This is a genomic window from Cobetia sp. PDI-23MA (genome assembly GCF_059507735.1).
On the sequence record NZ_CM183352.1, the window covers coordinates 3,790,050 to 4,001,634 of the forward strand.

Sequence of the window (211,585 nt, forward strand, 5' to 3'; positions counted from 1 at the left end):
GTGGAACAGATCCAGCTGAACAAGCAGGACATCGTGTTTGCCGGTGGTGGTGAAGAAGAGCACTGGACCCTGTCCTGCCTGTTCGATGCCATGGGCGCCCTGTCCACCAGCTACAACGACACGCCGGAAACCGCATCGCGTCCCTACGACAAGACTCGTGATGGCTTCGTCATCGCTGGCGGCGGCGGCATGCTGGTGCTCGAGGAACTGGAACACGCCAAGGCACGCGGCGCGAAGATCTACGCCGAAGTGACCGGCTATGGCGCGACCTCCGATGGTCACGACATGGTGGCACCGTCCGGCGAAGGTGCAGCACGCTGCATGCGCCAGGCAATGGCGACCGTGAAGGGCGATATCGACTACATCAACACCCACGGCACCTCGACGCCGGTTGGGGATGTGGCCGAGCTCAAGGCCATCCAGGAAGTCTTCGGCGCCGACAGCCCGGCAATGAGCTCGACCAAGTCACTGACGGGCCACTCGCTGGGCGCCACAGGCGTGCAGGAAGCCATCTACTCCATGCTGATGATGGAGAACGACTTCATTGCCGCGTCTGCCAATGTCAGCGAGCTGGATGACCGCGCCGAAGGCCTCGACATCGTCACGACCCGTCGTGATGGCGTCAAGATCGACCGTGTGCTGTCCAACAGCTTCGGCTTCGGTGGCACCAACGCCTGCTTGATTCTGGAACGTTTCCAGGACTGATTCAGCACGCGTTCAGCAGACATGCAGTCTGCCGATACGCGCTGGTGCAATACACGAAAAGGCCGCCCTTCGGGGCGGCCTTTTTGCTGGCTTTCCGGTGCTTGCTGGCAGCACCGGATGCATCAGATGAGCGACAGGGGAAGCGTCAGACAGTCAGGCACCAACACTATCGGCCGCCGCTTCCTCTTCCAGCGGCGGACGCTGGACGCTGGAGATTTCCTGCAGCTTGGCCTCGACCCAGGCCTCGACATCGGCGATCACCGCATCCGGCTTGCGCCCTGTCGTCTCGATGGCCGGGCCATAGGCGACATGGATGGTGCCCGGGCGCTTGATCCAGCTGTTGTTGGGCCAGATCTCACCGGCATTATGCGCCACCGGCACCACCGGCACGCCGGCACGGCAGGCAATCGCGGCGCCGGACTTGTTGAACTTCTTGCGGGCCCCCGGCGCGATGCGCGTGCCTTCCGGGAAAATCAGCACGGTAAAGCCGTCCTTGAGGCGCTGGGTACCGACTGACAGCACTTGCTTGAGCGCCTTGGCCGGCTGGGTGCGATCCAGCGGAATCGGCTCCAGCAGCTTCAGCCCCCAGCCGAAGACAGGAATCTTCAGCAGCTCCTGCTTGAGCACGGTGCATAGCGGGCGCTTGGCCACCTGCAGATAGATGGTTTCCCACTCGCTCTGGTGGTTGGCCAGCAACACGCAGGCCCCCTTCGGCAAGGTGTCACGTCCGCTCACCTGCACCTTCACGCCGCAGGTCAGGCGGAACCACCACAGCACGATATGGTTGTAGATATGCAGGACACGGTAGCGCGCCTGTAGCGGAAGGCAGGCCGCCAGCGGCACCAGCACCACGGCGCTGAGCAGCAACGCCATGAAATAACCTACATAAAACAGCACGCTACGCAGCGCATTCACAGGCACAGTCTCCACAGGTCAGGTCGAGTCAGGGCGAGATGAGCCGGAGGCGCGCTGCGCGATCCAGTCATCCATCAGGCGGGATAGTTCGAGGCGCCACGGTTTCTGATGCACACCGAAAGTGTCCAGCACGCGACGGCAGTTGAGCACACGCCGCAGCGGCGTACCGGCATTGAGGGTCAGCACCTTGAGCGGGCCTGCGGCCACCGTCTCGCCCAACCCCTCGAGGCGGGTGATCAGCTGGGTGCGCACGACACTGACGAAGGCGTAGGTACTGGTGGGTTCAGTGCCGGCCAGATGGTAGGCCCCCCAGGCACCCGCACCGCAGCGCTGTTGTTGGAGCATGCCGATCAACGCCATTGCCACGGCATCGACACTGGTCGGACAGAGGATGACATCCTCGGCGGCACGTACCTCTTCTCCCGCCAGCAGGCGCTCGATCAGCGTCGGCAGCCAGGCATCACGTCCTTCGGGACCGAACAGCGGGCCCAGACGTACGATCAGGTGATTGGGCAGCTCGGCACGGATGCGATCACCGGTCGCGATGACGCGGCGCAGCGCCGTATCGATCGGCGAGGGCACCTCATCCTCGTCGAGCAAGCCTTCGCCGCCCTGTTCGAACATCTGGTCTGCCACGCACCATACCAGCGGAGTGCCGGTCTCGATGCAGGCGGTCAACACCTGCTCCACTGCCTCGGCATGCGCCATCACCTCGGCAGGCGCGGAATCGGCCGGACGTGCGAATGGCGGCACGATGACGACATCCGCCTGGCTGCCGCGAATGTCATCGGCACCAATACGGTCGGATTCAACGGCGTTGAGCTCAAGATCGGCGCGCGAACTGGCCGCACGGATCAGCCCCAGGCCAAGACAATGACCGGCATCAAGCAGCAAGAGTTTCACAGGCAGGCTCCAGCAGACAGGCGCATCGCCGCAAGAGGCGACGATGCAAAGACGACATTCTATCAACCTTGCAGACTGGCTGCAGGCCCGTTGTTGCTCGGAGGGGTGGGGATCAGCGGTACGCCGATCGGGTGAGGTCTGCCGATGCCGTAGCCTTGCACGAAGTCGACACCGATCTGTTCCAACGCGGGGATCAACTCGAGGCGCTCGACATATTCCGCCACCGTCATGATCCCCATCTGGGCACAGATGCTGCAGATGGCGGAGACGATGGCGGCATCAAGACTATCGCGTGTCAGATTGCGCACGAAGGCGCCGTCGATCTTGAGTTGATTGACCGGCAGCTCCTTGAGGTAGGCAAAGGACGACATGCCACTGCCGAAATCATTCAGAGCGAAGCTGCAGCCGAGCCGACGCATGCTGTAGATGAACTCGCGCGCCTGGGCCAGATTGCTGATGGCCGCCGTCTCGGTGATCTCGAAGCACAGCCGCTGGGGCATGACGGAGCTTTGCGTGACCAGCGCCGCCAGCTGATCGCGCATGCGCAGATCCCCCATGCTCTGGCCGGAGAGGTTGATCGCCAGCACGGCATCCGATTCGATGCGACCGTCATCAGACTCAAGCACCTGCAGCGCCTGGGTGACGACCCAGATATCAATCTCTGGCATCAGACCGAATCGTTCCGCCGTCGCCATGAAGTGCGCCGGGGCCAGGTGCTCGCCCGAGTCGTTGACGTAGCGCAGCAGTACCTCGTAGTAGGGCTTGCTGGTGACATCACTCAGCGAGCGGATCGGCTGGATGTAAAGCGTGAAGCGATCTTTCTCCAGCGCCTCGTGCAGTAGCGGCAGCCATTGCACCTCGCGCTGGGCGCGCTCGAATCCCGCATCTCCGTCATGGTAGGCATGCACCTGGTTGCGCCCGCTCTGCTTGGCCATGTAGCAGGCCCCATCCGCCTGACGCAGAACCTCGGAGGCCTGGACACCGCTCTCGACCGGCGCGACTCCGATACTGACGCCCAACTGGAATGGGCGCCCCTCATCGTAGTAGCGATAGGCACTGACGGCCGCGCACAGCGCTTCGGCACGCTCGATGGCCTGCTCGCGAGAACAGCGATAGAGCAGAACGGCAAACTCATCACCCCCCAGGCGTGCCAGCACATCCGTTTCCCGCACATGCGCTCGCATCAGCGCGGAGAGCTCACGCAACACGGTGTCCCCGGCCGCGTGCCCGCAGGTGTCGTTGACCACCTTGAAGAAATCGAGATCCAGATACAGCAGCTGGTGAAAGCCGCCATCAGCCAGCGCCGCGGTGAGAGAGTCATCGAAGGCGGTGCGATTGTGCAGACCGGTCAGACTGTCGTGATGCGCCTGGAAGTTGAGGCGCCGAATCATGGCCTGGCGATAGCTGATGTCGCGGAAGACCAGTACGGCACCCTCGACATCCCCGCTGCGACGGCGCACGGGCGACGCCTTGAGCTCCACGGCACATTCACTGCCATCGCGTGCCACCAGCAGCGTCTGGCTGGACATGTGCACCACTTCGCCGCGCTGCAAGACCCCTTCCAGCTGGCTGGAAACCGACTGCAACGTACCTTCATGGCGCAGCTTCAAGATACGCGCCCAGGGGCGCCCGCGGGCCAACGACGGGGCCCAGCCACACAATTCGGCAGCGATGGGATTGATATGCTGGATGTTCCCCTCGCGATCGAGACTGATCACTCCCTCATCGATGGAATCCAGCATGACCGCGACCTGATCACGCTCATGCCGCAGCTCTCGGGTCCGATACTCCAGCAGGCCATCCAGACGCGAGCGGTAATGGCGACTGCGACGCATGCGCTGCTCGGCACTGATTGCCAGTAGTGCCAGCCCGAGCACGGCCAGGGTCGCGATCGCGATGGCCAGGGCCAGCCACAGATTCTGCCCGGAGCTCATGCCCACACCGGCAGGTGCGATGATGGGCGTGGTCAGCGGTATCATCTCCATCGCCGCCATGCCAATGTAGTGCATGCCGGCAATGGCGAGCCCCATCGCCCCGGCAGCCAGGGCCTGATAGAGACGATTGGGGCGGCGCTGACGCAGGAAGAAGCCTCCCAGCCACAGGGCCGCCGTCGCGGCCACCACCGCCACCACGATGGACACCGCGAACAGCAGCGGGTCATAGCGGTAAGGCATGTTCATCTGCATCGCCGCCATGCCGGTGTAGTGCATCGTGGCGATGCCGCCGCCCATGATGGTCCCGCTCGTCATCAACAGCATCGGCGTCAGGCGTGGCAGCGTATTCACCCAGAGTGCCAACCCCGAGGCCAGCATCGCGATCAGCACCGACAATGCCGTCAGGCCGGGCGCATAGGTGACCGGAACCTGGCATTCATACGCCAGCATGCCGATGAAGTGCATGGCCCAGACACCCAGCCCCATCGCCACGGCTCCGCCCACCAGCCAGCCGATGCTGGTGGCGCGCGAAGGGGTCAGCGCGACCTGACGAATCAGCTGCAGCGCTGCATGTGAAGCCAGCACGGCGACCACGATTGACAGGACGACCAGTGGGTAGGAATAACTGCCATGCATGAATAACCTCGATCATCAGGGGCATGCCACAGTCGGCAAGACAGGGGCGGAAGTTCGACAACGGTGTCATATCGACAGCACTCCTCCGGGAGCACCACGACAGGATTCTCAGACCATGGAGCGCCATCCGACAACATCAGCAGCCCAAGGGGATACCAAGAGAATACGGCCATGGAGCGTTGTTTGCACAACGCTCGTTTGAATCGTATGAATGACGCACGTCGGAGAGAGGCTCAGCCACCCTTACGCGCAGCACAAGCCGCTGGATGTCGCGCTCGAAATCATTATTCAATATCAGCGATAACTAATGAAAACAGATACTTATATAAACAGAATCAAGAAAATCTCATGGTTAATTCAAAAAAAAGCCCTCGCTGAACGAGGGCCTTTTCATCGTCATCGCTTGCGCGTTCTATCGGCGCACAGCCGAAAAACTTTACTCAGAACGGGATTTCATCATCGAAATCATCGAAGCTGCCCGCGGGCGGCGCACCGAAGTTGTTGTTCTGAGAATTGTTCTGCTGGGCGGGCTGCTGGCCACCGAAGTTGTTGCCCTGCTGAGGGGCCGGCTGCTGACCACCGAACTGACCGCCCTGCTGCTGACCACCGAACTGACCACCTTGCTGCGGGGCCGGCTGCTGACCACCGAACTGGCCACCCTGCTGGGGTGCTGCGGCCGGTTGCTGGCCGCCCTGCTGAGGCGCCTGCTGCGGACGACCACCCGCGAAGTTACCGCCGCCACCTTCGCCACGCGTATCCAGCATCTGCATGTCGTTGGCCACGATTTCGGTGCTGTAACGATCGTTGCCGTTTTGATCCTGCCACTTACGGGTCTGCAGGCGGCCTTCGATATACAGACGTGAGCCTTTCTTGACGTATTGCTGGGCCACTTCAGCCAGCTTGTTGAACATCACCACACGGTGCCATTCGGTACGTTCCTGACGCTGACCACTCTGACGATCATTCCAGGTATCCGTCGTTGCGAGATTCAGGTTGCACACCGCACTGCCGGAGGGGGTGAAGCGAACTTCCGGGTCTTGACCGAGATTGCCGATCAGAATGACCTTGTTTACGCCACGAGCCATGAAGATTACTCCTGCAAATGGACCGGTGCGCCATGGGCACCGGAAAAGGTATCAAGTGCACCGGCAATGTATTGCCGATGTCAAGGTTCAGCTGGCAGGCACCTCCGCGCCTGCCGGAGTCTCGTCATCACGCTGGCGAGTGAAGCGGGCCAGCGCCTTGTCATCCAGTGTATCGCGTGTGACCTTGAGATAAGCGACCCGTTCCTCACGCACCACGAGCGCCTCTTCCACGCCGGGAATCGCCAGCAGGCGTGTCTGCAGCTCGAAGGCTGACAATTGCGAGGCCTCGGGAGACAGACCGATCACTTCACTGCCCAGATGTCGCGGCGGTTGCATGCCCCACACCACGGTCAGCCACAGAATGGCGACCAGCCCCATGGCGAAGAACACGCCGCTCAGACCGAAATGCCCGGTCAACCAGCCGCCCCCGACACCGCCCACGAAGGCGCCCAGGAACTGACTGGTGGAATAGACCCCCATCGCCGTGCCCTTGGCACCGGCCGGGGCCAGCTTTGAGATCATCGACGGCAAGGTCGCCTCAAGCAGATTGAAGGCGACGAAGAACAGCCACAGCAGGCCGAGGAACATCGCCAGCCCTGCATGCTCGATGCCATCGATTCCCAGCAGCAGCAAGCTTGTCGCGATGGTCGCGACGGCCCCCAGGAAGACGGGCTTCATGCGCCGATACTTCTCGGCCACGATGACCAGCGGCAGCATGGCGACAAAGGCCAGCCCCATCAATGGCAGGTAGATCCAGCCGTGATGCGCCGGCGCGATGCCGAAATTGACCAGCTGCTGGGGAATGGCCACGAAGCTGGCGGTCAGGATCATGTGCAGCGCAAAGATCGAAACATCCATGCGCAACAATGCGGAATTCGCGAGGATACCCTTGAGCTGGCGCCTATCAAGCCCCACATCCTGATGTTGACGCCTGGGCGCAGCTGGCACCAGCTTCCAGAGCACGAACAGGCTCGCGACGGCCATCACGGCGGTCAACCAGAATACCCCTGACAAGCCGAAGGCATCTGCGGCCAAGGGCCCTGCGACCATCGCCAGTGCAAAGGCGACCCCGATCGACATGCCGATGGAGGCCATCGCCATGGTGCGAACCTCCTCTCGAGTCTGATCGGCCAACAGGGCCATGATTGCCCCCGCCACGGCGCCGCTGCCCTGCAGACAGCGCCCGAGGATGATCATCTCGATGCTGTCGGCCGTCGCCGCGACCAGCGAGCCCAGAATGAACAACCCGAGCCCGAAGCCGATCACGGCCTTGCGCCCCAGTCGGTCTGACAGCCAGCCGAACGGAATCTGCAGCAATGCCTGGGTCAGCCCGTAGCCACCCAGCGCCACGCCGACCAGTGTCGGTGTCGCACCGGCGAGGTCACGGGTATAGAGCGCCAGTACCGGCAACACCATGAACAGCCCCAGCATGCGAGATGCATAGAGGCTGGCAAGGCCGACGATGGCGCGGCGTTCCGGCGCGAGCAGTCGAGAGGTTTTCATGGGCGGCGGCGGGCTCCGGAGCGTGACAGTCAAGAAGAGGGAGGCCGACCACGTGGGTCGCCGAGATGTGACGTCCAACGGTGGTCGCCCACCAATGGACTGCATATTCTAAGGCCCGCTTGGCGGCTTTGAAAGCATGCAGCCTTTGCCGGGTGTTTCACCCGCGCCTTATAATCGTTGCTTTTATCGACGCAGCCCGAGGTGGCAATGGACAGGATTCAGGTGAGGGGTGCGCGCACCCACAACCTCAAGAACATCGATGTCGAACTGCCGCGTGACAAGCTGATCGTGGTGACCGGACTTTCCGGTTCCGGCAAGTCATCACTTGCCTTTGACACTCTCTACGCCGAGGGACAGCGGCGCTACGTCGAATCACTGTCCACCTATGCTCGTCAGTTCCTGTCGATGATGGAAAAGCCGGACATCGACCATATCGAAGGTCTGTCACCGGCGATTTCCATCGAACAGAAATCGACCTCGCACAACCCGCGCTCCACCGTCGGCACCATCACCGAGATCTACGATTACCTGCGCCTGCTGTATGCTCGCGCCGGTACGCCGCGCTGCCCGGATCACGACATCGACCTGGAAGCCCAGACCATCTCGCAGATGGTCGATCAGGCGCTCGCCCTGCCGGAAGGCAGCAAGCTGATGCTGCTGGCACCGGTGGTCAGTGGCCGCAAGGGTGAGCATCTCCAGCTGTTGTCAGAACTGCGCGCCCAGGGCTTCGTGCGCGCACGTATCGATGGCGTGATCGTCGAGCTGGATGATCTCAAGCCGCTGGAGAAGAACAAGAAGCACGATATCGACGTCGTCGTCGATCGCTTCAAGGTGCGTGAAGACCTCAAGCAGCGTCTGGCCGAATCCTTCGAGACCGCGCTGAATCTGGCCGACGGCAGCGCACGCCTGCATTTCATGGACGGCGAGCAGGAAGACCTCGTCTTCTCATCACGCTTTGCCTGCCCGGTGTGCGGCTATGCGCTGGCCGAGCTGGAACCGCGCCTGTTCTCCTTCAACAATCCGGCAGGCGCCTGTCCGACCTGCGACGGCCTGGGCGTGAAGCAATACTTCGATCCTGAAAAGCTGATCAGCCACCCGGAGCTATCGCTGGCCGAAGGCGTCATCAAGGGCTGGGACCGCCGCAGCGTCTACTACTTCAGCCAGCTCCAGGCCGTGGCCGAGCATTACGGCTTCGCGCTGGAAGCGCCTTGGGAGTCGCTCAGCGATGAAGCGCGCGATGCCGTGCTCAACGGCAGCGGACGCGAGGACATCGCCTTCAGCTACGTGAACGATCGTGGCCGCAAGGTGACCCGCGAGCATCCCTTCGAGGGCGTGCTGCCCAACATGGAGCGCCGCTATCGCGAGACCGAATCCAACATGGTGCGCGAGGACCTCGCACGCTATCTGGCGGTCCAGCCATGCCCGAGCTGTGATGGCTCGCGCCTGCGCCGGGAAGCACGCCACGTCTATGTCGATGATCGCACGCTCGCCGACGTCGTACGCCAGCCGATCGGTGAGGCGTGGGAAGAGTTCGGCAAGTTGAGCCTGCCGGGACGCAAGGGCGAGATCGCCGCCAAGATCGTGCACGAGATTCAGGCGCGCCTCGAATTTCTCGTCAATGTCGGCCTCGACTACCTGACCCTGGAGCGCAGCGCCGACACCCTGTCCGGCGGTGAAGCGCAGCGCATCCGTCTGGCCAGCCAGATCGGTGCCGGCCTGGTCGGGGTGATGTACATCCTCGACGAGCCGTCCATCGGCCTGCACCAGCGCGACAATGATCGCCTGCTCAAGACGCTGATCCACCTGCGCGACCTGGGCAACACCGTGATCGTGGTCGAGCATGATGAAGATGCGATTCGTGCCGCAGACCATGTGCTGGATATCGGCCCGGGCGCCGGCGTGCATGGTGGCGAGATCGTCGCCCAAGGCACGCCTGAGCAGATCGAGGCGACACCCGGTTCCTTGACGGGGCAGTACCTGAGCGGTGAGCGCGAGATTGCCGTACCGCCCCATCGTCTGCCGGCCAACCCTGACAAGGTGCTGCGTTTGACCGGCGCCACCGGCAACAATCTGCGCGACGTGACGCTGACGCTGCCGACGGGCCTGCTGACGTGCATCACCGGAGTCTCGGGCTCCGGCAAGTCGACACTGATCAATGCCACGCTGATGCCGCTGGCCGCCCGTGAGCTCAATCGCGCCACCACCCTGACACCGGCTCCCTACGCCAAAATCGAGGGGCTGGACCTGTTCGACAAGATGGTGGATATCGATCAGAGCCCCATCGGGCGTACGCCACGCTCCAACCCGGCGACCTATACCGGCATCTTCACGCCGATCCGCGAGCTGTTCTCCGGCACCCAGGAAGCGCGTGCCCGCGGCTACAAGCCGGGACGCTTCAGCTTCAACGTCAAGGGCGGTCGCTGCGAGGCCTGCCAGGGCGACGGACTGATCAAGGTCGAGATGCACTTCCTGCCCGACATGTACGTGCCCTGCGATGTCTGCAAGGGCAAGCGCTACAACCGTGAAACGCTTGAAGTGCAGTACAAGGGCAAGAACATCCATGAAGTGCTGGAGATGACCATCGAGGAGGCCCTGGAGTTCTTCTCGCCGGTACCGGCCATCGCTCGCCGCCTGCAGACACTGATGGATGTCGGCTTGTCCTACGTCCGTCTCGGCCAGAGCGCGACCACCTTGTCCGGCGGTGAAGCCCAGCGCGTCAAGCTGGCGCGTGAGCTGGCCAAGCGCGACACCGGCAAGACACTCTACATTCTCGATGAGCCGACCACCGGCCTTCACTTCGAGGATATCCGTCAGCTACTGGTCGTGCTGCACCGACTGCGTGATCACGGCAATACCGTGGTGGTGATCGAGCACAATCTGGACGTGATCAAGACAGCCGACTGGCTGATCGACCTCGGCCCGGAAGGCGGCTCAGGCGGCGGCCAGATCATCGCCGAGGGCACCCCGGAGCAGCTGGCCACGCAGGAGATCTCGCACACCGGTCGCTTCCTGGCCCCCCTGCTGGAACGCAAGAAGGCCAGCGGCATTACGTCGACCCGCAAGAAGACAGCCGAGACCAGCAGCTGATCACTTGGCAAGGCACCCGATGTCTCGGCACCCCTGATTCACCTCGCCCTCAACGCATCGAAAACACTCGGAGGGCGAGGTGAACTCCCTGAGAGACTCGAAATACCAGTATCATCCAGCCGGCCGACAGGCATAAAAAAAGGCCAACCCGTGAGGGTTGGCCTTTTCTTGTGGACGAAGCAAGCCGAAGCTTACTCTTCGCCTGCTGCCTCAGAGGCAGCCGGACGATCGACCAGCTCGACGAATGCCATCGGGGCATTGTCACCGGCACGATAGCCACACTTCAGGATGCGCAGGTAACCACCCGGACGGGAGGTGTAGCGCGGGCCGAGCTCGTTGAAGAGCTTGCCGACCGCTTCCTTGGAACCGGTGCGAGAGAACGCCAGGCGGCGGTTCGCAACGGAATCCTGCTTGGCCAGGGTGATCAGCGGCTCGATATGACGACGCAGTTCCTTGGCTTTCGGCAGGGTAGTCTTGATGACCTCGTGCTCTACCAGAGAGATGCACATGTTCTTGAACATGGCTTCACGGTGAGAGCTGGTACGGTTCAGGTGACGACCACTCTTACGATGACGCATGGTTGTGATTCCTTACCAGTCTGGGGCTTGAGCCGACCGGGCTTCCTTACGCGGAAGCCTTGTCGTCCTTCAGGCTTGCGGGCGGCCAGTTTTCCAACCGCATGCCGAGGGACAGACCACGCGCGGACAGCACGTCCTTGATTTCATTCAAGGACTTCTTGCCGAGATTCGGGGTCTTCAGCAGCTCAACTTCGGTGCGCTGAATGAGATCACCGATGTAATAGATATTCTCGGCCTTGAGACAGTTCGCACTGCGAACAGTCAGCTCAAGATCGTCTACGGGACGGAGAAGGATCGGATCGATTTGATCTTCCTCTTCTTCGACTTCCTGTTCCTTGTCTGCTTCCAGATCAACGAAGGCGGCCAGCTGCTCCTGCAGGATAGTTGCGGAGCGGCGGATCGCTTCTTCCGGATCCAGTGTGCCGTCGGTTTCCAGGTCGATCACCAGCTTGTCGAGGTTGGTGCGCTGTTCGACACGCGCAGCCTCGACGGCATAGGAGACCCGACGAACCGGGGTGAAGGTCGCATCCAGCTGGAGGCGGCCAATGGCACGAGATTCGTCATCTGCGGAAGTGCGGGCATCTGCCGCTTCGTAGCCGCGGCCACGAGCGATCTTGAGCTGCATCTTCAGCTCGCCACCATCGTTGAGGTGAGCGATGACGTGATCCGGATTCACGATTTCGAGATCGTGGTCACCAGCGATGTCGCCGGCAGTCACGATACCCGGGCCCTTCTTGTTCAGCGCCAGCACAGCTTCGTCGCGACCATGCATCTTGATGGCCACGTCCTTGAGGTTCAGCAGGATTTCAATTACATCCTCCTGCACCCCTTCAATGGCGCTGTACTCGTGCAGAACGCCTTCGATCTCAGCTTCCACGACGGCACAGCCGGGCATGGAAGAAAGCAGGATGCGACGCAGAGCATTCCCCAGGGTGTGGCCGAAACCACGCTCGAAGGGTTCGAGGACGATTCGCGCGTGATGGGCGCTGACTTCCTCGACCTTGATATCGCGAGGACGGAGAAACTCTGTCACTGAGCGCTGCATAAGAACACCTTTAAGGCTGCCAAACGGATAATCTGGGTACTCCAGCCGGGCCGACGAATCGGCCCGGCGTTACATTACTTGGAGTACAGCTCGACGATCAGGTTTTCGTTGATATCGGCAGACAGGTCGCCACGCTCGGGGACAGCCTTGAAAGTGCCTTCCATCTTCTTAGAGTCGACGTCGACCCAGGAGACATCACCGCGGTTGGCAGCGAGTGCCAGAGACTGCTGGATGCGAGCCTGGTTCTTGGCCTTCTCACGAACGGTGACCACATCGCCAGCCTTCACCTTGAAGGAAGCAACGTTGACGGTACGGCCGTTCACGGCGATCGCCTTGTGGCTGACCAGCTGACGTGCCTCGGAACGCGTGGAGCCGAAGCCCATGCGGTAGACGACGTTGTCGAGACGAGTCTCGAGGAGCTGGAGCAGAACCTCACCGGTCGCACCCTTGAGGCGAGCGGCTTCTTTGTAGTAGTTGCGGAATTGCTTCTCCAGCACGCCGTACATGCGACGTACCTTCTGCTTTTCACGCAGCTGCAGGCCGTAGTCTGAAAGACGCTGACGGCGCTGGCCATGAACACCCGGGGGTTGTTCGGATTTGCACTTCTTCTCGAACGGAGTCACGCCACTCTTCAGGAAGAGGTCGGTGCCTTCACGACGAGACAGTTTGCACTTCGGTCCAATATAACGAGCCATGAGTCTGTCTCCTTAAACGCGGCGTTTCTTCGGCGGACGGCACCCATTATGCGGGATGGGGGTCACGTCGGTGATGCTTTGCACGCGGAAGCCTGCGGCATTGAGAGCACGCACGGCGGACTCACGACCCGGACCCGGGCCCTTGACCAGCACGTCGACGTTCTTCACACCATATTCGGCTGCAGCGGTCGCTGCACGTTCACTTGCGACTTGCGCAGCGAACGGGGTGCTCTTGCGAGAACCACGAAAACCCGAACCACCGGCAGTTGCCCAGGAAAGAGCATTGCCCTGGCGGTCTGTGATCGTCACGATAGTGTTGTTAAAAGAGGCGTGGATATGCGCGACGGCATCCACTACCTGCTTTTTAACCTTCTTGCGCTTACTCGGGTTAGCCATTAGATGTTTCCTGTCTAAACGCCAGTTCGTTTACTTGCGAATCGGTTTACGCGGACCTTTGCGTGTACGTGCGTTGGTCTTGGTGCGCTGACCGCGCAACGGCAGACCACGACGATGGCGCAGGCCACGATAGCAACCGAGGTCCATGAGACGCTTGATGTTCAGCGTGATCTCACGACGCAGGTCGCCTTCGACGGTGTACTTGCCCACCTCGGCACGAACCAGGTCCAGTTGTTCAACAGACAGATCAGCGATCTTGACGCTCGGTTCTAGACCGAGAGCGGCGCAGATCTGCTGTGCACGCGTACGGCCAATCCCGAAGATATAAGTCAGCGAGATCGCCGCGTGCTTGTTGTCCGGGATATTGACGCCAGCAATACGGGCCATCAGTTTTCTCCGAAAGGTTAGCGGCGGATTTTACATCCACAAAGGGCGCAATAGCATACCCCTTGATCCCGTCGGGAACAAGGGGGTATGCCAGCACCCGAGCTTGTATTCAGCTAAGCAGGCCTAGGGAATTAACCCTGGCGCTGCTTGTGGCGGGGCTCAGTGCAGATGACCCGCACTGCGCCACGACGCCGAATGATCTTGCAGTTACGGCAAATTTTCTTGACGGAAGCTCGAACTTTCATCGTTCTCTCCAGTTTGCTAACAGGGGCTGCGCAATCAGCGCATCATGCCACCGCTGCCATAGCCTTTGAGGTTGGCCTTCTTCATCACCGACGCATACTGATTTGACATCAGATGCGACTGCACCTGGGCCATGAAGTCCATGACCACCACGACCACGATGAGCAGAGAGGTGCCGCCGAAATAGAACGGAACCTGCCATGCAACAACGAGGAATTGAGGCATCAGGGAGACTAGGGTGATGTAGAGGGCGCCGAACAGCGTCAGGCGAGTCATCACCTTATCGATGTAACGGGCGGTCTGTTCGCCTGGGCGAATACCCGGCAGAAACGCTCCTGACTTCTTGAGGTTGTCAGCAACATCCTTCGGATTGAAGACCAGCGCCGTGTAGAAGAAGCAGAAGAATACTACAGCGGCAGCGAAAAGCAAGATATACAGTGGCTGACCCGGCCCGAGAGCCTGAGATGCCGTCTGCAACCATTGCATGCTTTCACTCTGGCCAAACCATTGACCCATCGACGCAGGGAACAGCAGGATGCTTGACGCGAAGATCGGCGGGATGACCCCGGCCATGTTGACCTTCATCGGCAAGTAGCTGCTCTGACCTGCATACATCTTGTTGCCAACCTGACGGCGCGGATAGTTCACCGTGATGCGGCGCTGGCCGCGTTCGATGAACACCACGAAGGCAACGGTAACGACTGCGAGCAGCGTCAGCGCCAGCAGCGGAAGCACATTCCAGGCACCATCATTGCGCGCCAGTTCGAAAGACTGGCCGATGGCACTCGGCAGCCCGGCGACAATACCAGCAAAGATGATCAGCGAGATCCCGTTGCCGATACCCTTCTCGGTGATCTGCTCTCCCAGCCACATCAGGAACACTGCACCAGCCACGAACGTGCTCACGGCGGTGAAGTAGAAGCTGAAGTCAGCGGAATAGGCGACACCGTTTCCGACCAGTCCGACTGCCATGCCGATCGATTGGACCAGGGCCAGTACTACCGTGCCGTAGCGCGTGTACTGGCTGATCTTGCGACGGCCGGCCTCGCCTTCCTTTTTCAACTGCTCAAGCTGAGGCGAGACCACCGTCAGGAGCTGCATGATGATCGACGCGGATATGTAGGGCATGATGCCCAGCGCGAAGATACTCATTCGCTCCAGTGCACCACCGGAGAACATGTTGAACATGCTCAGGATGGTGCCCTGGTTTTCCCTGAACAAGGCAGCAAGCTGGTCAGGATTGATACCGGGAACGGGGATGTGTGCACCGATTCGGTACACCACGATGGCGATGAACACGAAGCGCAAACGCGCCCAGAGTTCGCTCAACCCACTTCCCTGCATCGCCGGTACGTTTCCTGACTTAGCCATTTAGTCCTCTACCTTGCCACCGGCAGCTTCGATCGCAGCACGGGCACCCTTGGTGACCTTAATGCCGCGAACCGTGACTGCCTTGTCCAGTTCGCCGGAGAGCATGACCTTCGCGAACTTCGTGGAATCACGAAGCACGTTGGCCTTCTTCAGCGTTTCGAGGTCGACGATCTCGCCGTCTACCAGTGCCAGTTCGCTCAGGCGCACTTCTTCGGAAATCAGAGACTTCGCGGAAGTGAAACCAAACTTCGGCAGGCGACGCTGCATAGGCATCTGACCGCCTTCGAAGCCCGGCTTGACGCTGCCACCGGAACGGGACTTCTGGCCCTTGTGGCCACGACCGCCGGTCTTACCAAGACCGGAGCCGATACCACGACCGACACGCTTTTCAGCGTGCTTGGAGCCCGGGGCCGGACTCAGGGTATTCAATTTCATGGATTACTCTCCCTCAACACGGACAAGGTAGTGAACCTTGTTGATCATGCCGCGTACCGCGGGGGTGTCTTCCAGCTCGACAGTGTGACCGATGCGGCGCAGGCCAAGACCTTTCATGGTGGCCTTGTGCTTTTCGAGGACGCCGATGGTGCTGCGGATCTGGGTTACCGTGATCTTAGCTGCCATGGTGCCTTACCCCGCAATCTTGTCGACAGACAGGCCACGCTTGGCGGCGATGTCTTCCGGAGATTTCATGGCAGCGAGACCGTTGATGGTCGCGCGCACCACGTTGACCGGATTGGTGGAACCGTAGCACTTGGCCAGGACGTCATGGACGCCTGCCAGTTCGAGCACGGAACGCATCGCACCGCCGGCAATGATGCCGGTACCTTCGGACGCTGGCTGCATGTAGATCTTGGATGCGCCGTGACGAGCCTTCACCGGGTACTGCAGGGTGTGGCCCTTGAGGTCAACCTTGATCATGTTGCGACGAGCCTGGTCCATTGCCTTCTGGATCGCGACCGGCACTTCACGCGCCTTGCCACGGCCGAAGCCAACACGACCATTGCCGTCACCAACGACAGTCAGAGCGGTGAAACCGAAGATACGGCCGCCCTTGACTACCTTGGCGACGCGGTTGATCTGCACGAGCTTCTCTTGCAGGTCACCGCCCTTCTGTTCGATATTCGCCATCGTAAAACCCTTTAGAATTCCAGGCCGCCTTCACGTGCGGCATCGGCCAGGGCCTTCACGCGACCGTGGTACTTGTACCCGGAGCGATCGAAAGCCACTTGCTTGATACCCGCTTCCTTCGCGCGCTCGGCAATCAGAGCACCCACCTTGGCGGCGGAGTCCGAGTTACCGGTAGAACCTTCGCGCAGGCTCTTGTCGAGCGTGGATGCGGTGGCCAGGACCTGGCCGCCATCCGGCGAGATGATCTGCGCGTAGATGTGACGCGGGGTGCGGTTCACGCACAGGCGAAACACGCCCAGCTCGCGGATTTTCGCACGAGCGCGGCGGGCACGACGGAGACGAGATTCTTTCTTCGCGTTCATAACCCTGCCTTACTTCTTCTTGGCTTCTTTACGACGGACGACTTCGTCGCTGTACCGAATACCTTTGCCCTTGTAGGGCTCCGGCGGACGGAATGCGCGAATCTCTGCGGCGACCTGACCCAAAGCCTGCTTGTCAGCAGACTTGAGGACGATCTGAGTGTTCTTCGGCGTTTCAGCCGTAACACTTGCCGGCAGTTCATAGTCGACCGGGTGTGAGAAGCCCAGTGTCAGGTTGATTGTCTGGCCTTTGGCCTGGGCACGATAACCCACACCATTGATTTCCAGAGACTTGGTGAAGCCTTCGGAAACACCAGACACCATGTTGTTGACCAGAGCACGAGTGGTACCAACCATTGCCCAGTTCTTGGCGGTCTCGGACGGAGCGAAGGTCATCTGACCTTCTTCCATAGAGATGACCACGTCCTGGTGGACGGTCAATTCCAGCTGGCCTTTGCTGCCCTTCACGGTCAGCTTGTCGCCGTCGAGCTTCGCCTCGACGCCGTTCGGCAATTTAACCGGATACTTGGCTACGCGGGACATTCCAAACTCCTAGAATACGGTGCAGAGGACTTCGCCGCCGACACCAGCTTGACGGGCCGCACGATCGGTCATCACGCCCCGGGAGGTGGAAACGATCGCAATACCCAGGCCATCTGCGACTTTCGGAAGCTCGCCCTTGCCTTTGTACTGGCGCAGGGACGGCTTGGAAATACGCTTGATGCTCTCGATAACCGACTTGCCTTCGAAGTACTTGAGGGTCAGGGTCAGTTCCGGCTTGGCGCCTTCGGCGACGGCAAACTCGGTGATATAACCCTCTTCCTTCAATACGCGGGCCACTTCAACCTTGAGCTTGGAAGACGGCATGGAAACCGTCTCCTTGGTGGCCATCTGCGCATTGCGGATACGAGTGAACATATCCGCCAGAGTGTCTTGCATGCTCATTTACGTTGCGCTCCTGAATTCTTGCAGTGGTGTTACCAGCTGGACTTGGTCAGACCAGGCACGTCACCACGCATAGCGGCTTCACGCAGCTTGTTGCGGCTCAGGCCGAACTTGTTGTAGTAGCCGTGCGGACGGCCAGTGATACGGCAGCGGTTACGCTGACGGACCGGGCTGGCATCACGCGGCAGCTGCTGCAGCTTCAGCTGTGCGTCGAAGCGCTCTTCTTCAGAAGCGTTGACGTCATTGATGATGGCCTTCAGTGCGTCGCGCTTGGCGGCGTACTTAGCGACCAGCTTGGTGCGCTTGAGCTCGCGCTCAACCATGCTTTTCTTTGCCATGATCCACCCTTATTTCTTGAACGGGAAGTTCAGCGCGCCCAGCAACGCACGACCTTCATCATCGGTGTTGGCGCTAGTGGTGATGGTGATGTCCAGGCCACGAATCCGGTCGATCTTATCATACTCGATCTCCGGGAAGATGATCTGCTCACGCACACCCATGGAGTAGTTTCCACGGCCATCGAAGGACTTCGGGTTCAGACCGCGGAAGTCACGGACGCGCGGGATAGCCACGTTCACGAGACGGTCCAGGAAGTCCCACATACGATCACTGCGCAGGGTCACCTTGACACCGATCGGCCATCCTTCACGGACCTTGAAGCCAGCGATGGACTTGCGTGCCTTGGTGACGACGGGCTTCTGACCAGAAAGCATCTGGAGATCGGCAAACGCGTTGTCGATCAGCTTCTTGTCAGCGGTGGCTTCACCGATACCCATGTTCAGGGTCACCTTGGTGATGCGGGGAATCTGCATCACATTGGCGTAGCCGAACTGCTCTTTGAGCTGGGCGGCCACTTCGTTCTGATAACGTTCTTTCAAGTTCGCCATGTTGTACCCGACTCGCGTTAGGCGTCGATCAGCTTCTGAGTCGACTTAAAGATGCGTACCTTAGTACCGTCTTCCTGTACCTGGATTCCGACACGATCCGCCTTGCCGGTCTCCTGGTTGAAGATGGCCACGTTGGACGCGTGAATCGGAGCCTCGCGCTCGACGATACCCCCCTGGGTGCCCAGCATCGGGTTGGGCTTGGTGTGACGCTTGATCATGTTCACACCGGACACGAGCAGACGCTCACCTTTCAGCACCTTGCTGATGGTACCGCGCTTGCCCTTGTCCTTCCCGGCGATGACGATGACTTCATCGTCACGTTTGATCTTTTGCATATCCGCTTCCGCTCCTTACAGCACTTCGGGCGCCAGGGAAATGATCTTCATGAACTTCTCACTGCGAAGTTCACGGGTAACCGGGCCGAAGATACGGGTACCGATCGGCTGTTCGTTGGTGTTGTTCAACAGAACGGCCGCATTACCGTCGAAGCGGATCACGGAGCCGTCGTTACGACGGACACCGGCTTTGGTACGAACGACCACTGCCTTCATGACCTGGCCTTTCTTGACCTTGCCACGCGGGATAGCTTCTTTGACGGTGACCTTGATGATGTCTCCAACACGAGCGTAACGGCGGTGTGAACCACCCAGCACCTTGATGCATTGCACCCGGCGCGCGCCACTGTTGTCGGCGACATCCAGCATTGTCTGAGTCTGAATCATCGGTTTTCTCCAAACCTAATCTGACTGCCTGGTGGGAACTGGCCTAGGGATCAACCCTTGGCCTGTTCAACCACCTCGACCAGGGTCCAGGCTTTCTTCTTGGACAGCGGACGAGTCTCGGCGATAGAGACGGTGTCACCGATCCGAGCCTGATTCGCCTCATCATGGGCGTGCAGCTTGGTGGAGCGTCTCAGGTACTTGCCATAGATCGGGTGACGCTCACGGCGCTCGACCATGACAACGATGGATTTTTCCATCTTGTCACTCACCACCTTGCCGGTGAGTGTGCGTGCTTTAGTTTCTTCGGCCATTTTACTCACCTGACTTCTGGTTGAGCACAGTCTTAACCTGAGCAATTTGGCGACGAGTCTGCTTGAGCAGGTGAACCTGGCTCAGCTGGCCTGTTGCCTTCTGCATGCGCAGATTGAATTGCTCACGCAGCAGTTCGAACAACTGCTCCTGGAGCGCCTCGACTGACTTTTCACGGAGTTCTTGGGCTTTCATCACATCACCGTCCGCTTAACAAAGGTGGTGGAGATCGGCATCTTCATAGCGGCCAGGCTAAATGCTTCACGGGCCAACTCTTCGGATACACCTTCGATCTCGTAGAGGACCTTGCCGGGCTGAATCTGAGCGACCCAGTACTCGACAGAACCCTTACCTTTACCCATACGAACTTCCAACGGCTTGTTGGAGATCGGCTTGTCTGGGAAGACACGGATCCAGATCTTGCCGCCACGCTTGACGTGGCGAGTGATGGCACGACGGCCAGCTTCGATCTGACGAGCGGTGATACGACCACGGCCGGTGGCTTTCAGGCCAAACTCACCAAAGCTTACCTTGCTTCCGCGATGCGCCAGGCCACGGTTGCGACCTTTCTGCATCTTGCGGAATTTCATACGCTTGGGCTGTAACATCGATTACCCCCTTACTTGCCTTTCTTCTTGGGTGCGGACGCGGGCTGCTTCGCCTTGGCTCGCACCTCTTCGATGCCACCGAGGATCTCGCCTTTGAAGATCCAGACCTTGACACCAATGATGCCGTAGGTGGTGTGAGCTTCGAAGGTGGAGTAATCAATGTCAGCACGCAGGGTGTGAAGCGGAACACGGCCTTCGCGGTACCATTCGGTACGGGCGATTTCGGCACCGCCAAGACGACCAGAGAGCTGAATCTTGATGCCCTTGGCGCCCAGACGCATTGCGTTCTGCACAGCACGCTTCATCGCACGACGGAACATGACACGACGCTCGAGCTGACCTGCCACATTGGCAGCGACCAGCTTGGCATCGAGTTCCGGCTTGCGAATCTCCTCGATGTTGATGTGGACCGGAACGCCCATCATCTCGGAAACTTCACGACGAAGACGATCGACATCTTCACCTTTCTTACCGATCACAATACCCGGACGGGCGGTGTGAATGGTAATACGGGCGTTGTTTGCCGGACGCTCGATGCTGATGCGGCTCACGGAAGCGCTTTTCAGACGCTCTTCCAGGAATCCACGCACCTGCAGATCGTTGTTCAGTTTGTCGGCATAGGTAGCGCCTTCGGCGTACCAGACAGAGGTATGATCCTTGACAATACCCAGTCGGAAACCTGTCGGATTAACTTTCTGACCCATTGGTCGTCTCCTACTTCTCGGCTACCTTGACGGTGATATGACAAGTGCGCTTCAAGATACGATCCGCACGGCCCTTGGCACGTGGCTGGATGCGCTTGAGCGTCATGCCCTCGTCGACACAGATAGTCGAGACGCGAAGCTCGTCAATGTCCATGCCGTTGTTTTCTTCCGCATTCGCGATCGCGGACTGCAGAACCTTGCGAACAATCTTCGCGGCCTTCTTCGGTGAGAAAGCGAGCAGATTCAGCGCCTCGGCGACCGGCTTACCGCGCACCTGGTCAGCCACCAAACGGGCCTTCTGGGCGGATAAACGAGCGCCGCGCAGCTTAGCAGCTACTTCCATCTCTTAAATCCTCTCTGGCTTACCGTTTGGCTTTTTTATCTGCAGCGTGCCCGCGGTATGTGCGGGTGGCAGCAAACTCGCCGAGCTTGTGACCGACCATTTCCTCAGAAACGAGAACCGGGACATGCTGGCGACCGTTATGGACGGCAATGGTGAGCCCGACCATGTTCGGCAGGATCATGGAACGACGCGACCAGGTCTTGATCGGTTTGCGGTCGTTCTTTTCCACTGCTGTCTCAACCTTCTTCAGCAGATGAAGGTCAATAAAAGGACCTTTCTTCAGTGAACGTGGCACAGCCGTTACCCCTCAATATCTGTTACTTGGCCTTGCGGCGACGGACGATAAGCTTATCGGTGCGCTTGTTCTTGCGAGTCTTGTGACCCTTGGTCGGGATGCCCCACGGGCTGACCGGGTGACGGCCACCAGAGGTACGACCTTCACCACCACCATGCGGGTGATCGACCGGGTTCATCGCGACACCGCGAACAGTCGGGCGCACGCCTCTCCAACGCTTAGCACCGGCCTTGCCCAGTTGACGGAGGCTGTGCTCGGAGTTGCCCACTTCGCCGAGAGTTGCACGGCATTCGGACAGCACCTTACGCATCTCGCCAGAGCGCAGACGCAGCGTGGTGTAGTTACCGTCACGTGCCACGACCTGGGCACTGGTACCTGCACTACGAGCAATCTGGGCGCCCTTGCCCGGCTTCAGCTCTACACAGTGAACGGTGGAGCCCACCGGGACATTGCGCAGCGGCAGAGCATTGCCTTTCTTGATCGGTGCGTTAACACCAGACTCGAGACGGTCGCCAGCAGAGACGCCTTTCGGCGCAATGATGTAGCGACGTTCGCCGTCAAGGTACTTCACCAGCGCGATGTTCGCGCTGCGGTTCGGATCGTATTCCAGACGCTCGACGATGGCCGGAATGCCATCCTTGTTGCGCTTGAAATCGACCAGACGGTAATGGTGACGATGACCACCGCCGATGTGGCGAGTAGTGATGCGACCATTATTGTTACGACCACCGGACTTTGACTGCTTTTCAAGCAGCGGAGCGTACGCGCGACCTTTGAAAAGCTCGTCATTGACGACCTTTACCAGGTGGCGGCGACCGGCGGAGGTAGGTTTTGTCTTAACAATTGCCATGTTCCGTACTCCTGCCTTACTCGGCGCCAGAGAAGTCTTCGATGGTCTCGCCGGCGGCCAGCGTTACATAGGCCTTGCGATAACCAGCGCGACGACCAACACCGCGAGCGGTGCGCTTGGTCTTGCCTTTCATGTTCAGAACCTGAACACGATCGACTTTCTTACCAAACAGCGCTTCGACGGCTTTCTTGATTTCGGGCTTTGTCGCGTCGCTGGCAACCTTGAACACGTACTGGTTGTTCTCGGCAGCGACCGCGGCCTTCTCGGTCATGTGAGGACCAAGCAGGACCTTGAATACGCGTTCCTGATTCATCCCAGGTTCTCCTCGAACTTGCGCAGGGCAGCGACAGTCATCAGCACCTTGTCGTAACCGACGAGGCTGACCGGGTCAGCGCCAGCGACATTGACGACGTCAACATGCGGGATGTTGCGCGCGGCCAGGTACAGGTTGACGTCCTGCTCTTCAGTGACGATCAGCGCTTTCTCAAGGCCCAGTTCCTGGAGCTTGGCGATCAGCAGCTTGGTCTTCGGAGCTTCGACGCTGATAGCGTCGACCGCGACCAGGCGATCCTGACGGACCAGCTCGGACAGGATGGAACGCATGGCAGCGCGATACATCTTGCGGTTGACCTTGTGCGAGTGGTCCTGAGGACGCGCTGCAAAAGTCACACCGCCAGAACGCCACAGCGGGGAACGGATGGTACCGGCACGTGCACGACCAGTACCTTTCTGACGCCACGGCTTCTTGCCACCGCCGGACACGTCAGAACGGGTCTTCTGAGCCACGGTACCTTGACGTGCACCAGCCAGATAGGCGGTGACGACCTGGTGAACCAGAGCCTCGTTGAAGTCTTTGCCAAAGGTGGCATCGGAGACGTCTACTGCGCCACCTGCACCTGCAAGATTAAGATTCATCGGTTAATTCCCCTCAGCGAGCTTTCACAGCGGAACGCACGATCACTTCGCCGCCCGGAGCACCTGGAACGGCACCCTTGACCAGCAGAAGATTGCGTTCAGCGTCGACGCGGACCACTTCCAGGCTCTGGACGGTGGAACGGACGTTGCCCATCTGGCCAGCCATCTTCTTACCTTTGAAGACGCGGCCCGGGGTCTGACAGTTACCGATGGAACCCGGCGCGCGGTGCGACAGTGAGTTACCGTGGGTAGCGTCTTGGGTGCGGAAGTTCCAGCGCTTAACTGCGCCCTGGAAGCCTTTACCCTTGGAGGTGCCGGTCACGTCAATCTTTTGACCAGCTTCAAAGAGGGATACGGTGAGTTCGCCGCCCACTGCAGGAGCTTCGTCGCCTTCGTTCAGACGGAATTCCATCAGGGTACGGCCAGCCTCAACACCGGCCTTGGCATACTGCCCAGCAGCTGCCTTGGTGAGGTGCTTGGCTTTACGAGAGCCAGTTGTCACCTGAACAGCATTGTAGCCATCAGTCTCGAGAGACTTGATAGTCACGATGCGGTTCGGCTCAACTTCAATCACGGTAACCGGCACAGAAGCGCCAGCTTCGGTGAAGACACGGGTCATCCCGGCCTTCTTACCGACTAAACCGATAGACATGTTCAGTCTCCTTTAGTGTACGGGGCTGTCACCCGCTATGGCTGCCCTTTCCAGAGCATTCCACTAGCACATTGTATGACGCCATCCCGGCGTGGCGGCTGCTGCTCTATCAGTGAGAGCGCTGGGCCGCAGTGACTAGTGAGGTATCAGTCAACCTTGATCTGGACGTCCACACCGGCAGCCAGGTCAAGCTTCATCAGCGCGTCGACAGTCTTCTCTGTCGGCTCGACGATATCGAGAACGCGCTTGTGGGTACGAATCTCATACTGGTCACGCGCGTCCTTGTTGACGTGCGGAGAGACCAGGATGGTGTAACGCTCGCGACGGGTCGGCAGCGGGATCGGGCCACGAACCTGAGCACCGGTGCGCTTTGCAGTTTCAACGATCTCTGCAGAGGACTGGTCGATCAGACGGTGGTCGAATGCTTTCAACCGGATGCGAATCTTCTGGTTTTGCATTGCCCAAAACTCCAATGGATGTCGACGGCGTAGGCCGTCACCCACGCATTCAAAGGATGCGCATTATAGGCAGACTGACATCAGGTGTCAAACATGCGAGAAAAGGGGGCCCATCAGGGCCCCCTTCTGTGTCAGGTAAGGAGTACCTTACTCGACGATTTTGGCCACGACGCCAGCGCCGACGGTACGACCGCCTTCACGGATAGCGAAACGCAGACCTTCTTCCATGGCGATCGGAGCGATCAGAGACACGACCATCTGGACGTTGTCGCCCGGCATGACCATCTCGACGCCTTCCGGCAGCTCACAGGTACCAGTAATGTCAGTGGTACGGAAGTAGAACTGCGGACGATAGCCTTTGAAGAACGGAGTGTGACGACCGCCTTCTTCCTTGGACAGGACGTAGACTTCGGATTCGAACTTGGTGTGCGGCTTGATGGAGCCCGGCTTGGCCAGAACCTGGCCACGCTCGACGTCATCACGCTTGGTGCCGCGCAGCAGGGCGCCGACGTTCTCACCAGCACGACCTTCGTCCAGCAGCTTGCGGAACATCTCGACACCGGTAACGGTAGTCTTGGTAGTGTCACGCACGCCGACGATCTCGACCTCTTCGCCAGTCTTGACCAGACCACGCTCGACACGGCCAGTGACGACGGTGCCGCGACCAGAGATGGAGAAGACGTCTTCGATCGGCATCAGGAACGGCTGGTCGATAGCACGCTCCGGCTCCGGGATGTACGCATCCAGGGCCTTGATCAGGTTGGCAACGGCGGTAGTACCCATGCCGTTGTCGTCCTTGCCTTCCAGAGCCATCAGGGCGGAACCGATGACGATCGGAGTATCGTCGCCCGGGAAGTCGTACTCGCTCAGGAGTTCACGAACTTCCATCTCGACCAGCTCGAGCAGTTCTTCGTCATCGACCATGTCAGCCTTGTTCAGGAAGACAACGATGAACGGAACGCCGACCTGACGGGACAGCAGGATGTGCTCGCGAGTCTGCGGCATGGGGCCGTCAGCAGCGGAACAGACCAGGATAGCGCCGTCCATCTGGGCAGCACCGGTGATCATGTTCTTGACGTAGTCGGCGTGACCCGGGCAGTCGACGTGCGCGTAGTGACGCACTTCGGACTGGTATTCCACGTGAGCGGTGGAGATGGTGATACCGCGCTCACGCTCTTCCGGGGCATTGTCGATGGAGTCAAACGCACGCGCGTCACCACCGAAGACTTCTGCAGAGACGCGAGTCAGAGCCGCAGTCAGAGTGGTCTTGCCGTGATCGACGTGACCAATGGTGCCGACGTTGACGTGCGGCTTCGAACGCTCAAATTTTTCCTTAGCCACTGCTATAACCTCTTTCGTTAGCTAATCGGTTACTTCTGATTGATGACGGCTTCGACGATGCTGTTCGGTGCTTCGTCGTATTTCGCAAACTCCATGGAGTAGCTTGCGCGGCCCTGGGTCTGTGAGCGCAGGTCGGTCGCATAACCGAACATCTCACCCAGCGGCACCAGTGCATTGATGATCTTGCCAGTGGAAGAATCATCCATGCCCTGAACGAGGCCACGACGACGGTTCAGGTCGCCCATGACGTCACCCATGAAATCTTCAGGCGTGACGACTTCGACTTTCATGAGCGGCTCAAGCAGCACCGCACCCGCTTTCGGGGCACCGGCCTTGATCGCCATGGAAGAGGCGACCTTGAACGCAGTCTCGTTGGAGTCGACGTCGTGGTAGGAACCATCGAACAGCGTGACCTTGACGTCGATCATCGGATAACCGGCGATGACACCATTCTTGAGCTGCTCAGCGGCGCCCTTCTCGACGGCCGGCACGTATTCCTTCGGAACCGCACCACCGACGATCTCGGACTCGAACTTGAAGGTCATTTCTTCGTCGTCGCCCTTGTCCTCTGCAGTGAGAGGCTCAATGCGAAGCCAGACGTGACCGAACTGACCACGACCGCCGGACTGACGAACGAACTTGCCTTCCTGCTCGACCTTGGTACGGATGGTCTCACGGTAAGCCACCTGCGGCTTGCCGATGTTCGCCTCGACATTAAACTCGCGACGCATGCGGTCGACGAGGATGTCCAGGTGAAGCTCACCCATACCGGAGATGATGGTCTGACCGGACTCTTCGTCGGTCTCGACGCGGAAGGACGGATCTTCCTGGGCCAGCTTGCCCAGTGCAACACCCATCTTTTCCTGGTCGGCCTTGGACTTCGGCTCGACGGCAACGGAGATGACCGGCTCAGGGAATTCCATGCGCTCAAGCACGATCTTGTGATCCGGGTCACACAGGGTGTCACCGGTGGTCACGTCTTTCAGACCGATACATGCGGCGATATCGCCAGCATAGACTTCCTTGATCTCCTCACGAGAGTTGGAGTGCATCTGGACGATACGACCGACACGCTCCTTCTTGCTCTTGACGGAGTTGAAGACGCCATCACCCGACTTCAGCACGCCTGAGTAGACGCGAATGAAGGTCAGGGTACCAACGAACGGATCGGTCGCGATCTTGAACGCCAGCGCCGCGAACGGAGCCTTGTCGTCAGCTTCGCGGGTCTCGATGGTACCGGCCTTGTCGTCAAGCTCACCCTCGATGGCCTTGACCTCAAGCGGAGACGGCATGTATTCGATGACCGCATCCAGAACCGCCTGGACACCCTTGTTCTTGAAGGCAGAACCACAGGTCACGAGGCAGATTTCGTTGGCCAGGGTACGCTGACGCAGCGCAGCCTTGACTTCTTCCTCGGACAGCTCGCCTTCTTCAAGGTACTTGTCCATCAGTTCTTCGGACGATTCAGCAGCAGACTCAAGCATGTGTTCACGCCACTCGGCAGCTGTCTCTTGCAGCTCGGCCGGAATGTCGATCAGCTCGTAGTTCATGCCGTGATTGTCTTCGTCCCAGACAATGGCCTTCATCTTGATCAGATCGATGACGCCCTTGAACTCGTCTTCCGCACCCCAGTTGATCTGGATCGGGACGGCGTTCGCGCCCAGGCGCTTGCGCACCTGATCGACGACCATGAAGAAGTCCGCGCCAGCGCGGTCCATCTTGTTGACGAAGATCATGCGCGGAACTTCGTAACGGTTGGCCTGACGCCAGACAGTCTCTGTCTGCGGCTGGACACCGGAAGAACCACACAGCACCACGACCGCGCCATCGAGAACACGCAGTGAACGCTCGACTTCAACAGTGAAGTCAACGTGCCCCGGAGTATCGATGATGTTGATACGGTGCTCGTCGAACTGCTTGTTCATGCCCTGCCAGAAGCAGGTGGTCGCCGCAGAGGTGATCGTGATGCCACGTTCCTGTTCCTGCTCCATCCAGTCCATGGTGGCAGCACCATCGTGGACTTCGCCGACCTTGTGAGACAGGCCGGTATAGAACAGGACGCGCTCGGTAGTGGTAGTCTTACCGGCGTCGACGTGGGCACAGATACCGATGTTGCGGTAACGCTTAAGTGGAGTCTTGCGTGCCACGGTGAGTATCCCCGTTGTTTAGAAGCGGTAGTGGGAGAAGGCCTTGTTGGCTTCTGCCATGCGGTGCACGTCTTCACGCTTCTTCACAGCAGAACCCTTGCCTTCAGCGGCATCCAGGATCTCGCCAGAGAGGCGCTGCACCATGGTCTTTTCGCCACGCTTGCGCGCAGCGTCCACCAGCCAACGCATGGCCAGTGCCTGACGACGGGAAGGACGAACTTCAACCGGCACCTGGTAGGTTGCACCACCAACACGACGGGACTTCACCTCGACCATCGGCTGGATGGCTTCCAGCGCCTTGTCGAAGAGATCCAGCGGCTCGTCATTGGAGCGTTCGGCAACACGATCGAGAGCACCGTAAACGATGCGCTCAGCTGCAGACTTCTTGCCGCTGATCATCAGGTGGTTCATGAACTTGGCCAGGCGCTCGCTTCCGAACTTCGGATCCGGCAGAATTTCGCGCTTAGCTGCTACACGTCTTCTAGGCATGATAAGCCCTCAGTAGAAGGGTCCTTCAGGTAAACCCGGGACGCCTCGCGTTGGACGCGACGCCCGACCTTACTCTTATCAGACCGATATTAAACTTTGAATTACGCCTTCGGACGCTTGGCGCCGTACTTGGAACGGCCCTGCTTACGGTTCTGCACGCCAGAGGTATCCAGTGCACCACGAACGGTGTGGTAACGGACACCCGGCAAATCCTTCACACGACCGCCACGGATCAGAACAACAGAGTGCTCCTGAAGGTTGTGACCTTCACCGCCGATGTATGAAGTGACTTCGAAGCCGTTGGTCAGGCGAACACGGCAAACCTTACGGAGTGCGGAGTTCGGCTTCTTCGGGGTAGTAGTGTATACACGGGTACACACGCCACGCTTCTGCGGGCATGCCTGCAGCGCAGGGACGTCGCTCTTGGACGCCTGACGCTTGCGCGGCTTGCGCACGAGCTGGTTAACGGTTGCCATTTGCTTGCTCCAATGGGTTGTACTGCCTTCCAACAACAGGGCAGGATGCACCTGCCCTACTGTTAAAGGCTGCATATTCTAGGGCTTGAGCCACAAGGGCGTCAACCCCGCCGTCAGAGACGGCGGGGCGCAAGACCTCAGAGGTCGTCGTCGTCCGCGTCGAGGGCAGTGAGCTGTGCGCCCAATTCCTGCTCGACGTCCTGTGCCGACGGGGCCGGTGCGAGCGGCAGGCCATCACGACGGCGGCGACGCTCGTCATGATAGGCCAGGCCAGTGCCCGCCGGAATCAGGCGACCGACAACGACATTCTCCTTCAGACCACGGAGATAATCGCGCTTGCCGGTGACAGATGCCTCGGTCAGAACTCGCGTGGTTTCCTGGAAGGACGCCGCGGAGATGAACGATTCAGTTGCCAGGCTCGCCTTGGTGATACCGAGCAGGATGCGATCGAACTTGGCCGGGAACTTGCCGTCGGCCTCGAGACGCATGTTTTCTTCGACGACGCGGGCGTATTCCACCTGGTCGCCTGTGATGAAGGTGGAATCGCCGGAATCGGTGATTTCGACCTTGCGCAGCATCTGACGCACGATGACTTCGATGTGCTTGTCGTTGATGCCGACACCCTGGAGGCGATAGACCTCCTGGACTTCGGTGGTGATGTACTTGGCCATTTCCGCAACACCGAGCAGACGCAGGATATCGTGCGGGTTGCTCGGGCCATCGGAGATGACTTCACCCTTCTCGACCGTTTCACCTTCGAAGACGCTGATCTGGCGCCACTTCGGGATCAACAGCTCGAACGGATCACCTTCCACCGGTGTGATGGTCAGACGACGCTTGCCTTTGGTTTCCTTGCCGAAGGTCACGGTACCGGAGATCTCGGCCAGAATGGCCGGCTCTTTCGGGCGACGCGCCTCGAACAGGTCAGCAACACGCGGCAGACCACCGGTGATGTCCTTGTTACCGGACGCCTCCATCGGGATACGAGCGATGACGTCACCCACGCCGACGGCCGCACCATTCTCGGCGGATACCACGGCATTGCCCGGCAGCAGGTACTGGACCGGCGTGTTGGAGCCCGGCAGTGTCACGTGCTTGCCACTGGAATCCACCAGCATGATCATCGGACGCTTGTCACGTGCCGCGGACGGACGCGAGGCGCTCTCGATGACTTCGATGGAGGACAGGCCTGTCATCTCGTCGGTGGTACGGTTGATGGTCTGACCATCTTCCATATCCGTGAACTGCACCTGACCCGCCACTTCGGCGACAATCGGGTGAGTGTGCGGATCCCACTTGGCGACGGCCTGACCGGACTCGACCTTGTCACCATCGCGCACGGATAGCTCAGCACCGTACGGCAGCTTGTAGAACTCGCGCTCACGGCCGTGGTCATCCGCCACTGCCAGTGCGCTGGAACGCGAGACGACGATCAGCTTGCCATCGGCACGCTCGACCGACTTGATGTTGTGCAGACGTACGCTGCCACCATGCTTGACCTGAACGCTATCCACGGCGGAGGCACGCGAAGCGGCACCACCGATGTGGAAGGTACGCATGGTCAGCTGGGTACCCGGCTCACCGATGGACTGTGCCGCGATGACACCGATGGCTTCACCGACGTTGACCTGATGGCCACGCGCCAGGTCACGGCCGTAACAGGCCGAACAGACACCGTGCACGGTCTCACACGCGATGGTGGTACGCACGACAATCTCATCGACGCCCATGGTATCGAGCTGTGCACACCAGGCTTCGTCGAGCAGCGTGCCACGCGGGATCAGGACCTCATCAGAGACCGGATCCACCACGTCCTGCGCCACGACACGACCCAGCACACGCTGGGACAGCGGGACGATGATGTCGCCGCCTTCGATGACCGGGTGCAGAATCAGACCTTCCTGAGTGCCGCAATCCGCTTCGGTGATGACCAGATCCTGGGCGACATCGACCAGACGACGGGTCAGGTAACCGGAGTTGGCGGTCTTCAGTGCCGTATCCGCCAGACCCTTACGAGCACCGTGAGTGGAGATGAAGTACTGGAGTACGTTCAGACCTTCACGGAAGTTGGCGGTGATCGGCGTCTCGATGATCGAGCCATCCGGCTTGGCCATCAGGCCACGCATGCCGGCCAGCTGGCGAATCTGCGCAGCAGAACCACGCGCACCGGAGTCGGCCATGATGAAGACGCTGTTGAAGGAGTCCTGCTCCATCGGCTTACCGTCTTCGTCATTGACCACTTCGCCTTTCCAGTTGACGACGGTCTCTTTCGAGATACCTGACATCATCTCCTTGGCGACACGGTCGTTGGCACGCGCCCAGATATCGATGACCTTGTTGTACTTCTCGCCTGCGGTCACGAGACCGGAGGAGAACTGGTCTTCGATCTCTTTCACTTCGTCTTCGGCCGCGTCGATGATGACCTTCTTCGCGTCCGGAATGACGAAGTCGTTGACACCGATGGAGGCGCCGGACCAGGTCGCGAGACGGAAGCCGGTGTACATCAGCTGGTCAGCGAAGATGACGGTGTCCTTCAGACCGACGCGACGGTACGCCTCGTTGATCAGACCGGAGATGGCTTTCTTCTTCATCACCTGGTTGATCAGCTCGAACGGCATGCCCTTCGGCAGAATGCGGAACAGCAATGCGCGACCGATGGTGGTGTCGTGCAGGGACGTCTTCTCGTACAGCTCGCCGGACTCTTCGTCCTTGAGTGTCTCGGTCAGACGGACCTTGACCATCGCGTGCAGGTGAGCGCTGTGAGTGCCGAAGGCACGCTCGACTTCACCCAGGTTCGCGAAGGCCATGCCCTCACCCTTGGCACCGATCTTCTCGCGGGTCATGTAGTACAGACCCAGCACGACGTCCTGGGACGGCACGATGATCGGCTCGCCGTTGGCCGGCGACAGCACGTTGTTGGTCGACATCATCAACGCACGCGCTTCCAGCTGGGCTTCCAGCGTCAGCGGTACGTGAACGGCCATCTGGTCACCATCAAAGTCGGCGTTGTACGCAGCGCAGACCAGCGGGTGCAGTTGGATGGCCTTGCCTTCGATCAGCAGCGGCTCGAACGCCTGGATACCCAGACGGTGCAGAGTCGGGGCACGGTTCAGCAGCACCGGGTGCTCGCGGATGACGTCGGCGAGGAAATCCCAGACTTCCGGGGCTTCGCGCTCGACCATCTTCTTGGCGGCCTTGATGGTGCTGGCGTGACCGGAGGCCTGCAGCTTGGCGTAGATGAACGGCTTGAACAGCTCAAGCGCCATCTTCTTCGGCAGACCACACTGGTGCAGACGCAGGGTCGGGCCGACGGTGATGACGGAACGACCGGAGTAGTCGACACGCTTGCCCAGCAGGTTCTGACGGAAACGGCCCTGCTTGCCCTTGATCATGTCGGCCAGCGACTTCAGCGGACGCTTGTTGGAACCGGTGATGGCGCGACCGCGACGACCGTTGTCGAGCAGTGCGTCCACGGATTCCTGCAGCATGCGCTTCTCGTTGCGCACGATGATATCCGGCGCATTGAGGTCGAGCAGACGCTTGAGGCGGTTGTTGCGGTTGATCACACGACGATACAGATCGTTCAGATCCGAGGTCGCGAAGCGGCCGCCGTCCAGCGGTACCAGCGGACGCAGGTCCGGCGGCAGCACTGGCAGCACTTCCATGATCATCCAGCCCGGCTTGTTGCCGGAATAGTAGAAGGCTTCCAGCAGCTTGAGGCGCTTGGACAGCTTCTTGATCTTGGTCTCGGAGTTGGTCTGCGGAATCTCTTCGCGCAGGCGCTCGACCTCTTCTTCCAGCTCGATGTCCTCGAGCAGCGCCTTGATGGCCTCGGCACCCATGCGGGCGTCGAAATCATCACCGAATTCTTCCAGCGCTTCGAAGTACTGCTCATCGTTGAGCAGATGCCCCTTCTCGAGGGTCGTCATGCCCGGGTCGATGACCACGAAGCTTTCGAAGTAGAGCACGCGCTCGATATCACGCAGAGTCATGTCGAGCAGCATGCCGATACGGGACGGCAGAGACTTCAGGAACCAGATATGCGCGACCGGGCTCGCCAGTTCGATGTGAGCCATACGCTCACGACGCACTGCCGCCTTGGTCACTTCAACGCCACACTTCTCACAGATGATGCCGCGATGCTTCATCCGCTTGTACTTGCCACACAGGCACTCGTAGTCCTTCACCGGGCCAAAGATCTTGGCACAGAAAAGACCATCACGTTCCGGCTTGAATGTCCGGTAGTTGATGGTTTCAGGCTTCTTCACTTCACCAAAAGACCACGAGCGAATCATGTCCGGAGACGCCAGGGTAATCTTGATGGCGTCGAATTCTTCGGACTGCGCCTGCGATTTGAGAACTTTCACCAAATCTTTCATGGGTCGCTCCGTTGCGGAGTTGTCATGGGCAAAGCCTGGCTGCTGACACCAGGCTTTGCGGACCGTCAATACTTGTGGCTTTTCGGCGTCAGCCTTCCAGCTCCATGTCGATACCCAGCGAGCGGATTTCCTTCACCAGCACGTTGAAGGATTCGGGCATGCCCGCCTGCATGGTGTGATCGCCATCTACGATGCTCTTGTACATCTTGGTACGGCCTTCCACGTCATCGGACTTGACCGTGAGCATCTCCTGGAGGGTGTAGGCAGCGCCGTACGCCTCGAGGGCCCAGACCTCCATCTCACCGAAGCGCTGACCACCGAACTGCGCCTTACCACCCAGCGGCTGCTGCGTGACGAGGGAGTAGGAGCCGGTCGAACGCGCATGCATCTTGTCATCCACCAGGTGGTTGAGCTTGAGCATGTACATGTAACCGACGGTCACCTTGCGATCGAACTTCTCGCCGGTGCGGCCATCGTAGAGGTCCATCTGGCCGGAATCAGGGATATCGGCCAGCGTGAGCAACTGCTTGATCTCATGCTCCTTGGCACCATCGAAGACCGGCGTTGCCATCGGCACGCCCTTCTTCAGGTTGTGCGCCAGGGTGATGACCTCGTCATCACTGAGCACGGAGAGGTCTTCCTGGCGGCCACCGACGGTGTTGTACACCTTGTCGAGGAACTCGCGGATCTGCTTGACCTGCTCGGCGCGCTCTTCGCGCAGCATGTGCTCGATCTTCACGCCCAGACCCCGCGCGGCCATGCCGAGGTGGGTCTCGAGGATCTGACCGACGTTCATGCGCGACGGGACACCCAGCGGGTTCAGCACGACGTCAACCGACTCGCCATTGCCATCGAACGGCATGTCTTCGACCGGCATGATCGCGGAGATGACACCCTTGTTACCGTGACGACCGGCCATCTTGTCACCCGGCTGGATACGACGCTTCACGGCGACGTAGACCTTGACGATCTTGAGCACGCCCGGTGCCAGATCATCGCCCTGGGTGAGCTTGCGCTTCTTGTCTTCGAAGCGCTCGTCCATCTCGCGACGACGGATCTCGAGCTGCTCATCGGCCTGAGCCAGCAGTTCGTTGAGAGACTCGTCCTGCAGACGCAGCTTGAACCACTCCTGGCGCGGCAGTGCTTCCAGGTAGTCATCGGTCAACACGTCGCCCTTCTTGAGCTTCGGACCACCGTTGACGGCCTGACCGACCAGGTTGCGCTGCATACGCTCGAAGGTCGCCTCTTCCGCGATGCGGTAGGTTTCCTGCAGGTCCTTGCGGACCTCGGCCAGCTGCATCTGCTCGATGGAGAGCGCGCGCTGATCCTTCTCGACGCCGTCACGGGTGAAGACCTGAACGTCGATGACGGTAGCCTTCATGCCGGTCGGGGCACGCAGAGAGGTATCCTTAACGTCGGACGCCTTCTCGCCGAAGATGGCACGCAACAGCTTCTCTTCCGGCGTCAGCTGGGTCTCGCCCTTCGGCGTGACCTTGCCGACCAGGATGTCGCCCGGGTTCAGCTCGGCACCGATGTAGACGACACCGGACTCATCCAGCTTGGAGAGTGCGGATTCGCCGACATTCGGGATATCGGAAGTGATTTCTTCCGGCCCGAGTTTGGTGTCACGCGCGACACAGGTCAGTTCCTGGATGTGGATGGTGGTGAAGCGATCTTCCTGCACCACACGCTCCGAGAACAGGATGGAATCCTCGAAGTTGAAGCCATTCCAGGGCATGAACGCCAGACGCATGTTCTGACCCAGGGCCAGATCCCCCATGTCGACGGACGGGCCGTCGGCCAGGATGTCGCCGATGGCGACTTCATCGCCAGGACGCACGATCGGGCGCTGGTTCTGACAGGTATTCTGGTTCGAGCGCACGTACTTGGTCAGGTTGTAGATATCAACGCCGGCTTCACCGCCGATGATCTCTTCTTCCCGCACACGTACGACGATGCGCTTGGCATCGACGGAATCGATGACGCCGCCACGACGTGCCACGGCACAGACGCCGGAGTCACGCGCCACGAAGCGCTCCATACCGGTACCGACCAGCGGCTTGTCAGCCTTCAGGGTCGGAACGGCCTGACGCTGCATGTTCGCACCCATCAAGGCGCGGTTGGCATCATCGTGCTCAAGGAATGGGATCAGTGCGGCAGCGACGGAGACGACCTGACGCGGAGACACGTCCATCATGGTGACCTTTTCCGGCGCCATGAAGGTGGTCTCGCCACGGTGACGAACCTGGACCAGGTCGTCGACCAGGCGGCCGTTCTCGTCGACGGTCGCGGAGGCCTGGGCGATGATGAAATCGCCTTCCTCGATCGCGGACAGATCGACGACATCGTCGGTGACCTGACAATCCACGACCTTGCGGTACGGCGTCTCGAGGAAGCCATAGCTGTTGGTCTTGGAGTAGGTCGCCAGCGAGTTGATCAGACCGATGTTCGGGCCTTCCGGCGTCTCGATCGGGCACAGACGGCCGTAGTGCGTGGCGTGAACGTCACGAACTTCGAAGCCGGCGCGCTCACGAGTCAGACCACCCGGACCAAGCGCGGAGACACGGCGCTTGTGCGTCACTTCGGACAGCGGATTGTTCTGGTCCATGAACTGGGAAAGCTGGCTGGAACCGAAGAATTCCTTCACCGCCGCCGCAACCGGCTTGGCATTGATGAGATCCTGCGGCATCAGGCCTTCGCTCTCGGCCATGGACAGACGCTCCTTGACCGCACGCTCGACACGGACAAGACCGACACGGAACTGGTTTTCCGCCATTTCGCCCACAGAGCGAATGCGACGGTTGCCCAGGTGGTCGATATCATCGACATCGCCATTGCCGTTACGGATGCCGATCAGCTCCTTCATGACGGTCAGGATATCGTCCTGATCGAGCACGCCGCTACCGGTATCGCTTTCGCGACGCAGGCGACGGTTGAACTTCATGCGACCCACGCCCGACAGGTCGTAGCGGTCTTCGCTGAAGAACAGGTTCTGGAACAGAGACTCTGCTGCATCCTTGGTGGGCGGCTCGCCCGGACGCATCATGCGGTAGATCTCGACCAATGCCTCAAGCTGGTTACGCGTGGTATCCAGCTTCAGGGTATCGGACATGAACGGACCGCAATCCAGGTCGTTGGTGTAGATGACCTCGAACTGGGTGATCTTGGCCTGCGCCATCTTCTCCAGCAGCTCAGGAGTGATCTCGCTGTTGCTCTCGCAGACCAGCTCACCAGTGGCCGGATCGATCTGATCCTTGGCCAGCACCTTGCCGTACAGGTACTCCATCGGCACTTCGAGACGCTCGAGGCCGGAGGCTTCCATCTGACGGACGTGCTTCTGTGTAATGCGACGACCTTCCTCCACGATCACGCTACCGTCGGCATCCTTGATGTCGAAGGCGGCGGTCTCGCCACGCAGACGTGCCGGCACCAGCTCAACGGAGAAGCCGCTGCGCTCGATGTGGTACATCGTGGTGTCGAAGAAAGTGCCGAGAATCTCTTCGCTGGTCATGCCCATGGCACGCAGCAGAACGGAAGCCGGCAGCTTGCGACGACGGTCGATACGGACGTAGACGTTATCCTTCGGATCAAACTCGAAGTCCAGCCAGGAACCGCGGTAAGGAATCACACGTGCGGAGTACAGCAGCTTGCCGGACGAGTGGCTCTTGCCCTTGTCGTGGTCGAAGAACACACCCGGCGAGCGATGCAGCTGTGACACGATGACACGCTCGGTACCATTGATGACGAAGGTACCGTTCTCTGTCATCAGGGGGATTTCCCCCATGTAGACTTCCTGCTCCTTGATGTCCTTGATCGCCTTGTTTGACGATTCCTTGTCATAGATCATCAGGCGCACTTTCACGCGCAGCGGGGCAGAGTAAGTGACTCCGCGCAGCTGACATTCCTTGACGTCGAACGCCGGCGTACCGAAGCGGTAGCTGACATACTCGAGCGCTGCGTTGCCAGAGAAACTGGCAATCGGGAACACGGACTTGAAGGCAGCATGAAGGCCGACTTCCAGGCGCTGTTCTGGCGCCCTGTCCTGCTGGAGAAAGTCGTGGTAGGAATCAAGCTGGATGGCCAGCAGGTAAGGCACATCCATCACTTGGGGCAGTTTGCCAAAATCCTTGCGGATGCGTTTTTTCTCAGTGTATGAGTAAGCCATCTGTATTCCCCAGCTTGTTCACCTTGGGTGACCGATGCGTGGTCGGCTCATCCCTGATGGCGCGGCGATGTCCATCAGGCGCGGACGGCAAGCCTCCCTTGCGGGCTGGCTCGCCGTCATAATTCGTCTTGCAACAGAAAAAGGCTGGTGGCGGAGTCCGCCACCAGCCAGGAAGCTTACGCAGCGTGCGTAGCCTGGAACACGAGTTACTTGAGTTCCACGGACGCGCCAGCTTCTTCCAGCTTCTTCTTCGCTTCTTCAGCGTCTTCCTTGCTCACACCTTCCTTCAGGGTGGCCGGAGCGCCGTCGACAGCTGCCTTGGCTTCTTTCAGGCCCAGGCCAGTCAGTTCACGAACAGCCTTGATGACGTTGACTTTCTTGTCACCGGCGGCAGTCAGAACGATGTCGAATTCAGTCTGTTCTTCAGCGGCTTCACCAGCAGCGGCCGGGCCAGCGACGACGGCGGCAGCGGCGGAAACGCCGAACTTCTCTTCCATTGCTTCGATCAGCTCAGCCACTTCCATGACGGTCATGTCAGCGACGGCGTTGATGATGTCTTCTTTGGTCAGTGCCATTTTAGCAATCCTAAACTTTGCGGAGCAAAGATGCTCGGTCAAACGGAAATCGATTCAGGCTGCACGAGACAGCCAGGAGGTCAAAGCGCTGCTTACGCGGCGGCTTCGGCTTCCTTCTGATCGCGCAGTGCTGCGATAGTACGGACCAGCTTGCCTGCAGAAGCTTCCTTCATGACAGACAGCAGCTTGGACAGTGCTTCATCGCGGGTCGGCAGAGATGCCAGACGGTCGATATTCGCCGCCGGGATGAACTCGCCTTCGTAGGCCAATGCCTTGACTTCGAACGCCTCGACCTTCTTGGCAAATTCCTTGAACAGACGAGCGCCAGCGCCCGGGTGTTCCATGGAGAATGCAAGCAGAGTCGGGCCGACGAAGGACTCGCTCAGCACCTCGTAAGAGGTACCGGACAGCGCGCGACGAGCCAGAGTGTTGCGAACAACACGCAGCTGGACGCCCGCTTCGCGGCACTGTTTGCGCAATTCGGTCATTGCACCAACAGTCACACCACGAGAGTCGGCAGCGACTACGGAGAGAGCACCCTTGGCGGTTTCGCTGACCTCAGCAACAATTGCCTTCTTGTCTTCGAGACCTAAAGCCACGGTGTTGACTCCATTTCGTGCCGGGGAACGAATTCCCCAGTGGTTTACCATCTCTCTCACCAGAACTGCGCGGGAGAGTCTTGGAGGATGGCTGCCACCAGCAAGGCTGGGACACCATCTGCGCAGGCTACGCGCAATGCAAGCATCGCGGCGCGATTAAGCCGGCCCCGCCACCGAGATGACAAGGCCAGCGCCTGCGGTCTTTGACGGCGCCCCGCGGCTGAGCACGGGGACCGCAAAGTGAAACATTCTGAGACTGCCTTACGCGTACTTGGCGTGATCGACAGTCAGACCCGGACCCATGGTGCTGGACAGGGTGATCTTCTTCAGGTAGACACCCTTGGAAGTGCTCGGCTTCAGCTTCTTGACTTCGGCCACCAGGGCGTCAATGTTACCCTGAATGGAGTCTGCACTGAAGTCGATCTTGCCGATACCGGCGTGAATGATGCCGTTCTTGTCAGTACGGAAACGCACCTGACCAGCCTTGGCATTCTTCACGGCAGTCGCGACGTCAGGCGTCACGGTGCCAACCTTCGGGTTCGGCATCAGGCCGCGCGGACCGAGGATCTGGCCCAACTGACCGACAACGCGCATGGCATCCGGAGAAGCGATGACGACGTCGAAGTCCATCACGCCCTTCTTGACCTGTTCTGCCAGCTCGTCCATGCCGACCACGTCTGCACCGGCTTCCTTCGCTGCTTCAGCGTTGGCGCCCTGGGTGAAGACAGCGACGCGCACTTCATTACCGGTGCCATTCGGCATTACGGTAGCGCCGCGAACGACCTGATCGGATTTACGCGGGTCAACACCCAGGTTCAGAGAGACTTCGATGGTCTCCTTGAACTTGACGGTGGACAGCTCGGACAGCAGTGCGACAGCTTCTTCGACGCTGTAGACCTTGCCGGATTCAACTTTCGCGTTGATCGCCTGGGCGCGCTTTGAAATCTTGGCCATGATCAAAGACCCTCCACGTTCAGGCCCATGCTACGGGCAGTACCGGCGATGGTGCGAACAGCAGCGTCCAGGTTGGAAGCTGTCAGATCCGGTTCCTTGGTGGTCGCGATCTCTTCCAGCTGAGCGCGAGTCACGGTGCCGACTTTCTTCTTGTTCGGCTCACCAGAACCGGACTTCAGACCGGCAGCTTTCAGCAGCAGGACGGCCGCAGGCGGCGTCTTGGTGACGAAAGTGAAGCTACGGTCGGAGTAGACAGTGATGACCACGGGAGTCGGGAGACCCGGCTCGACGTTCTGGGTAGCGGCGTTGAACGCTTTACAGAACTCCATGATGTTGACACCGTGCTGACCGAGGGCAGGACCCACGGGCGGGCTCGGGTTAGCTTTACCGGCTGCGACCTGCAGCTTGATGTAAGCCTGTACTTTCTTGGCCATGATAGGACTCCAGTATGGGTGGTAGCGCCTTGCGGCTCCCCGTAAAACCGGGTCGCCTCAGGCGACCCGTCGTGTTGCCGTGATGCTCGTATTCAAACAGGCAGAAGAGTGACCCGAGGATCAATCCTTCTCGACCTGGGAGAACTCAAGCTCCACCGGCGTGGCACGCCCGAAGATCAGCACGCTGACCTGCAGACGGCTCTTTTCGTAATTCACTTCTTCAACGACACCATTGAAGTCGGCGAACGGGCCATCAGTGACACGCACCGTCTCACCCGGCTCGAAGAGAGTCTTCGGTCGCGGCTTGTCGGTACCATCCTGAACGCGACGCAGCATGGCGTCGGCTTCCTTCTGGGTAATCGCCGCCGGCTTCTCCGGGGTTCCGCCAATGAAACCCATGACGCGCGGGGTTTCATTCACCAGGTGCCAGGACTCATCATTCATGTCCATCTCGACCAGCACGTAGCCCGGGTAGAACTTGCGCTCGCTCTTGCGGCGCTTGCCGTCACGCATTTCGACGATTTCTTCGACCGGCACGAGAATCTCACCGAAATGATCTTCCATGGCGTAAAGCTTCACACGCTCGTTGAGCGAACGCATGACCTGCTTTTCGAAACCGGAATAGGCGTGTATGACATACCAACGCTTGGACATGGAAACTCCGTTAACTGACGATGCCGGACATCAGCCAGCCGAGGGTGGTATCGATGAGCCATAGCAACAGGCCCACGATAAGCACGGCACCCAGCACGATGGCAGTTGTCTGGACAGTTTCCTGTCGGGTCGGCCAAACGACGCGCTGGATCTCGCGGCGCGCACTACTTGCCAGCTCGACAACATCACGGCCTTTGTTGGTCGTGATCGCCAGAGCAGCCGCGGCAACACCAAGCACGACGACGCCAAGCACGCGATAAAGCAGCGCTTGGTCAGCAAAATAGGCGTTGCCAGCAACAGCCAGCACAAGAAGAATGACAACGACCGACCACTTGAACCCGTCGTGGCGCGCTTCCTGCACCTCGGCGTTCTGTTTCATCAAAGAGACTCCTCAAGGGTGCAGCGATCGCTAGAATCGAGAATCGGTAAGAAGTCGAATACCATCCTGGGGAAGGATGGCAGGCCAGGAGGGAATCGAACCCCCAACCTGCGGTTTTGGAGACCGCTGCTCTGCCAATTGAGCTACTGGCCTGTAACACTTGCGTGTTCCAGAGACTAAAAACAAGGCTGAATGAACAGCGGGCGCCATCATAGCCGAGACAACCCAAACTGACAAGCCTTATCTTTGACCGCGACCTGGGAGGTCGTCGGAAACGAAAAAGACGAGCCAAACCACGACTCGCCTTTCCGTTGTATGGAGCTCGTGGGCGGATTTGAACCGCCGACCTCACCCTTACCAAGGGTGTGCTCTACCCCTGAGCTACACGAGCAAAACCTTTGCGCAATCTCGACTGGCGAGATGAACTGGAGCGGGCAGCGGGAATCGAACCCGCGTCATCAGCTTGGAAGGCTGAGGTTCTACCATTAAACTATGCCCGCTTTCCAACTCTTGCTGCCCTGATGCACGCGGCATCATAAGCGAATCTGGTGGTGGGGGAAGGATTCGAACCTTCGAAGCTTTCGCGGCAGATTTACAGTCTGCTCCCTTTGGCCACTCGGGAACCCCACCATCTGTGACGACGAATCTTACGCCGCCTGGGATACGCTGTCAAGTGCTTGATTTCATTCTACTTCAAGCGCTTGAGGGAATGTATCGCCTCAGAACGGGACGTAGTATGTCAAAGCATCTGGGTGAGCGCAAGCCCTGAGCGAAGTTTTTCTAGGTCAGGCACTCGCGGCTGGTCGGGCGCTCCTGACAGGCGCCCTGCCCGTTCGGCAGCGGTCAATGGATACAGCGCCTCCAGTCCGGCGTACACCATATCCGGCCACAGCGCATGCGGCACCCGCAGACCGCGCGCCACTACCCGCGCGTCACCGCCGGTCAGCAGCAGCGGCAAGGCTACCCCTTCACGATCGCAGACCTCGGCATAGAGGCGATTGACCGCGCTGACAGCCGCCATGTAGATGCCATGATTCACGGCTTCCACGGTATTGCGCCCCGGCGCCAGCAGCGTATCCACTTCGGTATCCGGGTCGATGGCCACATTGCGTGTGCCCAGCTTGAGGCTTTCCTTCATCAGACGCAGCCCCGGGAGAATATAGCCCCCAAGATGCTTGCCTCCCGGCAGCACGAAATCCACCGTGATCGCGCTACCGCAATCGACACTGCAACACCCCCCGGTAAGATGATGGCCAGCGAGTGCGCCCAACCAGCGATCGACGCCCAGGCGTTGCGGTTCTTCATAGCCGCAGGTGACGCCCAGCGCCTCCCGCGTCGAGTGCGCGACATGCACGACGCCGACCTGCTTGCGCAGCAATTCCACCGTCTCATCCAGCACCTGCTTGCGCGCCACGCTGGAGATACGCACGGCCGTGACGACATCCAGGTCAGGAATGTCCTCGCCCGGCCGCCATTCCTCTCGCGTCCAGACGGCGCCGCGTGAGCGGATCTCGCTGGAAACGGTGTCCTTGAGACGCCACTTCGACAAGGTATTACCGATATCAAGATCCAGAATCATGAGACGGCGCGCAGACTGATCTCGCCACCGGCGAGAGTGATGGTTTCGCCATTCATGCGCACCTCGAGATTTCCATTGATATCGACACCTTCTGCCACGGCTTCTTCTCGTCTGTCTCCGCGCAGAACCACCACATTACGCCCCTTGAAGGCATTACGCTCATTCCAGCGCGCCTGCCATCCGGCAAAGCCCTGCGACTCGAACTCAGGCAACAGCGCCAGCAACGACTCCATCAGACGCGCGGCATAGCGATTGCGCGAAGCACCGGGAATGATGTCACGTACCGCAGCCACCGGTTGAGTGATCGCCTCGCGTCGGGACGCCGGCAACTCGATATTCATGCCGATACCGATGACGACATCACAGGGGCCGGACACATCACCTGTGACCTCGACCAAGATGCCAGCGATCTTGGGTTGATCCTTCTGTATCTGCAGCAGGACATCGTTGGGCCACTTGAGGCGCGCGGGCAGGCCATCGGCCTCCAGCACCTCCGCCACCGCCACGCCGATCGCCAGACTCAAACCCTCAAGCGATGCGGCGCCTGATTCGAAGCGCCAGCCAAGCGAGAAGACCAGGCTGCGCCCCCACGGAGTCTCCCACTCACGCCCACGACGGCCACGCCCGGCCGATTGCACCTCAGCCAGACAGACCTCGGCATGGCCGGCTCCCTGTCGAAAGCGCTCGCGGATGAAGGTATTGGTCGAGTCCACCGACTCCTCGACGAACAGGCGCGTCAGATGCTTGCGAGTCTCGCGCGGCAGCGCCTCGATGATCTGTTGACCATCGAGCAACTCGATGGGGTTGGCCAGTCGATAGCCAAGCCCCTTGATGGCTTCCAGCGGAATGTCGAGCGCCTCAAGTTTCTTGAGCTGCTTCCAGACCGCCGTACGCGACACCCCGAGCTCTTCGCCCAGGGCCTCTCCGGAGTGGTAGCCACCATCTCCAAGTAGACGAATGAGATCACGGATGGTCATGCGGAGGCCTGCCCCTGTGCAAAAGCGCACATTCTATCGGATTCATGGGCTTGCGAGCCAAGAACAACGACCAAAGATAGCGCTCTTTTCGTCAATCCCGCTCCCCGGCGCGCTTTCCCGCCCCCGCCAGGCGGTTGAACAAGGCGGAAAGCAGCATCAGGACACTGCCCAGCCCCAACCATGAACCTACTCGCCACAGCCCCTCAAGGGTGGCGGTATCCCAGACTCCCACCTTGAGAACTGTCACCACCAGCAACCCCTGCCCCACTCGCTGCCAATGCGTCTGCACCATTCTCGCGCCACTGATCACGAGACCGGCGGAAACGATCAACAGTGCAATGCTGTAGGCATAGAGCTCAGCCTGTTCGACCCCGTGCCAGAACTCCAGCGCATGTCCATGCCAGACATGGCGCAGACTGAGTCCGACCCACAACCCAAGCGCCAGCAGCCCCGCCACCTCGCAAAGGTGACGCAGTCGCGTGCCGGCCCCCGCAAGGTGCCAGACCAGAGCCGCCCCCAATGCTGGTATACCATAGGCAGGCAGCAGCCAATTCACCAGCGGCCAGCGGCCCACATCAGCCCCCTGCCAAAGCGGGTTGTACGCCAATACGACACCCGCAACCCAGATGACTGCTGCCAGCCCTCCAACGCCATAGGCCAATGTGCGATACAAGGCGACATTCTGGACCGAGCCGCTGGCACGCCAGGCATAGCCCGCCGCCACACCACCAAGTGCCAGCACCTGCACGGACAGCTCCGGGAATGAAAGGTACCCCGTGAAAGGCTGACCATCCGTCAGCAGGTAGCGAACCTCCAGCACGGTCGTGGCAAGCGCCAGCTGTATCACGACCCCTTCCAACCAGCGCTGGACATGCATGCGATGGCGCATGCCATAACTGTTGAGAGCGACACATGCCAGCACCGGCAGGAATATCTGCAGTGGCCAGTGCGCGATATCGGCATAGCTGTCATTCGCTACGCCACACATCAAGCGAACCACGACGCCCCACGCCAGCAAGCGTGACAGTTCAGCAAACACGGAGCGCCCCGCGATATGGCCCTCGCGATACCAGCGCCATTCACAAACGGTCAAACCCAATAGTTGCAGAGCCAGCGCCAGGGTCAGCGATGGCCCCTCCAGCACTGCCACCAGGGCAAGGAATATCCCGGCCTGCGCGGGCAGCCACAGCCCAGCGGCAAGCTGAGCACCTTCACGGGCCTGAAAACGTATGGCACCTGCCCAGCACACCAGCCCCCAGATCAATGGCGGCAACCCTGTGTTGATCAGCCTCTCTGCATCGCTCGCCTCGGTCGACCATGGCATGACGTCCTGCCAGAGGGCCAGAGCCCACGCCAGCAGCGGCACCATGGTCGCCAATGCCCACCAACAGGCTTCAAGCGGCCTCTCTGCTCCCTCACCCGCATCATGATGCGGCCGCCAACGCGCCAGCGACAACAGACCGACACTCAATATCAACGGACTGAACATCACGCTGCTCGAATGCGATGCCGTCAAAACAAGCCCCCACACCAGCAGCCAGAGCCCGTTGCCGGCAACGACCATCGACCACAGCACTGCATGGCGCCGACTAGACCAGGCAATCACCAGCATCGGCAAAAGACTTGCCAGCCAACCCCGCTGCCACAAGGACACACCGGAGCCGGCCATATCGGAAGGCGCCACCAATGAGTCAAAGGAGACGCCATGCACGAGACTACCCAGCCAGGGCAGCCAGAGCCCCAGCACGACGCTCACTGAGACAAGCCCCCCGGCTAGCCAGTGCCGACGCAGCTCAATAGATGCACGCCAAGGCAACCAGACCGCAAGTGAGGCCTTCGCTTGTCGCCCATTCTTTTCTGTGGCGCCAGTGAATGGATCCCGCTCCCACAGATAACCCAGCGCCAGCACGGCCAGCCAGGCACCACTCCCCCAAGACAACAGCCCCACCAGCAATGTCGTGCCAGAGGAGATGCCGAAGGGCATCAACAGCAACCACCAGGTGAGCGCCCCCATCAGACCGCCCCAATACAACCAGCTCACCGCAACCTGCCGATACAGCACCCGACACGCCGCCGCGATCACACCCACATGCCCCAGCAACAGCAAGGTTGAGGCCTCCTGCCATTGCTGGTGAATGGGCAGTGCCAAGGGCAGGGCGTATCCACCCAACATGCCCAATGCTGCCAGCCACGGCCCGTGGTGCCGCGCACGCTCCAGCATCCATAGGCTCAAGACTGCCAACAGTGCGAAGGTAACCGGCATGGACACCAGTGAAAGCAGAAAGTGACCAGCCAACAGACTCGCCGCGAGCACCAGACTACCGGCACCACTGACGGCGCCTGTCAAACTCGATGATTGGGATGTACGCAACCTCATCCACTCAGCCAATACCGTCATGCTCAGGCCGAACCCGAGTCCCAACGCCATCCGTACCCCCGGCCCCAGCAAGCCCTGCTCAAGGGAGTACCCAACGAGCAGGATGCCTGCCATCACCAGAGACAAGGCACCCACAAGAATCATCCAGTGTTCCTGGAGCAGCGTCAGCAGACGTGACATCCCCCCCGGCAGCACTTCTGATGTCTTGCTTGCGGGGTCTGCGCCCTGCCCCACCTCGCCTGAACGACTGGAGGCAGCGCCATGCAACAAACGCTGAAGCAGCCGGTAGGACAGAGAGCGGCCCCCACTGGATGATCCAGCGGCTCGAGAGTCGCTGATCGGTGGTGTTGCACCGAATGCTGCCAGCCCCTCCTGGGGTGGCACTTCGCCAGACGATTTGCCCACACCCCCTTCTCGCAAGGGGGTGTGCATAACCGGAGCGCCATGAGCAGGAAGCTCGCGAGCAAGCCTGACCTCCATGTCGCGCAGTTGCTGCTCCAGCGCCTTGATGCGCAGCATGCTGAGCCACCCCATCAAGGAACCACCCAGTACCAGCAACGCCATCATGACGCCCACCAACATCAGCTCATCCATTGCCCAGTCCGTCACCGAAGAGTCGTGCTCAGAGACTACGGCATTTTGCCTGGCACCTCATGCTGTCTATCTCTCAGCGCCGTATTTGCACATTGAACGCAAAAAGCCCGACTCCTGAGGGGGCCGGGCTTTCTCAATTGATCCTGGGCGCTCTTAGATTACTGCTCTCAGCGCAAGCTCACTCTACTCAGCATTCTTTGCTCAGCGCAGCTTCTGTCTCGCACACGACTCTTCCTGCGCGCCACTTTTCCTGAGCACAAAGAGAACCGCCCCTGCAGCAAGGCTACAGGGGCGGTTCGGGATAAGTGCCTGACGATGACCTACTCTCACATGGAGAAACTCCACACTACCATCGGCGCTAAGCGGTTTCACTTCCGAGTTCGGCATGGGATCGGGTGGTTCACGCTCGCTATGGTCGTCAGGCGAAACGGTGGCATCTTGCGATGCCTGAGTCTCGAGGCTTTTGGCCTCGTGACTCGCAATATGAATCATGCTGACCGATATGTCTCGATCCTGTCGCAATCCCGGCGGTTTGCCTGGGCAAACCCCTTGGGTGTTATATGGTCAAGCCTCACGGGCAATTAGTACTGGTTAGCTCAACACATTGCTGTGCTTCCACACCCAGCCTATCAACCTTGTCGTCTTCAAGGGCCCTTCAGGAGGCGCAAGGCCTCAGGGAAGTCTCATCTTGAAGGGGGCTTCCCGCTTAGATGCCTTCAGCGGTTATCCCGTCCGAACGTAGCTACCGGGCAATGCCATTGGCATGACAACCCGAACACCAGAGGTTCGTCCACTCCGGTCCTCTCGTACTAGGAGCAGCTCTTCTCAAACTTCCGACGCCCACGGCAGATAGGGACCGAACTGTCTCACGACGTTCTAAACCCAGCTCGCGTACCACTTTAAATGGCGAACAGCCATACCCTTGGGACCGACTTCAGCCCCAGGATGTGATGAGCCGACATCGAGGTGCCAAACACCGCCGTCGATGTGAACTCTTGGGCGGTATCAGCCTGTTATCCCCGGAGTACCTTTTATCCGTTGAGCGATGGCCCTTCCATACAGAACCACCGGATCACTAGAACCTACTTTCGTACCTGCTCGACGTGTCTGTCTCGCAGTCAAGCACCCTTATGCTCTTGCACTCAATGCACGATTTCCAACCGTGCTGAGGGTACCTTCGTGCTCCTCCGTTACTCTTTGGGAGGAGACCGCCCCAGTCAAACTACCCACCATACACTGTCCTCGATCCGGATGACGGACCTGAGTTAGAACGCCAATGATGTCAGGCTGGTATTTCAAGGTTGGCTCCACCGCATCTGGCGATGTGGTTTCAAAGCCTCCCAGCTATCCTACACAGACAACATCAGCATCCAGTGTAAAGCTATAGTAAAGGTTCACGGGGTCTTTCCGTCTAGCCGCGGGTACACAGCATCTTCACTGCGATTTCAATTTCACTGAGTCTCGGGTGGAGACAGCGTGGCCATCATTACGCCATTCGTGCAGGTCGGAACTTACCCGACAAGGAATTTCGCTACCTTAGGACCGTTATAGTTACGGCCGCCGTTTACCGGGGCTTCGATCAAGAGCTTCGGACGAATCCTAACCCCATCAATTAACCTTCCGGCACCGGGCAGGCGTCACACCCTATACGTCCGCTTGCGCGTTTGCAGAGTGCTGTGTTTTTAATAAACAGTTGCAGCCACCTGGTATCTTCGACCGGTAGGAGCTTACGGAGCAAGTCCTTCACTCTAACCGGTGCACCTTCTCCCGAAGTTACGGTGCCATTTTGCCTAGTTCCTTCACCCGAGTTCTCTCAAGCGCCTTGGTATTCTCTACCTGACCACCTGTGTCGGTTTGGGGTACGGTCGCATGTGATCTGAAGCTTAGAGGCTTTTCCTGGAAGCGTGGCATCGATGACTTCCTGACCGTGGTCAGTTCGTCTCGCATCTCGACCTCAGAGGAACCGGATTTGCCTGATTCCTCGGCCTACATGCTTTCACCAGGACAACCAACGCCTGGCTCACCTAGCCTTCTTCGTCCCCCCATCGCAACCACATCCGGTACGGGAATATTAACCCGTTTCCCATCGACTACGCGTTTCCGCCTCGCCTTAGGGGCCGACTCACTCTGCTCCGATTAACGTAGAACAGAAAACCTTGGTCTTCCGGCGGGGGAGTTTTTCACTCCCCTTATCGTTACTCATGTCAGCATTCGCACTCGTGATACCTCCAGCAGACTTCTCAATCCACCTTCATTGGCTTACACGACGCTCCTCTACCGCTCATCCAGAGGATGAACCCGTAGCTTCGGTACCTGATTTAGCCCCGTTATATCTTCCGCGCAGGCCGACTCGACTAGTGAGCTATTACGCTTTCTTTAAAGGATGGCTGCTTCTAAGCCAACCTCCTAGCTGTCTGAGCCTTCCCACATCGTTTCCCACTTAATCAGGATTTTGGGACCTTAGCTGACGGTCTGGGTTGTTTCCCTTTTCACAACGGACGTTAGCACCCGCTGTGTGTCTCCCACGCTGCACTCACTGGTATTCGGAGTTTGCCTCGGGTTGGTAAGTCGGGATGACCCCCTAGCCGAAACAGTGCTCTACCCCCAGCGGTGATACGTGAGGCGCTACCTAAATAGCTTTCGAGGAGAACCAGCTATCTCCGGGCTTGATTAGCCTTTCACTCCGATCCACAGCTCATCCCAGCATTTTTCAACATACTTGGGTTCGGGCCTCCAATTGATGTTACTCAATCTTCACCCTGGCCATGGATAGATCGCCCGGTTTCGGGTCTATACCCTGCGACTGGTCGCCCAGTTAAGACTCGGTTTCCCTACGCCTCCCCTATACGGTTAAGCTCGCCACAGAATATAAGTCGCTGACCCATTATACAAAAGGTACGCGGTCACACCACGAAGGTGCTCCCACTGCTTGTACGCATACGGTTTCAGGATCTATTTCACTCCCCTCGCCGGGGTTCTTTTCGCCTTTCCCTCACGGTACTGGTTCACTATCGGTCAGCCAGGAGTATTTAGCCTTGGAGGATGGTCCCCCCATGTTCAGTCAGGGTTTCTCGTGCCCCGACCTACTCGATTTCACGTGACTCGGACTTCGACTACGGGACTATCACCCTGTATCGTCAAGCTTCCCAGCTTGTTCGCCTGTCAGTTGTCACGCTTAAGGGCTGGTCCCCGTTCGCTCGCCGCTACTTGGGGAATCTCGGTTGATTTCTTTTCCTCCGGGTACTTAGATGTTTCAGTTCCCCGGGTTTGCCTCCATGAGTTATGTATTGGCTCATGGATACTCACCTGATGGTGAGTGGGTTTCCCCATTCGGAAATCGTTGGGTCGCAGGGTATTTGCCACCTCGCCAACGCTTATCGCAGGCTATCACGTCCTTCATCGCCTCTGGCTGCCAAGGCATCCACCGTATGCGCTTAATCGCTTGACCATATAACCCCAAGGGGTCTGTCAAGGATTACGATTTTGTCGGACCTCTCCGACATATCGTGTTGATGGAGATGTGCTTGGCGCACATTCCATCGTCAGCATGATTCACATTGTTAAAGAGCGGCTGTTCAGAGAACAGTGAGAAGCGCGCTCTGATGAGCACGCTTGCCACTGCCGGCTAAGCCAGCAATAAGATCAGGTAATTCGTTGTGAGCACTTGCCGCGAGCGATAGACAGTGTCGATAAGGAGGTGATCCAGCCCCAGGTTCCCCTAGGGCTACCTTGTTACGACTTCACCCCAGTCATGAACCACACCGTGGTGATCGCCCTCCCGAAGGTTAGGCTAACCACTTCTGGTGCAGTCCACTCCCATGGTGTGACGGGCGGTGTGTACAAGGCCCGGGAACGTATTCACCGTGGCATTCTGATCCACGATTACTAGCGATTCCGACTTCATGGAGTCGAGTTGCAGACTCCAATCCGGACTGAGGCAAGCTTTATGGGATTGGCTCCACGTCGCCGTATTGCAACCCTTTGTACTTGCCATTGTAGCACGTGTGTAGCCCTACCCGTAAGGGCCATGATGACTTGACGTCGTCCCCACCTTCCTCCGGTTTGTCACCGGCAGTCTCCTTAGAGTTCCCGACATGACTCGCTGGCAAATAAGGATAGGGGTTGCGCTCGTTACGGGACTTAACCCAACATTTCACAACACGAGCTGACGACAGCCATGCAGCACCTGTCTCAGAGTTCCCGAAGGCACCAATCCATCTCTGGAAAGTCCTCTGGATGTCAAGGGTAGGTAAGGTTCTTCGCGTTGCATCGAATTAAACCACATGCTCCACCGCTTGTGCGGGCCCCCGTCAATTCATTTGAGTTTTAACCTTGCGGCCGTACTCCCCAGGCGGTCAACTTATTGCGTTAGCTGCGCCACTAAGTCCTCAAGGGACCCAACGGCTAGTTGACATCGTTTACGGCGTGGACTACCAGGGTATCTAATCCTGTTTGCTACCCACGCTTTCGCACCTCAGTGTCAGTGTCAGTCCAGAAGGCCGCCTTCGCCACTGGTATTCCTCCCGATCTCTACGCATTTCACCGCTACACCGGGAATTCTACCTTCCTCTCCTGCACTCTAGCCAAGCAGTTCCAGATGCCGTTCCCAGGTTGAGCCCGGGGCTTTCACACCTGGCTGACTTAGCCACCTACGCGCGCTTTACGCCCAGTAATTCCGATTAACGCTTGCACCCTCCGTATTACCGCGGCTGCTGGCACGGAGTTAGCCGGTGCTTCTTCTGCGAGTGATGTCTTTCTTGCGGGGTATTAACCCACAAGCGTTCTTCCTCGCTGAAAGTGCTTTACAACCCGAAGGCCTTCTTCACACACGCGGCATGGCTGGATCAGGCTTTCGCCCATTGTCCAATATTCCCCACTGCTGCCTCCCGTAGGAGTCTGGGCCGTGTCTCAGTCCCAGTGTGGCTGATCATCCTCTCAGACCAGCTACGGATCGTCGCCTTGGTGAGCCGTTACCTCACCAACAAGCTAATCCGACATGGGCTCATCCGATAGCGCAAGGTCCGAAGATCCCCTGCTTTCTCCCGTAGGACGTATGCGGTATTAGCCTGAGTTTCCCCAGGTTGTCCCCCACTATCGGGCAGATTCCCATGCATTACTCACCCGTCCGCCGCTCGACGCCTCCTAGCAAGCTAGGATCGTTTCCGCTCGACTTGCATGTGTTAAGCCTGCCGCCAGCGTTCAATCTGAGCCATGATCAAACTCTTCAGTTGAAAGCTTGATAGTCTGTTAAGCAGACCAAACTTGGTTCAGAGTCAAACTTCTCGTGAGAGGCTTGCTCCGATATTTGGTGACCTTGTCACCACTCATCGGCAAGCGCTCACACGAATTACCTGATCAAATTTTTAAAGAGCGTCGCTGCGAAGCGAGGAGGCACATTCTACACGAAACGCTTGAGAAGTCAAGCACTTGATGATGAGTCAGTCGATTGCCTCTAAGCATCATCAAGCGGTGAGGAGCGTTGCTCGACCACCTGTTCTACAGGGAGTGCGGCGTATTCTAACGAATCGCCCGCGATTGTCAATCGATGATATCGAAGCGAACTTCGAAAACATCAAACAAAACAATCACCTGCAAACCTCTTTCACCGCTGGCAACGCCATGCGTCCCCGGCAGCGGATGCGTACTTTACGCACGAACCGCCGTGAGGGCAAGGGCTTTTTGAAGATCAGGTCAGATTTCGCCTTCACACCCCCTGATTCTGGCACCTGGAGCACTCCAGCCAGCCGATCTCTGGCAACAAGGCTCGTTTTTAGCACCCTTTTCTTCACCTGGCAGCGCACGCAAAAACACGGTCTTACGCATAAAAAGCATCCTGAATGACACCACTCCCGCCCCAGACATGATCGAAATGAGCATCCCTCTGATGAGCTTCGACGCCGACAGACCCATGCGAGGTGCCTCAAGCCGCACAAGAAACCAAGCATAAAGAAAAAGCGCACATCATTTTTCGTCAATGACAGAGCCATCCCAGCACGATGATAAGCCAAAGACTTTCTTCTTGCGCGGCCTGGGAGGGCTTATCTCTCGCAGCACTTTTCCATGCATGTCTTTCTGCACACGGCTTTTCTATTGCGCCAACTTTTCCTGAGCACAAAGAGAACCGCCCCTGCAGCAAGGCTACAGGGGCGGTTCGGGATAAGTGCCTGACGATGACCTACTCTCACATGGAGAAACTCCACACTACCATCGGCGCTAAGCGGTTTCACTTCCGAGTTCGGCATGGGATCGGGTGGTTCACGCTCGCTATGGTCGTCAGGCGAAACGGTGGCATCTTGCGATGCCTGAGTCTCGAGGCTTGTGACCTCGCGACTCGCAATATGAATCATGCTGACCGATATGTCGTCGATCCTGTCGCAATCCCGGCGGTTTGCCTGGGCAAACCCCTTGGGTGTTATATGGTCAAGCCTCACGGGCAATTAGTACTGGTTAGCTCAACACATTGCTGTGCTTCCACACCCAGCCTATCAACCTTGTCGTCTTCAAGGGCCCTTCAGGAGGCGCAAGGCCTCAGGGAAGTCTCATCTTGAAGGGGGCTTCCCGCTTAGATGCCTTCAGCGGTTATCCCGTCCGAACGTAGCTACCGGGCAATGCCATTGGCATGACAACCCGAACACCAGAGGTTCGTCCACTCCGGTCCTCTCGTACTAGGAGCAGCTCTTCTCAAACTTCCGACGCCCACGGCAGATAGGGACCGAACTGTCTCACGACGTTCTAAACCCAGCTCGCGTACCACTTTAAATGGCGAACAGCCATACCCTTGGGACCGACTTCAGCCCCAGGATGTGATGAGCCGACATCGAGGTGCCAAACACCGCCGTCGATGTGAACTCTTGGGCGGTATCAGCCTGTTATCCCCGGAGTACCTTTTATCCGTTGAGCGATGGCCCTTCCATACAGAACCACCGGATCACTAGAACCTACTTTCGTACCTGCTCGACGTGTCTGTCTCGCAGTCAAGCACCCTTATGCTCTTGCACTCAATGCACGATTTCCAACCGTGCTGAGGGTACCTTCGTGCTCCTCCGTTACTCTTTGGGAGGAGACCGCCCCAGTCAAACTACCCACCATACACTGTCCTCGATCCGGATGACGGACCTGAGTTAGAACGCCAATGATGTCAGGCTGGTATTTCAAGGTTGGCTCCACCGCATCTGGCGATGTGGTTTCAAAGCCTCCCAGCTATCCTACACAGACAACATCAGCATCCAGTGTAAAGCTATAGTAAAGGTTCACGGGGTCTTTCCGTCTAGCCGCGGGTACACAGCATCTTCACTGCGATTTCAATTTCACTGAGTCTCGGGTGGAGACAGCGTGGCCATCATTACGCCATTCGTGCAGGTCGGAACTTACCCGACAAGGAATTTCGCTACCTTAGGACCGTTATAGTTACGGCCGCCGTTTACCGGGGCTTCGATCAAGAGCTTCGGACGAATCCTAACCCCATCAATTAACCTTCCGGCACCGGGCAGGCGTCACACCCTATACGTCCGCTTGCGCGTTTGCAGAGTGCTGTGTTTTTAATAAACAGTTGCAGCCACCTGGTATCTTCGACCGGTAGGAGCTTACGGAGCAAGTCCTTCACTCTAACCGGTGCACCTTCTCCCGAAGTTACGGTGCCATTTTGCCTAGTTCCTTCACCCGAGTTCTCTCAAGCGCCTTGGTATTCTCTACCTGACCACCTGTGTCGGTTTGGGGTACGGTCGCATGTGATCTGAAGCTTAGAGGCTTTTCCTGGAAGCGTGGCATCGATGACTTCCTGACCGTGGTCAGTTCGTCTCGCATCTCGACCTCAGAGGAACCGGATTTGCCTGATTCCTCGGCCTACATGCTTTCACCAGGACAACCAACGCCTGGCTCACCTAGCCTTCTTCGTCCCCCCATCGCAACCACATCCGGTACGGGAATATTAACCCGTTTCCCATCGACTACGCGTTTCCGCCTCGCCTTAGGGGCCGACTCACTCTGCTCCGATTAACGTAGAACAGAAAACCTTGGTCTTCCGGCGGGGGAGTTTTTCACTCCCCTTATCGTTACTCATGTCAGCATTCGCACTCGTGATACCTCCAGCAGACTTCTCAATCCACCTTCATTGGCTTACACGACGCTCCTCTACCGCTCATCCAGAGGATGAACCCGTAGCTTCGGTACCTGATTTAGCCCCGTTATATCTTCCGCGCAGGCCGACTCGACTAGTGAGCTATTACGCTTTCTTTAAAGGATGGCTGCTTCTAAGCCAACCTCCTAGCTGTCTGAGCCTTCCCACATCGTTTCCCACTTAATCAGGATTTTGGGACCTTAGCTGACGGTCTGGGTTGTTTCCCTTTTCACAACGGACGTTAGCACCCGCTGTGTGTCTCCCACGCTGCACTCACTGGTATTCGGAGTTTGCCTCGGGTTGGTAAGTCGGGATGACCCCCTAGCCGAAACAGTGCTCTACCCCCAGCGGTGATACGTGAGGCGCTACCTAAATAGCTTTCGAGGAGAACCAGCTATCTCCGGGCTTGATTAGCCTTTCACTCCGATCCACAGCTCATCCCAGCATTTTTCAACATACTTGGGTTCGGGCCTCCAATTGATGTTACTCAATCTTCACCCTGGCCATGGATAGATCGCCCGGTTTCGGGTCTATACCCTGCGACTGGTCGCCCAGTTAAGACTCGGTTTCCCTACGCCTCCCCTATACGGTTAAGCTCGCCACAGAATATAAGTCGCTGACCCATTATACAAAAGGTACGCGGTCACACCACGAAGGTGCTCCCACTGCTTGTACGCATACGGTTTCAGGATCTATTTCACTCCCCTCGCCGGGGTTCTTTTCGCCTTTCCCTCACGGTACTGGTTCACTATCGGTCAGCCAGGAGTATTTAGCCTTGGAGGATGGTCCCCCCATGTTCAGTCAGGGTTTCTCGTGCCCCGACCTACTCGATTTCACGTGACTCGGACTTCGACTACGGGACTATCACCCTGTATCGTCAAGCTTCCCAGCTTGTTCGCCTGTCGGTTGTCACGCTTAAGGGCTGGTCCCCGTTCGCTCGCCGCTACTTGGGGAATCTCGGTTGATTTCTTTTCCTCCGGGTACTTAGATGTTTCAGTTCCCCGGGTTTGCCTCTATAGGTTATGTATTGGCCTATAGATACTCACCTGATGGTGAGTGGGTTTCCCCATTCGGAAATCGTTGGGTCGCAGGGTATTTGCCACCTCGCCAACGCTTATCGCAGGCTATCACGTCCTTCATCGCCTCTGGCTGCCAAGGCATCCACCGTATGCGCTTAATCGCTTGACCATATAACCCCAAGGGGTCTGTCAAGGATTACGATTGTGTCGGACCTCTCCGACATATCGTTTGATGGAGATGTGCTTGGCGCACATTCCATCGTCAGCATGATTCACATTGTTAAAGAGCGGCTGTTCAGAGAACAGTGAGAAGCGCGCTCTGATGAGCACGCTTGCCACTGCCGGCTAAGCCAGCAATAAGATCAGGTAATTCGTTGTGAGCACTTGCCGCGAGCGATAGACAGTGTCGATAAGGAGGTGATCCAGCCCCAGGTTCCCCTAGGGCTACCTTGTTACGACTTCACCCCAGTCATGAACCACACCGTGGTGATCGCCCTCCCGAAGGTTAGGCTAACCACTTCTGGTGCAGTCCACTCCCATGGTGTGACGGGCGGTGTGTACAAGGCCCGGGAACGTATTCACCGTGGCATTCTGATCCACGATTACTAGCGATTCCGACTTCATGGAGTCGAGTTGCAGACTCCAATCCGGACTGAGGCAAGCTTTATGGGATTGGCTCCACGTCGCCGTATTGCAACCCTTTGTACTTGCCATTGTAGCACGTGTGTAGCCCTACCCGTAAGGGCCATGATGACTTGACGTCGTCCCCACCTTCCTCCGGTTTGTCACCGGCAGTCTCCTTAGAGTTCCCGACATGACTCGCTGGCAAATAAGGATAGGGGTTGCGCTCGTTACGGGACTTAACCCAACATTTCACAACACGAGCTGACGACAGCCATGCAGCACCTGTCTCAGAGTTCCCGAAGGCACCAATCCATCTCTGGAAAGTCCTCTGGATGTCAAGGGTAGGTAAGGTTCTTCGCGTTGCATCGAATTAAACCACATGCTCCACCGCTTGTGCGGGCCCCCGTCAATTCATTTGAGTTTTAACCTTGCGGCCGTACTCCCCAGGCGGTCAACTTATTGCGTTAGCTGCGCCACTAAGTCCTCAAGGGACCCAACGGCTAGTTGACATCGTTTACGGCGTGGACTACCAGGGTATCTAATCCTGTTTGCTACCCACGCTTTCGCACCTCAGTGTCAGTGTCAGTCCAGAAGGCCGCCTTCGCCACTGGTATTCCTCCCGATCTCTACGCATTTCACCGCTACACCGGGAATTCTACCTTCCTCTCCTGCACTCTAGCCAAGCAGTTCCAGATGCCGTTCCCAGGTTGAGCCCGGGGCTTTCACACCTGGCTGACTTAGCCACCTACGCGCGCTTTACGCCCAGTAATTCCGATTAACGCTTGCACCCTCCGTATTACCGCGGCTGCTGGCACGGAGTTAGCCGGTGCTTCTTCTGCGAGTGATGTCTTTCTTGCGGGGTATTAACCCACAAGCGTTCTTCCTCGCTGAAAGTGCTTTACAACCCGAAGGCCTTCTTCACACACGCGGCATGGCTGGATCAGGCTTTCGCCCATTGTCCAATATTCCCCACTGCTGCCTCCCGTAGGAGTCTGGGCCGTGTCTCAGTCCCAGTGTGGCTGATCATCCTCTCAGACCAGCTACGGATCGTCGCCTTGGTGAGCCGTTACCTCACCAACAAGCTAATCCGACATGGGCTCATCCGATAGCGCAAGGTCCGAAGATCCCCTGCTTTCTCCCGTAGGACGTATGCGGTATTAGCCTGAGTTTCCCCAGGTTGTCCCCCACTATCGGGCAGATTCCCATGCATTACTCACCCGTCCGCCGCTCGACGCCTCCTAGCAAGCTAGGATCGTTTCCGCTCGACTTGCATGTGTTAAGCCTGCCGCCAGCGTTCAATCTGAGCCATGATCAAACTCTTCAGTTGAAAGCTTGATAGTCTGTTAAGCAGACCAAACTTGGTTCAGAGTCAAACTTCTCGTGAGAGGCTTGCTCCGATATTTGGTGACCTTGTCACCACTCATCGGCAAGCGCTCACACGAATTACCTGATCAAATTTTTAAAGAGCGTCGCTGTGAAGCGAGGAGGCATATTCTACCCGGAACGCTTGAGAAGTCAAGCACTTGATGATGAGTCAGTCGACCGCCTCTAAGCATCATCAAGCGGTGAGGAGCCTTGCTCGATCACCTGCTCCACAAGGAGTGCGGCGTATTCTAGCGAATCGCTCGGGATTGTCAATCGATGAATTCGAAGCGGACTCCAAAAACATCAAGCAAAACAATCACCTGCAAACCTCTTTCACCGCTGGCAACGCCATGCGTCCCCGGCAGCGGATGCGTACTTTACGCACGAACCGCCGTGAGGGCAAGGGCTTTTTCAAGAGATTGTCATCAGGGTGTCATGCATCTCGTACATCTCCCATCACCTTGGTGCCGATGCTCTATCGACCAGACCGAGAATCGATTGATAGCTGAGCCCGGAGTGCTCACTCAGCCCTATCTCGCAGGTGCGCGAATTGGAAACTCCGTAGTCGCAATCGGCCACTACCTCCTTCAGCCCCTTCAATGCCGAAGCATTGAGCTCCGGGGTACTGAAGCCCTTGTCGCCGGCGAAGCCGCAGCAGGTGATCTCTTCCGGCACGACGACTTCACTGGCGCACTGCCGCGCCAGCGCCACGAACTGCTCCGCCAGCCCCATTCGGACACTGGAGCAGGTGACATGCACCGCGACTTTCGCCTTGAGCGGTGTGATCGAGAGATAGGGCAATAGATAGTCGAGGACCAGCTGCACCGGCTCGACCAAAATGAGCGACACCTCAAGATGCTCGCGCGCATAGGCCTGAGCCTGTGCCAGGCACGGGCTGGTATCACAGAAGATCGGCAGCCGTCCGCCGTCACTCGCCTCCACCAGCGCCGTTGCCAACTCGGCGGCCTTGGCATCTCCCGCCTCGAACTGCCCCTTGGACTGGAAGGCCATGCCACAGCACAGTGCCTCCAGACCTTTCGGCAGCACGACCTCGAAGCCTGCCTTGTCCATCAAGGCCAGCGCCATCTCGGTGACACTGCGCGGATCGCGATCATCAGTAGCGACCCCGAAGACACGCGTGGCGCAGGACGGAAAATAGACGACGTGCCCATTCGGCGCCTCACTGCGACCCAAGGGTTGTGCCAGACGTTTGAGATACGGGCGCGGCGCGGCCGCCGGCATGCTGGGAGACCATTGCTGCACCCTGTCACCGGACACCTTGCGAGCAGCCCGGGTCAGGCGACGCATGTTGCGCGTGCCGACGGCGCCATGCAGCCCATCCGCCAGCCTGAGCACCCCACGCATGCCACTGGTGACACGAGTGAAGTACTCTCCGGCCCACTGCGCCACCTTCACCTTGCCTGGATGATCGGCACCGGCGTTCTCTTCATGACGCAATCCCCGGATCAGATCACCGGTATTGATGCCGACCGGACACTGGGTCGCGCACAGACCATCCCCCGCACAGGTCTCCATGCCCTGATAGGCGTATTCCTTTCTGAGCGCTGCCAGCTGGTCGCGCTGTGCATCATCCGGTGCCTCAAGCGCAGCCAGGCGTGCGATCTCCCGACGGATGACGATGCGCTGGCGCGGCGTCAGGCTCAGATTCTTCGACGGACAGACCGACTCACAGAAACCGCACTCGATGCAGCGGTCCACCAGCGGGTTCGCTGCCGGCAGTGGCTTGAGGTTTTCCAGATGCAGGCGAGGATTGCGCGTCAGGATCACTTCCGGGTTGAGCAGGTTGTCCGGATCGAAGACCTCCTTGATTCGCCACATCAGGGCATAGGCATCCTTGCCCCACTCAAGCTCTACATAAGGCGCCATGTTGCGACCGGTGCCATGCTCGGCCTTGAGCGAGCCACCATATTCCTGCCCCACCAGCTGCGCGACGTCATCCATCAGCGCCTGATAGCGCTCCACCTCACCTTCGCGCTCGAAGCCCTGCGGGAAGACGAAGTGAAGATTGCCCTCCAGCGCGTGACCAAACAGGATCGCCTGGGAGTAACCATGCCGCTGGAAGACCTCCGTCAGCGCACCGACGCCTTCCGCCAGCCGCTCGATGGGGAAGGCGACATCCTCGATGATCACGGTGGTCCCCAGATCACGCACTGCGCCGACAGCCGGGAACAGGCCCTTGCGGATCTTCCAGTACAGCGCATAACGCTGCGCATCCTGAGTGAAGGCCCACGACTCACAGGTTTCGATGCCTTCCAGCACGCGGCCCACCTCGGCCATGCGCGCCTCCAACTCCTGATGATGCGCGCCCCGCACATCCACCAGCAGCGCGACCGCCGCTTCCGGCAGGGTGCGCAACTCGTCCGGCATGCCCGGTACGTCCTCGACGGAGCGCAGCGCCGCGCGGTCCATCAGCTCCACCGCCGCGACCGGCGCCGTCTTCAGCAACATGGTGGCGCGACAGGCCGCATCGATGTTCGGGTAGTACACCAGCGCCGCCGCCTTGTGCGGCTCCTCGATCACGGTGCGATAGGTAATGGAGGCAATGAAGCCCAGCGTGCCTTCCGAACCGATCATCAGATGCTTGAGGATCTCGAGACCATCGGCATAGTCGACCAGTGCATTGAGGCTATAGCCGGTAGTGTTCTTGAGCCGGTACTTGTGGCGGATGCGCTCGGCCAGCTCGGGGTCGGCGCGCACACTGGCCGCCATGCGCTCCAGCTCCGCCAGCAGGCCACCATGGCTGGCACGAAAGGCCTGCACACTCTCCGGCGACGCCGTATCCAGGCAGGTGCCATCGGCGAGAATGACGCGCAGGTCCTCGACGGTGCGATAACTGTTGTGTGCCGTGCCGCAGCACATGCCGGACGCATTGTTGGCCGCGATGCCGCCGATCATGCAGCTGTTGATCGAAGCCGGGTCCGGGCCGATCTTGCGCCCGAAGGGGGCCAGCAGCTGATTGGCACGCGCCCCGATCACCCCCGGCTGCAGGCAGATGCGGCTGCCCTGCTCCAGCACCTGCGCCCCTCGCCACTCGCCGCCCAGCTGGATGAGCACCGAATCCGTCAGCGCCTGCCCGGACAGCGACGTCCCTGCCGCACGGAAGGTCACCGGCAGCTTGCGCGTCCGGCACTCGCGCAACACATGCCCCAGCTCCTGCTCGTCATGCACCCGCACCACCAGCTGCGGCACCAGCCGATAGAAGCTGGCATCCGTGCCGTAGGCCAGGGTACGCAGCGGATCATGGATCAGGCGCTCACCGGGAATGTGCTGCGCCAACGCCTCGCGCAGGGCGTCGTAGGCAGCAGCACGCGCCTGGGGTGAAGCATGCCCGCACATGGCAGGGTGAGCAGTGGAGTCAGGGGCAGCAGCGACGGTCATGGCCAGTCTCTTTATCAGTCAGGATATCTTTCAGGGTATCAGTCAGCACGGATCACGCTTACGGCAGCAGCGGATCACTCAGACCCACCAGATGGAACGCCAGAATGCCCAGCACGCCGGAGGCCAATAGATAGTAGGCGGTCGGAATCGCCGTCATGCGCAGGGTACGTCCCTCACGCCCCAGCAGACCTACGGTCGCCGAGGCCGCCACGACGTTGTGGATGGCGATCATGTTGCCGGCCGCGGCCCCGACCGCCTGCAGCGCCACCATCAGCGCTCCCGACAGCCCGAGCTGGGCGGCGACGTTGAACTGGAACTGGGACAGCATCATGTTGGAGACCGTATTGGAGCCGGCGATGAAGGCGCCCAGCGCGCCGATGCCCGAGGCGAACAACGGGTACGCCTGACCGAGACTGTCAGCCACCACGTCCGCCATCACCACCGGCATGGACGCCAGGTCGTTCAGGTTGACGCCGGAGTTGATCAGGATGCGCACCATCGGAATGGTGAACACCAGCACGAAGCCGGCGCCGACCAGTGTGCGCCAGGATTCGCTGGCCGCCGCCACCAGCTGGCGAGAGGCCATGCGATGCAGCAGCAGCGTGATCAGGGCCACGAAGACCATGATGCCGCCCGGCAGATAGAGCGGCTGTATCGCGCCGGAGATGCCGCTGGCACCCAGCAGGTCAGTGGCACTGAATTGCACGCTGACCAGCCAGCCCTTGAAGTCACTCGATACGCGCGAGGCGACCAGTAGCAGCGCGATCAGCCCATAGGGCAACCACGCCAGCCACAGAGGCAGCGGCTTTCTGCCCGCTGCGGCGGCTTCGACATCATCACGCTCCAGCGTCAGGTCACCCAGCCAATGCCTGGGCCACTCGGCCTCGGGCGGAAAATCCCAGCTGTCCTTCGGCAATAGAAAGCCGGCACGCGCCGCTGGCACCACGAGGATCAAGCCGACCAGAGCGCCGATCAGTGACGGGAACTCCGGGCCGAGGAAGATACCTGCCGCCACGTAGGGCAGTGTGAAGCACAGGCCGGCGAACAACGCGAACGGTGCTATCGACAGCCCCTCGCTCCAGCTTTTCTTCGCCCCGAAGAAGCGCGTCATCATCACGGTCATGAACAGCGGCATCAGCAGGCCGACGATGCCATGCACGATGGCGACTTCCGAGGTGATCAGCTGCAGGAAGGCCTCCCAGCTGGAATGGTTCGCCAGCAGCTGCTCACCGAGATTGGCCTTGTCGAGGCCCGCATTCACGCCGATCACGATCGGCGTGCCCACCGCCCCGAAGGATACCGGCGTCGACTGGATCATCATGCCCACCATCACCGCCCCCAGCGCCGGGAAGCCGATGGCGACCAGCAACGGCGCCGCGATGGCCGCAGGCGTCCCGAAGCCGGAAGCCCCCTCGATGAAGCTGCCGAACAGCCAGGCAATGATGATGGCCTGTACGCGGCGGTCGGGACTGACAGTGGTGAAGGCGCCGCGGATTACCGCGATCGCCCCGGAATGCTTGAGCGTATTGAGCAAGAAGATGGCGCCGAAGATGATCCACAGCACCGAGACGGTCACCATCAGCCCCTGCAGCGTGGAGGCCAGGATGCGCGTCAGCGACATCTGCCACACGAAATAGCCGATGGCAGCGGTGACGAGGAAGACCAATGGCATGGCGCGACGCGCGGGCCATTGCAGACCGACGAGCAGGATGCCCGCCAGCAGGATAGGGGTGAAGGCCAGCAAGGCCAGCAGTGGCTCGGACATGACGGAAACTCCGCAGGCGAATTGTTGTGATTGTTGTCTGGCACGGCAGTGAAGGACTCGGGGGTTGGCGCACCCTTGGGTCAGGCCCTCCGATAAATTGGTCATACCAATTTACCCTGATGTGCTTCGGCATAATCTAAGTGTCGCCTCGAAAGGGGTCAAACATCATGTAGCGCAAGGCATCTAGACATTGGTCAAAGCGTCTCTATTGCGTAAAATTGGTCTTACCAATTATTGATAGTCCTCATCTCCCACGCGAGGCGTGGTTATCACACATATTGGTAAGACCAATGTCGGCTGTGGCGTGGAATGCCCACGGGCCACACTGATCATCGGCAGCGCCGCAAGCGCCCCTCTCTTGCATGCCGCACTCTGGCCTTCCAGCGTTCGGCGCCGCCTTTCACCTTTGCCGCAAGGACACTTCCATGCGTTACGCCCCCGTCCGCCAACCCCGTATCGCCGATGTACTCACCGAGCGCCTCGAAAGCATGATCATCGAAGGCAGCCTGAAACCCGGCGAGCGCCTGCCACCGGAGCGCACCCTGGCCGAGCAGTTCGAGGTCTCGCGCCCCTCCGTGCGGGAGGCCATCCAAAAGCTGGCCGCGCGCGGACTGCTGACCTCACGCCAGGGCGGCGGCACCTATGTCTCTGAAGAGCTGGCGCGCGCCTGGTCGGACCCGCTCAGTGCACTGCTGAGTCGCCACGGTGAGTTCAATCTCGATCTGCTGGAATTTCGTGATGCGCTGGAAGGCATCAGCGCCTACTACGCCGCCATGCGCTCCACACCTGCCGACAAGGCAATGCTGCGCCAGCGCTTCGAGGACCTGGAGAAGAGCTTCGAGGGACGTGACCCGGAGCGCGAGGCCGGTGCCGATGCCGCCTTCCACCTCGCCATCGCCGAGGCCGCGCACAACGTGGTGTTGCTGCACTCGATGCGCAGCCTGTTCCAGTTGCTGGAGAAGAGCATCGTGGCCAACCTGCGCCACCTGTTCGAGAAGCCGGAATCACGCCCGCGCCTGATCCAGCAGCACCGCAGCCTGTTCGAGGCGATCATGGAAGGCCGCGCGGAAGATGCGCGCAACGCCGCCCATGAGCATCTGGTATTCGTCGAGGATTCACTGCTGGAACTGGAGCGCGCCGAGACTCGTGCCCAGCGCGCCTTGCGCCGAGCCCAGGTGGCGCCGGATGGCTCATGACGCTCAGTCATGACGCCCTGGCTGAACATGAAGCTCCGGATATGCAGTGCTTGAGATGAGGGCCTGAACATGAAGGCTTGCCGATGAAGGACACGCGCCTGCCGCAGCTGTGGCGTCTCGTACTGGCGGTCGTGCTACCGCTGGGGCTGATGCTGTGCGTGTGGCAGGCGGTCTCGATGGCGCGCAGCCAGGGGCTGGAGCGCCTGGGGCATGAGGCAGACAACGAACTGCGTCTGACTGCCGCCAGCCTGCGCGGCCAGCTGAATCGACACGCCTATCTGCCCAGGCTGGTGGCAGAGAATGACCAGCTGCGCGACTTTCTGGATCACCCTGAAGATCTCAGCGCGGAAGTGGCGCTCAATCAGCGCCTGGACCGCATGCGTGAGCTGGCCGGCATCTCGGACCTCTATCTGGTCGATGATACCGGCACCACCATCGCCGCCAGCAACTGGCGCTCCGCCAACACCTTCATCGGCCAGAACTACCGCTTCCGACCCTACTGGCAAGACGCCATCAATGGTGGCGAAGGCCGCTTCTACGGGCTGGGCACCAGCTCAGGAGAACGCGGTTACTTCTTCAGTGCCGCCGTCACCAGCCCACAGGGGCGACGTGGCGTGGCCGTGGTCAAGGTGCAGATAGAGGCATTGGAGGCGGCGTGGCTCGACCAGAATGCTGACATCATGGTCACTGATCCGCATGGCGTGATCTTCATCGCCAGCCAGGCGCAGCGGGTGCTGCGCACGCTGGAACCACTCAGCGAGGAGACACGCAACCGACTGCTCGATACCCAGCGCTATGCCAATCAGCGCCTGCGTCCGCTGCGCCTGCATCATCGCGAGGCGCTGCCGGAGCTGCTTGGCTCGCCCCTTGAGTCGCGCAGCGACAAGACCTCCATAGAATTGTTGCAGCTGACACCGGGGGATCTCTGGCAGCACGCCTGGTTGAGCCTGTCCCAGCCACTGCCGGATATCGGCTGGCGCCTGCATGTACTCAAGCCACTGGCTCCGCTGCGCAGCGGTATCTGGCAGACGGCCGGTCTCGCGGCCGGTGGCTATGCCTTGCTGTGTCTGCTGGCAGGGCTGGGCTGGCAGCGACTGCGCATCCTGCGTGAGCGTCGCCTGTTCGCCGAGCGCGAGCGCCAGAGTCTCGCCAGCAGCCAGCAACGGGTGCGCGGCATCATCGACCGCACTCAGGCTGGCCTGTGTATCCTCGATGAGCGGGTCCGGCTGGTGTATCTCAACCCGACGGCCATCGCGCTGTTCGGCTCGCCCTTGAGCGCCGACACCTCACCGGAAGACTCAACCCGGCAGCCCAGCGCCCGCGAAGGGCGTGATCTGCGCGAGCTGTTCCTGCCGGCCGAGCGCCACCTGCTGGACCGCCTGACCCAGGACCGCGCCGTCGGGCCGCTGGAAGTGCATGGCCTGCGCGAGGGAGTCGCGGTACCACTGGAGCTTTCCTGCTCGCCACTGCCCAGCCCCCATGGTCCACGATGGCTGGTCACGGTCTTCGATGTCAGCGAACGCCGTGCCCAGGCGGAGCAGCTCGCTCAGGCGCGCGATGCCTTCGAGCAACGGGTGGTCGAGCGTACCCGCGACCTCGCCGCCAGCAACACGCGCCTGAGTGCCGAAGTCGAGGAGCGCACCCGCGCCGAACGCGAGCTGCGCGAGACGCGTGATGAATTGATCCAGACCGCCAAGCTGGCGGTGCTGGGGGAACTGGCCGCCGGCATCAATCACGAGCTCAATCAGCCTTTGGCCGCCATCCGCGCCTATGCCGAGAACGCGACTGCCTTCCTCGCTCGCGCCCAGACCTCCCAGGTCGAGAGCAACCTGCGCCAGATCACCGAGCTGACCCAGCGCATGGGCGAGATCAGCGCGCAGCTGCGTCAGTTCTCACGCAAGAGCGGTGACCGTCTGGAGGCCATCGACCTCACCACCAGCCTCGACTACGCCCTGCGCCTGCTGCATGCACGCTGCGAGGCGCTCGGCGTGACCCTCATTCGCGAAGCGGGTCCAACACTGGCCCAAGTGCGCGCCGAGCCGGTGCGTCTGGAGCAGGTATTGGTCAACCTGATCGGCAATGCGCTGGACGCGCTCGCCGACATGCCCCCCGAGCGCACGGAGCCCCCCAGCATCCAGCTCAATCTGCATGAGAAAACGGACAGTGCAGGTACTCAGGTCGTGCTGGAAGTCCACGACAACGGCCCCGGCCTCGAGCCATCGCAACTGGTGCGCGTGTTCGAACCCTTCTATACCCAGCGCGCCGACGGCCAGGGACTCGGGCTGGGGTTATCGATCAGCGCGCGTATCGTCGCCGACCTCGGCGGCACCCTCGAGGCGCACCCCTCTCCGCTGGGTGGCGCACTGTTCCGGCTGACGCTGCCGGCGCTCTCGATGCCCTCACAATCCCCGATGCCACCCACCGCCAACCCTTCACAGGAGCCGTCATGAGCGACGTCACGAATACCGACATGCAGGTGCTGGTGGTGGATGACGAACCGCACCTGCGCGACAGCCTGAGCCAGAGCCTGATGCTGGCCGATTACCGCACTCGCCCGCTGGCCAGTGCCGAGCAGGCGCTGGAAATCCTGCGCGCCGAAGCGCCCTTCGAGGGTGTGGTGATCACGGACATTCGCATGCCGGGCATGAATGGCCTAAGCCTGCTGCACGCGGCGCATGCCGTTGATGACGAGCTGCCGGTGATCGTGATGACAGGGCATGGCGACATCGACACCGCCGTCGCGGCCATGCAGGCCGGTGCCTGGGATTTCATCGAGAAGCCCTTCGATCGCGAGCGCATGCTCGATGGCGTGCGGCGCGCGGTGGCCGCTCGCAGGCTGGCGCTGGAGAACCGCTCGCTGCGCGAACAGCTGGATACCCAGCGCAACAGCGCCGGCCCCAGACTGGTGGGCAGCAGTGACCTCATGCAGCGCCTGGATGCTCAGGTGTCACGCCTGGCGGCAGTCGATGCCGACACCCTGCTGTATGGAGAGACCGGTGCCGGCAAGGACCGTGTCGCCCGCTGCCTGCACGAGCGCAGCGCCCGCGCCAGCAAGCCCTTCGTGGCGCTCAACTGTGGCGGCATGCCGGAGACGTTGATCGAGTCGGAACTGTTCGGCCATGAGAAAGGTGCCTTCACCGGTGCCAGCGAGCGCCGCATCGGCAAGCTGGAACACGCCGACGGCGGCACCCTGTTCCTCGATGAGATCGAATCGATGCCGATGTCGTTGCAGATCAAGCTGTTGCGGGTACTGCAGGAGCGCAGCATCGAGCGGCTCGGCAGCAATACACCACGCCCCATCAACATACGCGTCATCGCCGCCACCAAGCGCGACCTGCGCGAAGCGGCCAGCGCCGGGCAATTCCGCGAGGACCTCTACTACCGCCTGAACGTGGTCACGCTGTATCTGCCGCCACTGCGCGAGCATGCCGAAGATATCCTGCAACTGTTCCGGCACTTCGCGATTCTGGCCAGCGAACGCACCAGCCTGGAAGTCCCGCCGCTGGATGCCACCACCCTGCAGGCACTGCTGGCGCATGACTGGCCGGGCAACGTGCGTGAGCTGAGAAACTGTGCGGAACGCCATGTGCTGCTGGGCGGGCTGGAGGGCAATATCGGCGACAGCATGGCAGAGGGCCGACCACTCGGTTCAGAGGCGAGCAACGGTCAGGATGCGGGGGGCGGTCGAAAAGAAGGAGACGAGGCGCCAGGCGCGGCCAGCATGGATGACAACCCTGTCAGTCTGACAGCGCCGAGCGACCTGGAGAGCAGCGTGAAGGCGGCTACCCAGGCGCAATCCCTGCCGCAGCGCATGGAGGCCTTCGAGGCCGCACTGATTCGCGAGGCGCTGGCCGAGTGTCGGGGGCAGGTCGTGATGGCCTGCGAGCATCTGGGGCTGCCGCGCAAGACGCTCTACGACAAGCTCAAGAAGCATGGCCTGAGTGCCGAGCCCTATCGGGGCTGAGCCAATGCACGCAACTCGCGCATCACGCGCCTGACGACAGGCCTGACTGCCTCAGACGCCGGCCATCAGCCGCGACAGGCCTGCACCGAACACGGACAGCGGCCCCTGCAGGTGCATGATATCCACCAGCACCGACAATGGCGGCAGCCAGGGCGTCATGGCGGCGATCACCACCAGCATCGCCAGCGAGTTGCCCGGCTCGCGATAATCGAACAGCTTGAATGCCGTCCCGAAGCTGCGCTTCAGGCGCGCGCCGACCATGTCGACGCTGTACATCTCATCGAGCAACAGGTGAATCATGGCGCCGAACAACAGGGCCGCGCCCTGCCACCAGGCCTGCTCTTCACTCTGGCCCAGCACATGCAGGCTGGCGGCCGTCACGCCCAGCGAGCACAGCAGTGATGCCAGCAGCGAGTGCCAGATGCCGCGATGGACGGTGAAGCGCTTGAAGATGGCACTGGCCACATAGCGCACGCCCAGATAGGTGGCGCCGCCCGCCATCATCAACGGCCCCGCCAGCAGGCGGTCCTGCAGCAGCAGCACGCAGGCCATGGTCGCCAGTACCGCGAACAGCGTGAACAGGATCCGGATGGCGCGCGAGTTGTCTGAGTCGATATCCGGCAGGATACCGCCGAAGGTGGTCAGACTCGCCAGCGGAACCCCCTCCGCCAGCGACCACAGGCCGCCCTGCCAGCCCGCCGCCGCGACGATGCCGCCGGCAAAGGCCGCTACGGTGATATGGGTACGAAAATTGGCCATGAAATACGGGTCGCGAGCCCTCGACGATGTCACTGGACCAGACGCCACACGCCGGCACTGGATATACGTCCAGATTATGACGCAAGCATTTCATGAAAAACAATGGCTTGTCCTGGTTTGTGCGCGCCACTGCCATCTCTGCCTTCTAAAGCTCGTGGAAAACCGATCCTGGCTTGCGGAAAATTCGACCTCGACTTGTGAATAATCCGGCTCTGAAACGAGCACTCCCCCGCTGGCCTGAGCCAACGGGGGAGTGATCATTGCTGCGTCTGCCGCTCTGTGCGAGGGAGATTCAGTCGACGTAGCCTTCGGCCAGATGCTGATCCTTCAGCTTGACGTAGTTCACCGCCGAATAGGTGAAGAACTCACGCTCACTGTCCTTGATCGGGCGCAGTGCCTTGGCCGGGTTGCCGGCATACACATGCCCGCCCTCGAGACGCTTGCCCGGTGGCACCAGCGCCCCCGCCGCGATGATGACTTCATCTTCCACCACCACGCCGTCCATCACGATGGCGCCCATGCCGACCAGCACGCGGTCGTGGATGGTGCAGCCATGCAATACGGCCTTGTGACCGATGGTGACGTCGTCACCGATTTCCAGCGGATAGCCGCCCGGGTTGAAGTCGCTGGCGTGAGTGATATGCAGTACCGCGCCATCCTGCACGCTGGTGCGTGCACCGATACGGATGCGATGCATGTCACCCCGGATGACGGCCAGCGGCCATACCGAGCTGTCATCACCGAGGGCGACATCGCCCAGCACCACACTGCTCGGGTCAATGAAAACCCGCTCGCCCAGTCGCGGCGTCAGGCCCTTGAAGGATCGAATGCTCATGCCTTGCCTCCTGAATTAGGCAACCAGCCTACTGCTCCGATACTCGCGATGCCAATAGCGCAACAGCCTGAATCGCGTTGCGGTTTGCTCGACGAGAGACGATTTTCCACCGTGCATTACCACGCCCGCCACGCAGTAAACGCTCTGCTCACGCAATGAGTCGCTGCCGCGCTGACAGGCCTCGCGATCTATTTGACGAGCTATTTGAAGAAGCTCCAGCTCAGCACGACAACCACCAGCGGGATCGAGATCCAGCGCAGCACCCAGCGCCAGGTGCGGAAGAAGCCACGCGAGGTCCCCAGGCCTGCCAGCGCACGATTCTGTGGCATCACCCAGGCCGCGAAGATGGCGGTCAGCAGGCCGCCGATCGGCAGGAAGAAGTCCGGTGGAATCGTCGTCACGGCATCGAAGACATTCATCTCGCCCAGCACATGCACCTCCTTGAGGCTCGAGAAGGACAGCACCGACAATAGCCCCATCGCCCACACCGAGACACCGACCGCCAGTGCCGCGTGGCGGCGCTTGAGGCCCCAACCCTCCAGCACCTCGACGATGGGCTCGGCGATGTTGATCGAACTGGTCCAGGTCGCCAGCAGCAACAGCAGGAAGAACAGCGCCAGCAGCACGCTGCCACCCGGCAGATTGGCGAAGGCGATCGGCAGGCTGACGAACATCAGGCCGGGGCCGGAGGCCGGGTCCATGCCCTGGCTGAAGACCGCCGCGAAGATGGCGATACCCGCCAGCAGCGCCACACCGATATCCAGCGCCGCCACGGCGATCGCGGCCGTCGGCAGACTCTGGCGCTCCGGCATGTAGGCGCCGTAGGCCATCAGGGCACAGGCGCCGACCGCCAGCGTGAAGAAGGCATGCCCCATGGCATTGAGCATCACGTCCAGCGTGATGGCGCTCGGGTCGGGCATGAACAGCCAGGTCAGCGCGGGACCGAAGCCGGGCGTGCTGATGCTGTAACCGGCCAGTGCCAGCAACAACACGTAGAGCAGCGGCATCATCAGGTTGTTGAGGCGCTCGAGCCCGGAGGAGATGCCGGCGGCCACCACGCTCATCGTCATCAGCATGAAGACGGTGTGGTTGAAGGTCATCGTCACCGGATCTTCCAGGAAGGCACCAAAGGAGGCCCCGATCTCTGGCGGGCTCATGCCACTGAAGTCACCCTTCAGCGAATCGACCAGATACTCGATCGACCAGCCCGACACTACCGAATAGAACGACAGGATGAAGAACATGGTGATGGCGCCGAACAGTCCCAGCCAGCGCCAGTGCGGGGTGCGGCCATCGCTGACGGCCAGATGGGCCAGCGCCTGCATCGGTCCGCGACGTCCGGCGCGCCCGATCATGATCTCGGCCATCATCACCGGCAGGCCCAGCAGCAGCACGAAACCGATATACAGCAGCAGAAACGCGGAACCGCCGTTCTCACCGGTCATGTAGGGGAAGCGCCAGATATTGCCCAGCCCGACGGCGGCGCCGGTCACGGCCAGAATGAAGGCTCGGCGACTGCCCCAGCGTTCGGTGGTTTCGCTCATGTCTGCTCTCGTGGTCTCGGTACGGGGAGAAAGGGTCACGGCCCCATATAGGGCCAAGGCCAGCAAGATAGCAGCCGTACCGGCCTCGGCCAATGCGACATGCGCGTGGCAACACCCGCCTATCGAGGCGATAGATTGAATAACACGCGCCGAGGCCTCACATTCTAGGTATCCCCGCGGCAGCGGTGACGCCGTTTTCACGGCGCAATTGATGCGCAAGTTCTCCTTTACCGCTCACCGCTGTCGCCCACCCGAATGATGCGAGGTACATGATGTCGATCAATCCCCTGCTGGAACGCAATACCCTGCCGCCCTTCGACACCCTCAAGGCCGAACACGTCGAGGAGGCGATCAGCGAACTGCTGGAGCACAACCAGCAGGAGATCGAGCGCCTGATCGAGGCCACCCGTGACGACACGCGCTGGGACAACTTCGCCGCGCCGCTGGAGGCACTGGGTGATCGCCTGAGCCAGGCCTGGTCGCCGGTCTCGCACCTCAACTCGACCATGAATTCTCCCAAGCTGCGTGAGGCCTATCAGGCCTGTCTCGCCAAGCTGTCGGCCTACTCCACCTGGGTAGGCCAGAACAGCGATCTGGCCGCGGCCTATCAGCGCCTCGCCGACAGCGAGGAATTCGCAAGTCTCGATGAAGCGCAGCAGAAGGCGATCACCAACAGCCTGCGCGACTTCCGTCTCGCCGGTGTCGACCTGCCGGAAGACAAGAAGCAGCGTTATGGTGAGATCCAGGCGCGCCTGTCCGAGCTCTCCAACACCTTCTCCAACCATGTGCTGGATGCCACCCAGGCCTGGCACAAGGATGTCGGCGAAGAGGTGCTGGCGGGCGTTCCGGAAAGCGGCCTCGATGCGCTCAAGGCCAATGCCGAAGCCAAGGGCCTGGAAGGCTACCGCATCACCCTCGACTTCCCGAGCTTCTTCCCGGTGCTCAGCTATGCCGACAACCGCGAGCTGCGCGAGGAGGTCTACACCGCCTTCGTCACGCGCGCCTCGGAGAAGGGCCCCAACGCCGGCGAATTCGACAACGGCCCGGTGATCGAGGAAATTCTGGCCCTGCGTCAGGAGCTGGCCGCGTTGATCGGCTTCGATGACTATGCCTCGCTGTCGCTGGCGACCAAGATGGCCGACTCGCCGGCGCAGGTCATCGCCTTCCTGGAGGACCTCGCCACCCGTGCCGTGCCCCAGGCACGTGAAGAGTTCAACGAGCTTTCGGCCTACGCCGCCGAGAGCCTCGGCATCGAGGATCTGCAGCCGTGGGATGTCGGCTATGCCAGCGAGAAGCTGCGCGAGTCGCGCTACGCGATCAATCAGGAGCAGCTGCGCCCCTACTTCCCGGCGCCGCAGGCCATCGACGGGCTGTTCGAGGTCGTCAACCGCCTCTACGGCATCACCTTCAAGCAGCGCGACGTGCCGGTCTGGCACGAGGACGTCAGCTACTACGAGGTGATCGAGAATGACACCCCGATCGCCGGCTTCTATCTCGATCTCTATGCGCGTGAAGGCAAGCGAGGCGGCGCCTGGATGGATGAGTGCCGCGTCCGTCGCCGCCGCGAGGATGGCAGCCTGCAGTTGCCGGTCGCCTACCTGACCTGCAACTTCACCCGCCCGGTGGGCGATCGCCCGGCGCTGCTGACCCACGATGAAGTGGTCACGCTGTTCCACGAGTTCGGTCACGGCCTGCATCACATGCTGACCCGCCAGGAAGTCGCCGAAGTCTCCGGCATCAACGGCGTGGCATGGGACGCCGTCGAGCTGCCCAGCCAGTTCATGGAGAACTTCTGCTACGAGCGTGAAGGGCTGGATCTGATCGCACGTCACGTCGACACCGGCGAGCGTCTGCCCGACGACATGCTCGAGCGCCTGCAGGCAGCCCGCAACTTCCAGGCGGCGATGACCATGGTCCGCCAGCTGGAGTTCTCGCTGTTCGACTTCCGCCTGCATCATGAGCTCGACGAGCCGTCGGCCAGCGATGTCCAGGCGCTGCTCGACGAGGTGCGCAGCAAGGTCGCCGTGGTGCCGGCGGTCGAGTTCAATCGCTTCCAGAATGGCTTCAGCCATATCTTCGCCGGCGGTTACGCCGCGGGTTACTACAGCTACAAGTGGGCCGAGGTGCTGTCGGCAGACGCCTTCAGTGCCTTCGAGGAAAGCGCGGTCTTCGATACCGCCACCGGCCAGCGCTTCCGTGATGAGGTACTGGCACGCGGTGGCTCGCGTGACGCCGCCGAGCTGTTCCGCGCCTTCCGTGGCCGTGACCCGCAGGTCGATGCCCTGCTGCGTCACTCCGGCATCGGTGCCCAGGCGGCCTGATCTCGCCCCATCTCGTGATGGCACAAGCCTGACCACGAGCTGCTGACCATGCGCCCCTGACCTTTACCGGTCGGGGGCGTATCATATGGCGCATCATCCGCCCGAGGCGGGATTGCCAGACCTACTCTGACCCTGACTGGAGGCACCATGTCTACCATCAAGCGCTTCATCGCCGGTGCCGTCTGCCCGCGCTGCGGAGCAATGGACCGCCTGCGCACCTGGGAGCAGAACGAGACCCGCTACCGTGACTGCGTGTCCTGCGACTTCTTCGAACAGCAAGCCATCGAGGAGCCGCCGACCCTCGCCGAGATTTCCACGCGTGTGAGCGAGCCCCGCGAGACGCCGGCGAGCGATGAGGTTCAGCCGGTGCGCATTCTGGATCCCGGCAAGCTGCACTGATATCTGCTGTATCACTGCGACATGAAAAAGCCCCGCCAATTGGCGGGGCTTTTTCATGTCATCTCGGCAGGTGGTTCAGTTGACCACAGGCCAGTCGACCACACATCAGTCAACTACACCGCAGGCAACGCGCGAGCCGCCACCGCCCAGCTTGGGCGTATCGGTGTAGTTGTCACCCCCGGAGTGGATCATCAGCGCATGGCCGCTGAGATCGCTCTCCTTGAGGCGCGGTGCCAGCACCGGCAGCGAGATCTTGCCATCGGCATCGACACTCAGCGCCGGAAGGTCACCGAGGTGGCCATCACCGTAAGGGCCCTGGTGGGTACCGGTCTCTTCTGGATCGAAGTGGCTACCTGCCGCGGCGGCGGCGACGGTCTCGCCATCCTTCTCGGCCGGTTCGCAGCTGGCATTGGCATGCAGGTGGAAGCCGTGGATGCCGCTCTCGAGCCCCTCGATCTTCGGCGTCAGCAGCAGACCGTCATCGGTATCCTCGGCCATGACACTGCCGACGGACTCACCGACGCCATCACTGCTGACGCGATGCATTTCCACCTCGGTGGCGGCCTGGGCGACGCCGCCGAACAACCAGGCGCCGAGCGCCACCGTCGCGGCGGTCTTGAGGGGCTTTCTGGAAGAGGGCGTAAAGGATGCCGTGTGCTGTGTCTCGTGATTCATGAGCGATCTCTCCATCACTGAGGCCGGCGTCACTGCCGACGCCTTGAGTGGCTTGCGGGCCGCTGTCACTAGCGGCTACCTATCAGACCTCAGGGCGAGCGACGTCACATTCAATGCCGCTCTTCCAATGACTTGCCGTGCACGCCCGGCACACGTGACTCAACGAGAAGTGATACCCAGATTTTCCAGCACCTTCAGACACGGTTTAGCCTGGTTGAGGGTATAGAAGTGCAGGCCCGGCGCGCCGCCATCCAGCAGACGCTGACTCATGCGCGAGATCACCTCGGTGCCGAAGGCCTGGAGGCTCTCGCTGTCATCGCCATAGCTCTCGAGCTGCCGGCGGAGCCAGCGCGGGATGTCCGCCCCGCAGGAATCGGAGAAGCGCGCCAGCTTGGTGTAGTTGGTGATCGGCATGATCCCCGGGATGATCGGCTGCTCGATGCCGGCGGCACGCGCGCGCTCCACGAAGTGGAAATAGGCATCGGCATTGAAGAAGTACTGGGTGATGGCGATATCGGCGCCGGCCTGCATCTTGCGCGCGAAGTTCTCGAGATCGCTGTGGCAATTGTCGGCCTGCGGATGGCACTCGGGATAGGCCGCCACCGCGATCTCGAAGTGATCACCGGTCTCCTCGCGCACGAACTCGACCAGCTCGTTGGCGTAACGCAGCTCGCTGCGTGAGCCCATCCCGGAGGGCAGGTCCCCGCGCAACGCCACCAGGCGCTTGACGCCCTGCTCACGATATTGCGCCAGGATCTCACGCAGCTCACCGCGATCGCTGCCGACACACGACAGGTGCGGCGCGGTGCAGATGCCGCTGGCGCTGACCGACTGCACGGTGTTGAAGGTACGCTCACGCGTGGAGCCGCCCGCGCCATAGGTGACGGAGAAGAACTCCGGCTCCAGCGCCGCCAGCTGATCGCGAACCCCCTTGAGCTTTTCACGCCCGGTCTCGGTATTCGGCGGGAAGAATTCGAAGCTGATCCCTGACGGATGTTCGCTTTCACTCATGGGGCGGCCCTCGTGGTCGTCGTGTCCGGCATTGATGTCGTTATCGCCGCACACTTCGCGGTGTGCGTGCAGCAATACACGTCCGGCGCGTCACGCCACCGCCCTTGCACTGCATGTCGAGCATTCTGACCGCCGCCGCCGACCCCGGCCAATGAAAGGTTTTCGCCTCAACTTCAATGCCATTCATATAAGAAAGTGCGTGTTTATAACCATTGCTGACGGTGGCGTCCTGCTCCTCAGTCCTGCCCCCTCACCAGCCGCGCAACCACGCGACCCAAAGCCTGATGCGCGACCCAAAGCCTGATGAAGGAAAGGCGCAATGAGTGACATTCATGGGATGACGCTGACAGGGGCCACACGGCATGATGAGCCAAAAGGACAATGACGCTTCACAAGGAACCGTGATGGACCACATCGATCTGCAGCAACCGCTCTGGATACTGATCACCTTCGTCGCCCTGGGCGCCCTCTGTGCACGCCGCCTCGCGATCGATCCGCGCCCCATCGCCACCTTGCTGATCTATGTGATCGCGCCGCTGACCTTCTTTCGCGGCCTGGTGCTCGGCGAGCCATCGCTGAGTGATCTGGGCCTGACGCTGGGGCTGTTCTCGCTGGCCAGCAGCATCTGCCTGCTGGTGCGCCCGCTGGCCGCGAGGTTCTTCCCGCCGCAGGAAGCCGCCCTGCTCGCCTTCTCCTCGGGGACCGGCAATACCGGCTACTTCGGCCTGCCGGTCGCGATGCTGTTGCTGCCGCCGGAAGGCGTGACCCAGTACCTGTTCTGCCTGCTCGGCATCACGCTGTATGAGTTCACGCTGGGCTTCTACGTCAGTGCGCGCGGGCAGTTCTCGATGCGCCAGAGTCTGGTCAAGATCGTGCGTCTGCCACTGATCTACGCCTTTCTGGCCGCTCTGCTGGTGGGGACACTGGGCCTCGAGGTACCGGGGGCGGTGATGGAGGGACTCGACTACTTCAAGTACAGCTACACGGTGCTGGGCATGATGATCATCGGCATGACGCTGGGCGGTGTCAGCCTGCGCGAGATCGACCCGCGCTTCATTCTGGCCGCGACCGGCCTGCGCTTCGTGATGTGGCCGCTGCTGAGCCTGGGCAGCGTGATGCTGCTGGGCAGCCTGTTCGCCCTCGACCCGGTGCTGGCGCAGGTGTTGCTGCTGCTGGGCGTGGTGCCGATGGCCGCCAATGTGGTCGTGCTGGCCATCGAGCTGAACATCCAGCCGGCCAAGGGCGCGATCGCGGTGATGCTGACCACCCTGGCGGCGCCGCTGATCATTCCGCTGTATCTGTCATGGATGCTGGCGATCAGCGGCATGGGGTGAGACTCAGGCGCCGGCCATCTCGGGCGTGACGGCGTCGGGCGTCGCGGCCGGCACCGGACGCGGCATCAGATGGCGCGGCGCCGTCTCGAGGATCTGACCCTGCCAGTCGATCAGGTGCAGCGCGCCTTGGGCATCTTCCGCCAGCGCGGTGCAGTGCTCGACCCAGTCACCATCGTTGCAGTAAAGCACGCCTTCCTCGACCCGGAAGCCCGCCTGGTGGATATGCCCCCCGACATAGCCATCCAGCCCTTCGAGGCGCGCCTGGCGCATGGCGGCTTCCTCGAACTGGGCCACATAGCGCTGGGCGGTGCCGCTGCGCCGCTTGAGCGCGCTGGCCAGCGACCAGTACGGCAGCCCGAACATGCCACGCGCGCGATTGCACCAGCGATTGAGCGACAGGATGAAGCCGTGCATGCCATCGCCCAGCTTGAGCAGCCACGGCGCGATGCGCACATGGGTGTCGAATTCATCACCGTGGGAGACCAGCAAACGACGACCGCTGCCGGTGGTATGGATCGCGCGCCGCTCGATGCTCACGTTGTGCAGCTTCAGGCCGCACAGGCGCCGGAAGGCGGCATCATGATTGCCGGGAATGTAGATGACCTCGCAGCCGCTGCGCGCCAGACGCAGCACCCTCGCCACCAGCGCCTGCTGATCCTTGTCGAGCACCGCACGCTTGCGCATCGCCAGCAGGTCGACGATATCACCGACCAGATACAGGCGTTCGGGGCGCACGCGGCGCAGCAGTTTCGCAAGCAGCACCGCCTGGCAGTCCGGGGTCCCCAGGTGCACATCGGAGATGAACAGCGTGCGAACCTGACCGAGAGCGTCGGGAGCAGGCGGCATTTCAGCACGGGGAGCCGATTGCAAAGCGGTCATGTCAGTCACCTCCGGGTTGCCAGGCGGAATCGACAGGCGAAGCCCAGATGGCCCCTGTCGTTGCCCAGCAAGACTGAGGGGAGGCGATGACATACCCGTAACAGCAACATGAAAAAGCGATGACAGCCATTGCCGTCAATCACTTGCGGCATGAATGAAGGGAAGATTGCGGGCTTTCTCACGCCTGAGGGTCGTTGGCCCCCGCCATGGCCCGCCGCCGAGCGCGCTTCTGACGATACATGCGGTCATCCGCGATATGGATCAGATCATCGACATCCACATCTGCCTGCAATACCGGGTCGTGGGTGACACGCCCGATGCTCACCTCGACCGGGAAGGGGATTTGCTGCTCCAGGCGTTGTTCCTGAAGATGGCGCATCAACTGGGTCGTCGCCTGCTGGCTGGCCATATCACAGGCACCGGGCATCACGACCAGGAATTCATCGCCGCCCAGACGGCATGCCAGCCCGTCGTCACCGGCCGCCTGGGCGACGCTCCGGGCCACCAGCTGAATCAAGCGATCACCCTCGGCGTGCCCGAAGCTGTCGTTGACGTGCTTCAGGCGATCGACATCCACGAACAGGATCGACATGCATTGCCGAGTGCTCGTGCTCTCGGCCAGCATCCGCTCGAGAAAATCCAAGCCGAAACGGCGATTGGGCAGCCCCGTCAGCAGATCGTGATTGGCACGGTATTCCAGCTCATGCTGCTGCGTGAGCAGCTGCTGATTCATGTGACTGAGCTCGGCGTTGCGCACCTCCAGTGCCCGGCGCAGCTTGACGGTGCGCTGGAAGGTGGAGCTGCGGGCGTGCGCCAGTGCTGGAGCAATGATCATCGTCGCCAGCGTATATGTTCCGCCGGCCCCGACAAGATCCGTCAATTGCAAAGGGCTCAGCCACAGGAAGATGGGGATGTAGCAAAACATCAACGGCAAGCTGCTGGCCAACTGATAACGCCAGCCCCAGACCAGCCATGCCGGCATGGCAATCAGCATGCAGGTCGAGAAGCTTAGATTCCATAGCGACAGCGTGATGGCATCCTCGATCATCGATGCCCCGAAACAGAAGTACAGATTGGCGCAGACGGCGCCGAGCAATGCGATATCATCTGGTCGCTGGGGATCGTTCCTCAGCAGCGCGAGGCATATCAGGCACACGCCGAGCAGCAGGAATCGTCCGACCCAGAGCGTCGGCCAGGCATTGGGGACCTGGAAATAATCAAATAGCAGAAAACACGACAGCCCCGCCATGGCGAACAGCACGAAGGTGTAGTTGAGGCGCGCACGAAAATGGCGTGACTCATCATCCTCGGTTTCACGTCGGGACAGCAGACGCTCCTGAAGCGACACGGCACTTCCTCTCTGGCAATCAAGGCACCTGCTCATGCTACACCGCGTGGTGGCCTCGCCGTACTGGTGCAGAGGGTTGATCTATAAACGCTACTTCGGTGCAGGCCCCCGCCAGAGTTGTCAGACATGGCGCCATCACGCGCCATGGTGCCGATGATACGCCCCGCCAACACCATCACGATGGGGCCGGAGACGTGCAGCGCCGAGGCCAGCGCGTAGCCGCCCAGTACCAGCGCCAGGCTCAGCATCACCTCGACCTGACACTGGTCGATGCTGCGCATCAGATGGTAGACCAGCGCGCCCAACGCCAGCCCGAGCAGAATGCCGCCACCGGCTTCCTCGAGGAACAGAAGCCCCATGTGGCCGAGCTCGACCTCGCCGCTGCCGGCCGAGGCTGCCCAGAGCGGCTCATGGCTACCAGAGATCGCCGTGGCGTTCACGGTGGCAGAGATAGAGGCGCAGCTCGAACTCACGCTGATGATACTCCGGCTGCATGTGGCAGCAGAGTCGATAGAACGCCTTGTCGTGGGCCTTCTCGCGCAGATGCGCCAGCTCATGCACCACGATCATGTTGAGCAAGGGTTCGGGTAGGCGTCGGAACAGCGATGAGATACGGATCTCATGCTTGGCCTTGAGCTTGCTGCCCTGCACCCGCGACACGAAGGTATGCAGCCCCAGGGCATTGTCGATGACATGAATCCGGTCGTCATAGATCACCTTGCTGATCGGCGCCGAGCTGCGCAGATACTGATTCTTCAGCGCCATGGCGTAGTCATGCAGCGCCCTGCCCCCCTGCAGCTGATGGGGCTCGGGATACTTGCCGAGAAAGAAGTCGGCCGTACGCCCCGAGGCCAGCAGTTCACTCGCCTGCTGCTGGATCTCGGGGGCGTAGCCCTTGAGATAGCGTAGATCAGCCACTGGGCATCTCTCCTGTTGTTGTCCGAAGGAGGCCCAGAGACAAGAAAACCCGCCGAGGCGGGTTTTCTTGTCATGGCATCGAAAGGCGAGGGGCGAGACGTCCGCTACCTGCCAGGCCTGTCGAGCTGGCGGATTTACAGGCCAGCGGCAGCCTTGAGACCAGCGGCACGATCGGTCTTTTCCCACGGGAAGGCGGTGAAGGTTTCGGTCTTCTGCTCGCCGCTCACGTCGGTCCAGCTGTAGCTGTGCTCGAACGGCTCACGACCGAAGTGGCCGTAGGCAGCGGTCAGCTGATACATCGGGTGCGCCAGGTCCAGCATGGTGGTGATGGCGTACGGACGCAGGTCGAAGTGCTCGCGCACCAGCTCGACGATCTTGGCATCGCTGATCTTGCCGGTGCCGAAGGTGTTGATCGAGACGGAGGTCGGCTCGGCGACACCGATGGCGTAGGAGACCTGGATCTCGCACTTGTCGGCCAGGCCGCTGGCGACGACGTTCTTGGCCACGTAGCGACCGGCATAGGCGGCGCTGCGGTCGACCTTGGACGGGTCCTTGCCGGAGAAGGCACCACCACCGTGACGCGCCATGCCGCCGTAGGTGTCGACGATGATCTTGCGGCCGGTCAGACCACAGTCACCCACCGGACCGCCGATAACGAAGTTGCCGGTCGGGTTGATGTGGTATTCGGTGGTCTCGGACAGCCACTCGGCCGGCAGCACCTGCTCGATGATCTCGCGCTTGACCATGGCGCGCAGGTCTTCCTGGGACACTTCCGGGTCATGCTGGGTGGACAGCACGACGGCTTCGACGGCGACCGGCTTGCCGGCTTCGTCGTAGCGGAAGGTGACCTGGCTCTTCGCATCCGGACGCAGCCACGGCAGCATGCCGTTCTTGCGCAGTTCCGCCTGACGCTCGACCAGACGGTGAGCGTAGTGGATCGGCGCCGGCATGAAGGAGTCGGTCTCGTTGGTGGCGTAGCCGAACATCAGGCCCTGGTCGCCCGCCCCCTGATCTTCCGGCTTGGTGCGATCGACGCCCTGGGCGATATCGATGCTCTGCTTGCCAATCAGGTTGAGGACACCACAGGTCTCGCCGTCGAAGCCGACGTCGGAAGAGGTATAGCCGATATCGGTGATGACACGACGTACCAGCTCCTCGAGATCCACCCACGCGCTGGTGGAGATCTCACCGGCCACGATGGCAACGCCTGTCTTGACGAGCGTTTCGCACGCGACGCGTGCCTGCTTGTCGCGCGCGATGATGGCATCGAGCACGGCGTCGGAAATCTGGTCGGCAATCTTGTCCGGATGCCCCTCGGACACGGACTCGGATGTGAAGAGTGAGTATTCGCTCATTGGTCCTCGACCCTCTTTTCGGATGCGGGGATGATTCGGCCACTGACGGCAGACTGCGTTGACGACCGAGTAGAAACACGCTTGCGGCGCACGATGAGGCTCAACACGGGCGGTTGAGCCTCGGGGGGGCGAGTTTACACGCCACTTATGTGAGTTCCTAGCGCAATGGGGCGCGTGGGGGCGTCCAATCGAGACCTTTTTGCGACAAGCGCTGCATACAGGGTAATAAGCCGTTGCCACCTTTGGACGAGCACACATCCCGGATGCGATTTGCCGCGCCCTGTCATCTCGGTGACAATACTCGCCCGGAGATCACGCTCGGACGCGAGTCCGCGCGTACAAGGTTCACGCGACGCACTGTCCTTTCCGGCGCACTGTTTCAGGCGCACAGTCCTGAAGGAGACCCAGGCAGCAGCATGCCCTGGCTCTCGGGAGGCACTGGGCGCCCGGCGCAGCACGCCGTGATTCATTGCCCCACTCTTGACGCCCGCAGGCGAGGAGCTACTGCATGCCTTCCCGTTTAGACCTGGCCAACGCCATCCGTGCACTTTCCATGGACGCCGTTCAGAAGGCCAAGTCCGGCCACCCCGGCGCCCCCATGGGCATGGCCGACATCGCTGAGGTGCTCTGGAACGACCACCTCAAGCACAACCCGGCCAACCCGAACTGGGCCGATCGCGACCGCTTCGTGCTGTCCAACGGCCACGGCTCCATGCTGCTCTACTCCCTGCTGCACCTCACGGGCTATCAGCTGAGCCTTGAAGATCTGCAGAACTTCCGCCAGCTGCATTCCAAGACCGCCGGTCACCCGGAATACGGTTATGCGCCGGGCATCGAGACCACCACCGGCCCGCTGGGCCAGGGTCTGGCCAATGCTGTGGGCATGGCGATCGCCGAGAAGACACTGGCGGCGCAGTTCAACCGTCCGGGTCACACCGTCGTCGACCACACCACCTGGTGCTTCCTGGGTGACGGCTGCCTGATGGAAGGCATCTCCCATGAGGTCGGCTCATTGGCCGGTACCCTGGGTCTGGGCAAGCTGATCGCCCTGTATGACGACAACGGCATCTCCATCGATGGCGAAGTCGAAGGCTGGTTCACCGATGACACCGCCAAGCGTTTCGAATCCTACGGCTGGCACGTCGTGGCCAACGTCGACGGCCACAAGCCGGAAGAGATCAACGCCGCCATCGCGCTGGCCAAGAGCCACGCCGACAAGCCGAGCCTGATCATCTGCAAGACCGTGATCGGCTTCGGCTCCCCGAACAAGGAAGGCACCGAGTCCTGCCACGGCGCGCCGCTGGGTGACGACGAAGTCGCCGCCACCCGCGAGAAGCTGGGCTGGGCCCACGCGCCCTTCCATATCCCGGAAGACATCTATCAGGGGTGGGATGCCAGCGAGCGCGGCGCCAAGCTCGAGAGCGACTGGGATACGCGCTTCGCCCGTTACGCCGAAGCACACCCGGAACTGGCCGCCGAGTTCACCCGCCGTCTGGAAGGCAAGCTGCCGCACGCCCTGACCAGCGAGAAGATGATCGAGGATGCCCAGGCCGCCGGCGACAGCCCGGCCTCGCGCAAGGCCTCCTTCGAGTGCCTGAACCAGCTCGGCCCGCAATTGCCGGAACTGCTCGGCGGCAGTGCCGACCTGGCCCCGTCCAACCTGACCTTCTGGAAGGGCGCCCAGGCGATCACCCGCGAAGACTTCAGCGGCAACTACCTGCACTACGGTGTGCGTGAGTTCGGCATGGGCGCGATCATGAACGGTGCCGGTCTGCACGGCGGCTTCATCCCGTATGGCGCGACCTTCCTGATCTTCATGGAATACATGCGCAACGCCGTTCGCATGGCCGCCCTGATGGGTCAGCAGGCCGTCTACGTCTTCACCCACGACTCCATCGGTCTGGGCGAAGATGGCCCGACGCACCAGCCGATCGAACAGCTGACCAGCCTGCGCACCACGCCGAACCTGTCCACCTGGCGTCCGGCGGATGCCGTGGAGACCGCGGCGGCATGGGATGCGGCCATCAAGCGTCACTCCGGCCCGACCGCGCTGATCCTGTCGCGTCAGAACCTGCCGCACCAGAACCGTGACAAGGCTCAGCTGGCCAACATCAGCCGTGGTGGTTATGTGCTGAAGGACGCCGCCAACGGCCAGCCGGAAGTGATCCTGATCGCCACCGGCTCCGAAGTCGGTCTGGCGATGGATGCCGCCGCCGAGCTGGAAGCCGCCGGTCGCGCCGTGCGTGTCGTGTCCATGCCAGCCACCGACCTGTTCGATGCGCAGGACGCGGAATACCGTGAATCCGTGCTGCCGTCTGCCATCACCGCGCGCGTGGCGATCGAAGCCGGTCATCGTGACTACTGGTTCAAGTATGTCGGTCTGAACGGCGACATCATCGGCATGGAGACCTTCGGGGAATCCGCACCGGCTGGCGACCTGTTCAAGCACTTCGGCTTCACGGTCGAGAACGTGGTCGAACGCGCCAACAAGCTGCTGGGCTGAACACCGCCTGACCCACTTCGTCGATGACGGAGTGGGATGAAGATCGACGCCGCCGCCTCCCGCTGGGAGCGGCGGCGTTTTCGTCTGTGCGACACTCGAGGAGTCCTCAAGCGTCACCGGCTGTCGCCTGTAGTCGACGTGGCTGACACGAGTCGCGGCTTGATGACACGATTCATCTTGCATGAACGGTCATTCTCCAGCGACCGTGCCCATGAAAGACAGCGCAGACGGCGACTACACAACCCCACCAGTTGGGTAGTGTGACTACGCGTCCTTAGACGAAAAAAACCAGAAATCAGGCGCTTGCGCGCCTTTCGCTCCCTCCGCCCAGCAAAGCGATGCGCTACCATGGACCCCCTGAAAAACACTCGGAACACGACATCCTTGAACCACCAGCCGCCTCTGACCACCGCCGACGCCCGCCAGGGAGACAAGGCGTCCCGACGCCAGGGAAATCCTCCCTTGCGAGTGGCCATCAATGGCTACGGACGCATCGGTCAGTGTGTGCTGAGAGCGCTGGTAGAACGTGAAGCACGCGGTGAGTCACTGCCGTTGGAAGTGGTCGCGATCAACGAGCTGTCAGATCTGGACACCATCACCTATCTGACCCGCTACGACACCACCCACGGCCGCTTCCCCGGCACGGTGGAACAGCGCGACGGCCAGCTGGTCGTCAACGGCCATGCGATCAGCATCCTGTCCGAGGCCAATCCAGATTGCCTGCCCTGGCGGGCATTGGGGATTGACCTGGTGCTGGAGTGCTCCGGCAGCTTCAAGGACCGCGCCACCGCCGAGCGTCATCTGGCGGCAGGCGCCGGACGACTGCTGTTCTCCCAGCCCGGCGATACCGACGCCGATGTCGATGCCACCATCGTGTGCGGCATCAACCAGTCGGCGCTGGCCCCCGCCGAGGCGGGGCAGGCAGGCAGCGGCATGCGCATCGTCTCGGCGGCCTCGTGCACCACCAATTGCCTGATTCCGATTCTGACGGTGCTGGAAGAGGCCTTCGGACTGGAGCGCGGCGTCACCACCACGGTGCACTCGGCGATGAACGACCAGCCGGTGATCGACGCCTACCACCAGACGGACCTGCGCCTGACGCGCTCGGCGATGAGTTCGATCGTGCCGGTGGACACCGGCCTGGCCAAAGGCATCAACCGCCTGATGCCGCACCTGGAAGGACGCTTCGAATGTCTGCACCTGCGCGTGCCGACCATCAACGTGTCCTGCATGGACATGTCCATCGAGGTGAAGCGTGACGTGAGCGCGGATGAGGTCAATGACCTGCTGCGCGAGGCCTGCGCACGACGCCTGCAGGGCCTGATGGGATTGAGCGAGGAGCCGACGGCTTCCATCGACTTCAACCACGATCCGCGCTCGGGTATCGTGGATGCAACCCAGACCCGTGTTGCCGGCGGCCGGCTGATCAAGATGCTGTGCTGGTTCGACAACGAATGGGGCTTTGCCAATCGCATGCTGGACGTCGCCACCCATTGGCACGCCTGCGAGATGACAACGCCTCTGGCGAGGGAAGCTCTCTCCACCGATTCACGACCAAGGAACCCGTCATGAACGTGCAAACGATGACCGCCCTCGACCTGTCCGGAAAGCGTGTGCTGATCCGCGAAGATCTCAACGTGCCGATCCGCGACGGTCAGGTGACCAGCGACGCGCGTATCCGTGCCAGCCTGCCGACCATCAAGGCGGCACGTGACGCCGGCGCACGCGTGATGCTGATGAGTCATCTGGGCCGCCCCACCGAGGGTGAGCCGGAAGATCAGTTCTCGCTGGCACCGGTCGCGGCACATCTGGGCGAGCTGCTGGGCAGCCCGGTGCGCCTGATCAACGACTATCTCGACACGGCACCGGATATCGCCGAAGGCGAGGTCGTGCTGCTGGAGAACGTGCGCTTCAACAAGGGCGAGAAGAAGGACGAGGAATCCCTGTCCCGCGCCTACGCCGCGCTGTGCGATGTCTACGTGATGGATGCCTTCGGCACCGCGCACCGTGCCCAGGCCTCGACCCATGGCGTGGCACGCTTCGCGCCAAACGCCTGCGCCGGCCCGCTGCTGGCCGCCGAGCTGGAAGCCCTCGAGAAGGCACTCGCCGCACCGCGTGCGCCGATGGTCGCCATCGTCGGCGGCTCCAAGGTCTCCACCAAGCTCGACGTGCTCAAGGCGCTGTCCGACAAGTGCCATCAGCTGATCGTCGGTGGCGGCATCGCCAATACCTTCATCGCGGCGGCCGGTTACAACGTCGGCAAGTCCCTCTACGAGGCTGATCTGCTCGATACCGCTCGCGCGCTGATGGACAAGGTCGAGATTCCGCTGCCGACCGACGTCGTCGTCGCCACCGAGTTCTCCGACAAGGCCGAAGCCGTCGTGCGCGCCGTCGCCGACGTCCAGGACGACGAGATGATCCTGGATATCGGTCCGGAGACCGCATCACGCTTCGGTGCGCTGCTCAAGGATGCCGGCACCATTCTCTGGAACGGTCCGGTCGGCGTGTTCGAGATCGACCAGTTCGCCAACGGCACCGAGCAGCTGGCGATGGCCATCGCCGAGAGCGACGCCTTCTCCATCGCCGGCGGTGGCGACACCCTGGCGGCCATCGACAAGTACGACGTCGAGTCGCGCGTCTCCTACATTTCCACCGGTGGTGGCGCCTTCCTCGAATACGTGGAAGGCAAGGTACTGCCGGCCGTTGCGGCATTGGAAGCCGCAGCAAGCTGAACCCGCCTGTGTCCTCATTGGCGCAGGCTTAGAGTCACGGCCACAAGGTCGCCCCCCGTCAGCAGACGGGGGGCACCTGACGCTTCTCCACTCGATTCCTCAAAAAGACAGGTGATGTCATGGCATTGATCAGCATGCGCCAGATGTTGGACCACGCAGCCGAGTACGGATACGGCATCCCGGCGTTCAACGTCAACAACCTCGAGCAGATGCGCGCCATCATGGAAGCCGCCGACCACACCGATTCTCCGGTGATCGTCCAGGCCTCCGCCGGCGCACGCAAATACGCGGGCGCGCCGTTCCTTCGCCACCTCATCCTGGCTGCGGTGGAAGAATTCCCGCATATCCCGGTGGTCATGCACCAGGATCACGGCACCTCGCCGGCAGTCTGCCAGCGCTCCATCCAGCTGGGCTTCAGCTCGGTGATGATGGACGGCTCGCTGGGCGAAGACGGCAAGACCCCGACCAGCTACGAATACAATGTCGATGTGACCCGTCGCACCGTCGAGATGGCCCACGCCTGTGGCGTGTCCGTCGAAGGCGAGCTGGGTTGCCTCGGCTCGCTGGAAACCGGCATGGCCGGTGAAGAAGACGGCATCGGTGCCGAAGGCAAGCTGGACCACGACCAGATGCTGACCGACCCGGAAGAAGCCGCCGACTTCGTCAAGAAGACCCACGTCGATGCCCTGGCCATCGCCATCGGTACCTCCCACGGCGCCTACAAGTTCACCAAGCCGCCGACGGGTGACACCCTGTCCATCCAGCGCATCAAGGAAATCCACGCCCGCATCCCCGAGACTCACCTGGTGATGCACGGCTCTTCCTCCGTGCCGCAGGACTGGCTGGAAATCATCAACGAATACGGCGGCAAGATTCCGGAAACCTACGGCGTGCCGGTCGACGAGATCGTCGAAGGCATCAAGCACGGCGTGCGCAAGATCAACGTCGACACCGACCTGCGCCTGGCATCCACCGGCTCCATCCGTCGCTTCATGGCCCAGAACCCGTCTGAATTCGACCCGCGCAAGTACCTGAAGGAATCCGTGAAGGCGATGCGCGACATCTGCATCGCCCGCTACGAAGCCTTCGGTGCCGCCGGTCATGGCAGCAAGATCGACCCGATCAACCTCGAAGCGATGTTCGAGCGTTACAACCGTGGCGAGCTGGACCCGAAGATCAACTGATCGGGCGGCCCCCGCCAAGGTACCCCTGCCAGCCTGTCCGCACGCGAGCAGGCAGGGAGTGAAGAGAAAGGCGACCCTTCGGGGTCGCCTTTTTTATGCGCCTCAGGGTGCCAGCCTCTCGCGCACGCAGGTATCCTTTCGAGATTCCGTTTGGCATTGATCATTCATCACCGTATCGCAGGAGACATCATGGCCTCGCTCAAGGATCAACTGTCCGGGCTTGTCTATTCCACCGAACATGGCGCAACCTGCCCTGAGTGTCGGCGTGCCGAAGCCGAGTGCGAATGTGCCGACCTCGCCGAGCGTGAACGCCTGGCAAGCCTCGATGGCGTGGTGCGTATCCGGCGCGAGACCAGCGGTCGCAAGGGCAAGGGCGTGACCACCGTGAGCGGGATTCCGCTCGCCGAGAAGGAACTCAAGGCCCTGGCCAAGACTCTCAAGCAGCGGTGCGGCACTGGCGGCAGCCTCAAGGATGGCATCGTGGAGATCCAGGGCGATCACCGCGAGACGCTCAAGGCGGAACTCACGCGGATGGGCTATACCGTCAAGCTGGCCGGTGGCTGAACGCCCGCTGCGCGCACCACTGCCTTCCATCTCGCTGCACAAGGGATTTCCATGCTGAACTTCATCACGCCACGCCGGCTTTCGGCTCGCACGCTCTCGCTCTCTGGCCTGCTGCTGGCCACGCTCGGGCTGGGTGGCTGCATGACCGGCCCGGACTTCACGCAGCTGCAGGCGCGCGTGGTGCCGCAGCAGGCCTTCACCGCACCGCCGGATGCGATGCTGGAAGTGCGCCTGGTGGATGTCTCCCGCGCCGACGCCGAGGCTGGACTGATTGCCAGTACCCGCTATGGCGGCCTGCGTGAAGGGCCTTTCCCGGTCAGCCTGCAGTACGATCGCAATGCCATCGAGGAAGGCCATCGCTACGCGCTGCAAGCCGATGTGCGCAGCGATGGCCGCCTGTATTGGATCAATGACAGCGCGGTGCCGGTGCTGGGTGACGCCAGCACCTCACAAGGCGAGAGCGAGGTCGAGATCCCGCTCACGCCGCTGCCGCGGGCACTGGGGCATTGAACACGCCCTCCCTTTCCTTCAGATAGGACATCCCGATGGATTGGCTGGAATACCTGTTACCCGTCTTCTTCCTGACCCCACTGGGTGCCATCGCGCTGGTGGTGCTGGGCATGCGCGGCCTGCATGAGCGGCGCATCCAGTCGCCACTGACCCGCCGTCAGCTGCGCGAACCAGGCCAGAGCCTGCGCGATCGTCTCGATGAGGCCTTCCAGGCGCTGTTTCTCGACGGGGCGCTCGGGCCGCTCATCACCTTGAGCCCGCTGGTCTACGGCATGGGGCGCATGGTGTTCGGTGAAGAGCAGAACTGGCTTGAATGGGCCGCCTACGGTCTGGCCTGTGCGCTGCTGGTGCTGGTGTTCGCGCTGCGCCTGACGCGGCACTTCCAGCGTATCCGCAAGCTCAAGCTGGGGCTGGCCTGCGAGCTGTCCATCGGTCAGGAGCTCGACCAGCTCATCCGCCCGGAACAGCTCACCAGCATGGTCTATCACGACGTGCCGGCCGATGACTTCCATATCGATCATCTGGTGGTCACCCCCGCCGGGGCCTACGCCATTCGTACCAAGGCGCGCTCACGGCCGCTGGATGCACTGGGCGCACTCAAGGATGAGGTCAAGCTCAAGGATGGTCGCCTGTACTTCCCGGGCTATCGCGAGCGCAAACCGCTGCGCGAGACACGTACCGCACGCGACTGGACGGCCGCCTGGCTGAAGCGTGAGTGCGGTGTCGAGGTTCCGGTGCAGGGGCTGCTGGCCCTACCGGGCTGGCAGATCGTGCGCGAAGGACCCCAGCGCGAGAATGACCCCGAGGTCGTCAATGGCGAGGGCCTGGCCGAGTGGCTGAGCACCCATTGCATGGCTCCCGAAGAGGGTTGCCCGACCCTGGATGACGCCCTCAAGCAGCGCATCAACGAGGCGATTCTCGACCGCGTGCAGGCCGAGCGCCTCGCCACCAGTTGATCCTCCGCCATGCTCCAGCCCCTCGGAGCATGGCAGCGCCAGACAAAGGCTTGCCAAGGCGCCCCGCCCGGCGTTAAATACGCGCCGGTCCAGCCTTGGCAACCTTATCGCGCTATCGCAATGATGGCGCTCCTGGCGACATATCCCGCATGAAACTCATCACCTTCGACGCTTTTCGCACCCTCGGCATTCCCGGTGTCCGGTATATCAAGCCGGAGCGCATGCTGGATCACCTCGACGAGATCCGCGCCGCCGACATCCTGCTGTTTCCCGAATACTGGCAGATCACCACTCTGGTCTACGGCCTCGGCAAACGCATCTTCCCCAGCCTGCCCAGCTACGCGATCGGCCACGACAAGGTCGAGCAGACGCGCGTCTTTCAGGCCATCTGCCCGGACAATGTGCCGCCGACCGAGATTCGCGGCGCCAGCCGTCAGGCAATCGACGATATCGAGGCGCGCTTCGGCTACCCGCTGATCGTCAAGGAAGTCAAAAGCTCGATGGGTGTCGGTGTGAAGCTGATCCAGTCGCGTGGCGAACTGGAAGCGCATGCGGCGGAGCATCCGGTGCTGTATGCCCAGCCGCGCCTAGAGATCGACCGCGACCTGCGCATCGTGGTGGTAGGTGGCGAAGTCATCACCGCCTACTGGCGCGTCACGCCGCTGGGCGGCTATCGCTCCAATGTCAGTCAGGGTGGCGAGACGTCCTACGACAATATCCCGGCCCCCGCCATCGCCCTGGCCCTGCAACTGGCCGAGGCATTGGGTGTCGACCATGCCGGCTTCGATATCGCGATGGTCGATGGCCATCCCATCGTGTTCGAGTTCAATCGTCTGTTCGGCAATCAGGGCATTCCGGACAGCTCGCGTCGCATCGGTGCCGCCATTCGCCGTCATCTAGCGCTCGACAACAGCGACAACGATCCGACACCCCCACAGCTGACACCGCCCCGCAGGCGCCGCGAGACGCTGCTGGAAGCCGGCTGAGCGCTGACCGTTCTGAACGACAGCCCTGAACGACAGCCCTGAACGACAGAACGCCGCCCGATGGGCGGCGTTCTGTCGTCTGGTCGCGGCCATTCGACTGGCCAGCGGCTATGTCATCTCACAGACGGGAGGGACGGCTGTGCGGGTCGCCTTCGACATGATCCTTGGGCGGGTCCTGCCGCGGCTTGCCTGCTGCCGGCACGTCCTCGTCGGGGATTTCCCAGGTGCCTTCTTCAGTCCAGGGGTCATCTTCCGGGAATTCCTCGATATTGATTTCCTTGACCGTGTAATCCGGCTGGTAGCGCAGGTCATAGTGCGCGGCACGCACGATGGAGATACACAGCATCAAGGCCACTGCCAATAGCGGCACACCCCCGATGATGGAAGCCGTCTGCAGGGTCTCCAGCCCACCGATGAACATCAGCACGATGGGCATGAATGACAGCGCGAAGGCCCAGAACAGGCGATTCCAGCGCATCGGCTCTTCATCGACTTCCTTCTGGACCACGGCAGCCAGAATGTAGGAGATGGAGTCGAAGGTAGTTGCGGTGAAGATCAGTGCCAGCAGCGTGAAGGCGAAGATCACCACGTAGTCCAGCGGCAGCGTGTGCAGCATCGCGAAGATGGCCGCGGTCGGGCTCTGGTCATTGAGGATGGTGACCACGTCCAGCTGACCGGACAGCTGCAGGTAGAGGCCATAGTTGCCCATCACCATGAAGAACAGGAAGCAGCCCATGGTGCCGAAGAACATCGAACCGGCGACCATGGCGCGGATGGTGCGGCCCCGCGAGATACGCGCGATGAACAGCCCCACGCTGGGGGCGAACACCAGCCACCAAGCCCAGTAGAAGATGGTCCAGTCCTGCGGGAAGTGCGTGTCCTCGAAGCCCTTGAACTCGGCGAACGGCTCCAGCCAGGTGGCCATGAGGATCAGGTTGCTCATCACGCGGCCCAGCGCATCCAGACCGGTATTGGCCATGAACAGGGTCGGCCCCACGATGAAGATGAACAGCAACAGGCCGACCGCCAGCCAGAAGTTGATGTCTGACAGCAGCTTGATGCCCTTCTTGAGACCCACGTAGGCGCTGTAGCCGAACAGGGCGGTACACACCAGCAGCACCACGATCTGCGTGGTCAGCGACTTGGGCACCCCGAACAGCTCGTGCACCCCCTCGTTGATCATCGGTGCCGCCAGCCCCAGGGTGGTCGCTCCGCCGCCCAGCATGCCGAAGACGAAGCTGATATCGATCAGCTTGCCCAGCCAGCCATGTGCCAGCTTTTCGCCCAGCACCGGCATCAGCGCCTCGGAAATCTTCAGCACGCTGTGGTGACGCACGTAGTAGAAGTAGGCGATCGGCACGGCGGGGATCAGGTAGATCGCCCATGCCAGCGGGCCCCAGTGGAAGATGCCGTAGGCCGCGGCCCATTCCGCTGCCTCCGGTGTCTGGCCTTCCACATGGAACGGGGGCGACTGGTAGTAGTAGACCCACTCGATCATCGACCAGTACAGGATGGAGGCCCCGATCCCGGCACAGAACAGCATCGCTGCCCATGAGACTATGGAGAATTCGGGCTTCTCCTCGGCATCACCGAGCTTTATCTGACCGATGTCGCTGAAGATGATGTAGATCATGAAGCCGCCGGCCCCCACGCCGAGCAGCAGATAGAGCACACCGAGCTTGCTGGTGACAAAGTTCTTGGCCGCCGATACCCACATCGCGCCCTGCTCGGGGAAGATGACCAGGGGCAGTGTCACTGCCAACAGCAGGAAGATCGAGCCGAAGAAGGTCGGCTTGTCGATCATGTCGAAGGCCTTTTCCGGCCGATCCCCCGCCGTCTTGGCCGATACCGTTCGGGTTTCCTTGCTCATTTATAAGCCTCATTTATCGTTATTGCTGTACATGATAACAGTTTATCATGGTTGATTGCGATACACGCATCCCCACTGCGTACAATCCTAGTACAACGATACAAGCGCCTACGTAAAGATAATTTAACGCATGCAAGTCATTCATTGGCGCGCGGAGGGCCTTGGCGCCTGGGGCCCAGAGAGGAACAGGAAGCACGACGACAGACTGGCAGCGACAGGCAAATCAGCAGGGAAGACACAGCCAGAACAGGCAGCGCAGAGGTGGGCAGCCACAGAGGGGTAAGACGCAGGGAAGGCGCAGCAAAGGCAGCAGATGTCAGGCCGGACAGCAGGCATCCGCCAGGAAACAGCACGGCACCGCTGCCGCTCCCTGGCTGAGATTGATGAGGCTGGAAGTGATGAAGCCTGCAGTGGTCAAGCTTGGGTGAATAGGCATGAAGAGATCAGGCTTGAGATGATCGGGTTGATGGCGCCTCGCTCTCAGTCACCGCGCAGGCGCCCGCCCATCTCCTGGGCGAGATCCACCGCGAAGTGGTCCGTCATGCCGCCGATGAAGTCGAGCATGCGCCGATAGCTGCGGTAGAGATCCCAGTCCTTGGTCGGCGTGTTCTCGCCGATCAACGCCAGCACCCGCTGATGCTTGAAGCTGGAACGCCCCGTGGTATGCAGCTCGTGTGCCGCACCGATGAAGGCCTCGAGCAGAATACCCAGCGTGGTGTAGGCGCCTATCTCCAGCTTGGCCTTGCGCTCGTTGCGGAAGATCTTCTGGCGCGCCAGATTCTTGGCTTCCCGCACGCCCCAGCCAAGGTCGGGGTGGCACAGGTCGAGCAGGTCTTCGCTGAGCGTACCGGCCAGCAGTTCCGTCTCGCGCTGGACGAAAGCCTCGGCGACATCATTGACGGCACGCTCCATCGCCGCGCCTCTCAGCGCCGCCACCTTACGCCGCTGGGAAGTGCCGCGGGCGACCATCTCCTGATATTCGCGCGGCTCGCCACCGCTGATGCCGGTGAGAATCTCGAACACTTCCTCGAACTGCAGGATGCCCATCTCGAGGCCATCTTCCAGGTCCAGCAGCGCATAGCAGATGTCATCGGCGGCCTCGACCAGCCACGCCAGCGGGTGACGGCACCAGCGTCCATCGGCCCGTGCCAGCAGACCGCAACGCTCGGCGACCTGATCCAGCAGCACGCGCTCGCTCTGATAGCAGCCGAACTTGCCGCCCGCCGTGGCGTGCTCCACCGTCCATGGGTACTTGAGCAGCGTGCCCAGCGTCGCTGCCGTCAGGCGCATGCCGCCATGGAACTGGTTGTATTCGATCTGAGTGACGATGCGAAAGCCCTGGGCATTGCCTTCGTAGGTGAGCAGGTCCTCGCGCTCGGCATCGCTCAGCCCGGCCAGCCGACCGTGATCACTGGCGGCCTCGGCGGCGAACCAGTCACGGATGGCGTACTCCCCGGCATGCCCGAAGGGCGGGTTGCCGATGTCATGTCCCAGGCAGCCGGTCTGGACGATGACGCCGAGATCCGACGGCGTGATCCAGTCGGGCAGCTGCTCCTTGAGCTTCTCGCCGACCATCATGCCCAGCGAGCGGCCGACGCAGCCGACCTCCAGCGAGTGGGTCAGGCGCGTGTGGATGTGGTCGTTGTCGGTCAGCGGATGAACCTGGGTCTTGCGCCCCAGGCGACGGAAGGAACCCGCGAACACGATGCGGTCGTGGTCCTTGTGGAAGGGAGTCCGCCCCATCTCACGCGATACGGTGCCCGGTGCGTCATGCAGGCGACTCGGTTCCAGCAGTCGCTCCCAGCTCATCGATGACATCAGGCAACTCCTTGGCAGGCGCCGAGCACTGGCGCCGGCGAGCAGATAACAGGTGAATGACGCGCATGAAAAAGAGAACAGGGATTGTGGCACCCTGTTCTCCTTGTCTCCAGCCCGCTCAAGTCATCCTCAGCTCGCCAAGACTGCCCTCGAACCCGCTCAGGCAGTCCTCAGTCCTCGGCCAGCGCCGGCAGCAGCACCTTGAGCTTGCGGGTCAGGGTGTTGCGTCCCCAGCCCAGCAGCTCGGCGGCTTCGCCCTTGCGACCACCGGTATGCTTGAGGGCCGTCTCGATCAGAATACGCTCGAAGTCGGGCACCGCTTCTTCCAGCAGATGGGTATGACCGGCGGCAAGTGCGCGGTCTGCCCACTCGCGGAAGGCACCACGCCAATCGCCGGAGGCCGCCTCGGTGCCGCTGGCATCGCGCAGCTCCGGCGGCAGGTCCTCGATCATCACTTCTCGCCCCGAGGCCATCACCGTCAGCCAGCGACAGGTGTTCTCGAGCTGGCGCACGTTGCCCGGCCAGTCGAAACGCGTCAGGTGTTTCTCCGCGGCCTCCGTCAGCACCTTGGGCTCGGTCGACAGCTCACGCGCGGCCTCGCCCAGGAAGTGGCTCATCAGACGCGGGATGTCTTCGCGGCGCTCAGACAGGCGCGGCAGATGCACGCGAATCACGTTGAGGCGGTGGAAGAGATCCTCACGGAAACGCCCATCCTCGACCAGCTTTTCCAGGTGCTGGTGCGTCGCGGCGATGATGCGCACGTCGACCTTGACCGGCGTGATGCCACCGACACGATAGAACTCGCCATCGGCCAGCACACGCAGCAGGCGAGTCTGGGTCTCGGCGGGCATGTCACCGATCTCATCGAGGAACAGCGTGCCGCCATCGGCCTGCTCGAAGCGCCCGCGGCGCAGCGCCGTGGCGCCGGTGAAGGCGCCCTTTTCGTGGCCGAACAGCTCCGATTCCATCAGGTCCTTGGGAATCGCGGCCATGTTGAGTGCGATGAACGGCTTGCCGGCGCGCGGCGAGTGCTGATGCAGCGCCTGGGCCACGCGCTCCTTGCCGGTACCGGACTCGCCGTTGATCAGGACGGTGATATGCGACTGTGACAGGCGGCCGATGGCGCGAAAGACTTCCTGCATCGCCGGCGCTTCGCCGATGATTTCCTTGGTCAGTCCTTCCGGCACGGCGGCGGGTGCCTTGGACTCACGGGCATGTGCCACGGCGCGCCGTACCAGCGCCAGCGCTTCATCCACATCGAACGGCTTGGGCAGGTATTCGAAGGCGCCGCCCTGATAGGAAGCCACGGCGCTGTCGAGGTCGGAATGCGCCGTCATCACGATGACGGGCAGGTCCGGGTATTTCTCGCGCACGCGCGCCATCAGGTCGAGGCCATCGGTTCCGGGCATGCGGATATCGGTGATCAGGACATCCGGGCACTGGCGCATGATGCTGGCTTCGGCCTGATCGGCACGCTCGAAGGTTTCCACCTCGAGGTCGGGTTGTGCCAGAGCGCGCTCCAGCACCCAGCGAATGGCACGGTCGTCATCGACGATACAGACGCGGGCAGTCTCGCTCATGTGTGATCTCCAGAAGTGCCGGCTAGCGGAATGAGTAATCGGAATTCGGTATGGCCGGGGCGCGAGTCACACTCGATCAGCCCCTGATGCTGGTGCAGGATGCCTTGGGCGATCGACAGCCCGAGCCCTGAGCCTTCGGCGCGCCCCGAGACCATCGGGTAGAACAGCGTCTCGCGCAGGCTCTCCGGGATGCCGGGGCCGTTGTCGATGATCGCCAGCTCGCACACCAGCCGGTGGCGCTCATGGCCCAGCGTGAATTGCCGGCGAGCGCGGGTCCGCAGCGTGATCTCCCAGGGCGCCTCTTCGCCCTCGTGCGTATCCGGACGGGGCTGCTCGTTGAGCGCCTGGGTCGCGTTGCGTGCGATGTTGAGTACCGCCTGGATCAGCTGGCCTTCATCGCCGATGACCTCCGGGAGGCTCGGGTCATAGTCGGCCGTCAGCTTGATGTGATGCCCTTCCGCCGCCAGCAGGGAGCGCACCCGCTCGGTCACCGAGTGGATGTTGACCGGTGACTGCAGCGGCGGCCGGTTCGGCCCGAGCATGCGATCGACCAGATCACGCAGGCGGTCCACCTCCTCGATGATGATGCGCGTGAACTCCACCATCTGCGGTTCGGGCAGGTCACGTTCGAGAAGCTGGGCGGCACCACGAATGCCGCCGAGCGGATTCTTGACCTCATGCGCCAGCCCGCGTGTCAGCACCTTGACCGCCTCCTGGCGGGCGATCAGCGCTTCTTCGCGCGAGATCTGCATCAAGCGGTCACGCGGTTCTATCTCGACCAGCAGTTCATTGGCGCTGATGGGCGTCGCAGTGAAATCCACCGTCAGCGCTTCATTGGCTGCGTTGATGATCTCGGCCTCACGCTGGGTGTAGGGATGCTGTTCCTCCAGCGCCTTGCGCAGCACATTGACCAGGGTGTCATCCAACCCGGGCATGTTGTCGGGCGTACTGCCCTTCACGCGCACCAGACTCACCGCCAGCAACGTCTCCGCGGCGGGATTCATCCAGACCATCTGCAGTTGTGAGTCCAGCACCACCACGGCAGTGTTGAGGTGTTCGAGCAGTCGTTGATGCATGGGTTTGTTCGCCATCTGCAGTACGTCTCCCTGTTCTGCAATAACCGCGCCAGTCTGGTGCAGGCACCGAGAACACGGCGTCCGATGCTGTGCAACCATTTCTGGCCCCTCATATTGGCACCAAAATGGTGCAGGCGAGAAATCGCGCTCGAGCTCGTGTTGCTTCACTCCGCCATCAGGCAACCCGATATCGACTGGCCCAGACACGAAAAAGCCGCCCGAAGGCGGCCTGTCAGCGAAGGAGAAACGCGCGATGAAAGAAGGCCGCCCAGACGCTGCTAGCCTCCGCCAGCATTGGCAGGATTGTTCGGGTTACGAGGCAGATTGACGCTGGCGCGTTGCACATAGACCACCTTCGGCTCGCTGGTCTGGCGTACGCGACCGGTGGAATCCAGCAACTCCGCCTGGATGACATGCTTGCCACGCTCCAGCGCCGGCACCATGAAGACGGTACTGTGCATGGCGGATTGAGACGGCGCGCCATCCACGGTCACGCGCACCTTGTCTTCCGGACGCAGCTTGGGCTCGATCCCCAGGCGTACCGCCAGATTGCCCGCCTGTCCGGTCTGCAGCGTTTCCTCGTTGGACGGGCTCTGGATGGTGAAGGTGGTATAGCCACGGAAAGCCACATCCACCGCAGGCGCCCGGGTGCTCTCGCTGGATGAGGAAGAACTCACGCGCGACGGCGTGCTGCGCCGCGGCGGCAGGGATTCCGTCGATGGCACCACGCTGAGCGGCGTCAGCTGCACCTTGCTGCCGCCCGCAGGCTGATCACTGAAGACCACGTTGCCATTGGCATCGACGTGGCGATAGACCTGAGCCGCCTGAAGATCGAACGACAGGCTCGTCAGCATCAGCGTCGCTGCCAGCAGCAGGCACTGCAGTGGCTCGGGGCGCGCTGCTGGCAGTGCACGCGAGTCAGTCGCGGGGTTCGCGACGCGCAGGGAGGATACGAAGGGCCACATCCGAAGATTCCTGAAGAGAGTCATGGGAGGCCAGAAGCCGCAGGCAGCTCCAGCGGGATTGGGTCTATCGGCAGGCGATCCTGCTGCCTGTTGACAAGGCTAACAAGTTACAAAGCTTACCGCGTTGATGCCAGCATTTGGGTCCTTCGACAAGACGCCTGCGTGCATTGACTGTCACGCAAGGCTACCACCGCGCCCTGCATATCTGTCATCAGCATGGCCGATATCAGGCAAAAGGATCAGAGCAAAGAGCCAGAACGAAAAACAGGGCCACACCTGTCGGTATGGCCCTGCTGTCGTCATCGTCGTGGGCTTGCCTCCACCTGGAAGGCACTCCGTCAGATGGCCTGGCTAGCGAATGACTGCCTCAACCTCAGCAGCGCCTGGACGCTGCTGTACTTGGGCGTTGCTGTACTTAGGCGTTGCAGTGCTTAGACGCTGTAGTACATGTCGAATTCGAGCGGGTGAGTCGCCATTCGCAGGCGCTGGACGTCTTCGCCCTTCAGCTCCAGGTAGGCATCGATCATGTCGTCGGTGAAGACGCCGCCCTGGGTCAGGAACTCACGATCGCCGTCAAGCGCGGTCAGGGCCTGTTCGAGGCTCTCGGCCACGGTCGGGATGGACTTGGCTTCTTCGGCCGGCAGGTCGTAGAGGTTCTTGTCCATCGCGTCGCCCGGGTGGATCTTGTTCTTGATACCGTCGATACCGGCCATCAGCATCGCGGAGAACGCCAGGTACGGGTTGGCCGTCGGATCCGGGAAACGCGCCTCGACACGCTTGCCTTTCGGGCTGGCGGTGTACGGGATACGGATGGAGGCGGAACGGTTGCGGGCAGAGTAGGCCAGCATGACCGGCGCTTCGAAGCCCGGCACCAGACGCTTGTAGGAGTTGGTGGACGCATTGGTGAAGGCGTTCAGGGCACGAGCGTGCTTGATGATGCCGCCAATGTAGTAGAGAGCCATTTCGGACAGACCCGCGTACTCGTCACCGGCGAATTGGTTGTCGCCATCCTTCCAGAAGGACTGGTGAACGTGCATGCCTGAACCGTTGTCACCGACCAGCGGCTTGGGCATGAAGGTCGCGGACTTGCCGTAGGCGTGAGCCACGTTGTGGATCACGTACTTGAGTTCCTGAACCTCATCGGCCTTCTTGACCAGGGTATTGAACTTGACGCCAATCTCGTTCTGGCCGGCGTTCGCCACTTCGTGGTGGTGAACTTCGACTTCCTGACCGATGGCTTCCAGAGTGTTGCACATGGCAGCACGGATATCGTGGAAGCTGTCGATCGGCGGGACCGGGAAGTAGCCGCCCTTCAGACGCGGACGGTGACCCAGGTTGCCGCCTTCCGGCGTGGAATCGGTCGCCCAGGCACCTTCTTCGGAAGAGATCTTGAACATGGAACCGTTCATCTCGTTCTTCCAGTGCACTTCGTCGAAGATGAAGAATTCCGGCTCCGGACCGAAGAAGGCGGTGTCGCCCAGACCGGTAGACTTCAGGTATTCCTCGGCGCGCTTGGCGACGGAACGCGGATCGCGCTCATAGCCCTGCATGGTGGCCGGCTCGATGACGTCGCAGCGCAGCACCAGGGTGGTGTCTTCGGTGAACGGGTCGAGGAAGGCAGTGCCGTCGTCCGGCATCAGGATCATGTCGGATTCGTTGATGCCCTTCCAACCTTCGATGGAGGAACCATCGAACATCTGGCCGTTCTCGAAGAATTCCTCATCCACTGCACGCGCCGGGATGGAGACGTGCTGCTCCTTGCCCTTGGTGTCGGTGAAGCGCAGATCAACCCACTTGACTTCGTGTTCTTCAATCAGGGCAAGTGTCTTCTCAGCCATGGTAATTCTCCGATGGAGCCGGCGGCTCTGGTTACAGTTGGTGTCAGCGTTGTCTGGGGTTATTGCTCTATTTTGTAAGCCTTTTCTCTCATGGTCAGCGTCGTTATGCCAGCCATCAGACAGGATGCTCTAACAATGCAGCGAGCGTGCCAGAATGGCGCACGCCGCATCGTCGATTTCAGTAAGATCATGAATATGCTGAAAAAAAACATCACCATCTTCATGCATGCAGCACGAAAACCCGACCAAGGATGGGCCGACAAGGTGCAAAAATTCTTGCCGCGCAGTGCAGATTCATCATTTGAGTGCACCAAAAAACGCCATTGCTCCAAATTGGTGCAAAACGCTGAATCTCAAGTATTTCTCCGCTCACACCCGATGATCACGTCAGCATCAGATTGCGGTCATTTCTTCCTTTCATCCTGATGTTGGCCTCGACTCACAAGTTTTTTTTCATGCGCGACAGGGGGGCGGAAAAGACTTGAGAGACAATCATTTGGGCACTTCAGACCAATTGAAGGCACTCGCTGACTCGCCTCGTGAATGCACGATGCTGGCAGGAGGCATGCCATGCCCCCTATAATGCGCCCCAAATCACAAGCGCCCGGTACGCGAGCGCCCATTTTCCGCACAGGTTCCCGTCGTGATCGAGAAACTTCGCAACATAGCCATCATCGCCCACGTTGACCACGGTAAAACTACCCTGGTCGACAAGCTCCTGAGTCAGTCTGGCACCCTGGACCGCAAGGCCGAGGGTCAGGAACGCATCATGGATTCCAACGACCAGGAAAAAGAGCGCGGCATCACCATTCTCGCGAAGAACACCGCGATCCAGTGGAACGACTACCACATCAACATCGTGGATACCCCCGGGCACGCTGACTTCGGTGGCGAAGTCGAGCGCGTGATGTCCATGGTCGATTCCGTACTACTGCTGGTCGATGCCGTCGATGGCCCGATGCCGCAGACGCGCTTCGTGACCCAGAAGGCATTCGCCCAGGGCCTGAAGCCGATCGTCGTCGTCAACAAGATCGACCGTCCGGGCTCTCGTCCTGACTGGGTCGTTGACCAGATCTTCGATCTGTTCGACAACCTGGGCGCGACTGACGAGCAGCTCGACTTCCCGATCATCTACTGCTCTGCCCTCAACGGCATTGCCGGTATGGACCCGGAAGACCTGAAAGACACCATGGACCCGATGTTCCAGTCCATCGTCGACATCGTCGAGCCGCCGAAGGTCGAGCTGGACGGTCCGTTCCAGATGCAGATCTCCGCACTGGACTACAACAGCTACGTCGGCGTCATCGGTCTGGGCCGCATCAAGCGCGGCGCCGTCAGCCCGGGTCAGCAGGTGTCCATCATCACCAAGGAAGGCGCTGTCCGTAAGGGCAAGATCGGCCAGGTCATGACTCACATGGGTCTGGACCGCGTGCAGACCGACAAGGCGACTGCCGGCGATATCGTCTGCATCACCGGTATCGAGAACCTCGCGATCTCCGACACCATCTGCGACACCGCCACTGTCGAGGCGCTGCCGCCGCTGACCGTCGATGAGCCGACCGTCTCCATGACCTTCCAGGTCAATGACTCTCCGTTCGCCGGTCAGGACGGCAAGTTCGTCACCAGCCGCAACATCCGTGAGCGTCTGGATCAGGAACTGATCCACAACGTCGCACTGCGCGTCGAACAGGGCGAGACGCCGGAGAAATTCGTCGTCTCCGGTCGTGGTGAGCTTCACCTCTCCGTTCTCATCGAATCCATGCGTCGTGAAGGCTTCGAGCTGGCCGTGGGTCGTCCGGAAGTCATCATCAAGGAAATCGACGGCAAGAAGCAGGAGCCGTACGAAGAAGTCATCATCGACTGTGAAGAGCAGCACCAAGGCTCCATCATGGAAGAGCTGGGCTACCGCAAGGGCGAGCTGACCAACATGAACCCGGATGGCAAGGGTCGTGTGCGTCTGGACTTCATCATCCCGTCTCGCGGTCTGATCGGCTTCCGTGGGCAGTTCCTGACCCTGACCTCCGGTACCGGCATCCTGACCAGCCGCTTCGATCACTACGGTGACCTGAAGGAAGGCGCAGGCGTCGAGCGCCGCAACGGCGTCATGATCTCCATGGTGCCGGGCAAGGCACTGTCCTACGCCCTGTACACCCTGCAGGAACGTGGCAAGCTGATCATCGGTCACGGTACCGAAGTCTATGAAGGCATGCTGGTCGGTATTCACAACCGTGCCAATGACCTGGTCGTGAACCCGACCAAGGCCAAGAAGCTCGATAACATGCGTTCTACCGGCAACGATGAAAACATCGTGCTGACGCCGCCGATTCGCTTCACCCTGGAACAGGCGATCGAGTTCCTGGATTCCGATGAGCTGGTGGAAGTCACTCCGCAGCACATCCGTATCCGCAAGAAGTACCTGAAAGAGAACGAGCGCAAGCGCGCCAGCAAGTAAGCTGGCCCAGCCCGCCCCCTGTCTGATGTCAGGGGGCATCGTGCTCAAACGCAAAAGACCCGCCAACTCGGCGGGTCTTTTGCGTTTGAGCACTTTTCGTTGTTGCCGTAAAGGGCTGCATGACTACCTCTCTAATACTTGTGAATGTCATTGCAGAAAGTGCGTCGCTATTAGGGCTCGCAGAATAAGGCAACTTTGCGCGATACCTTGGCCTAAGGCATCTCTAACACTTAAATGAGGGTTATATGAGGCATATTAGTGTTGTGCATATAGCGTCTTCATTCAGAGCATGCCACTCGCGGCCAACGCCCCTGCGCAATTTCATGTCTTGATCTATTGATAGCGCGCAATCACACGACACCGAGCAAGGATAAATCGTCGAATTATGATGATGCGTCGCGTTTGAACGACGCAAAAACGAGACGTCGATGCGCAGTCACTAGGGTCAACGCAACGGAGCAGGTATCTTCTGCCGGAGTCTTCTTCATGCATATCCTGCAGTTAACGAAGGCTTGTTCGCCACACGCCACCCGGAGCAGGGTCCTCTTACCGATCCTCGTGAGCACTCGCCATGTGTCGCCATTGCCAAGCCAGATGTGTGCAATGCGTCACGAATACGCTCCAGAAGACCCGTATGAAAGGATTCAGCAATGAGCATCAAGCAACGCCTCGAAGTCCTGCCATGGGACACGCTGGCGCGTTACCGCCTGATCGAGATCATCGCCTTGTGGGAGGGGCGAGTCACTTCGCGTCATCTGGGCAACGCCTTCGGTATCGCCAGGCAGCAAGCCTCGCGCGTCATGAAGACCTACCGCGAGACGGTCGCCGAGAACAATCTCGAGTATGACCCCGTCATCAAGGGCTACCGTCCGTCGGCGAATTTCTGCCCCATGTTGACGCGGGGTGAGGTCGATGAATACCTGCAATTGCTGGGCAATCATGACAATCTGAATCCGCATTTCACCGGGTTGGGGCTAGGGCAGGCAAACACCGAAGCCCTGCGCCTGCCGTCACGCAGCGCCAGTCCGCCGGTGGTCAGAGCCTTGATCGAAGCCGCCAGTCAGGGCGCGCGTCTCGAGGTAACCTACGCCTCTCTCAACTCTCCCCAGGGAGAGGAGCGCATCCTGTGCCCGCATACGCTGGTCTACGCCGCCGGCCGCTGGCATGTGCGCGCCTTCTGCGAGAAGAACCGCGCTTTTCGCGACTTCGTGCTGTCTCGATTCCGCGCGGTGCCGGAGCTGTTCGGTGAAGCCCTCGAGGGCAGCCAGCGCGAGTGCGATGAAGGCTGGGAGACGCGCGTCACCTTGAAACTGGGCGCCGACCCACGCCTGACCCCCGCCGAGCGCGGCCTGATAGAGCAGGACCACGGCATGGTGGATGGCGAGCTGCACCTGCCGACACGCGGTGCTCTGGTGCAGTACGTCCTGCGCGAGTTGGGCATCAATCCGGACCATCTGGAAGAGTCTCCGCGCGCCCAGCAGCTGGTCGTGCTCAATCGCGACGAGATCACTGACTGGCTGTTCGTCAGCTCCAGCGCCTGACGCGGGAGTGAGCGGGTCTGCCCCTTGCTCTTTCCTGGCTCTCCCAATGCCCGACCACTGTCCAGCCATGGCCCAGTCATAGCCCTCGCGCTGACCTCAAGTTGCCTGAATGGACTATCCATCGCCGAGCGAAGTTTATATGATGACTTCTGCACACAGTCCTTCGCCCTTCCCGGCGGAGGGCTGTTTTTTTGGTGTCCAGCAAGGCCTTGCTCGCAAGGGGCTGACACCACGACTGACAGGAGGTCTCATGGCCACACTTCCCTCGATCATCATCAATCGTCTGGACGCCGAACGCCTCGAGCGCCTGATTGATCGCGTTGCCGCCGCCGACCGTCAGGTGGCAGAACAGCTTGAGGACGAGCTGGAGCGCGGCGAGGTCGTCGAGCCTCACGAGGTGCCCGCCGATATCGTCAGCATGAACAGCCGCGTGGAGTTCACGGACCTGACCCGCCAGCAGACTCTGGTGCGCACGCTGGTCTATCCGCATGCGCTGCCCGGCCAGCAGGATGGCCTGTCGGTGCTGGCGCCACTGGGGGCTGCCCTGCTCGGCCTCAAGGTCGGTAGCCTCATCGAGTGGCGGCTGCCGGATGGCAGCCTGCATGAGGTGCGTATCGAGGCGCTGCATTACCAGCCGGAAAGTGCCGGCGACCTGCACCGCTGAAACGCCTAGCGCATCAGCAGGCGGCGGATAAGACCATGGATGGCGCGCGCTGTCGGCCCGTCGGCATAGGGCGGATACATCAGTCGTGCGCCATTCATGCGCCCCTTGGCGAAGATTCCCTTGGCCTTGCTGAGCGTCTGGAAGCCTTCCCTGCCATGATAATGCCCCATGCCGGACGGCCCGATGCCCCCGAACGGCATGTCATCCTGCGCCACATGCAACAGGGTGTCGTTCAGACACATTCCGCCCGCATGCGTGCCCTCGGTGACCCGCTGCTGTTCGTGCTTGTCGTGGCCAAAGTAATACAGCGCCAGCGGCCGGGGGCGGGCGTTCACATAGGCCATCGCGCTGGATAGCATATTCGCCGCGCCCTTCTCGCTGGACCCAGCCTTCTCCCTCGACTCGCGATCAGCCTCGTTCGCGTCCTGCACGACGGCCAGGCCGACGATCGGCAGCAGCGGGCCGAAGATTTCCTCCTGCATCACGCGCATCTCATCCGTCACATCGAGCAACGCCAGCGGCGGCATCAGACGCTTCTCGACCAGCTCCGGGTCATTCCAGTCGGGACTGTCGACCAGAGTCCTGAGTGTCGCACCCTTCGCCAGGGCGTCCTCGAGCACCTCTCGCAAGCGCTGGTACTGACGCTGATTGATGATGCGCGAATAGTCCTGCGTCTCGCAGAAGCGAGGATAGAAGCGCTGTAAGGCCTCGCCCAGCGCCGTGACCAGCAGCGGGACCTGGTCGTCACTGCACAGCACGTAGTCCGGCGCGACGCAGGTCTGGCCGGCGTTCATGCCCTTGCCGAAGGCCAGCCGCCCTGCCGCTTCACGACGCTGCGCCTCATCCGCCATCAGCTCACGCGACATGATCACCGGCGACTTGCCGCCCAGCTCCAGCGTCACGGGGGTCAGGTTGTCCGCCGCGGCACGCATCACATGCTTGCCGACCGCCGTGCTGCCGGTGAACAGCAGGTGGTCGAAGGGCAAGGCCGAGAAGGCCGCCGCCACATCGGCCTCCCCCGTCACGACTGCCACCTGCACCTCATCGAAGGCATCGAGCAGCATCACGCGCAGCGCCTCGGCGGTCTCGGGGGTGAACTCGCTCATCTTGATCATCACCCGATTACCGGCGCTCAGGGCGCTGATCAAGGGGCCGATCGCCAGATAGAGGGGATAGTTCCAGGGCACGATGATGCCGATCACGCCCAGCGGCTGATAGACGACGCGCGCAGAGGCCGGCTGGAAGGCGGCGCTGACATGGCGCTTCGAGGGCTTCATCCAGCCCTTCAGGTGACGGCGCGCATGACGAATGCCTTCGTAGCTCGGTACCAGTTCGGCCAGACGCGTCTCATGGGCGCTGCGGTGGCCGAAATCGGCGCTGATCGCCGCGATCAAGGCCTCCTCGTGTGACTTGAGCGCATCACGCAGCGCGGTCAGCCAGGCCTGTCGCTCATCGGCGCTGGGCATCGGCGACAGGCCATAGGCGGCGCGCTGGTCTTCCAGCAGCGCCTGCATGCGCGTGATTTCCCGGGCGACAGCCCCGCTGGTCTCATTGGACGAGCCAGCAGACGAGACAGCAGGCGAGGTAGCGGATTCAGGCGAAGCAGGATCAACAGGGGCGGCAGTCGTCATGAGAACATCCAGTGAGGGCCAGCGGAGCCAGCAGCGAAGGCAGACCGCCACGAGTATGGCGTACCAGCCGATAGCGACCGGCGCGAAGAGGATCGCCGGCGTGATTCACCCTGTTTTAGAACACTCGTTTGATGGCGTCAAAGAAAGTCGCCTGCGCCGCTGCCGCACGCCGCAATGCAAAAAGCCCCCGCACCGTGAGGTACGAGGGCTTTTCGGGTGTCGACCGGCAATGCCGGTGACGGGAATTCGTTGGCGCGCCCAGCAGGATTTGAACCTGCGACCCCTGCCTTCGGAGGGCAGTACTCTATCCAGCTGAGCTATGGGCGCGCATGCCAGGGTTGCAGTGAACCGAGGCGCACTTATGGTAACGTCTTGATTCTACGATGTCGAGATATCCCGCCAGCCATGCGGTTGCTGCCCCTCCGGCGAGCGCTATACTGGCTCGATACACAGCCCCAAAAGGTGCACGCCATGCAAGTTCGCCGGCCAGCCGCTCCATCCCCCACGCGCTCTCCCCTGTCACGCCTGTCGAGCGCGATGCTGCTGGGCATGCTTGTCAGCGTGTCGGCACACGCTGCCGACAACTCTCGCGAGGCGATTGCCGAGCGACTCAAGCCGGTGGGCGAGCTGTGCGTGAAGGGCGAGGCCTGCGCCGGTGATACAGCGACTGCGAGCGCGCCGCCAGCCGACAGCGCCACTGGCGGCCAGGCCACTACCGCCAGCGCGATTGACGGTGAGAAGGTCTACGGTGGCATCTGCATGGCCTGCCACACCACGGGCGCCGCCGGTGCCCCGCGTCTGGGCGAAGCCGGCGACTGGCAGGGCCGCCTCGCCAAGGGCGACGCGACGCTCTACACCCACGCCATCGAAGGCTTCAATGCCATGCCGGCCAAGGGCGGCAACCCGGCGCTTTCCGACGACGAAGTGAAAGCCGCCGTCGATTATCTGCTCGACTCGGTGCGCTGACCCTCGCAAGCGAGTGCTAACCGAGCAGTGAACGCAGGCCCGCGATGGCATCCCGTCCGCGGGCCACCTTCTTCTCCTGGTCCTGCGGCTTGTCGGCGCGCCCTTCCCACTCGAGGTCTTCCGGCGGCAGCTCATCCAGGAAGCGACTCGGTACGCAGTCCATCATCTCGCCGTAGGTCTTGCGCTGGCGCGCCAGCGTCAGCACCAGGGTGCGCCGCGCCCGGGTGATGCCGACGTAGGCGAGGCGACGCTCCTCCTCCACCGTGTCCATCTCGATGGAGTTGCGGTGCGGCAGCAGGTCTTCCTCCAGCCCCAGCACGTAGACATGCGGAAACTCCAGGCCCTTGGAGGCATGCAGCGTCAGCAGCTGCACGCGGTCCGAGTCATCTTCCTCGGCCTGCTGCTCGAGAATGTCGCGCAGTACCAGGCGTGAGATGGCCGCCGCGACATCGCCAGTCTCAGTATCGCCGATCATCGCCTCGCTGCCTTCGAGCTCCTCCACCTCTTCCTGCGGATTGCCGCTGATCGACTTCTCGAGCTGATCGACCAGAATCCAGACGTTGGCCATGCGCCGCTCGGCGATCTTGGGGGCACTGGCGTTCTGATACAGCCAGCCTTCGTAATCCACCTCGCGGAACAGCTCGCGGATCGCGCTGATCGACTGGCCGGCGTCCATCTCGCGGCGCACGCGGTCCAGCGTGTGGGTGAAGCGACCGAGGCGGTCCAGCGCCCGCTCGCTCAGCTGCTCGCGCAGGCCCATCTCGCTGCAGGCGGCGTAGAGTGACACGCCACGCCCGGTGGCGTAGTTGGCCAGCTTCTCCAGCGTGCCCGGCCCGACTTCACGCCGCGGCACGTTGACGATGCGCAGGAAGGCGTTGTCGTCTGCTGGATTGATCAGCAGACGCAGATAGGCCATCGCGTCCTTGATCTCGTTGCGCCCGAAGAAGGAGGTGCCGCCGGAGAGCTTGTAGGGAATCTGGTAGTGCTGCAGCTTCAGCTCCAGCAGGCGTGCCTGGAAGTTGCCGCGATAGAGCACCGCGAAGTCACGCCATTCGGCGCCTTCCTTGATGCGCCGCGTGAGGATCTCGCCCGCCACACGCTCGGCCTCGGCCTCTTCGTTGCGATTCATGATGATGCGGATCGGGTCGCCATCGCCCATCTGCGACCACAGCGTCTTGTCGTAGACGTGCGGATTGTTGGCGATCAGGGTGTTCGCCGCGCGCAGGATGATGCCGGTGGAGCGATAGTTCTGCTCCAGCTTGATCAGGTTCAGGCGTGGGAAGTCCTCGCCGAGAGTGACGAGATTCTCGGGGCGCGCGCCGCGCCAGGCGTAGATCGACTGGTCATCATCGCCCACCACCGTGAAGGTCTGGCGCTCCTGCATCAGCATCTTCACCAGCAGGTACTGGCTGATGTTGGTGTCCTGATACTCATCGACCAGCATGTAATGGATGCGCCGCTGCCAGCGCGCCAGCACCTCGGGATGATCACGGAACAGCACCACCGGCAGCAGGATCAGGTCATCGAAGTCCACCGCGTTGTAGGCCTTGAGATGCCGGTTGTAGGCCTCGTAGATCACCGCGGCGTACTGGGCGTCTTCATCCTCGGCATGCGACAGCGCCGCCCCGGGCAGGACCAGGTCATTCTTCCAGGTGGAAATCTGACTCTGCACCGCGTTGATCTGCTCGGCGTCGGTGTCGGCTTCCTTGTGCATCAGCTCCTTGATCAACACCTTGGCGTCATCGGTGTCGAACAGCGAGAAGCCCGGCTTGTAGCCCAGCGTCTTCAGCTCGCCGCGGATGATGGTCAGCCCGAGGGTGTGGAAGGTCGAGACGATCAGCCCGTGGCCCTCGCGACCCTTGAGCATCTTGCCGACACGCTCCTTCATCTCGCGCGCCGCCTTGTTGGTGAAGGTCACGGCGGCGATGTTGCGTGCCTTCATACCGCATTCCTGCACCAGATAGGCGATCTTGGTCGTGATCACGCTGGTCTTGCCTGATCCGGCACCGGCCAGTACCAGACAGGGGCCATCGATGGCGCGCACGGCTTCCTGCTGGCGGGGGTTGAGCTTGGCGAGGCGATCACGGATCTCGGTCATCACGGTGTCCTGCTGGGCGAAGAAAGGGAGCGGAAATGCATCTCACGCGGGGCGATGGTCGATCAATCGAGGGCTGGCCGATCAATCGCGGGCTGGCCGATCAATCAAGGATTGCGGCGCCGGCGAAATCGAGCTGACGCCAGCTCTCATAGACGACCACGGCGACGGCATTCGACAGGTTCATGCTGCGGCTGTCGGCCAGCATCGGCAGGCGCAACACCTGCTCACGGGGCAGACTGTCGAGCATCGCCTGTGGCAGGCCGCGGGTCTCGGGGCCGAACACCAGCGCATCACCGGCCTGGAAGCTGGCCTCATGCGGCGCGGTGCGCCCACGCGTCGAAAGCGCGAAGACCCGCGAAGGTTTCACGCTCGCCACGAAATCATCGAGACTGGCATGGCGCTGCACACGTGCCCACTCATGATAATCGAGACCGGCGCGGCGCAGGCGCTTGTCATCCAGCTCGAACCCCAACGGCTCGATCAGATGCAGGCGGTAACCGGTATTGGCACACAGCCGAATGATGTTGCCGGTATTGGGCGGAATCTCGGGCTGATAGAGCACGATATCGAGCATGAGCAGACTCGCGACAGAAGGCGAAAACAGGGGACTGGCCAGCGATAATCACCTGGCCATGACAACGCAAAGCGGGCCCCGAAGGGCCCGCCATCTTACCGCAATGCGTGACTCACGCGGAGCACGCGTTGCCGAGAGCCATACTCAGAACTGCAGACGCATACCGACCAGCGGGCCGGAATCCAGTGTGCGTTCGTCACGGTTCTCGAAGTCGGCCTTCACCTTGCGATAGCCGACATAGCCCTCGACGTTGTCGATGACCTGATAGCGTGCGCGCAGGCCGTATTCGTAGCTGTGCTCGAGGTCGTTGCTGGTCGCGACGTCCGGGGTCACGTAGCCGTAGCCACCCAGCGAGACGCGCGGTGCGCCCGGCAGGTAGTAGTAGCCGTAGCCGCCGAGGCCCAGACCGCCGCCGTCACCGTGGTCGGTGTCGTACTGGCTCCAGCGTGCGCCGAGGCCCACGTCGTATTCGCTGGTGCGCTCGGTGCCCAGCAGCTGGACGTGACCGGCCGTGACGTCGTCGTGATCATCGCTGGACAGGATACCGCCGCCGAGCTGGACGCCATTGCTGATCTCGCCATTGATTTCGCCCTGAACGGCTTCACTATTCAGGTTGAGGTCAGCGTTGCCGGCCATGGCCGGGGCGGACAGACTGGCCGCGAGGATGGCTGCCGAAAGGCCGAGAATGTTACGGTGAGCTGTCATGTATGCACCTCTGTACGTGACTGGGAAGGTAATGCTGCGCGGGTCATGAACGCTCTCAGGCGCCCTGGAGACCGTATTGCGCACGGTAGTCGCGAATCGCGACCGCATGCCCAGACAGTTCCTGCTGTGCGTATTGTTCCAGATATTCGAGCACCTGGTCGAGCGTCACGATACTGACCACGGGCATGGAGAAACGTGCCTCCACTTCCTGAATGGCGCTGTTCGCCTTCAGGCCTCCCTGACCATCGGGAGCGCGCTCCTGGCGGTCCAGTGCGATCACGACGCCCGCCGCCTTGGCACTCTCGGCGTGGATGATCTCCATCACTTCGCCGATGGCGGTGCCGGCGGTGATGACATCATCGATGATCATCACGCGGCCTGCGAGGGGCGCGCCGACCAACGAGCCCCCTTCACCATGGGTCTTGGCTTCCTTGCGATTGAAGGTGAACGGCATGTCTCGATCATGATGGTCAGCCAGCGCCACGGCCGTCACGGCACCCAGCGGGATACCCTTGTACGCCGGACCGAACAGCACATCGGCCTGCAGGCCTGATTCGACGATGGCACGCGCATAGAAGCGTCCCAGACGCGCCAGGGCCTGTCCGGAGCGGAATAGACCAGCATTGAAGAAGTAGGGGCTCACCCGCCCGGACTTGAGCGTAAACTCGCCAAACCGCAGCACGTCCTGCTCGATGGCAAACTCAATGAACTCCCGCTGGTAGTCCTGCATCCGATATCACCTTTGAATTCGTTAGCCATTTACCAAATCGTCTAAAGCTCGGGTATCATACAGGCGCGACGAACCAGGGACCACGTATGAAAATCGCTACAGTTAACGTCAATGGTATTCGAGAAGCGGTCAGCCGCGGCTTCCTCGACTGGCTTGCCAGTCAGGACGCCGACGTCGTCTGCATCCAGAACCTCAAGGCCAAGAGCTTCGAGCTCGACGACAGCATCCTCTACCCGGAAGGGTACGAAGGCTACTTCCTGGACGCCGAAAAAGACGGCTTCTCAGGGGTTGGCCTCTATTGCCGCCAGATTCCCAAGGCCATCATGTATGGACTGGGCTTCGAGCAGTGCGATAACGAAGGCCGCTACCTGCAGGCCGATTACGACCGCTTCAGCATCTGCTCTTTCCTGATGCCTGACGGAAGTGATCCGGCTGCCAAGGGCGCCTTCATGGAGCAGTATCAGGAATACCTCAGCAAGCTGCGCCGCAAGCGTCGTGATTACATGATCTGCGGCACCTGGCATGTGGCCCACAAGACCGTCGACCTCGCCAACTGGTCCGACAATCAGATGACGCCGGGCTTCAAGCCGGAAGAGCGCGCATGGATGGATCAGGTCTTCGGCCCGATCGGCTTCATCGACGCCTTCCGCGAAGTCAACCGCGATGCCGACCAGTACTCCTGGTGGCCTGCGCTGGACAGTGACCAGCCGCGCGCCCGTCAGGAAGGCTGGCGCCTCGACTATCAGGTCATCGACCCGAACCTGCGTCGTCATATCAAGGACGCCTGGATCGACACCGATGCCACCTTCAGCGAGTTCGCACCGGTCATCGTCGAGTACGACCTCGAGCTGTGATGCACGCTGTCACCCCTTGAGCGTTCAGCCTCGGGCCACCCTGCCAGTCGCATGATGTGCCTTCGGGCACAGACGAAAACGCCCCCATCGCGCAAGCGGTGGGGGTGTTTTCTGTCTGGCATCAAGCGCTCATGACATGACACTCATGACACAGCGGCCAGGCCGCAGGGCTCAGGCGTCGGCCGGCATGCCGAGTGCGGCGCGCTGCGCGGCGAACAGCTGCTCACCGGTACGCTCGGCGAGATCCAGCAGGGCATTGAGCTCGGCGCGATCGAAGGCCGCGCCTTCGGCCGTGCCCTGCACCTCGATCAGCCCCTTGCCTTCGGCCATCACGACATTCATGTCGGTATCGGCCTTGCTGTCTTCCGGGTAATCGAGATCGGTGACCGGCACGCCCTTGTAGATGCCGACCGACACGGCACTGACCAGACTCACCAGCGGGTCGGTCTTGATCTTGCGCTCACGCTGCAGACCCTGCAGCGCATCGACCAGTGCCACACAGCCACCGGTGATCGCCGCGGTACGCGTGCCGCCATCGGCCTGCAGCACATCGCAATCGATGGTGATGGTGTATTCGCCCAGCTTCTTGAGGTCCACCGCGGCGCGCAGCGCACGGCCGATCAGACGCTGGATCTCCACCGTGCGGCCACCCTGCTTGCCACGCGACGCTTCACGATCATTACGGGTATGGGTCGCACGCGGCAGCATGCCGTACTCGGCGGTCAGCCAGCCCTTGCCGGAACCGCGCAGCCAGCGCGGCACGCCCGCCACGACAGAGGCGGTGCACAGCACGCGGGTCTCCCCGAACTCCACCAGCACCGAACCCTCGGCGTGACGAGTGAACTCACGGGTCAGGCGGATCTCGCGCGGCTGCTCCGGGGTACGGCCACTGGGACGGATCACGTTGGCTTCGCTCATGGGGATTCCTTGTTGCAGTATTCGGGAGGCCAGAGTCTACACGCCGCAGCCACGGGCGACGACCTTCGCGCCGCGCGGGCCTGACCCGCTCCTGATCACTGGGCGCTCAAGAGCGGCACGCGTACACTTCAGGCTATCAGCGCGGTCGCTCATGCGCCGCCTCTCTCTCGACAGCCAACCGACAAGGAGCACGTCATGGTCCACAGCATGACCGCCTTCAGCCGCCAGACCCATGAAGCCGACTACGGCACCCTGACGCTGGAGCTGCGCTCGGTGAACCAGCGCTATCTCGAACCACACTTCCGCCTGCCCGACAGCCTGCGCGAACTCGAAAGCACCTTCCGCGAAGGCCTGCGCAAGCGCCTCAACCGCGGCAAGGTCGAACTCTCGCTGCGCTTTGACGCCGAAGCCGGTGCCGACAGCCTCGCCGTCGATGCCAGACGCCTGGACGAACTCAGCCGCGTGCTCGCCGAAGTCGGCCAGCACTGCCCCGACGCCCCTCAGCCCTCACGCCTCGCCCTGCTCGACTACCCCGGCGTGCTGGTACGCGAAGGCACCGATCAGGAGCGTATCAAGGCTGATGCTCTCAGCCTGTTCAAGCGCGCGCTGGACGAGCACATCGAAGGCCGCGCTCGCGAAGGCGAACGCCTCGCTGAATTGATCAGCGCACGCCTCGATGGCGTCGACACCCACGTCGCCGAAGTCCGTCGCCTGATGCCGGACATCCTCGCCCGTCAGCGCGAAACCCTGCTCGCCCGCCTCGAAGAAGTCCGCGCCACCCTCGACCCGCAACGCCTGGAAGCCGAACTGACCCTGATGGCCCAGAAGGCCGACGTCGATGAAGAGCTGGACCGCCTCGACACCCACGTCGGCGAAGTCCGTCGTCAGCTCACCCAGAAAGGCCCCATCGGCCGACGCCTCGACTTCCTGATGCAGGAACTCAACCGCGAAGCCAACACCCTCTCCTCCAAATCCGTCGTCGCCGACACCACCCGCTGCGCCGTCGAGCTCAAGGTGCTGATCGAACAGATGCGTGAGCAGATTCAGAATATCGAGTGATAGCAAAACAGGTGAAAACTGATTGCCCCGCTATACTGGATAAATAGCCAGTTAAGTCTGGCGCCGCGACATCAATCGGAATACAATAGTGGCATTTCGTCACAGTTTTCACCCAGAGGAAGCCCCGTGCCCTTACCCCAACGATCAACAGAGCAGACATTAGACCAAAACGAGTCCTGCGCATATTACGAAATCAAGGACCTCGAGCTGCTTGAAAAAGCATTAGAGATATATGATCAAGGAACAATTGCAGATACATTGCATAAAGTTGAAGATCATTGGTGTCGGGAAACTCTTAACCGGAAAATAAAGAGCAAAAAAAACCCAAGATTTACAACTGGCGAGCGGTTAGCATTAATTGGTATGCTTCCCAAAAAGCCTAACCACTATGGTAATGCAGATTTCAAATTCATAGATTTATTTGCTGGCATAGGTGGTATACGCAAAGGGTTTGATGCTGTTGGCGGGGAATGTGTTTTCACATCTGAGTGGGACAAATTTGCCGTGCGCACCTATAAAGCTAACCATTACTGCGACCCGATCACACATCGGTTCAATCATGACATCAGAGACATTACCTTATCCGGGAACTTAGATATAGATGAGGAGACAGCATATAAAAATATTACTCAAAAAATTCCTGATCACGATATTTTGCTAGCAGGCTTCCCATGTCAGCCTTTTTCGCTGGCAGGCGTCTCCAAGAAAAACTCTTTGGGACGTAAGCATGGATTCGAATGTGATGCCCAGGGTACATTATTCTTTGATGTAGCTCGTATTATTGCAGCGAAACGCCCACCGGCCTTCGTGCTAGAAAATGTAAAAAATCTTAAGAGTCACGATAAGGGAAAAACCTTTAAAGTGATTTGTGAAGCTCTAGACGAGCTAGGTTATGATGTCGCAGATGTGAACGCGCCGAAGGGTAAAGACCCAAAAGTCATCGATGCAAAGCATTTTATACCTCAGCATCGTGAGCGTATTGTACTTGTCGGGTTCCGTCGAGACCTTAAAGCTCATGAGGGCTTTACTCTTCGTGATATCGAGAAACTATATCCAGAGAACAAGCCTAGTTTTGGAGACATTTTAAGCAAAGATGTTCCAGACAAATACATACTTACACCCAAACTATGGGAGTACCTCTATCGATATGCACAAAAACATCGCGAAAAAGGTAATGGCTTCGGTTTCGGACTAACACGTCCAAATGATACTGCACGCACACTCTCAGCACGTTACCATAAAGATGGTTCCGAGATTTTGGTCGATCGTGGATTTGATGATAGTAAGCCTTTTGCCTCTGAAGAAAATATGAAAAACCGCCCTCGCCGCCTAACACCTCAAGAGTGTGCAAGGTTGATGGGATTTGATGGCGTTGGTGAATGTAAGTTCATAATACCTGTTTCTGATACTCAGGCTTATCGCCAATTCGGAAACTCTGTAGTTGTTCCAGTTTTTCAAGCTGTAGCAAAATTAGTAAAAGACAGAATATTGCTAATAAAAAAAGAAAGAGCTTCTAGTTAAAGAAAACCGTAACCTAATACAGATAAGCTGTAGATATTTAAAGTGAGGTCATGGATGACGAAGTTAACAGAATACTTTGTAGGTGCATCAGCAAAACTATTAACAAAGGTTGAAATTACACCTGATAAATCCAACCAGCATGAGTTTAATGGCCTTACAAAGATGACATGCTATCTTGGCTCAGAGAAAAAGGCTTTTGATGTCACATATCTCTATATTGGCCAAGAAGAGAATGATAGAGCTTTTTGTAAAGGAAGTGCAACTTGGTACCAAGCACGTAAACCGCCAAGAAGAGAATTTAGATTTTATTATAGAAACAATGAAGTTATCGATAGAGCTACCGTTGACGATACACTAATCACAGCCCTAAAAACTGACGGCACCCTGGTTGCTCTAATAATAAAATCAAACAGCCCATATCTAGATGAACTATTATGGCTATTTGGTCTAGACGACCCTTATGGGTCTCATAATGCCGTGTATTCTCAACCTTCTGACTTTGCCGAAGTAGACTCTAACATATTCAGTTTCATTGTTGAGCAAGCCGATATATCTATAGACCTTTCGGATTCAGATGAGTGGTTAGACTTATTACTTGGTAGATTTGGCAACAGCTTTCCAAAGACTCGGGATTTTTCAGCCTTAGCCAATGAAACCCTAGCGGGCGAAATAAACCCAGTAGAGGCACCAGACCATGCCCTTACAAGTCTTATTATCAGAGAAGAAACTTTGTTCAAACAGCTAGAAAAACACATCATAAACTCACACTTGAAAGAGCATTCGAACAGCTGGATTGATGATCATGAAGAATTCTTAAAATTTTCTTTAAGTGTCCATAACCGCAGAAAATCTAGAGCTGGCCATTCCTTTGAAAATCACATCGAATGGATACTAAAAGCGAACTTTTTATGTTTCGAAAGAGGGGTAAATACAGAAAAGCGCTCCAAACCTGACTTTCTTTTCCCGGGAAAAGCAAGTTATAGAGACACACAATACCCAGAAAGAAACTTAGCTATGCTTGGGGCTAAAACAACATGTAAGGATAGGTGGCGGCAGATTTTAAAAGAGGCAGCGCGAATCCCTGAGAAGCACTTAATCACACTACAACCAAATATTTCAAGCAATCAATTGGAAGAAATGAAATCCGCAAAACTATCTCTCGTTCTTCCGAAAGAAATACAAAAAAAATATACTACAAAGCAGTTAAAAGACATATTCACTTTAGAAGATTTTATATTCAAAATAAAATCAATACAAATTTAACTTATGGACAATGTTTCTTACGCCACCCGCTCACGCATGATGGCCTCGATACGAGGCAAGAATACCAGCCCCGAGTTGGCGATACGTCGCTACCTCCATGCTCGGGGCTTCCGGTATCAGCTTCACCGTAAGAATCTTCCCGGAAAGCCTGATCTTGTGCTTCCAAAGCACCGGCTCGCGATCTTTGTGAATGGGTGCTTCTGGCATAGGCACAAAGACTGCTTTTATGCCTCATCACCTGCGACTAACAAGACGTTCTGGAAGGAAAAGTTGGAGGGTAATGTGGCTCGTGATTGGCGCAAGTGGGCTGATTTAGTGAGTCATGGGTGGCGAGTGCTAGTCATCTGGGAATGTGGTCTGAAGCATTGCTCAGATGATCTGGAATCTGTCGTTAACATCATCATAGGCGAAGACCCCTTCCATCAGTGGCCTTCCTCACCGCCAAGGACACGTCCTACATCAAGCAATTGAAACTTTGCCCGACAGACGCCATCTTGTTTCCATCCCTCGACTGAGGGCTTTTCCGCTCAAGGAGTCAGGCATGTCTATCGAACAAGTGCTGTACCATGCAAAAGCTACTACCACTGGGGGTCGTGAGGGCAAGTCGCGTTCTTCCGATGGGGCGCTGGATGTCACCCTGAGCACGCCGAAGGAGCTGGGCGGTGGCGGCGGTGAAGGTACCAACCCGGAGCAGCTGTTCGCGGCGGGTTACTCTGCCTGCTTCATCGGTGCCATGAAGCACGTGGCCAGCACTGACGGCGTGACACTGCCGGAAGGCCTGGAGATCACTGGCAAGGTGGGCATCGGCCAGATTCCGGCCGGTTTCGGTATCGAGGTGGCGCTGGATATCAGTCTGCCGGGCATGGACAAGGCCGAGGCGGATGCGCTGGTCGAGAAGGCGCACCAGGTGTGCCCCTACTCCAACGCGACGCGTGGCAACATCGATGTGACGCTGAACGTCAACGTCTGATGACTGACGGCTGAACGCCAGACACGAAAACGCCGCCCCGAGGGGCGGCGTTTTTGATGGTGCGAGACGCTCATTGCTTTCTAGCGTGCGAGTCGATCAGACGCCCTGCTCGCGCGCCATACGGCGGGCAATCAGCGGAGCGTTCCACAGGCTGGGCAGCAGAATCAGCGACACCGGCACGGCGGTGACGACGATGAAGGATTGCAGCGCATTGATGCCGCCATCGCCCATCGAGATCAACAGCGCCGCGACCACGCCCATCATCAGGCTCCAGAACACGCGCACGCCGCGCGGCGGGTTGTCGTTGCCGCTCATCACCATCGAGACCGCGTAGGTCATCGAGTCACCGGTGGTGGCGACGAACAGCGTGGTCAACACGAGGAACAGCACCGAGATGGTGAAGCCGAACGGCAGCTGCTGGGTGATGGCGATCAGTGCTGCCGGCAGGTTGAAGCCGGTGAACGGGCCGGAGACGCTGCCCGGGTTGCTCAGCTCGAAGGCCAGGCCGCTGCCACCGATGATGGTGAACCACAGGCAGGTGACCAGCGGCGAGATGACCGCGATCAACAGCACCATCTGACGCAGGGTGCGGCCCCGCGAGATGCGCGCGACGAACATCGCCATCAGCGGACCATAGCCGATGAACCAGCCCCAGAAGAACAGCGTCCAGCCATTCAACCAGCCATCGTCACCCCGGAAGGAAGACATGGCGACGAAGTCACCGACGTAGCGCACCAGGCCCTGCGGGAAGGCTTCGAGCAGGAAGCCGGTCGGGCCCATGATCAGGATGAACAGCAGCAGCGCGCCACCGAGCAGGACGTTGGTGCTGCTCAGGAACTGGATGCCACGAGTCACGCCGCTGACGGCGGACAGGGTGTAGATGACAGTCAGCACCAGCAGCAGCGTCAGCTGGGTCGCGTAGGTATCGGGAATGCCGAACAGCGCATTGAGGCCATAGCTGACCTGCAGCCCGAGGAAGCCGATGGGGCCGACGGTACCGGCCACCACTGCCAGCACGCAGCAGGCATCGACCAGCGCCCCGAAGGGGCCGCGCATCACACGCTCGCCGAACAGCGGATAGAGCAGCGTACGCGGCTTGAGCGGCAGGCCCTTCTCGTAGTGCAGATACATGAAGATGATGCCGGTCAGGCTGCCGAGCATCGCCCAAGCCAGAAAGCCCCAGTGCATGAAGCTCTGCGCCAGCGCGTTGTAGGCGGCATCGGCATTGCCGGTCGGGGCGTCCGCGCCGAATACCGGCGGCGGCGAGGTGAAGTGGGCGATCGGCTCGGCTGCGGCCCAGAAGACACCACCACCCGCCAGCAGGGTGCAGAGGATGATGGCCATCCAGCGCAGCGTCGAGATGTCAGGCGCTGCCAGCCCGCCCATGCGCACCCGTCCGGTACGGCCGAGGGTCAGCACGATGGCGATGACGAAGGTCGCCAGCATCAGCGCTTGCCAGTAGGCACCGAAGTATCGGGTCGAGACACCGAAGGCACTCTGGATGAGCGCGGAGACAGCATCGAGATCCACCAGTGCGGCGATGGCGAACAACGCCAGAACGCCACCACTGATGATGAAGACGGGCCAGTCGATACCTTGCGGGGAGGGTGCGGGTTCAGCGGGGGAGTTTACCGGTGTGGCGGAGCCGGACGAAAAGGTCCGGGAAGAATCCGTCATTAGTCAGCCTCTGGGCATGATCTGAGTGACGGGGCAGTGTACCAGCCGTGAACCCTGTGACTCTGTCACAAATGGTTGTTTTTACACCCATGTAACGCGACGTATCACCAAGCCTACAGCCGTTTTACATCTGGGCATTGGTGATAACAACTCATGACCTGTGCCGACTGCATCTTCGGGCCATCCATCCACCCTCTATCCGCCATGTCGGGCTGATTCCTGCGTGACGACAGGCAAAGGCCACCCGGAACCCAACGCCCCGCCCGCACACAGGACATACATACCGACGGTGATGATGAACTGCACCCTCACACCTCCACTGAGGAGGAAGACGGGCCAGTCCAGACGGCGGGAGCTGTCGAGCACGCCAAGCCCGGAATCCGCAGGCGATGCTGCTTGATGACAGGCCTGCCACTCCATGATTGCAAGCAGGTTGCAAGCAAGGGCTCGCCGCGGGAGCGCACAGCTGCGAGGATGGTGTCACACGGTGACCAGCCTGCCGGTCGCCTTCGATCCACTGCCGTCCGCGGCCCCTGCAACGAACGCAAGCCATGACCTCGCCCCGTCGCCGCGACTTCACTCCCGCGATGAAGCGCCGCAATCAGCCTCTGCTCAAGGACGTGACCTGCGCCCAGAGCACACCGCTCAATGTCGCCTTCATTCTCCTGGAACATTTCTCGATGCCCGCCTTCACCAGCGCCCTCGATGTGCTGGTCACGGCCAATCTACTCAGAGACGTTCCCTTCTATCGCATTCACACCTTCGGGGTGACGACGGGCAGCGTGCGCAGTGATCTGGGCATCGACATCATGGCCAGCGCCGGGCTCGAGTCGCTGGGGCAGACGCAGATCGACATGATCATCGTGTGTGGCGGCTACCGGGCGCAGCTGGACGAGATCCCCTCGCTGAGCGAGGCCCTGCGCCGCGCCGAGCAGCGGGGAGCGCACCTCGGCAGCCTGTGGAATGGCAGCTATTTCCTGGCCGCTGCCGGCGTGATGGCGGGTCATCGCTGTACCATCCATCCCGAGAATGCGGCGCTGTTCAGCGAGTCATTCCCCCAGCTGGAGCTGTCACGTGCTCAGCTGGTGGTGGAAGCGGCGCGCTTCAGCTGCACCAATGCCGGCAGCGCGCTGAACATGATGCTGGAAGCCATGCGCCAGCGTCACGGCGATGACCTGGCGCGCAGTGTCGAGGAAATCCTCGCCTGCGAGCGCCCCGCGACGCCCAGTCCCTGGCATCCGGATCAGACGCTGCCCGCGCCGGACAGCCAGCACCCGGAGGCACTTCGCACCATCCTAGAGCTGATGAGCAGCAACCTCGAGGAGCCTTTGAGCATGAGCGAGATCTCGCACTGCGTGACGCTGTCACGCCGCCAGATCGAGCGCCTGTTCACCCGCCATCTGGATACCACGCCCTCGCGCTATTATCTGGAGCTGCGCCTGACCCGGGCCCGCCAGCTGCTGACACAGGGCAGCGCCAGCATCACCGAGGTCACCGTGGCCTGTGGCTTCGTCAGCACGACCCACTTCAGCCATTGTTTCCGCGATTACTTCGGCATGTCGCCGACGCGCGCGCGTCAACAGCGCTGACAGTGCCCTGTTGCTGACGTGCCGGTGCCGCTACCAGGACAGCCCTGCACAGACTGCCTTCCACAGACTTTTCGCCACGCAAACGCAGAACGCCGCCCCGAAGGGCGGCGTTCTTTCGTTGCGGCTTGTGCTCACGAGACTTTCTTGCCTCACTTTCCTGGCCTCGCGCTCACGACCTCACTTCAGGCTCACATCAGGCAGAAGCCGTCTGCAGCTCGCGGCGCTCATGACGCTGACCGAGCAGGAAGACGATCAAGCCCGCGATGGCCATCGCCACCCCGACCAGACCGATGGAGGAATGCGACGGGCCATAGGCGAAGGCCATGCCGCCACACCAGGCGCCCAGCGCATTGGCGATGTTGAAGGCCGCATGATTGAGCGTCGCCGCCATGGTCTGGGCGTCTTCCGCCACATCCATCAGGCGCATCTGCAGCGCCGGTGCCAGACCGATACCCGTACCGACCAGCCCGACGAACAGGATACCGCTCCAGACACCATCGGCGGCGAAGTAGAAGCCGCCCTGCACCAGCGCGCTCCAGATCAGCACGGCAGGAATGGTGCGCATCAGGTCGATGTCTGCGGCACGGCTACCGATCAGGTTGCCGATGATGGTGCCCACCCCGAAGACGGCCAGCACCATCGGCACCAGATTCTGGGACAGCCCGGCCTGGACATTGAGCGTCTCCACCGCATAGCTGTAGACACTGAACATGCCACCGAAACCGATGCAGGCGATGCCGAGGGTATAGAGCACCCGCGGCTTGATCAGGGCTGCCAGCTCGGTGAGCGGGGTCGCGTCCTGATTGCCGGCCTGATAGGGCACGAAGCCGCGCACCAGCAGTGCCGTGGCCAGCGCCAGCAGACCGACGACGAGGAAGGCGGAATGCCAGCCGAACAGGCTACCGAACCAGGTCGCCGCTGGCGCCCCGATCAGAATCGCCACCGTCAGGCCCATCATCACGCGACCGACGGCCCGCCCGCGCTCGCCGGCAGGGGCAGCATCCGCCGCCACCAGGGCCGCGACGCCCAGATAGACACCATGCGGCAGGCCGGCGATGAAGCGCAGCGCGGCAAAGCTGGTCAGCGACGGTGTCAGCAGGCTGGCCACGTTGCTGACCGCGAACAGCAGCATCAGGCCGATCAACAGCCCGCGACGCGGCAGGCGTGCGCCCAGCGCCGAGATCAGGGGCGCACCGACCACCACGCCCATCGCATAGGCACTGATGGCGTAGCCGACCTGCTGGGATGACACATTGAAGTCCGCCGCGATGTTGGGCATCAGGCCCATGATCACGAATTCGGTAGTGCCGATGGCAAAGGCGCCGAGCGCCAGCGCCAGTTCGGCGATGCGCGGATGGCGCGCAACGGGGGAGGCAGACATGTCCGGGTCTCCTGAAACTTGAAAAGGGGATATCACCCGTGGCCGTACTCAGCCGTGGCACCGCTGTCAGGGGCAAGCCACGGCTAACATTGCCCGCGCATGGCTGGCGCTGCACAAGGCAAAAGACCGCGCGCCATTCATCATCAGCCGGAAGGCGGGAATGAATGGCGCGCGGGACAGGTAACGGGTGATGCGCTCGTGCGCGGCCTCTCTGGCGGAGGCCTGCGGCACGTCTGGCGCTGCTCTATCGATGTATACACGCGATTTACGTACGCGGCTTGCGAAGCAAAGTTCACGAACCTCGTCTAGCAAGGCGCGATGGGAATCACGGGAGTGCGCAAGCCCAAGCCTGAGTGACGAGGCGGCGACAAGCCGTGTCTCCCATCAAGGCACAAGCGGCGCGAGCACTGGCTGACGCGAGCGCTGGCCGACGCTTGAGTGACAACTGAAATATACAACTATTGTTGCAGATAACGCCCCGCCAACCCAGCCACCTCGCGACGACAACTGTGATGCCCGAGCTGCAACATTGCATCACGGGACTGTCATGCGCGCGTGCAGCCCAAGCGGGGTGGATTATGCGATAATGCCGCGATTCAGCGACAGCAAGCGGATCACTTCCATGTCTTCGACTTCTTCAGCATCTTCCTCGGCGGCCAGCAACGCACGTGGCACGCTCTACATCATTTCCGCGCCGTCCGGCGCCGGCAAGACCACCCTGGTCAAGGCACTGCTGGAGCGCATGGACGGTATCGGCGTGTCCGTCTCGCACACCACCCGCGCCCAGCGCCCGGGCGAGCAGGATGCCGTCAACTACCACTTCGTGGATGTCGATCACTTCAAGACCATGATCGAGCAGGGCGACTTCTTCGAGCACGCCCAGGTCTTCGACAACTTCTATGGCACCTCGCGCCCGGCGGTCGAAGCTCGCCTGAGCAAGGGCGAGGACGTCATCCTCGAGATCGATTGGCAAGGTGCCCAGCAAGTGCGCGCCCAGGTGCCGGAAGCCGTCTCCATCTTCATCCTGCCGCCGTCGCGTGAAGCGTTGCTCGAGCGTCTGTCCGGTCGCGGTACCGATGGCGAGGACGTGATCGCGCGTCGCATGCGCGATGCGGTCAGCGAGATGTCCCACTACGACGAATACGACCTGATCGTCATCAATGATGACTTCGAGCAGGCCCTCGACGAGCTGTGCGGACTCGTCAATGCCCAGCGTGCGCGTCTGCCGCGCGTGCAGCATCGCCACGCGGCACTGCTCGATTCCCTGCTGGCCGACTGATGACGGCGGCGGGAATCCGGCTGCTCACTCAGCCGCGCTGACCGGCCGTTCTGACAGCAGTTCGGACAGCCTGACAGTCGGGCAGGACTTGCCGGCTTTCGTCCTGATCATGCGCGCTGTGGTCGCGTACGCCGCCGACAGGCGCGCCGGGCGAAGGAGTTGATCGCGTCTGACTTGTCATGTCACGACGGCGTCGAGTAGACTCGATTCCCTTTCAGAATCATTGGCCGCTGAGCCGTCTCGCCCTTGGCGGGCCGGCTCAGCGGCATTGTGCTTGCGTCGTGTGCGAGATACTGTCAGATGATCAGGGTAAGTGGCCCCTAGCGGTCGCGGTACTCTGCGCTGATTACACGCCGACAGCGAACCCCGAATATCCCGCTATTGATAGGTGCACCGCCATGGCTCGCGTAACCGTAGAAGATTGCCTCGAGAACCTCGACAACCGCTTCCAGCTGGTGATGATCGCCACACGTCGTGCCCGTCAGCTGTCACGCGGCAGCCGCAACGCCCAACTGCCGTGGGAAAACGACAAGCCCACCGTCCTCGCCCTGCGCGAAGTGGCGGCGGGTCTGGTCGGTCGTGACATCCTGAACGAGCCGGTCGAAGCTCCGATCCAGCGCAAGCCGGTAATGCCGCAGATCGAAGACTGAGCCCACGCTCAACCTGCCGACTGCATGTGTGCTTCCGCACCTCTGCCACTCCCGTCCTCGCGGCCGGAGCACGGGGTGCGGGCCCGGAATCACTCTGAGCCAAGGCCGCTGAATGTTCACGATCGATGACCTGGCAGACCGCCTGGGCGGTTATCTTCCCGAGGAAGAGATCCGTCAGGTTAGGCGCGCCTTCTATTACGCCGAGCAGGCCCACGATGGCCAGCGCCGGCGTTCCGGTGAACCCTATGTGACCCACCCGCTGGCGGTGGCGAACATTCTCGCCAACATGCACATGGACCATCAGAGCCTGATGGCCGCCATGCTGCACGATGTCATCGAAGACACCAGCGTGACCTTCGAGGCACTGGCAGGCCAGTTCGGCGAACCCGTCGCCCTGCTGGTGGATGGCGTCTCGAAGCTGACCCAGATCACCTTCGAGGACAAGGCCGTCGCCCAGGCCGAGAACTTCCAGAAGATGGTGCTGGCGATGTCCCAGGACATCCGCGTCATCATCGTCAAGCTGGCCGACCGTCTGCACAACATGCGTACCCTCGGCGCCCTGCGCCCCGAGAAGAAGCGTCGCATCGCCCGTGAGACGCTCGAGATCTACGCCCGCGTCGCCAACCGTCTCGGTATCAACACCATTCGCGTCGAGCTGGAAGACCTCTCCTTCCAGGCGCTGCACCCGATGCGTTCCGAACGCATCAAGCGTGCCGTCACCGCCGCGCGTGGCAATCGCCGTACCCTGATGCGCGAGATCCAGGCCAGTCTGCAGAACGCGCTGGAGCGCGATCAGCTGCCCGGCTCGGTGATCGGTCGTCAGAAGCATCTGCTGTCCATCTATCGCAAGATGCGTGACCAGCAGAAGCCCTTCAATGAATTGATGGACGTGTTCGGCTTCCGCATCATCACCGATGACGTGGACAGCTGCTATCGCATCCTCGGCGTGGTTCACAATCTCTACAAGCCGGTGCCGGGTCGCTTCAAGGATTACATCGCGATCCCCAAGGCCAACGGCTACCAGAGTCTGCACACCACGCTGTTCGGCATGAACGGCATGCCCATCGAGGTACAGATCCGTACCCGCGAGATGGAAGCGATGGCCAACAACGGCATCGCGGCGCACTGGCTGTACAAGGCCGGCCAGACCGACCGCCCCATCGGCGCCGGCAGCCATGCGCGCGCCCGCGAATGGGTGCGGGGTCTGCTCGAGATGCAGCGCCATGCCGGCAACTCGCTCGAGTTCATCGAGCACGTCAAGAACGACCTCTTCCCCGACGATACCTACGTGTTCACCCCCAAGGGCGACATCATGGAATTGCCGCGCGGCGCGACGGCGGTCGATTTTGCCTATGCGGTGCACACCGATGTCGGCAACAGCTGTATCGCCTGCCGCATCGATCGTCATCTGGCGCCGCTATCCTCGCCGCTGGAGAGTGGCCAGACCGTCGAAGTCATCACCGCGCCGGGCGCCAAGCCCAATCTGGCGTGGCTCAACTTCGTCACCACGGCCAAGGCGCGCTCTGCCGTGCGTCATTACCTCAAGCATCAGCAGCGCAGCGAATCCGTCACCCTGGGTCAGCGCCTGCTCAACAAGGCACTCGCCGGGCTGGACGCTTCCCTCGAGCAACTGCCGCCCAGGCGTCTCGATACGCTGGCCGCGGAGCTGGAGCTGGAAGGCGGGCGTGATGATCTGCTCGAGTCCATCGGGCTCGGCACCCGCGCCGCCTACAGCGTGGCCCAGAGCCTTCTTAGCGACACGACCAGCGCCACGGCGCAGCAGCCCAAGTTCTCGGCCAAGGACGGCAATGTCCAGGCGGAGAACAGCGGCAATAGCCCGATGCAGGTCAGCGGTGGCAACAGCATGGTCACCAGCTACGCGCGCTGCTGTCACCCGCTGCCCGGCGAGCCGATCATGGGTCACCTGTCGGCCGGCAAGGGACTGGTGGTCCATCGTCAGGAATGCAGCAACATCACCGAACTGGCCAGCGACCCGGAACGCGTCTTCCCGCTGACCTGGGCCGATCAGGTCGAAGGCGACTTCACGGTGGCGCTGCGTATCGAGGCACAGACCCAGCGCGGCTTGATCGCCGAGCTGGCAGAGCTGGTCACCGATGCCGAAGCCAATATCGAGCGCATCGGCATCGAGGAACGCGACGCCCATCTGGCCATCGTCAATCTGACGCTGGCCGTGCGTGACCGCATTCATCTGGCGCGCATCATCAAGCGCATGCGCAACCTGTTGCACGTGGAGCGAATCACCCGCGTCCTCAGCTGATCCAGCGTACTGGCCGCGTCGTCCGCCACTGGCGGGCGGCGCGGTTTTTGTTTTCAAGGCTGCCGCAGAGTAGCCATCGGGCACGTTCTTCTTGAACACCCGTGTCGCGGCCAAGGCCATGCACGTCAACTCGACGGTACGTCAGCTCGACGGCAGTGCATCACCTTGGCCGTGACCGAACTCGCCGTGGACGGCGAGCCCCTATAACCACAATCGTAACCCGCTGCTGACAGCCGCCACCGCACAACACTCGCAACCGGCAAGGCGTGAACGCAGTCACAAGGAGCATGTCATGAGCAATCGCGCGATCATCAACACCGACAAGGCCCCTGCTGCCATCGGTCCGTATTCCCAGGCGGTCAAGGCAGGCAACACCGTCTATCTGTCCGGCCAGATTCCGCTGGACCCGCAGACGATGGAAGTCGTCGAAGGCGGTATCGAGGCGCAGGCGCGTCAGGTCTTCACCAACCTGAATGCCGTGTGCGAAGAAGCCGCCGGCAGCCTGGGCGACATCGTCAAGCTCAACCTCTACCTAACCGATCTGGACGACTTCGCGCGCGTCAACGCGGTGATGGAAGAGTTCTTCACCGCGCCCTTCCCGGCGCGTGCCGCGGTCGGCGTCAAGGCGCTGCCCAAGGGCGTGGCCTTCGAAGCCGAAGGCGTGATGGTCATCGGTGACTGAACACCCGCTCACTGACGATGGCAGGTCACCCGCAAGGAGTGCCTGACGCAGAGACGACAGTGCCCGCCCCGGGATTCCGGGGCGGGCACTGTCAGTTATCGGTCAATGCTTGATCAACCTTCAACTTATCCACACCCGGTCTGGCGACCCAGAGCGCAACCGCATGTGGACAAGTGAAAGATCAGCGGCCCGACAATTCGCTCTTCGGCACCGTCACGCCGTGCTCCTTGAGCACCTCGGCATAGCCTTCGCGGAAGGTCGGATAACGGAAGGTGTAGCCACTCTCGAGCAACAGGGCATTGCCGCAGCGCTTGCTGGAACGCCGCCGCAGCGGTGACTGGATCACCTCGGTGGACTCGACCTTGAGCTGACGCGCCAACCAGGCCATCACTTCGTGCAGCGGTGCGCCATCACAGTCGGTGGCCAGATAGATCGGCTCGACCGGCTTGCCCTCGAGGCTCAGCGCGATCAGGTGCGCCAGCACGCCCGCGCAGTCGTCACGGTGGATGCGGTTGGAATAAAGTGGCGGGTTGCTGGCGGCGATGCGACCATCACGCGCCTGGCGGATCAGCATGTCGCGGCCCGGCCCGTAGATGCCGGAGAAGCGCACCACGGTGCCGTTGAGCGAGGAATCGAGCAGTGCCTGCTCGCCTTCGCGCATCAACTGACCCGAGAAGCTGGTGGCATCGGTGGGCGACTGCTCGTCGACCTCCTCGCCATCCTTCTGGGCGTAGACGGAGGTCGAGGACACGAACAGCACGCGGGTCGGCGGATTGGCGCGCGACTCCAGTTCCGTCACCAGCGCCCGTATGCCGTCGACGTAAGCGGCGCGATAGGCCTCTTCGTCGAAGCGGTCGGCGCTCAGCACATGTACCACCGTGTCGGCATCTGGCAAGCTGGCCAGTGCACCTTCGGCAGTGATGTCCAGCGCCAGCGTCTCGATGCCGAGATCCGCCAATGCGGACACATCACGCCTGACACCGATGACGTGCTGACCGGCCTTGAGCAGTTCGCGCGCCAGCGCGCTGCCAACGTCGCCACAACCGAGGATGAGACTCGTCTTCTTCACCTTTGCCGTGCTCCTTGGTAAAACGAATCGGTACCCACCGCATCCCAGGATGCCAGTTCCGGGCAGGAATCATGACTCTAACAGAACTCCGCTATATCGTAACCTTGGCCCAGGAGCGTCATTTCGGACGCGCCGCAGAGCGCTGCTTCGTGTCGCAGCCCACCCTGTCGGTGGCCGTCAAGAAACTTGAGGAAGAGCTGGGAGTCGCACTGTTCGAGCGTTCCAAGTCCACCGTACAGGTCACACCGCTCGGCGAGAAGATCGTTCAGCAGGCCCAGCGCGTGCTGGAGCAGTCCAGCGTGATCAAGGAACTGGCCAATTCCGGCAAGGACCAGCTGTCCAGCCCGTTGCGCATCGGCGCCATCTATACCATCGGCCCTTATCTTTTCCCGCACCTGGTGCCGGAATTGACACGGCGTGCGCCGAAGATGCCGCTCTACATCGAGGAAGGCATGACCGGCGACCTGCGGCGCAAGCTGCGCAATGGCGAACTGGACGTGATCATCGTCGCGCTGCCGTTCACCGAGACCGACGTGCTGACCAAGGCCCTCTACGAGGAACCCTTCGAAATCCTGCTGCCGGCCGGCCACTCCCTGCTCGGGCAGGACAGCATCGCCAAGGAGCAGCTGATCAACGAGCGACTGCTGATGCTCGGCGAGGGCCACTGCTTCCGTGATCAGATTCTCGAGGCCTGCCCGGCCATCGGCAATCAGATCAACAACCCCGAGAATACACTGATCGCCGAAGGCGGCTCGCTGGAAACCATCCGCCACATGGTCGCCTCCGGCCTCGGCATCACCGTGCTGCCCTACTCGGCCACCGGTACCGGTCACTACGAGAGCGGCGTGCTCGAGACGCGGCCCTTCAAGGACCCGGCCCCAAGCCGCAGCGTGGCGCTGGCATGGCGTGCCAGCTTCCCGCGTCCCAAGGCCATCGACGTGATCAGCCAGGCGATCGCCGAGTGCTCCAACCGTGCGCGCCAGAGCAATGAGAACGGCATGCAGGGTTCCGCTTCCCAGAGCCACGAACCGGCATGAGCAGGGCGGGCACGGACGCCTCATCTACCGGGCCCGCCAGCGCTGGTGTCTTTGCCACCGGCGCGCTGGCCCGACCGCTGGACAGCCTGAGCGGCGTCGGCCCCGCGCTGAGCGAGAAGCTGTCGCGGCTGGGGCTGGAACGCGTCGCAGACCTGCTGTTCCATCTGCCGCTGCGCTATCAGGACCGCACTCGCGTCACGCCCATCGGCACGCTCAAGAGCGGTATGGAGGCGGTGGTGGAAGGCGAGGTGACAGCCTGCGACATCGTCAAGGGCCGCCGCCGCAGCCTGCTGGTGCGTCTGCGTGATGGCAGCGGCATCCTCAGTCTGCGCTTCTTCCACTTCTCCCCCGCTCAGCAGCAGCAATTCCAGCGTGGCCACAGCGTGCGCTGCTTCGGCGAGGCACGCGCCGGGGCCACCGGCCTCGAGATCTACCATCCGGAATACCGCCTGCTCGGTCAGGGGGCCGCACCGGTGGAAGACCACCTCACGCCCATCTATCCGGCCACCGAAGGCCTCAATCAGGCGCGCCTGCGTGCCCTGATCGCCCAGGCGCTCAAGCAGCTCGAGGAGACGCCCCACGAGCTGCCGGACCTGATTCCCGAGGCCCTGCGCGCGCGCTTTCGCCTGCCCGGCGTGATCGAGTGTCTGCGCTTTCTGCACGAGCCGCCGCCGGATGCCCCCGTCGATCAGATGAGCGATGGCGTGCATCCGAGTCAACGCCGCCTCGCCCAGGAAGAGTTGCTCGCCCACCAGCTGAGCCTGCGGCAGGTGCGCGCGCGTATCCAGCAGGATGGCGCACCCTCGCTGAGCGCCAGTGGCGGCCTCAGCACGCGCTTTCTGGCCCAGCTGCCCTTCTCGCTGACCGGCGCACAGCGCCGCGTGCTGGATGACGTGCGCCGTGATCTGGCGCGCGAAGTGCCGATGCTGCGTCTGGTACAGGGCGACGTGGGCTCGGGCAAGACGGTGGTGGCAGCCATGGCGGCGCTGATTGCCATCGGCGGCGGCTGTCAGGCGGCCTTGATGGCACCCACCGAGATCCTCGCCGAGCAGCACTACCGCAACTTTCGCGAATGGCTGGAGCCATTGGGCATCGAGGTGGCGTGGCTGGCCGGCAAGCTCAAGGGCAAGGCGCGGCTGGATGCCAAGGCCGCCATCGCCGATGGCCGGGCGCGCATGGTGGTCGGCACGCATGCGCTGTTTCAGGCCGATGTGACCTTCCAGCGCCTGGGGCTGGCGATCGTCGATGAGCAGCACCGCTTCGGCGTGCATCAGCGCCTCGCGTTGCGGGCAAAGGGGGAAGCCGGTGGTCTGACACCGCACCAGCTGATCATGACCGCGACGCCGATTCCGCGCACCCTGGCGATGAGCGCCTACGCCGACCTCGACCTGTCGGTGATCGATGAGCTGCCACCGGGGCGCACCCCGGTGCAGACCGTCGCGGTGGCCGACCCGCGGCGTCCCGAGGTGGTCGAGCGCATCCGCGCCGCCTGCTTCGAGGGCCGTCAGGCCTATTGGGTGTGTACACTGATCGAGGAATCCGAGGTGATGACCTGTCAGGCCGCCGAGGTGACGCGTGACGAGCTGACCGAGGCGCTGCCGGAGCTGTCCATCGGCCTGGTCCATGGCCGCATGAAGGCGGCCGAGAAGGCCGAGGTGATGGCGGCGTTCAAGGATGGCGAGCATGACCTGCTGGTGGCGACCACGGTGATCGAAGTCGGGGTCGATGTGCCGAATGCCAGCCTGATGGTGATCGACAATCCCGAGCGTCTCGGCCTGTCGCAGCTGCACCAGCTGCGTGGCCGAGTCGGGCGTGGCAGCACCGAGAGCTTCTGTGTGCTGCTCTATCATCCGCCGCTGTCGCAGCACTCCAAGCAGCGCCTGGCAGTGATGCGCGAGACGACGGATGGCTTCAAGATCGCCGAGAAGGACCTGGAATTACGCGGACCCGGCGAAGTGCTGGGCACGCGCCAGACGGGGCTGGCGGGAATGAAGATCGCCGATCTAGAGCGTGACAGTGACCTGATCGCTCCGACCACCACACTGGCCGATGCCATCCTCAGCGAGGCCCCGCAGGCCGCGGAGCCCTTGATTCGCCGCTGGCTGGGCGAGGCAGCCGGGCAATACGGCGCCGTCTGAGCCGCCACGCGCCAGCGACTCAGCTGGCGCGACTGGCCTTGATCAGCTGGGTGCCGGCGCTTTCCAGCGGCTGCAACAGCCGCAGCACCAGAATCAGCTGCGACAGCGCCAGGCGTCCGGTGGTGGATTCGACCTGCTCGACCTCAGCTTCCAGCGCCGCTATCTCGTCTTCGCTGTCCAGCGTGACGGCGATCTCACCGCCGGACTCCAACTGCTCCCCCAACGCCGTCAGCTGCTGACTCAGGCGCTCGCCATGGCGCAGCAGCGTCTCGATGCCGCTGCTGGCCGAGGCGGTCGATTCCAGTTCGCCACGATGCGCTGCCAGTGCCGAGAGATAACCGAGCACGGTATGCGCGTGGAGCAGGAAGCCGAAGCCCGGCTCGACATCGCGCCGGAAGTGGCCGGGCTCCTTGCGGGCCGTGGCCAGCAGATTGGAGAAGGCCGCGTCGGCGTTGTGGGCATTGCGGCGTGCCAGACGGTAGGCCAGATCATCGCGCTTGCCATGGCGATACTGGGACAGCACCTCACCCAGATAGCGGCCGCTGGTCTTGAGGCTGACGCCGGCCTGACGGTAGAGCTTGCGTCCCTGCCAGTCCGGCAGGATCAACACCACAGACAGCCCGGCCAGCAGGCCACCGACCAGCGTATCGAACAGGCGCGGCCAGATGAGATCGAAGCCATCGCCGACCTGGTTGAAGCACGCCAGCACCATCAGCGTGATGGCAGCGGTGGCCAAGGTATAGCGCGAGCCACGGGTGGCGAAGAACAGCACCCCCGCGACCACGGCGATACCGGCCTGGATCGTGGGCGCCGGGAAGAGGCTGATCAGCGCCCAGCCGGCGACCAGACCGATCAGCGTGCCCAGAATCCGCTGCGCCAGCGTGCGGCGCGTATCGCCGTAGCTGGGACGGCACACGAACAGCCCGGTCAGCAGAATCCAGTAACCCTGGGTCGGGTGTACCGCCAGCAGCACGCCATAGCCGGCCACCAGCGTCGCGGTCAGACGCAGCGCATGGCGGAAGATCGGTGAGCGCGGCGTCAGGTGGCTGCGGATACGCTCGAACATGTCGCGCATGCCGTGGGGCGAGCGGTCCAACAGGCTGCTGTCGCTTTCCTCGCTGACGGCTTCGAGGTCACTCAGACGCGTGATCTGTCCTTCGATCAGGCGCAGGTTGCCGGCGAGCGCCTCAAGCGCCTGCATCAGATGGTGCCACTCGGGACGCTGCTGTTGCTTGAGGTAGTCGAGCGAGGCGTTGAGGTCTTCCAGTGCCTGCTGGCTGTCACTGGCATCGAAGGGCTGGCGCATCAACAGTGCCTTGCCGAGCCCGCGACAGGCGCGCCCCTGCTGCTCCAGCAGGCGCTGACAGCGAAACAGGATGTCGTGATGGAAGAAGGCGTCGGTGAGCTGGCCGTAGGGATAGTGGCTGGAGCTGGCGCGCTCGTGGAGGTCCTGGGCGATGAAGTAGAGCCGCAGATAGCGATCGAGCTTGGTGGTATCGCGCCGTCCGGCGAGGCGTCGGAAGACCATCTCCTTGGTCTGGTTGAGTGCCACCACCACGCGGCCGTTCTGCTCGGCCAGCGCCAGACGCCGGGCAGACTGGTCGACATTGCGCAGCGGCTCGAACAGCTGCGCCTTGAGAATCAGGTAGCGCCCCAGCTCACGGTAGAGCGTCGCCATGCTGTGCTTGAGCGGCTGGCGCGAGAACAGCGCACACCACACGACCGAGAGCAGGCCATACCAGGACGCCCCCACCACCAGCAGCAACGGCTGGACCAGATTGATGCCCAGCCCCGGCTCCCGCAGCCATTCGGGCAGGCTGCGCTCCAGCACCGCGATCTGCCCATCTCCATGCTGCTGCTCGAGGCTGATCATGGTGTAGACGGCCAGAATCAACGAGGCGCGCGCGATGGCGCCGTAGCGGGCATCGATGGCGCCCAGCATCGGCATCGCGAAGGTGGCCAGCGCCAGCCCGATCACGAAGGGCAGCGGCATGCCGAACAACAGCTCCACCGAGACGGCAGCGATGCTGAAGCAGGCCAGCGTCATGCCCAGCGCGCGCAGTCGGCCGCGCCAGTGATCATCGGTTTCTGCCAGCCCCGAGGCGATCACGCCCAGAAACAGCGGAATCACCACTGCCATCTCGTCAAGCCAGAACCCCACCGCCATCACGCCACCCAGCGCGATCAACATGCGCAGCGAATAGCTGAAGGCATCCAGCGTCCACAATCGACGCAGAGAGTGCATGAGGGAGTCCAGGAGAGAGCGTGTCATGAAGTGTTCCGTGACCAGGGCGCCGGGCAGCGCATTAGACTTTAGATTTATATCGCTAGCATAACACCCCGTTCTGCCGTGTCCGATAGCCATGGCGCATGCAAGCGTTGGCAGGCGCGTCGAATGTCGAGTCGCCGCGACGTGCCACTCTGAAGACTCCTGACCTCATTGGCTTTCATGGAGAATACCGATGCATCCTCTTATCGAACGCGTCACTGGCTCCCTCGGGCTGTCACCGGAAATCGCCGAGCAGGCGGTCGGCATGGTTCTCAAGTTCGTGCGTGAGCAGGGGCCGGATGGCCCGGCCGCCTCACTGCTGGGCGCCATTCCGGGAGCGGAAGGCCTGATCGGCAGCGCAGGCGAGGAAGCCGCCGAGTCAGGTGGCGGTGGCCTCATGGGCGGCCTGATGGGCGCCGTCAGCGCCTTCACCGGCGGCAGCGGTGGCGGTGCGCTGGAACTGGGCCAGAAACTGATGGGGCTGGACCTGAACATGGACCAGGCGCGTGGCGTGGCTGATGAAACGCTGAGCTATGCGCGCGAAGAAGCCGGCGATGGCGTGGTCGATCAGGTACTCGAAGGCATCCCGGGCCTCAAGCAGTTGCTGTGACGCCCCCCCAAGAGAGGCTCGCGACAAAAGAAAAGCTCGCGACGAAAGAAAGGCGCGTGACGAAAAGACGCCCCGCTGATTCTCTCAGCGGGGCGTCTTTCGTTCATGCAGGCACGGCACAGGGCCATTCAGCGAATGCGCTTGAGCAATGACTGCAAGCGGTTGAGCTGGGCCGAATCGCCGACCAGCCGCACGCGCTGGTCCATCAGGCCTTGCAGGAAGGCACGCGGCGAGGGCTTGAGCAGGAAGGCCACCGCACTGTCGCTATCAGCGAAGCGCAGCTCAAGCTCGGTATCCACCGGCAGGCCACTGCCCGTGGTGACGCCCGCGTGGGACATGCGGTAGTGACGCGCGATGCTCATGTCTTCGGTCGCGACGCCCCAGTCCAGCGGACGCTTTTCCAGCTCGGCACGAAATTCGGGGTCACGCTTGAAGGCCCGCTTGAGCAGCAGACCCAGCACCCACAGCAATATCTTGAGCTTCATGGTGTCATTCCTTGAATCGCGAAGCGTCGGTCACGCAGGCCATATGAAAATGCCACCGGCCCCGCAGGGCGGAACCGGTGGCATCAGCATGACAGCCGACAGGGCTTTTGATGACGACGATTGAAAGCCATGGCGACAGCCACCCCGGGTCTGCGCTGAAGCACGAGCCGAGGTTACTTGGTCACTGCATCCTTCAACGACTTGCCGGGTTTGAAGGCAACGGTCTTGCTGGCCGGGATGGTCAGCGGCTTGCCTGTCTGGGGGTTCTTGCCGGTACGCGCCGCACGCTGGCGCACGGTGAATGACCCGAAACCGATCAGTGAGACGTCATTGCCTTTGGCCACGGTATGAGTGATCTCGTCGAGAATCACGTTCAGTACCTGACTGGCCTTGTCCTTGGATAGATCCGCACGCTCGGCGATGGCCGCAGCGAGTTCTGGCTTGCGCATGAAAAGCCCTCCTGATTTGGCATTCTGCACGGGCGGCCAAGCCGCCGTTTCCATTGTTGTTCTTGCGTTTCCATTGTTGTTCTTGCACTTGCTAACGGTGGCGTATGGCGGCGACGCAATCCGCTTCCGGCAAGCTTTGCCGTATCAAACCTGTCGATGGCAGCAATCTGTCAGACCACGCCCGCCGGGCAGCATGTCTGACGGAGCATTCACTATCGTGCCTGACCGCGCTGGCAGCAAGGGATTTACGACCATCGATCATGGCATCGCCTAGCCTAGCAACGGCGGCGCCTGCCGCGCTAGCTCGACTTTCCTGCGAACGGCGGCGCCTGTCAACGCATATCCAATCAAGCGTTCGTTCATATCCAGTGCACGCGCTTCGAGATCATCGCCGTCACCATTGATTTCCCAGCGCGCCACGGCCGAACGCGGCGGATAGGCCACCACCGGCAAGACCGGTGTCTTGACCAGCACCGGCCACGCCTTCCAGTCGAGCACGCTCGGCTCGCCACACAGGTTGGCCGCCAGGGTGCGCGCGGCCATCTGCAGCGGCTGGACATACATGGCATTGACGCCCTCGACACTGGCGCAATCGCCCAGCGCCCAGATATGCGGCTGTGAGGTGGCCAGGTGGCGGTCGACACGGATGCCATCGCCGCCGGCACTCAGACCCGCGGCCTGCGCCAGACGAATGCGCGGCGCCAGGCCGGTGGCCAGCAGAACCACGGAGCCCGTCAGGCGACGACCGCTCTGCAGACGCACCTCGACCGGCGCAGCCTGACGCTCGGCCTCCTCGCCTGAGCTGGCGGCGATGGTCTCGACCATCTCGCCCTGGCGACGCGTCACCCCGAGTCCATCCAGCGCCGCCCCCAGACGCTGCCCCAGTGCTTGCGGCAGCAATCCATCCAGCGGAGTTTCCTCCGGCGCGACCAGTGTGACGTGGTGGCCGGCGGCCGTCAGATCATTGGCGTATTCACAGCCGACCAGTCCGGCACCGACAATCACCACATGCCCGTCTTCTCCGCGCTCGCGGGCCTTCGCCAGCGTCGCGCAGAAGGCCGCATAGTCGTCGAGGTCATTGATGCTCTGCACGCGTGAGGCCACTTCCGCGGCGACGGGGAAGGGGCGACGCGGCGCCGCGCCGAGTGCCAGCACCAGCTCGTCATAGGCCAGACACTCCTCGCCCAGCCATAGCTGGCGGGCATCACCGTCGATGGCAGTGACGCGTTGATGGGTACGCAGCTCGGCATTCAGCTCGTCTGCCAGCGCCACCGGCGCCTGACGCGACAGGTCGGTGGCCGACATCTTCTTGGCGAAGGCGGTGGACAGCATCGGCTTGGCGTAATCGTGGCCGCTGTCCTGGCTGATGAGGATCAGCCGGCTGTCCTTGTCACGCGCACGCAGCGCGCGCGCCAGACCAATGCCCGCCATGCCGGTACCAATGATGACAAGGGTGCGAGGGTCGCGCATGGCACCATCTCCTGAGATCGATCCGAGGGAAGCGCTGATGAAGGAGCGCCAGCAGCGTCCGTCATGAACGCCGATGAATGCGCCCAGCATACCAGCCCGCCAGCAGTGCAGGCATGCCTGAGCGGGAGGCCTTGCCGCTCGGCCATGCTAGACTCGCCATTTCGTCATCCTGACAGGGAATTCACCGTGGTCCGATGCCCAGCAGGCGAGCCTCACCGCGCAGCGCTCACGCCACAGACCTCCACCTGTGAGGCGCCTCATTCGTCAGCCGAGACCCTGTGCCAGCCTGCGCCTCGCTGGCTTTCGCCCACGCGCGCCGCACCCGCGGCTTCGGCGGCGGTGCGCCGTCATTGGCAGCCGGCTGCCGCGCTGCAGGGTGTCATGCCGGCCGGCTGGTGGGCGTGGCTCTCCTCGACGGACTCGCTGACCCAGCGTCTTGCCGGCGCCATGCAGCAGCAGGATGAACGCGATGGCCAGCCAATCCAGGGCCTGCGCGTGCGCCTGCTGCTGCAGGACACCGGCCCCGCACGGCTGGATGAAGCACGCCTGCTGGGCATCGGCCCACGCCGGCATGTCTGGCGACGCGAAGTGGCGCTCTGTCATGGCGATATGCCATGGGTGATCGCACGCTCGCTGGCGGCGCTGGACCTGGCCCACGGTCATCGCCTCTCGACACTGGGCGAGCGCTCGCTGGGCCATTGGCTGTTTCGCCAGCCCGACCTGATACGCAGCGCCATCGATGTCAGCCGCGCCCCGCTGGTGCTTTCGAGCTCCAGGCCGCTGGCCCGCACCACCAGCCTGTGGATGCGCCGCTCGATGTTCTCGCATGGTCGCTTCAAGGTGCTGGTGCAGGAGGGCTTCACGCCAGCCTTCCAGCACGCGCTGCAACTGGCCTGAGCCGTGCGGCCGACTGGCCTCGTTTCCCTCTCTTCCCTTGCCCACTACCACCCGCCCAGGAGCCCCGATGACCGCGTCATCCACTTCCGCCGCTTCGCGTCCTTCCAGACTGGCCGACTACCTCGCCCTGACACGGCTGGACCGCCCCATCGGCACCTGGCTGCTGATGTGGCCGACCCTGTGGGCACTGTGGCTGGCGGCAGATGGCATCCCCGAGCGCACGACCCTGCTGATCTTCATCGCCGGGGTCTACCTGATGCGCGCCGCCGGCTGCGTCATCAACGACTACGCCGATCGCCATTGGGACAAGCATGTCGAGCGCACGCGAGACCGGCCGCTGACTTCGGGTCGCATCTCGGAGCGCGAGGCGCTGACGCTGTTCGGGGGGCTGGTCGCGGCCGCCTTCGTGCTGGTGTGCTTCACCAACCTGACCACGGTGCTGCTGTCGATCGTCGCCGTGCTGCTGGCGGCCAGCTACCCGTTCATGAAGCGCTTCCATCATCTGCCTCAGGTAGTGCTGGGCGCCGCCTTCGGCTGGGCGATCCCGATGGCCTTCGCCGCGACGCTGGAGGAAGTGCCGACCTACGGCTGGTGGCTGTTCGCGGCCAACCTGATGTGGACGGTGGCCTACGACACCGCCTATGCGATGGTCGATCGCAACGACGACCTCAAGGTGGGCATCAAGTCCACCGCCGTGCTGTTCGGGCGGGCCGACAAGCTGATGATCGGCCTTCTGCAGCTGGGCATGCTGGCGGTATTGATCGGCATCGGCCTGCACCTGGCGCTGGGCATCTTCTACTGGCTGGGGCTGGCTGCCGCCGCCGTCACCTTCGTCTGGCAGCAACGTCTGATCCGTGAGCGTGAGCGTGCGCCCTGCTTCCAGGCGTTCCTCAACAATCATTGGACGGGGCTGCTGATCTTCGCCGGTATCGCCCTGGCGACCTGGCCGATGAGCTGACGCCTGCATAAACATTCGCATTATTTAATTTAAAGCGATCCCTGCCCTCTGTTGCTCCCCAGCCCACGGTTCATGCCTGCCTGCCGCGCCTCCAAGGCGGCTGGCAGGCTTGCGTGCAAGCTGCCATGCTGGCGGTTGTCATCTGGTTGTCATATAAGCGGGTTGTAATCGTCATCGACTTGTCATTCTGGCGCGTGCGCCGACTGCTGCATGGGATCTAGCGATGAGCTCCAAGACCGTACTGATTGTCGACGATGAATCCTCGATTCGCGAGATGATCGCCGTTGCCCTCGAAATGGCGGATTACCGCGTGCTGGAGGCAGACAATGCCCAGGACGCCCACGCCATCGTCGTCGATGAAAAGCCCGATCTGCTGTTGCTGGACTGGATGATGCCGGGCACCAGTGGCCTGGAGCTCGCGCGGCGTCTCAAGCGTGACGAGACCACCTCGGAGCTGCCGATCATCCTGTTGACCGCCAAGGGCGAGGAAGACAACAAGATTCAAGGCCTGGAAGCCGGCGCCGACGACTACATCACCAAGCCCTTCTCGCCGCGCGAGCTGGTCGCCCGTCTCAAGGCCGTACTGCGTCGCACCACTCCCAAGGGGGTCGAGGAGGCGGTGGAAGTCGAGGGCCTGATGCTCGACCCGGCCAGCCACCGCGTCACCGCCCACGGCAACTCGCTGGATGTCGGCCCGACCGAATATCGCCTGCTGCAGTTCTTCATGACGCATCAGGAGCGTGCCTACACGCGCAGCCAGCTGCTCGATCAGGTATGGGGCGGCAACGTCTATGTCGAGGAGCGCACCGTGGACGTGCACATCCGTCGCCTGCGCAAGGCGCTGGGCACAGGCCATCAGCATCTGATCCAGACCGTCCGCGGCACCGGTTACCGCTTCAGCGCTCAGGCCTGAGGGATTCATGCGCTATTGGACCAACGAGCTATGGCGCCTCGGCTACCTTGCCGGTGGCTTCGGCCTGATCGGTGGCCTGCTGGGCCATCTGGGCTGGGGCCTGGCACTGGGCCTTTCGCTGTATCTGTTCGTCCATCTCAAGCACTTGAAGAGCCTCTATACCTGGCTGATCACCAATCCCCATGAAGAGCCACCACCCGGCGATGGCGTGTGGGGAGACCTGCTCGATCGTCTCTACCGCTATCAGAAGGGCCAGCGCCAGACTCAGGAGCGACTGCGCAGCATCCTCAACCGTATCCAGGAATCCTCCGAGGCCATGCGCGACGGCCTGGTGATGCTGGACAACCACGGTGACATGGAATGGTGGAACAGCGCTGCCGAGCAGCTGGTCGGTCTCAAGGCCAGCCACGACCGCGGCCAGCACATCACCAACTATCTGCGTGACCCCGTCTTCATCGACTACTTCAATCGGCTGGCCTACCGCGAGCCGCTGACGCTGCAGTCGCCGCTGTCTGACAACCTGACGCTGCAGATTTCCATCACCCTGTTCGGTGACAACGAACGTCTGGTCATGCTGCGTGATGTCACCCGCCTCTATCGTCTTGAAGAGATGCGCCGCGACTTCGTGGCCAATGTCTCCCATGAGCTGCGCACGCCGCTGACGGTGCTGGCCGGCTATCTCGAGACCTACTCCGATTACGCCGATGACCTGCCACCGCGCTGGCAGCGTGGGCTGGGTCAGATGAAGAGCCAGACCGACCGCATGCAGCACCTGGTCGAGGACCTGCTGACCCTGTCACGCCTGGAAACCGACGAACTGTCCGACGACGGTCGCTGTATCGACATGAGCGCCCTGCTCGGCCATATCCGCGACGACGCCGAAGGCCTGTCCCAGGGACGTCACACCTTCTCCATCGAGGCCGATGCCAGCCTGTCTCTGCGCGGTGAGGAGCAGGAACTGCGCAGCGCGATCTCGAATCTGGTCTTCAATGCGGTGCGCTACACCCCCGAAGACTGCCATATCACCCTGCGCTGGAAGGCGGATGACCAGGGCCTGCTGGTCGAGGTGGAAGATGACGGGGACGGCATCGACCCGGTCCACCTGCCGCGCCTGACCGAGCGTTTCTACCGCATCGACAAGGGCCGCAGCACCGCCACGGGAGGCACCGGTCTGGGGCTTGCCATCGTCAAGCATGTGCTGATTCGCCATCAGGGCCATCTGGAGATCGACAGCCACCCCGGCGAGGGTGCGCGCTTCCGCTGTCACTTCCCCGACGAGCGCGCCTGTCAGGCGAGTGCTCCCCAGGCCAGCAGTGCGCTAGCCCAGTGATGGGCTGACTCCGTGATGAGCTGAGTCGGAGGCCAGCCCAACGCGGAACGCCCCGCAGCCACCTCGAAAGGAGGCGACTGCGGGGCGTTTCTTTTGCTCCGCCAGACGACGCTGCGGCTACCTCAACGACAAGCCAGTACAGCGATGAACCAGTAGAGCGATGAACCAGCTGCGACAGGCTGTCTCAACGACGCGGCGCCGGCAACTGACGGTAGTGGCTCTGCCACATCAGTACCGCCCCGGCGACAGCGCCCGGGATGAACAGCAGATTGGCCAACGGCACCAGCGTCATGACGAACACCGCGGCGCCGAAGGTCAGTGAGGGCCACCAGCGCGCCTTGAGGCGCTGCTTCATGTCACCGAAGCTGACCTGATGGTTGTCCATCGGGTAGTCGAGGTACTGGATTGACATGCTCCAGGCCGAGAACAGCCCCCACAACAGCGGCGAGAGCAGGTTCAGGCCCGGGATGAAGCCGATGATGAACAGCGCGATCATGCGCGGGATGAAATAGGCCAGCTTGGCCATTTCACGCTCCAGCGAGTCGACACCGATCTTCACCAGGCCACGGTCATCATCGATCAGGGTGCCATCCAGGCGATGCTCGACCTTCTCGGCCAGAATGCCGTAGAAGGGTGCGGCGATCAGATTGGTCACCAGGCTGAAGGTGAAGAACACCACCAGCAACAGACTCACCACCAGCAGCGGCCAGATCAACCAGCTGAGCCAGTCCAGCCACGCCGGTACCTTCAGCATCCAGTAATCGATCCAGCCACCGAACTGGTTGAACAATACCCACAGCGTGATGCTGTAGAGCACCAGGTTGATCGCCAGCGGTACGAATACGAAGCGGCGCAGCCCGGGGGTATAGACCATGCGGGTCCCGCGGACCAGCGCCGATACGGCATCAATCATGCGACGTCCTCGTCATCTCAAAAGAACCGGCCAGCCAGCGGGCTGACCGGAGCCACACCCTAGCACTCCCGCCTGCGCGGCGCAGCTGTCGGCCGCCTGACACCGTTCGCGCTCCCACGACGCAATCGCCCCGCACCTGTCTGTGGGCAGGTGCGGGGCGAAAGAGGCGACACAGGGACAGGGAAACGCGTCAGCTCACTGCTTGTCCAGGTCCTGCGGCTTAAGCTCGTGGGTATCGGTATGACGCACATCCACGCCCTTGACCAGGAAGATGACGTACTCGGCTAGGTTGTCGGCGTGGTCACCGATACGCTCCAGCGCACGCAGAATCCACATCACGTTGAGCACCGGCGTGATCTGGCGCGCGTCTTCCATCATGAAGGTCATCAGCGAGCGCATCGCGCTCTGATATTCCAGATCCACCGAGGCATCTTCACGCAGTACCTTGAGGGCAAGGTCGGTATCGAAGCGCGCGAAGGCCGTCAGGGAGTCACGCACCATGCTGCGCACGTGTTGGCTGAGGTGACGCACCTCGACCATGCCGCGCGGGCTCTGGCCGTTCTCGACCAGCGAGATGGCGTTGCGTGCGATCTTGCTCGATTCATCACCGATACGCTCGAGATCGGAGGTGGCGCGGATGACGGCCAGCACCAGGCGCAGATCGGAGGCCGCCGGCTGACGGCGGGCCAGCACCCGGGTGCACTCGTCATCGATCTTGAGCTGCATGTCGTTGACAGCCTTGTCGTTGTCGCGCACCCGCGTGGCGGTTTCACTGTCGCCTTCCAGCAATGCCGTGACGGCATCCTGCAGCTGCTTCTCTACCAGTCCGCCCATGGCCAGCAGGTGTGTCTTCAGTGCATCCAGCTCGTGATTGAACTGCTCTGAGATATGCTTGCCGTGCGAATCGCTGGTGATATCCATTTCCCTCTCCCGGAAAGTCGCCCACCGAGTCAGGGGGCGTGACATGAATGACGTGACAAGTATGGCCCACTGCTGACTGACGCAACGGGCTCCCCCTCAGCATGCCGACACTTGATTGCAGTTATGTTTCACCCAGGGCGCAAAGGCGGTATCTGGCCGCCATCATCAGCAATATCAGGGCCAAAAAGCTACCTGGGTGCACGTTCGCGCATGAGCGCGCTAACCGAAACGCCCCGTGATGTAGTCTTCCGTCTGGCGGCGCCGCGGGTTGGTGAACAGCTGATCGGTCGGGGCGAATTCCACCAGGCGGCCCTCATGCAGGAAGGCGGTATCGTCCGAGACCCGCGCGGCCTGCTGCATGTTGTGCGTGACGATGATCAGCGTCAGGCGTGAGCGCAGCGAACGGATCAGCTCCTCGATCTTGAGCGTCGAGATGGGGTCCAGCGCCGAGGCCGGTTCATCCAGCAGCAGCACCTCCGGCTCGACCGCCAACGTCCGCGCGATCACCAGCCGCTGTTGCTGGCCACCCGAGAGCCCCAGCGCGCTGTCGTGCAGGCGATCCTTCACCTCTTCCCAGAGTGCCGCGGAGCGCAGACAGGATTCGACCTTGTCATCGAGGTGGCGCTTGTCATTCTCGCCGACCAGCCGCAGCCCGAAGGCCACGTTCTCGTAGACCGACATCGGAAAGGGATTGGGTGTCTGGAAGACCATGCCGATCCGGCGGCGCAGCATCGGCACGTCCACGCCGCGCGCATGGATGTCCTCGCCCTCGAGCAGTACCTTGCCGGAAAGACGTGACTGTTCGTCGAGATCGGTCATGCGATTGAAGGTACGCAACAGACTCGACTTGCCGCAGCCGGAAGGGCCGATAAAGGCCGTCACGCGCTTGCGTGCGATCTGCAGGCTGACGTCCTCCAGTGCGCGGCGCGTCTGGTTCTCCTTGCCGACACGTGCCTGATAATCGAGGCTCAGGTGGCAGGTTTCCAGGCAGATGTCCTCAGCCGGCCGCGCAGGCGTCTCCTGAAGAAACAACTGGGGCTTGGGCTGTTCAGAGTCACGCCTCATTCGGTGGCTCCCTTGTAACGTTGTGCCAGCATGTGACGCAGGCTAATGGCACTCAGATTGAGGCATAGAATTACGACCACCAGCACCAGCGCGGTCGCGTAGACCAGTGGCCGACTGCTGAAGGCGTCGCTGCTCTGGAAGGCCAGATCATAGACCTGATGCCCCAGATGCATGAATTTCCGGTCCAGATGCAACCACGGGAAGCTGTCATCCAGCGGCAGGTCCGGGGCCAGCTTGACCACCCCGACCAGCATCAGCGGCGCGACTTCACCCGCCGCACGTGCCACGGCCAGAATCAGCCCCGTCATCAGCGCCGGCGAGGCAGCCGGAATCACCACGCGCTTGAGCGTTTCCAGGCGTGTCGCCCCCAGCGCCAGCGCGCCTTCGCGCAGACGACGCGGCACGCGCGCCAGCCCCTCCTCGGTGGCGACGATCACCACCGGCAGGGTCAGCAGAGCCAGCGTCAGCGAGGCCCACAGAATGCCGCCGGTCCCGAAGGTCGGCGTCGGCAGTCGCTCGGAGTAGAACAGCTCATCGATTCCGGCGCCCAGTCCATAGACGAAGAAGCCGAGACCGAACACGCCGTAGACGATGGAGGGCACCCCGGCCAGGTTGCGCAGCGCGATGCGCGTCAGGCGCGTCAGGCGCCCCTGATGGGCCACCTCGTGCAGATAGAGTGCCGCCATCACACCGAAGGGCATCACCATGATCGACATCAGCACCACCATCAGCACGGTGCCGAAGATGGCGGGCCAGAGGCCGCCAAAGCCCTCGGTGGGCGCGCCGGCCACGAAGTCACGAAAACGCTTGAACGTCATCATCAGCCGGCCGCTGAAGCCCATCGCATTGGGCTGCCAGGCATTGCGGATATCATCGAGTGCGATGCGGCCTTCGTAGCCACCATTGCCGCCCAGCAGCAACTGTCCGCCCGCCAGGGCATCACGCAGGGCACTCAGCTGACCTTCACGCTCGATGAAGGCGCTGCGCACCTCCTCCAACTCCTCCAACTCCTCCAACTCCTCCTGCATCTCCTGCTCGAGCTCAGCGTCCTCTTGAGTCCGCGCTGCGTCACCGTCAGCAGTGGCGCTGCGCCGGGATGCCAGAGACTGCTGCAGCGCCTGGTAGCGACTGCTCAAGGCTTCACTGTCCAGGCGCAGTGCCTGCAACTGGCGGCGCTCGCTCTCGATCATCTTCAGGCGGGCAAACAGTGGCTCGGCGTCCTCGGACAAGGGCCGGGCAGGTCCGTCGCCGACGTCAGGCGTGTGGTCCATCTCCCCTGTCATCGGGTCACTCAGCGCCCGTGGCATGCCGTAGAGAGTGCGACCGTCACGCATTTCCAGCATCAGCGCCTGGCGGGGGAAGGTCATCCTGTCGACCAGCGTCTCCGGCAGCCACTGCCAGCTGGCCGCGGCCCCGTCACGCGAAGATGTCTGCAGCAACCACCATTGCTGGCGAGCGTCGTCCCCCTCTCCCGAGGCGACACGGCGCATCTCCTCGTGCATCAGCTCGCCGAGCAGATGGCGATTGTCGGCCGCCGGCTCACCGCGCGTGGTGGTCAGGGCCGTGGGACTCTGGCCCGGCTGTGCCGTCAGCTCCACCTCGACCAGCCGTGAGGGCCAGAAGTGACTGAAGGAGCCCACCACCAGCAGGCTGAGCAGGCCCAGCACCAGCACCAGCGAGACACTGACCGCCATGGCGTTCAGCCAACCCCACGGGCCGCCATCACGCCAGTAGCGCTGCAGGCGCCCGACCAGCGGCTCGCGCGGGCGCAGCAGTGAGGAGCTGGCACGATTGGTGTCAGGGTGACTCATCCCCAGCTCCCCTGATTGGGCGGCGTGAAGCGCTGTCGCAGCACTTCCGCCAGCGTATTGACCACGAAGGTGAAGACGAACAATGCCAGGGCAGCGAGGAACAGCAAGCGGTAGTGGCTGCTGCCGACCTCGGCCTCCGGCAGCTCGATGGCCAGGGTCGCGGCCAGTGAGCGCAGGCCCTCGAACAGGCTGGCATCCACCAGCGGCGTATTGCCGGCCACCATCAGCACGATCATCGTCTCACCGACGGCGCGCCCCATGCCGATCATCATCGCCGAGAACAGCCCGACGGCGGCGGCAGGCAGGATGACGCGACGCAGGCTCTGCCATGGCGTCGCGCCCAGCGCCGCAGAGCCTGCGGCCAGGCCACGCGGCACCGACGAGAGGGCATCCTCGCTGAGCGTGAACAGGGTCGGCATCACCGCCAGCCCCAACGCCATGCCGGTCACCAGGGTATTGCGCTGGGCATAATCGATGCCGTAGTGGCTGAACAGCCACTGACGGAGGTCGCCGTCGAACCACCACTGCTCGACCTGGCCGGCGATGGTCACATCCAGCCACAGCAGCACGAACAGCAGCGGCAACAGCCCGAAGGCCGCCATGTTTTCCGGCAGCAGATTGCGCCATGCGCGCGGCGACAGGGTCCACAGGAAGCCGGCCACCATGGTGCCCAGCGGAATCAGGACCAGCCCCAGCAACACCGCCATCAGCTCACGCTCGACGAAGGGCGCGACCACCAGGGCGGCGATGAAGCCGATCACCACGGTCGGCAGTGCCTCCATCATCTCCAGCAGCGGCTTGATGCGGGAACGCTGACGCGGCGCCATGAAGCAGGCGACATGGATGGCACAGCCGAGCCCCAACGGCACGGCAAACAGCAGCCCGACCAGCGCCGCCTTGAGCGTGCCCCACATGATGGGCACCAGCGACAGACGGGGTTCGTGGGTGCCGGTGCTCTCCAGCTGCCAGATCCACTCCGGCGCAGCGCGCCCCTCGTACCAGACCTTGCCGAAGATGGCGTCGAGCCCGACGGCCTGATGCGGGTCGTGTATCGCAAGCCCGGCATAGGCCTTGCCGAGCGCCCCCAGCGGCGCGTCCTGAGCGAGCTGGCCAGGCAGCCTTGCCTCCCGGGACGCCGATGCCAGCAAGCGGCGGTCATCATTGTCGAATTCCAGCGCTACGCCTGCCGCGACCCGGGTGGCATCCAGCCAGTCCAGCACCTGACGGCGCCGCTCGCTGGTGGCCAGATAGAGGCCAAGGCGGCCGTTGGCGTCCAGCGCGGCAAAGCCGAGGCTGTGATGGGCGGCAGCCATCGCCACCACCGGCGCCGACAGGTCACTGTCAAAGACGCCGGCCTTGACCAACGGCTGCGCGTGCGCCGGCAACAGGTAATGGCTCAGGCCACCTGCGGCGTCCCCGACGATCAGGCTTCTACCGCCACGCAGGACGCTGATCGCGGTGATCGCCGGCGATGACGCGGAGGCAGAAGAGCTCACAGCGTGATGTGCCAGCTTGCGCGCCAGCGGCTTGGTCCCGGTGGAGGCCTCACTCAGTTGCCACTGGGTGAAGCCATCGCGGTCAGCGGTGACCAGCAGACGCCCCTGCTGCGAAGACAGCCTGGCCGGGCCCGGCAACCACTGCTGCTGCCACTCGGAGAGCGGAGTCTGGCTTGCTGCATCATCCTCCAGCGCGCCTGCGGAGGCGTATGGAGATGACAAGGCCAGACGCGCCAGCCACAGGCCATCGCCATCCTCGAACGGAATACGCAGCCATAGCTGGTCCTGACTGAGCACCAGGCTTGCCTGGCGGCGCTCAAGCCCTGCGGGAACCTCGATGGCACTGCCGCGCAGGCGCACGCCCGCTGCGGACTGCTGTACCACCTGCAGGCGATCATCCGCGAGCCAGACACCCGACAGCGGCGAGGTGCGCAAGTCCGCCGTCGAATCATCACTGGCCAGCACGGGAGGCAGCCCGTCACGCGCGGCAAGCGGCATGTCAGGCAAGGCGCTCAGCCCGTCAGGATCGGACAGCCAGTCAGGTTCGGTCTGAGCGGCAGGCATCTGCTGGTCGCTCACTTGCTGTTCGAGCGCCTGCTGAGGAAGCGACGTGACGCTGGCGGACTTGAGCAGCGGCCATGACACGCTGACCAGATAGGCCAGCATCACGACGACGATGACCATCACGCCCAGCCCGGCCGCTGTCAGCCACAGACTGGCAAGACGGTCATGCCGCAGACGACGACGCTGCATTCGGGAGGCATCAACTGCCGACATGAAATATCACCACGAAAGGATTCGCGCGCTGGAGTGTCGACTCCGCAGACGCATGAAGCGGGTATGGCACCGAGATTATGTCCAGGTGATGACAGAGAGATGACAAAGGCGAATCAAAGGGCATCCACATCCTGAAGCCCCAGTTGCTGACGCCAGTGCAGCAGCTGCTTTTCCGGCAGTGGCACATAGCCACCACGCAGGATGGCCTGCTGACCCTGGCGCGACATGATCAATGACAGGAAGGCCTGCTCCAGCGCCGGGAGCGGCTCGTCAGGCACGCGATTGACGTAGATGTACAGGGCACGGGTCAGCGGATAGCGGCCATCGCGAATGCTGGCCCGGCTCGGGAAGACAGCGTGGCCGCCCGCCTCACGGCTGACGGACAGCTGCTTCACCAGCGGCGAAGAGGTGCTGAAGCTGGCATAGCCGATGCCATTGGGCGAGGAGCCTACCGCGCCGATGATGGAGGCCGAGCCCGGCTGTTCACTGACATCGAGGCGGAAGTCGCCATCGCACAGCGCGATACGGCGGAAGGCGCCGTAGGTGCCCGAGGTGGCACTGCGTCCGAAGCGCATGATCTGGCGGTCATTCCACTCATCACTCAGCCCCAGCTGGCCCCAGCGATTGGCCGCCTGGCCACCACAGCTGTGCGTGGCGGAGAAGATGGCATCCAGCTGCGCGATGCTGATCTCCTCCAGCGGGTTGCTGCGATGCACGATGATGCCCATCGCATCCAGCGCCACGGGCACACCCAGCGGCGGATAGCCGAATTCATGCGTGAAGTCCTGACGCTCCTGGTCGCTCATCGGACGCGACATCAGCCCGATGCGGGTAGTGCCGGCGATCAATGCCGGCGGGGCCGTCGAGGAGCCCGCGGCCTGCAGCTGCACGCGTACCCCCGGATGATAGCGACGCAGCTGGGCAGCCCAGCGCGTCACCAGCACCGACAGGGTATCGGAGCCCACCGCCGTCAGGTTGCCCACCACCCCGGACACCGGGCGATATTCGGGCACCTTGTCGGCCAGTGCCGGAGCCGAGAGCGTCGAGAGCCCCAGCAGGCAGGCAAGCGACATCAGCCGCAGCGACGGCAGCCCTGAGCGCAGGCGGGGCGCGCAGGAGGAAGGCACATATGAGGAGGACGCGGATGACCCGCGACGCGACGCGAACACGGCGCGAAAGCCTGAACGGACAAGCGACCCGACGGAAACTGACATGGCGACTTCCCACCAGAGAATGAACGAGATGACGATGCGACACGGAGCTGGCCACGGCTTGCCACGCCCGTGGTGACGGGCAGGCGACGGTGAAACAAGGTGGCCCGTGCAGTACGGCGAAACACTGCGAGTATCCGCCATTGCTGCGTTGAGGAACGATACTCCATGCTGCAGCGCAAAAAAATTTCCTGACAGTCCCTTGTCAGTGAGGACAGTGCTTTGTCCGCCAGAGTAGGATACAGGAGATGATGAAGCCGCTGCGGCTCATCCGCCATGGTCTGCGTCGAACTGATGCTATCGATGGCACCCGGTGACTTTCTTCGGCGATTGCCGAAGTGCCCTATATAAGGCCCCCTGTGCAAGGCAGCGCCCTGCGCCAAAAGACGCACCTTTTTCAGATGGAAGGGTGCAGAAATGAAATGTCCATTTTATAACAACAAGATAGCGAGTCATGACATGCAAGCTCTGGATGATATCCCGACGCCGAACGGCACACTGACGCTCAAATTGATCGCCCAGCGCCAGGACACCAATCTCTATGGCGACATCAGCGGCGGCTGGCTGATGCACCGCATGGACGAAGCCTGTGAGCTGGCCGCCGGGCGCGTCGCCCACGGGCGCACTGCCACCGTGGCCGTCGAAGGCCTCGATTTCCTGTCGCCGGTGCGTATCGGCTCAGTGGTAAATATCTTCACCCATGTGGCCGAGGTCGGGCGCAGTTCGATCAGGCTCTCCGTCGAGGTCTGGATCCGCCCGCCGCAGGAGCGCAATCAACATGCGCTGACCAAGGTGACCGAAGCCTGCTACGTGATGGTGGCACTCGATGACAATGGCCGCATCCGTGCCGTACCGGAGCAGGCCAGCACCGCCATCACCGGGGAGCAGGACTGATCCTGAGCAAGACTGAGCCAGGCGCCTCGCCTCTCTTCCTGTCAGCCACACGCCAAGAAAAAGCCGCCCTCAGGGGCGGCTTTTTCGTCAACAATCAGTCACGCGCTCAGACAGTCAGGCAGACAGTGCTGCAGGCAGTCCGGCAGGCAGTCGGAAGGAGACTCGCTCAGGCTTCGCCCAGCACCCGACCACGCGCATCCAGATAGGCCTGCTCACCGATGCGCGACCAGGGGGCGACCTGCTGCTGGAAGGCGCGGTAGGACTCATAGACGCGCCTGGCGTCCTCGTCCTTGGCGATGAACTCGTCCAGCACCTCGTTGGAGGCATCGAACAGCGCCGCATAGACGTCCTCGGGGAATTCACGCAGCTCAACTCCGTGTTCCTCGACCAGCGAGGTCAGCGCGGTGGCGTTGCGCAGCGCGAACTCATCCACCATGGCGTGATTGGCGATTCTGGCCGCCTGGATCACCACCTGCTGCAGGTCTTCCGGCAATGCCTGCCAGGCCTCGAGATTGACGGTGCCTTCGAGGATGGCGGAAGGCTCGTTCCAAGCCGGCGAGTAGTAATACTTGGCCACCTGATGCAGGCCGAAGGCCAGATCATTGTAGGGGCCGACCCAGTCGGTGGCATCGATCACGCCGGTTTCCATCGCGGTGAAGATCTCGCTGCCCGGCAGATTGACCGCGCTGGCGCCGATGCGATTCATCACTTCGCCCGCCAGCCCCGGCAGGCGGATCTTCAGGCCCTTCATGTCCTCGAGACTGTTCACTTCCTTGTTGAACCAGCCGGCCATCTGGGTGCCGGTGTTGCCCACCGCCAGCGGCTTGAGGTTGTGGCGCGAGTAGATCTCGTCCCACAGCTTCATGCCATCGCCGTGATACAGCCAGGCGTTGGTCTCGGTGGTGTTCATGCCGAAGGGCACGGCGGTGAAGAACTGGGCCGCGGGGACCTTGCCCTTCCAGTAGTAGGAGGCCGAGTGGCCCATCTGGGCGGTGCCGGAGGACACGGCATCGAAGACTTCCAGCGCCGGCACCATCTCGCCGGCGCCATAGACCTTGACCTGCAGGCGACCACCGGAGAGCTGATCGATCAGGCTGGCGAACTCATTGGCACCGGTGCCCAGTGCCGGGAAGTTCTTCGGCCAGGAGGTGACCATCTTCCAGTGGATGGTCTCACCCTCGGCGGCATTGGCGGTGGACACGAAAGGCGCGGCGGCGAGGCCGGCAGCGCCGGCCCCCAGAGCAGAGAGAAAACGGCGGCGTTGCATGGGACTTTCCTTGTTCGAGTTGTGGGCAATGCATGACGCGGCATCAAGGCAGCATGGCTGCCACTATGCCGCGACCAGTGGATGGCCCACAACTGCACCAAGGCCGTAATGGCGCACGAATACCGCGCCCCCTGTGCCGCTTTTCACTTCTTGCCAGCGCCTGCTGTCAGCGTCTCATGGCTACGTCTGTCATCAATGCAGGTTCAGCTCAGCACTTCCAGCTTGGCAAAGCCCAGCACCAGCCACTTGTCGCCTTCGCCCTCGAAGCTGATCTGCACGCGCGCGCGCTCACCCTGGCCTTCGGCATTGATGACCACGCCCTCCCCGAACAGCGGATGGCGCACCAGGCTGCCGAGCGAGAGTGCCGGCATGTCGCCATTGGCCTCGACACTCTCCTGACGCGGGCCGGACGGACGGCGATTCGGCGTGGCGCGCTGGGTGGACATCGGACGCGAGACCTGACCACGCAGACGCACCTCTTCCAGCAGCTCTTCCGGCAGCTCACGCAGGAAGCGCGACGGCCGCTGGAAAGTCTCCTTGCCGTGCATGCGCCGCAGCTCGGCGTAGGTCAGGTAGAGGCGCTGCATGGCGCGGGTGACACCGACGTAGCACAGGCGACGCTCTTCCTCGAGACGCCCCGGCTCTTCCAGCGACATCTTGTGCGGGAACAGTCCCTCCTCGACCCCGGCGACGAATACCACCGGGAATTCGAGGCCCTTGGCGGAGTGCAGCGTCATCATCTGCACGCATTCCTCGCCTTCGGCGGCTTCATGATCGCCGGCATCCAACGCGGCTTCGGCGAGGAAAGGTTCCAGCGCCTCGGCCCCTTCGCTGGGGGCTTCCGGGTCCATGCGCTCGCCCTGACTGAAGGCACGGCAGGCATTGACCAGCTCCGAGAGGTTCTCGAGGCGCGCCTGGCCCTTCTCGCCCTTCTCGGCGGCGTGATGCTCACGCAGGCCGGTGGCGTGGATGACGTGCTCGACCAGCTCATGCAGCGCCATGCCGGCGGTGTCGTTGTCGAGGCCATCGATGATGTCGGCGAAGGCTCGCACGGCAGTCGCGGCGCGTCCCTTGAGGACGCCATCGGAGACCGCATCGCTCATCGCCTGCCACATGGTCAGGTTGCCGTAACGTGCGCGCTCGCGCAGCTGCTCGACGGTGCGCATGCCGATGCCACGCGCCGGCACGTTGATCACGCGCTCCAGTGCCGCATCGTCCTCGCGGTTGTTCATCAGGCGCAGATAGGCGAGGGCGTTCTTGATCTCGAGACGCTCGTAGAAGCGCTGGCCGCCATAGATGCGATAGGGCATGCCTTGGCGGATCAGCGTCTCTTCCAGCACGCGTGACTGGGCATTGGAGCGATACAGGATCGCGATCTCGTCGCGGCTGTAGCCATGCTCATTGACCAGCTCGCGAATGGTATCGGCGATATAGCGCGACTCGTCGATATCATTGAAGCCGGCATAGACACGAATGCGCTCGCCACGACCGCTGTCGGTCCACAGCTCCTTGCCCATGCGCCCGCCGTTGTGGCTGATCAGGGCGTTGGCGGCCTCCAGAATGGCGCTGGAGGAGCGGTAGTTCTGTTCCAGACGCACCACACGGGTGTTGGCGAACTCCTCGGTGAAGCGCTGGATGTTCTCGACCCGCGCGCCACGCCAGCCGTAGATGGACTGGTCATCATCGCCGACCACGGTCATGCACTCGCGATCACCGGCCAGCAGCTTCAGCCAGGCGTACTGCAGGGTGTTGGTATCCTGGAACTCGTCGACCAGCAGGTGGGCGAAGCGCTCGCGGTAATGCGCCAGCAGATGCGGCGTATCACGCAGCAGTTCCAGCGAGCGCAGCAGCAGCTCACCGAAATCGACCAGGCCGCCGCGTTCACAGGCGAGCTGATAGAGCTCGTACATCTCGACCATCTTGCCCATGTAGGCATCGCCATGGGTCTGCACCTGATGGGCGCGCAGACCTTCCTCCTTGCAGCCGGCGATGAAGTACTGGACCTGCTTGGGCGGCCAGCGCTCATCGTCGACGTTGTGCTCCTTGAGCAGCCGCTTGACCATGCGCAGCTGGTCATCGCTGTCGATGATCTGGAAGTGCTCGGGCAGGCGCGCCTCCTGCCAGTGGGTGCGCAGCAGACGGTGACTGATGGAGTGGAAGGTGCCGACCCACATGTGGCGCAGGCTGCTGCCATTGAGCGCCTCGAGACGCGTGCGCATCTCCCGCGAGGCCTTGTTGGTGAAGGTCACCGACAGGATGGCGTAGGGCGAGAACTGATATTGGTCCATCAACCAGGCGATGCGGTGAACCAGCACGCGGGTCTTGCCGGAACCGGCCCCCGCCAGTACCAGCATGTTGCCCGGCGGCGCGGACACGGCCTCACGCTGATGCGTATTGAGGTGATCGAGGAGGGGCGATTCGGACATGCAGGGCTCACCACAGGGCAGAGGAGTCGAGGAGCGGAGCAGCGTGAGATTCGCTGCCCCTGTTCAGGCATCCACCTTATCACAGCGGCCTGCCCTGCTCTTCCCCGCGCCGGCCTTCCTTGCACATACGTGCCTTGCACTTGCCTTCAAGACAGATGATGCCCGGACGGTGCTCAGTGGGTATCGAAGTCGTGGTCGTCGATGCGCAGGGTGGCGAGGCTCTTCTTGACCGCCTCCAGCTGCTCCTTGAGCTTGGGCCCGCGCGCCTTGGCGACACCGACCGCCAGCGTATCGACGATCACCAGGTGCGCGATACGTGAGCTCATCGGGGTGTAGATCTCGGTGTCTTCGTGCACATCGATATGCAGCGGCAGCGTGACTTCATCCGCCAGTGGCGAACCACTCGGGCACAGCCCGATGACGGTCGCGCCGGCGTCCCGCGCCAGACGCACGCTGGCGATCAGCGCCTTGGTGCGGCCGGTCTGGGAGATGGCCACCACCACGTCGCGCGGCCCCAGCGTCACCGCTGACATGTTCTGCATGTGCGGGTCGGTGTAGGCGGCGGTGGAGATCTGCAGGCGGAAGAACTTGTGCTGGGCATCGTGCGCCACGGCGCCCGAGGCACCATAGCCGTAGAACTCGACCCGGCTGGCGGAGGCCAGCGAGTGGATGGCACGCGCGACGGCTTCGGCGTCCAGGCGGTCACGCACCGACAGCAGGGTGCCGATGGTGGAATCGAACAGCGAGTGCGAGAACTCGGCCACGCTGTCGGAGTCATTCATGGAGAACTGGGCGAACTGGGTGCCGGTGGCGAGGCGTTGCGCCAGCTGCAGCTTGAAATCCTGGAAGCCGGCAAAGCCCATTGCCCGACAGAAACGCACGACCGTCGGCTCACTGACCGATGACTCGCTGGCCAGATCGACGATCCGCATGTGAATCACTTCCTCCGGATGGCGAAGGACATAGCGTGCGACCTTTTGTTCAGAGCGGCGGAAATTCTCCATCCGGCTCCTCAGGTCGTCGAAGATGGCATGGCTCACGGCACACTCCTTGCAGACTTCATGGGCATGCCTGAGCTTACGTCATCCCCCCGGGGGTGTCGCCTGCACAGGCAGGCGATAGTCACAATTTTGTCAAGTGAGCTATAGTAAAACGGTGTGGCGCCAGTGAAAGCCCACATCCTTTGGATGCCATGGAGGTCGAATCATGCGTAATTCAGAGCAGGTAGATACGCTCAAGAAAGAGCTTCTCGATATTTTCATGACTCTCGGTGCCGACGAACATCAGGCCCGCAAGAAACAAAGCGCAGTCCGCCATCTCCGCGCCCGTCGTGGAATAGAATTGCACAACGAAATCAAGCGCCTAAGCGAGGATTTAAGCGACATCGAAGTGCTGGAAATGGATACTGAAAGCGATATCGACACCCACTGATTCCAGGCGGGGAGGCGATACGCTCCCCGCCGATCAGTGATGTTTTCACGCTCTGATCCGCCAGGATTCGGGCTCCATGCGACACCTTCCACCATCTCTTTCGAGCATGGTCGTACCCCCCTCTCGCGGTATTTCTCGCCAGATCCTCCCGACGAACACTTCTTGTTACGGCCCTTGTTGCGTCTGGATTCTCCTGAAATGGCGCGTTTTCTACACAAGGCCTGAAGATATCTCGCCGAAAGATCGTGATATTCATGCCTCATATTGCAAAACCCTACGACCAATGACGCACCATTACAGTGCGAGCGCTCACTGACCCTCTCTGACCTCAGAAAATCCGCCTCTGCCTCGTCAGAAACACGAGAGGCCCGCCGGATAGGCGAGCCTCTTGAGGTACTGCATCTTCGTGCTGAGTGTGACGTGCCGCTGCTGCGGTCAGCGAGGGCGGAGGTAGTTACAGGCTGGACGCGAACACCACGACCACACCGATCGGGGCGATATAGCGCGCCACGAAGCTCCACAGCGAGAAGGCAGAGTCGCTCATGTTGAGCTGGCTGCGCACCTCGTCACGGCCCATGAACCAGCCGACGAAGACGATGGTCGCCAGACCGGTCAGCGGCAGCATCAGCTTGCTGGTCGCGTAGTCGAGCAGGTCGAAGATGGTCATGCCCTCGAACTTGCCGAACATGCCCAGCGGCGCCACGTCACTCCACAGGTTGAAGGACAGGATGGTGGCGATGCCCAGCAGCCAGGTGGCGATACCCGCGACCCAGGCCGAGCCGACGCGCGACATCGGCGTCTTCTCTTCCAGCCATTCGACGATGGGCTCCAGCAGCGAGATGCCCGAGGTCCAGGCCGCGAATACCAGCAGCACGAAGAACACCACGCCGAAGACTTCACCGCCCGGCATGTGACCGAAGGCCAGCGGCAGGGTCTGGAAGATCAGGCCCGGGCCCGCGGCGGCGTCGAGGCCGTTGGAGAACACCACCGGGAAGATGGCCAGGCCGGCCAGCAGGGCGATGACGGTATCCAGCACCACCACGACCAGCGCGGTACGCCCGATGTTGACGTCATCGGACAGGTAGGAGCCATAAGCCATCATGATGCCCATGCCCAGTGACAGGGTGAAGAAGGCATGCCCCATGGCCGCCAGCACGCCATCCTTGTCGAGCTTGGAGAAGTCCGGCGTCAGCAGCCAGGCGGCCGCATCAGCGAAGCCATCGGTGGTGGCGGCGTAGCCGACCAGCACGATCAACATCACCGCCAGCAGCGGCATCAGGATCTTGGCGGCACGCTCCAAGCCACCGGCAACCCCGCCAGCCACGACCAAGATCACCATCAGCATGAAGGCACTGTGCCAGGCCAGCAGCGTGGTCGGGTCCCCCAGCAGACCGCCGAACAGACTACCGGCCGTGTCAGAGGTCAGGGTTTCGAAACTGCCACTGGCCGCGTCGGCGATGAAGGCCAGCGCCCAGCCGCCGATGACGCTGTAGAAGGACAGGATCAGGTAGGCGCCGAGCACGCCGGCCACCCCGATCAAGACCCAGGCGGGACTGCGTTTGAGCCGGGCGCTGATGTGGCTCATGGTCGAGATGGGGTTCTTCTGACCCAGGCGACCCAGCAGCCATTCCGACATCAGGATCGGCAGGCCGATCAGCAGGATGCAGATCAGATAGACGAGGACGAAGGCACCGCCGCCGCTCTCACCTGTCATGTAGGGGAATTTCCAGATATTGCCCAGACCGACGGAAGAACCGACGGCAGCCAGGGTAAAGGCCAGGCGAGAAGACCACTGTGCGTGGGAATGCGGTTTGGATGACATGTGAATCCCTGATTCGTCGCGAGGGCGCCAGTCGCTGGTAGCGACTTCGGGCACCTTGTTGTGCTTGTTGCATCATGCTGCCAATGCGGACGGATCATCCGTGGCCAACACGATGGCGTCGCAGGATCACTGCTGTGGTGCTCCCGGCATTCACGCTGACCGGGTAGGTCGTGGGGAATGACAGGCAAGTGCCGATAGGCACGCCGGAACGGGCAGACTGCCCATCTCCGGTAAATATCGCCGCGGTAACGGCAACATGTGGCTAAAGCTACTCGATTGAGGGGCCATCTGCCAGCAAGCCACCATCAGACCATGGCCTCACAGGAGAAACCTCACGCCCTGATGAAGCGTCAGAACAGGCTGCCCTGCCCCTCGCCCGGAAAGGCCCCGACCAAGGGGCGGTCCAGTTTCGCCAGCACCTGATTGGCCAACAGGCGTGCCAGTGCGGGCGCTGCCTTGTTGTCCGGTGTATGCACGAAGAGGAACGGGCTTTTCCCCTGACTTATCCACAAGAAAAGTCGCTCTACCCAGGGAGCAAACAGTGCCCGATTGGTGGCTTCATCGTAATGACCGATGAAACGCACCACGGGATGTTGTCCGCTGGAGAACACATGCAATGGGCGGTGAGGCTTTTCCGAGCGCGCCACCGCAAGGCCCGGATGCGCGGTGGCAGGGCCACTGAAGAGTGGACGCACATCCAGCATCACGCGATCGACTGCGTGAGTTATCAACAAGCGATTCAACTGTCGTTCCACCTCACCCTTGGCGAAGAAAATCGGGTCGCGGGGCTCCACCGCCCAGGCGAGCCCTGCTCCCTTCATCGACTGCAGGAATTGCTCGAGGCGTGGCAGGACTTCCGCCCCGAGGTCACGTGGCAGCTGAATCATGATCGGACCGAGGCGGTCCTTTATCGGTACCAGGCAATCGAGAAATGCCGCCAATTCCTGCTCGATGCCCTGCAGGCGCAATTCATGCGTCAGTCGGCCCGGCAACTTGAAGCAGAAGCGAAAATGGGCCGGCGCCTGACGAGCCCAGCTGGCGATGGCAGCAGGCGTGGGTTGAGCATAGAAGCTGGTATTGCCCTCGACGCTATCGAAGACCTGAGCGTAATCCGCCAGATGTTCACGCGGGCCGCTGCCCGGCAGCAGGCTACCGCGCCAGTCGTCATTGGCCCACATCGCGAGCCCGAGATGAAGATGCCCCGCCGAGTGCGAGGTTTCCGGCGGTTCGGAGGCTGCATGAAAATGGTGCATGAAGAGGCCAGAACTAGAGGAATATAAGGGTCAAAGAGCCAACAAGCCGAAGAATATCGTCTGGCAGAGCGACGTAAGCACAATAAAAACTGTCATCACGGCGTGCTATGGTCCGCATCCTGCATGACACGTCAGCAGGCGGTCCACCCACCGCCCTGACTCCGCTTCCAGCCAGCCACAAGCCGCGCCGGAAGACACTCTCGTTGACTGCCCATACCCCGGAGCCTGTCATGACTGCTTTCCAACGACTCATTCTGCGCGCCAGCGGCAGCCGCTCACGCGCGGCAAATGCCATCACCCTGCGTAGCCTGATCACACTCATCGAGGGCTGCCTGCTGGTGGCGCTCGGCGTACGCCTGCTGCAGGCCGGTGGCCTGCTGGTCAGTGGCACTGCCGGCATGTCGTTGCTGGGTGCCGACCTGACAGCACTGAGCTTCGGCAGCCTGTTCTTCCTGATCAACCTGCCCTTCTACGGCCTGGCCTGGAAACAGCTGGGGCTGAATTTCACCCTGCGCACGCTGGGCTGCGTCAGCCTGCTCTCCGTGCTGTCCGATGTGTTGGCGGTCAGCTTGCCGCTGGGTGCCGTCAGCCTACCGGTCGCGGCGATTGCCGCAGGCCTGTTGATCGGTCTGGGCATCACACTGCTGTTTCGCGAGAACGCCTCGCTGGGCGGCCTGAACATTCTGGCGCTGCATTTGGAGCGACGCTTCGGCATCCATGCCGGTCGCACCACCTTCGCCTTCGACCTGCTGCTGATCGCGATCGCCGCACTGGTCTACCCCTGGCCACAGGTCATCTGTTCGGCGCTGGCATTCGCGACACTGTCCTTCGTGCTGGGCCGCTATCATCGCCGCACGCCTCAGACCGCACAGCCTGCTTCACCGGCGCATGACAAGCAGGTGCAGACGGCTCACTAGCGGCGACCGCGTCCCCCATTGGAGGAACCGCCCCCCTTGTACGAGGCGCCCTTGCCAGCCGGGCTGTTTTTCCCCGAGCTCGTGTTGCTGTAACTCTTGCTGCTGCCGACCTTGTTGGCAGCGGTCTTACTGTTGGCAGAGCCCTTGTTGGCAGAGGTCTTGTTGACAGAGCCCTTGCTGTTGGCCGCGCCACGCTCATTGCGGCCATCACTGGCATTGCCACGCGTGCGCGGCTTGAGGCCGCCGGCGAGATTGCCGGCGCCTCCCGAACTCTTGGTGGTATTCCTGCGGGCACTTCTACCGTCACTTGTGCCTTCCTGATTGCCACGCCCTGGGGTGCGCTCATCAGAACGCTCGCGACGCCCTGTACTCTCCTGCTTGGTTCCTGCCTGCTGAACGCCTGAACGCTGGCCCGGATGGCGTTGATCAGCACCGCGCTGACGTGTGTCGCGCTTATCAGGGCTGCGCTGACCCGAACTGCGCTGACGTGTGTCACGCTGACCGACAGCGCTATTGCCGCCTTCATGACGTCGAGTCCCGTTACGCCGCCCAGCGTCCGTATCCTGGGCGGCGCGCTGATGGCGCGCGGCCGTCGCGTGCTGGGAAGGAGGCGGTGCCGCCGCCAGGCGCGAGGCTTCCTCAGTGCCGCTGGAGCCCTCGATCATCTGCTGGATATCCGCCATCTCGCGCTGGGTGAGATAGCGCCATTCGCCGACTCCCAGCCCGTCCAAGCTGACATTCATGATGCGCACCCGCTTGAGCTTGAAGACCTCATAGCCCAGCGCCTCACACATGCGACGGATCTGACGGTTGAGGCCCTGGGTCAGGATGATGCGGAACACATAGGTCGAGATCTGCTCGATGCGACACGGCTGGGTGATGGTGTCCAGAATCGGCACGCCAGCGGCCATGCGCTTGAGGAAGTCGCCGTTGATCGGCTTGTCGACCCGCACCACGTATTCCTTCTCGTGGGCATTGCCAGCACGCAGGATCTTGTTGACGATATCGCCGTCACTGGTCAGGAAGATCAGGCCATCGGAGGGCTTGTCGAGGCGACCGATCGGGAAGATGCGCTTGGGATGACCGATGTAATCGATGATGTTGCCGTCGACATGGCGCTCGGTGGTACAGGTGATGCCCACCGGCTTGTTGAAGGCCAGATAGACCGCTTCCTGCTTGGCTTTCAATGGCTTGCCATTGACCAGCACCTCATCGCCCGGCGCGACCTTGGTGCCCATTTCGGGCACGACACCATTGATGGTCACGCGTCCTTCGGCGATGTAGCGATCCGCCTCGCGTCGCGAGCAGAAGCCCGTTTCGCTGATGAACTTGTTGAGGCGGGTAAGCGATGCGTCGCGATCAGTCATGGCAGGTCACGTGCGTGCGCCGGGCGATGAACGCGCAGCGGACGGAAGGGGATAAGAAGGCAGGCACACAGGATACCAAAAACGGCAGCCCTGAGGCTGCCGTTGGCACAATGAGACTGGGCTCATCTGCTGCTGCGCCAGATAGGGCGCAGCCGTCTTGCATCGCAGATCACTCGACCGTGACACTCTTGGCCAGGTTGCGCGGCTGGTCGACATCGGTGCCCTTGAGCACGGCGACGTGATAGGACAGCAGCTGCAGCGGCAGGGTGTAGAGAATCGGCGCCAGCACTTCGCTGACATGCGGCATGCGCAGCACACGCACGCCTTCGCTCTCTTCAAGGCTGATGTTCTCGTCAGCGAACACGTAAAGCTCGCCGCCACGCGCACGCACTTCCTGCAGATTCGACTTGAGCTTCTCGAGCAGCTCGTCGTTCGGCGCCACCGCCACTACCGGCATGTCGGCATCGACCAGTGCCAGCGGGCCGTGTTTCAGCTCACCCGCCGGATAGGCCTCGGCGTGGATGTAGGAGATTTCCTTGAGCTTGAGCGCGCCTTCCAGTGCGATGGGGAACTGGGTGCCACGCCCGAGGAACAGCGCATTGTGCTTGTCGGCGAAGGCCTCGGAGAGACGTTCGATCTCACTGTCCATGGCCAGTGCCTTGGTGACCAGCGACGGCAGCTGACGCAGCTCACGTACCACCTCGGCTTCACCCGCCTCGTCACCGCCACCCACACGACGCAGCGACAGTGTCAGCAGCATCAGACCGATCAGCTGGGTGGTAAAGGCCTTGGTGGAGGCGACGCCGATTTCCGGGCCGGCCATGGTCATCAGGCTGAGGTCTGATTCCCGCACCAGCGAGCTGCCCGGGACGTTGCAGATCGCCAGGCTACCGAGGAAGCCACCCAGCGACTGGGCATAGCGCAGCGCGGACAGCGTATCGGCGGTCTCGCCGGACTGGGACAGTGTGACGAACAGGGTGCCATCGGCGACCACCACCGGACGGTAGCGGAACTCGGAGGCGACCTCGACCGCCGCCGGAATGCCGGCCAGACGCTCGATCCAGTAACGCGCGACCATGCCGGCGTGGTAGCTGGTCCCACAGGCGACGATCTGCACCTGCTTGACCTGGCGGAAGAGGTTCTCGGCCTCGCTGCCGAAGCTGCGCACCAGTACATGATCACCGTTCAGGCGACCTTCCAGCGTGGCGGCCAGCACGCGCGACTGCTCGTGGATTTCCTTGAGCATGAAGTGACGGTAATCGCCCTTGGAAGCGGCATCCTGCGCGTGCTCGAAGGTCTGCACCGGACGCTCGTTGGCCTCGGTGACCAGGCGCTCGCCCTGCTCGAAGATCTCGATCTGCTCGGCGGTCATGCGCACCAGATCGCCTTCCTTCAGGTAGATAAAGCGATCGGTGACCTGCAGCAGCGCCAGCTGATCGGAGGCCAGGAAGTGCTCGTCGATCCCGACACCGATCACCAGCGGGCTGCCCTGACGCGCGCCGATCAGCACGTCCGGCTGGGCGCGATGCACCACGCCCAGCGCGAAGGCGCCATCGAGCAGCGCCACCGCCTTCTGCACCGCGGTCAGAAGGTCCTGACTCAGGGTGTATTCACGCGCCAGCAGGTGCGCGACGACCTCGGTGTCCGTCTCGGAGGTGAAGACATAGCCCTGCCCTTCCAGCTCGCGCTTGAGGGTCTCGTAGTTCTCGATGATGCCGTTGTGGACCACGGCCAAGCTATCGCCGGACTGGTGCGGGTGGGCATTGGCCTCACTCGGCGCGCCATGGGTGGCCCAGCGGGTGTGTGCGATGCCGACACGCCCCTTGAGCGGCGCTTCCTCGAGACGCTCCTGCAGCGCTGCGACCTTGCCCAGTGCACGCACGCGGTTCAGGCGACCCTCTTCGGAGAGGACGGCCATGCCCGCGCTGTCGTAGCCACGGTATTCGAGGCGGTGCAGGCCCTCGAGCAGGATATTCTGGACGTTACGACTGGCGACGGCGCCGACGATGCCACACATGAGCGATCTCCTTATGCAGTTGCTGGCTCGATGAGCGGGGCGATCAACACCTCGACGCCATGAGCACGAATCTGGTCACGCGCGGCATCAGGCAACGCGTCATCGGTTATCAGGGTACTGACGCTGGACCAGGCCAGCTCCAGGTTGGGAATGCGGCGGCCCAGCTTGTGGGATTCCGCCATCACCACCACTTCACGCGACACCTCGGCCATCACGCGCGACAGGCCGATCAGCTCGTTGAAGGTGGTGGTGCCACGCTCGAGATCGAGACCATCCGCGCCGAGAAACACCTGATCAAAGTCATAGCTGCGCAGCACCTGCTCCGCCACCTGCCCCTGGAAGGAATCGGAGTGCGGGTCCCAGGTGCCGCCGGTCATCAGCAGCACTGGCTCGTTTTCCAGCTCGCGGATGGCATTGGCCACGCTCAGCGAGTTGGTCATCACGATCAGGTCATCCCGGCCCTTGAGCTCGGGAATCAACACCACCGTGGTGGTGCCGCTGTCGATGATGATGCGCTGGTGCGCGCGGATACGGCTCGCGGCGAGACGGGCGATGGCCTGCTTGGCGGCGCTGACCGGCTCGTCATGCACCAGCAGCTCACGCGGCATGGCCACGGCACCGCCATAGCGTCTGAGCAGCAGGCCACTCTTCTCGAGGAAGGCCAGGTCCTTGCGGATGGTGACCTCCGAGGTGGCAAGCTCCCGCGCCAGTGCCTCGACACTGACCTCACCGTCACGCGCCAGCTGATCAAGGATCTGGTGACGCCGTTGTGGTGTCAGTCGCTTTGACATCGGGGCCCCCTATAAAGTTTCGAATCGAAAGATAAGAGAGATGAATCGAAACATCAAGTGAAAGACGATAGAGGATGAGACGATTCACTCCTGGCAGGTCGTCCAGCGCAACCGGCCGAAACGAAAAACGGGGAGGCACCTGTCGGTGCCTCCCCGCCAGTGATGCTCATCTCCCCTCAGGGGCAAGCATCGCTACCACTACTGCCGATCACTGCAGCCGATCACTTCTTGGTCGGACGCGGCCATTCCGGCTTGTCGATACGCTTGCCACGCGCCACGCTCAGCGCACCCTCGGCGACATCGCGGCTCAAGGTAGAACCGGCACCCACGGTGGCACCGGCACCGATCTTGAGCGGTGCCACCAGCGCCGAGTTGGAGCCGATGAACGCATTGGCGCCGATTTCGGTGCGGAACTTGTTGGCACCATCGTAATTGCAGGTGATGGTGCCGGCGCCGACATTGACGGCCTCACCGAGGGTCGCATCGCCGACATAGCTCAGGTGATTGATCTTGGCATCGACACCGACCTGGGCATTCTTGGTCTCGACGAAGTTGCCGATGCGTGCGCCACGCGCAAGCTCAGTGCCCGGACGCAGACGCGCAAACGGGCCGACATTGTTGTCGCCTTCCAGCACGGCACCATCGATGACGCTGTGCGACGCGATATGGGCGCCGGCACCGATGGTGGCGTTGCGGATCACGCAGTGGGCACCGATGACCACATCATCCGCCAGGGTGACGTCGCCTTCGAAGATGCAGCCGACATCGATGCTGATGTCAGTGCCGATGGTCAGCTTGCCGCGCACGTCGATGCGTGACGGATCGGCCAGGCTGGCGCCTTCGGTCATCAGGCGGTTGGCCTCACGACGCTGGAAGGCACGCTCGAGATCGGCCAGCTGCAGGCGGTTGTTGACGCCCTGCACTTCCTCGACCGCCGCCGGCTGGGCGGTGGCGATGTTGACGCCTTCGCTGGCTGCCATGGCGATGATGTCGGTCAGGTAATACTCGCCCTGGGCATTGTCGGCGGACAGCGCCGGCAGCCAGCGCTTGAGCTGGGCACCGGTGGTGGCGAGGATACCGGTGTTGCCTTCCTGGATGGCCAGCTGCTCCGGCGTGGCATCCTTGTGCTCGACGATGGCGCTGACGCGGCCTTCGGCGTCACGCACGATACGGCCATAGCCTGTCGGGTCTTCCAGAATCACCGTCAGCAGCCCCAGGGTCTGCTCACTGACTTCGGCCAGCAGCGCCTCGAGGGTCTCGCGACGAATCAGCGGCACATCGCCATACAGGATCAGTACCTTGCCATCACCGATGGCGTCCAGTGACTGGGCCACGGCATGCCCGGTGCCCTTCTGCTCTGCCTGTACCGCGAAACTGGCACCGGTATCGGACAGCTGCTGCTGGACGCGCTCACCACCATGGCCGATGACGACATTCAGATGCACACCGTTCAGGCCTGCAGCAGTGTCAGCCACATGACGCACCATCGCCTTGCCTGCCAGCGGGTGCAGCACCTTCGGCAATCTAGAACGCATGCGGGTGCCCTGACCTGCGGCAAGAATGACGACGTCGGTACGCTCTGCGCTGCTCATCGGTGAACTCCTGTAGAAAGCGGGCCTTCATACCTGAAGCCCTGAAAATAGTGGCGCCATGATAGCAGCTGATCCGTGACCTGCCAGTGACGAGGTTTACCCACGGGACTGTCGCCGAGAACAGACCCGAGAAAGTAGCAGTGCTCACGCAAGAGCTCTCAGCCAAGCGGCTCAGCACTCAAGGTGCTGACGGATGAGCACGCTCAACCTTGAATCGCGCCAGGCTACCCCAGCGGCAAGACTGTCCATTCCCGGGTGATGAGCACAAAAAAAGGCGACCCGAAGGTCGCCTCTTTCCTGTCACTGGCCGTCATGGCCCAGTGCATCTCAGCGCGTGTGACGACGCATCTGCTGCACGGTGCGCAGCTTGGCCATCGCCTCGGCCAGTTCGGCCGTGGCGCGTGAGTATTCCAGTTCGGAAGCCTGGTCGTTCATGGCCTTCAAGGCCACTTCCTTGGCTTCCTGGGCTGCCGCCTCATCCAGATCGTCGGCACGTACTGCGGTGTCGGCGAGGACTGAAACGAGGTTCGGCTGCACTTCGAGGAATCCGCCACTGACGTAGTAGATTTCCTCGGCCCCACCCTGACGCTGAACGCGAATCGGGCCGGGTTGCAGCTCGGTCAGCAGCGGAGCGTGACCCGGCATGATGCCGAGGTCACCTTCGCTGCCGGCAGCCACGAGACGCTCGACCAGGCCGGAAAAGATGCCTTTCTCAGCGCTGACGATGTCGCAGTGGACGCTCATAGCCATACCTGTTTCCTCATGCCTGAACAGGGAAATTACATGCCCTTGGCTTTCTCGACAGCTTCGTCGATGGTGCCGACCATGTAGAACGCCTGCTCCGGCAGTGCGTCATATTCGCCGTCCAGGATACCCTGGAAGCCGCGGATGGTGTCCTTGAGGGACACGTACTTGCCCGGCGCGCCGGTGAAGATTTCCGCAACGAAGAACGGCTGTGACAGGAAGCGCTGGATCTTGCGCGCACGTGCCACAGTCTGCTTGTCTTCGTCGGACAGCTCGTCCATCCCGAGGATGGCGATGATGTCTTTCAGCTCCTTGTAGCGCTGCAACACACCCTGAACGTTACGGGCAGTGTTGTAGTGCTCTTCGCCAACGACCAGCGGGTCGAGCTGACGAGAGGTGGAGTCGAGCGGGTCGACAGCCGGATAGATACCCAGCTCGGCAATCTGACGGGACAGTACGACAGTCGCGTCAAGGTGCGAGAAGGTGGTCGCCGGCGACGGATCGGTCAAGTCATCCGCGGGGACGTAGACGGCCTGCACGGAAGTGATCGAGCCAGTCTTGGTAGAAGTGATGCGCTCCTGCAGGACGCCCATCTCTTCCGCCAGAGTCGGCTGATAACCCACCGCGGACGGCATACGACCCAGCAGTGCGGACACTTCGGTCCCCGCCAGGGTGTAACGATAGATGTTGTCGACGAACAGCAGAACGTCACGACCTTCGTCACGGAACTTCTCAGCGATGGTCAGACCGGTCAGTGCCACGCGCAGACGGTTGCCCGGCGGCTCGTTCATCTGGCCATAGACCAGGGCAACCTTGTCGAGAACGTTGGATTCCTTCATTTCATGGAAGAAATCGTTACCTTCACGAGTACGCTCACCCACGCCCGCGAACACGGAATAACCGCTGTGCTCGGTGGCGATGTTGCGGATCAGCTCCATCATGTTGACGGTCTTGCCGACACCGGCGCCGCCGAACAGACCGACCTTACCGCCCTTGGCGAACGGGCAGACCAGGTCGATGACCTTGATGCCGGTTTCCAGAAGCTCGCTGGACGCTGCCTGCTCCGCGAAGCTCGGGGCTGCACGGTGAATCGGCATGTGCTCTTCAGCACCCACGTCGCCAGCTTCGTCGATCGGCTGACCCAGCACGTTCATGATGCGACCCAGAGTCGCCGTGCCGACCGGCACGGAGATCGGAGCACCGGTGCTCTCAACTGCGAGACTGCGCTTGAGGCCTTCGGTCGAACCCATTGCGATAGTACGGACCACGCCGTCGCCCAGCTGCTGCTGGACTTCGAGTACGGTCTCGCTATCGGCGACGTTCAGGGCGTCGTAGACCTTGGGCACTGCGTCCCGCGGAAACTCGACGTCAATCACCGCGCCGATGATTTGTACGATACGTCCGCTCATTCCTGGTTCCTCTTAAACCTGCGATTGAAACCTGCTTGCCTGTTGCCACGCTGTCATCAGACGGCGGCGGCACCGGATACGATCTCGGAGATTTCCTGAGTGATCGCTGCCTGGCGGGCCTTGTTGTAGACCAGCTGAAGGTCGTCGATCAGGTCGCCGGCGTTATCGGTCGCACTCTTCATTGCGATCATTCGCGCTGCCTGTTCGCAGGCGATGTTCTCGACCACGGCCTGGTAGACCTGGGCCTCGACATAGCGCTTGAGCAGCTTGTCGAGCAACGAGACGGCATCCGGCTCATACAGGTAGTCCCATGTAGTGGGACCGGTTTCTTCGTCATTCAGATCAGCTTCGAGAGGGAGCAGCTGACGCACGACCGGCTTCTGCGTCATGGTGTTGACGAACTCGTTGAACACCACGTACAGACGGTCGAGGCTGCCCTCGTCGAATGCGTCCAGCATGGCCTTGACGCTACCGATCAGATCCTGGGTACCTGGGGAATCCCCGAGACCGGACTTGGCGGCAAGCAGGTTGCCACCGTAGTTGCGGAAGAAGGTACCGGCCTTGGAGCCGAGGGCACAGAAGTCCACCTCGACACCCTGGTCGCGCCAGCTCTTCGCATGCTTGGTGACAGCCTTGAACAGATTGGCGTTCAGGCCACCACACAGGCCGCGATCACTGGAGACCACGATATAACCGACACGCTTCACATCGCGTTCCATCAGATAGGGATGGCGATATTCCGGGTTGGCCCGGGCGATGTGTCCTACAACCTTGCGGATCTGATGAGCATAAGGCTGGCTGGCCGCCATGCGATCCTGCGCTTTACGCATCTTGGACGCAGCCACCATTTCCATGGCGCTGGTGATCTTTTGCGTATTTTTGATGCTCCCGATCTGGGAGCGAATCTCTTTTGCAGCTGCCATAGCGATCTGCCTTATTCATGCCACCCGAAGGGAAACGACAGGGCCCGGCCTGGCCGGGCCATGCCACTTACCAGCTTTGAGTCGCCTTGAACTTCTCGACGCCAGCCTTGAGACCATTCTTGATCTCGTCATCGTAGCCGCCGGACTGATTGATCTTGTCCAGAAGATCCGCGTGCTCGGAGCGCATGAAGTCCAGCAGCGCCTTCTCGAAGCCCAGCACCTTGGCGACGTCGACGTCATCCAGGTAGCCTTCGTTGGCCGCGAACAGCGAGATCGCCATGTCGGCCACGGACATCGGAGAGTACTGCTTCTGCTTCATCAGCTCGGTGACACGCTGACCATGCTCGAGCTGCTTGCGGGTCGCTTCGTCCAGATCAGAGGCGAACTGGGAGAAAGCTGCCAGCTCACGGTACTGAGCCAGTGCCAGACGCACACCACCACCCAACTTCTTGATGATCTTGGTCTGAGCAGAACCACCGACACGGGAAACAGACAGACCCGCGTTGATGGACGGACGGATGCCGGAGTTGAACAGGCTGGTCTCGAGGAAGATCTGACCGTCGGTGATGGAGATCACGTTGGTCGGGACGAACGCAGACACGTCGCCACCCTGGGTCTCGATGATCGGCAGCGCAGTCAGGGAGCCGGTCTTGCCTTTCACTTCACCGTTGGTGAACTGCTCGACATATTCGGCGTTGACGCGTGCGGAACGCTCAAGCAGACGGGAGTGGAGATAGAAGACGTCACCCGGGTAGGCTTCACGGCCCGGCGGACGCTTGAGCAGCAGGGAGATCTGACGATACGCCCATGCCTGCTTGGTCAGATCGTCATAGACGATCATCGCGTCTTCACCGCGGTCACGGAAGTATTCACCCATGGTGCAACCGGCGTACGGTGCCAGGAACAGCATGGCAGCCGGGTCGGAAGCGCCAGCCGCGACGATGATGGTGTGTTCCATCGCGCCGTGCTCTTCGAGCTTGCGCACGACGTTGGCAATGGTGGACTGCTTCTGGCCGACGGCGACGTAGACGCAGGTAATGCCCTTGCCCTTCTGATTGATGATGGCATCAATCGCGATGGCGGACTTACCAATCTGACGGTCACCGATGATCAGCTCGCGCTGACCACGGCCGATCGGCACCATGGCATCGATGGACTTCAGACCTGTCTGCACCGGCTGGTCGACCGGCTCACGGGCGATGACGCCCGGAGCGACCTTCTCAACCGCGTCAGTCAGCTTGGCGTCGATCGGGCCTTTGCCGTCAATCGGGTTACCCAGCGCGTCGACCACACGGCCGACCATTTCCGGGCCTACCGGCACTTCGAGGATACGACCGGTGCACTGCGCGGTCATGCCCTCTTCGAGCTGGAGGTAGTCACCCAGAACGACAGCACCGACGCTGTCGCGCTCAAGGTTGAGCGCCATACCAAAGACGCCACCCGGGAATTCAATCATCTCACCGAACATGACGTCTGCGAGGCCGTGGATCTGCACGATGCCGTCGGAGACGCTGACGATGGTGCCCTGATTACGGGCTTCGGATGCGACGTCAAGCTTTTCGATACGCTGCTTGATGATGTCGCTGATCTCGGAAGGATTCAGTTGCTGCATGCCATGTCCCTCGGACTCAGGAGTTCAGTGCTTCGGAAAGCCGGGCCAGCTTGCCGCGCACGGAGCCGTCAATGACGGTATCTCCGGCACGGATGATGACGCCGCCGAGCAGCGTACTATCCACCTGAGTGGTAATGGAGATGTCGCGGTTCAGACGCTTGCGCAGGGCAGTGGCGAGCTTTTCTTCCTGCTCACTCTCCAGTGCAAAGGCAGACACCAGGGTCACCTCGACACGCTGTTCCTGCTCGGCCTTCTGGGCCTCGAACAATTCGGCCACGGAGGGCAGGGCCGCAAGGCGGTCCTGCTCACCGAGAGTCCGGATGAAGTTGCGGGCGCTGTCATCCAGCGCCTCACCGCACACGTCCAGGAAGGTGCCGACCTTGTGCTCGGTGGAGAGCTTGGGGTTGTCGAGCACCGCCTTGACGTTTGCGTCGACAGCGACGAGCGCCGCTGTCGACAACATGCCGGACCAGGCCTCTAGCGCCTGCTGGCCGCGTGCAAACTCGAACGCCGCCTTGGCGTACGGGCGAGCCGCGGTGGAGGTAGACGTTTCAGCCATGGAATCAGTCTCCTCAGAGCTCGGCAGCGAGCTTGTCAATCAGCTCGCGGTGCTTGGCTTCGTCGATGGAGGATTCCAGGATGCGCTCGGCGCCGATCACTGCAAGAGCAGCGACCTGACCACGGAGCTCGTCCTTGGCCTGGTTGATCTCCTGGGAGATTTCGGCACGGGCCTGCGCAACGAGACGCTCGCCTTCCGCACGTGCAGTTTCACGTGCTTCCTCGATCATCTGGTTGGAGCGCTTATGGGTCTGCTCAATGATGCGTGCTGCTTCATCCTTGCTTTCCCGCAGAGTCTCGGTGGCTTTTTCCTGCGCCAGTTCGAGGTCACGGGTAGCACGGCTGGCAGCATCCAGACCATCTGCAATCTTCTTCTGACGTTCTGCCAGAGCCTGTGTGACCGGCGGCCAGACATACTTCATGCAGAAATAAACGAAGACCGCAAAGGCGATGGCCTGACCAATCAGGGTTAAGTTCAGATTCACGCCAGCACCTCTCGCTTCACGATTGTTGGGTCAAAAACACGGTAGGCCGGAGGCCAGCCGATGTTTAACCGACAAACGGGTTGGCGAAGGTGAAGAACAGCGCGATACCAACACCGATCATGGTCACGGCATCCAGCAGACCAGCGACGATGAACATCTTGACCTGCAGCTGCGGGATCATTTCCGGCTGACGCGCTGCGCCTTCCAGGAACTTGCCACCCAGGATACCGAAACCGATGGCGGTGCCCAGGGCGCCCAGGCCGATCAGCAGGGAGACGGCGATAGCGGTCATGCCAAGAACTTGTGCTTCCATTGTGGAACTCCAGTTTTAGTCAAGTTTACGTCAAGGGTTGAGGGTGTGAGCAGAGCTCGGAAATCTTGCCCCACACCACGGATGGCGTGGGGCGAATTGCATCAGTGGTCTTCGCTGGCCATGCTCAGGTAGACGATGGTCAGCATCATGAAGATGAATGCCTGCAGGGTGATGACCAGGATATGGAAGACCGCCCACGGGAAGTGCAGGGGCAGCTGCCAGATACCGACCAGCGAGATCAGGATGAAGATCAGCTCGCCTGCATACATGTTACCGAACAGACGCAGCGCCAGAGAGATCGGCTTGGCGACCAGCGTCACGAACTCAAGCAGGAAGTTGACCGGAATCAGCGCGATCTGTGCCAGCTTGTTCGGGGTGTTGAACGGGTGCAGCGTCAGTTCGGCCAGGAAGCCCTTGAGGCCCTTGACGCGAATGGAATAGAAGATGATCAGCGCGAACACGGACAGTGACATGCCCAGCGTGGCATTGATGTCAGTGGACGGCACCACCTTGAAGAACACGTGAGCCGGATCGGCGCCGAACATCTCACCGACCTTGGCAGCAACGCCAGGCAGCCAGTCGACGGGGATCAAGTCCATCAGGTTCATCAGGAAGATCCAGCAGAAGATCGTCAGTGACAGCGGTGCGATCAGGCGTGAACGGCCGTGGAAGGTCTCACGCACGGACTGATCGACGAACTCGACCATCAATTCGACGAAGTTCTGCAGACCGCCGGGAACGCCAGTGGTGGCGGACTTGGCGACCTTGCGGAACAGGCACAGGAAGATCAGGCCCAGACCGATGGACCAGCCCATGGTGTCCAGGTGGATGGCCCAGAATCCCATGTCGGCCGCTTCCTGAGCGCTGTGCGCCAGTGACCATCCGTGTTCCGGGTGGTTGCCGTACGTCAGATTCTGCAGGTGGTGCTGAATATATTCGGAGGGACTCGGGTTGGTGCCTGCCATGACTCTGCCTCAGGTTCGTGTGTACGGTGTTCGCTTCACCAGCCAGGGGCCCAGCCAGTGAACCGCCATTGCCGCCACGTAAGCGCAAAAAAATAAAGCGGGGTTTGAGGGCGGCACTGCAATGAAGAAGAATGCAAACAATACGGCCGTCAAACCGAACTTACCGGCCTCGGCCTGATAGAAGGCCTTGACCATTGCCTGGGCGTAGCGTGCACCGGTCACACGCAGTGAACGCCAGGCGAAAAACAGATTGGGCAGCAGGCAGACCAGCCCACCACACAGCGCGGAAAGCGCCGCACCACTGCCTTTCATCACTCCCGCCAGCAAGACGGCAATCACGATGACCAGCGCCTGGCCCCAGAGCAATCGAGCCACCTGAGGGCGTTGTAGAGCAGCGGGTGTCGTCTTGTGCATCTTGGACCTGTGTCTCGCAATGATGGCCTTCGCCATTTCTGGCGCTGCGCTGGACACAGCCCGGGAGCAAACTCGCCGGATTATAGGGGAGCGCTTCACCGCCATCAACCAAACGACAAGCTAAATTCCTTGATCTTTCGCAAGCTTACGACCAAAGCCTCACTATCTTGCGGGAAAGCGATGACAGTTTGCTTACGTTGACAGTCGCTTGCGGTGCGAGCGACACAGGGTTGCATGAATCACAACCTGACGTCAGCAACATCCTTCAATATCTTGAACGTCAGATGCATTTCGCGCCCCTGCGACAATGAGTCACAGGGGCGCGAAAGAAGATCGTGATCCGTCATGCGGAAAATTGCCGCCAGGGGGGGTGTGACGCGAGGTCAGCTCCCCCTGCTCACTCACTAGTGGATATGGCCGAGAATGCCGTCCAGCTCATCCAGACTGGTGTAAGAGATGGTGACCTTGCCCTTGCCGCTCTTGCCGTGACGGATGTTGACGGCGGCGCCCAGTTGCTCCGAGAGACGCGTTTCCAGACGCTGGATATCGGCGTCCGGTCGTGCCGGCGCCGGCTTGGGCTGTTCACCCTTCTGCACGCTTTTCACCAGCGCTTCGGTCTGGCGCACGGTCAACTCGCGTTCTACCACTTCATGGGCCAGCTTGCGCTGGCGTGCCGGAGTCAGGCCGATCAGGGCACGCGCGTGCCCCATGTCGAGCTCACCGCGCTCCAGCAGGGTCTGCACTTCCTGTTCCAGCGTCAGCAGCCGCAGCAGGTTGGTGACCTGGGCGCGTGAACGCCCGACGGCGTCGCCCACCTGCTGCTGGGTCAGCTCGAATTCCTCGAGCAGACGCTTGAGCGCCAGGGCTTCCTCGACCGGATTGAGGTTCTCGCGCTGGATGTTCTCGATCAATGCCAGCGCAAGCGCGATCTCATCGCTGATACCTTCGCGGACGACGGCAGGAATGGTATCCAGCTCCGCCAGCTGCGAGGCACGCCAGCGGCGCTCGCCAGCGATGATCTCGTAGCGCCCCTCCCCCACCGGTCGCACCACGATGGGCTGCATCACGCCTTGAGCCCGGATGGAATCCGCCAGCTCCTCGAGCGCTTCCGGCTGAATGTCACGCCGTGGCTGATACTTGCCACGCTGCAGCTGCCCGAGCGGCAGGCGCTCGAGGCGCTCGCTGGGCAATTCCGCCGTGGCAGCGGCCGGATTCGCGGCCAGCGCGGCATCCGGTGACGCATCGATGGCGTCGCCATCGACAGCTTCTATATCGGCTTCGACATGGCGGCGGCGGTTTCCGGCGCCAATCAGGGCATCCAGGCCCCTTCCCAGGGCACGCTTACGCGTCATGGACCTTCCTCGGTGAAGTTACAGCGAGAGACGACGAATCAATTCCTTGGCGAGCACCCGATAGGCCTGGCTGCCACGCGACAGACGCGCATACTTGGTCACCGGCAGGCCGTGGCTCGGCGCTTCTGCCACCCGCACGTTGCGCGGAATGGTCGCCTTGATCAGGGTATCGCCAAAGTAATCGGAAAGTTGCTTGCTGACATCGCGGGTCAGACTGTTGCGAGCGTCGTACATGGTGCGCACGATCCCGAACACGTCGAGGGCCGGATTCACGTTGCCTTGAATCTGCTCGACGGTATCGAGCAGTGCTGACAGACCTTCCAGTGCATAGAACTCGCACTGCAGCGGGATCAGCACGCCATGGGCGGCGGTCAGGGCATTGACGGTCAACATGTTGAGCGAGGGCGGGCAGTCGATCAGTACCACGTCATATTCCGCGGCGATCGGCGCCAGAGCTTCCGTGAGGCGGCGCTCACGCCCCTCGACACCGAGAAGATCGACCTCGGCGGCGGTAAGGTCGCCATTGCCGGGCAACAGGGCGTAGCCGGCATCGGGACAATCGAGAATCACGTCACTGGCACGCAGCTCACCCAGCAGCACATCTAGCACGCTGCCTTCGAGGTCGTGCTTGTCGATGCCGCTGCCCATGGTGGCATGGCCCTGCGGGTCGAGATCGATCAGCAGAACGCGGCGATCGAGTGCCGCCAGCGACGCCGCCAGATTGACGGCAGTGGTGGTCTTGCCGACGCCACCCTTCTGGTTGGTCAGCGCGATGATCTTGGTCACGAGCGACTTCCTTGGTTCCTTGAGAAGCGGGGCCATTGGCACCAGCCACATGCTCACGAGGACAGATCAATGATCTGCCCTCGTGAAAACATCAGGCTGCCTGCCTTTTGCGCCCGGCACAATCCCTGCGCACACCTTGAGGCGCTTTATCAGTCGCGCTTGAGGCGCAGAAGGTGACGCTCCCCTTCCTCGCCCGGCACTTCCAGCACCAATGTCTCGACCAGCGAGACACCCATCGGCAGGCGGGCAATCTCATCACTGGGGATGCGCCCTTTCATGGCCAGCCATTCGCCGCCCTCGGCGAGCACGGCCGCCGACAGATTGACGAAGGCATCGGTATCGGCGAAGGCACGCGAGATGATCTGCTCGAACGGCGCGCCATCATAGGCTTCGATACGGACCTGGGTCGGGCTCAGATTCTTGAGGCCCAGTTCGTGGCCGGCCTGAATCTGGAAGCGCACCTTCTTGCCATTCGAATCCAGCGGCACGACGGCGATGTCGGGACGCATGATCGCGATCACGATGCTGGGCAGGCCCGGGCCGGCGCCGACATCCAGAAGACGTGGCCCATTGATATAAGGCAGCACACTGAGGCTGTCGAGCAGATGGCGAGTCACCATCGCCTCCGGCTCACGTACCGCGGTGAGGTTATAGGCGCGATTCCACTTGTGCAACAGCACCAGCAACGTCATCAGCTGGGCGTGCTGTTCCTCGCTCAGCGCCACTCCCATGGCGCTGGCACCGCGACTGAGCAGCTGAGCGCAACGTTCACGCTGGGTCTCGTTGAGCGTCTGGCTCATTGCGCGACTCCCGTGTCAGTCGTTGCGGCATCTGCGGGTGTCTCCGCCTTGATCAGCTGACGCTTCTTCAAGTGAATCAACAGGATGGAGACGGCTGCCGGCGTGACACCGGAAATGCGACCGGCCTGGGCCAGCGTCGCCGGGCGCGCTTCGTTGAGCTTCTGCTTGATCTCGTTGGAGAGACCATCGACGGAATCATAGTCGAGGCTGGTCGGCAGTTCGGTGTGCTCGTGACGGCGCAGGCGGTCGATCTCCTCCTGCTGACGCTGGATATAGCCTGCGTACTTGGCAGTGATCTGCACCTGTTCGGCGATGCGCCAGTCGTCGACCCCTTCCCCTTTCAGGCCTGCCACATCCGGATACTCGAGCTCCGGACGCTTGAGCAGCTCCATCAGGCTGGCTTCGCGCTTGAGCGGCGAGCTGAGCTTGTCGCTCAACGGGGCCAGCTCCGGGCTCTTCGGCGTCAGCCAGGTGCTCTCGAGACGCGCGGTCTCGCGGGCGATGGCTTCACGCTTGCGATCGAAGGCTTCCCAGCGGGCGTCATCGATCAGGCCCAGCTCGCGCCCCTTGGCGGTCAGACGCAGATCAGCATTGTCCTCACGCAGCAACAGGCGATATTCGGCACGCGAGGTGAACATGCGGTACGGCTCGCGCGTGCCGAGGGTGATCAGGTCATCGACCATCACACCGGTATAGGCCTCGTCACGCAGCGGGTGCCAGGACTCGTCGTCAGTGGCGCGCAAGGCGGCATTGACGCCCGCCAGCAGCCCCTGGGCACCGGCTTCTTCATAGCCGGTGGTGCCATTGATCTGACCGGCGAAGTAGAGGTTCTTGATGAAACGGGTCTCCAGGGAGTGATGCAGGTCCTGGGGATTGAAGAAATCGTACTCGATGGCGTAGCCGGGACGCGTGATATGCGCGTTCTCCATGCCACGGATCGAGCGCACCACCTCGAGCTGCGTATCGAAGGGCAGCGAGGTGGAGATGCCGTTGGGATACAGCTCATGGGTATTCAGGCCTTCCGGCTCGATGAAGACCTGGTGGCTGTTCTTGTCGGCGAAGCGATGCACCTTGTCCTCGATGGACGGGCAGTAACGCGGCCCGATGCCATCGATGACGCCGGAGTACATCGGCGAGCGGCCGAGATTGGCGAAGATGATCTCGTGAGTGCGCTCGTTGGTGTGCGTGATGTAGCAGTTGACCTGCTCCGGCTGCATCTCACGGCTGCCCATGTAAGACATCACCGGACGCGGCGTATCACCCGGCTGGGCTTCCATCTTGCTGAAGTCGACGCTCTTGGCATCGATGCGCGGCGGGGTGCCTGTCTTGAGGCGATCGACCCGGAACGGCAGTTCACGCAGACGTGAGGCCAGGCCATTGGCGGGCGGATCACCGGCACGGCCACCGGCATGGTTGTCCAGGCCGATGTGAATCACGCCGCCGAGGAAGGTCCCGGTCGCCAGCACCACCGTGGTGGCGTGGAAGCGGATCCCGGTCTGGGTGACGACGCCCCGCACGGTCTCGCCGTCGACGATCAGGTCTTCCGCACCCTGCTGGAACAGCGTCAGGTTCGGCTGGTTTTCCAGCACGTTGCGGATCGCGGCCTTGTACAGCGCCCGGTCAGCCTGGGCGCGAGTGGCACGCACTGCCGGCCCCTTGCGGGCATTCAGAGTACGGAACTGGATACCCGCCATGTCGGTGGCCAGGCCCATGGCACCGCCCAGCGCATCGATTTCCTTGACCAGATGGCTCTTGCCGATCCCGCCAATGGCGGGATTGCAGGACATCTGGCCCAGCGTCTCGATGTTATGGGTCAGCAGCAGGGTCTGACGGCCCATGCGGGCAGCAGCCAGTGCGGCTTCCGTACCGGCATGACCGCCGCCGATGACGATCACGTCAAAGCGGTTCGGGTAATCCACGTTGGCACCTCGGGGTATCACGAAACTTGGATGAAGCGCTGTTCGCTGGTTGGCGAAGCAGGCAAATCGGCCAGGCAGGGCGATGAATCGATGCCTGGATGAATCAAGGACTGCCAGACGGCATGGCGAATGATGTCCGTCGCCGAAGGCATGTGCTCGACCGGTGAGGGAGCTTGCAAGCCAGCAGGATGACGTCCGGGCCGCACAGTATAAACCGCCTGTGGGTAAGCGTCAGGAGTTTTCCACAGCGCCGTGCCCTGGCAGGCCATGAATGAATGCCCGGGTTGTTTCTACTCAGGCATCAATCCACGCCGTGACGATTCACGAGTCTTGCGGATACGACACGTTGATTTTCCGGCGAGGGATGTCCTGACCAGACAGCCGTTCGTTATCCCGAACACTTCGGGTTCGGTGGGTTCACGTCAGGTCGATCGTGAGGTCTCGGTCCGTCCTTCGGGTTTCCGGATAACAAGATTATATAAAGAAAAGAAAAAGGGGTTTTGTTGATGTTGTAACTACTGTTGTGGACAAAATCAGTGGGAAATCGACTTTATCCGTTACAAATCAAAAGGTTACGATGTTGATATAGTTGGGGAGAAAATGCGAAGTACTTGAGGACGTCACTGGTCGCTTCCTGTGGATGAAATGCGCCCTTGTCCACATCCCCGATTATCCCCTGATTCATACCGAGCTGGTACCCGACTTTTCTGCCCTGCTGTGCACAAGTGGCGTTGTTACCCACAACCCTAGTGCTGCATGGCCTGACGGCAAGAAGGCCGCGGATAATGCCGGAAAATGTCCACAGAGGCAAATGTCGATTTCCTGCGCTGGCCAAAGCTGTAGACAGTCATGGGATAAGTGGTGCGTGAATGCCTACAGGCCTCGTCAGTGGTGCCAATGACGCGATGCGTCCCAGCCTGTGGATACTTTTTCGCTTGTTTTGCCCGTATCGGCCGCTGAGATTGCCTGAACGCTGTCCCGGCGGCTCACGGTGCACGTTATCCTCGTGTGGTTTTCCGGCTAGGCCCCTGATTTATCCCTGCTTTTCACACGCTAAAGCGACGCTTGAGTGAGGGCTGCCAGGCGGGGAAAGTATCATTTCTTCGAGCGTCGAGGCGTGTTTGCGTGACTTGGCAAGGGGGTGGCCGGGGCCAAAAAAATTCGTTTTTTTCTTCTCGAAATGCCGACGGATGGCGTGGAGGGAGAAGATTTTTCATCGTTTGGCGATTCGCAGGGCTCGCAAGCCTCTCTGAGGACAAAAAAATGCCCCGACCTGACGGTCGGGGCATACCCGCTGCCATGCGTGCAGCGGGTGGGACATCACGTGCTCAAGGCGTGTCCGGACAGTGGTTCAGCGAGCCTTGTGGAAGACGCTCAGTGGGATAGTACGCGGGCCAGGAAGCTCTGGGTGCGTGGATGTTGCGGCGTATCGAAGACCTGCTCTGGCGTGCCTTCCTCGACGATACTGCCCTGATGGATGAACACCACCCGGTCTGCCACTTCACGGGCAAAACTCATTTCATGGGTGACGATCATCATCGTCATGCCTTCGCGGGCCAGCTTGCGCATGACATCGAGCACCTCGCCGATCATTTCCGGGTCCAGTGCCGAGGTGGGCTCATCGAACAGCATCAGGCGCGGTTCCATCGCCAGTGAGCGGGCAATGGCCACGCGTTGCTGCTGGCCACCGGAGAGTTGCCCCGGGTACTTGTCGGCCTGCTCGAGGATATTGACCCGCTCGAGCAGCGTATCGGCTTGCTGCTCGGCCGCCGGGCGTGAGGTACCGCGGACCTTGATGGGGGCCAGACTGACGTTGTCACGCACGCTCATGTGCGGGAAGAGGTTGAACTGCTGGAAGACCATGCCGACTTCGGTGCGTATCGCCTTGAGCGCCCTGTGGCTCTTGCCATGGGGGATCAGCGAGTGCCCATCCACCTCGATGTTGCCGTCCTGAAATTCCTCCAGGCCGTTCACGCAGCGAATCAGTGTCGACTTGCCGGAGCCACTGGCCCCGATGATCACCACCACCTCCCCCTGGGCGACCTCGAGCTCGATGTCCTTGAGGACATGCAGGCTGCCGAAATGCTTGTTGAGCTTGTGCATCTTCACGATGGCAGTCATGGGGCGCTCCGAACCGGCGCTGCATGCCGGAAGGTCGTCAGAGAAATGAGATCAGGCAGAAGGAGAGATGGCGCGGCGATATCCGTCACGTTTGGGGGGCAGAGAGACATCATTGGCCCACCAACCCGCGGCGCTCGAGCATCCGCAAGCCAAATGACAGGCTGAGGGTGATCACCAGATACAGCAGCGCGACCATGAAGTAGGTTTCCAGCGCATTGAAGGTCGTGGCGATATGAATCTGCCCCTGACGCACCAGCTCACCGACGCCGATCACCGAGAACAGCGAGGTGTCCTTGATCGAGACGATGCCCTGGTTGCCCAGCGCGGGAATCATGCGGCGCAGCGCCTGAGGCCAGATGACATAGCGGAAGGTCTGCGGGATGGAAAGGCCGAGTGACAGGCCGGCTTCCCGCTGGCCACGGGCGATGGATTGCACGCCACCGCGCACGATTTCCGAGATATAGGCCGCCGAGTTCAAGGCGATCGCGGCGATGCCGGCGGTCAGGGCATCGATGGGACCACCGATGATCTGTGGCAGGCCATAGAAGATGAACAGCACCTGCACGAGCACCGGGGTGCCACGGAAGATCTCGATATAGGCGGTGGCGACCCAGCGCAGGATGCGGCTGGGGGACAGGCTCAGCAGTCCGAACAGAATGCCGAGGATGAAGCCGATGGCGAGGCCACCGAAGGAAATGGCGAGGGTCCAGGGAATGCCCTCGAGCAGGTAGGGCACCGAATTGAGTGCGGCCTGCCAATCAAACTGGAACTGAACGTCCACGGGGGGCTCCTTGGCACGAACCTCTCATGCGCCGCTGGGTGGGCCGGAGGTTCGAGACGACCGACATTCCGGCAGGCTGTCGCTGCCGAAATGTCGTGATGATGATCTGCACTATGTTCTGCGCTACGCGACGTGGGGCGTCCGAGGCGAGTCGAGCGCGAGCGGCTTACTGGCTGTCGTCGGGCATGGCGCCGAACCACTTCTGGTAGATCTCGGCATAGCTGCCATCGGACTTCATCTCGGCCAGCGCCTTGTTGGCGGCCTCGGTCCACTCGCTGCCTTCGGTGAAGGCGATGCCGTATTGCTGGCCTTCATAGAGCGGCCCCACCGTCTTGACGCGTCCATTGCCCTTGGTCTTGGCGAAGTAGCCGACGTTGGGGGCATCGTAGAAGACGGCATCGACGCTGCCGGACATCAGGGCCATGTACATGTCGGCGCTGCCCGGATAAGGCGTGATGGTGGAGTCACCGAGGTTGGCGGTGAGATAGTCGTAACTGGTGGATCCGATCTTGGTACCGACCTTCTTGCCTTCCAGGCCCTCGATGTCCTCGATGTCGCCGTTGTTGGCCGAGGTCAGAATCTGCAGGCCGGAGTCATAGTAGGGATCGGTGAAGTCGACGATCTTCTCGCGTGCTTCGGTGATGGTGATGCCGGCGATGGCGACATCGACGCTACCGGTCTGCACGGCCGGGATGATGCCATTGAAGTCCATGGTCTTGAGATCGATATCGAAGCCGGCGCGCTCGCCGATGGCATTGAGGATGTCGATATCGAAGCCGACCATCTCGCCGCTTTCCTGATCGAGCATCTCGAAGGGCACGAAGCTCGGGTCGGTCGCCGCCTTGAGGGTGACGGCATGGGCAGCGCTGGCCATGAAGGTGGCGGCCGCAAGGCCAGAGAGGGAGGCCAGCAGGTGAGAACTGCGCATTTTACATTCCTCTTTATATTTAGATTTTAGGATGTATAGCGTTTTTAGATTGACGAGCGCACCGGACCCCGTCAAGTCTCCCGCCTCTGCCATACCGCGAAGGGAAGCTGGCAAGCCACTGAGATGACGAAAAAAAATCGCCCCTACCGGGAACCGGTAGGGGGCGATCAGGCCTCAGCAAGGCGTCAATGTCGTGCGCGGGGCTGTCAGACCCTCACGATTAGATCCTCAATGATCAGACCATGAAAGAAGATCCGCAGCCACAGGTGCTGGTGGCATTGGGGTTCTGGATCATGAAGCGGGCGCCTGCCAGACCTTCCTCATAGTCGATCGTCGAGCCGACCAGATACTGATAGGACAGCGGGTCGATCACGATGGCGGCTTCGCCCAGCTCGACCACGGTGTCGTCATCGGCCAGATCGGTGGCGATATCGAAACCGTACTGGAAGCCGGAACAGCCGCCGCCAGTGACGTAGACCCTGAGACGCAGCTCCGGGTTGGCTTCTTCCGCGCGCAGCGCTGCAATCCGGGCACTGGCGCGCTCGGACAGGTACAACGGCGTGGGGATGAAGCTTTGTGCTTCGCTCATGCGGGCCTCCTGGAAGGAGTCGGAGGCCGGACGCTGAAGATAGCGCCCGGCACGGTATAGAGAACAGAATGACGCCTATTATCCCTATATCCGAGCAAAAGGGTCAACTTTGTCTGACGTGCTGCCTTGCGGGCGTACGCTGGCGGTTCAGGGCATCATCGCCGGCGCACCGACCCCCATCATCTCATCGAGACCGAACATCAGATTGAGGTTCTGGATGGCCTGGCCTGACGCGCCCTTGACCAGGTTGTCGATCACCGACAGCACCACCAGGGTGTCGCCGTTGCCCGGACGATGCAGGGCGATGCGGCACAGGTTGGTGCCCCGCACACTGCGCGTCTCCGGATGGCTGCCCAGCGGCATGACATCGACGGCGGGGTGGTCGGCGTAGCGCTGTTCGAACAGCGTCTGCAGATCTTCCAGCGTGCCGCTGAAGCCGCTCAGACGCGGATAGAGGGTGGAGTGGATGCCGCGAATCATCGGCGTCAGGTGCGGGACGAAGGTCAGACCGACCGCGCTGCCGGCTGCCAGGTCCAGCCCCTGGGTGATTTCCGGCAGATGACGGTGGCCGGAGGCGCCGTAGGCCTTCATGGACTCGCCGGCTTCACACAGCAGAGAGCCGACCTTGGCACCGCGACCCGCGCCGGAGACGGCGGACTTGCAGTCGGCGATGATGTTGTCGGTCTCGATCAGGCCGGCTTCCAGCAGCGGGATCAGTCCCAGCTGTACGGAGGTCGGGTAGCAGCCCGGCACCGCGATCAGGCGCGCTTCGCGGATGGCATCGCGATTGACTTCCGGCAGGCCATAGACGGCTTCGCCGAGCAGCTCCGGCGCGCCATGCGGCTGGCCATACCACTCGGCCCAGACGTCGGCGTCCTTGATGCGGAAGTCCGCGGACAGGTCGATGACCCGCGTGCCGCGTGCCAGCAGATCGCCAGCCAAGGCGTGAGCGACACCGTGAGGCGTGGCGAAGAATACGGCGTCACAGGCGGCCAGCACGTCGGCATCCGGCTCGCTGAATGCGAGAGTGTCGTAGTGGCCGCGCAGATTGGGGTACATCTCGTCGACACGCACGCCCTTCTCGCTTCGCGAGGTGATCACGGTCACTTCCACCTGCGGATGGCTGGCCAGGAGCCTGAGGAGTTCCACTCCGGTGTAACCGGTGCCGCCGACGATACCTACCTTGATCATGCTGCCTCCCCGCCTTCGGGCGGTGTCCTGTTGATGCGAGATGTAATCTTGTGTCCGATCTGCTGCTGCGACCTTTGGTGGCCTGTGCGCGAGACAGGCGTTGCGCCATGCTGTGCCGAGCTTGTCGGATTGCGCACGGTCGCGACGGTTCGCAATCGATATGATACACAGGTGTCAGGCGGGCAGTAATGCGCTGCCGACATGGATGTCCTCTGTCATTGCCAGTGCCTTCAAGGAGTCGTGAGTGTCACCCCTGACGCGTCCGCATCTGCCTCGTCCCAGTCTCGACAATTTTCGGCGCAAGCTGGCGGCGGTCGATGCACTCCCGCAACTGTGTCTGCTGGGGCTGGTGGCAGGGCTGCTGACCGGCTCATTGATGGTCGGTTTCCGCCTGCTGTTGAGTGCCGGTGCTCTGGGCTTCATGCCCGATGACAACCCGGAGAACTTCGAGGGACTTGCCCCCTGGGTGCGCGCCTCGCTGCCGCTGCTGGCGGTGCTGGTGATCGGCATCGTGCTGGGGCGACAGCATCCGGCGCAGCGCAAGCTGGGCATCGGTCATGTCATCGAGCGTTTGACCTACCATCAGGGCAAGATGCCGCTGCGTGCCTGGCTCAATCAGGTCGTGGTCGGGGTCGCGAGCGTGCTCGGCGGCCTGTCGGCGGGGCGTGAAGGCCCGGCGATCCACCTGGGTGCCGGTGCCTCGAGCTGGATCGGCGAGCGCCTCAAGCTGCCCAACAACAGTCTGCGCGTGCTGGTCGCCTGCGGCACGGCGGCGGGCATCTCCGCCTCCTTCAATACGCCGATCGCCGGGGTCATCTTCGCCATGGAAGTGGTGATGATGGAGTACACCCTGATGGGATTCATGCCGGTGATTCTGGCCTCGACCACCGGCGCGGTGGTCACGCAGATGGTCTACGGCTCGGCACCGGCCTTCGTGGTGCCGTCTCTGCTGCTGCATTCCCTGCTCGACCTGCCCTGGGTCATCTTCACGGCGCTGGTCATCGGCCTGCTGGCGGGGGGCTTCGTGCATCTGGCGCGTCAGCAGGCACGCGTGGCGCACCTGTCATGGGGGATGCGCATGGCGCTGGTCGGGGTCTCGACGGCCGTTGTGGCGTGGTGGTATCCCCAGGTGCAAGGCATCGGCTATGACAGTCTGGCTCAGTTGCTCGACGGCCAGCTGGCGCTGGATATCCTGTTGGCACTGGTGGTTGGCAAGCTGGTGCTGTCGGCCCTGTGTGTGGCCTGTGGCGTGCCGATCGGCATCATCGGCCCGGTGGTGGTGGCGGGCGCCGCGGCCGGGGCATTGATGGGCATGCTGGGCGGCTGGCTGTTGCCGGACCAGGCCTCGGACATCGCGCTTTACGCCCTGCTCGGCATGGCGGCGATGATGGGGGCGGTGCTTCAGGCGCCACTGGCCGCCCTGATGGCACTGCTCGAATTGACGCATTCGCCGAATATCATCCTGCCCGGCATGCTGGCGGTGGTGGTGGCAGGCCTGACCTGTCGCCAGCTGTGTCACTGCCAAGGCTTCTTCATCTCGACGCTGACGTCGCAGGGACTGCATCCGCTCCAGCAGCCATTGATGCAGGCGCTGTCGCGGGTGGCGGTGCCTGCGGTGATGGAGCGCTCGCTGGTCAGCGTACCGCGCCGCATCACGCGTGAACGCGCTCGCGCCCTGCTCGACAGCAAGCCGGTCTGGCTGGTGGTCACGCGCTCGACGCCGGAAAAGCCGATGGTCGCGCTGCCGGCGGCGGATCTGGTGCGTGTACTGATGGATGAGCACTGGCGGGAGCAGGAAGAGCTCGACCTGCTCGAGATCCCCGCTCAGCGTCTGGATCTCGCGCCCATCCACCTGCAGGCTACCTTGTCCGAGGCCTATGAGCGGCTGCTGCCCAGCGATATCGATGCCCTCTATGTCGAGCACACTACCGCACCGATGATTCGCAAGATTTCAGGTATCATCACGCGGGATGCAATAGAGAGTTACTATCGCTATACGCCCTGACGCGTGCCGCGGCAGCTGTCTACTCGGCGCGAATTCGCTCTGCGTGCGCCTGGCCGCGACCGCATACCGCATGGGCCTTGGCGGTGTCACATGCCATCGTGGCGATCCGATTGCATCATCCGTGCGTCCACTTCCTGACCTTCCTGACTCTGACTGACGGAGCTCCCTCATGTATCTGTGGATCAAGGCTTTCCATCTGATTGCCGTAGTGTGCTGGTTTGCTGCCCTCTTCTATCTGCCGCGCCTCTACGTCTATCACGCCCAGGCGCGTGATGCCGGCGACCACAAGGCCATCGAGTACTTCAAGACCATGGAGCGCAAGCTCTATCGCGGCATCATGATGCCGTCGATGATCGCGACCCTGGTGCTGGGGATCTGGCTGCTGGCGCTGGTGCCGAGCTTCATGAGCATGGGCTGGATGCACCTCAAGCTGACCATGGTCGTGCTGCTGGTCGGCTATCACCATGCCTGTGGCCTGTATCTGAAGCAGTTCGCCGCCGATACCTGCAAGAGAACCTCGCGCTACTTCCGCTTCTTCAATGAAGTGCCGGTACTGATGCTGGTGGTGATCGTCATCTGCGTCATCGTCAAACCGTTCTGAGGGATGGTTCAGCCATGACCGAGTGCTCAGCGCAACTGCCCTACGTGCTGGTATTGGCGGGGCATGATCCCAGCGGCGGCGCGGGGCTGGTCGCCGACAGCGAGGCGATCCGTGCCGGTGGCGGCTGGGCGCTGACGGTGCCGACAGCACTGACGGTGCAGAACTCCTGCAATGTACAGGCGGTGATCCCGCAATCGGGCGAGTCGATGCTCGCCATGGCCCGCACCCTGTGTGAGGACTTCCGTCCAGGCGCGCTCAAGATCGGTCTGCTCGCCAGCGAAGCGGCGCTCACGGCGTGCGTGACGCTGATCAAGGAACTCCAGCAGCGCTGGCCGGGGCTGCCCGTGGTATGGGACCCGGTGTTGAAAGCGGGCGGCGGGCTGGAGCTTTCCACCGAGTCGCTGATCCATCAGGCGCGTGAGAGCTTGCTGCCGCACGTGGATGTGCTCACGCCCAACCGCGCGGAGCTTGCGTGGCTGGCGGCCTGCCCTACGGAGATGGGCGACGGCCAACTCGCCGAGCATCTGCTGGCGGCAGGCGCCGGAGCCGTGCTGGTCACCGGTACTGATCCTGTCGAGCGCGATGCTGACCCGCTGGGAAATGGCGCTGATTCGCTGGCTGAGCCGTCGGTGATCCATCGTCTGTATCGCCGAGATCATGCCACGCTCGCACTGGACTGCCCGCGACTGCCTGGCAGCTTCCATGGCAGCGGCTGCACGCTGGCCTCGCACCTGGCGGTGCGTCTGGCACGCGGCATGACATTGCCATCGGCGTGGCAGGCTGCCCAGCAGGCCACCTGGCAGAGTCTCGTAGATGGCCAGCAGCGTGGGCGGAAAGGTGCGTTGCCCGAGGCCCAATATCTGCCCTGGCGATAGCGCTAATGCCCTTTTCGACGCCGGCACCCCTTGCGCTCGCGCGGCTGCAACTCACCCGTGAGTCGCGTTAAGCTGTCGCCATCGACGGCATTCGGGTTATCCACACCCCCTTGCCGCCCCGAGGCTATCGGGCCGTTTCATCGGTTGTGGACAAGCTGCATTTACGTTATCCACAGCGTCTTTATGTCTGATCCCCTTTTCTCCATTTTCGCGGCCGATGAGCCGCCCGCCGCTTATCAAGAGGTATGTCATGACCACGTCCGCTGCCCAGTTCGAACGCGCCAGCCGTCATATTCCCGGTGGCGTCAACTCGCCGGTCCGCGCCTTCAAGGGACTGCATCGTCCGCCGGTGTTCATTGACCATGCCAAGGGCGCGTATCTGTTCGATGTGGAAAATACGCGCTATATCGATTACGTCGGCTCCTGGGGGCCGATGATCACCGGGCACGCCGATGAAGATGTGCTCAGCGCCGTGCGCGAGCGTCTCGAGAGTGGCCTGTCCTTCGGCGCGCCCACCGAGATCGAGTCCGAGATGGCCGAGCTGATCTGCGAGATGCTGCCGAGCCTCGACATGGTGCGCATGACCAACTCCGGCACCGAAGCCACCATGTCGGCGATTCGCCTGGCGCGTGGTTTCACCGGTCGTGACAAGATCGTCAAGTTCGAGGGTAACTATCACGGGCACTCCGACTCGCTGCTGGTCAAGGCCGGCTCCGGCGCGCTGACCCATGGCGAGCCCAGCTCCCCGGGCGTGCCGGCGTCGCTGGCCGAGCACACCATCACACTGGACTACAACGACGCCGAGGGCGTGCGTCGTTGCTTCGCCGAGCTGGGTGACGAGATCGCCTGCATCATCGTCGAGCCGGTCGCCGGCAACATGAACTGCATTCCGCCGGTTCCGGGCTTCCTGGAAAGCCTGCGTGAAGTGTGCGATGCCCACGGCAGCGTGCTGATCCTCGATGAGGTGATGACAGGCTTCCGTGTCGCCCTGGGCGGCGCTCAGGCGCATTACGACATCACGCCGGACCTGACCTGCCTGGGCAAGATCGTCGGCGGCGGCATGCCGGTAGGTGCCTTCGGCGGCAAGCGCGAGATCATGCACCACCTCTCGCCGCTGGGGCCGGTCTATCAGGCGGGGACGCTGGCAGGCAATCCGCTGGCGATGGCCGCTGGCGTCGCGCTGCTGCGCAAGCTCAAGGCGCCCGGCTTCCACGCCGAGCTTGCGCGCAAGGTCGAGATGCTGTGTGAAGGCCTGGAAAGCCGTGCCAAGGCGGCAGGCATCCGTCTTATCACCCAGCATGCCGGTGGCATGTTCGGTGTCTTCTTCACCGATGACGCAGAAGTCAGCAATTTCGCCTCCGCCACGCGCTGCCGTCAGCAGGATTTCGTGACCTTCTTCAACGCGATGCTCGCCGAAGGCGTCTACCTGGCGCCGTCCGCCTATGAAGCCGGCTTCATGTCCGCGGCGCACACCGATGCGGATATCCAGGCCACGCTGGATGCGGCTGAGCGGGTCTTTGCGCAGATGTCCGCATCGAACTGAGTGCGACGCAAGACAGTACCTGAGTCCGCGGGTTGGCCAACGCAGACAGGAACCCGCTCGGCAGGCTGCCGGGCGGGCTGCCATCCGGTACACTTGTCGCCAACGATAGCGATTGCGCTAATGACCTTATAGCCAGCTTGCCCTAGCGGAGACGACCTTGAGCCAGGCCTTGATTCGAGCCCTTCACACAGCCGATTGCTTCGATCACCCCGTGAAGGATATCGAAGTGCACGAGACGCATATCTCGTGGATCGTGCTGACCGGCGACTACGCCTACAAGATCAAGAAGCCGCTGGATTTCGGCAGCTTCCTGGATTTCTCGACCCTAGAGCGCCGCAAGATCCTGTGCGAACAGGAAGTGCGCCTCAACCGCCGTCTGGCACCGACGCTGTATCTGGATACCGTGGCGATCTCGGGCACGCCCGAGGCTCCGCGCATCGGAGACGACAGTGCTGTCTTCGAGTACGCGGTCAAGATGCGCCAGTTCTCCAATCGCCATCTGTTCAGCGCCCTGCAGGCCAGTGGCGAGCTGTCGCTGGAATTGCTGGATGATCTGGTCGACCAGCTGGTGGCCTTCCACGAGCAGGCCGAGCGCATCCAGGGCGATAGCGAGCTGGGTAGCCCGCAGATGGTCAGCCGTACCATCGACAACGAGTTCGAGCTGATTCGTCCCCGCCTCGGCGATGATGCCGAGGCCATCAAGCGACTCGCGCTGCTCAAGCAGTGGACAGAAGAGACCTTCCAGCGCCTCAATCCCGAATTCGAGCGTCGCTGGCAGGAAGGTTTCGTGCGTGAGACCCACGGCGATATCCACCTGGGTAACGCCGTGCGCCATGAAGGCCGTGCCCTGTTGTTTGACGGCATCGAGTTCAATGAAGAATTGCGCTGGAACGATGTCGGTTGTGACCTGGCCTTCCTGGTGATGGATCTCGAAGCGCGTGATGAGCAGGCCTTTGCCCATCATGCACTCAACCGTTATCTTGAGCTCTCCGGTGATTACTCGCTGGTGCGTCTGCTGCCGTACTACAAGATTTATCGCGCACTGATCCGGGCCAAGGTGGCGATGATTCGCTATCACCAGCCGGACCTGTGTGAAGCGGATCGGGCCGATGTGCTGGCCGAGTACGAGCGCTATATCGAGCTGGCGGAGCGTTATAGCGAGATCCGCTTCCCTTACATGATCATCGGTGTGGGTGTCTCCGGTAGCGGCAAGAGTCGCTTCACGGAAGAGATGGTGCGTGAGCTGGGCGGCGTGCGTATTCGCAGTGATGTGGAGCGCAAGCGCCTGTATGGCTTTGCGGCGGATGCCGATACCGAGTCCGGGCTCAATGGTGGCATCTATACGCCGCAGGCCACCCATGCGACCTACGAGCGACTCTCGCATCTGTCCGCCACGCTGCTGGAATCGGGTATCCCCGTCTGCATCGATGCCACCTGCCTGAAGAAGGTGCAGCGTGATCGCCTGCGTCATGAGGCAGAAGCCCGTGGCCTGCCGGTGCTGATGATCAGCTTCGAGGCCGATGACGAGACGCTGCGCAAGCGCATCATCAAGCGCAGCCAGCGCAGTGGTGAGGCGTCCGAGGCAGGTCTCGAGGTGCTCGACAAGCAATTGGCCAATCGCGAGCCATTCGCACCGGAAGAGCATGGTCAGCTGGTCCACATCGACACGACAGCGCCCAACGCTAATGTCACCTTGGCTCGCCTGATTCGTGAGCAGCTCAGGCTACATTGAGACGAGCGATCATTGTCATGGGGCATGGCGGAATGAGCGCCATGCCCTTTTTTGTATTGCATAGTGCGCTCCCGAGTGAGCCTTGGCTTTGGTTGGGAAGCTATGCATCTGGAAAGGAAATATCATGCGCCAACAATGGGTAAATACTGCCGCCGCTGCCATCAGTCTGGCACTGCTCGCGGGCTGCTCCAGCCAGCCGACAACCGCTGATCTCATGCGCGGTCAGGCTGAGGAAGCCAAGGCTGTCGCCAAGGTGCGTGACCAATTGGCAGATCAGTGGGAAGAAGGCAAATCACTGGTCGCGGCAGGTGAGAAGCAGATCGTCAGTGGTGAGAATCTGGTCAATGATGGCGAATCCAATATCGCCAAGGGCCAGGCGCTGATCGACAAGGGCAATGGCCAGATCAAGAAGGGCAAGGCGCGGATCGTCGGCGGTAACAAGCAGGTCAGCAAGGGCCGCCAGATGGTGGATGAAAGCCTTGAGAGTTATCGCGAGTCCTTCCCGGAGGGGGCCGTGACAGCGCCAAAGAAGTAACGTGTCGCTGCGTTAGGTGTTTCGCGGTTGGTACTGGAAGGCCGCTGACAACCCTGTCAGCGGCCTTCCATTATATGGATCCACTGGGTGGGAAAACGAAAAACCCCGCTTGCGCGGGGTTCTGTAAGACATCCTGGCTGGGGCATGATCAGTACTGCATCACGTTGGCCACGTTGCCACCGCCAGTCTGGGTGATGGTGGAAGTGTTGGTGAAACCAGTCTGCGTCACATTGGCAGTATTCGGCGCAAAACTCATGAAGCCGCCAGCCTGCTGCAGAATGGTGGATTCGTTATGTCCGCCTACCTGCAGCACGGTCGCACTGTCGTTGTAACCGGTCTGGGTAATGTAGGACTCGTTATCAACAGCCCAAACCTGCGTGACATTGGCATCGTTATTGAAACCGCTTTGCTCAATCACGGCTAGATTGCCCAGGCCAGCCTGCTTGATATCAGAGTCATTGAAGGCGCCGCTTTGAATGACCATGCTGCGGTTACCGTAACCATACTGGTCTATCTCTGAGTCATTGTGGAAGTCAGACTGAGATACGCTGGCACGGTTGTAGCCCCCCCCCTGATTGATCTCGGAATCGTGTGACGTGCCGCTTTGCATGACACGAGCTCGCTGATGCTTGCCGGATTGTGCGATGTCCGAGTCACTGAAAGCCCCCGTCTGCATGACACGTGCCTTGCTGTACTTTCCGCTCTGCAACACGCTGGAGTCATGGTAGATGCCGCTCTGGCTGACGGAAGCGACGTTGTATTCACCGCTCTGTTCGACATCCGAATCATGGCCGAGGCCCATTTGGATCACGGTCGCTTTCTCGTGACTACCGCTTTGCGTGGCGATGGACGAGTTGAAGGCGCCTGTCTGGGTCACGGTCAAGTCATTGAAACGACCACTTGAGTTCGGGCCGCTATCGCCTTGCTTGGAGACGGAGTTGTTACGCAGGCCATCCTGCGTGATGGTTGCCGTGTTCTTGAAGCTTTTCTGGTCGACATCGGCGTGGTTACGGCGCCCCTCCTGGTAGACAGTTGCTATCTGTGCCTGACCCCTCTGCAGGACATCCGTCATATTGGCCAGGCCTTGCTGATTGACACTGGCAATGCTCGCGACGCCGCTCTGGTAGACAGTGGCGCCGTTGAAGGCACCTGTCTGGTCGATATCACTGGTATGCTCGCCAGCGTTGAACGGGTTTCCATTGCGATCACCTTGGGTGACCATCGCGCCATTGGCGAAACCGGTTTGATCGATGTCGGAAGCATTGTCCACTGCCATCGCATGTGAAGAAAAAGCGACAGCGGCAGCCAGCAAGCTCATTTGGATTTTCATGGTTTGTTCCCTTGTGTAGATCGTTTTTTGAGTTGTGTTTTTATTTTTTATTTGCTTCTGGTCGTGCATCCCCTGACATGATGACGGTCTGGTTTTTCGTTATCCGCGACATGACATCATGTTGTACTGCTACTGCTACTGCTACTGCTACTGCTACTGCTACTGCTACTGCTACTGCTACTGCTACTGCTACTGCTACTGCTACTGCTCTTTTGTGCTCTTGCCAGAAGGTTGTGTTCGTCATGCAGGACTCTTGACTACATGTGAGTGAGAACCTCTCCTAGCTGTCGGGTTCCGTCTGATTGACTATAGCTTGCGTAAACAGCTCAGGTCGTTCGACCTGCCACTCCTTCATTGCTGCTATAGGCGCTTTGTGCTGTAGTGCCTTCTGAGGAATGTGGTGATTATAGAGCCAGCAATAACGCTCGAGTGTCTGTTCTAAATCCTCACTTGAGTCATAACGCCGAGTCGCCAAAACATCGCTGATACGCCCATTGAAGCGCTCCACCATCCCGTTCGTTTGGGGTCTGCCTGGCCTGATCAATCGATGCTCAATACCATGGTTCTGACATTCCTGGTCGAAAAGATGATTTCCACTGGGCTTACGTTCGCCACCCACGGTGAAGCGATCGGTAAAGGATTTACCATTGTCCGTGAGCACGGTTCGAATCGTGAAGGGAGCCTCCTCTTCCACACGCTTCATGAACGCCTGGGCGTCCTTTGCAGATTGACTTGATCTGACCTCCAGATACACCCACCGAGTGGCACGATCAATCGCGACGTAGAGATAACGCTTCTGATCTTCGTCAGGCATTTGGGGCAGGTGCTTGATATCAATGTGCACATACCCGGGCTCATAATCCTTGAAAGGCCGATGCTTGGGCTTTTCGTCCTCCTTCGCATCTTGACGCGCCAGCTTGGCGAGAGTCGGTACATCACGTCGTTTGAGCATGCGCTGAAGTGCGGAACGCGACAGATTTGGGTTCAGGAATTCCCGAGCAACGACAAGTAGATCATCGAGCCCCAGGCGAAGCAGTTCACGTGCGGCGATGACGATCTCTTCCTGTTCTGAGGTCAGAGTCGCGAGTAGGTTATGACGTGTGTGGGAACGATCCAGGACATCATCACGATAGCGCCAGCGTTGTATAGTTGAGACGCTGACCCCGAACTGACGAGCGAGATCTTTGTTCGTCATGCTGGAGGGAGCTGCTTGGATGTCGGCACGGATTTTCGGTGTCGTCGTCGCTTGCTTATGCAGCTTGATGTCCATGAAGCTTTTCCTGAATCAATTGCTTGATGAGCTCACGAGAGGCTAACAAAGGATAGCTTCGTTGTGAAATCCGATCATCCGGCACCCTACACCTAGCCAGGCAAAATTCGTATTATCGATTCGACGAAAGCGAATATTAAGTTACCATCTTCACAAGACTTATTATCATATGACAATGTCATGTAAGTCATTGTAGTAAAGATCATTGTTGTATGACCTGGACACGCATATGGCCCCGTGAATATTGAGTGATACTTGCCGGTACCTGACTACTGGCCTGTTGTAGAAGCGTGGCGCTTCCCCCGATACCTATCTGCTGAATGCTGGCGCTTTGCCCAACGCCTTGCTGAATGATCAGCGCAGCATGATATTGGCCATGTTGAAGAATGCTGGCTTCATGCAGGGCACCCTCTTGCAGCGTGTATGCCGTGTTCCCATTGCCATACTGATCGACCTCTGCTTCATTCAGAGCACCGCTCTGGCGAATCAATGAGACATTGCTATTGCCATGCTGAGCGATCATCGCTGTGTTGTACGTGCCAGATTGCTCGATGACGGCCACTGAGTGGCTGCTTCTTAATTCGGAGGTGGTCGCCAGGTCATTGGCCAACACCCACAAGCTGAGTGTCAGTGATGAGAAGAAAAGGCAGGCCTGTAGCATTCTTCTTTGTTGATGCTTTGCCGTAGCCATGGCACGAGTCCATCCAGGTGACCGTCTAAGTGACCTAACTATTGTTCTTTATCGAGGCCATCACCATCAGTCCTTTTCGGGTTTATGAGGGCTAGAGATTGCTACTCATAATGTCTTGCCAAATAGCGGCGAGTAATGACAAAGAGTGGTCAGGTTTTCAGCACCGTTCAGGGAGGTATTACTGTTGACGGTATTAGGCGCATGATATTTCATGATTTGTTGTTTTATTTATTTCTTATGTTTGTACCAATACGAAAAAAGGCAGCCACCTCTTGCGAGGTGACTGCCTTTTGAGGGAGAGAGAATCACTGCGAATACCACGATACTCTCTGCGGGGGCTTGAATATGGGTTGGCTCTACAACATCGGAGTCGGGGCTTGCAGATAATCCATCAGCTCTGATGTCTGAAGGCTGCCCGGGTCCTGGAGAACCCAGAGCTGGCGTTCGACGCCTTGCGCAATCAAGTGAATCACGGCAGATTCGATGGCGGACATGACCGCCATCTGTACGGGTTCATTGCTGGTATACCCCGCCTCCATCTCCAGCAAGCGACTGAAATCGATGAAGCGATAGACGCCCGCCCTCAGCTCGCGTGAGTAGATCGTCTTGCTGGTATTGACGTTGGCGATGACCTGCCCCGTGGTGATATCGACAGCGCGCAGATTGACCGTCACCTGGTCCACCTGATACTGACCAGAGGCGCCGATGCCGAAGTATTCTGCGCCTGCGCCACCTGTTCTGACATTGGAGTCGAAGGCAATGATGCCACCCTCGAACAGCAGGTTGGCGGCTTGCAGCGCGGCAAGATCATTCTGGCCCGTGCGTTCCATGTTGGCGCGGATGATCTTGCGCTCTGTCAGCAGGTTCTGCAGTCCTACGCGCTCGAGGGGGATGAACCAGCCGGAGTCCGACAATGCGGCGCTCAGCATGGCGGCGCCGCCTTGGGTGACCGCCGTAGAGAAAGTACTGGCAGGGGCAGGCCGGTACTGGCCCGTCTGGTCACGGAAGTCATAGATGGCGACCGGAATACGTCCGGCAGGGGGCGGTAGACTGATCAGGTCCTGATAGGTGGCGGTTCTTGGCATCAAGGTGCTGGGCACCCCTTCAAGACCCTGGGTATTGGCAACCATCGGCGCACAGCCTGCAAGCGCCAGGCTGGCAGCGGCCAGCATGAGAGTGAGTATCTTCATTGGACGAAACCCTTCATCAGTAGCGGATCAGAATGAATTGCCTGATGTGCCGAGGTTGATGACGGTGGTTTCACCTGTGGCGCGGTCAAGCACCTGCATGGAGAAACCGCCATTGCCGTTGCTGACCACTTCAATGCGCAGCTGCGCACTGTCGATCACGCTGGAACGGCCGGGCTCCGTAGCTTCTACAGCGTCGGTGATGGCATCAGAGACCAGGCTATTGCGCAGGTCATTGATGAAGATTTCGGTATCGGAGAGGCTATCGAAAGAGTAGGCATCAGGATCCTCGTGGGTGTCCTGGGCCTGGGCCTTGCCAAGCAGGTAGCTGCCATTGAGAGGGTTGCCACCAAAGCTCGGGTTGATGGGCTGATAGATGAGTTCACCGGCATATAGCGGCATCGCCGATAACAGCAACGACACCGCGAGTGTCTGATGCTTCATGATGTTCCCCTGTTCCCTTGCGTATTGTCAGGGTCTCCGTGTCCGGAGCCCATTTATTATGTCGGTCTTCGATACATCAGAATTCGTCACCGGCCATGTCCGGGTCATTGCGCAGGGCTTCCATGACCTTGCGACGCAGGAACTGGTCGGAGACGCTTGATACAGCGGCGCTGGCGTACATATCCACGTCATTCAGGCGCGGAGGGAGCGTCGCTTCATACAGAACGTTGTTGCCTTCGGTGATCCAGATGAGGCTGCCCCAGCGTGCAGAGGGGCGTTCGTGGATACTGAGAGATGTGTTGCGGATGGCTGGACTGTCGAGGCGTTGCTGGCTGAACTGGCGGAAGAAGGTCTTGCCGATCATGGTCATGGTGCGATCGATCATCACCCCATTTAGACCGTCGGAGAGCGTGGGGCGCGCGCGCTGGATGGCGACCCCATCCTCTCCCTGACGGCGAGCCTGCTGCTCTTCACTGGCAACGGATACCTCGGGTCGCACCGCCTCCGGCGCGGATTGCGCGAAGGCGGGCGACAGACTGAAGCATGTCAGTCCCCAAGCGAGTACCTGGCGGCTTGTCATGCCCCGACCGTTCACGACATCTGTGCTCTGCGAGCGATGCGTGGGGTGCGCGAGACAGGCATGGCCAGGTTCTGACGTGCCCAGTTCATGGCCTGAATGCGGTTATGCACCTTGATCTTGCGGAAGATGTTGTAGAGATGTGACTTGACCGTGTGTTCACTGACGAACAGCTGGTCAGCAATCTCGGTATTCGAGGCGCCCGTGCCCAGCAAGCCGATGATTTCCACCTCACGCTGGGTCAGACCACAGACCGGGCGATAGGCGTTGAGCTGCTGACGGCGATAGAAATCCAGCAGGCGGGTCATCAGCGGTCGGGACATCCACATGTCGCCTTCCAGCAGTTTCGCGATGCCCTTGCTGATCAGTGAGAGGCTGTCCTGTCGGTAGAACACGCCTTGAAGATGGGTACTGACCAGCAGGCTGGCAGCTTCCTCTTCATCACTGATGTTGATAGCGGCCAGCTCTGTGCTGGTATCCTGGCTGGCATCTGCATCCCAGCGTTGCATCGTGCCTTCATCGACGTGGTCGGTGTCCAGCAGCACTATCGTTCTTTCTGCCTGCCCGGGTGTGTAATCCTCGTCGGGGCTTGCGGAAGCCACCTGACACTCAAGCTGCTGGCGAATGTACTCCATGAAAAGCGCTGACTGCGGATTGCAGTCAGTCACCAGCAGCACCATTGCGTTCCCTGTAATCATGGTGCGAGACCTCTGAGTTGTCGTACCGATTTTTCTTGGCGGAGCCATATCTGAAGTATGGTTGGGGTCATCCTGTGGGATGGGGAAGATGACGCGTTGGGCATTACGCGTTTGTCCCTATCCAAGGATTGCGCGATAAGGCAGATATGGCAACCACTTATAAATAATTTATAAGTTATGCAGGTAGCTTTTTCAGTCCTTTTGCGTTCGATGCACCAAAAAGAACTGGAAAAACAGTGCACAACCTTGGAAGACGACGAGGCAAGTGTAATATCCTCGCTGGTAAGTACAATAAAAACCAAACCTTTGCACTTTTTTACCAAGCTTTCCACAAGTTAAAAGGTACCACATACCTAATGCCGAAATGCTTCTGTTCAGTGTTATTGCGTAACCTTGCTTGTCTTTTTGTATCCTCTCATTCAGTGAGTGTCAGGAATACGACGCAGCACTGCGTATGAGTCATTTCACGCTTGAAAAGTGAAGCGCTTACTACGCGTAGCCGGTTTGAGGCATGCTCTGTCACTGTGGTGATCTCACAGATCCACCTGCTGGAAGACATGCTCGTCCAGCGTCACCTGAGCCTCAGGATTCCGGCTCCGTCGTACGCTTGGGGATGTAAAAATTGAGGTGCTCGTGGGCCCATTGGATCGCTTGATGGCGGTTGTGGACTCTGATCTTGCGAAAGATGTTATATAAATGAGACTTCACGGTGTGTTGGCTCAACATCAATCTATGCGCGATATCTGCATTACTTTGCTGTGATGCAACGAGTGACAATATTTCCAGCTCCCGTTGTGTCAGTCCCATGACAGGCTGGAAGGCAATCTGTAGTTGTTGACGATAATGACGAATCAATGTCTGCATGGTGTTGCGAGTCAGCCAGTTTTCATTCTCGAGTATCTTGCCGATACCCTTGCTGATTTGTTCAAGGCTGTCGTGGCGATAGAAGATTCCGCTGAAGGGAATATTCAGAAGTAGTGAGATGGCATCGTCTTCATGCTCGACATTGAAGGCAGCGATCTTGTCGATATGGCTCCATCGCATCATCTGGGCCAGACTGCACTGGGTACTGTCGATCAGCACCAGGCCGGGAGATGACGGCAGTGGGGCTTCATGGTGGCAGGCCTCGACGACACATTTCAGTGTCTCTTGCAGGTACTCGACGAACAGTTCGGTCTGCGGTGAAGGGCTTGTCACGAACAGGACTCTGGTAGCAGTCATGGGGCGCTCCTGTCGCAAGCGTTTTGGGGGCTCATCATCAGCAGGCTGAGGCGGAGACATGAATCCACGGTGATTCGATGGTTGTCTTGAAGTCTAGTCGAGTGACATCTGAGGGCTGGCGCTGCGCATAGTGCTAGATGGCATAACGAACATTTCTTTTAACTCCTACTTTAAAGTTATAAAAATCATCGAGTTACGCGTTTTTTTCGGTTGATGCTTACTTCCTTGAGCCGCGAGGCACAGACAAATCCTGCACAGGCATTAGCCCGCGCTGGGGCAGATAGCCTGTATCTGCCTGTCAGTCATCAAGTTGAGCACATGAGTGACATCGGCCCATGACACCAAGAATCTCAGTCGTGCCTGTCGCAGCCCCCTTGCGTGTACGCACCGGCCTCACGCGCTAGAATGGGGGCTGCAAGCGCCTCGCCCGTGTGACTCACACGCGGCCGCATTCTCGTTGTTCCTATCCCGGAGATTCACATGTCCGCTTCTTCTCTCGTACTGGCCAGTGGCAATGCCGGCAAGCTACGTGAATTTTCCCACCTGCTCGCACCACTGGGGATCGAACCGATTCCTCAAGGGCAGCTGGGAGTGAGTGACGCCGAAGAGACAGGGCTGACCTTCGTCGAGAATGCGTTGATCAAGGCACGCCACGCCGCAGAGGTCACCGGCCTGCCGGCATTGGCAGATGATTCCGGGATCGAAGTCGATGCGCTGGGTGGGGAGCCGGGCATCTATTCCGCACGCTTTGCCGCGCGGCGTCAGCAAGGTAGTGGTGATGGTGAAAACAACGCCGCCCTGTTGGCAGCACTTGAGGGCGTGCCTGAGCACGCGCGTACGGCGCGCTACTGGTGCGTGCTCGTCTATCTGCGCCATGCGACAGACCCGGTGCCGATCATCGTTCAGGCCAGTTGGGAAGGGCGTGTCCTTGACGCGCCACAAGGCGAGGGGGGCTTCGGTTATGACCCGCTTTTCTGGCTGCCGGAGCATGACATGACCGCCGCCGCCCTGGATGCCGAGACCAAGAACCGGCTCAGCCACCGGGGGCGTGCGATGCAGCAGTTGCTCGAGGCGCTTGTCGCGCAGAGCGGTCAAGCGTGATGTCCGCCACGAACCTGCCGCCTCTGTCGCTCTATATTCACGTGCCGTGGTGCGTGCGCAAGTGCCCCTACTGTGACTTCAACTCCCACGGGGTCGGGCGTGATGCCGGCTTGCCTGAAGCGGAATACATCACGGCACTGCTGGCCGATCTCGATCAGGACCTGCAGTTGCTGCAGGGCCAGCCCGAGCGTGAATTGCACAGCATCTTCATCGGCGGCGGCACGCCGAGTCTGCTGAGCGGGGCGGCTTACCAGCGACTGTTCGATGGCCTGCGGGCGCGCATGACGTTCTCTGCCGACTGCGAGGTCACGCTGGAGGCCAACCCCGGCACGCTGGAGCAGGGCCGCTTTGCCGCCTATCGCGCCGCCGGTATCAATCGATTGTCATTGGGCGTGCAGACCTTCCAGCCGGAGCAGCTCGAGGTGCTGGGGCGCATCCACTCGGCTGAAGAAGCCGGGCGCGCGGTGGCCAGCGCACGGGCGGCGGGCTTCGACAATTTCAATATTGATCTGATGCATGGCCTGCCGGGCCAGACATTGGAGATGGCGCTGGATGATATCCGGCGTGCGCTGGCACTCAAGCCGACCCATCTGTCCTGGTATCAATTGACGCTGGAGCCGAATACCGAGTTCTATTCGCGCCCGCCGGTACTGCCGGAAGATGATCTGCTGTGGGATATCCAGGATCACGGTCACGCCGAGCTGGAGGCTGCCGGTTTCCGTCGTTACGAGATTTCCGCCTATGCCCTTGAAGGGCGCAGCGCGCGTCATAACCTCAACTACTGGAAATTCGGTGATTACCTGGGTATCGGAGCGGGCGCGCACGGCAAGTTGACGTTGTTGAAAACCGACTCGGCTGGGAACTTGAACGGCGAGTTGCAACTCCAACGCCGTTGGAAAAGTCGTCAGCCTGAAGCGTACTTGCGCAGGATGCAGGACCCTCGCGGGTTCGTGGCGGGCCAGCAGGAAATTGACCGCGATGAGCTGGCGCTGGAGTTCATGATGAATGCACTGCGCTTGACCGGGGGTGTCAGTTTCGAGGATCTGCGTCGCACGACCGGGCTGGATCGCGAGGCATTGGAGCCGGGCCTGAGCCAGGCGCGCTCGCGCGGGCTGATCGTTGAGGATGACGTGCTGTTGCGCGCCACGCCCCAGGGCTTATTGTTCCTCAATGACCTGCTGGCCATGTTCGACACCTGATTGATCAGGCATTATCGGAGGCATGACGATTATTTGCGCAATTGTCGTCTTGCCTTTAATGAGTGTGTAAATAGGGAGCGTTACCATGAAGAAGTCTGTACTCCTGGCCCTGCCATTGGCAGCCGCCGTCGCGATGGCGGGTTGTACCACGACCAACCCGTATACCAATGAGCAGCAGACCTCCAGTGCGGCGAAGGGTGCCGGCATCGGTGCGGTCGTCGGCGCAATCGCCGGGGCGACCAAGAGTGGTAACCATCGTCTCGACAAGGCGCTGATCGGTGCCGCTGCGGGTGCCGCCGCGGGCGGTGGTATCGGCTATTACATGGATGTTCAGGAAGCCAAGCTGCGTGATCAGCTGCAGGGCACCGGTGTCAGCGTGACGCGTGTCGGCGACCAGATCATCCTCAACATGCCGTCCAACGTCACCTTCGGCTCCGACTCCAGCACCCTGTCCGGCCAGATTCAGCCGGTCATGAATGGTGTCATCACCGTGCTCAAGGAATACGACGAGACGCGCGTCAACATCGCGGGCTATACCGATTCCACAGGTGCCAGCAACTACAACCAGAACCTGTCCGAACTGCGTGCCCAGGCCGTCGGCAACTATCTGGCCAATGGTGGCATCGCCTTCAACCGTCTGAACATGCGCGGTTATGGTGAAGCCAGCCCGGTGGCATCCAACGACACCGCCTCCGGGCGCGCCCAGAACCGTCGCGTCGAGATCACGCTGACGCCGATGGAAAGCTGAGTATCCACCAGCTGCCATGGCGGCATGATGGTGAATGACCACGAGGCCTGCGCATTTGCGTGGGCCTCGTTGCTTGGCAAGTACAGCTTTTGGGGTGACAAGTGATCATCTCTGCTATCCTTCAGCCCCTTCGGCGGCCTTGTCTGGTTTTCCTCTCGTCGCCGCCCCCGATTTCTCTCTGCTGCCTCGCTGGATGTGGCAGATATCGCCGTATCAAGGAGGCGCTCTTGCTCGCCTATCAGCACGCCTATCACGCTGGCAATTTTGCCGACCTGCACAAGCACCTGCTCGCCACCACCCTGGCCGAGCAGCTATTACGTAAAGAATCTCCCGTTACGTTTATCGACACTCACGCCGGTCGTGGCTGGTATCCGCTGGCGGCCCGCGAGACGGAACAGCTGCGCGAATACGAGCAGGGCATTCTGCCGTTGTGGCAGGTGCGTGATCGCTGGCTGACCGATGCGGGTGAGCCGAAGTCTTCGTCAGCTGACAAGCCATTGGCTCGCTGGCTGGCACGTCTGGCGGACATGCAGCCGGATGCCGCCAAGGGCGGCGCCAGCGAGCTGAGCGTCTATCCCGGTTCGCCCTGGTGGCTGAGCCAGTTGCTGCGCCGTGGTGATCGCCTGTTGGCCTATGAGCTGCATCCGGGCGAGATCTACCACTTCGATCAGGCGCCGGTGCAGCGTGACAGCCTCGGCAAGGTCATGCGTCGTCAGCAGGATGGTCTGTCCGGTCTGTTGGCGGCCGTGCCGGTTACCACGCCGCGCGTCGCCGTGCTGATCGACCCCAGCTATGAGCTGAAGAATGATTACCGTGATGTCGCTGAGGTCGTGGTCGAGACTCTGCGCAAGTCACGTCATGCCACCATCATGATCTGGTACCCGCTGCTGCCGGCAGGGCGTCAGCATGACCTGCTCGAGCGCCTCAAGAAGCATTCGCCGGCACCGATGTGGCGCAGTGAGCTGACGATCGATTCGCCGGAAGGCGAGCACGGCATGTACGGCTCCGGCATGCTGGTGATCAATCCGCCGTGGCAGTTCGACCGTCAGTTCTCCACCGCCATGCAGGAAGTGGTCAAGGTGTTCAAGGGCGCGCTGCCGGCTCCGCAGTCGGTTGCCGTCGAGCACAAGGGCCTGTGGTGGCTGTCGGAGGAGGTCGCACGCGAGCGCAGCGAGCCCAAGCCAATGTCGCGCGAGCGACTGCTGGCACTGCGCAAGCTCAATCAGAAGGTCAAGCGTGACAGTGATGTCGAGGTGACCCAGGCCAAGCCGAAGCGCGAGAAGCTCAAGCGTGGTGAAGGCTGGGCCAAGCCACGTGTTCGCAGCGACGGTGCGACATCCAAGGCCAAGGGCAAGCGCCATTCCGCGACCGCCAAGCCCAAGACCAGCATCAAGGCCCAGATCAAGGATCAGGTGCATGGGCATTCCGCGCCGAGCCGCAAGCGCGTCAGCGAGAAGCCTGTCGAGCGCAAGTCGACGGCCGCTGTCGAACCGACTCGTCCGCGTGGCAAGGGCGAGACGGCAGGCAAGGGCACGGGCAAGGATTCTGCCAGCTGGAGCGACTGGTCCTCCAGCGTGCCGGGCAAGGGCCGCCGCGAAGGTTCCACGCGGGTCAGCATGCGCAGCACGCCGGCGATCGGTCGTGATGGTCAGGTCAACCCGAACAGCACGACCAAACTGCCCAGAAAGTACGCGGCCAAGCAGCGTCCCGAAGACAACAAGGATGTCGGCAAGCCGCTGGATGCGCGTGAAGCGCGTGCCCTGCGTGAGAAGCAGGAAAGCAATGCCATGAGAGGCAAGGCGGCCAAGGGCGGCGCCAGCAAGGAAAGCTCTGGCAAGTCAGCGCCTGGCAAGACCGCTTCTGGCAAGACAGCGCCTGGCAAGAAACAGAGCAACAAGCCACGCGGCCCTCGCAAGCCGTGATGGTTGAGGTGAACGCAGAACGCTGAGCGCCATATCATGAGCTCGGATTGCAAACGCCCCCATAGGCCATGCCTGTGGGGGCGTTTGCATTGTCGAGGATGTTGATCTGCCTGATCAGTGCGCGATGTCTTCTCGCCATAGCCGCCGATAGAGGCCGGATTCTGCCATCAGGGCATCATGGGTCCCCAGCTGGGTGATGCGGCCCTGTTCCAGCACCAGCAGGCGGTCCGCATCGCGTACCGTGGCAAGCCGGTGTGCCACCACGATCAAGGTCACTTCCCCGCGCAGTTCATGCAGTGCCTGCTGCAACAGGGCTTCGGTATGGCTATCGATGCTGGCGGTGGCCTCATCCAGCAACAGCACGCGTGGTGTCGTGACCAATGCGCGTCCGAGCGCCAGCAATTGGCGCTCACCCGTGGAGAGGCTGAGGCCGCGCTCGCCCAGCAAGGTGTCGAGCCCCAGCGGCAGACTATCGATCAGCGGTGCCAGGTGCGCCTTGTGCAGAATCCATGACAGTTTCTGCTGGCTGATCTCACGCCCCAGCAGCAGGTTGTCGCGCAGTGTCGTGGCGCGGATGAAGGGCTCCTGCGGGACGACGGCGATTGCGGTAGCGCGTTGTCGAGCCGACCACTCCATCAGCGGACGACCATCCAGCAGCAGCTGAGTCCCCGGGGCAGGGCGCTGCCCGCTGAGCAGGTCAAGCAGGGTGGACTTGCCGCTGCCCGTCGGGCCGACCACGCCGAGAAACTCACCGCTCTCGATGGCAAGCGTCAGGCCTTTGAGGGCCGAGCCCTCCGCACCCTGATGGCGGAATGTCAGCTGCTCGAGTTGATAGTGACCACTCGCTATCACGGTGTTGTCGGTGTGCCCACGCGTGGATTTCCTCGCAGCGCGCTTATCTGGCTCAGGCGTCTCGCGCGGCCGGTCCAGGACCTCTTCCAGCCGGCCTGTCGCCACCAGCGCCGACTGGAAGACTTGCAGTCGCTGTGTGATCTGGATCAGGGGCTCGCTGATGCGACCCAACCAGGCGATGAACGCGTAGAGCACCCCCAGTTCCGCACCGCCCCCCAGTTCGCGCAGCCCGAACACGGCGACCAGCGAGAGCGTGATCAGCATCGCCATCAGGTCGATGGCCGAACGCAACAGCAGCCCCGACACACGCACCGTGCGCATGCGCGCCTGATACTGGGAGACGTTGAGGTGATGGTAGCGCTGACTGAAGCGTTCGGTCTGGTTGCTTGCCTGCAGCACACTCATGCCGCCGATCGCCTCGGCGATTCTGGCATTCTGCAAGGCGCGCAGGCGGCGTACCTCGCGTGCAGCACGCCCGGAGAAGCGCTGATACAGCCAGATCATGCCGATGGAGAGTGGGACCAGCGCCGTCGCGATCATCGCCAGGGTGCCATCCATCAGGGCCATCGCCGACAGGATGCCGATCAACAGCACCACATTGCCGATCAGTGTCGCCAGCACCCCGATATACAGCTCCTTGAGCGACTCGGTGTCGTTGGTCACGCGGGCCACCAATTCACCGGCGGCGATATTGTCGAGGGTCGATAGTGGTTGATGCAGCAGGTGTGTGAAGACTCGCTCACGGATATCGCGCACGCTGGCGAGGGCCAGACGGGCAAAGCGCAGCTGCTGGAAATAGCGCCCGGCGGCGGCGCCCAGCTGGGTGATCACGTAGATGGCCACCAAGCCTGCCAGGGCCTCGGGAGCGAGGTTGCCGGGAATCAGGTAGTCATCCAGATAGCGCTGGGTCAGCCACGGGCCAAGCACATCCAGTACGGTCGCCGCGATCAGGATCAACAGCGCGCGCAGGACCTCTGCGCGGCGCCTGCCCAGCGGTTGCCAGAGCAATGCCAGCCGCCGTCGGCTGAGCAGGCGAGTGCCGCTGAGGGTGTCGTGTCGTGTCGCGGCATCCTGGCTCATGAGCGCTCCGCCTTGGCATCGTCTTCGCGGTTGACCTGCTGGGCCTGCCAGAGGCGCCAGTAGGCGCCTCGGGCGGCCAGCAGACTGGCGTGATCGCCCTGTTCCAGGATGCACCCGTCCTCGAGCACCAGAATCTGCTGGCAGGCCTGTACGGCAGACAGGCGATGGGAATTGATGATCAGCGTGCGCTTTAGGCCGTGGTGATCGGGTTGCTGCAGGCGCGCCAGAGTCCTTAGCAGAGTGCGTTCGGTGACCTGATCGACCGCCGACAGGGTGTCGTCCAGCAGCAGGATCGGCGCCTCGCTGAGCAGGCTGCGTGCCAATGCCAGTCGCTGACGCTGGCCGCCGGAGAGTGTGATGCCTCGCTCACCCACCAGCGTTTCCAACCCTTGGGGGAGGCGGCGCAGATCCTCCTCGAAGGCTGCTGCGCGCAGCGCCTCACGGATTTGCTCGTCAGAGGCCTCGGGGCAGGCGAGAGCGACATTGTCGGCCACCGAGAGCGCAAACAGGAACGGGTCCTGGGGGACCAGTGAGAACTGCTGACGCCAGACAGATAGTGTGTACTCACTCGCTTCTCTGCCGCCAAGTGTCAGGCCCCCTTGCTCAGGTGTCAGAGGCCAGCTGCGCGACAGCAAACGCAGCAAGGTGGACTTGCCACTGCCGGTCGCGCCGACGATCCCCAGACTGCCCCCTGCCGCCACCTGAAGGGAGAGAGGCCCCAGAGCACGTTGCTGGCTGTCCGGGTAGTGGAATTCATTGATTTCAAGGCGTAGTGAATGGTCACTGACATCGTCCAGAATGCCGCTGTCCTCAAGGGCTTCTGGTGCGGCGTGGAAGGTAGCCAGCCGCCGTGCGGCTGCCGCACCGCGCTGCAGGATATTCAGGCACCAGCCAAGCGCGAACATCGGCCAGATCAACTGCGCCAGATAGAGCGTGAAGCTGGTCAGTTGGCCCAGGGTGATGGCGTCATCCAGATAGCGCCAGCTACCCACGCCCAGCGTCAACAGCGTCGCCGCCGAGAGCGCAATGAACACCACCGGATCAAAGGCCGCCTCCAGCTTCTGGACGCGATAATCGACGGCTTCGGCGGCGGCGGCACGCTGCGAGAATCTTGCGCCTTCATCCTCCAGCAAGGCATGGCTTCTGAGCATGCGAATGCCGGCGAAGGCTTCCTGGGTCTGGTCATTCAGGTCCGAGAAGCGCTCCAGCGATTCGCGGAAACGCTCTCCGATCCGTCGCGAGATGCGTGCGAAGGCCCAGGCCATGAAGGGGAAGGGCAACAGCGCGAGCAGCGTCAGCGGCACATCGATGGCGATCAGCATGATGCCGAGCACCAGCACGAAGGTCATGGCGCCATCGACGCTGGACAGCACGCCTTCCGCGGCGGCCATCTCCACGGCATCGATGTCCTGACTGGCGTGCGCCATCAGGTCTCCGGTGCGATGGCGCTGGTAGAAGCCGGGGTCCAGGCGCGTCAGCTTGGCATGGAAGGCATCACGTTGCTCCGTCCCCAGCTGATAGGCGGTACCGAACAGCGTCACGCGCCAGGCATAGCGCAGTGCATAGAGCGCGAGCCCCGCGCCTATCATCCACAACAGGCGGTTCAGCAAGGCGTCGTGGTCGAGGCTGCCGTCACGCAACGCGTCGATGGTGGCGCCGATCGCCCACGGCAACAGCAGATTCAGCCCCGCGACCCCGATCAGGAACGCGATGGCCAGCAGATAGCGGGGCCAATGGCGGGTGAAGAAGTCGAGCAGCAGGTGACGCAACGGGGCCTCGGGGAGAGGCCCGGTAGTCAGCTCGGCGGCGGGGGCCGGCGGGGGAGAGGCGCTGGAGTCACGTGACTCGCGATGGGCATCCTGCGGTCTGTTCGATGTCGCGCGTCCCGCCATGTCGGCTCCCGGTCTGCCCCTGCCCACCTCCGCCACTCGGAGGGGTCGGCAGAGGCAGTATAACGAGAGGGAGACAGCCAGACGCAAGCACTGTCGGCAAGAGGAGAGCCTGCCTGCGGGCGGGAGTCAGCTCGGTGCGATCACTTGCCGATGCAGAAGCTGCCGAAGATTTCCCCCAGCAGGTCATCGGCGGAGAATTCGCCGGTGATCTCGGACAGCGCCATCTGGGCGGCGCGCAGGTCTTCGGCCAGCAGCTCCCCGGCACCGGCGCCATGCAGCTGGGCGTCGCCGTTGTCGAGGGACTCGCCAGCGCGTTCCAGCGCATCCAGGTGGCGGCGGCGGGCGCTGAAGCGACCCTCTGCCGTGCCGGTGAAGCCCATGATGTCCTTGAGGTGATCACGCAGCGCATCGAGGCCCTGATTGTCGCGCGCCGAGATGCGCACCACGCTGGCCTGGTGGCGTGCCAGCTCAGCATCACCATCCTGCGTTGCGGTGATGGCGGTCAGCCCCGGCGTCTCGCCGCTGGTGTCGATCTTGTTGCGCACCAGCGTCAGGCGGGTTGGGTCCGGCAGGCGCGCGACGAACTCCGGCCAGATCTCCATCGGGTCCGTTGCCGAGGTAGTCGCAGCATCGACCAGCAGCAGGACGCGGTCCGCCTTCTCGATCTCGTCCCAGGCGCGCTGCACGCCGATGCGCTCGACGGCGTCCGGCGTGTCGCGCAGCCCGGCGGTATCGATGATATGCAGCGGCATGCCGTCGAGATGGATGTGCTCACGCAGTACGTCGCGGGTGGTGCCTTCGATGTCGGTGACGATGGCGGTGTCCTGCTCGGTCAGCGCATTGAGCAGGCTCGACTTGCCGGCATTCGGGCGGCCGGCGATCACCACCGTCATGCCCTCGCGCATCAGAGCGCCCTGGTTGGCGGCGGCGCGCACGCCCACCAGCTCTGCCTTGACCTCATTGAGGCGCGCCGCGACATGGCCGTCGGCCAGGAAGTCGATTTCCTCTTCGGGGAAGTCGATGGCGGCCTCGACGTAGATGCGCAGCTCGATCAGACGCTGCACCAGCGCGCTGACGCGCGTCGAGAACTCGCCCTTGAGCGAGCGCAGCGCATTCTCGGCCGCCGCGCGTGAGCTGGCGTCGATCAGGTCGGCGATGGCTTCGGCCTGGGCGAGATCCAGCTTGTCGTTGAGGAAGGCGCGCTCGCTGAATTCGCCGGGACGCGCCAGGCGCGCGCCCAGCTGCACGCAGCGCTCCAGCAGCAGGTCCATGATCACCGGGCCGCCGTGCCCTTGCAGCTCCAGCACGTCCTCGCCGGTGAAGGAATTCGGGCCCTGGAAGTAGAGCGCGATGCCTTCGTCGAGGGCGATGGGGTTGCCCTGGGTATCCAGTCCCATGAAGGGGCCATAGTGGGCGCGGCGCGCCGGCGGGCATTGGCCCAGCATGGCCTGGGCGATGGCCTGACAGGCCGGACCGGAGACACGGATGATGCCGACGCCACCCCGGCCGGGCGGAGTGGCCAGGGCCGCGATGGAGTCAGGCTGGTAGGCGGTAGACATGCACAAACCTCGGGCGCGAAGCCGGAATGAAAATGAAGGAGATGGCCGCTATTGTCGCGGCTGGAGGCCCGTGACAGCAAGCGGGGTGATGGGGGAGGCACCTTGCGGCGGGAGTATAGGCGCAGCCCCCGGAATCAGGGCCCTGAAACGCCACGACCCCCGCCGAGGCGAGGGTCGTGGGTGAGTCATGTCAGGCGAACCTGAAAGGCATCATGCGCCTTTCTTGGTTGGCTCGGCATTCTCGATCTGACGGGTGATGACGTACTGCTGAGCGATCGACAGCGTGTTGTTGACGATCCAGTACAGCACCAGACCCGCCGGGAACCACAGGAAGAAGAAGGTGAAGACGATCGGCAGCATCTTCATGATCTTCGCCTGGGTGGGGTCCGGAGGCGTCGGGTTCAGCTGCTGCTGGATGAACATCGTCAGGCCCATGATGATCGGCAGGATGAACAGCGGGTCCTTCACTGACAGATCCTGGATCCACAGCATGAACGGCGCGTGGCGCAGTTCGACGGATTCCATCAGCATCCAGTACAGGGCGATGAAGACCGGCATCTGGATCAAGATCGGCAGACAGCCCCCCAGCGGATTGATCTTCTCCGTCTGGTAGAACTTCATCATCTCCTGGGAGACCTTCTGGCGGTCGCTGCCGTACTTTTCCTTGATGCGCTGCATCTCGGGGCCCATCTTGCGCATCTTGGCCATCGAGCGGTACGCGGTCGCGGACAGCGGGAACAGCACGACCTTGACCAGAACGGTCAGCAGGATGATGGAGGCACCCCAGTTGCCGACCAGCGCGTGGATGTGCTCCAGCAGCCAGAACAGCGGGTTGGCCAGGAACCACAGCCAGCCGAAGTCGACAACCAGCTCCAGGTAGGGAGCGGTCGCTTCCAGCTGGTCCTGGTCCTTCGGGCCGACGAACAGGGTCGCGCCGAGCTCAGCCTGCTGACCCGCGGCGATCTGGGTCGTCGGGCTCGCGAAGGCGGCGACGTTGCGGTTCTGCTTGTCGACGGTGGTGTAGTAGAGGTTCTTCTGGTTGTCAGCTGGCACCCAGGCAGACACGAAGTAGTGCTGGATCATGGACACCCAGCCACCCTGGACGTCGACATTCTTGAAGCTGCCGTCCTGGATGTCTTCGAAATCGACCTTCTGGTAGTGGTTCTCTTCCGAAGAGAAGGCCGCACCCAAGTAGGAACTCATGCCCATGCCACTACCGCTGGTCGGGTCCGCGCTGTTGTCACGGGCCAGCTGACCGATGAAGCGAGCATTGACCGGCTGCTGGGACTGGTTGTCCAGCAGGTAGTCGACCTTGATCTGATAGCTGTCCTGGCTGACGGTGAAGCGCTTGATGACCGCAACGCCATTGATGTCGGTCTTCAGGTCCACTTGCAGACTGTCGTCACCCTCGGCAAGGGTGTAGCTGTTGCTGTCGGCAGAGAAGGCGATACGGCCCTTGTGGCCATCCAGCTGCAGGCCGGACTTGGCCACGTAGCTGCGTGACTGATTGTCGGACAGCAGCACGAAGGGCGACTCGGAAGCGTTGTTCTGCTTGTGCTCGAGCAGCGCTGCATAGACCACGTCACCGCCCTGCGGATCGATACGCAGGTCCAGCACGTCAGTCTTGACTTCAATCAGGTTGTTGCTCGGCGTGCTTGCTGCGCTATCCGGCGTGGAGAGGCCGGTATCGCCATTGGCAGTCGTGCTGCTGCTTGGGGCTTCAAGGCCTTGCGCAGTGTCATTGGCGGTTTGAGAGGCAACCTGGGGAGCCTGTGTTTCCGCAGCCGGCTGGTCGTAGTCCTTGTTCCACTGGACCACCATCAGATAGGCGACAACCGCAAGCGGAATCACGAGGAGTAATCGTTTGACGTCCATGGTGTATACCCGTTGGAGGGTGAATCAATCTGGCGGGGAGTCAGATGAGTCCGGGGACGAACGGTAGGGCGTATAACGAAAAAAACGCCACATGCCGGACGCACCGGGCAGGTGTCACGTCAGGCAGGTGGCGTTGACTTAGCCGCTTTCTGGCGTCTGGCGTCCTTCTCCAGACGAGCCCACATGCCGTTCAGCTGGCGATGCAGGGTCTCGTTGTCCAGCTCGGTCACGCCTCGCTTGGCCAGTACGACGATGTCGACGGCCGGAAGGCGCTGCTGGCGGAGGCGAATGGATTCGCGCGTCAGACGTTTGAGGCGGTTGCGATCTACGGCACGGCGCACGTTCTTCTTGCTGAACACCAACCCCAGGCGGGCATGTCCCAGGTCATTCGGACACGCCAGGGCCAGAAGCCCCTTGCCGTGTACCTTGAGGGTGGTGTGATCGAAGACGTGCCGGTAATCCCCGGCAGTCAGCAAGCGAAGCTGCCGGGGAAATCCCTGACGGGACATCCGGGCCTCGATCAGGCGCTCAGACGCTTGCGGCCTTTCGCACGACGACGCTGGATGACCTCACGGCCACCTTTGGTCGCCATACGAGCACGGAAACCGTGTGTGCGCTTGCGCTTCAGGACGCTCGGCTGAAATGTGCGTTTCATAGCTGCTTCTTCCCACGTGGTTGTTTGGAAAAGGTCAACGAATGTTGCCCTGTATCCACATGAGGACAGGGCAGATTGGTCAGGGGCAGGGATTCTAGTGAATCTGCAAGTGGCTTGCAATGTCGCGTGGGAAGTTGTCCACAGCCCGTTCGCGGCACTTGACGACAGATATCGTCTACGCCGCCCGCCATATGGCGCTTCGTGTCTTACCTGGATCACGGGAAAGACAGGCCGTCAGGTGCAAAAAATCTCGCTCTGCCGTCGTTGGGCCATCAGGTGCCGCCGAATGGCCACCGGATCAGCGGACTGTCGACGCTGCATGCCTGCGCGGAATCTCTGTGCGGAATGTCTGGTCAGGTGGGCCGCCATGAGTGAACCGGCGTGATCGCTGATCCGGTGATGGGCGTGCCGAAAAGTTGCAGTGGATAACCTGAGCCTCTGCTCTCGATGACGGTTCTCGGTGTCTCACGCGAAGTCCTGCCAGTCTGGTCTTCTATCATCACTACAAAGAAAGTAGTTCTGAATAACCAATAACTATTAAGGAAGGCAGTCGCTGTGGATAACCTGATTTTTCCCATTTTGCTCAATGGCATGTCGACAGGACAGCTCTGGCGATAAGTGGTGGGCAACCTGCGTTCAGCCTGTGTATGGCTATGTGCATAACTGTCGTCTTGTCCACAGTCGCAATCTTGTACGCGGATGCTCCCCAGCCTGTCCCGATGCGGATGCTTGAAGAATACCGATGTTGTCCACAGTACTTTTTGCGGCAGATGTCGTGTGGATAACTCGTGGCTTGGCCTATACAATGGCCGCCCCTTTGACAACTGGATGTGAGGTCGC

Annotated in this window: 180 protein-coding genes, 5 tRNA genes and 6 rRNA genes (1 of these 191 running past the window's edge); 53 read left to right on the forward strand and 138 right to left on the reverse strand. The window is 61.4% G+C overall.

The window, feature by feature from the left end; translation table 11 throughout:
- On the forward strand, positions 1-705 hold the 3' portion of the coding sequence (gene fabB, locus AC5WNJ_RS16105) for a beta-ketoacyl-ACP synthase I (RefSeq protein WP_495930202.1). It extends 513 nt beyond the left edge of the window; the window shows 705 of its 1,218 coding nt (coding positions 514-1,218); its start codon lies off the left edge, out of view; its stop codon occupies positions 703-705.
- A 153-nt stretch (positions 706-858) separates the two neighbouring features.
- Here the strand turns inward: fabB and AC5WNJ_RS16110 are convergent, their stop codons facing one another.
- The 5 genes from AC5WNJ_RS16110 to AC5WNJ_RS16130 form a co-directional block, all read right to left on the reverse strand.
- Entirely contained in the window at positions 859-1,578 is a 720-nt protein-coding gene (locus AC5WNJ_RS16110) for a lysophospholipid acyltransferase family protein (protein ID WP_495930203.1), read from the reverse strand.
- 60 nt (positions 1,579-1,638) lie between these two features.
- A complete protein-coding gene (locus tag AC5WNJ_RS16115) occupies positions 1,639-2,523 on the reverse strand; it encodes a sugar nucleotide-binding protein (RefSeq protein ID WP_495930204.1) in 885 nt (294 codons plus the stop codon).
- Between the two features lie 62 nt (positions 2,524-2,585).
- Positions 2,586-5,093 carry a bifunctional diguanylate cyclase/phosphodiesterase gene (locus AC5WNJ_RS16120; protein ID WP_495930205.1) on the reverse strand — a complete coding sequence of 836 codons (2,508 nt, stop codon included), beginning with the start codon at positions 5,091-5,093 and terminating at the stop codon, positions 2,586-2,588.
- Positions 5,094-5,533: 440 nt separating this feature from the next.
- Positions 5,534-6,178, reverse strand: coding sequence for a single-stranded DNA-binding protein (locus AC5WNJ_RS16125; protein WP_495930206.1), 645 nt, complete (start codon positions 6,176-6,178; stop codon positions 5,534-5,536).
- A gap of 87 nt (positions 6,179-6,265) precedes the next feature.
- Positions 6,266-7,681, reverse strand: a complete 1,416-nt coding sequence (locus AC5WNJ_RS16130) for an MFS transporter (protein WP_495930207.1) — start codon at positions 7,679-7,681, stop codon at positions 6,266-6,268.
- A 207-nt stretch (positions 7,682-7,888) separates the two neighbouring features.
- Between AC5WNJ_RS16130 and uvrA the strand changes: the two genes are divergently transcribed.
- Positions 7,889-10,768 carry an excinuclease ABC subunit UvrA gene (uvrA, locus tag AC5WNJ_RS16135; protein ID WP_495930208.1) on the forward strand — a complete coding sequence of 960 codons (2,880 nt, stop codon included), beginning with the start codon at positions 7,889-7,891 and terminating at the stop codon, positions 10,766-10,768.
- A 191-nt stretch (positions 10,769-10,959) separates the two neighbouring features.
- Here uvrA and rplQ read toward each other — a convergent pair whose 3' ends face one another.
- From rplQ to AC5WNJ_RS16385, 50 genes are all read right to left on the reverse strand, one after another.
- Positions 10,960-11,346, reverse strand: coding sequence for a 50S ribosomal protein L17 (gene rplQ, locus AC5WNJ_RS16140; RefSeq protein ID WP_176678175.1), 387 nt, complete (start codon positions 11,344-11,346; stop codon positions 10,960-10,962).
- A gap of 46 nt (positions 11,347-11,392) precedes the next feature.
- Entirely contained in the window at positions 11,393-12,391 is a 999-nt protein-coding gene (locus AC5WNJ_RS16145; RefSeq protein ID WP_176678176.1) for a DNA-directed RNA polymerase subunit alpha, read from the reverse strand.
- Positions 12,392-12,465: 74 nt separating this feature from the next.
- Positions 12,466-13,086 carry a 30S ribosomal protein S4 gene (gene rpsD / locus AC5WNJ_RS16150; protein WP_043334824.1) on the reverse strand — a complete coding sequence of 207 codons (621 nt, stop codon included), beginning with the start codon at positions 13,084-13,086 and terminating at the stop codon, positions 12,466-12,468.
- A gap of 12 nt (positions 13,087-13,098) precedes the next feature.
- Positions 13,099-13,482, reverse strand: a complete 384-nt coding sequence (gene rpsK / locus AC5WNJ_RS16155) for a 30S ribosomal protein S11 (protein ID WP_176678177.1) — start codon at positions 13,480-13,482, stop codon at positions 13,099-13,101.
- Between the two features lie 30 nt (positions 13,483-13,512).
- Positions 13,513-13,869, reverse strand: a complete 357-nt coding sequence (rpsM, locus tag AC5WNJ_RS16160) for a 30S ribosomal protein S13 (RefSeq protein ID WP_024950672.1) — start codon at positions 13,867-13,869, stop codon at positions 13,513-13,515.
- A 131-nt stretch (positions 13,870-14,000) separates the two neighbouring features.
- Complete coding sequence (rpmJ, locus tag AC5WNJ_RS16165; protein ID WP_077373351.1) at positions 14,001-14,114, reverse strand: 50S ribosomal protein L36; 114 nt, start codon at positions 14,112-14,114, stop codon at positions 14,001-14,003.
- Positions 14,115-14,148: 34 nt separating this feature from the next.
- A complete protein-coding gene (gene secY, locus AC5WNJ_RS16170; protein WP_065392562.1) occupies positions 14,149-15,483 on the reverse strand; it encodes a preprotein translocase subunit SecY in 1,335 nt (444 codons plus the stop codon).
- Positions 15,484-15,918: a 50S ribosomal protein L15 gene (gene rplO / locus AC5WNJ_RS16175; protein WP_176678178.1), complete on the reverse strand. Its 435-nt coding sequence runs from the start codon at positions 15,916-15,918 to the stop codon at positions 15,484-15,486. It lies immediately after the preceding gene.
- Between the two features lie 3 nt (positions 15,919-15,921).
- Positions 15,922-16,104, reverse strand: coding sequence for a 50S ribosomal protein L30 (rpmD, locus tag AC5WNJ_RS16180; protein ID WP_024950669.1), 183 nt, complete (start codon positions 16,102-16,104; stop codon positions 15,922-15,924).
- A gap of 6 nt (positions 16,105-16,110) precedes the next feature.
- The gene (rpsE, locus tag AC5WNJ_RS16185) at positions 16,111-16,611 is read right to left on the reverse strand and encodes a 30S ribosomal protein S5 (RefSeq protein WP_054556902.1); all 501 of its coding nucleotides are present in this window, start codon (positions 16,609-16,611) and stop codon (positions 16,111-16,113) included.
- A gap of 11 nt (positions 16,612-16,622) precedes the next feature.
- A complete protein-coding gene (gene rplR / locus AC5WNJ_RS16190; protein ID WP_024950667.1) occupies positions 16,623-16,973 on the reverse strand; it encodes a 50S ribosomal protein L18 in 351 nt (116 codons plus the stop codon).
- Between the two features lie 9 nt (positions 16,974-16,982).
- A complete protein-coding gene (gene rplF / locus AC5WNJ_RS16195; protein ID WP_176678179.1) occupies positions 16,983-17,513 on the reverse strand; it encodes a 50S ribosomal protein L6 in 531 nt (176 codons plus the stop codon).
- Between the two features lie 9 nt (positions 17,514-17,522).
- A complete protein-coding gene (rpsH, locus tag AC5WNJ_RS16200; RefSeq protein ID WP_176678180.1) occupies positions 17,523-17,915 on the reverse strand; it encodes a 30S ribosomal protein S8 in 393 nt (130 codons plus the stop codon).
- A 32-nt stretch (positions 17,916-17,947) separates the two neighbouring features.
- Positions 17,948-18,253 carry a 30S ribosomal protein S14 gene (gene rpsN / locus AC5WNJ_RS16205; RefSeq protein WP_176678181.1) on the reverse strand — a complete coding sequence of 102 codons (306 nt, stop codon included), beginning with the start codon at positions 18,251-18,253 and terminating at the stop codon, positions 17,948-17,950.
- Positions 18,254-18,262: 9 nt separating this feature from the next.
- Positions 18,263-18,802, reverse strand: a complete 540-nt coding sequence (gene rplE / locus AC5WNJ_RS16210) for a 50S ribosomal protein L5 (RefSeq protein WP_176678182.1) — start codon at positions 18,800-18,802, stop codon at positions 18,263-18,265.
- 17 nt (positions 18,803-18,819) lie between these two features.
- Positions 18,820-19,137, reverse strand: coding sequence for a 50S ribosomal protein L24 (gene rplX / locus AC5WNJ_RS16215; RefSeq protein WP_043334846.1), 318 nt, complete (start codon positions 19,135-19,137; stop codon positions 18,820-18,822).
- 15 nt (positions 19,138-19,152) lie between these two features.
- Positions 19,153-19,524: a 50S ribosomal protein L14 gene (gene rplN, locus AC5WNJ_RS16220; RefSeq protein ID WP_043334850.1), complete on the reverse strand. Its 372-nt coding sequence runs from the start codon at positions 19,522-19,524 to the stop codon at positions 19,153-19,155.
- A gap of 50 nt (positions 19,525-19,574) precedes the next feature.
- Positions 19,575-19,835, reverse strand: a complete 261-nt coding sequence (gene rpsQ / locus AC5WNJ_RS16225; protein WP_043334852.1) for a 30S ribosomal protein S17 — start codon at positions 19,833-19,835, stop codon at positions 19,575-19,577.
- Position 19,836: 1 nt separating this feature from the next.
- Complete coding sequence (rpmC, locus tag AC5WNJ_RS16230) at positions 19,837-20,028, reverse strand: 50S ribosomal protein L29 (protein ID WP_024950659.1); 192 nt, start codon at positions 20,026-20,028, stop codon at positions 19,837-19,839.
- Complete coding sequence (rplP, locus tag AC5WNJ_RS16235) at positions 20,028-20,441, reverse strand: 50S ribosomal protein L16 (protein WP_043334854.1); 414 nt, start codon at positions 20,439-20,441, stop codon at positions 20,028-20,030. The genes rpmC and rplP overlap by 1 nt, the downstream gene beginning before the upstream one ends.
- A gap of 11 nt (positions 20,442-20,452) precedes the next feature.
- Positions 20,453-21,145, reverse strand: a complete 693-nt coding sequence (gene rpsC / locus AC5WNJ_RS16240; protein ID WP_043334856.1) for a 30S ribosomal protein S3 — start codon at positions 21,143-21,145, stop codon at positions 20,453-20,455.
- A gap of 10 nt (positions 21,146-21,155) precedes the next feature.
- Positions 21,156-21,488 (reverse strand): 50S ribosomal protein L22, encoded by a 333-nt coding sequence (rplV, locus tag AC5WNJ_RS16245; protein WP_043334859.1) that lies wholly within the window; start codon positions 21,486-21,488, stop codon positions 21,156-21,158.
- 19 nt (positions 21,489-21,507) lie between these two features.
- On the reverse strand, positions 21,508-21,783 hold the full coding sequence (rpsS, locus tag AC5WNJ_RS16250; protein WP_024950655.1) for a 30S ribosomal protein S19: 276 nt from the start codon (positions 21,781-21,783) through the stop codon (positions 21,508-21,510).
- Positions 21,784-21,805: 22 nt separating this feature from the next.
- Positions 21,806-22,633: a 50S ribosomal protein L2 gene (gene rplB, locus AC5WNJ_RS16255; RefSeq protein ID WP_176678183.1), complete on the reverse strand. Its 828-nt coding sequence runs from the start codon at positions 22,631-22,633 to the stop codon at positions 21,806-21,808.
- A 16-nt stretch (positions 22,634-22,649) separates the two neighbouring features.
- Positions 22,650-22,946: a 50S ribosomal protein L23 gene (gene rplW / locus AC5WNJ_RS16260; protein WP_043334865.1), complete on the reverse strand. Its 297-nt coding sequence runs from the start codon at positions 22,944-22,946 to the stop codon at positions 22,650-22,652.
- On the reverse strand, positions 22,943-23,548 hold the full coding sequence (gene rplD, locus AC5WNJ_RS16265; RefSeq protein ID WP_176678184.1) for a 50S ribosomal protein L4: 606 nt from the start codon (positions 23,546-23,548) through the stop codon (positions 22,943-22,945). Before rplD ends, rplW begins: the two co-directional genes overlap by 4 nt.
- Positions 23,549-23,561: 13 nt before the next feature.
- On the reverse strand, positions 23,562-24,200 hold the full coding sequence (rplC, locus tag AC5WNJ_RS16270; RefSeq protein WP_495930209.1) for a 50S ribosomal protein L3: 639 nt from the start codon (positions 24,198-24,200) through the stop codon (positions 23,562-23,564).
- Positions 24,201-24,346: 146 nt separating this feature from the next.
- Positions 24,347-24,658 (reverse strand): 30S ribosomal protein S10, encoded by a 312-nt coding sequence (gene rpsJ / locus AC5WNJ_RS16275; protein ID WP_024950650.1) that lies wholly within the window; start codon positions 24,656-24,658, stop codon positions 24,347-24,349.
- A 147-nt stretch (positions 24,659-24,805) separates the two neighbouring features.
- Entirely contained in the window at positions 24,806-25,999 is a 1,194-nt protein-coding gene (gene tuf / locus AC5WNJ_RS16280; protein ID WP_176678186.1) for an elongation factor Tu, read from the reverse strand.
- A 29-nt stretch (positions 26,000-26,028) separates the two neighbouring features.
- The gene (fusA, locus tag AC5WNJ_RS16285) at positions 26,029-28,146 is read right to left on the reverse strand and encodes an elongation factor G (RefSeq protein WP_176678187.1); all 2,118 of its coding nucleotides are present in this window, start codon (positions 28,144-28,146) and stop codon (positions 26,029-26,031) included.
- A gap of 18 nt (positions 28,147-28,164) precedes the next feature.
- Entirely contained in the window at positions 28,165-28,635 is a 471-nt protein-coding gene (gene rpsG / locus AC5WNJ_RS16290; protein ID WP_043334878.1) for a 30S ribosomal protein S7, read from the reverse strand.
- Between the two features lie 101 nt (positions 28,636-28,736).
- Complete coding sequence (gene rpsL, locus AC5WNJ_RS16295) at positions 28,737-29,111, reverse strand: 30S ribosomal protein S12 (protein WP_043334880.1); 375 nt, start codon at positions 29,109-29,111, stop codon at positions 28,737-28,739.
- 137 nt (positions 29,112-29,248) lie between these two features.
- Entirely contained in the window at positions 29,249-33,490 is a 4,242-nt protein-coding gene (gene rpoC / locus AC5WNJ_RS16300) for a DNA-directed RNA polymerase subunit beta' (RefSeq protein ID WP_495930210.1), read from the reverse strand.
- Positions 33,491-33,578: 88 nt separating this feature from the next.
- Positions 33,579-37,655 carry a DNA-directed RNA polymerase subunit beta gene (gene rpoB, locus AC5WNJ_RS16305; RefSeq protein WP_176678189.1) on the reverse strand — a complete coding sequence of 1,359 codons (4,077 nt, stop codon included), beginning with the start codon at positions 37,653-37,655 and terminating at the stop codon, positions 33,579-33,581.
- A gap of 206 nt (positions 37,656-37,861) precedes the next feature.
- Positions 37,862-38,230: a 50S ribosomal protein L7/L12 gene (gene rplL / locus AC5WNJ_RS16310; RefSeq protein ID WP_043334886.1), complete on the reverse strand. Its 369-nt coding sequence runs from the start codon at positions 38,228-38,230 to the stop codon at positions 37,862-37,864.
- Positions 38,231-38,322: 92 nt separating this feature from the next.
- Positions 38,323-38,829, reverse strand: coding sequence for a 50S ribosomal protein L10 (gene rplJ / locus AC5WNJ_RS16315; RefSeq protein WP_176678502.1), 507 nt, complete (start codon positions 38,827-38,829; stop codon positions 38,323-38,325).
- 261 nt (positions 38,830-39,090) lie between these two features.
- Entirely contained in the window at positions 39,091-39,783 is a 693-nt protein-coding gene (gene rplA / locus AC5WNJ_RS16320) for a 50S ribosomal protein L1 (protein WP_176678190.1), read from the reverse strand.
- Between the two features lie 2 nt (positions 39,784-39,785).
- The gene (rplK, locus tag AC5WNJ_RS16325; protein ID WP_043334893.1) at positions 39,786-40,217 is read right to left on the reverse strand and encodes a 50S ribosomal protein L11; all 432 of its coding nucleotides are present in this window, start codon (positions 40,215-40,217) and stop codon (positions 39,786-39,788) included.
- 120 nt (positions 40,218-40,337) lie between these two features.
- Positions 40,338-40,871 carry a transcription termination/antitermination protein NusG gene (gene nusG / locus AC5WNJ_RS16330; protein ID WP_176678191.1) on the reverse strand — a complete coding sequence of 178 codons (534 nt, stop codon included), beginning with the start codon at positions 40,869-40,871 and terminating at the stop codon, positions 40,338-40,340.
- A gap of 10 nt (positions 40,872-40,881) precedes the next feature.
- On the reverse strand, positions 40,882-41,250 hold the full coding sequence (secE, locus tag AC5WNJ_RS16335; protein WP_043334897.1) for a preprotein translocase subunit SecE: 369 nt from the start codon (positions 41,248-41,250) through the stop codon (positions 40,882-40,884).
- A gap of 77 nt (positions 41,251-41,327) precedes the next feature.
- A tRNA-Trp gene (locus tag AC5WNJ_RS16340) sits at positions 41,328-41,403 on the reverse strand.
- 163 nt (positions 41,404-41,566) lie between these two features.
- A tRNA-Thr gene (locus AC5WNJ_RS16345) sits at positions 41,567-41,641 on the reverse strand.
- Positions 41,642-41,676: 35 nt separating this feature from the next.
- A tRNA-Gly gene (locus AC5WNJ_RS16350) sits at positions 41,677-41,750 on the reverse strand.
- 46 nt (positions 41,751-41,796) lie between these two features.
- Positions 41,797-41,880: transfer RNA gene (locus AC5WNJ_RS16355), tRNA-Tyr, on the reverse strand.
- Positions 41,881-41,989: 109 nt separating this feature from the next.
- Entirely contained in the window at positions 41,990-42,829 is an 840-nt protein-coding gene (locus AC5WNJ_RS16360; protein ID WP_175090305.1) for a type III pantothenate kinase, read from the reverse strand.
- Complete coding sequence (locus tag AC5WNJ_RS16365) at positions 42,826-43,806, reverse strand: biotin--[acetyl-CoA-carboxylase] ligase (RefSeq protein WP_176678193.1); 981 nt, start codon at positions 43,804-43,806, stop codon at positions 42,826-42,828. Before AC5WNJ_RS16365 ends, AC5WNJ_RS16360 begins: the two co-directional genes overlap by 4 nt.
- Before the next feature lie 91 nt (positions 43,807-43,897).
- Positions 43,898-46,777, reverse strand: a complete 2,880-nt coding sequence (locus AC5WNJ_RS16370) for a DUF2339 domain-containing protein (protein ID WP_495930211.1) — start codon at positions 46,775-46,777, stop codon at positions 43,898-43,900.
- Positions 46,778-47,084: 307 nt separating this feature from the next.
- Positions 47,085-47,200, reverse strand: a 5S ribosomal RNA gene (gene rrf / locus AC5WNJ_RS16375).
- A 137-nt stretch (positions 47,201-47,337) separates the two neighbouring features.
- Positions 47,338-50,225: ribosomal RNA gene (locus tag AC5WNJ_RS16380) — 23S ribosomal RNA — on the reverse strand.
- A 242-nt stretch (positions 50,226-50,467) separates the two neighbouring features.
- A 16S ribosomal RNA gene (locus tag AC5WNJ_RS16385) occupies positions 50,468-52,008 on the reverse strand.
- Positions 52,009-52,312: 304 nt separating this feature from the next.
- On the opposite strand from AC5WNJ_RS16385, the gene AC5WNJ_RS16390 reads away from it, so the two are divergent.
- Positions 52,313-52,618, forward strand: a complete 306-nt coding sequence (locus tag AC5WNJ_RS16390) for a hypothetical protein (protein ID WP_495930212.1) — start codon at positions 52,313-52,315, stop codon at positions 52,616-52,618.
- A 321-nt stretch (positions 52,619-52,939) separates the two neighbouring features.
- On the opposite strand, the gene rrf (AC5WNJ_RS16395) is transcribed toward AC5WNJ_RS16390, so the two are convergent.
- The 5 genes from rrf (AC5WNJ_RS16395) to AC5WNJ_RS16415 form a co-directional block, all read right to left on the reverse strand.
- Positions 52,940-53,055, reverse strand: a 5S ribosomal RNA gene (gene rrf, locus AC5WNJ_RS16395).
- A 138-nt stretch (positions 53,056-53,193) separates the two neighbouring features.
- Positions 53,194-56,081: ribosomal RNA gene (locus AC5WNJ_RS16400) — 23S ribosomal RNA — on the reverse strand.
- Positions 56,082-56,322: 241 nt separating this feature from the next.
- Positions 56,323-57,863: ribosomal RNA gene (locus AC5WNJ_RS16405) — 16S ribosomal RNA — on the reverse strand.
- The 16S, 23S and 5S rRNA genes sit together here, the layout of an rRNA operon.
- 494 nt (positions 57,864-58,357) lie before the next feature.
- Positions 58,358-61,300: an FAD-binding and (Fe-S)-binding domain-containing protein gene (locus tag AC5WNJ_RS16410; RefSeq protein WP_495930213.1), complete on the reverse strand. Its 2,943-nt coding sequence runs from the start codon at positions 61,298-61,300 to the stop codon at positions 58,358-58,360.
- A 58-nt stretch (positions 61,301-61,358) separates the two neighbouring features.
- The gene (locus tag AC5WNJ_RS16415) at positions 61,359-63,065 is read right to left on the reverse strand and encodes an L-lactate permease (RefSeq protein ID WP_176678503.1); all 1,707 of its coding nucleotides are present in this window, start codon (positions 63,063-63,065) and stop codon (positions 61,359-61,361) included.
- Positions 63,066-63,490: 425 nt separating this feature from the next.
- On the opposite strand from AC5WNJ_RS16415, the gene AC5WNJ_RS16420 reads away from it, so the two are divergent.
- The 3 genes from AC5WNJ_RS16420 to AC5WNJ_RS16430 all read left to right on the forward strand — a co-directional run bounded on the left by AC5WNJ_RS16420 (position 63,491) and on the right by AC5WNJ_RS16430 (position 68,225).
- Positions 63,491-64,261 carry an FCD domain-containing protein gene (locus AC5WNJ_RS16420; protein ID WP_495930214.1) on the forward strand — a complete coding sequence of 257 codons (771 nt, stop codon included), beginning with the start codon at positions 63,491-63,493 and terminating at the stop codon, positions 64,259-64,261.
- An 83-nt stretch (positions 64,262-64,344) separates the two neighbouring features.
- The gene (locus AC5WNJ_RS16425) at positions 64,345-66,711 is read left to right on the forward strand and encodes an ATP-binding protein (RefSeq protein WP_495930215.1); all 2,367 of its coding nucleotides are present in this window, start codon (positions 64,345-64,347) and stop codon (positions 66,709-66,711) included.
- Entirely contained in the window at positions 66,708-68,225 is a 1,518-nt protein-coding gene (locus AC5WNJ_RS16430; RefSeq protein WP_495930216.1) for a sigma-54-dependent transcriptional regulator, read from the forward strand. The genes AC5WNJ_RS16425 and AC5WNJ_RS16430 overlap by 4 nt, the downstream gene beginning before the upstream one ends.
- Positions 68,226-68,276: 51 nt before the next feature.
- Here AC5WNJ_RS16430 and AC5WNJ_RS16435 read toward each other — a convergent pair whose 3' ends face one another.
- The 3 genes from AC5WNJ_RS16435 to AC5WNJ_RS16445 all read right to left on the reverse strand — a co-directional run bounded on the left by AC5WNJ_RS16435 (position 68,277) and on the right by AC5WNJ_RS16445 (position 71,363).
- Positions 68,277-68,984, reverse strand: a complete 708-nt coding sequence (locus AC5WNJ_RS16435) for a metal-dependent hydrolase (protein ID WP_495930217.1) — start codon at positions 68,982-68,984, stop codon at positions 68,277-68,279.
- Between the two features lie 292 nt (positions 68,985-69,276).
- Positions 69,277-69,819 (reverse strand): gamma carbonic anhydrase family protein, encoded by a 543-nt coding sequence (locus AC5WNJ_RS16440; RefSeq protein ID WP_495930218.1) that lies wholly within the window; start codon positions 69,817-69,819, stop codon positions 69,277-69,279.
- Between the two features lie 200 nt (positions 69,820-70,019).
- Positions 70,020-71,363 (reverse strand): sodium-dependent transporter, encoded by a 1,344-nt coding sequence (locus tag AC5WNJ_RS16445; protein WP_495930219.1) that lies wholly within the window; start codon positions 71,361-71,363, stop codon positions 70,020-70,022.
- A gap of 272 nt (positions 71,364-71,635) precedes the next feature.
- Between AC5WNJ_RS16445 and prlC the strand changes: the two genes are divergently transcribed.
- Together prlC and AC5WNJ_RS16455 are read left to right on the forward strand one after the other, a co-directional pair.
- Entirely contained in the window at positions 71,636-73,684 is a 2,049-nt protein-coding gene (gene prlC / locus AC5WNJ_RS16450) for an oligopeptidase A (RefSeq protein ID WP_495930220.1), read from the forward strand.
- A gap of 147 nt (positions 73,685-73,831) precedes the next feature.
- Positions 73,832-74,083 (forward strand): YheV family putative zinc ribbon protein, encoded by a 252-nt coding sequence (locus AC5WNJ_RS16455; protein ID WP_175090648.1) that lies wholly within the window; start codon positions 73,832-73,834, stop codon positions 74,081-74,083.
- A gap of 105 nt (positions 74,084-74,188) precedes the next feature.
- On the opposite strand, the gene sodC is transcribed toward AC5WNJ_RS16455, so the two are convergent.
- Positions 74,189-74,758 (reverse strand): superoxide dismutase family protein, encoded by a 570-nt coding sequence (gene sodC / locus AC5WNJ_RS16460; protein WP_176678509.1) that lies wholly within the window; start codon positions 74,756-74,758, stop codon positions 74,189-74,191.
- 159 nt (positions 74,759-74,917) lie between these two features.
- Positions 74,918-75,769, reverse strand: a complete 852-nt coding sequence (gene metF, locus AC5WNJ_RS16465) for a methylenetetrahydrofolate reductase [NAD(P)H] (RefSeq protein WP_495930221.1) — start codon at positions 75,767-75,769, stop codon at positions 74,918-74,920.
- 404 nt (positions 75,770-76,173) lie between these two features.
- On the opposite strand from metF, the gene AC5WNJ_RS16470 reads away from it, so the two are divergent.
- Complete coding sequence (locus tag AC5WNJ_RS16470) at positions 76,174-77,103, forward strand: AEC family transporter (RefSeq protein WP_495930222.1); 930 nt, start codon at positions 76,174-76,176, stop codon at positions 77,101-77,103.
- A 3-nt stretch (positions 77,104-77,106) separates the two neighbouring features.
- Here the strand turns inward: AC5WNJ_RS16470 and AC5WNJ_RS16475 are convergent, their stop codons facing one another.
- From AC5WNJ_RS16475 to metK, 5 genes are all read right to left on the reverse strand, one after another.
- On the reverse strand, positions 77,107-77,982 hold the full coding sequence (locus AC5WNJ_RS16475; RefSeq protein ID WP_495930223.1) for a UDP-2,3-diacylglucosamine diphosphatase: 876 nt from the start codon (positions 77,980-77,982) through the stop codon (positions 77,107-77,109).
- 178 nt (positions 77,983-78,160) lie between these two features.
- Positions 78,161-79,330 carry a GGDEF domain-containing protein gene (locus tag AC5WNJ_RS16480; protein WP_495930224.1) on the reverse strand — a complete coding sequence of 390 codons (1,170 nt, stop codon included), beginning with the start codon at positions 79,328-79,330 and terminating at the stop codon, positions 78,161-78,163.
- Between the two features lie 32 nt (positions 79,331-79,362).
- Complete coding sequence (locus AC5WNJ_RS16485) at positions 79,363-79,803, reverse strand: cation:proton antiporter domain-containing protein (RefSeq protein WP_495930225.1); 441 nt, start codon at positions 79,801-79,803, stop codon at positions 79,363-79,365.
- The gene (locus tag AC5WNJ_RS16490) at positions 79,745-80,248 is read right to left on the reverse strand and encodes a M48 metallopeptidase family protein (RefSeq protein ID WP_495930226.1); all 504 of its coding nucleotides are present in this window, start codon (positions 80,246-80,248) and stop codon (positions 79,745-79,747) included. The genes AC5WNJ_RS16485 and AC5WNJ_RS16490 overlap by 59 nt, the downstream gene beginning before the upstream one ends.
- 134 nt (positions 80,249-80,382) lie before the next feature.
- Positions 80,383-81,603 carry a methionine adenosyltransferase gene (metK, locus tag AC5WNJ_RS16495; RefSeq protein ID WP_043335733.1) on the reverse strand — a complete coding sequence of 407 codons (1,221 nt, stop codon included), beginning with the start codon at positions 81,601-81,603 and terminating at the stop codon, positions 80,383-80,385.
- A 508-nt stretch (positions 81,604-82,111) separates the two neighbouring features.
- Here metK and tkt point away from each other — a divergent pair.
- The 8 genes from tkt (at position 82,112) to AC5WNJ_RS16535 (ending at position 91,038) form a co-directional block, all read left to right on the forward strand.
- Positions 82,112-84,106, forward strand: coding sequence for a transketolase (gene tkt, locus AC5WNJ_RS16500; RefSeq protein ID WP_176678514.1), 1,995 nt, complete (start codon positions 82,112-82,114; stop codon positions 84,104-84,106).
- Positions 84,107-84,568: 462 nt separating this feature from the next.
- Positions 84,569-85,678 carry a type I glyceraldehyde-3-phosphate dehydrogenase gene (locus AC5WNJ_RS16505; RefSeq protein ID WP_253063583.1) on the forward strand — a complete coding sequence of 370 codons (1,110 nt, stop codon included), beginning with the start codon at positions 84,569-84,571 and terminating at the stop codon, positions 85,676-85,678.
- Positions 85,675-86,838, forward strand: a complete 1,164-nt coding sequence (locus AC5WNJ_RS16510) for a phosphoglycerate kinase (RefSeq protein ID WP_176678516.1) — start codon at positions 85,675-85,677, stop codon at positions 86,836-86,838. Before AC5WNJ_RS16505 ends, AC5WNJ_RS16510 begins: the two co-directional genes overlap by 4 nt.
- A gap of 119 nt (positions 86,839-86,957) precedes the next feature.
- Positions 86,958-88,022, forward strand: coding sequence for a class II fructose-bisphosphate aldolase (gene fba, locus AC5WNJ_RS16515; RefSeq protein WP_043335741.1), 1,065 nt, complete (start codon positions 86,958-86,960; stop codon positions 88,020-88,022).
- A 189-nt stretch (positions 88,023-88,211) separates the two neighbouring features.
- Positions 88,212-88,586 (forward strand): translation initiation factor Sui1, encoded by a 375-nt coding sequence (locus AC5WNJ_RS16520; protein ID WP_043335744.1) that lies wholly within the window; start codon positions 88,212-88,214, stop codon positions 88,584-88,586.
- Positions 88,587-88,637: 51 nt separating this feature from the next.
- Complete coding sequence (locus AC5WNJ_RS16525) at positions 88,638-89,096, forward strand: YbaY family lipoprotein (RefSeq protein WP_495930227.1); 459 nt, start codon at positions 88,638-88,640, stop codon at positions 89,094-89,096.
- A gap of 35 nt (positions 89,097-89,131) precedes the next feature.
- Positions 89,132-90,052 (forward strand): nuclease-related domain-containing protein, encoded by a 921-nt coding sequence (locus AC5WNJ_RS16530; RefSeq protein ID WP_495930228.1) that lies wholly within the window; start codon positions 89,132-89,134, stop codon positions 90,050-90,052.
- 149 nt (positions 90,053-90,201) lie between these two features.
- Positions 90,202-91,038, forward strand: coding sequence for an ATP-grasp domain-containing protein (locus AC5WNJ_RS16535; RefSeq protein ID WP_495930229.1), 837 nt, complete (start codon positions 90,202-90,204; stop codon positions 91,036-91,038).
- Positions 91,039-91,156: 118 nt separating this feature from the next.
- Here AC5WNJ_RS16535 and AC5WNJ_RS16540 read toward each other — a convergent pair whose 3' ends face one another.
- From AC5WNJ_RS16540 to glnA, 6 genes are all read right to left on the reverse strand, one after another.
- Positions 91,157-92,908, reverse strand: a complete 1,752-nt coding sequence (locus AC5WNJ_RS16540) for a BCCT family transporter (RefSeq protein WP_495930230.1) — start codon at positions 92,906-92,908, stop codon at positions 91,157-91,159.
- Positions 92,909-93,388: 480 nt separating this feature from the next.
- On the reverse strand, positions 93,389-94,726 hold the full coding sequence (locus tag AC5WNJ_RS16545; protein WP_175090633.1) for a deoxyguanosinetriphosphate triphosphohydrolase: 1,338 nt from the start codon (positions 94,724-94,726) through the stop codon (positions 93,389-93,391).
- Between the two features lie 170 nt (positions 94,727-94,896).
- A complete protein-coding gene (gene ntrC, locus AC5WNJ_RS16550; protein ID WP_176678523.1) occupies positions 94,897-96,306 on the reverse strand; it encodes a nitrogen regulation protein NR(I) in 1,410 nt (469 codons plus the stop codon).
- Positions 96,303-97,397 (reverse strand): nitrogen regulation protein NR(II), encoded by a 1,095-nt coding sequence (gene glnL, locus AC5WNJ_RS16555; protein WP_290441751.1) that lies wholly within the window; start codon positions 97,395-97,397, stop codon positions 96,303-96,305. The genes ntrC and glnL overlap by 4 nt, the downstream gene beginning before the upstream one ends.
- A 263-nt stretch (positions 97,398-97,660) precedes the next feature.
- Complete coding sequence (locus tag AC5WNJ_RS16560) at positions 97,661-98,347, reverse strand: DUF4124 domain-containing protein (protein WP_253063581.1); 687 nt, start codon at positions 98,345-98,347, stop codon at positions 97,661-97,663.
- 431 nt (positions 98,348-98,778) lie between these two features.
- Positions 98,779-100,185, reverse strand: coding sequence for a glutamate--ammonia ligase (gene glnA, locus AC5WNJ_RS16565; protein WP_175090632.1), 1,407 nt, complete (start codon positions 100,183-100,185; stop codon positions 98,779-98,781).
- A 90-nt stretch (positions 100,186-100,275) separates the two neighbouring features.
- Here glnA and AC5WNJ_RS16570 point away from each other — a divergent pair, with 90 nt between their 5' ends.
- The 4 genes from AC5WNJ_RS16570 (at position 100,276) to rnk (ending at position 104,842) form a co-directional block, all read left to right on the forward strand.
- On the forward strand, positions 100,276-100,611 hold the full coding sequence (locus tag AC5WNJ_RS16570; RefSeq protein ID WP_495930231.1) for a hypothetical protein: 336 nt from the start codon (positions 100,276-100,278) through the stop codon (positions 100,609-100,611).
- Positions 100,612-100,828: 217 nt separating this feature from the next.
- On the forward strand, positions 100,829-102,637 hold the full coding sequence (gene typA / locus AC5WNJ_RS16575) for a translational GTPase TypA (RefSeq protein WP_176678524.1): 1,809 nt from the start codon (positions 100,829-100,831) through the stop codon (positions 102,635-102,637).
- A gap of 650 nt (positions 102,638-103,287) precedes the next feature.
- A complete protein-coding gene (locus AC5WNJ_RS16580; protein WP_043331776.1) occupies positions 103,288-104,178 on the forward strand; it encodes a WYL domain-containing protein in 891 nt (296 codons plus the stop codon).
- Between the two features lie 250 nt (positions 104,179-104,428).
- Entirely contained in the window at positions 104,429-104,842 is a 414-nt protein-coding gene (gene rnk / locus AC5WNJ_RS16585; protein WP_175090630.1) for a nucleoside diphosphate kinase regulator, read from the forward strand.
- A 5-nt stretch (positions 104,843-104,847) separates the two neighbouring features.
- Here the strand turns inward: rnk and AC5WNJ_RS16590 are convergent, their stop codons facing one another.
- Complete coding sequence (locus AC5WNJ_RS16590; protein ID WP_495930232.1) at positions 104,848-106,473, reverse strand: coniferyl aldehyde dehydrogenase; 1,626 nt, start codon at positions 106,471-106,473, stop codon at positions 104,848-104,850.
- Positions 106,474-106,723: 250 nt separating this feature from the next.
- Positions 106,724-106,800 (reverse strand) — tRNA-Arg (locus AC5WNJ_RS16595).
- A gap of 144 nt (positions 106,801-106,944) precedes the next feature.
- Between AC5WNJ_RS16595 and AC5WNJ_RS16600 the strand changes: the two genes are divergently transcribed.
- Entirely contained in the window at positions 106,945-107,439 is a 495-nt protein-coding gene (locus AC5WNJ_RS16600) for a c-type cytochrome (protein WP_495930233.1), read from the forward strand.
- Positions 107,440-107,455: 16 nt separating this feature from the next.
- Here AC5WNJ_RS16600 and rep read toward each other — a convergent pair whose 3' ends face one another.
- The 4 genes from rep to pyrE all read right to left on the reverse strand — a co-directional run bounded on the left by rep (position 107,456) and on the right by pyrE (position 111,546).
- A complete protein-coding gene (rep, locus tag AC5WNJ_RS16605; protein ID WP_176678526.1) occupies positions 107,456-109,537 on the reverse strand; it encodes a DNA helicase Rep in 2,082 nt (693 codons plus the stop codon).
- A 100-nt stretch (positions 109,538-109,637) separates the two neighbouring features.
- The gene (gene trmL / locus AC5WNJ_RS16610; RefSeq protein ID WP_054556337.1) at positions 109,638-110,111 is read right to left on the reverse strand and encodes a tRNA (uridine(34)/cytosine(34)/5-carboxymethylaminomethyluridine(34)-2'-O)-methyltransferase TrmL; all 474 of its coding nucleotides are present in this window, start codon (positions 110,109-110,111) and stop codon (positions 109,638-109,640) included.
- A 144-nt stretch (positions 110,112-110,255) separates the two neighbouring features.
- Positions 110,256-110,816, reverse strand: a complete 561-nt coding sequence (locus AC5WNJ_RS16615) for a YfaZ family outer membrane protein (RefSeq protein ID WP_175090625.1) — start codon at positions 110,814-110,816, stop codon at positions 110,256-110,258.
- Positions 110,817-110,871: 55 nt separating this feature from the next.
- Complete coding sequence (pyrE, locus tag AC5WNJ_RS16620; protein WP_495930234.1) at positions 110,872-111,546, reverse strand: orotate phosphoribosyltransferase; 675 nt, start codon at positions 111,544-111,546, stop codon at positions 110,872-110,874.
- A gap of 86 nt (positions 111,547-111,632) precedes the next feature.
- On the opposite strand from pyrE, the gene AC5WNJ_RS16625 reads away from it, so the two are divergent.
- Positions 111,633-112,400, forward strand: a complete 768-nt coding sequence (locus AC5WNJ_RS16625; protein ID WP_043331765.1) for an exodeoxyribonuclease III — start codon at positions 111,633-111,635, stop codon at positions 112,398-112,400.
- A 171-nt stretch (positions 112,401-112,571) separates the two neighbouring features.
- On the opposite strand, the gene rph is transcribed toward AC5WNJ_RS16625, so the two are convergent.
- Entirely contained in the window at positions 112,572-113,318 is a 747-nt protein-coding gene (gene rph, locus AC5WNJ_RS16630; protein WP_495930235.1) for a ribonuclease PH, read from the reverse strand.
- Between the two features lie 195 nt (positions 113,319-113,513).
- On the opposite strand from rph, the gene AC5WNJ_RS16635 reads away from it, so the two are divergent.
- The 5 genes from AC5WNJ_RS16635 (at position 113,514) to AC5WNJ_RS16655 (ending at position 118,131) form a co-directional block, all read left to right on the forward strand.
- Positions 113,514-114,377 carry a YicC/YloC family endoribonuclease gene (locus tag AC5WNJ_RS16635; protein ID WP_495930236.1) on the forward strand — a complete coding sequence of 288 codons (864 nt, stop codon included), beginning with the start codon at positions 113,514-113,516 and terminating at the stop codon, positions 114,375-114,377.
- A gap of 126 nt (positions 114,378-114,503) precedes the next feature.
- Positions 114,504-115,898: a DNA (cytosine-5-)-methyltransferase gene (gene dcm, locus AC5WNJ_RS16640; RefSeq protein WP_495930237.1), complete on the forward strand. Its 1,395-nt coding sequence runs from the start codon at positions 114,504-114,506 to the stop codon at positions 115,896-115,898.
- A gap of 54 nt (positions 115,899-115,952) precedes the next feature.
- Positions 115,953-117,161 (forward strand): type II restriction endonuclease, encoded by a 1,209-nt coding sequence (locus AC5WNJ_RS16645; RefSeq protein ID WP_495930238.1) that lies wholly within the window; start codon positions 115,953-115,955, stop codon positions 117,159-117,161.
- A 3-nt stretch (positions 117,162-117,164) separates the two neighbouring features.
- Positions 117,165-117,632, forward strand: coding sequence for a very short patch repair endonuclease (locus AC5WNJ_RS16650; RefSeq protein WP_495930239.1), 468 nt, complete (start codon positions 117,165-117,167; stop codon positions 117,630-117,632).
- Between the two features lie 70 nt (positions 117,633-117,702).
- A complete protein-coding gene (locus AC5WNJ_RS16655) occupies positions 117,703-118,131 on the forward strand; it encodes an organic hydroperoxide resistance protein (protein WP_495930240.1) in 429 nt (142 codons plus the stop codon).
- Between the two features lie 96 nt (positions 118,132-118,227).
- Here AC5WNJ_RS16655 and AC5WNJ_RS16660 read toward each other — a convergent pair whose 3' ends face one another.
- Positions 118,228-119,808, reverse strand: coding sequence for a BCCT family transporter (locus tag AC5WNJ_RS16660; RefSeq protein WP_495930241.1), 1,581 nt, complete (start codon positions 119,806-119,808; stop codon positions 118,228-118,230).
- A gap of 551 nt (positions 119,809-120,359) precedes the next feature.
- Here AC5WNJ_RS16660 and AC5WNJ_RS16665 point away from each other — a divergent pair.
- Positions 120,360-121,397 (forward strand): GlxA family transcriptional regulator, encoded by a 1,038-nt coding sequence (locus AC5WNJ_RS16665; protein ID WP_495930242.1) that lies wholly within the window; start codon positions 120,360-120,362, stop codon positions 121,395-121,397.
- Positions 121,398-121,590: 193 nt separating this feature from the next.
- On the opposite strand, the gene AC5WNJ_RS16670 is transcribed toward AC5WNJ_RS16665, so the two are convergent.
- Positions 121,591-122,778, reverse strand: coding sequence for an MFS transporter (locus AC5WNJ_RS16670; protein WP_176678534.1), 1,188 nt, complete (start codon positions 122,776-122,778; stop codon positions 121,591-121,593).
- Between the two features lie 622 nt (positions 122,779-123,400).
- Here AC5WNJ_RS16670 and gmk point away from each other — a divergent pair.
- The 4 genes from gmk (at position 123,401) to AC5WNJ_RS16690 (ending at position 127,667) form a co-directional block, all read left to right on the forward strand.
- Complete coding sequence (gene gmk / locus AC5WNJ_RS16675) at positions 123,401-124,057, forward strand: guanylate kinase (protein WP_176678535.1); 657 nt, start codon at positions 123,401-123,403, stop codon at positions 124,055-124,057.
- Positions 124,058-124,455: 398 nt separating this feature from the next.
- Positions 124,456-124,707 (forward strand): DNA-directed RNA polymerase subunit omega, encoded by a 252-nt coding sequence (gene rpoZ, locus AC5WNJ_RS16680; RefSeq protein WP_176678536.1) that lies wholly within the window; start codon positions 124,456-124,458, stop codon positions 124,705-124,707.
- Positions 124,708-124,819: 112 nt separating this feature from the next.
- The gene (locus AC5WNJ_RS16685; protein WP_175088877.1) at positions 124,820-126,985 is read left to right on the forward strand and encodes a RelA/SpoT family protein; all 2,166 of its coding nucleotides are present in this window, start codon (positions 124,820-124,822) and stop codon (positions 126,983-126,985) included.
- A gap of 292 nt (positions 126,986-127,277) precedes the next feature.
- A complete protein-coding gene (locus AC5WNJ_RS16690) occupies positions 127,278-127,667 on the forward strand; it encodes a RidA family protein (protein WP_495930243.1) in 390 nt (129 codons plus the stop codon).
- Positions 127,668-127,848: 181 nt separating this feature from the next.
- Here the strand turns inward: AC5WNJ_RS16690 and AC5WNJ_RS16695 are convergent, their stop codons facing one another.
- On the reverse strand, positions 127,849-128,736 hold the full coding sequence (locus tag AC5WNJ_RS16695; protein WP_495930244.1) for an NAD-dependent epimerase/dehydratase family protein: 888 nt from the start codon (positions 128,734-128,736) through the stop codon (positions 127,849-127,851).
- A gap of 71 nt (positions 128,737-128,807) precedes the next feature.
- Here AC5WNJ_RS16695 and AC5WNJ_RS16700 point away from each other — a divergent pair, with 71 nt between their 5' ends.
- Positions 128,808-129,773, forward strand: a complete 966-nt coding sequence (locus AC5WNJ_RS16700) for a hydrogen peroxide-inducible genes activator (protein WP_253063573.1) — start codon at positions 128,808-128,810, stop codon at positions 129,771-129,773.
- Positions 129,770-131,911: an ATP-dependent DNA helicase RecG gene (gene recG / locus AC5WNJ_RS16705; RefSeq protein WP_495930245.1), complete on the forward strand. Its 2,142-nt coding sequence runs from the start codon at positions 129,770-129,772 to the stop codon at positions 131,909-131,911. Before AC5WNJ_RS16700 ends, recG begins: the two co-directional genes overlap by 4 nt.
- 19 nt (positions 131,912-131,930) lie before the next feature.
- Here recG and yccS read toward each other — a convergent pair whose 3' ends face one another.
- Positions 131,931-134,183: a YccS family putative transporter gene (gene yccS, locus AC5WNJ_RS16710; protein WP_495930246.1), complete on the reverse strand. Its 2,253-nt coding sequence runs from the start codon at positions 134,181-134,183 to the stop codon at positions 131,931-131,933.
- A 190-nt stretch (positions 134,184-134,373) separates the two neighbouring features.
- Here yccS and AC5WNJ_RS16715 point away from each other — a divergent pair, with 190 nt between their 5' ends.
- Positions 134,374-134,790 (forward strand): DUF2780 domain-containing protein, encoded by a 417-nt coding sequence (locus AC5WNJ_RS16715; protein WP_054556347.1) that lies wholly within the window; start codon positions 134,374-134,376, stop codon positions 134,788-134,790.
- A 128-nt stretch (positions 134,791-134,918) separates the two neighbouring features.
- Here the strand turns inward: AC5WNJ_RS16715 and AC5WNJ_RS16720 are convergent, their stop codons facing one another.
- The 3 genes from AC5WNJ_RS16720 to AC5WNJ_RS16730 all read right to left on the reverse strand — a co-directional run bounded on the left by AC5WNJ_RS16720 (position 134,919) and on the right by AC5WNJ_RS16730 (position 137,194).
- The gene (locus AC5WNJ_RS16720) at positions 134,919-135,275 is read right to left on the reverse strand and encodes a hypothetical protein (protein ID WP_054556348.1); all 357 of its coding nucleotides are present in this window, start codon (positions 135,273-135,275) and stop codon (positions 134,919-134,921) included.
- 173 nt (positions 135,276-135,448) lie between these two features.
- Positions 135,449-135,724: an HU family DNA-binding protein gene (locus AC5WNJ_RS16725; RefSeq protein ID WP_024952843.1), complete on the reverse strand. Its 276-nt coding sequence runs from the start codon at positions 135,722-135,724 to the stop codon at positions 135,449-135,451.
- Between the two features lie 270 nt (positions 135,725-135,994).
- Complete coding sequence (locus AC5WNJ_RS16730) at positions 135,995-137,194, reverse strand: NAD(P)/FAD-dependent oxidoreductase (RefSeq protein WP_495930247.1); 1,200 nt, start codon at positions 137,192-137,194, stop codon at positions 135,995-135,997.
- Between the two features lie 339 nt (positions 137,195-137,533).
- On the opposite strand from AC5WNJ_RS16730, the gene AC5WNJ_RS16735 reads away from it, so the two are divergent.
- From AC5WNJ_RS16735 to phoR, 4 genes are all read left to right on the forward strand, one after another.
- A complete protein-coding gene (locus AC5WNJ_RS16735; protein WP_495931067.1) occupies positions 137,534-138,091 on the forward strand; it encodes a chorismate--pyruvate lyase family protein in 558 nt (185 codons plus the stop codon).
- 67 nt (positions 138,092-138,158) lie between these two features.
- A complete protein-coding gene (gene ubiA / locus AC5WNJ_RS16740; RefSeq protein ID WP_176678545.1) occupies positions 138,159-139,049 on the forward strand; it encodes a 4-hydroxybenzoate octaprenyltransferase in 891 nt (296 codons plus the stop codon).
- A 223-nt stretch (positions 139,050-139,272) separates the two neighbouring features.
- On the forward strand, positions 139,273-139,962 hold the full coding sequence (gene phoB / locus AC5WNJ_RS16745) for a phosphate regulon transcriptional regulator PhoB (RefSeq protein ID WP_043331741.1): 690 nt from the start codon (positions 139,273-139,275) through the stop codon (positions 139,960-139,962).
- A gap of 7 nt (positions 139,963-139,969) precedes the next feature.
- A complete protein-coding gene (gene phoR / locus AC5WNJ_RS16750; protein WP_495930248.1) occupies positions 139,970-141,292 on the forward strand; it encodes a phosphate regulon sensor histidine kinase PhoR in 1,323 nt (440 codons plus the stop codon).
- Between the two features lie 184 nt (positions 141,293-141,476).
- Here the strand turns inward: phoR and cysZ are convergent, their stop codons facing one another.
- The 6 genes from cysZ to AC5WNJ_RS16780 form a co-directional block, all read right to left on the reverse strand.
- Positions 141,477-142,205 (reverse strand): sulfate transporter CysZ, encoded by a 729-nt coding sequence (gene cysZ / locus AC5WNJ_RS16755; RefSeq protein WP_495930249.1) that lies wholly within the window; start codon positions 142,203-142,205, stop codon positions 141,477-141,479.
- A gap of 195 nt (positions 142,206-142,400) precedes the next feature.
- Positions 142,401-143,126 carry a phosphate signaling complex protein PhoU gene (gene phoU / locus AC5WNJ_RS16760; protein ID WP_176678548.1) on the reverse strand — a complete coding sequence of 242 codons (726 nt, stop codon included), beginning with the start codon at positions 143,124-143,126 and terminating at the stop codon, positions 142,401-142,403.
- Positions 143,127-143,345: 219 nt separating this feature from the next.
- Positions 143,346-144,191: a phosphate ABC transporter ATP-binding protein PstB gene (gene pstB, locus AC5WNJ_RS16765; protein WP_253063561.1), complete on the reverse strand. Its 846-nt coding sequence runs from the start codon at positions 144,189-144,191 to the stop codon at positions 143,346-143,348.
- Entirely contained in the window at positions 144,188-146,002 is a 1,815-nt protein-coding gene (pstA, locus tag AC5WNJ_RS16770) for a phosphate ABC transporter permease PstA (RefSeq protein ID WP_495930250.1), read from the reverse strand. The genes pstB and pstA overlap by 4 nt, the downstream gene beginning before the upstream one ends.
- Positions 145,999-148,275, reverse strand: a complete 2,277-nt coding sequence (locus AC5WNJ_RS16775; RefSeq protein ID WP_495930251.1) for an ABC transporter permease subunit — start codon at positions 148,273-148,275, stop codon at positions 145,999-146,001. The genes pstA and AC5WNJ_RS16775 overlap by 4 nt, the downstream gene beginning before the upstream one ends.
- 113 nt (positions 148,276-148,388) lie before the next feature.
- On the reverse strand, positions 148,389-149,348 hold the full coding sequence (locus tag AC5WNJ_RS16780) for a PstS family phosphate ABC transporter substrate-binding protein (protein WP_495930252.1): 960 nt from the start codon (positions 149,346-149,348) through the stop codon (positions 148,389-148,391).
- 597 nt (positions 149,349-149,945) lie between these two features.
- Between AC5WNJ_RS16780 and AC5WNJ_RS16785 the strand changes: the two genes are divergently transcribed.
- A complete protein-coding gene (locus AC5WNJ_RS16785) occupies positions 149,946-150,380 on the forward strand; it encodes an acyl-CoA thioesterase (protein WP_495930253.1) in 435 nt (144 codons plus the stop codon).
- A 166-nt stretch (positions 150,381-150,546) separates the two neighbouring features.
- Here the strand turns inward: AC5WNJ_RS16785 and AC5WNJ_RS16790 are convergent, their stop codons facing one another.
- The 3 genes from AC5WNJ_RS16790 to hexR form a co-directional block, all read right to left on the reverse strand.
- A complete protein-coding gene (locus AC5WNJ_RS16790) occupies positions 150,547-151,647 on the reverse strand; it encodes a TRAP transporter substrate-binding protein (RefSeq protein ID WP_495930254.1) in 1,101 nt (366 codons plus the stop codon).
- A 203-nt stretch (positions 151,648-151,850) separates the two neighbouring features.
- Entirely contained in the window at positions 151,851-154,073 is a 2,223-nt protein-coding gene (gene uvrD / locus AC5WNJ_RS16795; RefSeq protein WP_495930255.1) for a DNA helicase II, read from the reverse strand.
- A gap of 173 nt (positions 154,074-154,246) precedes the next feature.
- The gene (gene hexR / locus AC5WNJ_RS16800; RefSeq protein ID WP_043331730.1) at positions 154,247-155,113 is read right to left on the reverse strand and encodes a transcriptional regulator HexR; all 867 of its coding nucleotides are present in this window, start codon (positions 155,111-155,113) and stop codon (positions 154,247-154,249) included.
- A gap of 166 nt (positions 155,114-155,279) precedes the next feature.
- Here hexR and AC5WNJ_RS16805 point away from each other — a divergent pair, with 166 nt between their 5' ends.
- Positions 155,280-155,504 (forward strand): PA3496 family putative envelope integrity protein, encoded by a 225-nt coding sequence (locus AC5WNJ_RS16805; protein ID WP_043331728.1) that lies wholly within the window; start codon positions 155,280-155,282, stop codon positions 155,502-155,504.
- A gap of 454 nt (positions 155,505-155,958) precedes the next feature.
- On the opposite strand, the gene AC5WNJ_RS16810 is transcribed toward AC5WNJ_RS16805, so the two are convergent.
- Both AC5WNJ_RS16810 and AC5WNJ_RS16815 read right to left on the reverse strand, forming a co-directional pair.
- Positions 155,959-157,326 (reverse strand): sodium-dependent transporter, encoded by a 1,368-nt coding sequence (locus AC5WNJ_RS16810; RefSeq protein WP_176678555.1) that lies wholly within the window; start codon positions 157,324-157,326, stop codon positions 155,959-155,961.
- Positions 157,327-157,676: 350 nt separating this feature from the next.
- A complete protein-coding gene (locus AC5WNJ_RS16815) occupies positions 157,677-158,579 on the reverse strand; it encodes a DUF72 domain-containing protein (protein WP_495930256.1) in 903 nt (300 codons plus the stop codon).
- A gap of 230 nt (positions 158,580-158,809) precedes the next feature.
- On the opposite strand from AC5WNJ_RS16815, the gene AC5WNJ_RS16820 reads away from it, so the two are divergent.
- Positions 158,810-159,496: a YitT family protein gene (locus AC5WNJ_RS16820; RefSeq protein WP_082388683.1), complete on the forward strand. Its 687-nt coding sequence runs from the start codon at positions 158,810-158,812 to the stop codon at positions 159,494-159,496.
- On the opposite strand, the gene rluF is transcribed toward AC5WNJ_RS16820, so the two are convergent.
- The 22 genes from rluF to argC form a co-directional block, all read right to left on the reverse strand.
- The gene (gene rluF, locus AC5WNJ_RS16825; protein ID WP_495930257.1) at positions 159,493-160,863 is read right to left on the reverse strand and encodes a 23S rRNA pseudouridine(2604) synthase RluF; all 1,371 of its coding nucleotides are present in this window, start codon (positions 160,861-160,863) and stop codon (positions 159,493-159,495) included. The genes AC5WNJ_RS16820 and rluF overlap by 4 nt on opposite strands.
- 169 nt (positions 160,864-161,032) lie before the next feature.
- Positions 161,033-162,880, reverse strand: a complete 1,848-nt coding sequence (gene glmS, locus AC5WNJ_RS16830) for a glutamine--fructose-6-phosphate transaminase (isomerizing) (protein WP_176678558.1) — start codon at positions 162,878-162,880, stop codon at positions 161,033-161,035.
- 11 nt (positions 162,881-162,891) lie between these two features.
- A complete protein-coding gene (locus tag AC5WNJ_RS16835) occupies positions 162,892-163,671 on the reverse strand; it encodes a DeoR/GlpR family DNA-binding transcription regulator (protein ID WP_043331724.1) in 780 nt (259 codons plus the stop codon).
- 221 nt (positions 163,672-163,892) lie between these two features.
- Entirely contained in the window at positions 163,893-165,263 is a 1,371-nt protein-coding gene (glmU, locus tag AC5WNJ_RS16840) for a bifunctional UDP-N-acetylglucosamine diphosphorylase/glucosamine-1-phosphate N-acetyltransferase GlmU (RefSeq protein ID WP_495930259.1), read from the reverse strand.
- Between the two features lie 327 nt (positions 165,264-165,590).
- Positions 165,591-166,013 (reverse strand): F0F1 ATP synthase subunit epsilon, encoded by a 423-nt coding sequence (locus AC5WNJ_RS16845; RefSeq protein WP_054556360.1) that lies wholly within the window; start codon positions 166,011-166,013, stop codon positions 165,591-165,593.
- A 29-nt stretch (positions 166,014-166,042) separates the two neighbouring features.
- The gene (atpD, locus tag AC5WNJ_RS16850) at positions 166,043-167,416 is read right to left on the reverse strand and encodes a F0F1 ATP synthase subunit beta (RefSeq protein ID WP_175088900.1); all 1,374 of its coding nucleotides are present in this window, start codon (positions 167,414-167,416) and stop codon (positions 166,043-166,045) included.
- Between the two features lie 56 nt (positions 167,417-167,472).
- Entirely contained in the window at positions 167,473-168,339 is an 867-nt protein-coding gene (atpG, locus tag AC5WNJ_RS16855; RefSeq protein ID WP_043331714.1) for a F0F1 ATP synthase subunit gamma, read from the reverse strand.
- 67 nt (positions 168,340-168,406) lie between these two features.
- A complete protein-coding gene (gene atpA, locus AC5WNJ_RS16860; protein ID WP_253063538.1) occupies positions 168,407-169,951 on the reverse strand; it encodes a F0F1 ATP synthase subunit alpha in 1,545 nt (514 codons plus the stop codon).
- 16 nt (positions 169,952-169,967) lie between these two features.
- Entirely contained in the window at positions 169,968-170,510 is a 543-nt protein-coding gene (locus AC5WNJ_RS16865) for a F0F1 ATP synthase subunit delta (RefSeq protein ID WP_043331710.1), read from the reverse strand.
- A 13-nt stretch (positions 170,511-170,523) separates the two neighbouring features.
- Positions 170,524-170,994 (reverse strand): F0F1 ATP synthase subunit B, encoded by a 471-nt coding sequence (locus AC5WNJ_RS16870; RefSeq protein WP_175088902.1) that lies wholly within the window; start codon positions 170,992-170,994, stop codon positions 170,524-170,526.
- A gap of 64 nt (positions 170,995-171,058) precedes the next feature.
- Positions 171,059-171,307 (reverse strand): F0F1 ATP synthase subunit C, encoded by a 249-nt coding sequence (gene atpE, locus AC5WNJ_RS16875; protein ID WP_011508579.1) that lies wholly within the window; start codon positions 171,305-171,307, stop codon positions 171,059-171,061.
- 101 nt (positions 171,308-171,408) lie between these two features.
- Positions 171,409-172,272: a F0F1 ATP synthase subunit A gene (gene atpB / locus AC5WNJ_RS16880; RefSeq protein ID WP_176678561.1), complete on the reverse strand. Its 864-nt coding sequence runs from the start codon at positions 172,270-172,272 to the stop codon at positions 171,409-171,411.
- A gap of 9 nt (positions 172,273-172,281) precedes the next feature.
- On the reverse strand, positions 172,282-172,647 hold the full coding sequence (locus AC5WNJ_RS16885; protein ID WP_253063615.1) for an ATP synthase subunit I: 366 nt from the start codon (positions 172,645-172,647) through the stop codon (positions 172,282-172,284).
- A gap of 443 nt (positions 172,648-173,090) precedes the next feature.
- Positions 173,091-174,038, reverse strand: a complete 948-nt coding sequence (locus AC5WNJ_RS16890) for a ParB/RepB/Spo0J family partition protein (RefSeq protein WP_043331703.1) — start codon at positions 174,036-174,038, stop codon at positions 173,091-173,093.
- An 18-nt stretch (positions 174,039-174,056) separates the two neighbouring features.
- Entirely contained in the window at positions 174,057-174,824 is a 768-nt protein-coding gene (locus tag AC5WNJ_RS16895) for a ParA family protein (RefSeq protein ID WP_043331702.1), read from the reverse strand.
- 149 nt (positions 174,825-174,973) lie between these two features.
- A complete protein-coding gene (gene rsmG, locus AC5WNJ_RS16900; protein WP_253063536.1) occupies positions 174,974-175,624 on the reverse strand; it encodes a 16S rRNA (guanine(527)-N(7))-methyltransferase RsmG in 651 nt (216 codons plus the stop codon).
- A complete protein-coding gene (gene mnmG, locus AC5WNJ_RS16905) occupies positions 175,621-177,543 on the reverse strand; it encodes a tRNA uridine-5-carboxymethylaminomethyl(34) synthesis enzyme MnmG (protein WP_495930261.1) in 1,923 nt (640 codons plus the stop codon). Before mnmG ends, rsmG begins: the two co-directional genes overlap by 4 nt.
- 1,374 nt (positions 177,544-178,917) lie before the next feature.
- Complete coding sequence (locus tag AC5WNJ_RS16910; protein WP_054556363.1) at positions 178,918-179,664, reverse strand: amino acid ABC transporter ATP-binding protein; 747 nt, start codon at positions 179,662-179,664, stop codon at positions 178,918-178,920.
- A 109-nt stretch (positions 179,665-179,773) separates the two neighbouring features.
- Positions 179,774-180,445 carry an amino acid ABC transporter permease gene (locus tag AC5WNJ_RS16915; RefSeq protein WP_495930263.1) on the reverse strand — a complete coding sequence of 224 codons (672 nt, stop codon included), beginning with the start codon at positions 180,443-180,445 and terminating at the stop codon, positions 179,774-179,776.
- Positions 180,446-180,611: 166 nt separating this feature from the next.
- Positions 180,612-181,373 carry a transporter substrate-binding domain-containing protein gene (locus AC5WNJ_RS16920; RefSeq protein ID WP_495930264.1) on the reverse strand — a complete coding sequence of 254 codons (762 nt, stop codon included), beginning with the start codon at positions 181,371-181,373 and terminating at the stop codon, positions 180,612-180,614.
- Between the two features lie 235 nt (positions 181,374-181,608).
- Positions 181,609-181,962, reverse strand: coding sequence for an iron-sulfur cluster insertion protein ErpA (gene erpA / locus AC5WNJ_RS16925; RefSeq protein ID WP_043331693.1), 354 nt, complete (start codon positions 181,960-181,962; stop codon positions 181,609-181,611).
- A gap of 147 nt (positions 181,963-182,109) precedes the next feature.
- A complete protein-coding gene (argC, locus tag AC5WNJ_RS16930; protein WP_495930266.1) occupies positions 182,110-183,153 on the reverse strand; it encodes an N-acetyl-gamma-glutamyl-phosphate reductase in 1,044 nt (347 codons plus the stop codon).
- A 253-nt stretch (positions 183,154-183,406) separates the two neighbouring features.
- On the opposite strand from argC, the gene AC5WNJ_RS16935 reads away from it, so the two are divergent.
- The 6 genes from AC5WNJ_RS16935 to AC5WNJ_RS16960 all read left to right on the forward strand — a co-directional run bounded on the left by AC5WNJ_RS16935 (position 183,407) and on the right by AC5WNJ_RS16960 (position 190,444).
- The gene (locus AC5WNJ_RS16935; protein ID WP_495931069.1) at positions 183,407-185,158 is read left to right on the forward strand and encodes a chloride channel protein; all 1,752 of its coding nucleotides are present in this window, start codon (positions 183,407-183,409) and stop codon (positions 185,156-185,158) included.
- Positions 185,159-185,327: 169 nt separating this feature from the next.
- Positions 185,328-185,759, forward strand: coding sequence for a protoporphyrinogen oxidase HemJ (gene hemJ, locus AC5WNJ_RS16940; RefSeq protein WP_043331686.1), 432 nt, complete (start codon positions 185,328-185,330; stop codon positions 185,757-185,759).
- Positions 185,760-185,773: 14 nt separating this feature from the next.
- A complete protein-coding gene (gene thiD, locus AC5WNJ_RS16945) occupies positions 185,774-186,634 on the forward strand; it encodes a bifunctional hydroxymethylpyrimidine kinase/phosphomethylpyrimidine kinase (RefSeq protein ID WP_495930267.1) in 861 nt (286 codons plus the stop codon).
- 250 nt (positions 186,635-186,884) lie between these two features.
- Positions 186,885-188,177 carry a glutamate-1-semialdehyde 2,1-aminomutase gene (hemL, locus tag AC5WNJ_RS16950; protein WP_176678570.1) on the forward strand — a complete coding sequence of 431 codons (1,293 nt, stop codon included), beginning with the start codon at positions 186,885-186,887 and terminating at the stop codon, positions 188,175-188,177.
- 211 nt (positions 188,178-188,388) lie between these two features.
- Complete coding sequence (locus tag AC5WNJ_RS16955; RefSeq protein ID WP_495930268.1) at positions 188,389-189,909, forward strand: bifunctional aminoglycoside phosphotransferase/ATP-binding protein; 1,521 nt, start codon at positions 188,389-188,391, stop codon at positions 189,907-189,909.
- A 124-nt stretch (positions 189,910-190,033) separates the two neighbouring features.
- Positions 190,034-190,444: a hypothetical protein gene (locus AC5WNJ_RS16960; protein WP_176678572.1), complete on the forward strand. Its 411-nt coding sequence runs from the start codon at positions 190,034-190,036 to the stop codon at positions 190,442-190,444.
- 148 nt (positions 190,445-190,592) lie between these two features.
- Here the strand turns inward: AC5WNJ_RS16960 and AC5WNJ_RS16965 are convergent, their stop codons facing one another.
- The 9 genes from AC5WNJ_RS16965 to AC5WNJ_RS17005 all read right to left on the reverse strand — a co-directional run bounded on the left by AC5WNJ_RS16965 (position 190,593) and on the right by AC5WNJ_RS17005 (position 197,862).
- Positions 190,593-191,774 (reverse strand): hypothetical protein, encoded by a 1,182-nt coding sequence (locus tag AC5WNJ_RS16965; RefSeq protein WP_253063515.1) that lies wholly within the window; start codon positions 191,772-191,774, stop codon positions 190,593-190,595.
- Positions 191,775-191,814: 40 nt separating this feature from the next.
- Positions 191,815-192,018 (reverse strand): hypothetical protein, encoded by a 204-nt coding sequence (locus tag AC5WNJ_RS16970; RefSeq protein ID WP_495930269.1) that lies wholly within the window; start codon positions 192,016-192,018, stop codon positions 191,815-191,817.
- A 36-nt stretch (positions 192,019-192,054) separates the two neighbouring features.
- Positions 192,055-193,044, reverse strand: a complete 990-nt coding sequence (locus AC5WNJ_RS16975; RefSeq protein WP_495930270.1) for an IS481 family transposase — start codon at positions 193,042-193,044, stop codon at positions 192,055-192,057.
- A gap of 202 nt (positions 193,045-193,246) precedes the next feature.
- Entirely contained in the window at positions 193,247-193,735 is a 489-nt protein-coding gene (locus AC5WNJ_RS16980; protein WP_495930271.1) for a hypothetical protein, read from the reverse strand.
- Positions 193,736-194,091: 356 nt separating this feature from the next.
- Positions 194,092-194,925 carry a CsgG/HfaB family protein gene (locus tag AC5WNJ_RS16985; RefSeq protein ID WP_176675815.1) on the reverse strand — a complete coding sequence of 278 codons (834 nt, stop codon included), beginning with the start codon at positions 194,923-194,925 and terminating at the stop codon, positions 194,092-194,094.
- Between the two features lie 27 nt (positions 194,926-194,952).
- Positions 194,953-195,366, reverse strand: coding sequence for a curli assembly protein CsgF (locus tag AC5WNJ_RS16990; RefSeq protein WP_176675816.1), 414 nt, complete (start codon positions 195,364-195,366; stop codon positions 194,953-194,955).
- A 76-nt stretch (positions 195,367-195,442) separates the two neighbouring features.
- Complete coding sequence (locus AC5WNJ_RS16995) at positions 195,443-195,946, reverse strand: CsgE family curli-type amyloid fiber assembly protein (RefSeq protein WP_495930272.1); 504 nt, start codon at positions 195,944-195,946, stop codon at positions 195,443-195,445.
- An 11-nt stretch (positions 195,947-195,957) separates the two neighbouring features.
- A complete protein-coding gene (locus AC5WNJ_RS17000; RefSeq protein WP_495930273.1) occupies positions 195,958-196,641 on the reverse strand; it encodes a LuxR C-terminal-related transcriptional regulator in 684 nt (227 codons plus the stop codon).
- A 582-nt stretch (positions 196,642-197,223) separates the two neighbouring features.
- Positions 197,224-197,862 (reverse strand): LuxR C-terminal-related transcriptional regulator, encoded by a 639-nt coding sequence (locus AC5WNJ_RS17005; protein ID WP_495930274.1) that lies wholly within the window; start codon positions 197,860-197,862, stop codon positions 197,224-197,226.
- A 480-nt stretch (positions 197,863-198,342) separates the two neighbouring features.
- On the opposite strand from AC5WNJ_RS17005, the gene rdgB reads away from it, so the two are divergent.
- The 4 genes from rdgB (at position 198,343) to AC5WNJ_RS17025 (ending at position 202,832) form a co-directional block, all read left to right on the forward strand.
- Positions 198,343-198,963, forward strand: coding sequence for an RdgB/HAM1 family non-canonical purine NTP pyrophosphatase (gene rdgB / locus AC5WNJ_RS17010; RefSeq protein ID WP_495930275.1), 621 nt, complete (start codon positions 198,343-198,345; stop codon positions 198,961-198,963).
- Positions 198,963-200,162 carry a radical SAM family heme chaperone HemW gene (hemW, locus tag AC5WNJ_RS17015; RefSeq protein ID WP_495930276.1) on the forward strand — a complete coding sequence of 400 codons (1,200 nt, stop codon included), beginning with the start codon at positions 198,963-198,965 and terminating at the stop codon, positions 200,160-200,162. The genes rdgB and hemW overlap by 1 nt, the downstream gene beginning before the upstream one ends.
- A gap of 85 nt (positions 200,163-200,247) precedes the next feature.
- Complete coding sequence (locus tag AC5WNJ_RS17020) at positions 200,248-200,910, forward strand: YiaD family glycine zipper/OmpA-like lipoprotein (protein ID WP_253063498.1); 663 nt, start codon at positions 200,248-200,250, stop codon at positions 200,908-200,910.
- A 227-nt stretch (positions 200,911-201,137) separates the two neighbouring features.
- On the forward strand, positions 201,138-202,832 hold the full coding sequence (locus AC5WNJ_RS17025) for a 23S rRNA (adenine(2030)-N(6))-methyltransferase RlmJ (RefSeq protein ID WP_495930277.1): 1,695 nt from the start codon (positions 201,138-201,140) through the stop codon (positions 202,830-202,832).
- Between the two features lie 114 nt (positions 202,833-202,946).
- Here the strand turns inward: AC5WNJ_RS17025 and AC5WNJ_RS17030 are convergent, their stop codons facing one another.
- The 6 genes from AC5WNJ_RS17030 to rpmH all read right to left on the reverse strand — a co-directional run bounded on the left by AC5WNJ_RS17030 (position 202,947) and on the right by rpmH (position 210,745).
- Positions 202,947-204,764 (reverse strand): ABC transporter ATP-binding protein, encoded by a 1,818-nt coding sequence (locus tag AC5WNJ_RS17030; protein WP_495930279.1) that lies wholly within the window; start codon positions 204,762-204,764, stop codon positions 202,947-202,949.
- Positions 204,761-206,656, reverse strand: a complete 1,896-nt coding sequence (locus AC5WNJ_RS17035) for an ABC transporter ATP-binding protein (protein ID WP_495930280.1) — start codon at positions 206,654-206,656, stop codon at positions 204,761-204,763. The genes AC5WNJ_RS17030 and AC5WNJ_RS17035 overlap by 4 nt, the downstream gene beginning before the upstream one ends.
- Positions 206,657-206,796: 140 nt before the next feature.
- Complete coding sequence (gene mnmE, locus AC5WNJ_RS17040) at positions 206,797-208,215, reverse strand: tRNA uridine-5-carboxymethylaminomethyl(34) synthesis GTPase MnmE (RefSeq protein WP_495930282.1); 1,419 nt, start codon at positions 208,213-208,215, stop codon at positions 206,797-206,799.
- 210 nt (positions 208,216-208,425) lie between these two features.
- Positions 208,426-210,090 (reverse strand): membrane protein insertase YidC, encoded by a 1,665-nt coding sequence (gene yidC, locus AC5WNJ_RS17045; RefSeq protein ID WP_495930283.1) that lies wholly within the window; start codon positions 210,088-210,090, stop codon positions 208,426-208,428.
- A 119-nt stretch (positions 210,091-210,209) separates the two neighbouring features.
- Positions 210,210-210,599 (reverse strand): ribonuclease P protein component, encoded by a 390-nt coding sequence (gene rnpA, locus AC5WNJ_RS17050; RefSeq protein ID WP_176675826.1) that lies wholly within the window; start codon positions 210,597-210,599, stop codon positions 210,210-210,212.
- An 11-nt stretch (positions 210,600-210,610) separates the two neighbouring features.
- Complete coding sequence (rpmH, locus tag AC5WNJ_RS17055; protein ID WP_043331656.1) at positions 210,611-210,745, reverse strand: 50S ribosomal protein L34; 135 nt, start codon at positions 210,743-210,745, stop codon at positions 210,611-210,613.
- Positions 210,746-211,585 lie beyond the last annotated feature (840 nt).

Coding starts and splice junctions, on each gene's coding strand:
- AC5WNJ_RS16110 (WP_495930203.1), bottom strand. CDS start 1,578: ATGGCGTTGCTGCTCAGCGCCGTGGTGCTGGTGCCGCTGGCGGCCTGC.
- AC5WNJ_RS16120 (WP_495930205.1), bottom strand. CDS start 5,093: ATGCATGGCAGTTATTCCTACCCACTGGTCGTCCTGTCAATCGTGGTC.
- AC5WNJ_RS16125 (WP_495930206.1), bottom strand. CDS start 6,178: ATGGCTCGTGGCGTAAACAAGGTCATTCTGATCGGCAATCTCGGTCAA.
- AC5WNJ_RS16130 (WP_495930207.1), bottom strand. CDS start 7,681: ATGAAAACCTCTCGACTGCTCGCGCCGGAACGCCGCGCCATCGTCGGC.
- uvrA (WP_495930208.1), top strand. CDS start 7,889: ATGGACAGGATTCAGGTGAGGGGTGCGCGCACCCACAACCTCAAGAAC.
- rplQ (WP_176678175.1), bottom strand. CDS start 11,346: ATGCGTCATCGTAAGAGTGGTCGTCACCTGAACCGTACCAGCTCTCAC.
- AC5WNJ_RS16145 (WP_176678176.1), bottom strand. CDS start 12,391: ATGCAGCGCTCAGTGACAGAGTTTCTCCGTCCTCGCGATATCAAGGTC.
- rpsD (WP_043334824.1), bottom strand. CDS start 13,086: ATGGCTCGTTATATTGGACCGAAGTGCAAACTGTCTCGTCGTGAAGGC.
- rpsK (WP_176678177.1), bottom strand. CDS start 13,482: ATGGCTAACCCGAGTAAGCGCAAGAAGGTTAAAAAGCAGGTAGTGGAT.
- rpsM (WP_024950672.1), bottom strand. CDS start 13,869: ATGGCCCGTATTGCTGGCGTCAATATCCCGGACAACAAGCACGCGGCG.
- rpmJ (WP_077373351.1), bottom strand. CDS start 14,114: ATGAAAGTTCGAGCTTCCGTCAAGAAAATTTGCCGTAACTGCAAGATC.
- secY (WP_065392562.1), bottom strand. CDS start 15,483: ATGGCTAAGTCAGGAAACGTACCGGCGATGCAGGGAAGTGGGTTGAGC.
- rplO (WP_176678178.1), bottom strand. CDS start 15,918: ATGAAATTGAATACCCTGAGTCCGGCCCCGGGCTCCAAGCACGCTGAA.
- rpmD (WP_024950669.1), bottom strand. CDS start 16,104: ATGGCAGCTAAGATCACGGTAACCCAGATCCGCAGCACCATCGGCGTC.
- rpsE (WP_054556902.1), bottom strand. CDS start 16,611: ATGGCGAATATCGAACAGAAGGGCGGTGACCTGCAAGAGAAGCTCGTG.
- rplR (WP_024950667.1), bottom strand. CDS start 16,973: ATGAACGCGAAGAAAGAATCTCGTCTCCGTCGTGCCCGCCGCGCTCGT.
- rplF (WP_176678179.1), bottom strand. CDS start 17,513: ATGTCCCGCGTAGCCAAGTATCCGGTTAAATTGCCGAACGGCGTCGAG.
- rpsH (WP_176678180.1), bottom strand. CDS start 17,915: ATGAGCATGCAAGACACTCTGGCGGATATGTTCACTCGTATCCGCAAT.
- rpsN (WP_176678181.1), bottom strand. CDS start 18,253: ATGGCAAAGAAAAGCATGGTTGAGCGCGAGCTCAAGCGCACCAAGCTG.
- rplE (WP_176678182.1), bottom strand. CDS start 18,802: ATGGCGAACTTGAAAGAACGTTATCAGAACGAAGTGGCCGCCCAGCTC.
- rplX (WP_043334846.1), bottom strand. CDS start 19,137: ATGCAAAAGATCAAACGTGACGATGAAGTCATCGTCATCGCCGGGAAG.
- rplN (WP_043334850.1), bottom strand. CDS start 19,524: ATGATTCAGACTCAGACAATGCTGGATGTCGCCGACAACAGTGGCGCG.
- rpsQ (WP_043334852.1), bottom strand. CDS start 19,835: ATGGCCGAAGAAACTAAAGCACGCACACTCACCGGCAAGGTGGTGAGT.
- rpmC (WP_024950659.1), bottom strand. CDS start 20,028: ATGAAAGCCCAAGAACTCCGTGAAAAGTCAGTCGAGGCGCTCCAGGAG.
- rplP (WP_043334854.1), bottom strand. CDS start 20,441: ATGTTACAGCCCAAGCGTATGAAATTCCGCAAGATGCAGAAAGGTCGC.
- rpsC (WP_043334856.1), bottom strand. CDS start 21,145: ATGGGTCAGAAAGTTAATCCGACAGGTTTCCGACTGGGTATTGTCAAG.
- rplV (WP_043334859.1), bottom strand. CDS start 21,488: ATGGAAGTAGCTGCTAAGCTGCGCGGCGCTCGTTTATCCGCCCAGAAG.
- rplB (WP_176678183.1), bottom strand. CDS start 22,633: ATGGCAATTGTTAAGACAAAACCTACCTCCGCCGGTCGCCGCCACCTG.
- rplW (WP_043334865.1), bottom strand. CDS start 22,946: ATGAATCAGGAACGCGTATTCAAGGTCCTGCTTGGTCCTCACATGACC.
- rplD (WP_176678184.1), bottom strand. CDS start 23,548: ATGAATCTTAATCTTGCAGGTGCAGGTGGCGCAGTAGACGTCTCCGAT.
- rplC (WP_495930209.1), bottom strand. CDS start 24,200: ATGTCTATCGGTTTAGTCGGTAAGAAGGCCGGGATGACCCGTGTCTTC.
- rpsJ (WP_024950650.1), bottom strand. CDS start 24,658: ATGCAAAACCAGAAGATTCGCATCCGGTTGAAAGCATTCGACCACCGT.
- rpsG (WP_043334878.1), bottom strand. CDS start 28,635: ATGCCTAGAAGACGTGTAGCAGCTAAGCGCGAAATTCTGCCGGATCCG.
- rpsL (WP_043334880.1), bottom strand. CDS start 29,111: ATGGCAACCGTTAACCAGCTCGTGCGCAAGCCGCGCAAGCGTCAGGCG.
- rpoC (WP_495930210.1), bottom strand. CDS start 33,490: ATGAAAGATTTGGTGAAAGTTCTCAAATCGCAGGCGCAGTCCGAAGAA.
- rpoB (WP_176678189.1), bottom strand. CDS start 37,655: ATGGCTTACTCATACACTGAGAAAAAACGCATCCGCAAGGATTTTGGC.
- rplL (WP_043334886.1), bottom strand. CDS start 38,230: ATGGCACTGACCAAAGAAGACATCATCAACGCCGTCGCTGACATGACC.
- rplA (WP_176678190.1), bottom strand. CDS start 39,783: ATGGCCAAGATTTCAAAGCGCGCCCAGGCGATCAACGCGAAAGTTGAA.
- rplK (WP_043334893.1), bottom strand. CDS start 40,217: ATGGCCAAGAAAGTACAGGCTTACATCAAGCTGCAGGTCGCAGCCGGT.
- nusG (WP_176678191.1), bottom strand. CDS start 40,871: ATGTCCAAGCGTTGGTATGTCATACACGCCTATTCCGGTTTCGAAAAG.
- secE (WP_043334897.1), bottom strand. CDS start 41,250: ATGAAACAGAACGCCGAGGTGCAGGAAGCGCGCCACGACGGGTTCAAG.
- AC5WNJ_RS16360 (WP_175090305.1), bottom strand. CDS start 42,829: ATGATTCTGGATCTTGATATCGGTAATACCTTGTCGAAGTGGCGTCTC.
- AC5WNJ_RS16365 (WP_176678193.1), bottom strand. CDS start 43,806: ATGACCATCCGTGATCTCATTCGTCTACTTGGAGATGGTGGCTACCAC.
- AC5WNJ_RS16370 (WP_495930211.1), bottom strand. CDS start 46,777: ATGGATGAGCTGATGTTGGTGGGCGTCATGATGGCGTTGCTGGTACTG.
- AC5WNJ_RS16410 (WP_495930213.1), bottom strand. CDS start 61,300: ATGACCGTCGCTGCTGCCCCTGACTCCACTGCTCACCCTGCCATGTGC.
- AC5WNJ_RS16415 (WP_176678503.1), bottom strand. CDS start 63,065: ATGTCCGAGCCACTGCTGGCCTTGCTGGCCTTCACCCCTATCCTGCTG.
- AC5WNJ_RS16420 (WP_495930214.1), top strand. CDS start 63,491: ATGCGTTACGCCCCCGTCCGCCAACCCCGTATCGCCGATGTACTCACC.
- AC5WNJ_RS16425 (WP_495930215.1), top strand. CDS start 64,345: ATGAAGGACACGCGCCTGCCGCAGCTGTGGCGTCTCGTACTGGCGGTC.
- AC5WNJ_RS16430 (WP_495930216.1), top strand. CDS start 66,708: ATGAGCGACGTCACGAATACCGACATGCAGGTGCTGGTGGTGGATGAC.
- AC5WNJ_RS16435 (WP_495930217.1), bottom strand. CDS start 68,984: ATGGCCAATTTTCGTACCCATATCACCGTAGCGGCCTTTGCCGGCGGC.
- AC5WNJ_RS16440 (WP_495930218.1), bottom strand. CDS start 69,819: ATGAGCATTCGATCCTTCAAGGGCCTGACGCCGCGACTGGGCGAGCGG.
- AC5WNJ_RS16445 (WP_495930219.1), bottom strand. CDS start 71,363: ATGAGCGAAACCACCGAACGCTGGGGCAGTCGCCGAGCCTTCATTCTG.
- prlC (WP_495930220.1), top strand. CDS start 71,636: ATGTCGATCAATCCCCTGCTGGAACGCAATACCCTGCCGCCCTTCGAC.
- AC5WNJ_RS16455 (WP_175090648.1), top strand. CDS start 73,832: ATGTCTACCATCAAGCGCTTCATCGCCGGTGCCGTCTGCCCGCGCTGC.
- sodC (WP_176678509.1), bottom strand. CDS start 74,758: ATGAATCACGAGACACAGCACACGGCATCCTTTACGCCCTCTTCCAGA.
- metF (WP_495930221.1), bottom strand. CDS start 75,769: ATGAGTGAAAGCGAACATCCGTCAGGGATCAGCTTCGAATTCTTCCCG.
- AC5WNJ_RS16470 (WP_495930222.1), top strand. CDS start 76,174: ATGGACCACATCGATCTGCAGCAACCGCTCTGGATACTGATCACCTTC.
- AC5WNJ_RS16475 (WP_495930223.1), bottom strand. CDS start 77,982: ATGACCGCTTTGCAATCGGCTCCCCGTGCTGAAATGCCGCCTGCTCCC.
- metK (WP_043335733.1), bottom strand. CDS start 81,603: ATGAGCGAATACTCACTCTTCACATCCGAGTCCGTGTCCGAGGGGCAT.
- tkt (WP_176678514.1), top strand. CDS start 82,112: ATGCCTTCCCGTTTAGACCTGGCCAACGCCATCCGTGCACTTTCCATG.
- AC5WNJ_RS16510 (WP_176678516.1), top strand. CDS start 85,675: ATGAACGTGCAAACGATGACCGCCCTCGACCTGTCCGGAAAGCGTGTG.
- fba (WP_043335741.1), top strand. CDS start 86,958: ATGGCATTGATCAGCATGCGCCAGATGTTGGACCACGCAGCCGAGTAC.
- AC5WNJ_RS16520 (WP_043335744.1), top strand. CDS start 88,212: ATGGCCTCGCTCAAGGATCAACTGTCCGGGCTTGTCTATTCCACCGAA.
- AC5WNJ_RS16525 (WP_495930227.1), top strand. CDS start 88,638: ATGCTGAACTTCATCACGCCACGCCGGCTTTCGGCTCGCACGCTCTCG.
- AC5WNJ_RS16530 (WP_495930228.1), top strand. CDS start 89,132: ATGGATTGGCTGGAATACCTGTTACCCGTCTTCTTCCTGACCCCACTG.
- AC5WNJ_RS16535 (WP_495930229.1), top strand. CDS start 90,202: ATGAAACTCATCACCTTCGACGCTTTTCGCACCCTCGGCATTCCCGGT.
- AC5WNJ_RS16540 (WP_495930230.1), bottom strand. CDS start 92,908: ATGAGCAAGGAAACCCGAACGGTATCGGCCAAGACGGCGGGGGATCGG.
- AC5WNJ_RS16545 (WP_175090633.1), bottom strand. CDS start 94,726: ATGTCATCGATGAGCTGGGAGCGACTGCTGGAACCGAGTCGCCTGCAT.
- ntrC (WP_176678523.1), bottom strand. CDS start 96,306: ATGAGCGAGACTGCCCGCGTCTGTATCGTCGATGACGACCGTGCCATT.
- glnL (WP_290441751.1), bottom strand. CDS start 97,397: ATGGCGAACAAACCCATGCATCAACGACTGCTCGAACACCTCAACACT.
- AC5WNJ_RS16560 (WP_253063581.1), bottom strand. CDS start 98,347: ATGTGGCCCTTCGTATCCTCCCTGCGCGTCGCGAACCCCGCGACTGAC.
- glnA (WP_175090632.1), bottom strand. CDS start 100,185: ATGGCTGAGAAGACACTTGCCCTGATTGAAGAACACGAAGTCAAGTGG.
- AC5WNJ_RS16570 (WP_495930231.1), top strand. CDS start 100,276: ATGGTCAGCGTCGTTATGCCAGCCATCAGACAGGATGCTCTAACAATG.
- AC5WNJ_RS16580 (WP_043331776.1), top strand. CDS start 103,288: ATGAGCATCAAGCAACGCCTCGAAGTCCTGCCATGGGACACGCTGGCG.
- rnk (WP_175090630.1), top strand. CDS start 104,429: ATGGCCACACTTCCCTCGATCATCATCAATCGTCTGGACGCCGAACGC.
- AC5WNJ_RS16590 (WP_495930232.1), bottom strand. CDS start 106,473: ATGACGACTGCCGCCCCTGTTGATCCTGCTTCGCCTGAATCCGCTACC.
- AC5WNJ_RS16600 (WP_495930233.1), top strand. CDS start 106,945: ATGCAAGTTCGCCGGCCAGCCGCTCCATCCCCCACGCGCTCTCCCCTG.
- rep (WP_176678526.1), bottom strand. CDS start 109,537: ATGACCGAGATCCGTGATCGCCTCGCCAAGCTCAACCCCCGCCAGCAG.
- trmL (WP_054556337.1), bottom strand. CDS start 110,111: ATGCTCGATATCGTGCTCTATCAGCCCGAGATTCCGCCCAATACCGGC.
- AC5WNJ_RS16615 (WP_175090625.1), bottom strand. CDS start 110,816: ATGACAGCTCACCGTAACATTCTCGGCCTTTCGGCAGCCATCCTCGCG.
- pyrE (WP_495930234.1), bottom strand. CDS start 111,546: ATGCAGGACTACCAGCGGGAGTTCATTGAGTTTGCCATCGAGCAGGAC.
- AC5WNJ_RS16625 (WP_043331765.1), top strand. CDS start 111,633: ATGAAAATCGCTACAGTTAACGTCAATGGTATTCGAGAAGCGGTCAGC.
- rph (WP_495930235.1), bottom strand. CDS start 113,318: ATGAGCGAAGCCAACGTGATCCGTCCCAGTGGCCGTACCCCGGAGCAG.
- AC5WNJ_RS16635 (WP_495930236.1), top strand. CDS start 113,514: ATGGTCCACAGCATGACCGCCTTCAGCCGCCAGACCCATGAAGCCGAC.
- AC5WNJ_RS16645 (WP_495930238.1), top strand. CDS start 115,953: ATGACGAAGTTAACAGAATACTTTGTAGGTGCATCAGCAAAACTATTA.
- AC5WNJ_RS16650 (WP_495930239.1), top strand. CDS start 117,165: ATGGACAATGTTTCTTACGCCACCCGCTCACGCATGATGGCCTCGATA.
- AC5WNJ_RS16655 (WP_495930240.1), top strand. CDS start 117,703: ATGTCTATCGAACAAGTGCTGTACCATGCAAAAGCTACTACCACTGGG.
- AC5WNJ_RS16660 (WP_495930241.1), bottom strand. CDS start 119,808: ATGACGGATTCTTCCCGGACCTTTTCGTCCGGCTCCGCCACACCGGTA.
- AC5WNJ_RS16665 (WP_495930242.1), top strand. CDS start 120,360: ATGACCTCGCCCCGTCGCCGCGACTTCACTCCCGCGATGAAGCGCCGC.
- AC5WNJ_RS16670 (WP_176678534.1), bottom strand. CDS start 122,778: ATGTCTGCCTCCCCCGTTGCGCGCCATCCGCGCATCGCCGAACTGGCG.
- gmk (WP_176678535.1), top strand. CDS start 123,401: ATGTCTTCGACTTCTTCAGCATCTTCCTCGGCGGCCAGCAACGCACGT.
- rpoZ (WP_176678536.1), top strand. CDS start 124,456: ATGGCTCGCGTAACCGTAGAAGATTGCCTCGAGAACCTCGACAACCGC.
- AC5WNJ_RS16685 (WP_175088877.1), top strand. CDS start 124,820: ATGTTCACGATCGATGACCTGGCAGACCGCCTGGGCGGTTATCTTCCC.
- AC5WNJ_RS16690 (WP_495930243.1), top strand. CDS start 127,278: ATGAGCAATCGCGCGATCATCAACACCGACAAGGCCCCTGCTGCCATC.
- AC5WNJ_RS16700 (WP_253063573.1), top strand. CDS start 128,808: ATGACTCTAACAGAACTCCGCTATATCGTAACCTTGGCCCAGGAGCGT.
- recG (WP_495930245.1), top strand. CDS start 129,770: ATGAGCAGGGCGGGCACGGACGCCTCATCTACCGGGCCCGCCAGCGCT.
- yccS (WP_495930246.1), bottom strand. CDS start 134,183: ATGACACGCTCTCTCCTGGACTCCCTCATGCACTCTCTGCGTCGATTG.
- AC5WNJ_RS16715 (WP_054556347.1), top strand. CDS start 134,374: ATGCATCCTCTTATCGAACGCGTCACTGGCTCCCTCGGGCTGTCACCG.
- AC5WNJ_RS16720 (WP_054556348.1), bottom strand. CDS start 135,275: ATGAAGCTCAAGATATTGCTGTGGGTGCTGGGTCTGCTGCTCAAGCGG.
- AC5WNJ_RS16725 (WP_024952843.1), bottom strand. CDS start 135,724: ATGCGCAAGCCAGAACTCGCTGCGGCCATCGCCGAGCGTGCGGATCTA.
- AC5WNJ_RS16730 (WP_495930247.1), bottom strand. CDS start 137,194: ATGCGCGACCCTCGCACCCTTGTCATCATTGGTACCGGCATGGCGGGC.
- ubiA (WP_176678545.1), top strand. CDS start 138,159: ATGACCGCGTCATCCACTTCCGCCGCTTCGCGTCCTTCCAGACTGGCC.
- phoB (WP_043331741.1), top strand. CDS start 139,273: ATGAGCTCCAAGACCGTACTGATTGTCGACGATGAATCCTCGATTCGC.
- phoR (WP_495930248.1), top strand. CDS start 139,970: ATGCGCTATTGGACCAACGAGCTATGGCGCCTCGGCTACCTTGCCGGT.
- cysZ (WP_495930249.1), bottom strand. CDS start 142,205: ATGATTGATGCCGTATCGGCGCTGGTCCGCGGGACCCGCATGGTCTAT.
- phoU (WP_176678548.1), bottom strand. CDS start 143,126: ATGGATATCACCAGCGATTCGCACGGCAAGCATATCTCAGAGCAGTTC.
- pstB (WP_253063561.1), bottom strand. CDS start 144,191: ATGAGGCGTGACTCTGAACAGCCCAAGCCCCAGTTGTTTCTTCAGGAG.
- pstA (WP_495930250.1), bottom strand. CDS start 146,002: ATGAGTCACCCTGACACCAATCGTGCCAGCTCCTCACTGCTGCGCCCG.
- AC5WNJ_RS16775 (WP_495930251.1), bottom strand. CDS start 148,275: ATGTCGGCAGTTGATGCCTCCCGAATGCAGCGTCGTCGTCTGCGGCAT.
- AC5WNJ_RS16780 (WP_495930252.1), bottom strand. CDS start 149,348: ATGTCGCTTGCCTGCCTGCTGGGGCTCTCGACGCTCTCGGCTCCGGCA.
- AC5WNJ_RS16785 (WP_495930253.1), top strand. CDS start 149,946: ATGCAAGCTCTGGATGATATCCCGACGCCGAACGGCACACTGACGCTC.
- AC5WNJ_RS16790 (WP_495930254.1), bottom strand. CDS start 151,647: ATGCAACGCCGCCGTTTTCTCTCTGCTCTGGGGGCCGGCGCTGCCGGC.
- uvrD (WP_495930255.1), bottom strand. CDS start 154,073: ATGTCCGAATCGCCCCTCCTCGATCACCTCAATACGCATCAGCGTGAG.
- AC5WNJ_RS16805 (WP_043331728.1), top strand. CDS start 155,280: ATGCGTAATTCAGAGCAGGTAGATACGCTCAAGAAAGAGCTTCTCGAT.
- AC5WNJ_RS16810 (WP_176678555.1), bottom strand. CDS start 157,326: ATGTCATCCAAACCGCATTCCCACGCACAGTGGTCTTCTCGCCTGGCC.
- AC5WNJ_RS16815 (WP_495930256.1), bottom strand. CDS start 158,579: ATGCACCATTTTCATGCAGCCTCCGAACCGCCGGAAACCTCGCACTCG.
- AC5WNJ_RS16820 (WP_082388683.1), top strand. CDS start 158,810: ATGACTGCTTTCCAACGACTCATTCTGCGCGCCAGCGGCAGCCGCTCA.
- rluF (WP_495930257.1), bottom strand. CDS start 160,863: ATGACTGATCGCGACGCATCGCTTACCCGCCTCAACAAGTTCATCAGC.
- glmS (WP_176678558.1), bottom strand. CDS start 162,880: ATGTGTGGCATCGTCGGCGCCGTCGCCAGTCGTAACGTCCAGAATATC.
- AC5WNJ_RS16835 (WP_043331724.1), bottom strand. CDS start 163,671: ATGTCAAAGCGACTGACACCACAACGGCGTCACCAGATCCTTGATCAG.
- glmU (WP_495930259.1), bottom strand. CDS start 165,263: ATGAGCAGCGCAGAGCGTACCGACGTCGTCATTCTTGCCGCAGGTCAG.
- AC5WNJ_RS16845 (WP_054556360.1), bottom strand. CDS start 166,013: ATGGCTATGAGCGTCCACTGCGACATCGTCAGCGCTGAGAAAGGCATC.
- atpD (WP_175088900.1), bottom strand. CDS start 167,416: ATGAGCGGACGTATCGTACAAATCATCGGCGCGGTGATTGACGTCGAG.
- atpG (WP_043331714.1), bottom strand. CDS start 168,339: ATGGCAGCTGCAAAAGAGATTCGCTCCCAGATCGGGAGCATCAAAAAT.
- atpA (WP_253063538.1), bottom strand. CDS start 169,951: ATGCAGCAACTGAATCCTTCCGAGATCAGCGACATCATCAAGCAGCGT.
- AC5WNJ_RS16865 (WP_043331710.1), bottom strand. CDS start 170,510: ATGGCTGAAACGTCTACCTCCACCGCGGCTCGCCCGTACGCCAAGGCG.
- atpE (WP_011508579.1), bottom strand. CDS start 171,307: ATGGAAGCACAAGTTCTTGGCATGACCGCTATCGCCGTCTCCCTGCTG.
- atpB (WP_176678561.1), bottom strand. CDS start 172,272: ATGGCAGGCACCAACCCGAGTCCCTCCGAATATATTCAGCACCACCTG.
- AC5WNJ_RS16890 (WP_043331703.1), bottom strand. CDS start 174,038: ATGACGCGTAAGCGTGCCCTGGGAAGGGGCCTGGATGCCCTGATTGGC.
- rsmG (WP_253063536.1), bottom strand. CDS start 175,624: ATGAGCCAGACGCTCAACGAGACCCAGCGTGAACGTTGCGCTCAGCTG.
- AC5WNJ_RS16910 (WP_054556363.1), bottom strand. CDS start 179,664: ATGACTGCCATCGTGAAGATGCACAAGCTCAACAAGCATTTCGGCAGC.
- AC5WNJ_RS16920 (WP_495930264.1), bottom strand. CDS start 181,373: ATGCGCAGTTCTCACCTGCTGGCCTCCCTCTCTGGCCTTGCGGCCGCC.
- erpA (WP_043331693.1), bottom strand. CDS start 181,962: ATGAGCGAAGCACAAAGCTTCATCCCCACGCCGTTGTACCTGTCCGAG.
- argC (WP_495930266.1), bottom strand. CDS start 183,153: ATGATCAAGGTAGGTATCGTCGGCGGCACCGGTTACACCGGAGTGGAA.
- hemJ (WP_043331686.1), top strand. CDS start 185,328: ATGTATCTGTGGATCAAGGCTTTCCATCTGATTGCCGTAGTGTGCTGG.
- thiD (WP_495930267.1), top strand. CDS start 185,774: ATGACCGAGTGCTCAGCGCAACTGCCCTACGTGCTGGTATTGGCGGGG.
- hemL (WP_176678570.1), top strand. CDS start 186,885: ATGACCACGTCCGCTGCCCAGTTCGAACGCGCCAGCCGTCATATTCCC.
- AC5WNJ_RS16960 (WP_176678572.1), top strand. CDS start 190,034: ATGCGCCAACAATGGGTAAATACTGCCGCCGCTGCCATCAGTCTGGCA.
- AC5WNJ_RS16965 (WP_253063515.1), bottom strand. CDS start 191,774: ATGAAAATCCAAATGAGCTTGCTGGCTGCCGCTGTCGCTTTTTCTTCA.
- AC5WNJ_RS16970 (WP_495930269.1), bottom strand. CDS start 192,018: ATGACGAACACAACCTTCTGGCAAGAGCACAAAAGAGCAGTAGCAGTA.
- AC5WNJ_RS16975 (WP_495930270.1), bottom strand. CDS start 193,044: ATGGACATCAAGCTGCATAAGCAAGCGACGACGACACCGAAAATCCGT.
- AC5WNJ_RS16980 (WP_495930271.1), bottom strand. CDS start 193,735: ATGGCTACGGCAAAGCATCAACAAAGAAGAATGCTACAGGCCTGCCTT.
- AC5WNJ_RS16985 (WP_176675815.1), bottom strand. CDS start 194,925: ATGAAGATACTCACTCTCATGCTGGCCGCTGCCAGCCTGGCGCTTGCA.
- AC5WNJ_RS16990 (WP_176675816.1), bottom strand. CDS start 195,366: ATGAAGCATCAGACACTCGCGGTGTCGTTGCTGTTATCGGCGATGCCG.
- AC5WNJ_RS16995 (WP_495930272.1), bottom strand. CDS start 195,946: ATGACAAGCCGCCAGGTACTCGCTTGGGGACTGACATGCTTCAGTCTG.
- AC5WNJ_RS17000 (WP_495930273.1), bottom strand. CDS start 196,641: ATGATTACAGGGAACGCAATGGTGCTGCTGGTGACTGACTGCAATCCG.
- AC5WNJ_RS17005 (WP_495930274.1), bottom strand. CDS start 197,862: ATGACTGCTACCAGAGTCCTGTTCGTGACAAGCCCTTCACCGCAGACC.
- rdgB (WP_495930275.1), top strand. CDS start 198,343: ATGTCCGCTTCTTCTCTCGTACTGGCCAGTGGCAATGCCGGCAAGCTA.
- hemW (WP_495930276.1), top strand. CDS start 198,963: ATGTCCGCCACGAACCTGCCGCCTCTGTCGCTCTATATTCACGTGCCG.
- AC5WNJ_RS17020 (WP_253063498.1), top strand. CDS start 200,248: ATGAAGAAGTCTGTACTCCTGGCCCTGCCATTGGCAGCCGCCGTCGCG.
- AC5WNJ_RS17030 (WP_495930279.1), bottom strand. CDS start 204,764: ATGAGCCAGGATGCCGCGACACGACACGACACCCTCAGCGGCACTCGC.
- AC5WNJ_RS17035 (WP_495930280.1), bottom strand. CDS start 206,656: ATGGCGGGACGCGCGACATCGAACAGACCGCAGGATGCCCATCGCGAG.
- mnmE (WP_495930282.1), bottom strand. CDS start 208,215: ATGTCTACCGCCTACCAGCCTGACTCCATCGCGGCCCTGGCCACTCCG.
- yidC (WP_495930283.1), bottom strand. CDS start 210,090: ATGGACGTCAAACGATTACTCCTCGTGATTCCGCTTGCGGTTGTCGCC.
- rnpA (WP_176675826.1), bottom strand. CDS start 210,599: ATGTCCCGTCAGGGATTTCCCCGGCAGCTTCGCTTGCTGACTGCCGGG.
- rpmH (WP_043331656.1), bottom strand. CDS start 210,745: ATGAAACGCACATTTCAGCCGAGCGTCCTGAAGCGCAAGCGCACACAC.